Origin of the sequence: Pseudomonas cremoricolorata DSM 17059 = NBRC 16634, assembly GCF_000425745.1 — a bacterium.
Classification (GTDB): Bacteria; Pseudomonadota; Gammaproteobacteria; order Pseudomonadales; family Pseudomonadaceae; genus Aquipseudomonas; species Aquipseudomonas cremoricolorata.
On record NZ_AUEA01000008.1, the window covers coordinates 1 to 230,686 of the forward strand.

Annotated in this window: 157 protein-coding genes, 1 tRNA gene, 1 other RNA gene, 5 pseudogenes and 1 riboswitch (1 of these 165 cut by a window edge); of the genes and pseudogenes, 107 read left to right on the forward strand and 57 right to left on the reverse strand. The window is 63.8% G+C overall.

Translation table 11 applies throughout. The features are described from left to right. The 8 genes from H618_RS0110155 to H618_RS0110190 form a co-directional block, all read left to right on the forward strand. The coding region (locus tag H618_RS0110155) for a transketolase family protein (RefSeq protein ID WP_028694959.1) at positions 1-1,311 on the forward strand (1,311 nt) is incomplete at its 5' end. Positions 1,312-1,445: 134 nt separating this feature from the next. Continuing rightward, positions 1,446-2,507: an erythrose-4-phosphate dehydrogenase gene (gene epd / locus H618_RS0110160; RefSeq protein ID WP_028694960.1), complete on the forward strand. Its 1,062-nt coding sequence runs from the start codon at positions 1,446-1,448 to the stop codon at positions 2,505-2,507. A gap of 12 nt (positions 2,508-2,519) precedes the next feature. Continuing rightward, entirely contained in the window at positions 2,520-3,683 is a 1,164-nt protein-coding gene (locus H618_RS0110165) for a phosphoglycerate kinase (protein ID WP_028694961.1), read from the forward strand. Positions 3,684-3,715: 32 nt separating this feature from the next. Then, positions 3,716-3,934: a hypothetical protein gene (locus H618_RS0110170; RefSeq protein ID WP_028694962.1), complete on the forward strand. Its 219-nt coding sequence runs from the start codon at positions 3,716-3,718 to the stop codon at positions 3,932-3,934. 46 nt (positions 3,935-3,980) lie between these two features. Beyond that, the gene (locus tag H618_RS0110175) at positions 3,981-4,304 is read left to right on the forward strand and encodes an MliC family protein (protein ID WP_028694963.1); all 324 of its coding nucleotides are present in this window, start codon (positions 3,981-3,983) and stop codon (positions 4,302-4,304) included. 106 nt (positions 4,305-4,410) lie between these two features. After that, positions 4,411-5,475 carry a class II fructose-bisphosphate aldolase gene (fba, locus tag H618_RS0110180; RefSeq protein WP_028694964.1) on the forward strand — a complete coding sequence of 355 codons (1,065 nt, stop codon included), beginning with the start codon at positions 4,411-4,413 and terminating at the stop codon, positions 5,473-5,475. A gap of 174 nt (positions 5,476-5,649) precedes the next feature. Next, on the forward strand, positions 5,650-6,150 hold the full coding sequence (locus H618_RS0110185; protein WP_028694965.1) for a M48 metallopeptidase family protein: 501 nt from the start codon (positions 5,650-5,652) through the stop codon (positions 6,148-6,150). A 13-nt stretch (positions 6,151-6,163) separates the two neighbouring features. Next, entirely contained in the window at positions 6,164-6,466 is a 303-nt protein-coding gene (locus H618_RS0110190; RefSeq protein WP_028694966.1) for a winged helix-turn-helix domain-containing protein, read from the forward strand. Here the strand turns inward: H618_RS0110190 and yccS are convergent. From yccS to putA, 6 genes are all read right to left on the reverse strand, one after another. After that, the gene (yccS, locus tag H618_RS0110195; protein ID WP_028694967.1) at positions 6,451-8,649 is read right to left on the reverse strand and encodes a YccS family putative transporter; all 2,199 of its coding nucleotides are present in this window, start codon (positions 8,647-8,649) and stop codon (positions 6,451-6,453) included. The genes H618_RS0110190 and yccS overlap by 16 nt on opposite strands. A 99-nt stretch (positions 8,650-8,748) precedes the next feature. Next, a complete protein-coding gene (locus H618_RS0110200) occupies positions 8,749-9,930 on the reverse strand; it encodes a BaiN/RdsA family NAD(P)/FAD-dependent oxidoreductase (RefSeq protein WP_028694968.1) in 1,182 nt (393 codons plus the stop codon). Positions 9,931-9,963: 33 nt separating this feature from the next. Beyond that, positions 9,964-11,301: an ATP-dependent RNA helicase DbpA gene (dbpA, locus tag H618_RS0110205; RefSeq protein WP_245586775.1), complete on the reverse strand. Its 1,338-nt coding sequence runs from the start codon at positions 11,299-11,301 to the stop codon at positions 9,964-9,966. Positions 11,302-11,413: 112 nt separating this feature from the next. After that, complete coding sequence (mdtD, locus tag H618_RS0110210; protein ID WP_028694970.1) at positions 11,414-12,841, reverse strand: multidrug transporter subunit MdtD; 1,428 nt, start codon at positions 12,839-12,841, stop codon at positions 11,414-11,416. A gap of 332 nt (positions 12,842-13,173) precedes the next feature. After that, complete coding sequence (locus tag H618_RS0110215; RefSeq protein WP_028694971.1) at positions 13,174-13,380, reverse strand: hypothetical protein; 207 nt, start codon at positions 13,378-13,380, stop codon at positions 13,174-13,176. Positions 13,381-13,612: 232 nt separating this feature from the next. Further along, positions 13,613-17,566: a trifunctional transcriptional regulator/proline dehydrogenase/L-glutamate gamma-semialdehyde dehydrogenase gene (gene putA, locus H618_RS0110220; protein WP_028694972.1), complete on the reverse strand. Its 3,954-nt coding sequence runs from the start codon at positions 17,564-17,566 to the stop codon at positions 13,613-13,615. 353 nt (positions 17,567-17,919) lie between these two features. Here putA and putP point away from each other — a divergent pair, with 353 nt between their 5' ends. The 9 genes from putP to H618_RS0110265 all read left to right on the forward strand — a co-directional run bounded on the left by putP (position 17,920) and on the right by H618_RS0110265 (position 28,638). Beyond that, positions 17,920-19,398: a sodium/proline symporter PutP gene (gene putP, locus H618_RS0110225; protein WP_028694973.1), complete on the forward strand. Its 1,479-nt coding sequence runs from the start codon at positions 17,920-17,922 to the stop codon at positions 19,396-19,398. Positions 19,399-19,509: 111 nt separating this feature from the next. Next, a complete protein-coding gene (locus tag H618_RS0110230) occupies positions 19,510-20,346 on the forward strand; it encodes a 23S rRNA (adenine(2030)-N(6))-methyltransferase RlmJ (protein WP_028694974.1) in 837 nt (278 codons plus the stop codon). A 141-nt stretch (positions 20,347-20,487) separates the two neighbouring features. Then, complete coding sequence (locus H618_RS0110235; protein WP_028694975.1) at positions 20,488-22,245, forward strand: carbamoyltransferase family protein; 1,758 nt, start codon at positions 20,488-20,490, stop codon at positions 22,243-22,245. Then, positions 22,229-23,359, forward strand: a complete 1,131-nt coding sequence (locus H618_RS0110240) for a glycosyltransferase (protein WP_028694976.1) — start codon at positions 22,229-22,231, stop codon at positions 23,357-23,359. The genes H618_RS0110235 and H618_RS0110240 overlap by 17 nt, the downstream gene beginning before the upstream one ends. After that, positions 23,359-24,255 (forward strand): antimicrobial resistance protein Mig-14, encoded by an 897-nt coding sequence (locus H618_RS0110245; RefSeq protein ID WP_028694977.1) that lies wholly within the window; start codon positions 23,359-23,361, stop codon positions 24,253-24,255. The genes H618_RS0110240 and H618_RS0110245 overlap by 1 nt, the downstream gene beginning before the upstream one ends. Next, positions 24,252-25,655, forward strand: coding sequence for a PIG-L deacetylase family protein (locus H618_RS0110250; protein ID WP_028694978.1), 1,404 nt, complete (start codon positions 24,252-24,254; stop codon positions 25,653-25,655). Before H618_RS0110245 ends, H618_RS0110250 begins: the two co-directional genes overlap by 4 nt. Positions 25,656-25,703: 48 nt before the next feature. Next, the gene (locus tag H618_RS0110255) at positions 25,704-26,660 is read left to right on the forward strand and encodes a glycosyltransferase (RefSeq protein ID WP_028694979.1); all 957 of its coding nucleotides are present in this window, start codon (positions 25,704-25,706) and stop codon (positions 26,658-26,660) included. A gap of 67 nt (positions 26,661-26,727) precedes the next feature. Then, complete coding sequence (locus H618_RS0110260) at positions 26,728-27,501, forward strand: glycosyltransferase family 2 protein (protein WP_028694980.1); 774 nt, start codon at positions 26,728-26,730, stop codon at positions 27,499-27,501. Between the two features lie 48 nt (positions 27,502-27,549). After that, on the forward strand, positions 27,550-28,638 hold the full coding sequence (locus tag H618_RS0110265) for a glycosyltransferase (protein ID WP_028694981.1): 1,089 nt from the start codon (positions 27,550-27,552) through the stop codon (positions 28,636-28,638). A 4-nt stretch (positions 28,639-28,642) separates the two neighbouring features. Here H618_RS0110265 and H618_RS0110270 read toward each other — a convergent pair whose 3' ends face one another. After that, positions 28,643-29,248, reverse strand: coding sequence for a BUD32 family EKC/KEOPS complex subunit (locus tag H618_RS0110270; RefSeq protein WP_028694982.1), 606 nt, complete (start codon positions 29,246-29,248; stop codon positions 28,643-28,645). Between the two features lie 99 nt (positions 29,249-29,347). On the opposite strand from H618_RS0110270, the gene H618_RS0110275 reads away from it, so the two are divergent. The 3 genes from H618_RS0110275 to hldE all read left to right on the forward strand — a co-directional run bounded on the left by H618_RS0110275 (position 29,348) and on the right by hldE (position 33,899). Beyond that, positions 29,348-30,523 carry an O-antigen ligase family protein gene (locus H618_RS0110275; RefSeq protein ID WP_028694983.1) on the forward strand — a complete coding sequence of 392 codons (1,176 nt, stop codon included), beginning with the start codon at positions 29,348-29,350 and terminating at the stop codon, positions 30,521-30,523. Between the two features lie 15 nt (positions 30,524-30,538). Continuing rightward, positions 30,539-32,347: a lipid A export permease/ATP-binding protein MsbA gene (msbA, locus tag H618_RS0110280; protein WP_028694984.1), complete on the forward strand. Its 1,809-nt coding sequence runs from the start codon at positions 30,539-30,541 to the stop codon at positions 32,345-32,347. 130 nt (positions 32,348-32,477) lie between these two features. Then, positions 32,478-33,899: a bifunctional D-glycero-beta-D-manno-heptose-7-phosphate kinase/D-glycero-beta-D-manno-heptose 1-phosphate adenylyltransferase HldE gene (hldE, locus tag H618_RS0110285; RefSeq protein ID WP_028694985.1), complete on the forward strand. Its 1,422-nt coding sequence runs from the start codon at positions 32,478-32,480 to the stop codon at positions 33,897-33,899. Between the two features lie 5 nt (positions 33,900-33,904). Here hldE and H618_RS0110290 read toward each other — a convergent pair whose 3' ends face one another. The 4 genes from H618_RS0110290 to H618_RS0110305 all read right to left on the reverse strand — a co-directional run bounded on the left by H618_RS0110290 (position 33,905) and on the right by H618_RS0110305 (position 37,294). Further along, on the reverse strand, positions 33,905-34,867 hold the full coding sequence (locus tag H618_RS0110290) for a hypothetical protein (protein ID WP_028694986.1): 963 nt from the start codon (positions 34,865-34,867) through the stop codon (positions 33,905-33,907). A 36-nt stretch (positions 34,868-34,903) separates the two neighbouring features. Then, positions 34,904-35,716, reverse strand: coding sequence for an aldo/keto reductase (locus tag H618_RS0110295; protein WP_028694987.1), 813 nt, complete (start codon positions 35,714-35,716; stop codon positions 34,904-34,906). Beyond that, positions 35,713-36,888, reverse strand: a complete 1,176-nt coding sequence (locus H618_RS0110300) for an NAD(P)/FAD-dependent oxidoreductase (protein ID WP_028694988.1) — start codon at positions 36,886-36,888, stop codon at positions 35,713-35,715. Before H618_RS0110300 ends, H618_RS0110295 begins: the two co-directional genes overlap by 4 nt. A 73-nt stretch (positions 36,889-36,961) precedes the next feature. Further along, entirely contained in the window at positions 36,962-37,294 is a 333-nt protein-coding gene (locus H618_RS0110305) for a DMT family transporter (protein ID WP_028694989.1), read from the reverse strand. Between the two features lie 141 nt (positions 37,295-37,435). On the opposite strand from H618_RS0110305, the gene waaA reads away from it, so the two are divergent. Next, positions 37,436-38,707, forward strand: coding sequence for a lipid IV(A) 3-deoxy-D-manno-octulosonic acid transferase (waaA, locus tag H618_RS0110310; RefSeq protein ID WP_028694990.1), 1,272 nt, complete (start codon positions 37,436-37,438; stop codon positions 38,705-38,707). Between the two features lie 57 nt (positions 38,708-38,764). Here waaA and H618_RS0110315 read toward each other — a convergent pair whose 3' ends face one another. Next, positions 38,765-40,201 (reverse strand): TolC family outer membrane protein, encoded by a 1,437-nt coding sequence (locus H618_RS0110315; RefSeq protein WP_028694991.1) that lies wholly within the window; start codon positions 40,199-40,201, stop codon positions 38,765-38,767. 149 nt (positions 40,202-40,350) lie between these two features. Next, a riboswitch (TPP riboswitch) is annotated at positions 40,351-40,457 on the forward strand. Positions 40,458-40,606: 149 nt separating this feature from the next. Here H618_RS0110315 and thiC point away from each other — a divergent pair. Further along, entirely contained in the window at positions 40,607-42,493 is a 1,887-nt protein-coding gene (gene thiC / locus H618_RS0110320) for a phosphomethylpyrimidine synthase ThiC (RefSeq protein ID WP_028694992.1), read from the forward strand. Between the two features lie 85 nt (positions 42,494-42,578). Here thiC and H618_RS0110325 read toward each other — a convergent pair whose 3' ends face one another. Next, the gene (locus tag H618_RS0110325) at positions 42,579-43,325 is read right to left on the reverse strand and encodes an RsiV family protein (protein ID WP_028694993.1); all 747 of its coding nucleotides are present in this window, start codon (positions 43,323-43,325) and stop codon (positions 42,579-42,581) included. Positions 43,326-43,507: 182 nt separating this feature from the next. Between H618_RS0110325 and H618_RS0110330 the strand changes: the two genes are divergently transcribed. From H618_RS0110330 to H618_RS0110370, 9 genes are all read left to right on the forward strand, one after another. Further along, complete coding sequence (locus tag H618_RS0110330; protein WP_028694994.1) at positions 43,508-44,125, forward strand: NUDIX domain-containing protein; 618 nt, start codon at positions 43,508-43,510, stop codon at positions 44,123-44,125. Next, the gene (locus H618_RS0110335; protein WP_028694995.1) at positions 44,116-44,568 is read left to right on the forward strand and encodes a DUF1249 domain-containing protein; all 453 of its coding nucleotides are present in this window, start codon (positions 44,116-44,118) and stop codon (positions 44,566-44,568) included. Before H618_RS0110330 ends, H618_RS0110335 begins: the two co-directional genes overlap by 10 nt. An 84-nt stretch (positions 44,569-44,652) precedes the next feature. Then, a complete protein-coding gene (cpdA, locus tag H618_RS0110340; protein ID WP_028694996.1) occupies positions 44,653-45,465 on the forward strand; it encodes a 3',5'-cyclic-AMP phosphodiesterase in 813 nt (270 codons plus the stop codon). A 129-nt stretch (positions 45,466-45,594) separates the two neighbouring features. Further along, positions 45,595-46,203: a YqiA/YcfP family alpha/beta fold hydrolase gene (locus H618_RS0110345; RefSeq protein ID WP_028694997.1), complete on the forward strand. Its 609-nt coding sequence runs from the start codon at positions 45,595-45,597 to the stop codon at positions 46,201-46,203. A gap of 33 nt (positions 46,204-46,236) precedes the next feature. Beyond that, entirely contained in the window at positions 46,237-48,141 is a 1,905-nt protein-coding gene (gene parE / locus H618_RS0110350) for a DNA topoisomerase IV subunit B (RefSeq protein WP_028694998.1), read from the forward strand. Then, the gene (locus H618_RS0110355; protein WP_028694999.1) at positions 48,138-49,124 is read left to right on the forward strand and encodes an esterase-like activity of phytase family protein; all 987 of its coding nucleotides are present in this window, start codon (positions 48,138-48,140) and stop codon (positions 49,122-49,124) included. The genes parE and H618_RS0110355 overlap by 4 nt, the downstream gene beginning before the upstream one ends. Further along, positions 49,121-49,639, forward strand: coding sequence for a retropepsin-like aspartic protease family protein (locus H618_RS0110360; protein ID WP_028695000.1), 519 nt, complete (start codon positions 49,121-49,123; stop codon positions 49,637-49,639). Before H618_RS0110355 ends, H618_RS0110360 begins: the two co-directional genes overlap by 4 nt. A gap of 10 nt (positions 49,640-49,649) precedes the next feature. Then, positions 49,650-51,905, forward strand: a complete 2,256-nt coding sequence (gene parC / locus H618_RS0110365) for a DNA topoisomerase IV subunit A (RefSeq protein WP_028695001.1) — start codon at positions 49,650-49,652, stop codon at positions 51,903-51,905. Positions 51,906-52,074: 169 nt separating this feature from the next. Continuing rightward, entirely contained in the window at positions 52,075-52,788 is a 714-nt protein-coding gene (locus H618_RS0110370; protein WP_028695002.1) for a PqiC family protein, read from the forward strand. Between the two features lie 57 nt (positions 52,789-52,845). On the opposite strand, the gene H618_RS0110375 is transcribed toward H618_RS0110370, so the two are convergent. Beyond that, positions 52,846-54,330 carry a histidine kinase gene (locus tag H618_RS0110375; protein WP_028695003.1) on the reverse strand — a complete coding sequence of 495 codons (1,485 nt, stop codon included), beginning with the start codon at positions 54,328-54,330 and terminating at the stop codon, positions 52,846-52,848. Between the two features lie 135 nt (positions 54,331-54,465). Here H618_RS0110375 and serB point away from each other — a divergent pair, with 135 nt between their 5' ends. Further along, positions 54,466-55,680, forward strand: a complete 1,215-nt coding sequence (gene serB, locus H618_RS0110380) for a phosphoserine phosphatase SerB (RefSeq protein WP_028695004.1) — start codon at positions 54,466-54,468, stop codon at positions 55,678-55,680. A 47-nt stretch (positions 55,681-55,727) separates the two neighbouring features. Here serB and asd read toward each other — a convergent pair whose 3' ends face one another. From asd to H618_RS0110395, 3 genes are all read right to left on the reverse strand, one after another. Further along, positions 55,728-56,621 (reverse strand): archaetidylserine decarboxylase, encoded by an 894-nt coding sequence (gene asd / locus H618_RS0110385; RefSeq protein WP_028695005.1) that lies wholly within the window; start codon positions 56,619-56,621, stop codon positions 55,728-55,730. A gap of 9 nt (positions 56,622-56,630) precedes the next feature. Beyond that, the gene (locus H618_RS0110390; protein ID WP_028695006.1) at positions 56,631-57,440 is read right to left on the reverse strand and encodes a rhodanese-like domain-containing protein; all 810 of its coding nucleotides are present in this window, start codon (positions 57,438-57,440) and stop codon (positions 56,631-56,633) included. A gap of 102 nt (positions 57,441-57,542) precedes the next feature. Further along, positions 57,543-59,078: an HDOD domain-containing protein gene (locus tag H618_RS0110395; RefSeq protein ID WP_028695007.1), complete on the reverse strand. Its 1,536-nt coding sequence runs from the start codon at positions 59,076-59,078 to the stop codon at positions 57,543-57,545. A gap of 130 nt (positions 59,079-59,208) precedes the next feature. Here H618_RS0110395 and motA point away from each other — a divergent pair, with 130 nt between their 5' ends. Continuing rightward, a complete protein-coding gene (gene motA, locus H618_RS0110400) occupies positions 59,209-60,060 on the forward strand; it encodes a flagellar motor stator protein MotA (protein ID WP_028695008.1) in 852 nt (283 codons plus the stop codon). Positions 60,061-60,063: 3 nt separating this feature from the next. Next, positions 60,064-61,116 carry a flagellar motor protein MotB gene (motB, locus tag H618_RS0110405; RefSeq protein WP_028695009.1) on the forward strand — a complete coding sequence of 351 codons (1,053 nt, stop codon included), beginning with the start codon at positions 60,064-60,066 and terminating at the stop codon, positions 61,114-61,116. Between the two features lie 78 nt (positions 61,117-61,194). Here motB and rsgA read toward each other — a convergent pair whose 3' ends face one another. After that, the gene (gene rsgA / locus H618_RS0110410; protein WP_028695010.1) at positions 61,195-62,226 is read right to left on the reverse strand and encodes a small ribosomal subunit biogenesis GTPase RsgA; all 1,032 of its coding nucleotides are present in this window, start codon (positions 62,224-62,226) and stop codon (positions 61,195-61,197) included. A 140-nt stretch (positions 62,227-62,366) separates the two neighbouring features. Between rsgA and orn the strand changes: the two genes are divergently transcribed. Together orn and H618_RS0110420 are read left to right on the forward strand one after the other, a co-directional pair. Then, positions 62,367-62,909, forward strand: coding sequence for an oligoribonuclease (orn, locus tag H618_RS0110415; RefSeq protein WP_028695011.1), 543 nt, complete (start codon positions 62,367-62,369; stop codon positions 62,907-62,909). A 91-nt stretch (positions 62,910-63,000) separates the two neighbouring features. Further along, positions 63,001-63,612, forward strand: a complete 612-nt coding sequence (locus H618_RS0110420) for a trimeric intracellular cation channel family protein (RefSeq protein WP_028695012.1) — start codon at positions 63,001-63,003, stop codon at positions 63,610-63,612. 46 nt (positions 63,613-63,658) lie between these two features. On the opposite strand, the gene queG is transcribed toward H618_RS0110420, so the two are convergent. Next, positions 63,659-64,750, reverse strand: a complete 1,092-nt coding sequence (queG, locus tag H618_RS0110425; RefSeq protein ID WP_028695013.1) for a tRNA epoxyqueuosine(34) reductase QueG — start codon at positions 64,748-64,750, stop codon at positions 63,659-63,661. A 65-nt stretch (positions 64,751-64,815) separates the two neighbouring features. Here queG and H618_RS0110430 point away from each other — a divergent pair, with 65 nt between their 5' ends. From H618_RS0110430 to H618_RS23460, 13 genes and pseudogenes are all read left to right on the forward strand, one after another. After that, positions 64,816-65,676, forward strand: coding sequence for an NAD(P)H-hydrate dehydratase (locus H618_RS0110430; RefSeq protein WP_028695014.1), 861 nt, complete (start codon positions 64,816-64,818; stop codon positions 65,674-65,676). After that, on the forward strand, positions 65,664-66,146 hold the full coding sequence (gene tsaE, locus H618_RS0110435; protein ID WP_028695015.1) for a tRNA (adenosine(37)-N6)-threonylcarbamoyltransferase complex ATPase subunit type 1 TsaE: 483 nt from the start codon (positions 65,664-65,666) through the stop codon (positions 66,144-66,146). Before H618_RS0110430 ends, tsaE begins: the two co-directional genes overlap by 13 nt. A 2-nt stretch (positions 66,147-66,148) precedes the next feature. After that, on the forward strand, positions 66,149-67,591 hold the full coding sequence (locus H618_RS0110440; protein ID WP_028695016.1) for an N-acetylmuramoyl-L-alanine amidase: 1,443 nt from the start codon (positions 66,149-66,151) through the stop codon (positions 67,589-67,591). Then, positions 67,588-69,483 carry a DNA mismatch repair endonuclease MutL gene (gene mutL / locus H618_RS0110445; RefSeq protein WP_028695017.1) on the forward strand — a complete coding sequence of 632 codons (1,896 nt, stop codon included), beginning with the start codon at positions 67,588-67,590 and terminating at the stop codon, positions 69,481-69,483. The genes H618_RS0110440 and mutL overlap by 4 nt, the downstream gene beginning before the upstream one ends. A gap of 1 nt (position 69,484) precedes the next feature. Continuing rightward, positions 69,485-70,456, forward strand: a complete 972-nt coding sequence (gene miaA / locus H618_RS0110450; RefSeq protein ID WP_028695018.1) for a tRNA (adenosine(37)-N6)-dimethylallyltransferase MiaA — start codon at positions 69,485-69,487, stop codon at positions 70,454-70,456. Positions 70,457-70,550: 94 nt separating this feature from the next. Beyond that, positions 70,551-70,811, forward strand: coding sequence for an RNA chaperone Hfq (gene hfq, locus H618_RS0110455; protein ID WP_028695019.1), 261 nt, complete (start codon positions 70,551-70,553; stop codon positions 70,809-70,811). 12 nt (positions 70,812-70,823) lie between these two features. After that, positions 70,824-72,125 (forward strand): ribosome rescue GTPase HflX, encoded by a 1,302-nt coding sequence (hflX, locus tag H618_RS0110460; protein WP_028695020.1) that lies wholly within the window; start codon positions 70,824-70,826, stop codon positions 72,123-72,125. A gap of 96 nt (positions 72,126-72,221) precedes the next feature. Beyond that, positions 72,222-73,406 (forward strand): FtsH protease activity modulator HflK, encoded by a 1,185-nt coding sequence (hflK, locus tag H618_RS0110465; protein WP_028695021.1) that lies wholly within the window; start codon positions 72,222-72,224, stop codon positions 73,404-73,406. Then, positions 73,406-74,275 carry a protease modulator HflC gene (hflC, locus tag H618_RS0110470; RefSeq protein WP_028695022.1) on the forward strand — a complete coding sequence of 290 codons (870 nt, stop codon included), beginning with the start codon at positions 73,406-73,408 and terminating at the stop codon, positions 74,273-74,275. Before hflK ends, hflC begins: the two co-directional genes overlap by 1 nt. 277 nt (positions 74,276-74,552) lie before the next feature. Further along, positions 74,553-75,740 carry an ATP phosphoribosyltransferase regulatory subunit gene (locus H618_RS0110475; RefSeq protein WP_028695023.1) on the forward strand — a complete coding sequence of 396 codons (1,188 nt, stop codon included), beginning with the start codon at positions 74,553-74,555 and terminating at the stop codon, positions 75,738-75,740. Positions 75,741-75,793: 53 nt separating this feature from the next. Beyond that, complete coding sequence (locus H618_RS0110480) at positions 75,794-77,086, forward strand: adenylosuccinate synthase (RefSeq protein ID WP_028695024.1); 1,293 nt, start codon at positions 75,794-75,796, stop codon at positions 77,084-77,086. A 1,090-nt stretch (positions 77,087-78,176) separates the two neighbouring features. After that, positions 78,177-78,299, forward strand: a pseudogene (locus H618_RS23455) (hypothetical protein); the annotation flags it as partial. Positions 78,300-78,500: 201 nt separating this feature from the next. Continuing rightward, entirely contained in the window at positions 78,501-79,205 is a 705-nt protein-coding gene (locus H618_RS23460) for a methyl-accepting chemotaxis protein (RefSeq protein WP_425414183.1), read from the forward strand. Between the two features lie 40 nt (positions 79,206-79,245). Here the strand turns inward: H618_RS23460 and H618_RS0110490 are convergent, their stop codons facing one another. The 4 genes from H618_RS0110490 to H618_RS0110505 form a co-directional block, all read right to left on the reverse strand. After that, positions 79,246-80,811: an ABC transporter permease gene (locus H618_RS0110490; RefSeq protein WP_028695026.1), complete on the reverse strand. Its 1,566-nt coding sequence runs from the start codon at positions 80,809-80,811 to the stop codon at positions 79,246-79,248. Then, positions 80,811-81,824, reverse strand: a complete 1,014-nt coding sequence (locus H618_RS0110495; RefSeq protein WP_028695027.1) for an extracellular solute-binding protein — start codon at positions 81,822-81,824, stop codon at positions 80,811-80,813. The genes H618_RS0110490 and H618_RS0110495 overlap by 1 nt, the downstream gene beginning before the upstream one ends. Positions 81,825-81,949: 125 nt before the next feature. After that, entirely contained in the window at positions 81,950-83,254 is a 1,305-nt protein-coding gene (locus tag H618_RS0110500; RefSeq protein WP_028695028.1) for an MFS transporter, read from the reverse strand. Between the two features lie 4 nt (positions 83,255-83,258). Then, positions 83,259-84,320, reverse strand: a complete 1,062-nt coding sequence (locus tag H618_RS0110505) for a class I SAM-dependent methyltransferase (RefSeq protein ID WP_245586768.1) — start codon at positions 84,318-84,320, stop codon at positions 83,259-83,261. 158 nt (positions 84,321-84,478) lie between these two features. On the opposite strand from H618_RS0110505, the gene H618_RS0110510 reads away from it, so the two are divergent. From H618_RS0110510 to H618_RS0110525, 4 genes are all read left to right on the forward strand, one after another. Further along, the gene (locus H618_RS0110510; RefSeq protein WP_028695030.1) at positions 84,479-85,441 is read left to right on the forward strand and encodes a helix-turn-helix domain-containing protein; all 963 of its coding nucleotides are present in this window, start codon (positions 84,479-84,481) and stop codon (positions 85,439-85,441) included. A 204-nt stretch (positions 85,442-85,645) separates the two neighbouring features. Beyond that, a complete protein-coding gene (locus H618_RS0110515; protein WP_028695031.1) occupies positions 85,646-88,765 on the forward strand; it encodes a TonB-dependent receptor domain-containing protein in 3,120 nt (1,039 codons plus the stop codon). 67 nt (positions 88,766-88,832) lie between these two features. Beyond that, the gene (locus tag H618_RS0110520) at positions 88,833-89,657 is read left to right on the forward strand and encodes a Slam-dependent surface lipoprotein (protein WP_028695032.1); all 825 of its coding nucleotides are present in this window, start codon (positions 88,833-88,835) and stop codon (positions 89,655-89,657) included. A gap of 75 nt (positions 89,658-89,732) precedes the next feature. Next, on the forward strand, positions 89,733-91,223 hold the full coding sequence (locus H618_RS0110525; RefSeq protein ID WP_028695033.1) for a surface lipoprotein assembly modifier: 1,491 nt from the start codon (positions 89,733-89,735) through the stop codon (positions 91,221-91,223). A gap of 72 nt (positions 91,224-91,295) precedes the next feature. On the opposite strand, the gene H618_RS0110530 is transcribed toward H618_RS0110525, so the two are convergent. Next, positions 91,296-91,382, reverse strand: a tRNA-Leu gene (locus H618_RS0110530). Positions 91,383-91,663: 281 nt separating this feature from the next. Between H618_RS0110530 and rnr the strand changes: the two genes are divergently transcribed. From rnr to dnaB, 7 genes are all read left to right on the forward strand, one after another. Continuing rightward, positions 91,664-94,243, forward strand: a complete 2,580-nt coding sequence (gene rnr, locus H618_RS0110535) for a ribonuclease R (RefSeq protein WP_028695034.1) — start codon at positions 91,664-91,666, stop codon at positions 94,241-94,243. Next, entirely contained in the window at positions 94,240-94,986 is a 747-nt protein-coding gene (rlmB, locus tag H618_RS0110540; protein ID WP_028695035.1) for a 23S rRNA (guanosine(2251)-2'-O)-methyltransferase RlmB, read from the forward strand. Before rnr ends, rlmB begins: the two co-directional genes overlap by 4 nt. Before the next feature lie 236 nt (positions 94,987-95,222). Beyond that, the gene (rpsF, locus tag H618_RS0110545; protein ID WP_028695036.1) at positions 95,223-95,648 is read left to right on the forward strand and encodes a 30S ribosomal protein S6; all 426 of its coding nucleotides are present in this window, start codon (positions 95,223-95,225) and stop codon (positions 95,646-95,648) included. Positions 95,649-95,676: 28 nt separating this feature from the next. Next, positions 95,677-95,907 carry a 30S ribosomal protein S18 gene (gene rpsR / locus H618_RS0110550; RefSeq protein ID WP_003249563.1) on the forward strand — a complete coding sequence of 77 codons (231 nt, stop codon included), beginning with the start codon at positions 95,677-95,679 and terminating at the stop codon, positions 95,905-95,907. A gap of 33 nt (positions 95,908-95,940) precedes the next feature. After that, positions 95,941-96,834 (forward strand): YybS family protein, encoded by an 894-nt coding sequence (locus H618_RS0110555; RefSeq protein ID WP_028695037.1) that lies wholly within the window; start codon positions 95,941-95,943, stop codon positions 96,832-96,834. 20 nt (positions 96,835-96,854) lie between these two features. Further along, on the forward strand, positions 96,855-97,301 hold the full coding sequence (rplI, locus tag H618_RS0110560) for a 50S ribosomal protein L9 (RefSeq protein ID WP_028695038.1): 447 nt from the start codon (positions 96,855-96,857) through the stop codon (positions 97,299-97,301). Positions 97,302-97,414: 113 nt separating this feature from the next. Next, a complete protein-coding gene (gene dnaB, locus H618_RS0110565; protein WP_028695039.1) occupies positions 97,415-98,812 on the forward strand; it encodes a replicative DNA helicase in 1,398 nt (465 codons plus the stop codon). On the opposite strand, the gene H618_RS21560 is transcribed toward dnaB, so the two are convergent. Next, a complete protein-coding gene (locus H618_RS21560) occupies positions 98,788-100,419 on the reverse strand; it encodes an ATP-binding cassette domain-containing protein (protein WP_050577284.1) in 1,632 nt (543 codons plus the stop codon). The genes dnaB and H618_RS21560 overlap by 25 nt on opposite strands. A 628-nt stretch (positions 100,420-101,047) precedes the next feature. Here H618_RS21560 and H618_RS0110575 point away from each other — a divergent pair. From H618_RS0110575 to H618_RS0110600, 5 genes are all read left to right on the forward strand, one after another. Next, entirely contained in the window at positions 101,048-103,348 is a 2,301-nt protein-coding gene (locus H618_RS0110575) for a YgiQ family radical SAM protein (RefSeq protein ID WP_028695040.1), read from the forward strand. A gap of 365 nt (positions 103,349-103,713) precedes the next feature. Beyond that, the gene (gene azu / locus H618_RS0110585; protein ID WP_028695041.1) at positions 103,714-104,163 is read left to right on the forward strand and encodes an azurin; all 450 of its coding nucleotides are present in this window, start codon (positions 103,714-103,716) and stop codon (positions 104,161-104,163) included. A gap of 174 nt (positions 104,164-104,337) precedes the next feature. Further along, entirely contained in the window at positions 104,338-104,850 is a 513-nt protein-coding gene (locus H618_RS0110590; protein WP_154660647.1) for a sigma-70 family RNA polymerase sigma factor, read from the forward strand. Next, positions 104,847-105,800 carry a FecR domain-containing protein gene (locus H618_RS21565; protein ID WP_050577285.1) on the forward strand — a complete coding sequence of 318 codons (954 nt, stop codon included), beginning with the start codon at positions 104,847-104,849 and terminating at the stop codon, positions 105,798-105,800. Before H618_RS0110590 ends, H618_RS21565 begins: the two co-directional genes overlap by 4 nt. A 172-nt stretch (positions 105,801-105,972) precedes the next feature. Next, positions 105,973-108,369, forward strand: a complete 2,397-nt coding sequence (locus H618_RS0110600; RefSeq protein WP_081673756.1) for a TonB-dependent siderophore receptor — start codon at positions 105,973-105,975, stop codon at positions 108,367-108,369. 13 nt (positions 108,370-108,382) lie between these two features. On the opposite strand, the gene nadE is transcribed toward H618_RS0110600, so the two are convergent. Together nadE and pncB are read right to left on the reverse strand one after the other, a co-directional pair. Next, positions 108,383-109,210 (reverse strand): ammonia-dependent NAD(+) synthetase, encoded by an 828-nt coding sequence (gene nadE / locus H618_RS0110605; protein ID WP_028695044.1) that lies wholly within the window; start codon positions 109,208-109,210, stop codon positions 108,383-108,385. Between the two features lie 3 nt (positions 109,211-109,213). Next, the gene (gene pncB, locus H618_RS0110610) at positions 109,214-110,419 is read right to left on the reverse strand and encodes a nicotinate phosphoribosyltransferase (protein WP_028695045.1); all 1,206 of its coding nucleotides are present in this window, start codon (positions 110,417-110,419) and stop codon (positions 109,214-109,216) included. A gap of 465 nt (positions 110,420-110,884) precedes the next feature. On the opposite strand from pncB, the gene H618_RS0110615 reads away from it, so the two are divergent. The 6 genes from H618_RS0110615 (at position 110,885) to H618_RS0110640 (ending at position 117,337) form a co-directional block, all read left to right on the forward strand. Then, positions 110,885-112,021 carry a branched-chain amino acid ABC transporter substrate-binding protein gene (locus H618_RS0110615; RefSeq protein WP_028695046.1) on the forward strand — a complete coding sequence of 379 codons (1,137 nt, stop codon included), beginning with the start codon at positions 110,885-110,887 and terminating at the stop codon, positions 112,019-112,021. A gap of 204 nt (positions 112,022-112,225) precedes the next feature. Continuing rightward, positions 112,226-113,140, forward strand: a complete 915-nt coding sequence (locus tag H618_RS0110620; protein ID WP_028695047.1) for an ABC transporter permease subunit — start codon at positions 112,226-112,228, stop codon at positions 113,138-113,140. 2 nt (positions 113,141-113,142) lie between these two features. Continuing rightward, positions 113,143-114,432, forward strand: a complete 1,290-nt coding sequence (gene livM / locus H618_RS0110625) for a high-affinity branched-chain amino acid ABC transporter permease LivM (RefSeq protein WP_028695048.1) — start codon at positions 113,143-113,145, stop codon at positions 114,430-114,432. Next, positions 114,429-115,304, forward strand: a complete 876-nt coding sequence (locus H618_RS0110630; protein WP_028695049.1) for an ATP-binding cassette domain-containing protein — start codon at positions 114,429-114,431, stop codon at positions 115,302-115,304. Before livM ends, H618_RS0110630 begins: the two co-directional genes overlap by 4 nt. Next, a complete protein-coding gene (locus tag H618_RS0110635; protein WP_028695050.1) occupies positions 115,301-116,017 on the forward strand; it encodes an ABC transporter ATP-binding protein in 717 nt (238 codons plus the stop codon). Before H618_RS0110630 ends, H618_RS0110635 begins: the two co-directional genes overlap by 4 nt. 552 nt (positions 116,018-116,569) lie before the next feature. Continuing rightward, on the forward strand, positions 116,570-117,337 hold the full coding sequence (locus H618_RS0110640; RefSeq protein WP_028695051.1) for an SDR family oxidoreductase: 768 nt from the start codon (positions 116,570-116,572) through the stop codon (positions 117,335-117,337). On the opposite strand, the gene H618_RS0110645 is transcribed toward H618_RS0110640, so the two are convergent. The 3 genes from H618_RS0110645 to H618_RS0110655 form a co-directional block, all read right to left on the reverse strand. Continuing rightward, entirely contained in the window at positions 117,334-118,455 is a 1,122-nt protein-coding gene (locus H618_RS0110645) for an AGE family epimerase/isomerase (protein ID WP_028695052.1), read from the reverse strand. The genes H618_RS0110640 and H618_RS0110645 overlap by 4 nt on opposite strands. A 73-nt stretch (positions 118,456-118,528) precedes the next feature. Then, positions 118,529-119,161, reverse strand: a complete 633-nt coding sequence (locus H618_RS0110650) for a TetR family transcriptional regulator (protein ID WP_028695053.1) — start codon at positions 119,159-119,161, stop codon at positions 118,529-118,531. A 140-nt stretch (positions 119,162-119,301) separates the two neighbouring features. Next, positions 119,302-119,664, reverse strand: a complete 363-nt coding sequence (locus H618_RS0110655; RefSeq protein WP_028695054.1) for a hypothetical protein — start codon at positions 119,662-119,664, stop codon at positions 119,302-119,304. 331 nt (positions 119,665-119,995) lie between these two features. Between H618_RS0110655 and H618_RS0110660 the strand changes: the two genes are divergently transcribed. Next, positions 119,996-122,059: an AsmA family protein gene (locus H618_RS0110660; protein ID WP_028695055.1), complete on the forward strand. Its 2,064-nt coding sequence runs from the start codon at positions 119,996-119,998 to the stop codon at positions 122,057-122,059. A gap of 209 nt (positions 122,060-122,268) precedes the next feature. Here the strand turns inward: H618_RS0110660 and H618_RS0110665 are convergent, their stop codons facing one another. Then, entirely contained in the window at positions 122,269-122,799 is a 531-nt protein-coding gene (locus H618_RS0110665; protein WP_028695056.1) for a ferritin-like domain-containing protein, read from the reverse strand. Between the two features lie 51 nt (positions 122,800-122,850). Continuing rightward, positions 122,851-123,192 (reverse strand): osmotically-inducible lipoprotein OsmE, encoded by a 342-nt coding sequence (gene osmE / locus H618_RS0110670; protein WP_028695057.1) that lies wholly within the window; start codon positions 123,190-123,192, stop codon positions 122,851-122,853. A gap of 189 nt (positions 123,193-123,381) precedes the next feature. On the opposite strand from osmE, the gene H618_RS0110675 reads away from it, so the two are divergent. After that, positions 123,382-123,663, forward strand: a complete 282-nt coding sequence (locus H618_RS0110675) for a PsiF family protein (protein WP_028695058.1) — start codon at positions 123,382-123,384, stop codon at positions 123,661-123,663. A 171-nt stretch (positions 123,664-123,834) separates the two neighbouring features. Next, positions 123,835-124,842, forward strand: a complete 1,008-nt coding sequence (locus tag H618_RS0110680; protein WP_028695059.1) for an AI-2E family transporter — start codon at positions 123,835-123,837, stop codon at positions 124,840-124,842. Positions 124,843-124,866: 24 nt separating this feature from the next. Here H618_RS0110680 and H618_RS0110685 read toward each other — a convergent pair whose 3' ends face one another. Continuing rightward, a complete protein-coding gene (locus H618_RS0110685) occupies positions 124,867-125,286 on the reverse strand; it encodes a hypothetical protein (protein WP_028695060.1) in 420 nt (139 codons plus the stop codon). Positions 125,287-125,404: 118 nt separating this feature from the next. Here H618_RS0110685 and hrpB point away from each other — a divergent pair, with 118 nt between their 5' ends. The 7 genes and pseudogenes from hrpB to H618_RS0110715 all read left to right on the forward strand — a co-directional run bounded on the left by hrpB (position 125,405) and on the right by H618_RS0110715 (position 133,867). Then, positions 125,405-127,915 (forward strand): ATP-dependent helicase HrpB, encoded by a 2,511-nt coding sequence (hrpB, locus tag H618_RS0110690; protein WP_028695061.1) that lies wholly within the window; start codon positions 125,405-125,407, stop codon positions 127,913-127,915. A gap of 246 nt (positions 127,916-128,161) precedes the next feature. Continuing rightward, positions 128,162-129,835 (forward strand): DUF262 domain-containing protein, encoded by a 1,674-nt coding sequence (locus tag H618_RS0110695; RefSeq protein WP_028695062.1) that lies wholly within the window; start codon positions 128,162-128,164, stop codon positions 129,833-129,835. 163 nt (positions 129,836-129,998) lie between these two features. Next, on the forward strand, positions 129,999-130,175 hold the full coding sequence (locus H618_RS23185; RefSeq protein ID WP_245586769.1) for a hypothetical protein: 177 nt from the start codon (positions 129,999-130,001) through the stop codon (positions 130,173-130,175). 56 nt (positions 130,176-130,231) lie between these two features. Beyond that, a complete protein-coding gene (locus H618_RS0110705) occupies positions 130,232-131,296 on the forward strand; it encodes a hypothetical protein (protein WP_028695063.1) in 1,065 nt (354 codons plus the stop codon). Further along, a pseudogene (locus H618_RS23465) lies at positions 131,283-131,378 on the forward strand (hypothetical protein); the annotation flags it as partial. The gene H618_RS0110705 and the pseudogene H618_RS23465, both read left to right, overlap by 14 nt. A 128-nt stretch (positions 131,379-131,506) precedes the next feature. After that, entirely contained in the window at positions 131,507-132,145 is a 639-nt protein-coding gene (locus H618_RS0110710) for a response regulator transcription factor (protein ID WP_028695064.1), read from the forward strand. 105 nt (positions 132,146-132,250) lie between these two features. Further along, positions 132,251-133,867, forward strand: coding sequence for an ATP-binding response regulator (locus H618_RS0110715; RefSeq protein WP_028695065.1), 1,617 nt, complete (start codon positions 132,251-132,253; stop codon positions 133,865-133,867). 75 nt (positions 133,868-133,942) lie between these two features. Here H618_RS0110715 and H618_RS0110720 read toward each other — a convergent pair whose 3' ends face one another. Both H618_RS0110720 and H618_RS0110725 read right to left on the reverse strand, forming a co-directional pair. After that, positions 133,943-137,059 carry an autotransporter family protein gene (locus tag H618_RS0110720; protein ID WP_081673757.1) on the reverse strand — a complete coding sequence of 1,039 codons (3,117 nt, stop codon included), beginning with the start codon at positions 137,057-137,059 and terminating at the stop codon, positions 133,943-133,945. Between the two features lie 203 nt (positions 137,060-137,262). Next, positions 137,263-137,922: a YciC family protein gene (locus tag H618_RS0110725; RefSeq protein WP_028695067.1), complete on the reverse strand. Its 660-nt coding sequence runs from the start codon at positions 137,920-137,922 to the stop codon at positions 137,263-137,265. A 156-nt stretch (positions 137,923-138,078) separates the two neighbouring features. On the opposite strand from H618_RS0110725, the gene H618_RS0110730 reads away from it, so the two are divergent. From H618_RS0110730 to H618_RS0110750, 5 genes are all read left to right on the forward strand, one after another. Beyond that, complete coding sequence (locus H618_RS0110730) at positions 138,079-138,846, forward strand: DUF2076 domain-containing protein (RefSeq protein WP_028695068.1); 768 nt, start codon at positions 138,079-138,081, stop codon at positions 138,844-138,846. A gap of 57 nt (positions 138,847-138,903) precedes the next feature. Continuing rightward, a complete protein-coding gene (locus tag H618_RS0110735) occupies positions 138,904-139,383 on the forward strand; it encodes an NYN domain-containing protein (protein ID WP_028695069.1) in 480 nt (159 codons plus the stop codon). A gap of 113 nt (positions 139,384-139,496) precedes the next feature. Continuing rightward, on the forward strand, positions 139,497-140,411 hold the full coding sequence (gene yedA / locus H618_RS0110740; protein ID WP_028695070.1) for a drug/metabolite exporter YedA: 915 nt from the start codon (positions 139,497-139,499) through the stop codon (positions 140,409-140,411). Positions 140,412-140,465: 54 nt separating this feature from the next. After that, positions 140,466-141,794 (forward strand): RNA helicase RhlE1, encoded by a 1,329-nt coding sequence (gene rhlE1 / locus H618_RS0110745; protein ID WP_028695071.1) that lies wholly within the window; start codon positions 140,466-140,468, stop codon positions 141,792-141,794. A gap of 73 nt (positions 141,795-141,867) precedes the next feature. Next, the gene (locus tag H618_RS0110750; protein WP_028695072.1) at positions 141,868-144,270 is read left to right on the forward strand and encodes a DUF3772 domain-containing protein; all 2,403 of its coding nucleotides are present in this window, start codon (positions 141,868-141,870) and stop codon (positions 144,268-144,270) included. A 46-nt stretch (positions 144,271-144,316) separates the two neighbouring features. On the opposite strand, the gene H618_RS0110755 is transcribed toward H618_RS0110750, so the two are convergent. Beyond that, positions 144,317-144,586: a hypothetical protein gene (locus H618_RS0110755; protein ID WP_028695073.1), complete on the reverse strand. Its 270-nt coding sequence runs from the start codon at positions 144,584-144,586 to the stop codon at positions 144,317-144,319. Between the two features lie 614 nt (positions 144,587-145,200). Between H618_RS0110755 and H618_RS0110760 the strand changes: the two genes are divergently transcribed. From H618_RS0110760 to H618_RS0110800, 9 genes are all read left to right on the forward strand, one after another. Further along, the gene (locus tag H618_RS0110760; protein ID WP_028695074.1) at positions 145,201-146,208 is read left to right on the forward strand and encodes a Fic family protein; all 1,008 of its coding nucleotides are present in this window, start codon (positions 145,201-145,203) and stop codon (positions 146,206-146,208) included. A gap of 355 nt (positions 146,209-146,563) precedes the next feature. Then, the gene (gene gabP / locus H618_RS0110765) at positions 146,564-147,961 is read left to right on the forward strand and encodes a GABA permease (protein WP_028695075.1); all 1,398 of its coding nucleotides are present in this window, start codon (positions 146,564-146,566) and stop codon (positions 147,959-147,961) included. A gap of 206 nt (positions 147,962-148,167) precedes the next feature. Next, a complete protein-coding gene (locus tag H618_RS21575) occupies positions 148,168-154,740 on the forward strand; it encodes a non-ribosomal peptide synthetase (RefSeq protein WP_050577287.1) in 6,573 nt (2,190 codons plus the stop codon). After that, the gene (locus tag H618_RS0110775) at positions 154,733-164,956 is read left to right on the forward strand and encodes a non-ribosomal peptide synthetase (protein ID WP_028695076.1); all 10,224 of its coding nucleotides are present in this window, start codon (positions 154,733-154,735) and stop codon (positions 164,954-164,956) included. The genes H618_RS21575 and H618_RS0110775 overlap by 8 nt, the downstream gene beginning before the upstream one ends. Next, the gene (locus H618_RS0110780) at positions 164,953-168,102 is read left to right on the forward strand and encodes a non-ribosomal peptide synthetase (RefSeq protein ID WP_028695077.1); all 3,150 of its coding nucleotides are present in this window, start codon (positions 164,953-164,955) and stop codon (positions 168,100-168,102) included. The genes H618_RS0110775 and H618_RS0110780 overlap by 4 nt, the downstream gene beginning before the upstream one ends. 131 nt (positions 168,103-168,233) lie before the next feature. Continuing rightward, positions 168,234-168,737, forward strand: coding sequence for a sigma-70 family RNA polymerase sigma factor (locus H618_RS0110785; RefSeq protein WP_028695078.1), 504 nt, complete (start codon positions 168,234-168,236; stop codon positions 168,735-168,737). Positions 168,738-168,744: 7 nt separating this feature from the next. Next, positions 168,745-169,713, forward strand: coding sequence for a FecR domain-containing protein (locus tag H618_RS0110790; protein WP_028695079.1), 969 nt, complete (start codon positions 168,745-168,747; stop codon positions 169,711-169,713). 105 nt (positions 169,714-169,818) lie between these two features. Next, positions 169,819-172,317, forward strand: coding sequence for a TonB-dependent siderophore receptor (locus tag H618_RS0110795; protein WP_028695080.1), 2,499 nt, complete (start codon positions 169,819-169,821; stop codon positions 172,315-172,317). Positions 172,318-172,624: 307 nt separating this feature from the next. After that, entirely contained in the window at positions 172,625-175,162 is a 2,538-nt protein-coding gene (locus H618_RS0110800) for a TonB-dependent siderophore receptor (protein ID WP_245586770.1), read from the forward strand. A 90-nt stretch (positions 175,163-175,252) separates the two neighbouring features. On the opposite strand, the gene H618_RS0110805 is transcribed toward H618_RS0110800, so the two are convergent. The 5 genes from H618_RS0110805 to H618_RS0110825 form a co-directional block, all read right to left on the reverse strand. Then, entirely contained in the window at positions 175,253-187,081 is an 11,829-nt protein-coding gene (locus H618_RS0110805; protein ID WP_028695082.1) for a non-ribosomal peptide synthetase, read from the reverse strand. After that, positions 187,081-194,928, reverse strand: a complete 7,848-nt coding sequence (locus tag H618_RS21580; protein ID WP_050577288.1) for a non-ribosomal peptide synthetase — start codon at positions 194,926-194,928, stop codon at positions 187,081-187,083. The genes H618_RS0110805 and H618_RS21580 overlap by 1 nt, the downstream gene beginning before the upstream one ends. A gap of 110 nt (positions 194,929-195,038) precedes the next feature. Beyond that, positions 195,039-196,688 (reverse strand): cyclic peptide export ABC transporter, encoded by a 1,650-nt coding sequence (locus tag H618_RS0110815; protein WP_028695083.1) that lies wholly within the window; start codon positions 196,686-196,688, stop codon positions 195,039-195,041. Positions 196,689-196,782: 94 nt separating this feature from the next. Beyond that, complete coding sequence (locus tag H618_RS0110820) at positions 196,783-197,679, reverse strand: formylglycine-generating enzyme family protein (RefSeq protein WP_028695084.1); 897 nt, start codon at positions 197,677-197,679, stop codon at positions 196,783-196,785. A 199-nt stretch (positions 197,680-197,878) separates the two neighbouring features. Next, positions 197,879-198,355, reverse strand: coding sequence for a nuclear transport factor 2 family protein (locus H618_RS0110825; RefSeq protein ID WP_028695085.1), 477 nt, complete (start codon positions 198,353-198,355; stop codon positions 197,879-197,881). A 259-nt stretch (positions 198,356-198,614) separates the two neighbouring features. On the opposite strand from H618_RS0110825, the gene H618_RS0110835 reads away from it, so the two are divergent. Together H618_RS0110835 and H618_RS0110840 are read left to right on the forward strand one after the other, a co-directional pair. Then, positions 198,615-199,043 (forward strand): DUF2231 domain-containing protein, encoded by a 429-nt coding sequence (locus H618_RS0110835; protein WP_028695086.1) that lies wholly within the window; start codon positions 198,615-198,617, stop codon positions 199,041-199,043. After that, positions 199,040-200,332: a PQQ-dependent sugar dehydrogenase gene (locus H618_RS0110840; protein ID WP_028695087.1), complete on the forward strand. Its 1,293-nt coding sequence runs from the start codon at positions 199,040-199,042 to the stop codon at positions 200,330-200,332. Before H618_RS0110835 ends, H618_RS0110840 begins: the two co-directional genes overlap by 4 nt. Before the next feature lie 124 nt (positions 200,333-200,456). On the opposite strand, the gene H618_RS0110845 is transcribed toward H618_RS0110840, so the two are convergent. From H618_RS0110845 to H618_RS0110855, 3 genes are all read right to left on the reverse strand, one after another. After that, on the reverse strand, positions 200,457-201,818 hold the full coding sequence (locus tag H618_RS0110845; RefSeq protein ID WP_028695088.1) for a CitMHS family transporter: 1,362 nt from the start codon (positions 201,816-201,818) through the stop codon (positions 200,457-200,459). A gap of 81 nt (positions 201,819-201,899) precedes the next feature. Continuing rightward, a complete protein-coding gene (locus tag H618_RS0110850; protein ID WP_028695089.1) occupies positions 201,900-202,604 on the reverse strand; it encodes an S-adenosylmethionine--2-demethylmenaquinone methyltransferase in 705 nt (234 codons plus the stop codon). 11 nt (positions 202,605-202,615) lie between these two features. Continuing rightward, complete coding sequence (locus H618_RS0110855; RefSeq protein WP_028695090.1) at positions 202,616-203,497, reverse strand: NAD(P)-dependent oxidoreductase; 882 nt, start codon at positions 203,495-203,497, stop codon at positions 202,616-202,618. 316 nt (positions 203,498-203,813) lie between these two features. On the opposite strand from H618_RS0110855, the gene H618_RS0110860 reads away from it, so the two are divergent. From H618_RS0110860 to H618_RS0110870, 3 genes are all read left to right on the forward strand, one after another. Further along, a complete protein-coding gene (locus tag H618_RS0110860) occupies positions 203,814-205,685 on the forward strand; it encodes a sigma-54-dependent Fis family transcriptional regulator (RefSeq protein WP_050577289.1) in 1,872 nt (623 codons plus the stop codon). Positions 205,686-205,796: 111 nt separating this feature from the next. Continuing rightward, positions 205,797-206,537, forward strand: a complete 741-nt coding sequence (locus H618_RS0110865; RefSeq protein ID WP_028695092.1) for a response regulator — start codon at positions 205,797-205,799, stop codon at positions 206,535-206,537. 25 nt (positions 206,538-206,562) lie between these two features. Continuing rightward, on the forward strand, positions 206,563-207,879 hold the full coding sequence (locus H618_RS0110870) for an ATP-binding protein (protein WP_033727649.1): 1,317 nt from the start codon (positions 206,563-206,565) through the stop codon (positions 207,877-207,879). Between the two features lie 34 nt (positions 207,880-207,913). Here the strand turns inward: H618_RS0110870 and H618_RS0110875 are convergent, their stop codons facing one another. After that, a complete protein-coding gene (locus H618_RS0110875; protein ID WP_028695094.1) occupies positions 207,914-209,869 on the reverse strand; it encodes a TonB-dependent receptor domain-containing protein in 1,956 nt (651 codons plus the stop codon). 222 nt (positions 209,870-210,091) lie between these two features. Then, on the reverse strand, positions 210,092-210,895 hold the full coding sequence (locus tag H618_RS0110880) for an HNH endonuclease (protein WP_028695095.1): 804 nt from the start codon (positions 210,893-210,895) through the stop codon (positions 210,092-210,094). A 407-nt stretch (positions 210,896-211,302) separates the two neighbouring features. Between H618_RS0110880 and H618_RS21585 the strand changes: the two genes are divergently transcribed. From H618_RS21585 to H618_RS0110895, 3 genes are all read left to right on the forward strand, one after another. Next, positions 211,303-211,563, forward strand: coding sequence for a hypothetical protein (locus tag H618_RS21585; protein WP_033727636.1), 261 nt, complete (start codon positions 211,303-211,305; stop codon positions 211,561-211,563). Continuing rightward, positions 211,556-211,843 (forward strand): DUF3077 domain-containing protein, encoded by a 288-nt coding sequence (locus H618_RS0110890; RefSeq protein ID WP_033727637.1) that lies wholly within the window; start codon positions 211,556-211,558, stop codon positions 211,841-211,843. The genes H618_RS21585 and H618_RS0110890 overlap by 8 nt, the downstream gene beginning before the upstream one ends. 193 nt (positions 211,844-212,036) lie before the next feature. Beyond that, positions 212,037-212,531: a hypothetical protein gene (locus H618_RS0110895; protein ID WP_028695097.1), complete on the forward strand. Its 495-nt coding sequence runs from the start codon at positions 212,037-212,039 to the stop codon at positions 212,529-212,531. A 70-nt stretch (positions 212,532-212,601) separates the two neighbouring features. On the opposite strand, the gene H618_RS0110900 is transcribed toward H618_RS0110895, so the two are convergent. Further along, positions 212,602-213,792 carry a hypothetical protein gene (locus H618_RS0110900; protein ID WP_154660649.1) on the reverse strand — a complete coding sequence of 397 codons (1,191 nt, stop codon included), beginning with the start codon at positions 213,790-213,792 and terminating at the stop codon, positions 212,602-212,604. A 248-nt stretch (positions 213,793-214,040) separates the two neighbouring features. On the opposite strand from H618_RS0110900, the gene H618_RS21590 reads away from it, so the two are divergent. The 4 genes from H618_RS21590 to H618_RS0110920 all read left to right on the forward strand — a co-directional run bounded on the left by H618_RS21590 (position 214,041) and on the right by H618_RS0110920 (position 221,619). Then, positions 214,041-214,931 (forward strand): restriction endonuclease, encoded by an 891-nt coding sequence (locus H618_RS21590; protein WP_245586771.1) that lies wholly within the window; start codon positions 214,041-214,043, stop codon positions 214,929-214,931. A 628-nt stretch (positions 214,932-215,559) separates the two neighbouring features. After that, complete coding sequence (locus tag H618_RS0110910; protein ID WP_028695099.1) at positions 215,560-218,322, forward strand: class I SAM-dependent DNA methyltransferase; 2,763 nt, start codon at positions 215,560-215,562, stop codon at positions 218,320-218,322. Next, positions 218,319-220,445 (forward strand): DEAD/DEAH box helicase, encoded by a 2,127-nt coding sequence (locus H618_RS0110915; protein WP_425414182.1) that lies wholly within the window; start codon positions 218,319-218,321, stop codon positions 220,443-220,445. Before H618_RS0110910 ends, H618_RS0110915 begins: the two co-directional genes overlap by 4 nt. Further along, entirely contained in the window at positions 220,438-221,619 is a 1,182-nt protein-coding gene (locus H618_RS0110920; protein WP_028695101.1) for a GIY-YIG nuclease family protein, read from the forward strand. Before H618_RS0110915 ends, H618_RS0110920 begins: the two co-directional genes overlap by 8 nt. Positions 221,620-221,693: 74 nt before the next feature. On the opposite strand, the gene H618_RS22445 is transcribed toward H618_RS0110920, so the two are convergent. The 10 genes and pseudogenes from H618_RS22445 to H618_RS0110955 all read right to left on the reverse strand — a co-directional run. Next, positions 221,694-222,818, reverse strand: coding sequence for an XRE family transcriptional regulator (locus tag H618_RS22445; protein WP_245586772.1), 1,125 nt, complete (start codon positions 222,816-222,818; stop codon positions 221,694-221,696). Further along, the gene (locus tag H618_RS22450) at positions 222,818-223,513 is read right to left on the reverse strand and encodes a hypothetical protein (protein WP_081673759.1); all 696 of its coding nucleotides are present in this window, start codon (positions 223,511-223,513) and stop codon (positions 222,818-222,820) included. The genes H618_RS22445 and H618_RS22450 overlap by 1 nt, the downstream gene beginning before the upstream one ends. A gap of 191 nt (positions 223,514-223,704) precedes the next feature. Beyond that, positions 223,705-223,953 (reverse strand): annotated as a pseudogene (locus H618_RS23190) (hypothetical protein); the annotation flags it as partial. Beyond that, positions 223,950-224,930 (reverse strand): annotated as a pseudogene (locus tag H618_RS21600) (integrase domain-containing protein). The pseudogenes H618_RS23190 and H618_RS21600, both read right to left, overlap by 4 nt. A 320-nt stretch (positions 224,931-225,250) precedes the next feature. Then, positions 225,251-226,568: pseudogene (locus tag H618_RS23470) on the reverse strand (YfjI family protein). A gap of 227 nt (positions 226,569-226,795) precedes the next feature. Further along, positions 226,796-227,062, reverse strand: coding sequence for a DUF3077 domain-containing protein (locus H618_RS0110940; protein ID WP_028695104.1), 267 nt, complete (start codon positions 227,060-227,062; stop codon positions 226,796-226,798). 143 nt (positions 227,063-227,205) lie between these two features. Continuing rightward, a complete protein-coding gene (locus H618_RS0110945; RefSeq protein ID WP_028695105.1) occupies positions 227,206-227,448 on the reverse strand; it encodes a hypothetical protein in 243 nt (80 codons plus the stop codon). A 374-nt stretch (positions 227,449-227,822) separates the two neighbouring features. Next, positions 227,823-228,217, reverse strand: a transfer-messenger RNA (tmRNA) gene (gene ssrA / locus H618_RS22465). 101 nt (positions 228,218-228,318) lie between these two features. Continuing rightward, positions 228,319-228,600: a hypothetical protein gene (locus H618_RS0110950; RefSeq protein ID WP_028695106.1), complete on the reverse strand. Its 282-nt coding sequence runs from the start codon at positions 228,598-228,600 to the stop codon at positions 228,319-228,321. Between the two features lie 97 nt (positions 228,601-228,697). Further along, positions 228,698-230,686: the 3' portion of an FAD-binding and (Fe-S)-binding domain-containing protein gene (locus H618_RS0110955; RefSeq protein ID WP_028695107.1), read on the reverse strand. Its footprint extends 825 nt past the window's final position; the window shows 1,989 of its 2,814 coding nt (coding positions 826-2,814); its start codon lies off the right edge, out of view; its stop codon occupies positions 228,698-228,700.

Consider the following 230,686-nt stretch of genomic DNA (forward strand, 5'->3'; position numbering starts at 1 on the left):
ACCGCGCGCAAGAGCGACCGTCCGACCCTGATCTGCTGCAAGACCATCATCGGTTTCGGCTCGCCGAACAAGCAGGGCAAGGAAGAGTCCCACGGCGCCGCCCTGGGTGCCGACGAGATCGTGCTGACCCGCGCAGGCCTGAGCTGGAGCCACGAGGCTTTCCAGATTCCCGCCGAGATCTACGCCGAGTGGGACGCCAAAGACGCCGGCGCCAAGGCCGAAGCCGAGTGGAACCAGCGCTTCGACGCCTATGCCCAGGCCCATCCTGAGCTGGCTGCCGAGTTCAAGCGCCGCAGCTCGGGCGAGCTGCCGGCCGACTTCGCCGAGAAAGCCGCCGCCTACGTCCAGGAAGTCGCCGCCAAGGGCGAAACCATCGCCAGCCGCAAGGCCAGCCAGAACACCCTGAACGCCTTCGGCCCGCTGCTGCCAGAACTGCTCGGCGGCTCGGCGGACCTGGCCGCCTCCAACCTGACCCTGTGGAAAGGTTGCAAGGGCGTCGAGGCCCTTGATGCCAGCGGCAACTACCTGTTCTACGGCGTGCGCGAATTCGGCATGACCGCGATCATGAACGGCCTGGCCCTGCACGGCGGCCTGGTGCCATACGGCGCGACCTTCCTGATGTTCATGGAATACGCACGCAACGCGGTGCGCATGTCGGCGCTGATGAAGCAGCGGGTGATTCACGTCTACACCCACGACTCCATCGGCTTGGGCGAAGACGGCCCGACCCACCAGCCGATCGAGCAACTGACCAGCCTGCGCACCACCCCCAACCTCGACACCTGGCGCCCGGCCGATGCCGTGGAATCGGCGGTGTGCTGGCAGCAGGCGCTGCTGCGCAACGACGGCCCGTCGGCGCTGATCTTCTCGCGGCAGAACCTGCAGCATCAGGCGCGCAGCGCCGAGCAGATCGCGCAGATCAGCCAAGGCGGCTACGTGCTGCGCGACTGCGCCGGCGAGCCGGAGCTGATCCTCATCGCCACCGGCTCGGAAGTCGGCCTGGCGGTGCAGGCGTTCGACGCCCTCAGCGCCCAGGGCCGCAAGGTCCGCGTGGTGTCGATGCCGTGCACCAGCGTGTTCGACGCCCAGGACGCTGCCTACAAGCAGTCGGTGCTGCCGGTAGAAGTCGGTGCACGCATCGCCATCGAAGCGGCGCACGCCGACTACTGGTACAAGTACGTCGGCCTGGACGGTCGCATCATCGGCATGACCACCTACGGTGAATCGGCCCCGGCCAGCGCACTGTTCGAGGAGTTCGGTTTCACCCTGGACAACGTGCTGGCGGTGGCTGAGGAACTGCTGGAAGACTGAGGCCCTGTTGGGGCGGCGTTTGCCGTCCCAATTCAGACGCTGCCGCCTCTTGTCGAGTCCGTGTGGGGCCCTGCTGGGGCGGCTTAGCCGCGATGGGGCCTCGCACCACCAGACGCCAACCCCGTGAGTTTCCAATGTCCCACCAGCGTCCCTACAAAGTTGCACTCAACGGTTATGGCCGCATCGGCCGCTGTGTCCTGCGCGCATTGTTCGAGCGGGGGGCCAAGGCGGGCTTCGAGATCGTGGCCCTGAATGACCTGGCCGACCAGGCCAGCCTGGAATACCTGACGCGCTTCGACTCCACCCATGGCCGTTTTCCCGGCGAGGTGAAGGTCGATGGCGATTGTCTGCATATCAATGGTGACTGCGTGAAAGTGCTGCGCAGCGCCACCCCCGAAGGCATCGACTGGGCGGCTCTGGATGTCGACCTGGTGCTGGAGTGCTCCGGTGCCTACACCTCGCGCGCCGACGGCCAGCGTTTTCTCGATGCCGGCGCGCCGCGGGTGTTGTTCTCCCAGCCCATGGCCAGCGAGGCCGACGTCGACGCCACGGTGGTCTACGGCATCAACCAGGATTGCCTGACCGGCCGCGAGCGGCTGGTCTCCAACGCCTCGTGCACCACCAACTGCGGCGTGCCGCTGTTGCGCGTGCTGGATCAGGCGTTCGGCATCGAGTACGTGTCGATCACCACGATCCATTCGGCGATGAACGACCAGCCGGTGATCGACGCCTATCACCATGAAGACCTGCGCCGTACCCGCTCGGCATTCCAGTCGGTGATTCCGGTGTCCACCGGCCTTGCCCGCGGTATCGAGCGGCTGCTTCCGGAACTTGCCGGGCGAATCCAGGCCAAAGCGGTACGTGTGCCGACGGTCAATGTGTCGTGCCTGGACATCACCTTGCAGACCGCGCGCGATACCAGCGCTGCCGAGGTCAATCAGGTGCTGCGTGATGCAGCCCTGAGCGGCCCGCTGCAAGGCCTGCTGGCCTACACCGAACTGCCGCACGCCAGTTGCGATTTCAACCATGACCCGCATTCGGCCATCGTCGATGCCAGCCAGACCCGCGTTTCAGGCCCACGCCTGGTGAACCTGCTGGCCTGGTTCGACAACGAATGGGGGTTTGCCAACCGTATGCTCGACGTCGCCGATCACTTTCTGCGCGTCGTCCACCCAACCTGCACTCAACATCCCTGAAGGACCGCATTGATGACCGTGTTGAAGATGACCGACCTCGACCTGACCGGTAAGCGCGTACTGATCCGCGAAGACCTCAACGTGCCTGTGAAGGACGGTGTGGTCACCAGCGACGCGCGCATTCAGGCCGCGCTGCCGACCATCAAGCTGGCGCTGGAAAAAGGCGCGGCGCTGATGGTCTGCTCGCACCTGGGTCGCCCGAGCGAAGGTGAATTCTCGGCCGAGAACAGCCTCAAGCCTGTCGCCGACTACCTGAGCAAGGCGCTGGGCCGCGACGTGCCGCTGGTGGCCGACTACCTCGGCGGCGTCGAGGTCAAGCCGGGTGAAGTGGTGCTGTTCGAGAACGTGCGCTTCAACAAGGGCGAGAAGAAGAACGCCGATGAGCTGGCCCAGCAGTACGCTGCGCTGTGCGATGTGTTCGTCATGGATGCCTTCGGCACCGCACACCGCGCCGAGGGTTCGACCCATGGCGTGGCCAAGTTCGCCAAAGTCGCCGCTGCGGGCCCGTTGCTGGCCGCCGAGCTGGATGCATTGGGCAAGGCGTTGAAGGCGCCGGCCAAGCCGATGGCGGCGATCGTCGCCGGCTCCAAGGTGTCGACCAAACTCGACGTGCTCAACAGCCTGAGCAGCGTCTGTGACCTGCTGATCGTCGGTGGCGGCATCGCCAACACCTTCCTCGCCGCTGCCGGCCACCCGGTGGGCAAATCGCTGTACGAGCCCGACCTGGTCGAGACCGCCAAGGCCATCGCCGCCAAGGTCAACGTGCCGCTGCCCAGCGATGTGGTGGTCGCCAAGGAATTCGCCGAGAGCGCCGAGGCCACGGTCAAGGCCATCGCCGACGTGGCTGCCGACGACATGATCCTGGACATCGGTCCGCAGACTGCAGCGCACTTCGCCGAACTGCTGAAATCGTCCAAGACCATTCTGTGGAATGGCCCGGTCGGCGTATTCGAGTTCGATCAGTTCGGCAAGGGCACCGAGGTGCTGGCCAAGGCCATCGCCGATAGCCAGGCATTCTCTATTGCCGGTGGTGGTGACACCCTGGCGGCGATCGATAAATATGGCGTCAGTGCTGAAATCTCCTACATTTCCACCGGCGGCGGCGCCTTCCTCGAATTCGTCGAGGGCAAAGTGCTGCCGGCGGTCGAGGTTCTGGAACAGCGGGCCAAGGGCTGAGGCGGTTGGCGCCTGGCAAAGGGAGCGACCTGATGGTCAAGCAATTGCCTGTGATGATCCTGCTCGGACTGCTCGCCGGTTGTTCGAGCAGCGCCGCGCCTGATGCTGAACCGGCTGGCAAGCCGAAGGGTGGCTGCTATCAGTCGCAGTGGCAGGCCGAGACGGTACCGGTGATCAACAAACGACTCGGCCCTGATGGGCTGGAAAAGTACGACGACGAACATCAACGTCAGGCGCCCGGGTGCCCCTGAGCGATTCAGGGCAACCGGCTTGGACGAGCTGCAAGAGGAAAGGCTGATGAAAGCGCTGATGGCCGCCACGGCCCTGGCGACACTGGCGGGCTGCTCGCTGCTGCAACCGTCCGCACCTTCGGTGGCGGATAACTGGACCCGCTGGGTCTGCGACAGCCAGACCGAAGTGCTGTGGCGTTTCACCGACGCCTCGCGCAACGCCATGGATGTACGCCTGGGCAGTCGCGCCTACCGCTTGCAGGCCGAGCCCAGCGGCTCGGGCACGTTGTACAGCGACGGTGTGCTGGCGATGCACACCAAGGGTGATGAAGGCCTGGTGTACTGGGTCGCCACCGATGATCTGATTGGGCGGGGCTGCAAGGCACCGTGAATGGCCGGGCTGGCATACTGCACGCGGCCCACACAACATGAACAGCAACCGCCCCACGCGGCAGGTTTGCACGATATAACGACGCTTGTCGGGAGAGAGATACACAATGGCACTCATTAGCATGCGCCAGATGCTGGACCACGCCGCCGAGTTCGGTTACGGCGTTCCAGCTTTCAACGTCAACAACCTCGAGCAGATGCGCGCCATCATGGAAGCCGCCGACAAGACCGACTCTCCGGTCATCGTCCAGGCCTCTGCCGGTGCACGCAAATATGCTGGCGCGCCGTTCCTGCGTCACCTGATCCTGGCGGCCATCGAAGAATTCCCGCATATCCCGGTGTGCATGCACCAGGACCACGGCACCAGCCCTGACGTCTGCCAGCGTTCGATCCAGCTGGGCTTCAGCTCGGTGATGATGGACGGCTCGCTGAAGGCAGACGGCAAGACCCCGGCCGACTACGACTACAACGTCCGTGTCACCCAGCAGACCGTCGCCTTTGCCCACGCCTGCGGCGTGTCGGTCGAAGGCGAGCTGGGTTGCCTGGGCAGCCTGGAAACCGGCCAGGCCGGTGAAGAAGATGGCGTCGGCGCCGAAGGCACGCTGGACCACAGCCAGATGCTGACCGACCCGGAAGAGGCCGCCGACTTCGTCAAGAAGACCCAGGTCGACGCCCTGGCCATCGCCATCGGCACCAGCCACGGCGCCTACAAGTTCACCAAGCCGCCGACCGGTGACATCCTCGCCATCGACCGCATCAAGGAAATCCACAAGCGCATCCCCGACACCCACCTGGTGATGCACGGCTCCTCCTCGGTGCCGCAGGAATGGCTGAAGATCATCAACGAGTACGGCGGTGACATCAAAGAAACCTACGGCGTGCCGGTCGAAGAGATCGTCGAAGGCATCAAGTACGGCGTGCGCAAGGTCAACATCGACACCGACCTGCGCCTGGCGTCCACCGGTGCCATGCGCCGGCACATGGCCCTGCACCCGAGCGAGTTCGACCCCCGCAAGTTCTTCGCCGAAACCGTGAAGGCCATGCGTGACGTGTGCATTGCCCGTTACGAAGCCTTCGGCACTGCCGGCAACGCTTCGAAGATCAAACCGATCACCCTCGAGGCGATGTTCCAGCGTTACGCCAGTGGTGAGTTGGCCGCCAAGGTCAATTGATACAGCCCCTGGCTCGGCGCGCGCAGTGATGCGCAAGGGTGTTCGTCGATGTCAGGTGCGAGACACATCGGGGCTGCTGTGCAGTCCATCGCGGGGGTTGATGCCCACCGGCGATGGGCCGCACAGCAGCCCCGAATCATTCCAGCGAACGCAACGTCCTTCAAAGCCCCGTCCATGACCGTATTGCGCTACCTGCAAGCCTACCCCCCGCACCTGCAAGAGCAGGTGCGCCAGCTCATCGCCAGCGATCGCCTAGGCGCCTACCTGCAGAAGCGCTATGCCGAACAGCACGCCGTGCAGAACGACAAGGCGTTGTATGCCTACGTGCAGGAACTCAAGCAGGCATTCCTGCGCAACGCGCCGGCGGTCGATAAAGTGCTGTTCGACAACCGCCTCGACCTCACTCACCGTGCCCTGGGCCTGAACACTGCGGTGTCGCGGGTGCAAGGGGGCAAGCTCAAGGCGAAGAAGGAAATCCGCATCGCTTCACTGTTCAAGGACGCGGCGCCGCAGTTCCTGCGCATGATCGTGGTCCACGAACTGGCGCACCTCAAGGAACGTGACCACAGCAAGGCGTTCTACCAGCTCTGCCAGCACATGGAGCCGGACTACCATCAACTGGAATTCGACCTGCGCGTGTACCTGACCTATCGGGAACTGCCGGGCACCGTGTAAGGAAAACCACCCCATGCAGGTAAGCAAGACCAAGAGCAGTTTCTATCGCCGGTTGTACGTCGCCTGGCTGATCGACAGCGGCACCGCCGCCAGTGTGCCGGCGCTGATGAGCGCCACCGGCATGCCGCGGCGTACGGCGCAGGACACCATCGCTGCCCTGGCCGACCTGGACATCGTCTGCGAATTCGAGCAGCAGGCTGGCGCGCGCAACCACGCCGGGCAGTACTGCATCCGTGACTGGGGCGCGATCGACCGGCAATGGATCGTCGAGCACCTGCCGGCCCTGCGCGAGGTGCTCGGCTATCCCTCGACCTGAGCGGTGCGGGACGCCGGTTTGAGCAAATGCCCGGCCAGCGTGCGCAGCGGGCCGAGCTGACGGCAGATCAGCGCCAGTTGGGTTTGCACCAGGCGTTGGTGTTCGTCGAGTTCTTCCGGCATCTGCTCCAGCGTCGCCGCCAGGGCGTCTTCGCTGTCGCTGTGGATCGCCACCGAGGTGCGCGTCGCCAGGCCGTTGGCGATTTCGTCGAGGCTGTCGGCCAGCGACTGTCCGGCGCCGTCGAGCAGTTGCTCATGCACCTCGGCCGGCAGTGCCGTTTCCCGATGCGCGCCCAAGCCTGACAAATAGCCAAGCAAGGTGTGCGAGAGCACCAGAAAGCGGAAGCCGACGTCCGCCTCTTTGCGAAAATGCCCCGGCTCCATGAGCATGTTGGCCAGGGTGGTAGACAGCGCGGCGTCGGCGTTGTGGGCGTTGCGCCGGGCCAGGCGATAGGCCAGGTCGTCGCGCTTGCCTTCGGCGTACTGCTGCATGATCTGGCGCAGGTACAGGCTGGCGCAGGTGAGGGTGTTGGCCAGCACCTTGTTCAGCCGGCGGCCCTGCCAGTCAGGTAGGAACAGGAATACCGCGAGGATGGCGATCAGGCTGCCGACCAGGGTGTCGAACAGGCGCGGCAGGAACAGGCCGTAGCCATCGCCGATCTGGTTGAAGCAGAACAGCACCATCAGGGTGATCGCCGCAGTGGCCGAGGTGTAGTGGCTGGTGCGGTTGACGAAGAACACCACCCCGGCGACCACGGCGAACATCGACTGCACCAGCGGGCTTGGGAACAGATCGAACAGCGCCCAGCCCACGGTCAGGCCGACCGCGGTGCCGAAGATACGCTGCACCAGCTTGCGCCGCGTGGCGCCGTAGTTGGGCTGGCAGACGAACAGCGTGGTGAGGATGATCCAGTAGCCCTGGCTTGGGTGAATCAGATGCACCATGCCGTAGCCCACCAGCAGCGCCAGGGACAGGCGCAAGGCGTGGCGGAACAGCAGCGAGGTTGGGGTCAGTTGCGTGCGCAGACGCTTGCCGACGTCCTGCAAGGTGCGCGGCGAGCGGTCCAGCAGGCTGCTGTCGCTGGCATCGGCGAGGCTGTCGGGGTTGCTCGCTGCGGCCAGCAGGCGGTCGAGGGTCGCCAGGTTGGCCGCCAGCGCCCGCAGCGAGCGCAGCAGGCCGCGCCAGGCCGGGTTGTTCTGCCCGCGCAGAAAATCCAGCGAGGCATGCAGGTCTTCCAGGGCTTCGGCGAACTGGGTGTCGTAGTCGAACGGCTGGCGCAGGCGTATCGAATGGGACAGGCGCTGGCAGGCCGAGCCTTGCTGGCGCAGCAGGCGCTGGCAGCGGAACATCACGTCGCTGTGGAAGAAGGTCTCGGCCAGGGCGTTATACGGATAGTGCGAGGCGCTGACGCGCTCGTGGATGTCCTGGGCGAGAAAGTACAGCTTCAGGTAGCGGCTGACCTTGGAGTTGGGCTGGGCATTGCCGACCCGGTGCAGAATGATTTCCTTGGCAGCGTTCAGCGCGGCCACCACCTTGCCATTCTGATGCGCCAGCTCGACCCGACGGGCTTCCAGGTCGAGGTTGCGCACCGGTTCGAACAGCGCGGCCTTGAGCTTGAGGTAGCGGCCCAGTTCGAAGAACAGCTTGGCCAGGCTCTGCTGCACGGGCTGGTTGGCGAACAGCAGTTGCCAGAGCACCGAGAGCAAGCCATACCACGCGGCGCCGGTCACCAGCAGCAGCGGTTCGTGCCAGAAATCACTGAGCTGACCGCCGCGCTGATCCACCGCGATCATGGTGTACACCGAAAGAATCAACGTGGCCGAGGCGATCGCGCCATAGCGTTCGCCTAGCGCGCCGAGCATGGTCAGGGCAAAGGTGGCTACGGCCAGTGAGACAGCGAACAGCCAGGGGTAGGGGAACAGCAGTTCCACCGAAAGTGCAGCGATGGCAAAGCAGCCCAGGGTCACCAGCAGGGCGCTGAGGCGCCCGCGCCAGCCATCGTCGGTTTCTGCCAGGGCGCTGGCGATGATGCCGAGAAACAACGGAATCAGCAGGCTCATTTCGTCCTGATACCAGCACCAGGCCATGCTGCCGGTCAGCGCGACCGTGACCCTGATGCTGTAGCTGAACTTGTCCTGGCCCCAAAGGCGACGCAGAGAATGGCGAAATGAGCTCGATGACATGATGGCCCTGGGCTGAGATCGAAAACGTTGCGTTCAGCAAGAAGCGTTCCGTGCTGCTGCGGGGCCCTACTCTACACCAACTGGGCTACAGCGCCGGACTCACACGAACTGTGCGGCGGCATTGGCCGAGGCCCACGCCCACTGGAAGTTGAAACCGCCCAGATGGCCGCTGACATCGAGCACCTCGCCGATGAAATACAGCCCCGGGCTTTTCAGCGATTCCATGGTCTTGGACGAGACTTCGCGGGTATCCACGCCGCCTAGGGTGACCTCGGCGGTGCGGTAGCCTTCGGTGCCGGCCGGAACCACCTGCCAAGCGCTCAGACGCTCGGCGATCTGCGCCAGTTCCGCTGGGGTGTACTGTTTCAGCGGGCGCGACTCGAACCACTGCTCGGCCAGCAACGTGGCCAGCTTGCGGGTGAACACCTCGCCCAGCACGGTCTTGAGCTCGGTGTTGGCGCGCTCGCGTTGCTGTTGTTGCAGCCAGTCGAGGGCATCGCGGTCGGGCAGCAGGTTGATCTCGACCACATCACCCGGCTCCCAGAACGACGACACCTGCAAGATCGCCGGGCCGCTCAGGCCGCGGTGGGTGAACAGCAAATTCTCGCGGAACAGCATGCCGTTGCAGCTCGCCGTACAGTCCAGCGAGGTGCCCGACAGCTCGCTGCACAGTGCCTTGAGTTGGGGCTCGGTGATGGTGAACGGCACCAGGCCGGCGCGGGTCGGTAGCAGCTGATGACCGAACTGGCGCGCCACCTGATAACCGAAACCCGTGGCGCCGAGGGTGGGAATCGACAGCCCGCCCGTGGCGATCACCAGCGACTGGCAGGCCATGGGCCCGGCGCTGGTCTGCAACCGATAGCCACCCTCGACCGCGTCGATCTGCAGGATATCGGTGAGCATGCGCAGTTCGGCGCCGGCCTCGGCGCACTCGCCCAGCAGCAGCTCGAGAATGTCGCTGGACTTGTTGTCGCAGAACAGCTGGCCGAGTTTTTTCTCGTGGTACGGCACGCCGTATTTGCTCACCAGGGCGATGAAATCCCACTGGGTGTAGCGGGCCAGGGCCGATTTGCAGAAGTGTGGGTTGTGTGAGAGGAAGTTGCCCGGCTCGGTGTACAGGTTGGTGAAGTTGCAGCGCCCGCCACCCGACATGAGGATCTTCTTGCCGGGTTTGTTGGCGTGGTCGAGCACCCGCACGCTGCGCCCACGGCGGGCGGCGAGCTGGGCGCACATGAGGCCGGCAGCGCCGGCGCCGAGAACGATGACGTCAGAGGTAAGCACGTTGGGAACCTTGAACTGTGGGCTGGCGAACGATCAGAGAATCCGTACCTTCAACGCCCGGCCCTTGATCTTGCCGCTGTTGAGCCGCTGCAGGGCCTGTTTGGCCACCCCTCGTTCCACGGCAACCAGGGCCTGGAAGTCGAAGATGGCGATCTTGCCGACCTGCTTGCCGGGAATGCCGGCATCGCCGGTCAGGGCGCCGAGAATGTCGCCTGGGCGCAGTTTGTCCTTGCGCCCGGCGGCGATGCACAGCGTGCTCATCACCGGCAGCAAGGGTTCGCCACCCTTGCTCTTGAGGCTATCGAGCTGTTCCCAGCGCAGTGGCCGGCCCTGCAATACTTCGATGGCCTGGGCGCGCTGGCCTTCGGCCGGCGCCACCAAGCTCACAGCGAGGCCTTTTTCCCCGGCACGCCCGGTACGCCCCACGCGGTGCACGTGAATCTCGGCATCGCGCGCCAGTTCGACGTTGACGACCATGTCCAGGCCATCGATGTCCAGGCCGCGGGCGGCGACATCGGTGGCGACCAGCACCGAGCTGCTGCGGTTGGCGAACATCGCCAGCACCTGGTCACGGTCGCGTTGCTCGAGGTCACCATGCAGGGCCTGGGCGACGATGCCCTTGGCGGTCAGGTGGGCGACCACGTCTTCGCACTGCTGCTTGGTGAAGCAGAACGCTACACAGGATTGCGGGCGGTAGTGGCCCAGCACTCGGGTCAGCGCGTCGAGGCGCTGCTGCGGGTCGATCTCGATGAAGCGCTGCTCGATCTGGTTGTCGCTGTGCTGGCTCTCGACCTTGACCTGTTCGGGCTTGCGCATGAACTTGGCGGCCAGCTGTTCGATGCCGGCCGGGTAGGTGGCCGAGAACAGCAGGGTCTGGCGGCGTGCTGGGGTCTTGCCGATGATGCTGGCGATGGCGTCGAAGAAGCCCATGTCGAGCATGCGGTCGGCTTCATCGAGCACCAGGGTGTTGAGGCCATCGAGCACCAGCGTGCCTTTGTCGAGGTGCTGCTGAATGCGCCCAGGGGTGCCGACGATGATGTGCGCGCCGTGCTCCAGCGAAGCGATCTGCGGACCGAGCGAGACGCCGCCGCAGAGGGTGAGGATCTTGATGTTGTCCTCGGCGCGGGCCAGCCGGCGCAACTCCTTGGCGACCTGGTCGGCCAGCTCGCGGGTCGGGCACAGCACCAGCGCCTGGCAGCCGAAGTAGCGCGGGTTGATCGGGTTGAGCAGGCCGATGCCGAAGGCGGCGGTCTTGCCACTGCCGGTCTTGGCCTGGGCGATGAGGTCGAGGCCGCGCAGGATCACCGGCAGGCTTTGCGCCTGGATCGGGGTCATGGCGGAATAACCCAAGGCGTCGAGGTTCGCCAGCATGGCGGCGGACAACGGCAAGGTGGCGAAAGCGGAGGATTGGGTGGTCACGAGACGGGCCTGTGCTGCGAAGCGAAAAATGCCGCACAGTCTACCAGCCTCGTGGCCCTTGGCCCTACGACTCGATGTCTCGTTCCGGACGACGGGCACGCCTTCCGTCCGTCGGCGCCAGTTGCAGGAAGATCGCTGCTGCCAGCATGGCCATCAGGCCGATGGTGAAGAAGGTCAGCTGGAACGCGCCCAAGGTGCTTTCCACGCCATCGCCATTGCCAGCAGTGGTGAAACCGCCAAGCAGGGCGCCGGCGCAAGCCACGCCCAGGCTCAACGACAGCTGCGCGACCACCGACAACAGGCTGTTGCCGCTGCTGGCGCTGGCGTCGTCGAGGTCGATCAGGGTGACGGTGTTCATCGCCGTGAACTGCAACGAGTTGACCGCGCCGAGCAGCGACAGCTGCACCAGCAGCAGCGCGTACGGCGTCTGCTCGTTGACCAGGCCCAGGCTTGCCAGCAGCAGGCCGAGAATCAAGGTGTTGCCGGTGAGGATGATGCGATAGCCGAGCCGCTCGATCAGCGGACGCGCCACCGATTTGGCCAGCATCGCTGCTGCCGCCAGGGGAATCATGCTCATGCCCGCCTGGGACGGTGAATAGCCCAGCGCCACCTGCAACAGCAGTGGCACCAGAAAGGGCAGGGCGCCGCTGCCCAGGCGGGCGAACAGGTTGCCGAGGATGCCGATGGCGAAAGTGCGCACGCGGAACAGGCTGGGCGAGAACAGCGGTTCGGGGTCGCGTCCGGCGCGCAGCCAGTAGGCGGCCAGGCACGCCATGCCAGCGAACAACAGCAGCATCACCCGCAGGTGCGGCAAGTGCAGTTCGCCCAGGCCTTCCATGGCGATGGTGATCAGCACCATCGCTGCGCCGAACAACAGAAAGCCCGGTCCATCGAACGTGGTGCGCTCGGCCCCGCGCAGGTCGGGAATGAAGCGCCACACCGCATAGCAACCCAGCGCACCGACCGGCAGGTTGAGCAGGAAGATCCAGTGCCAGCTGAGAATTTCCACCAGCCAGCCGCCCACGGTGGGGCCAAGCAACGGCCCGAGCAGGCCGGGAATGGTGATGAAGCTCATGATCCGCACCAGCTCCGAGCGCGGATAGGCGCGCAGCACCACCAGGCGACCCACTGGCAGCATCAGCGCCCCGCCCAATCCTTGAACGATACGCGCTGCGACCAGCATCGGCAGGGTGTTGGACACCGCGCACAGCAACGAGCCGAAACTGAACAGCAAAATTGCGCTGAAGAATATGCGCTTGGTCCCGAAACGGTCGGCGATCCACCCCGAGGCCGGAATCAGCAGTGCCACGGTGAGCATGTAGGCGATGATTACCCCTTGCATGCGCAGCGGGTTTTCATCCAGTGAGCGGGCCATCGACGGCAGTGCGGTATTGAGGATGGTGCCGTCCAGCGACTGCATGAAGAACGCGATGGCGACCACCCAGGGCAGCCAGCGGGCGGTGGTGGGGTCCAGCGGGGCGCGTTCGGGCATGGGGGTCCTCGGCTTGGGCAATGAGTTTCTTGCAATCAGCCCACTCGGCAGAAGACCTGGGCTTTCGCCTGGGTCGACGGGCGATCTGCTGGAAGGGCAGGGTTGCGGCGGAATCGGGCGTCAAGTGCTCAGCGGCAAGCTGTGCCCGCAGCGCCAGACTTTGACCTGCGCGTCGGGCCGATGACTCTATTGGATATCTGTAAGGGTCCACGAATTCCGGCGCAAGACGAATACCGGAGTGAAGAAACAAAAAAGGAGAGCGTGGGCTCTCCTTTCGGGGGATGGAAGGGGGGAACCAGCATGTCAACCGCAGGTTCCTCGATGCAGAGTATTCAGTTCGGGGACCAGTTGTTGAACTCTTCGTGGGTCATCTCGCCGAGATAGCAGACGGCGGTGCAATATCCGAGATAGTTATCGTTCTTAGTGGCTGTTTCCATAATGTTGGCCATGGTGATACGCGGCTGGTCAACGCCGAGATACTTCGTTTTTACATCGCCGCCGTCAATGGTGAACGACAGAAGGTAATAGTGCTTTTTCATGGTGTAGCCTCACTTGTTCAGGATGGGGGCCCCAATGCGGCTGCTGGCCACACGGGCTGCTGGTTTGCGCAGACAGCTCACGACTGCCTGTGCCGTTCGCAGTTTTCTCGCTTACGCGATTGCGTTGCAGTTGGAAGGCCGTCCAGTGGGTCGTGCAACATGGAGAGCGGTGGGAATCTGTTGGCGCAAAAAAAAGAGAGCCGAAGCTCTCTTTTTTCTGGGGGTGCGATTTTCAACCGATGGTCATCAAACTCGCATTCCCACCCGCTGCCGCGGTGTTGACGCTCACTGCGCGCTCGATCACCAGACGCTCCAGCGCGATGTTGCTATCACCGGACGACAGACCCTGAACCCCAACGATGGCACCGCCGCGTTGCGCCACTTGCTGGCAGACGCCGCGCAACTGATCGCAATCACCGTGGTGCAATACCGCGTCGAAGGCCACTTCATCTTTCTGCCAATCCGCTACCAGGGCGATCTTGCCTTGCACCTCTTTGGGCAGGCGCGCGCGCAGGGCTTTGCCGGGTTCGGCGTCCAGCCACAGTGCCGAGCTGCCCACCGCCAGCACCGCAGCCAGTTGGTTGAGCAGGTCGGCTTCACCGTCCGCCAGGCACAGCACGTGCTCGCGCGGCAGGATGGTGTAGCTGTTGCGCTCGCCGGTCGGGCCGGGCAGCACGCGGGTCACGCCGCTTTGCGATTGTTCGGCGAACTGCTCGCACAGGCTGGCCAGCTCGCTGTGCTGGTTGCCGGTAGCCCAGTTCTTGAGCGCATGCAGCGGTTGCAGCAGTTGCTCGCGCAGCGCGCCTTCGACCTTGCCGTCGCGGTCGACGCGCTGGAAGTGCCGGGCGATGGCGTCGGCCGGGCGGGTCGAGAGCAGGCGGTACAGGTACAGCGGGCCACCGGCTTTCGGGCCGGTGCCCGACAGCCCCTCGCCGCCGAACGGTTGCACGCCGACCACGGCGCCAACGATGTTGCGGTTGACGTACAGGTTGCCGGCGTTGACGTTGTCCACCACCTTGGCGATGGTTTCGTCGATGCGGGTATGCACGCCCAGGGTCAGGCCATAGCCCGACGCGTTGATCTGCTCGATCAGCCCGTCGAGGTTGCGGCGGTTGTAACGCACCACGTGCAGCACCGGGCCGAAGATTTCACGCTTGAGTTCATCGAGGCTGTCCAGCTCGATCAGGGTCGGCATGACGAAGGTGCCGCGCTTGACCTCGGCAGCATCGGCCAGCGCTACCTGATACACCGCACGGCCTTTCTCGCGCATGCCCTGGATGTGCTGTTCGATGCCGGCCTTGGCTTCGGCGTCGATCACCGGGCCGATGTCCACCGACAGCCGTTCCGGGTTGCCCAGGCGGCTCTGCGCCATGGCGCCCTTGAGCATTTCGATGACGCGGTCGGCGCAGTCTTCCTGCAGGCACAGCACGCGCAGGGCCGAGCAGCGTTGACCGGCGCTGTCGAAGGCCGACGACACCACATCGATGACCACCTGTTCGGTGAGCGCCGAGGAGTCGACGATCATCGCATTCTGCCCGCCGGTTTCGGCGATCAGTGGAATCGGCCGGCCCTGGGCGTCGAGGCGACCGGCCACATTGCGTTGCAGTAGTCGCGCCACTTCCGTGGAACCGGTGAACATCACGCCTTTGACCCGCTCATCGCCCACCAGCCGCGCGCCGACACTTTCGCCGCGCCCTGGCAGCAGTTGCAGCACACCTTCGGGGATACCGGCTTCGAGCAGCAGGCGCACGGCCTGGGCGGCGATCAGCGGGGTTTGCTCGGCGGGCTTGGCCAATACCGGGTTGCCGGCAGCCAGCGCTGCGGCCACCTGTCCGGAGAAGATCGCCAGCGGGAAGTTCCATGGGCTGATACACACCACCGGGCCCAGTGGGCGGCAGTCGGCATTGCTCAGGTCGGTACGCGCCTGCAAGGCGTAGTAGCGCAGAAAATCCACCGCTTCGCGCACTTCGGCGATGGCGTTGGCGAAGGTCTTGCCGGCCTCGCGCACCAGCAGGCCCATCAGTGGCTGGATTTCAGCCTCCATGGCGTCGGCGGCGCGTTCCAGGATGGCGGCGCGTTCTGCCGGCGGCGTGGCCTGCCAGATCGGCGCTGCGTTGATCGCGCACTGCACGGCGTTGTCGACGTCTTCCACCGTGGCTTCCTGCACCTTGCCTACCACATCGCGTTGATCCGACGGGTTGAGCACGTCTGCCGCAGCCTCTTCACTGCTGGCGCAGGCCAGCATCGGCAGCGCTTTCCAGTCGTGGTGGGCGGTCGACAGCAGCGCGCAGGACAACGACGCCAGGCGATGTTCGTTGGCCATGTCGATGCCGGCCGAGTTGGCCCGCTCGCTGCCATAGAGGTCGCGCGGTTGTGGGATGCGCGGGTGCGGCAGGCCGATGCTGCCTTCCTGTGCGGCCATGCGTTCGATGCTGGCGACCGGGTCGGCGACCAGTTCCTGGATGGAAATCGAGTGGTCGGCGATGCGGTTGACGAACGAGGTGTTGGCACCGTTTTCCAGCAGTCGGCGGACCAGGTAGGCCAGCAGCGTTTCGTGGGTGCCGACCGGGGCGTAGACCCGGCACGGACGGTTCAGCTTGCCCTCGGACAGCTTGCCCACCACTTGCTCGTACAGCGGCTCGCCCATGCCATGCAGGCACTGGAATTCGTACTGGCCGGGGTAATAGTTCTGGCCGGCGATCTGGTAGATGGCCGACAGGGTATGGGCGTTGTGGGTGGCGAACTGCGGGTAGATGGCTTCCGGTACGGCCAGCAGCTTGCGCGCGCAGGCAATGAACGAGACGTCGGTGTAGACCTTGCGGGTATACACCGGGTAGCCCTCCAGGCCTTCGACCTGAGCGCGTTTGATCTCGCTGTCCCAGTAGGCACCCTTGACCAGGCGGATCATCAAACGGTGGCGGCTCCGCTTGGCCAAGTCGATGACGTAGTCGATCGCGTACGGGCAGCGCTTCTGATAGGCCTGGATGACGAAGCCGATGCCGTTCCAGCCGCTCAGCGTCGGCTCGAAGCACAGGCGTTCGAGCAGGTCGAGCGACAGCTCCAGGCGGTCGGCCTCTTCGGCGTCGATGTTCAGGCCGATGTCGTACTGCTTGGCCAGCAGGGTCAGGCTGAGCAGGCGCGGGTACAGTTCTTCCATCACCCGCTCGTACTGCGCGCGGCTGTAGCGCGGGTGCAGCGCCGAGAGCTTGATGGAAATGCCCGGGCCTTCATAGATGCCACGGCCATTGGACGCCTTGCCGATGGAGTGGATGGCCTGCTCGTAGGAGGCGAGGTACTTCTGCGCGTCGTGCTCGGTCAAGGCCGCTTCGCCGAGCATGTCGTAGGAATAGCGGAAGCCCTTGGACTCGAAGCGGTTGGCGTTGGCCAGGGCTTCGGCGATGGTTTCGCCGGTGACGAACTGCTCGCCCATCAGGCGCATGGCCATGTCGACGCCCTTGCGGATCATCGGCTCGCCGCTCTTGCCGATGATGCGCGTCAGCGACGAGGTGAGGCCGGATTCGTTGTGGGTCGAGACCAGCTTGCCGGTCAGCAGTAGGCCCCAGGTCGCGGCGTTGACGAACAGCGACGGGCTGTTGCCCAGGTGCGGCTGCCAGTTGCCGGTGCTGATCTTGTCGCGGATCAGCGCATCGCGGGTGCCTTTGTCGGGGATGCGCAGCAGTGCCTCGGCCAGGCACATCAGCGCCACGCCTTCCTGGGACGACAGCGAGAATTCCTGCAGCAGCCCTTGCACCACGCCGGCCCGGCCGCTGGCGCTCTTCTGGTTGCGCAGCTTTTCGGCGATGCCGGCGGCCATCTTGTTGGTCGCCTCGGCCTGGGCGCTGGTCAGGCGCGCCTGTTCCAGCAGCATCGGTACCATTTCCTGCTCGGGGCGGCGGTAGGCGGCGGTGATCGCCGAGCGCAGCACCGACTGCGGCAGAATGCTTTCGGCAAACTCCAGGAAGCACTGGTGGCTGTGGTCGGCCTGCACATCGCCGATGTCATCGGCAAGGTTCGCCGCCTGGCCATTGAGGTCGTTGAGGCTGGCGCCGCCCTCGAGCTTCTCCAGGTAATTGAAGATCGCTTGCTTGATCAACCAGTGCGGCGTGCGGTCGATGGACTGCGCAGCTGCCTTGAGTCGCTCGCGAGTGGGGTCGTCAAGTTTGACCCCAAGGGTGGTCGTCGCCATTTCTTGTCCTCGTTATTGCCACGGCGTGGCGTTAGCTGGGCGCAAGATTAGCGCTGCTCCGGCTCAAGGTGCAACCGGGTGCAACCCGTTTTTTCGCAGGTTGCAGCGCAGTTCGTCCGATGCCGTTTTCAGGTGTCTGAAAACGGCATATACAGGTCGTTAAGGGGCATGAATAGCAGCGGGTTGCACGAAAATGAGGCGGATGTCCTGATAAATTGGCGGAAAATTCCCAAGGTGCAACTGTCAAGTGAAAAACGGTTGCACCTGATTCTGCTTGTGTCATAGGATGCGACGCCTGGGTGCAACCGTGTTGCCACGGTCGCGGTTCATAACAACAAACACCAGGACACAACATGAGCAATCCAATCACGATCACCTTTGTGATCTACATCGCTGCAATGGTCCTTATCGGCTTTGCCGCCTACCGCGCGACCAACAACCTTTCCGACTACATTCTCGGCGGCCGCAGCCTCGGCAGCGTCGTGACGGCGTTGTCGGCAGGCGCTTCGGACATGAGCGGCTGGCTGCTCATGGGCTTGCCAGGCGCCATCTACATGTCGGGTCTCTCGGAGGCCTGGATCGCCATCGGCCTGACCGTCGGCGCCTACCTGAACTGGCTGTTCGTCGCCGGCCGGCTGCGTGTGCAGACCGAGCACAACGGCGATGCACTGACCCTGCCGGACTATTTCTCCAGCCGCTTCGAAGACCAAAGCGGTCTGCTGCGGATCATCTCGGCCGTGGTCATTCTGATTTTCTTCACCATCTACTGCGCCTCGGGCATCGTCGCCGGCGCGCGTCTGTTCGAAAGCACCTTCGGCATGTCGTACGAAACGGCGCTGTGGGCCGGGGCGGCGGCAACCATCGCCTACACCTTCGTGGGTGGTTTCCTGGCCGTGAGCTGGACCGATACCGTGCAGGCCTCGTTGATGATCTTCGCACTGATCCTCACGCCGATCTTCGTGGTGCTCGCCACCGGTGGCGTCGATACCGCATTTCTCGCCATCGAGGCGCAGAACCCTGCCAACTTCGACATGTTCAAGGGCGCTACCTTCATCGGCATCATCTCGCTGATGGGCTGGGGCCTGGGCTACTTCGGCCAGCCGCACATCCTGGCGCGCTTCATGGCCGCTGATTCGGTCAAGTCGATCGCCAGTGCCCGGCGCATCTCCATGACCTGGATGATCCTCTGCCTGGTCGGCACCTGTGCGGTGGGCTTCTTCGGCATCGCCTACTTCTCGGCCAACCCGGAAGTGGCCGGCCCTGTGAACGAAAACCACGAGCGGGTGTTCATCGAGCTGGCGAAGATCCTCTTCAATCCATGGGTTGCTGGTGTACTGCTGTCGGCGATTCTCGCCGCAGTGATGAGCACCCTGAGCTGCCAGTTGCTGGTGTGCTCCAGCGCCCTGACCGAAGACTTCTACAAAGCCTTCCTGCGCAAGAACGCCTCGCAGCTTGAACTGGTGTGGGTCGGCCGCCTGATGGTGCTGGCCGTCGCGCTGGTCGCCATCGCCCTGGCCGCCAACCCCGACAACCGTGTGCTGGGCCTGGTCGCCTACGCCTGGGCCGGCTTCGGTGCTGCGTTCGGTCCGGTGGTGCTGCTGTCGGTGGTGTGGAAGGGCATGACCCGCAATGGCGCCCTGGCCGGCATCGTGGTCGGTGCGGTGACGGTGATCGTCTGGAAACAGATCGATCCGTGGGGCCTGTACGAGATCATTCCTGGCTTCCTGCTCGCTACCCTGGCCATCGTACTGGTGAGCAAACTGGGCAGCCCGTCGCGCAGCATGGTCCAGCGTTTCGAAACGGCTGATGCTGCTTATCACGCCGACAAGTAACTGACATGTCTGGCCGCTGGGCCCGCGACTGCGGGTTCATCGGCCAGGTGCGTCGCGCACCTGACTGCAACGATTCGACAGGGTAAACTTCCCGCCCGCGCAGGAGTTGCCATGAACTATCGTCACGCCTTTCACGCCGGCAACCACGCCGACGTCCTCAAACACATCGTGCTCACCCGCCTCATCGCCCTGATGTCGCGCAAGGAGCAGCCGTTCGCCTACCTCGACACGCATGCCGGCCTGGGTCTGTATGACCTGCACGGCGACCAGGCGAGCCGCACCGGTGAATACCTCGAAGGCATCGCCCGTCTGTGGGGACGCGATGACCTGCCCGCGATCACCGCCGATTACCTGCGTGTGGTCAAGCGCCTGAATGCCGATGGCGAGCTGCGCTATTACCCGGGTTCTCCGGAGCTGGCTCGGCGCCTGATGCGTCAGCAAGACCGCGCCCAGTTCAACGAGAAACACCCCGAAGACGGTCAGTTGCTCAAGGACAACATGAAGAAGGACCCGCGCGTGGCGGTCCATCTCGGTGAGGGCTGGCATGTGCCACGGGCCTTGCTGCCCGTGCCGGAAAAGCGCGCGATCATGCTCATCGACCCGCCGTTCGAGCAGGCCGATGAGCTCAAGCGCTGCACCCTGGCCATGAAGGAGGCCATCGGCCGCATGCGCCAGACCGTGGTCGCGATCTGGTACCCGATCAAGGATCAGCGCGCCCTGACCCGCTTCTACCAGGACCTCACCAGCACCGGTGCACCGAAGCTGCTGCGCGCAGAGTTGTATGTTCACCATCAGGACAGCCCGCAGGGCCTCAACGGCTCGGGCCTGGCCATCGCCAACCCGCCGTGGGGGCTGGAAGACGAGCTGCGCGAACTGCTGCCGTGGCTGGCCAAAGAGCTGGCGCAGACCGCCGGCAGCTACCGCCTCGACTGGCTCATCGCCGAGTGAGGCCGGGCCATCACCGCGCCCCCAGGCGGCGCGGCGGTGGTACATACGTACCTGTGTGCCTTGCGTTATAATCCCGCGCTTTAGCCGCCGTCAGCCCACCCGGCCCACGGCGCATCTTTACCGAATCAAGAGGCGAATCCCTTGGCATTGACGATTCTTGGCCTGTCCGGCGCCCTTAGCCATGACCCTTCCGCGGCTCTGTACATCGACGGCAAACTGATTGCCGCCGCCGAAGAAGAACGCTTCGTGCGTGACAAGCATGCGAAGAACCGCATGCCCTACGAGTCGGCGAAGTTCTGCCTGGAACAGGCCGGTATCAAACCTTCCGACGTCGATGTGGTGGCCATTCCCTTCGCCCCCATCAGCCTGTTCGGCAAGGCGCGCTGGCACTATGCCAAGCGCTACTGGTACGCCCCTGATCGTGCGCTCGACGCCATCCTCATGGGCAACCGTCGCTACAAGCGTTATCGCAAGAAGATCGTCTGGTGCCTGGAGCAACTGGGCTTCGATGCGAAAAAGGTCAAGATCGAGCCGGTCGAGCACCACCTGGCCCATGCCTCCAGCGCCTACCACTGCTCAGGGTTCAAGGAAAAGACCGCGATCCTCGGCATCGACGGCAAGGGCGAGTACGCCACCACCTTCTTTGGCTATGGCGAGAACGGCAAGATCCACAAGATCAAAGAGTTCTTCGACCCCGATTCGCTGGGCGGGCTGTACGGCGCGATCACCGAGTTCCTCGGCTTCGAGATGCTCGACGGCGAGTTCAAGGTCATGGGCATGGCGCCCTACGGCGATGCCAGCAAGTACGACTTCTCGCGCCTGGCCAGCTTTGAAAACGGCGAGCTGGTGATCAACACCGAATACGCCAACGTCATTGGCCTGCGCCGCCATAAAGAGCAGGGCAAGGGCTTCTATTTCTCGCCCAAGCTGATCGAGTGGCTGGGCCCGAAACGCGAAGGCGATATCGCCGACGAGCCGTACATCCATTACGCCGCGAGCATGCAGGCGCTGTTCGAGAAGCTGGCGCTGCAGATGATCGACCACTACCTGGGCGATACCCTGCGCGAAACCGGTAAGCTGGCCTTCGCCGGCGGCTGCGCGCTGAACGTCAAGCTCAACCAGAAGATCATCGCCCGCTCCGATGTGAAGGAACTGTTCGTCCAGCCGGCGTCCGGTGATGCCGGTACTGCGGTGGGCGCTGCGGCCTACGTGTCGCATGCCCGCGGCGTGCCGGTCGAGAAGATGGAGCACGTCTACCTCGGCCCTTCGTACTCCAACGAAGACGTCATCGCCGCCTGTGCGCGCCATCCCAACCAGCCTGCCTGGCGCAAGCTCGACGACATGCCGCGGCAGATCGCGCAGATCATGGTCGACGGCAACCCGGTGGCCTGGTTCCAGGGCCGCATGGAGTTCGGTCCGCGTGCGCTGGGCGGGCGTTCGATCATCGGCTGCCCGAGCGTTGCCGGGGTGGCTGATCGCATCAACCACCAGATCAAGTTCCGCGAGCGCTGGAGACCGTTCTGCCCGTCGATGCTCGACACCGTCGCCCCGCAGATGATCAAGATCGATCACCCGGCGCCGTTCATGACCTTCACCTTCGAGGTGGCCGAGGAGTGGAAGACTCGCGTGCCGGAAGTCGTCCACGAAGACGGCACCTCGCGCGCGCAAGTGCTCAAGCGCGAATACAACCCGCGCTACTACGACATGATGAAGGCGCTGGAAGACCTCACCGGCAATGGCGTGTCGCTGAACACCTCGCTCAACCGTCGCGGCGAGCCGATGATCTGCTCGCCCACCGACGCCTTGAACATGTTCTTCGGTTCTGACCTGCAGTACCTGATCATGGAAGACATCCTCGTGGTCAAGGACGGCGCCGCCGCGTATGACCAGCCACGCTGAGCGTCACGTCCTGCAGTTCTGCCATGGCTATGACGGGCCGTTCCTCGATTGCGCACGCCAGTACGCAAGCCTGTTTCAGGGACGCGGCTATCGGGTCACCACGGTGTTTCTCACCGGCCGTGCCGACCCGGCCGTGGCAGCCGGCTGCGCTTCGGACGAAGTGCTGTTTCTCGAGTTCAGCTCAAAGGCCGTGCGCGGCCTGAAGCTGGGCGCCATCGCGGCGCTGCGCAAGATCGCCGCGCAGCGCCGTTTCAGCTTCTGCATCGCCCACCGTTTCAAGCCGATCTACATCACCTTGCTGGCCACCCGCCTGCCGGTGATTGGCGTGCACCATGCCTTCGGTGACTACCAGCGCAAGGGCCGTCAGCTGTTCGCCAACCTGATGCGCAAGCGCCTGAGCCTGCTCGGTGTGTCCGATGCGGTACGTGACGACATGCGCCGCTGCCTGCCGAACTGGCCGGGCGAGCGCATCCAGACGCTGTACAACCGCATCGACGTCGAGGCGCTGCAGGGTGCATTGCTGCCGCAGGCCGCTGCGCGTCAGGCGTTGGGCCTCGACGCCCAGGCGTGGATCGTCGGCAACGTCGGACGCCTGCATCCCGACAAGGACCAGGCCACGTTGCTGCGCGGCTTCGCCCAGGCATTGCCTGACCTGCCAACGGGTGCGCGCCTGGCGATTCTCGGCAAGGGCCGGCTGCAAGAGCAGCTCAAGGCCCTGGCCGCTGAGCTGGGTATCGGCGAGCGGGTGGATTTCCTCGGCCAGGTCGTCGACGCCCGGCGTTACTTCCAGGCCTTCGACGCCTTTGCCCTGAGTTCCGATCACGAGCCGTTCGGCATGGTTCTGCTGGAGGCGATGGTCGCCGGCGTGCCGCTGCTGGCCACTGCCTGTGGCGGTGCGCGCGAAGTGGTCGAGGGGGTAGGCGTGTTGTTCCCGCTGGGCAACGCTCAATTGCTCGGCCAAGGCCTGGTGCAGGTGTCGAGGCTCGATGCCGCGCAGCGTCAGGCGTGTGCCGAAGCGATGCTGCAGCGCCTTCATCAGCGCTTCTCTGACGCCGCGGTTGCTCAGGCCTTCTGGCAGTTGCCGCAGGTGCAGGCCCTGGAGGGTCAGCGCTGATGCTCAATTCTATTCAAGCGTGGCGCGAACGCGGCTGGACCTGCATCGACGCCGCCACCTACGCCGATGCCTGGCAGCGCTACGGTGGCAGCGTCGCCACCCACCCGCAGGTGGTGGCGCAACTGGCCGAGCTGGCGCAGATCCCGGTGCGTTACCTGGGCTGGTATCAGCACGGCGAGCTGAAGGCGGCGATTCCCACTTGGGGGCGTCACCTGGCCCTGTCCAAGGACGTGCTCAAGCGCCACGGCAAGAAAGGCCTGTTCGACCTGGGCAATGCCGAAATCATCCTGCCGGCGGCTGCCGATGCCGCCGCGCCGTTGCGCCATGCCGCGCGCTATCTATCGGAACTCAGCCACGGCCGTTTCACCGGCCTCAAGGCGCAGCCCGAGCAACTGGCCATGGCCCGCGCCCACGAAGACCTGTCGAAGAAATTCCGCTACAACCAACGCCGTGAACTGCGCTTGCTGGAAGAGGCGGGCGGTGAAGTGCGGGCGATCCAGGATTACAGCTCGGCCGACATCGCCGCCATTTACTGCGACCTGTTCCAGCGCCGCTGGGGCTTTGCCGCTACCGGTGCGGCGCACATGGGTGAGGTCATCGAGCGGCTGCGCGAACTGCTGATCGGTTCGGTGCTGCTGCTCGACGGCAAGCCGATCGCCATCCAGCTGGTGTACCGGGTCGAGGCGCCGGAGTGGATCAGCGTCGAGTACGTCAACGGCGGCGTCGACCCTGAAACCAAGGCCTTCAGCCCTGGCAGCGTGCTCAGCTTCCTCAATACCCAGGCCGCCTGGGAAGACGCCCGGGCGCGCGGCAAGGCGCTGCGCTTTTCCTTCGGCCGCGCCGACCGCGAGTACAAGGAGCGCTGGTGCACGCCCGTCCCGGTGTTGCAGGCATGAGTCGCAAGCAGGCGTTGCTCAGGCGTCACCGACGCAACAAGCGGATCGGCGTGCTGGTGATGGTGCTGCTGTTGCTGGTGCTCGGCATCTTCAGTTGGTGGTGGCTGCCGTTGCTGCTGCTGCCACTGGTCTGGGCCGGGCACGAGGCATGGTTCGCCGATCACCTGTTCTACGCACCCGATGAGGATTACGCCTACCGCTTCGGTGAGCAGAGCCGTAGCCACGTCCTCGATCTGCAGGGCGGCGTGCTGAGCGGTTGCAGCGAGTGCGGCGATGACGACACGCTGATTCTTCAGGTGCAGGTCAGGGCCAGTTGGCTCGGGCGCTTTCTCGACCCCAGTGTGGAGCTGTGGAGCGATTCGCGGCTCGACCGGCAGACCTTCGAGCGTGGCGTCGATGGTGTGCGTTTTATCAACCTCAGCGGGCTCGCCACGCCGCTGCGTGAAGGTCGGCTGCGCCTGAAGGGCCGTCACTGCCGTGTGCTGGGCGAACCACAGCTTTGGCTGACAGCGGCGGTGGAGCTGCGTCAGCGGCGGGTGATGGTCATTGCACCCCATGCCGATGATGCCGAGCTGGCGGCTTTCGGGCTGTATAGCCAGGCAGAGGAGGCGTGGATAGTCACGCTCACGGCCGGTGAAATCGAAGCCGAGCATTACCAGCGGATGGGCCTGGGCCGGGCAGAGGCGGCGCAGCTCAAGGGGCGTTTGCGCGCCTGGGACAGCATCGCCGTGCCGCGCTGGGCCGGGGTCGATGAGGCGCGCTGCGTGCAACTGGGCTACTTCTGCCTGCAACTGCCCGCTATGCATGCCGAGCCGAGCCGCGGCGTGGGCTCGCGCGAAGCCGAGATGGACGACACGCGCCTGTTCCGCCGCTTCAATGGCTTCAGCCTGCCCGGTGATGCCGATGGCGTGCCCAGCTGGCAGAACCTGGTGGCCGATCTGCGCGCGTTACTGGAAAAAGCCAGGCCGCAGGTGTTGGTCATGCCCCATCCGCAGCTTGATCCGCACCCCGATCACCACTATGGCCAGCTGGCGCTGCTCGAAGCGCTGCAAGGGCTGGCCTGGCAGCCCCAGACGCTGCTCTGCTACGCCAATCACCTGCACGACAACGACCGCTGGCCCATGGGCGACAGCGGTGATGGCGTGGCCTTGCCGCCGCAGATGCACGCCGAGCAGGCCTGGACGCCGTGCAGCCTGCAGCTCGACCTTGCAACCCAGCGCGACAAGGCCATGGCCTTGGGCATGATGCACGACTTGCAACCGCCTGCACCGTTCAAGCGACGGCTGCGGCGGTTCCTGCAACGTTGGCTGGCGGGTCGCCGCGGGTCGCCTTATGGCGAGAACGAATTCTTCCGCAAGGCGGTGCGGCGGCATGAACTGTTTTGGCGTCGCGACCTGTGAGCGCGGCGGATGTCTGATCGAGCGAACGCCGAACGGCCAAGGAATCCTATGAAAGTCCTGTTTCTGGTGCAGAAAGAGCAGCGGGCGATTCTCGACCGCCTCTATGACGGTGTCGCGGCCCACTGCGACTGCGACCTGCGCTGGCTGAGCAGCGATGAACAACGCAACCTGCGGCGCTATTTCCGCCAGCAGGTGGACGTCAGCCGCTACGAGCGCATCGTATTGTTCCTGCGCTTCAAGCAGGAGATCCGTCAGGCCAGCTTCATCCGCACCTTGCCCAACCTGGTGATCCTCGAACACGACGCCTACCAGAACTACATTCCCTGCAAATACACCGGCAAATTCTCGGCGCATTATCGACATATGCCATGGGCACGGGTAATCAGTTCTGGCTTCATGGTCAGCCAGCGCCTGCGCGAGGAAGGCTTCGATGCGGTATTCGTGCCCAAGGGGTACGACCAGCAGCTGCTGACTGACCAGGGGCAGGCGCGGGACATCGAGCTGGCCTTCGTCGGCAGCACTCGCAGTGTCGCCTACAGCGGGCGCAAGGCGCTGCTCGACGAACTGGCCCAGGTCGAGCCACTGGTGGTGACCAAGACCAATTCCGGTGCCGATTACTGCAATACCCTCAATCGCATTCGTTTCTTCGTCAGTGCCGATGTCGGCATGGGCGAATACATGATCAAGAACTTCGAAGCCATGGCCTGTGGTTGCGTGTTGCTGGCCTTCGATCAGGGCAGCGCAGAGAACCAGGCGCTGGGGCTGGAGGACATGCGCAACGTGGTGCTGTACGACAGTATCCCGGTGTTGCAGGAAAAGCTTCGCACGTTGCGTGCAGACCCGGCGCTTGCGGCCAGCATTGCCGAACAAGGCCAGCGGCTGGCGCTCGGGCATTTCAGTTTTGCTCAGGTCGGGCGTAGCATCGTCGACCACATGACACCCCCGCTGCGGCCGCGCCCGCCGCTCGGCGCCTGGCAACGGCTGCGCCTGAAGCTGGGGTTTTGAAACTTTCCGTTTCCTGGCACAGGGATGGAGCCGAAACAGATGACCGCCGTACAACGGAGGAAGCCCAGTGCGCTTCTCGGACAACAGTGATATCACCCTGGTGGTGACCAGTTGCGGTCGCTTCGACCTGCTCAAAGACACCCTGGCGAGTTTCGACCGCTTCAATACCGCGCCCATTCGCGAGGTTTTCATTACCGAAGACTCCGGCGACGATGCCGTTCATCAGGCCGTGCCGGAGCACTGGAAGGGCCATTGCACGGTGTTCGTCAACCGACCCAAGCTGGGCCAGTTGCCGTCCATCGACCTCGCCTACGGCCAGGTCAAGACGCCTTACATCTTCCATTGCGAGGATGACTGGCAATTCTATCGGCAAGGTTTTGTCGAAGATTCCCACAACATTCTTGAGGTCAAGAGGGATATCCTTCAGGTTTGGTTGCGCAGTCACGCCCATGACCTGGCCATTCACAGCCCCTACATTCGTTTGGGCGATCGTCAGCTCATCAACGGCGTGCCTTGCTACCCGCTGATCTCCGACAAGCCCGAATGGCAGAGCTTTTCGCTCAATCCAGGGCTGCGTCGCCTCAGCGATTATCAGCGTTGTGCACCCTTTGCTGCATATGCGGGTGAAAAGGCGCTGTCCAGGCGCTACGCTGAATTGAACCTGACCGGTGTCACCCTCGAAGGTGATGCAGTGCTGCACACCGGTTTCGGCAACCATGTGACCCTCCCGGAGGAAGTGCAGCGCAAGAGCCGCCGCCGTCAACGCGACCGGCTCAAGCTTGTCGCGGTACTGCTGACGGGGCTCTTGATCGGTACGGGAATCGGATTACTTGCTCAATGAATTCGCGGGACTGGCGGCCAGTCTGCTTACCAGGGGCTCATGCACCCCATGAACATCGTCAACGTGATGTGGGCAGGCGGCTCCCCGTACACCTCGGTGCACAAGGTGCACCGGCAGATTCTCTCTCACGCCGGGCCTCAGGCCAGTGTGAGCAATTGGCTGCTGCTGGGTACCGGAACCTGTTGTAGCGTGGGCAGCATCCGCGAATGGCACATGCCGTCGCGGGCGCTAAAAGGCCGCCATTTGTGGCGGTTCATGCTGCCTTGGCTGCGCTTGCGGGTGCGCAAGGAGCTTCAGGCCTCGGCCGCCGACGTGCTGCTGCTCGACGGGCTGGGCGTGGCTCGACTGGTGCTGCCGGTGCTGCGCGATCTGCATCACGTGCACGCCTCTGTGCTGTTCCACGGCTCCACCCGGCTGCGCGACAGCGATATTCGCCTGCTGCGCTCGCTGCCGGCAGAGCGGCTGAACATCGTCGCGGTCTCCAATACCCTCGCCTTTACCCTCGAACAGACCCTCGGCCGTCCAGTGCATACCCTGCGGGTCGCACTGGAGCCGCAGTGGTTCGTCGAGCATCTGCTGTCGCGCGAGCAGGCGCGTTGTGAACTGGCCTTGCAGGACGATCAGCGGCCGATCTTCGGCGCGGTCGGGCGGCTAGTGGAAAGCAAAGGTTTTGAAATGCTGATCGAGGCATTCGGCAAGGTACACGGCCAGGACAAGCGCGCGCGGCTGGTGATCCTCGGCGAGGGCAATCACCGTGATCGTCTGGAGGCACGCATCAAGGCGCTTGGTCTTGGCGACACGGTGCAGCTCTGCGGTTACCGCGATGACCTCTCGCGCCTGTACCGCGCCTTCGACTGGCTGCTGGTGCCGTCGCGTTCGGAGGGGCTGGGGCTGGTGCTGCAAGAGGCGGTGATGGCCGGAGTGCCGGTGATCAGCAGCGATCTGCCGGTGTTCCGTGAGCAGCTCAAGGAGGCGGGGTGCTATTTGCCCGTCGCCCAAGGCGAGGCGTGGTCCAAGGCCATCGAGGGCTGTGCACTGCGCTCGGCGCCGGCGGTGGCGGCAGAGCAGTATCGGGTGCTTGCCCCTGAGCAGGCCTGGCGCGCTTTCCAGCAGCGTGCTCAGGACCTGTTGCGTTGAGCGATCAGGCGTCTGCGAAAGCCGCCTGGAACGCTTGCAGGGGAAATTGCGCTGCCAGGTTTTCCCGGGCGATATAGCGCTCCATGTGTTGCAGGTTGCGTCGCACCATGCGCGAGGGCAGGGGCGCGCGCAGAAAGCGCATGTCGGCCACGTCGATCAGGCCCAGCTGGCCTTCGGGCGTTTCCACCACGTTGCCCAGATGCAACGAGCGGAAATAGATGCCGGCGTGGTGCAAACGGTTGATCAGCTCGACCAGGCGCGGCAGGTAGTCGGCCCAGTCGAAGCTCGACTCGCGCGACAGATCGAGCAGCGTGTCGCCTGGCAGGGGGCGGTACAGCACCGCGGTCTTGCCGGGCGCTTCGAGCTTGTGATGACTGATCACTTCCAGCGTTGGGATGCCCATCTGCGCCAAACGTCCGGCATTGTCGACGAAGCGCTGCGAGTACGGACGCAGCAGCGCAGATGAAATAAGCCGCTTGCGACGAAAAACCTTGAGGATGTTTCCACCCTCGAGCAGGTAGACTTTGGCGCCGTAACTGTCGGCCTCAAGAATCCTGGCGCCTTGGGTGAGCGCGTCGAAGTCGACCTGGGCGAGTCGTGAGCAGTGCATGAATGAGCCTTGTCTTCTGGCAAGCAAGTGACCGGCAATAATGCCGAAATTAATCCATGAGCACCATGTTGCCGTGGTCAGTTTCATTCCGGGGGATCGATGTCGTATAGCAAGCGCTGGGCTCAGGCCTGGTTGGGTCTGGGCTTTGTCTGGTTCCTTGCCGGCATTGCCCTGGCACCGAGCAACAAGCTGTTCCAGCAAGGCATGATCCTCTTTCTCTGGCTACCAACCCTGTTGCTGGCGTGGTCGGCACGCGGCCTGTATGCCGAAGGCTGGCGACGACAGCCGCTGCTGTGGGGCAGCATCCTGCTGCTGCTGGGCTGGGGCGCGCTGAGCCTGTTGTGGTCAACCTCGCCAGAGGGCGCGCGCGACGGCAAGCGCCTGCTCTACATTCTGGTGTTCCTCATGGCGTTCCCGCTATTGGCTCAGGCCGGCCTGGCACGCATCCGTCAGTTGTTGCTGGTGGCGGGGCTGTTGCTGGGGCTGGGCGCGCTGCTGTCGCTGGTGCAGTTCTACGCGATCATGGGTCATCCATGGTTCGAGCGTCTGTACGGTATTGGCGAAATCTCCCACCCGATCCTTGGCGCGTACGTCATTGCAGCGGCCTTGCTGTGGCTGCTGTACAGCCCTCCGCGCCAGGCCGCGAGCACCCTGGCCTGGGCGCTGGCACTGGCGTTTCTCGGGCTGTTCGTCATTGCCACGCAGAGCCGCGGTGCCGCGCTCGGGTTGGTGCTGACGGTCATTGCCGCGCCGCTCTGGCAGCGCAACCGGGCCAGTTGTGTGCTGGCTGTAGGCGCGCTGCTGGCCTCGGGCCTGGCCTTCGCGCTGGTGTATCAGATGATCACCAGCCGCGGCGCCTCGTACCGCCCGGAAATCTTCGCTGCGGCCACCGAAATGATCAGCCTGCACCCGCTGACCGGTCTTGGCCTCGGCGCGCCGTACGATCTGCAGGCGCAGGGTTTGCGCTTCGACCATGCGCACAACATGTTCACCCACATCGCCATCGAACTGGGCCTGCCCGGCATGCTGCTGTGGAGCGGCGTGTGGCTGGCGGCATTGATGCACATCCTGCGCGCACGACACACCGCGTTCGGCAAGATGGTCCTCGGTTTGTGGCTGTTCGCCACCTTCGCCATGCAGTTCGACGCCGCCAGCCTGACCGATACACCCCGTGCCGAATGGTTCATCAGTTGGCTGCCGGTCGCCATGGCGCTGCTGCTGCCGTGGACGACTGCCGAAAACGATGGCTGTGGTAAAATTTCCCGTTCAACCTGAACAGCGAGCTTGATGATGGCCGAAACACCGCTCCCGGCGGAGCACGACTCCAGCCTGAAGATCTACTTCCGGCTGCTGAGCTATGTGAAGCCCTACATCGGGATCTTCCTGCTGAGTATCGTCGGCTTCGTGATCTTTGCCTCGACCCAGCCCATGCTGGCAGGCATCCTCAAGTACTTCGTGGATGGCCTGAGCAACCCCGAAGTCGTCCTTTTCCCCAACGTGCCCTACCTGCGTGACCTGCAATTGCTGCAGGCCGTGCCGCTGCTGATCATCCTCATCGCCGCGTGGCAGGGGCTGGGCTCGTTCCTGGGTAACTACTACCTGGCCAAGGTGTCTCTTGGCCTGGTGCATGACCTGCGTGTCGAGTTGTTCAACAAGCTGCTGGTACTGCCCAACCGCTACTTTGACAACCACAACTCCGGGCACCTGATCTCGCGCATCACCTTCAATGTGACCATGGTCACCGGCGCCGCCACCGATGCCATCAAAGTTGTGATTCGTGAGGGCCTGACCGTGGTGTTCCTGTTCATCTACCTGATGTGGATGAACTGGCAACTGACCCTGGTGATGCTGGCGATCCTGCCGATCATCGCGGTCATGGTCAGCACGGCCAGCAAGAAATTTCGCAAGCAGAGCAAGAAAATCCAGGTGGCGATGGGTGATGTCACCCACGTGGCCTCGGAAACCATCCAGGGCTACCGGGTGGTGCGCAGCTTCGGTGGCGAGGTGTACGAGCAGCGCCGCTTCGAGTCCGCCAGCCAGAGCAACACCGACAAACAATTGCGCATGACCAAGACCGGCGCACTGTACACGCCAATGCTGCAGCTGGTGATCTACACCGCCATGGCGGTGCTGATGTTCCTGGTGCTGTACCTGCGCGGTGATTCCTCCGCCGGTGACCTGGTGGCCTACATCACCGCCGCCGGCCTGCTGCCCAAGCCGATTCGGCAGTTGTCGGAAGTCAGCTCGACCATCCAGAAGGGCCTGGCCGGCGCCGAGAGCATCTTCGAACAGCTCGACGAGAAGCCCGAGGTCGACACCGGCACGGTCGAGAAGGAGCGTGTGCTGGGTCGTCTTGAGGTGCGCAACCTCAGCTTCACCTACCCCGGCACCCAGCGTCAGGTACTCAACGACATCAGCTTCACCGCCGAGCCTGGGCAGATGATCGCCCTGGTGGGCCGCTCCGGCAGTGGCAAGTCGACTCTCGCCGCGCTGATTCCGCGCTTCTACCACCACGACCACGGGCAGATTCTGCTCGACGGCGTGGAGATCGAAGAATACCGCCTGCGCAACCTGCGCCAGCATGTCTCGCAGGTGACCCAGCACGTCACCCTGTTCAACGACACCGTGGCCAACAACATCGCCTATGGCGATCTGGCCGGGGCGCCGCGCGAAGATATCGAAGTGGCTGCAGCCGATGCCTATGCCAAGGAGTTCGTCGACCAATTGCCACAAGGCTTCGACACCGAAGTCGGCGAGAACGGCGTGCTGTTGTCCGGTGGTCAGCGCCAGCGTCTGGCGATCGCCCGGGCGCTGCTGAAGAACGCCCCACTGCTGATTCTCGACGAAGCCACCTCGGCGCTCGACACCGAGTCGGAGCGGCACATCCAGGCGGCGCTGGACCACGTCATGCAAGGGCGCACCACGCTGGTGATCGCCCACCGCCTGTCGACCATCGAGAAGGCCGACCAGATTCTGGTCATGGATCAGGGCCGCCTGGTCGAGCGTGGCACCCATGCCGAGCTGCTTGCGGCCAATGGTCACTACGCGCGCCTGCATGCCATGGGCCTGGACGAATCGGCCCACGCCGACATCACCTGAGCCTCACCGGTCGGGGCCCGCGCGGCCCCGGTCGTCACCAGGAAATTCCCACACTGGATGCGGCGTTAAAGCCGCTCTGGGCCCTGTGCTAATATCCTGCCCCCGTTCATTTTTCACATATGGGTTGTCCATGAAGTTGTCCATGCCGCGTTTCGATCAAGCCCCGGTTCTGGTGGTCGGCGATGTCATGCTCGACCGCTACTGGCATGGCGGTACTTCTCGCATTTCCCCCGAGGCCCCGGTGCCGGTGGTGAAGGTCGATCAGATCGAAGACCGTCCCGGCGGCGCGGCCAACGTGGCCCTGAACATCGCAGCCCTTGGCGCCCCAGCGTCGCTGGTCGGCGTCACCGGCCAGGATGAAGCAGCCGACAGCCTGGCCAACAGCCTGCATGCGGCCGGCGTGCGCTCGGTGTTCCAGCGCATCGCCCACCAGCCGACCATCGTCAAGCTGCGGGTCATGAGCCGTCACCAGCAGTTGCTGCGCATCGATTTCGAAGAGCCCTTCGCCACCGATCCGCTGTCGCTCGGCGAAGAAGTCGACGCGCTGCTCGAAGGCATCAAGGTGTTGGTGCTGTCGGACTACGGCAAAGGTGCGCTGAAGAACCATCAGCACCTGATTCAAGTGGCACGGGCCAAAGGCGTTCCAGTGCTTGCCGATCCCAAGGGCAGCGACTTCAGCATCTACCGTGGCGCCAGCCTGATCACCCCCAACCTCAGCGAATTCGAAGGCATCGTTGGCCGCTGCGCCGATGAAGCCGAGCTGGTTGGAAAAGGCCTGCAACTGCTGCGTGACCTTGACCTCGGCGCACTGCTGGTGACCCGCGGCGAGCATGGCATGACCCTGCTGCGCCTCGATCATCCCCCGCTGCACCTGCCGGCGCGGGCCCGCGAAGTGTTCGATGTCACCGGTGCCGGCGACACCGTCATCTCCACCCTGGCGGCCGCCATCGCGGCGGGTGAAGAACTGCCTCAGGCCGTGGCGCTGGCCAACCTTGCCGCCGGCATCGTGGTCGGCAAGCTCGGCACCGCAGCTATCAGTGCACCTGAGCTGCGTCGCGCCATCCAGCGTGAAGAGGGCTCCGAGCGTGGTGTGCTGGGTCTTGAGCAACTGCTGGTCGCGATCGATGACGCCCGTGCCCACAACGAGACCATCGTCTTCACCAACGGCTGCTTCGACATCCTCCACGCCGGCCATGTCACCTACCTGGAGCAGGCACGAGCCCAGGGCGATCGCCTGATCGTCGCGGTCAATGACGATGCCTCGGTAAGCCGTCTGAAAGGGCCGGGTCGGCCGATCAACAGCGTCGACCGGCGCATGGCGGTGCTGGCCGGGCTGGGTGCGGTCGACTGGGTGATCAGCTTCTCTGAAGGCACGCCGGAAAACCTGCTGCGTCAGGTCAAGCCGGATGTGCTGGTCAAGGGCGGCGACTATGGCATCGAGCAAGTGGTCGGCGCCGATATCGTCAGCGCCTATGGCGGTACGGTGAAGGTACTGGGCCTGGTCGAGAACAGCTCGACCACCGCCATCGTCGAGAAAATTCGCAAGCACTGACGCCTCTAGGGGCGCAGCTTCGTCCGCGCCCGCGTGATCAACGCCTTGGCCTTGCCGGTCAGGCGTTGCAGCGGTGAACGGGGCTTGTTCTCCACCAGGCCCTGTTGGCGCAGCCAGTCTTTCCAGCGAATCCGTTCCTGACTCACCACCCAGCCATCCTGCGCCGCGAAGCTTTCGGCCAGGTACAGGCCGCGGGTGCTGGCCGGAATCAGCCGATCCTTGTTCAAGGTGTACAGCTCGGCCAGCGGCTTGCCGTCGACCACCGGCATCAGGTACAGGTCGGGGCGCTTGCGGTTGAGCCGCGCCACCAACTGATCACCCTCCAAACGCTCATCGACGTGGAACAGGCTCAGCGACTTGGCCTCCCGCGGGACTTGCAGGCGCAGGTCGTAGATCAGCTGCAGCGAGGCGGTGGGCAGGTGCACGTAGGCCCGCGGACGTTCCAGCAGGGTGAGGTTGGCGCTTTGCACGGGCAAGGCCGCACCCGAGGCAGGGGTGAGCAGGAAGGGCGCTGACTCGCGATACTGCAAGGCCGCCGCATAGGGGGTCGGCAGCCAGGTGTCGTTGAAGCGTCCGCCGAGCCAGCCCTCGGGGGTTTCCAGCAGGCATTCCTCGGCGACTTCCTGAATCGCCGTGTGCAGCGGCAGGTTCAGTTCGTGGGCCGGTACGTAGCCTGAAATCAGCTTGAGCACGACGTCGCCGCGGTCTTGCCGACGCTGGCGCACCAGTACCCAGTACTCGCGGTTCTGCCACTGCAAGGTCAGCCGCACCGACACCCCGAGGTTGGCCAGCTCCACGCTGAAGCGCTGGGTGTCGGGCAGTTCGATGGGCTTGCGCCGTTGCAGGGTCTGGCTGAAATTCAGCGGCATGCCCAGGCTCTTGTAAGCCAGCCCCTCGGGGCTGGCCTCGACCTGCAAGGGCAGGGTCTTGAAGTTGCTCGGGTTCTTGCGGATCAGCGTTCGCGCCACGTGCGCCTCCTTGCCTGGTGCGCCCGGATGGGCGGGTCAGTGCGGGCCCAGGATGCGGGCCACGGTGGCCACGTTATGGGCCAGGTGCAGCGGGTTGATGGTGCCGACGATTGCACTGCTGACGCCGGGGTGATTGAACAGCAGCTCGAAACTGGCCCGAACCGGATCTACACCCGGTGCCAGGCAGACATGCCCGCTGGCCAGGGCCTTCTTCACCAGAATCGCCTTGCCATGGCGTGCGGCATAGTCGATGACTGGGCGCTCATCCTGTTCCTTCAGGTTATAAGTGACCATCGCGCAGTCGCCCTGTTCCAACGCCTTGAGGCCGCCGGCGGCGGTTTTTCCAGAAAGCCCGAAGGCGAGAATCTTGCCCTCCTGCTTGAGCGCGGCGAGGGTCTGGTAGACCTCGCTGTGTTCGAGGATGTCCAGATCGTTGCCGTCGGAGTGCACCAGCACCAGTTCCAGGCGATCGGTTTCCAGGCGTTGCAGGCTGCGCTCGACCGAGCGCCGGGTGTGCGCGGCGCTGAAGTCGAAGCGCGAGTGACCGGCCTCGAACTCCTCACCGACCTTGCTGACGATCACCCAGGCGTCGCGCTGGCCACGCAACAGCGGGCCGAGGCGTTTTTCGCTGCGGCCATACGCCGGCGCGGTGTCGATCAGGTTGATGCCCAGGTCGCGCGCCTGCGCCAGCAACAGGCGCGCCTCGTCATCGCCAGGAATGGTAAAGCCGGTGGGGTACTTCACCCCTTGATCGCGCCCCAGCTTGACCGTGCCCAGACCGAGCGGTGAGACCTTCAGCCCGGTGCTGCCCAGTGGCCGATGGTGGCCGTGCAATGTTGGCAGGCTCATGGCAGCAGTTGCTCCCAGGCAGGCACGCCCATGGCAGGGCGCGGCAGGTCGCTGAGGTCGGGCTGGGCGCCTGGACGGATGCCGTCGCGTTGCAGCGTGGCCAGTACGCGGTCGCTGAAATCTGGAGCCAGGGCCAGTTTGGTCGGCCAGCCGACCAGCAAGCGGTCTTGCTCGGCAAGGAAGGCGTTGTCGGGGCGCACCAACCCAGACTGCGCAGGCTCGGCGCGCTCGACGCGCAGGGTCGCCCAGCGCAACGGCGTTTGATCGACCCACGGCAGCAACTGGGCGATTTCCTTGCGCGCCGCCGCGATCTGCGCCTCTGGCGTACGCGCCACACCGTCGGCCTCGGCCAGATCGCCGCCCAGGTACCAGACCCACTGGCCATCCGCGCCGGGATGGCTGGTCACCGTCACCCGTGGCTTGGGCCCACCGCCCAGGCAATGGGCGTACAACGGCTTGAGGTTCGGACCCTTGACCATGACCATGTGCAACGGCCTGCGCTGCATGGCTGGCTGGCTCAGGCCAAGGGCCTGGAGCAAGGCTTCGCTGCCGCCACCGGCACTGAGGACGATGCGTTGCGCGCGGATCTCGCGGCCATCGACCTCGAGCCCGACCAGCGTATCGCCGTCGCGCAGCGGGGTGATGCGCTCGCCGGCGAGCAGGCTGTCACCGGCAAGCTCGGCCAGGTTGGCGAGCAGGCTGGGCACGTCGACCACCAGTTCGGCCAGGCGGTAGACCTTGCCCTTGAAGGCACGGTCTTGCAGGGCCGGGGGCAGTTGCTCGCCCTTGACCTGATCGACCCGGCCGCGCACCGCCTTGCTGGCGAAGAAGCTGGTGAGGTTGCCGGCCAGGGTGCCGGGCGACCACAAGTAGTGGGCCTCGGACAGCAGACGGGTGTGGCCGAGGTTCAGCTCGCCGTCGCCGGCCAGCGCTTCGCGCCAGCGCCGCGGCATGTCGGAGATGGCTTCCGAGGCGCCAGTCAGCGCGCCGTGCAGCGCGTACTTGGTGCCGCCGTGGATGATGCCCTGAGACTTGATGGTCTGCTCGCCGCCGAGGCTGGCCCGCTCCACCAGCACGGTCGAGTAGCCCAGCCGACGTAGCCTGGCGTTCAACCAGAGACCGGCGACTCCGGCGCCGACGATGAGAATGTCGGTGGCAATGGCGGTTGGCATGCAAAGACCTCGGATTCAAGACAAGGCGGGCAGTATACAGGTCTGCTTGGCCGGGCCGAGCGCGCCGGGCCGTTCAATGCCCAGTGGTCTTGGAGAACACCTGAATCACCACCACACCGCCGACGATCATCGCCATGCCGAGCATGGCCGGCAGGTCGAGCTTCTGCCCGTAGATCACCAAGGCCGCGATGCTGATCAGAACGATGCCCAGCCCCGACCACACGGCGTAGGCAATACCCACCGGCACCGTGCGCACCACCAGCGTGAGCATCCAGAAGGCAATGCCATAGCCGACCACCATCAACAGCAGCGGCAGCGGGGTGCTCAGGCCTTTGACGGCCTTCATCGAAGCAGTGGCGATGACTTCGGCGCAGATGGCGATGGCCAGGTAGGTGTAGGCGTTCAAGGGGGCGTCCTCAGGGAAATGGCGAGCATTCTTAGGCTTGCGTGGGACGGCGTCCAGTCATACGCAGGACTATTCCTACCCCAGCCTGTCGTTACGTTTGGCGGATGTCCCTGCGCACGGTTCCTTGTAGACTCTGCTGCCATGAACAGAACTCTCTATACCGTGTTGTTTCACCTGGGCCTGCCGCTGGTCGCGCTGCGCCTGTTCCTGCGTGCGCGCAAGGCACCGGCCTACGGCCAGCGCGTCGGCGAACGTTTCGCCTGGACGCTGCCCGAACTGCGCCCGGGCGGAATCTGGGTACACGCCGTGTCGGTCGGCGAGAGCATCGCCGCAGCGCCCATGGTGCGTGCGCTGCTCGCGGCGTATCCGCAATTACCGGTGACCGTCACCTGCATGACCCCGACCGGCTCCGAGCGCATTCGCGCGATGTTCGCCGACGAGCCGCGGGTGCAGCACTGCTACCTGCCGTACGACCTGCCCTGGGCGGCGCGGCGTTTCCTCGACCGCGTGCAGCCCAAGCTTGGGGTCATCATGGAAACCGAGCTGTGGCCGAACATCATCGATCAATGTGCACGCCGCAACATTCCCGTGGTGCTGGCCAATGCGCGGTTGTCCGAGCGCTCGGCGCGCGGCTATGGGCGTTTCGCCGGGTTGACCCGGCCGATGCTGGCGCAGATGAGCCTGATCGCCGTGCAGACCGAAACCGAAGCCGAGCGCTTCCGTCAGCTCGGCGCGCGTACCGAGGCGGTGCAGGTCACGGGCTCGATCAAGTTCGACCTCAAGCTCGACCCACAACTGCAACCCCGCGCCCAGGCCTTGCGCGAGCAGTGGGCGGCGCAGGCGCGTCCGGTGTGGATCGCGGCCAGCACCCATGAGGGCGAAGACGCGCAGGTGCTGGCCGCGCACCGTCAGTTGCTGGCCGTGCACAGCGATGCCTTGCTGATTCTGGTGCCGCGCCACCCCGAGCGATTCACCACGGTGTACGAGCAGTGCCGCGAGCAGTTCGACAGTGTGCGCCGCTCCACCGGCGAGGCGGTACAGGCGCAGACGCAAGTGCTGGTCGGCGACACCATGGGCGAGTTGCTGTTTCTCTACGCCCTGGCCGACATCGCCTTCGTAGGCGGCAGCCTGGTGCCGCGTGGCGGGCACAACCCGCTTGAGCCTGCCGCCTTGGCCTTGCCGGTGCTGATGGGCCCGCACGTGTTCAACTTTCTGGAAATCAGCAACCTGCTGCGCGAAGCCGGTGGCCTGCTGCAGCTCGACAATGCCGAAAGCCTGGGCAACGAAGTGCGGCGTCTGATCGAGCTGGCCCAGGATGCCAAACGCATGGGCGAGGCCGGCAGGCAAGTGATGCAGGCCAACCAGGGCGCACTCAAGCGCCTGCTCGATGGCATCGATGCGTTGATGCGCTGAGCCATTGGCAGGGCCACAGCCCGTCTGTCGTGTTCACGGCAGACGGGCTGTTTGCGTTCAGGGGCGGCGCTCGAAGTTCTTCGCGGCGGCAGCGGCCAAGTCCGGTGGCAGGAAGTCCTTGTCCGGGTTGTAGTCGGTCTTGAGGTAGCGACCCAAGTCTTGCAGGTCTTGCGGGCTGAGGGTGCCGGCGGCCTGCTTGAGGCGCAGGTTGTCGAGGATGTAGTCGTAGCGGCTGTTGTTGTAGTCGCGCACCGAGTTGTACAGCTGGCGTTCGGCATCGAGCACATCGACGATGTTGCGCGTGCCGACCTGGTAGCCGATTTCGGTGGCTTGCAGGGCGCTCTGGCTGGAGATGATCGACTGCTTGCGCGCCTGCACCTGCTCGACATCGGTGTTCACCGCGCGGTGCAGGTTGCGGGTGTTCTCGACCACCTGACGGCGCAGGCTTTCGCGCTGCTGTTCACTTTGGCTGAGGCGCTGGTAGGCCTCGCGCACCTGCGAGCTGGTGAGTCCGCCGCTGTACAGCGGGATGTTCAGTTGCAGGCCGATGGTGGTCTGCTCGACGTCGCCGCCGTAGCGCACGCCGGGTTGTGGCGCCGGGTTGCTAAAGCCCAGGCTGTCGTTGTCGCCTTTCTGGTAGCGCGCCACCGCGTCGAGGGTCGGGGCATGGCCGGCCTTGCGCTGGCGCAGGGTTTCCTGGGCGGCATCGACGGCATGGTTGGTCGCCAGCAGGTTGAGGTTCTGCCGCGCGGCAGTATCGACCCAGGCCCTGGCATCGTTGGGGCTCGGCACCTGCACCGGCAGGCTGTGCACCACCCCTTGCAGTGCACCGTATTCGCGGTTGGTCAGGGTTACCAGGGCCTGGAAGGCGTCATCGACCTGGCGCTGGGCGATGATCCGGTTGGCCCGTGCGGTGTCGTAGCCGGCCTGGGATTGCAGCACGTCGGTCTTGTCGGAAAGGCCGACGTCGAAGCGTTCGTTGGACTGATCGAGCTGGCGCTTGAACGCCGATTCTTCGGCTTTGGTCGAGGCCAGGTTGTCCTGGGCGCGGAGCACCGCGAAATAGCTTTCGGCGCTTTGCAGAATCAGGTTCTGCTCGGTGGCCGAAAGCTCCAGCGCCGCCTGCTCGTTGACCGCCTCGGCAGCCTGCAACTGGAACCAGCGATCGGCGCGGAACAGCGGCTGCGACAGGGTCGCGCTCCACGAGTTGCCGCTTCGGGTGGAGGTGATCGCCGGCTCGTCGAGCCTGGTGCGGGTGTTCATCGATTCTGCACCGGCGGAAAGGTTGGGCAGCAGGCCGGCGCGCGCCTGGGGCACGATCTCGCGGCGGGCGCCGTAGTCGGCACGGGCCGCGGCCAGGTCAGCGTTGTTGCCCACCGCTTCCTGATAGACGCTGACCAGGTCGGTTTTCACCGTTGGCAGCGTCTCCACTGCGGCAACTGCGGCATGGGACGCACAGGACACGGCGAGTGCCAGCGATAGTTTGCGCAGCATGGAGTCGATCCTTGAATTTCTGAACTGTTGAGTATTGAAAAGTGGCCAGTGTACGGCTGGACTCGCTCGGCAACAATTCCCTCTTGCGCCTTTCGTCCTGCCAGTGCCGGCAGGCTTGGCTTTGCCGAGTGGTTGAGTCTAGACTGCACGCGTTCTTGTCGGGGTGCCTTGAATCGAAGGCTGAGATCGGATAGTTCCGGATCCCGTTGAACCTGATCAGGTTAGCGCCTGCGTAGGGAACAAGATTGCTCGCTTTCCCGGCGAGATCTTGTGTCAGATCCGGGATCGTCGCAGCTCAACTGCACCACGCCCCGCATCCGACACCGCACTCGTCCATGAGTGCGTCCGCGTCTTTCAGGTTCTTCCCCGACATTCCGCCCGCAGGAAATCGTCTGGAGAGCCGTGATGAGCAAACAAGAAAAATCCATTCACCTGAGTGAGTCGGCCAAGGTCGATCAGCAATCGGTGCAGCCCTTCACCCGTTCGCGCAAGATCTATGTCGAAGGCTCGCGCCCGGACATCCGCGTGCCAATGCGCGAGATCAGCCTGGATGACACCCCCACCGACTTCGGCGGCGAGGCCAACGCGCCGGTGCTGGTCTATGACACCTCCGGCCCCTACACCGACCCCAACGTGATCATCGACGTGCGCAAGGGCCTGGGCGATGTGCGCTCGGCGTGGATCGATGCGCGTGGTGATACCGAGCGTCTGGCCGGGCTGAGTTCGAATTTTGGCCAGGAACGCCTCAACGACCCCGAGCTGACCCGCCTGCGCTTCAGCCACGTGCGCAACCCGCGCCGGGCCAAGGCCGGCGCCAATGTCTCGCAGATGCACTACGCGCGTCAGGGCATCATCACCGCGGAAATGGAATACGTGGCGATCCGCGAGAACCTCAAGCTGCAAGAGGCCCGCGCCGCCGGGCTGCTCGACCAGCAGCACGACGGGCACAGTTTCGGTGCCAGCATCCCCAAGCAAATCACTGCCGAGTTCGTCCGCGAGGAAGTCGCCCGGGGTCGTGCGATCATTCCCGCCAACATCAACCACACCGAACTCGAGCCGATGATCATCGGCCGCAACTTCCTGGTGAAGATCAACGGCAACATCGGCAACAGCGCGCTGGGTTCGTCCATCGAAGAAGAGGTCGCCAAGCTGACCTGGGGCATCCGCTGGGGCTCGGACACGGTCATGGACCTGTCCACCGGCAAGCACATCCATGAAACCCGCGAGTGGATCATCCGCAACTCGCCGGTGCCGATCGGCACGGTGCCGATCTACCAAGCGCTGGAAAAGGTCGGCGGGGTGGCCGAAGACCTGACCTGGGAGCTGTTCCGCGACACGCTGATCGAGCAGGCAGAGCAGGGCGTCGACTACTTCACCATCCACGCCGGCGTGTTGCTGCGCTATGTGCCGCTGACGGCCAAGCGCGTCACCGGCATCGTCAGCCGTGGCGGCTCGATCATGGCCAAGTGGTGCCTGGCGCATCACCAGGAGAACTTCCTCTACACCCACTTCGAGGAAATCTGCGAAATCATGAAGGCCTACGACGTCAGCTTCTCGCTCGGCGATGGCCTGCGTCCGGGCTCGATTGCCGACGCCAACGACGCCGCGCAGTTCGGTGAGCTGGAAACCCTTGGCGAGCTGACCAAGATCGCCTGGAAACACGACGTGCAGTGCATGATCGAAGGCCCCGGCCACGTGCCGATGCAGTTGATCAAAGAGAACATGGACAAGCAGCTCGAGTGCTGCGACGAAGCGCCGTTCTACACCCTCGGCCCGCTGACCACCGACATCGCGCCGGGTTATGACCACATCACCTCGGGCATCGGTGCGGCGATGATCGGCTGGTTCGGCTGCGCCATGCTCTGCTACGTCACCCCCAAGGAACACCTGGGATTGCCGAACAAGGATGACGTCAAGACCGGCATCATCACCTACAAGATCGCCGCCCATGCCGCCGACCTCGCCAAGGGCCACCCGGGTGCGCAGATTCGTGACAACGCACTATCGAAGGCGCGCTTCGAATTCCGCTGGCAGGACCAGTTCAACCTCGGCCTCGACCCGGACACCGCGCGCGCCTTCCACGACGAGACCTTGCCCAAGGAGTCGGCCAAGGTGGCGCACTTCTGCTCGATGTGCGGGCCGAAGTTCTGCTCGATGAAGATCACCCAGGAAGTGCGCGAGTACGCCGCCAATATGCGTATCGATGCGGTCGAGGTGTCGGTGGAAGAGGGCATGCGCGAGCAGGCGGAGCGCTTCCGTCAGGAAGGTAGCCAGCTGTATCACAAGGTGTAAGTGGGTTCGGGAGCTTTGATCTTGGGGACCCTTCGCGGCTTTAGCCGCGAAGGGCCGTAAAGCCCAATCACTCGATTCCCAGCGCTCACCCCCGTCCCGGGAACAGCTCAGGCTTGAGAATGCCGTTCAGGCGCGGGTAGGGGATCTTCAGCTCGACATGGCCCATGGAGTAAGGGGCGATGGCGTAGACCTCGTATTTGACGATCATCGCGCCGTAGGTCAGGGCGATGTGCGGCGATTTGCGGAAGGGCCAGGTCTTGATGAACTCTGCGTCCTTGTCCATTTCCACGCTCATCAGCCAGGCGCGGTGGGATTCGGCGACGGTCTTCCAGAAGGTATCTTCCTGGCCGGGCAGAAGCATGTCCTGCAAGGTCAGCACCTTGTCCTGCTGGCGTGAATAGTTGATCAGGTCACGCCCCGGCATGCCATGGGCACCGCCGGTGTCCAGATAACTCGACAACTCGACGATCACCAGTCCGTCATGCTGCTCGCGTACCTTGGCTTGCAGGTAGCTGCTGTTGCGCTTCTGCGCCGTGGCCAGGTACTGCTGTTCATAGGCCTTGAGCGAGCTGGGCGGGGTGCTGCGCTCGTTGTCTTCGGTCAGTTGCAGCAGGCGACGCTCGACGATGCCGTCGAGTTTGGGCAGCGCCGGGAACGACACGGTGTCGATGTTCACCAACGGGCAGTCACTTTCGCTACAGCCAGGCTTGATGTGCTCCCAGGCGTCGCGCTTGACCTCCAGCGGTGTGCGGTAGTTGGGCGCGAACACGCTCTGGCAGGCTCCCAGGGCCAGGGCCAGGACGGCAACGGAGGTCAGTTTGACAAGTGTCATGTTGATCCTTGCAAGACAAGATGATCGGTCTTCGACCGTCGGCGAAAGGTTCGGTTCGCCGCTAAGCTAACAGAGTCGCTGCGGCCTGTCCTGGCCGCCTGGGCGGTCGCGGGAAAGGGATGAAACACGACGTTTCGCAGAGTAGGATGGCGCGATGTAGTCGTTGCTGTAGAGGAATTTCCATGGCCAACCCTTCACATTCCGAGCCTCGGCTCGTCGAGACCGTCAAGCGTGAGCACTGCTTCAAGGGCTTCTATCGGCTCGACCGCGTGCACCTGCGCCACGAGCTGTTCGACGGCGGCATGAGCCGGGAAATCAGCCGCGAGCTGTTCGTGCGCCACGACGCCGTGTGCGTGCTGCCCTACGACCCGCAGCGCGATGAAGTGGTGCTGATCGAGCAGTTTCGCGTCGGCGCCATGGACAAGGCGAGCAACCCCTGGCTGATCGAGCTGGTCGCCGGGCTGATCGACAAGGACGAAGAACCCGAACAGGTCGCCCACCGTGAGGCCGAGGAAGAAGCAGGTTTGAGCTTCTCAGCGCTGTGGCCGATGACCCGCTATTTCCCTTCGCCGGGCGGCAGTGACGAGTTCGTGCACCTGTTCCTCGGCCGTTGCAGCAGCGAAGGCGCCGGCGGCGTGCATGGCCTGGAAGAAGAAAGCGAAGACATCCGCGTGCAGGTCTGGTCGTTCGAAGATGCCCTGCAGGCGGTACGCGACGGACGCATTTGCAATGCTGCCAGCATCATCGCCTTGCAATGGCTGGCGCTGAACCGCGCCGAAGTCCGGGGGATGTGGTCGTGAGCCCGGCTCGCGAACGCTACCGGGTCGATCTGATCGGCCTGCAGGCTGCCTGCGAGGCCAACTATGCGCGGCTGATGCGCCTGCTGCCAGAGATGCGCAGTAACCAGAGCGAGCGGCGCATCGGCATGACCCAGGGTGACCAGACCCTGGGCGTGCTGGCGCTGGAAGTGCTGCAAGCCTGCCCGTACACCACCACCTTGCGCGTGCGCCAGGAACACAGCCTGCCATGGCTGCCGGTGCCGCAGATGGAAGTGCAGGTGTACCACGATGCGCGCATGGCCGAGGTGGTCAGCGCCGAGCATGCGCGGCGTCTGCGCAGCATCTATCCGTACCCCAACGAGGCCATGCACCAGCCCGATGAAAAGGCCCAGCTCAACCTGTTTCTCGGCGAGTGGCTCAGCCACTGCCTGGCCTGGGGCCATGAACTGGCGGCGGTTCGCTGAAATGTGAACCCGGTCGGCTTCTGCCGGTTGCGTCCAGCCCGGCGCTGACGATAATTGCGCCACACCCGCTCAAGGAGACGGCCGTTGTCAACGCCAGCCCCCTTCCGCTCTGCCTCCCCCGTCCATGTCGTGCAACTCACCGACCCGCACCTGTTCGCAGATCCGGCCGGCGGCCTGCTGGGCGTCAATACCCGTGACACCCTGCGCCACGTGGTGCAGCAGGTGCGCCGCGAGCAGGCGCAGATCGACCTGTTGCTGTGTACCGGCGATCTGTCCCAGGACGGCAGTGCGGCGTCGTATGCCGCGTTTGCCGAGCTGACCGACGGCCTGGCACCCCTGAGCCGCTGGCTGCCGGGCAATCACGATGCACCGCAGGTCATGGCCGCGATCGGCCAGCACACGCTGATCCAGGCGGTCACCGATATCGGCGCCTGGCGCGTGCTGATGCTCAATTCGGCCGTGGCTGGCGCCACCCATGGACTGCTGGCCGACGATCAACTGGCGTTGCTCGATCAGGCCCTGGGCGCGGCCGGCGATCGCCACTGCCTGGTGTGCCTGCACCACCAGCCGGTCGACATCGGTTGCGCGTGGATCGCGCCCATCGGCCTGCGCAACGCCGAGCAGTTGTTCGCGGTGCTGGCTCGCCATGTTCAGGTGCGTGCGCTGCTGTGGGGGCACATCCACCAACCGTGGGACGAACGACGCAACGGCGTGCGCCTGCTGGCAACGCCCTCGACCTGCATTCAGTTCGCTGCCGCCAGCGAAGCGTTTCAGGTCAGCGAAGAGTCGCCCGGCTACCGCTGGCTGCGCTTGCACGACGACGGCTCGATCGACACCGCGGTGGAGCGCGCCGAGGACTTCGTGGTGACCCTGGACTTCGACAGCCCAGGCTATTGAGCCGCTTGGCAGACGCCGGGCAACACCTTGCGAAACCTGCGACTGCGCCAAACGTCGGCGAACACGATACACTGCGCGTTTCCCCGCGCCCGGCTGACCGGGCGCCGCGTTGCAGATGCCGAGGCTACGATGTCGGGTTCGATCCTTTATATACACGGGCTCAACAGCTCGCCGCTGTCGCTCAAGGCCAGCCAACTGACCAAGGTGATGCAGCAGCTCGGGCTGTCCGAGCGACTGCGCGTACCGGCGCTGCATCACCATCCGCGCCAGGCCATAGCCCAGTTGCAGGCGGCCATTGCCGAGCTTGATTCGCCGTTGCTGGTCGGTAGCTCGCTGGGCGGCTACTACGCCACCTGGCTGGCTGAACAGCACGGCCTCAAGGCATTGCTGATCAACCCCGCAGTGGCGCCGCACCGACTGTTCGACGGCTATCTGGGCACCCAGCGCAACTACTACAGCGATGAAACCTGGGAGCTGACCCACGACCACATCGCGGCCTTGGCTGAGCTGGAGGTGCCGTCGCCGCAAGACCGTCACCGCTTCCAGGTATGGTTGCAGACCGGCGATGAGACCCTCGACTACCGCCACGCCGAACGTTACTACCAGCACTGCGACCTGCGTATCGAGCAAGGTGGCGACCACGGTTTCCAGCACTTCGCCGCGCATATTCCTGCGCTGCTCGGCTACGCCGGCGTCGACCCCGAGCGGATCGCCGCTGTCGACCTTGCCACCCTTTGATTCCTGCATTCACCAGACTGACGACGAGACCCCATGGCCAATCCCAGCGCTAGCGCCTATAACGCAGACGCCATCGAAGTCCTCTCCGGCCTTGACCCGGTGCGCAAGCGCCCGGGCATGTACACCGATACCAGCCGGCCCAACCACCTGGCCCAGGAAGTCATCGACAACAGTGTCGACGAAGCCCTGGCCGGGCACGCACGCAGCATCCAGGTGGTGCTGCACGCCGATCACTCCCTGGAAGTCAGCGACGACGGTCGCGGCATGCCGGTGGACATTCACCCCGAAGAAGGCGTGTCCGGGGTCGAGCTGATCCTCACCAAGCTGCACGCCGGCGGCAAGTTCTCGAACAAGAACTACCAGTTCTCGGGCGGTCTGCACGGGGTTGGCATCTCGGTGGTCAACGCCCTGTCGAACCAGGTGCGGGTACGCGTCAAGCGTGACGGCAACGAGTACCAGATGACCTTCACCGATGGCTTCAAGGCCACGGAGCTTGAGGTGGTCGGCAGCGTCGGCAAGCGCAATACCGGCACCAGCGTGTATTTCAGCCCCGATCCGAAGTACTTCGATTCCGCCAAGTTTTCCATCAGCCGCCTCAAGCACGTGCTCAAGGCCAAGGCCGTGCTGTGCCCGGGGCTGTCGATCAGCTTCGAAGACAAAGGCACCGGCGAGAAGGTCGAGTGGCATTACGAAGATGGCCTGCGCTCCTACCTGGTCGATTCGGTCAGCGAGTTCCCGCGCCTGCCCGATGAACCGTTCTGCGGTTCGCTGGCCGGCAACAAGGAAGCGGTCGACTGGGCGCTACTGTGGCTGCCCGAGGGCGGTGACAGCATCCAGGAAAGCTACGTCAACCTGATCCCCACCGCCCAGGGCGGCACCCACGTCAATGGCTTGCGCCAGGGCCTGCTCGATGCCATGCGCGAGTTTTGCGAGTTCCGCAACCTGCTGCCTCGCGGGGTCAAGCTGGCGCCGGAAGACGTCTGGGAGCGCATCGCCTTCGTGTTGTCGATGAAGATGCAGGACGCGCAGTTCTCCGGGCAGACCAAAGAGCGGCTGTCCTCGCGCGAGGCGGCCGCGTTCGTCTCCGGGGTGGTCAAGGATGCCTTCAGCCTGTGGCTCAATGCGCACCCGGAACTGGGCCTGCAGTTGGCCGAACTGGCCATCAGCAACGCCGGCCGGCGCCTCAAAGCGAGCAAGAAGGTCGAGCGCAAGCGCATCACCCAAGGCCCGGCGCTGCCCGGCAAGCTGGCCGATTGCGCCGGGCAGGACCCAATGCGCGCCGAGCTGTTCCTGGTCGAGGGTGACTCGGCCGGTGGCTCGGCCAAGCAGGCGCGCGACAAGGAATTCCAGGCGATCCTGCCGCTGCGCGGCAAGATCCTCAATACCTGGGAAGTCGATGGCGGCGAGGTACTGGCCAGCCAGGAAGTGCACAACATCGCCGTGGCCATCGGCGTCGATCCAGGCGCCAGCGACCTGGCCCAGTTGCGCTATGGCAAGATCTGCATCCTCGCCGACGCCGACTCCGACGGCCTGCACATCGCCACGTTGCTCTGCGCGCTGTTCGTCCAGCATTTCCGCCCGCTGGTGCACGCCGGTCATGTCTATGTGGCGATGCCGCCGCTGTACCGCATCGACCTTGGCAAGGAAATCTACTACGCCCTGGACGATGCCGAACGCGATGGCATCCTCGACCGTCTGGTGGCCGAGAAGAAGCGTGGCAAACCCCAGGTCACCCGCTTCAAAGGCCTGGGTGAGATGAACCCGCCGCAGTTGCGCGAAACCACCATGGACCCCAATACCCGTCGTCTGGTGCAACTGACCCTGGACGATGTCGACAGCACCTGCGAACTGATGGACAAGCTGCTGGCGAAAAAACGCGCCGGTGACCGCAAGAGCTGGCTGGAGAGCAAAGGTAACCTCGCTGAGGTCATGGTTTGAAGCGTCGGCTGCTGGCCTCGCTGCTGGGCCTGCTGCCGGCGCCAGTGCTGGCCGGCGACTGGTCTGAACTGCGCTTGCTCAGCGAGCACCCGATCGACGGCATGCGCGGTGGCAACCTCTCGGGCCTGGCGTCGTGCCGCGGCGCGCTGTGGGGTGTGTCCGACCGCGACGACGATCGCATCTACCGCTTCGACCAACAGGCGTCGGTGTGGCGCGCAGAAGCGGTGCAGTTCACCCCGCCCCCGGTGCCGGAAAGCGGCCTGCCGTTCGGCCTGAAAGTGCGCAACTGGGCGGTGTCCTGGTGGCGCGGCGGCGAGCTCGACTACGAAGGTGTCACTTGCGATGACGCCGGTAACCTGTACCTGGTCAGCGAGGCCCACGCCGCGGTATTGCAATTGCCGCCCGAGGGCGAGCCGCAGTGGCTGAAGATCGATCAGGCGATGGTCCGTCAGGCGCGTGCCAGCGGCATGCTGCTGCACTTCAACGCACAGTTCGAAGGGGTGGCGATCAACCCGGCCGGCGACCGCCTGTGGCTGGCTGCCGAGCGCGAGCGGCGCGGCCTGGTGCTGGTGCAGCGTCAGCAGTCGGTGTGGAACTGCGGACACAGCTGCGTACTGCTCAGCGAAGCCGGGGTCGAGATGCAGCCAGCGCAGATGGCTCATCCGCGTGAGCGTACCCGCGACTTCTCCGACCTTGCCTACTACCAGGGCAAACTGTTCACCCTCGAGCGCAATGCCTACCGCATTTGCCGCCGCGACAGCGCTACTGGCGCGGTCGAGCGCTGCTGGTCGTTCGCCGCCGATGCCCTGACTGAGCCACGCCGCTACGATCAGCCGTTCGGCCTGGCCGAGGCGCTGGTGATCGACAAGAGCGGCGCCTGGATCGGCCTGGACAACAACGACGGCAAGCGTGCCGATGGCGAGCGCCGGCCGATCGTCTGGCGCTTCGCCGCGCCGGCCGGTGGCTCGAGCGCCAAGCCATGAGCCAGCCTGCCGGTAAACGCGCAGGCAAGGTGCTGATGATCATCGCCTGGGCCGCCGCGCTGTTTCTCGCCACGCGCTTTTTCGCTGAGTGGGAGGCGCGCCAGGACAACCCCAACACCCAGGTGCGCTCCGAGCATGGTGCCGGGTTCATCGAAGTGCGCCTGCTCGGCAATGGCCATGGGCATTTCGTCGCCGACGGCCTGATCAATGGCCAGACGGCGCATTTCATGCTCGACACCGGCGCCACCGATGTGGCGATTCCCGAAAGCCTGGCCCGGCAGTGGGGCCTGGAACGCGGTGCGCCGGTAATGCTCAGCACCGCCAATGGCCGCACCGAAGGCTACCGCACCCGTCTCGATGAACTGCAACTGGGCGATATCCGCCTGCGCAATGTGCGCGCCGTGGTGGTGCCGGGACTCGATGACGAGCAGGTGCTGCTGGGCATGAGTGCCCTGAGACAACTTGAATTTACCCAACGCGGCGGCACCTTGCTGCTGCGCCAGAACCTGAAATGACGAGGCTCGCATGAGCGACTTAAAAGACAGTCTCGACGGCGTCGAGCGCCGCTCCCTGGCTGACTTCACCGAACACGCCTACCTCAACTATTCCATGTACGTGATCATGGACCGCGCCCTGCCGCACATCGGCGATGGCCTCAAGCCTGTGCAGCGGCGCATCGTCTACGCCATGAGCGAGCTGGGCCTGGACGCCGACTCCAAGCACAAGAAGTCGGCGCGTACCGTCGGCGACGTGCTGGGCAAGTTCCACCCCCACGGCGACTCGGCCTGTTACGAGGCGATGGTGCTGATGGCTCAGCCGTTCAGCTACCGCTACACCCTGGTCGACGGCCAGGGCAACTGGGGTGCGCCAGACGATCCCAAGTCGTTCGCCGCCATGCGCTACACCGAGGCGCGTCTGTCGCGTTATTCCGAAGTGCTGCTCAGCGAAGTCGGCCAGGGCACCGTCGACTGGGTGCCGAACTTCGACGGCACCTTGCAGGAGCCGTCGGTGCTGCCGGCGCGCCTGCCGAACATTCTGCTCAACGGCACCACCGGCATCGCCGTGGGAATGGCCACCGATGTGCCGCCGCATAACCTGCGTGAAGTCGCGACCGCCTGCGTTCGTCTTCTCGACGAGCCCAAGGCCAGCGTCGAGCAGTTGTGCGAGCACATCCAAGGGCCGGACTATCCCACCGAAGCCGAGATCGTCACCCCACGTGCCGACATCCTCAAGATGTACGAAACCGGCAAGGGCTCGATTCGCATGCGTGCGGTGTACCGCCTCGAGGACGGCGACATCGTCGTCACCGCCTTGCCGCACCAGGTCTCCGGGGCCAAGGTGCTGGAGCAGATCGCAGCGCAGATGCAGGCCAAGAAACTGCCGATGGTCGCCGACCTGCGCGATGAGTCGGACCACGAAAACCCCTGCCGAATCGTCATCATCCCGCGTTCCAATCGCGTCGATGCCGCCGAGCTGATGCAGCACCTGTTCGCCACCACCGACCTTGAAAGCAGCTACCGGGTCAACGTCAACATCATCGGCCTCGATGGCCGGCCGCAACTGAAGAACCTGCGCGCGCTGCTGGTCGAGTGGCTGCAATACCGCACCGACACCGTGCGCCGGCGTCTGCAGTTCCGCCTGGACAAGGTCGAAAAGCGCCTGCACTTGCTCGAAGGTTTGCTGACCGCGTTCCTCAACCTGGATGAAGTCATTCACATCATCCGCACCGAAGAACACCCCAAGCAGGCGCTGATCGCCCGCTTCGAGCTCAGTGAAATCCAGGCCGACTACATTCTCGAAACCCGTCTGCGCCAGTTGGCGCGGCTCGAAGAGATGAAAATTCGCGGCGAGCAGGACGAGCTGCTCAAGGAGCAGGCCAAGCTGCAAGGCCTGCTCGGCAGCGAAGCCAAGTTGCGCAAGCTGGTGCGCAGCGAACTGCTCAAGGATGCCGAGACCTATGGCGACGCGCGGCGCTCGCCGATCGTCGAGCGTGCCGAAGCCAAGGCGCTGTCGGAAAACGAACTGATGCCGGCCGAACCGGTCACCGTGGTGCTGTCCGAGAAGGGTTGGATTCGCTGCGCCAAGGGCCATGACATCGACGCCACGGGCCTGTCGTACAAGGCCGGCGATGGCTTCAAGGCCGCGGCGGCGGGGCGTTCGAATCAGTTCGCGGTACTCATCGACTCGACCGGGCGCAGTTATTCCCTGGCGGCCCATAGCCTGCCCTCGGCGCGCGGCCAGGGCGAACCGCTGACCGGCCGTCTGACGCCGCCACCGGGGGCAAGTTTCGACTGCGTGCTGCTGCCCGATGACGAGGCACTGTACGTCGTGGCCTCCGATGCCGGCTATGGCTTCGTGGTCAAGGGTGAAGACCTGCAGGCCAAGAACAAGGCAGGCAAGGGCCTGATCAGCCTGCCCAATGGTTCCAAGGTCATGGCGCCGCGGCCGGTCGCCGACCGCGCCAACGACTGGCTGGCCGCAGTGACCACCGAAGGCCGTCTGCTGGTGTTCCGTATCGCCGACCTGCCGCAGTTGGGCAAGGGCAAGGGCAACAAGATCATCGGCGTGCCCGGTGAGCGGGTCGCCAGCCGCGAAGAGTACGTCACCGACATTGCCGTGCTCGGTGCAGGCTCGACCCTGGTGTTGCATGCGGGCAAGCGTACCTTGTCGCTCAAGGCCGATGATCTGGAGCACTATAAGGGCGAACGCGGACGCCGTGGCAGCAAATTGCCACGTGGCTTCCAGCGGGTCGATGCACTGAAGGTGGATGTGCCGGGGTAATTTCCCGGTGCAATGGGGCTATTTCCTGATTGACGCCGCTTTAAAAGCTGGAGTCGGGCGCCCATTTCGCGGATGATAGTGCCCCCGCGGCGCCAGCCTGGCTGTGCGCCCGAGCGACTTTACCGAGTATCACTGCGGCCTGCCTGGTGCAGCCGCCTGGATGGGATGAATGAGATTTCCACGCCTTCCATTGACGTTGTTGATGACTGGCTTGTTGGCCCTGAGCGGATGCACCATGCATCAGCCGGTCGCCCTGTATCAGCTGGACAGTGGTCAACCCGGTCAGCCGTCGCAGGCTGCGGGTATGGCAGTGGTGGTCGGCCCGGTATCGGTGGCCGACTACCTGCAGCGTGAAACCTTCCTTCAGCGTCAGGCCGATGGCAGCCTGAGTGCCGCCACCGATGGTCGCTGGGCGGGCAGTTTGTCGGCAGACATCGACCAGTTGCTGGTGCGTCAGCTGGCCTGGCGCCTGGACAGCCAGCGCGTGGTGCTGGCTCCGGCCGGGGCCGGCTTCAGCCCGGACGTGCAGGTGCTGCTGTCGATTACCCGCCTGGATTCGGGCACCAAGCAGCCGGCCATTCTCGACGCCCAGTGGCGGGTACTCGACCGCCGTGGCCAGGTGCGTGACAACCGCATCGTCCACCTCGAGCAGCCACATGAAGGCAGTGAAAGCGCTCAGGTGCAGGCCCAGGGCCAACTGCTGCAAAAGCTCGCCGAGCAGCTCAGCACCGCCATCAAGCCGCTTGCCAACCAGCCCGCGCTGGCCCAGGAACCGGTGCCGAAGAAGTCCTCGACACCGGTTCAGGTCAGGAAGGAGCGCGAGAAATCGCGAATCCCCATGGCGGCGCCGATTCGCACCGACATGGAAGTCTATCGCTTCTGAGTCAGCGCCCATGAAAAAGCCCGCAGCGATGCGGGCTTTTTCATGGCTGGCGTTCGTTCAACTGCGGCGTTCGTGCATGCGTGCCAGCTGGCGCTCGAGCATCGACGGGTAGGGCTCGAGCAGGCGTTCGACACAGCAGGCACCTTCCGGGCTTGCGATTGGGCGAATGCGCGCGCGTTGGCGGATCAGGTCGTCGTCACCGATCAGGCGTTCGACCAGCAACAGGTTGCGGCTGTGCTGCGACAAGGCCAGCGCATCCTGGGCTTTTTCGGCCATCAGCAGATCGACCTGGTCGAGGCCGTACAGGTCGTCGTCCAGGGTCAGGCCCAGTTGCAGCTGCAGGGTGATGCCGCTGTCGGCCACCTCGATCTGCAAGGCATGACCCAGGGCGCGCAGCAGTTCGCCGCAGCAGATCGCGTTGGTCAGGTAATCGTCACCGCACTGGCGGCTGTGGAACAGCAGCAGGGCACTGCCATCGTTGAGCGAATGCAGCTCGCCTTCATACAGCGACACGGCCTGGTTCAGGCATTCGCGGTAGCGGTCGAGCAACTCGCTGAGGCGGGTGCGCGGCAGGCGCCGCAGTTGCTCTTGCGAGCCCAGTTGCACGGCAAGTACGGCACTGAATTGCGGCTCGCCGGATTCTTCCACTTCCACCGGCTGCGGTTCATCGTCGAGCAGCCCGGCAAACGCGGCATCGTCGTCCTCGGCATTCTGCGCAGAGGCCTTGGAGCGCTGGCTGGCCTCGGGAATCGCGGCGCGTTCGCGCAGGCTCAGCGGGGCGTCGCCCTCGTCTTCGAAGGCTTCGTCGTCGTAGTCGGCTTCCGGCTCAGGTTCCGGTTCCGGGGGCGGCGGCGGGGCGAGGCGGGCGTGCAGTTGGCGGGCCAGGTCACCGATTTCGTCCTGGCGGTCGGTGCCTGGGGTCAGATGGTGCGGGTCACGCAGCCATACCCGCAGTTGCAGCAGGGGCGTGGTGATGTAGCGGCCCAGGCGTAGGCTCAGGGTCAGCGCCAGGGCCAGCAGAATGGCGGCCATGATGCCCATGCTTTGCAGGCTGATCAGCATCGGCTGCTGAAACTGGCCCATGTCCAGGCTGATGCGCAGTTGCCCGGCGGTCACGTCCTGGAAGGTGATCTTGCTCTGGTACAGGCCTTCGGCCTCGCCCAGCAAGGTGTTCTTCGGCCGCTGTCCGGCTTCGGCGAGGATGCGGTTGTCGACGCTGTAGATCGCCGCGTGGGCCACCAGCGGGTTCTTCACCAGGTTACCCAGCAGCACGTTGAGGCTGAGGATGTCGTTGGCGACCAGCAGTTCGGTGGCCGAGCTTGCGGTCTGGATGGTCAGGCTCTGGCCAACCGCATCGGCCTGGTCGTGCATGGCCTGCTTGAACTGCAGACCCATCACGCAGGCGTAGATCACCAGCGCCAGTGCCACCATGAACACGGTGTGGCTGGCGATGCGCAGAACCAGGGGGACGCGACGTTGGCGCAGGGCGCGGAAGAGCATCACGAAGAAGTTGTCGGGTTTAACAGGCGTGGGCCGGATCACAGAGCGCGGCTCTTTATGGCAAAAAGTGTGCGGGGGAGTATAGCGACAGGTGTTTTGCCGGCAAAGTAGGCGATGTGCCCGGCGGTCATGGAAAATCGGTAGAATGCGCATTTTTCATCATTTCGGAGCCAGGTCTTGCGCGAAATCGTCCTGATCAACATCACCGGTGAAGACCGCCCAGGCCTCACCGCTGCCCTTACCGGCGTCCTGCTCCAGGGCGGTGTGAACATTCTCGACATCGGCCTTGCGGTGATGCACGGCACATTGTCGTTCGGCATCCTCGTCGATATCCCCGACAACGAAGTCGCCACCCAGCTGCTGCAAAGCGTGCAGAGCAAAGCCCACGAGTTGAACCTGCAGGCCCGCTACACGCCGATTTCCGAGGCCGACTACCAGCACTGGGCCGAGGGCCATGGCGACCAGCGCCATGTGGTCACGCTGCTCAGCCGGCAGATCACCCCCGAGCAACTGCAGCGCGCCAGTGCGGTGATTTCCCAGTACGGCATGACCATCGAGCGCATCGAACGCCTCTCGGCACGGGTGACCCTCGATGCACCGGTAGACAAAAGCCGCGCTGCGGTGGAGATCTCCGTGCGCGGTGAGCCGAGCGACGTGCAGGCGCTGCGTGCCGATTTCTTCGCCCTGTCGAGCGAGTTGAACGTCGATATCGCCTTCCAGAAAGACGACCTGTACCGCCGCAACCGGCGCCTGGCGGTGTTCGACATGGACTCCACGCTGATCGAGGCCGAGGTCATCGACGAGTTGGCCAAGGCCGCCGGAGTCGGTGAGCAGGTGGCGGCGATCACTGAGCGGGCCATGCGCGGCGAGCTCGATTTCCGCGCCAGCTTCACCGAGCGCATGGCGTTGCTCAAAGGCCTGGACGTCAGCGTGCTGGAAGAGATCGGCGCCTCGCTGCGCCTGACCGAAGGCGCCGAGAACCTGTTCGCCGAGCTCAAGCGCCTGGGCTACAAGACCGCCATTCTATCGGGCGGCTTCAGCTACTTCGCCAAGCAGGTGCAGGCGCGTCTGGGGATCGACTATGTGTTCGCCAACGAGCTGCAGGCGGTCGACGGCAAGCTGACCGGCGTTGCCGTCGAGCCGATCGTCGATGCGCAGCGCAAGGCTGAGCTGTTGCAGGAACTGGCGAGCAAGGAAGGTTTGCAGCTGGAGCAGACCATCGCCGTCGGCGACGGTGCCAACGACCTGCCGATGCTGGCCCTGGCCGGGTTGGGTGTGGCGTTCCGCGCCAAGCCGCTGGTGCGCCAGTCGGCCAAGCAGGCCATCTCTACCCTTGGGCTGGATGGCGTGCTGTACCTCTTGGGCCTGCGTGACCGCCAGACTCGCGCCTGATCGGCATTGCACCATGAAAAAGCCCCGCATCCGCGGGGCTTTTCACATCATGCGGAAAGGTCGTCCGCAACACCAGGCGCTACCGCCTGGGCAGGCATGGCCAGCAACTGGCCCATGCGCACGGCCGAACCCGCGCCGACATCGCCCCACTTCATCTGATCGGGGCCAAACAGCACCACTACCGTCGAACCCAGCTTGAAGCGACCCATCTCGGCGCCTTTTTCCAGGTGGATGGGTGCGCGGCTGGCTTCGTCGTAGCGCACGCTCTTGAGTTCGCGCTTGGGCGGGGTGACCAGACCGGCCCATACGGTTTCCACCGAGGCAACGATCATCGCGCCCACCAGCACCATGGCCATCGGCCCGCGCTCGGTGTCGAAGATGCACACCACGCGCTCGTTGCGGGCGAACAGCTCCGGGACGTTTTCCGCGGTGGTCTGGTTGACCGAGAACAGCTGACCGGGCACGTAGACCATCTCACGCAGGGTGCCGGCCAGCGGCATGTGCACGCGGTGGTAGTCCTTCGGCGAAAGGTACACGGTCGCGAACTCGCCGCCCATGAACGGTGCTGCCAGGGCCGGGTCACCGCCCAGCAGTTCCTGGGCGCTGAAGCTGTGACCTTTGGCCTGGAAGATGCGGCCGTGTTCGATCTGGCCGACCTGGCTCACGGCACCATCGGCCGGGCAGAGGATGGCACCTGGGGTGGTGTCGAGCGGGCGCGCATCGGCTTTCAGTGCGCGGGTGAAGAAGGCGTTGAAATGCTCGTAGGCGCTGAGGTCTTCGACCAGCGCCTCGGACATGTTCACCTGGTAGCGCTTGGCGAACCAGGCGGTGAAGGCGTTCTTGAACCAGCGCACCCGGCATTCGGCCACGCAGCCGGCCAGGCGCGAGAGCAGGTGATGGGGCAGCAGGTACTGGCTGAGGATGAACAAGCGGGATTTCATTGAGTTTCCTTAAACGTCTACAGGCGTGTCCGGGTGATTGCCCCATTCGCCCCAAGAGCCGGCATAGGCCTTGACCCGTGGATAACCGAGGGATTTGGCCACTAGGTAAGTGAAGCCGGAACGGCGATGACTCTGGCAATGGGTGATCACTTCCTTGTCGGGGGTGATGCCCAGGCCATGCAGCAGCTCGGCGATATCGGCGCGAATGCGCAGCTGATCATTGGCGTCGATGCCGGCGGTCCATTCCAGATTGATCGCACCGGGGATGTGTCCGCCGCGGGCGGCGAGCACTTTGCTGCCGTTGAATTCCTCGGGCGCTCGCGCGTCCCAGATCGCCAGGTCGGCGGCGCCCAGGCGGCTTTGCAGGTATTCGCGGGTGGCAGTGGGTTCAGTGTGCAACTGCAAGGTCACCGGGGTGTTGGCGGTGGCCGGCACCTCGGTGCTCAGGGCGTCGGCAGGCCAGGTCTGGATGCCGCCGTTGAGGTAGTGATAGTGACGATGACCGATGACGTCGAGCAGCCAGATGAAGCGCCCCGACCAGGCCCCGCCTTCGTCGTCGTAGACCACGTACACCGCATCGTCACGATGACCGAGTTCACTGAACAGTCGCTGCAGATCGGCCATCGACGGCAGCAGGCCCGGCGCTGGCGCCTGGCCCAGCTGGGTGCGTTTGCCGTCGATCCAGCGTGCGCCTGGGATGTGCCCGCTGGCGTAGCGATTGGCGCTGGTCAGATCGACCAGAATCAACTGCGGGCAATCCAGGCGCGGCAACAGGTCTGCGGCCTCGATGACCAGGGGCAAGCCGGAAAAGTCAGTCATCCACGGTCTCCGGGGAAAAAGAGCGGCCAGTCTAGGGGCTGTTCCCGTTTCAGCGCAAACGGCGTTATCGCGCCAGCCGAGACGAGCCCTTGGCGCAACGCGTCAGGCGCTGCGGTTGCCGAAGGTGGCCAGGGCGCGCTCGATGCACTGCGCCGTCTTGGCGAACGCCTGCACGCTGAGATCGCCCAGCGGACGACCGTTCTGGTCGGCCAGCAGCACCATCAGCACCTGGCCGTTGACCGCCAGCGAGCGGATCAACAGATGCTCGCTGCGCAGCAGGGCGCGCAGCGGGGCTGGCATCAACGCACTGAACTGGCGGTGGTTGTCGGGCGTCAGGCGCAATTGCGCGGCCTGGTTTAGCAGGCGTTCGAACAGGCGATTGCCGACGATGGGCAGGCTCAGCGCCATGGCCTCCTTGGGTAGTCCGGCGGTCTGCTGCACGCGCAGGCATTCGTTGAGGCGATCGACCGAGAGCAGCATCACCCGGCTGAAGCCGCAGGCAGTGAGGGCTTCGCGGGCCTGGGTGGAAAGGTGCACGGCATTGCTGAAGCGGCTGGGTTGCGCCAGCAGATCGCCGCACAGCTCACGCCAGCGCTCCAGTTCATCGGCGGCCGGCGGCGGTGGCGCCTGCATGTCGGGATGCTGGCGGCGTTGCTGCCATGGCCAGAGCAACGCTTCGGCCGGGTGGAACAGGCCGGCGCGGGCATGGCGCCGGGCGCTTTGCGCGGCCTGTTGGTGAACCTGGTTCTGCACATCTTCCAGCGAGGTTTGCAGGTACAGCGCAGTGAGCAGTTGCCAGCGCAGCAGGTGCGGGTTGTCCCAACCGACCTGCGCGGCCAGGGCCAGGTTGTTGGCCAGCAGCACGGTATTGGCCGGCTGGTTGAACCAGCGCCGCAGTCCGGCTTCGGCGTCCAGGCGGTGCTGTTGTTCCAGCGGGTCCTGGGCCCGGGCGATGCTCAGCACCTGGGCCAGCAGCTCGCGTTCTTCGAGCAGCAGGCGGTAGCCCTGGGTCACCCATTCCGGCAGACGCCAGTGCTCGGCGACGGCGCGGCACAGCTCCAGAATGCGCACGCCGAACAGCTCATGCTCGACCTCGGCGGCTACCTCACCCTTGTGAATCACCCGCAGTTCCCAGGCATCGAGCAGCGCAGGGTAGACCAGCGCCAGCGGCCATAGCGGGGAAAGAAACAGCAGGCTGCCCCAGTGGATTTCCTGCCACAGGCGCGCCAGGCGACTGGCGAACAGGCCACTGGCCTGCTGGCTGGCGTGCTGGCTGATCTGGATGAACTGGTTGAGCACCGGCGGCATGTCGTCCCTGGGCAGCGCGGGCAGGCGCCCGAGCAATTGCGCGCAGCGACCCAGGCCCAGGCGGTTGAGCGCCACCTCCAGGCTTTCAGCCGGCTCGGCCTGGCTGGCATTGGCCGAATGATTGGCCTCACGCATCACCGACAGCACCAGGGCGGGGCTGCCTTGCATCAGTTCGGCGATGTCACGCATCGAGCGGCGACTGTCGTTGATGGCCGACAGTACGCGGTCGTGACTGTCCTTGGGCACCGGTACACGGACGCCGTCGAGCAGCTTGACCCAGGCCTCTAGCGTCGAGGGAATCTGAGCGGGCACCTTGGTTTCACTTGGCATTTTGACATCAGTCCGAACTGGCTTTTCGCTAGGAGTGCCTATAGTCTGGCGCAGTTCTGCCGATAAGTAGAAGAAGAGTTTCAGAGCACCCCTCCCGGTCCTTGATCACATCCGCTAATGCGTTGAACTTATGGCTAAAATTATCGGCATCATCATCGTATTCGCCAGCGTGCTCGGCGGTTACGTGCTCTCCCATGGCAAGATCGCGGCACTGATTCAGCCATTCGAAGTGCTCATCATCGGTGGCGCTGCGCTGGGTGCATTCATTCAGGCCAACCCCGGCCACATGACCATGCATGTGTTCAAGAAGTCGCTGAAGATGTTCGGTTCGCGCTTCAACCACGCCTTCTATCTGGAAGTGCTCGGCCTGGTCTACGAGATCCTCAACAAGAGCCGCCGCGAAGGCATGATGGCCATCGAGGCGGACATCGAAGACCCCGCCGCCAGCCCGATATTCAGCAAATACCCGACCATCGTCGGCGACGCCGCGATGACGGCGTTCATCTGCGACTACCTGCGCATCATGTCCACCGGCAACATGGCGCCCCATGAGCTGGAGGGGCTGTTCGACATGGAACTGTTGAACATGAAGGAAGAACTCGAACACCCATCCCATGCCGTGACCGGTATCGCCGACGGCATGCCGGGCTTCGGTATCGTCGCGGCGGTACTGGGTATCGTGGTGACCATGGCCTCGCTGGGCGATGGCGACCAGGCGGCCATCGGCATGCACGTCGGTGCGGCGCTGGTGGGGACCTTCTTCGGTATTCTCGCCGCTTATGGCTTCTTCGGCCCGCTGGCCAACTGCCTCAAGCACGACGCCAAGGAAGAGCTCAACGTATATGAGGCGATCAAGGCCTCGCTGGTGGCATCGGCCTCCGGCATGCCGCCGTCGCTTGCGGTGGAGTTCGGTCGCAAGGTGCTCTACCCGGGGCACCGCCCAAGCTTCGCCGAGCTGGAACAAGCGGTGCGCGGTCGCTGAGTCATGGAGAACAACCAGCCCATCATCGTCAAGCGCGTCAAGCGCTTCGGCGACGGCCACCACGGCGGTGCCTGGAAAATCGCCTTCGCCGACTTCGCCACGGCGATGATGGCGTTCTTCCTGGTGTTGTGGCTGCTGTCCACCGCAACCCCGGAGCAGAAGATCGCCATTGCCGGCTATTTCCAGGACCCGATCGGCTTTGCCGAAAGCGGTACACCGTATGTCATCGACCTCGGCGGCACGCCGGAGATGGCCCCGGACAAGACCATCAACCCGGAAGAGAAATTCGAGACCACCCCGCAAGTCACCCCTGAAGTGAGCAAGGATCAGGTCGAGAGCATGGCCGAGCAGGTCGAGCGCGAGCGTCTGGAGTTGCTCTTGCAGGAGCTGCAGAACAAGGTCAACGAGAACCCTGAACTGCAGAAGTTCAAGGACCAGATTCTGTTCGAGATCACCCAGGATGGCCTGCGCATCCAGATCATGGATGCCGAGAACCGGCCCATGTTCGATCTGGGCAGCGCGCGCTTGCAGCCGTACTTCGAGGACATCCTGTTGGCCATGGCCGACACCATCAAGGCCGTGCCGAACAAGATCAGCGTCAGTGGCCACACCGACGCCAAGCCGTTCGCCGGTAGCGGCGGCTTCGGCAACTGGGAGTTGTCGGCCAACCGTGCCAACGCCGCGCGGCGGGCGCTGGTGGCCGGTGGCTACCCGGACGATCAAGTGGCGCGGGTGGTGGGCTACGCTTCATCGTCGTTGTTCGACCGCAAGGACCCGCTCAACCCGGTCAACCGGCGCATCGACATCGTCGTGCTGACCAAAAAGGCCCAGCGCGACATTGAAGGCGAGCAGGGCAGTCAGCAGAACCCTGCCGCGCCGGCTGAGCAGGCGCCGTCCGGCGGCGCTCCCCAAGGTGCCGCGCCTGCCGGCGGTACCGCGCCGAGCGGCGCAACGCCTGGGCCAGCCGAGCAGGTGCCGATGCAGCACCGCGAACTACGCCAGAAGCTGAACATCTTCGAGGACGGCACCCTGCGCATGGAAGACAGCCAGGAATAACCGGCAGCACGCATCACGAAAAACGCCCATGAGCGAGTCATGGGCGTTTTTTATGCGTGCTTCAAGCTGTTCGGCGGATCAGTAGCTGTCTTCCGGCAGGCTGGCGATGATCGACCGGTAGCTGTGCATGCGCTGCGGCTTGATGCGGCCATCTTCCAGGGCCATGAGCAGGGCGCAACCCGGTTCGCGGTCGTGCTTGCAGTCGCGGAAGCGGCAGGTGCCGAACAGGTCGCGGAACTCGATGAAGCCCTCTTCGACGTCGTGACGGCTGACGTGGACCAGGCCGAACTCGCGAATACCGGGGGAGTCGATCAGGTCGCCGCCGTTGGGGAAGTGGTACAGCCGCGCGGTGGTGGTGGTGTGGGTGCCTTGCCCGGACCACTCGGAGAGGTCGCCGACACGGGTCTGCGCCTGTGGCAGCAGGCTGTTGACCAGCGATGACTTGCCCACCCCGGACTGGCCGACGAACACGCTGATGTGCCCGGCGAGCATCGCCTGCAAACGCTGCATGCCGTCACCGTGGTGCGCCGAGACTTCCAGCAGCGGGTAGCCGAGGTCACGGTAGACCTCGAGCAAGGCGTTCAGCGCCGGTCCGTTGTCTTCGTCGATGAGGTCGGCCTTGTTCAGCAGCAGCAGCGGGCGAATGCCGGCATGCTCGGCTGCGACCAGGTAGCGGTCGATGAGGTTGGGGTGTGGCTCGGGCGCCGGGGCGAAGACGATGACGATAAGGTCGACGTTGGCAGCCACCGGTTTGAGCTGGCCGTGGTTGTTCGGCCGGCGCAGCTCGGTGCTGCGCGGCATCTGCGCGACGATCACGCCGATGCCCTGGTTGCCTGCGCGCCACACGACACGGTCGCCTGTGACCAGCGCCGGCAGGTTGGCCCGCAGGTGGCAGCGGAACACTTGCCCGGCGCTGTCGCCGTCCTGTGCTTCGACTTCCACTTGCACACCGAAGTGGGCGATGACCAGACCCAGCTGTTCCGGCCCCAGGTCGCCACCTTCCAGTTCCTTGAGCGTCTGTTGCTCGCGCTTGGCGGCGCGCGCGGCGCGTTCGCCCTGGATTTTTTCGATGCGCCAGTTTTGGCGGCGATTGAGCTGGCGTTTGGCCATGAACTTCCCGTGGTGGTGGCTGCTGGAAAACAGCCGGCAGTCTAGCACGGCCCGCAGGGCACGGCCTGTCTGGCGCGGCCCGGTGAGCTTTGGTGGCACGGGCGGCTAGGCTACTATGACGCATCATTCGAGGAGCGCTTATGTCCAACCCACAGAACCTGATCTGGATCGACCTGGAAATGACCGGTCTGGATCCGGATTCCGACGTCATCATCGAGATGGCCACCATCGTCACCGACAGCGAGCTCAACACCCTGGCCGAAGGCCCGGTGATCGCCATCCATCACAGCGATGAAGTGCTGGCGCGCATGGACGAGTGGAACACCCGCACCCACGGCAATTCCGGGCTGACCCAGCGCGTGCGCGACAGCCGCGTCAGCATGGCCGAGGCCGAGGCGCAGACCCTGGCCTTCCTCGAGCAATGGGTACCGCGCGGCAAGTCACCGATCTGCGGCAACAGCATCTGCCAGGACCGACGTTTCCTGTACCGCCACATGCCGGCACTGGAAGGCTACTTCCACTATCGCAACCTCGACGTTTCCACCCTCAAGGAGCTGGCCGCGCGCTGGGCACCGCATGTGCGCGACAGTTTCCAGAAAGGCGGCACGCACCTGGCGCTGGATGACATCCGCGAGTCGATCGCAGAACTGCGTCATTATCGCGAGCATTTCATCAAGGTCTGAAACCTGGCGGCAGCGATTGTCGCGCCGCCCCCTTCTGGTGCGCAGGCAGACTGGTTAGACTGCGCGCCTTTCGCGCCCCGGACCTGCCGCCATGCTGCTCATGCTCTACCTGATCGCCATCACCGCCGAAGCCATGACCGGCGCGCTGTCGGCCGGTCGCCGCGGCATGGACTGGTTCGGTGTGGTGCTGATCGCCTGCGTCACCGCACTCGGTGGCGGTTCGGTGCGCGACATGTTGCTCGGGCATTACCCGCTGACCTGGGTCAAGCACCCCGAATACCTGGTGCTGACCAGCCTGGCGGCGATCGTCACCATTGTCATTGCACCGCTGATGCGCCGCCTGCGCTCGCTGTTTCTGGTGCTCGACGCCTTGGGCCTGGTGGCCTTCACCTTGATTGGCTGCATGACTGCGCTGGAGATGGGCCACGGCATGCTGGTGGCCTCGATCAGTGGGGTGATCACCGGGGTGTTCGGCGGCATTCTGCGTGACATCTTCTGCAACGACATCCCCCTGGTATTTCGCCGCGAGCTATACGCCAGCGTGTCCTTCGCCGCGGCCTGGTTCTACCTGGGCTGTGTGTACTTCAAGTTGCCCGCCGAGCAAGGCATGTTGCTGACCCTGTTCGGTGGCTTCCTGCTGCGCCTGCTGGCGATCCGCTTTCATTGGGAAATGCCCAAGTTTCACTACAACGATCAGCAGTGAGGCGAGCTGCAAGTCGCGAGTGGCTAGCTGCAAGTATCAGGGCTTTTCAGACAGAGCCTAGCGACTCGCCGCCAGAGCGGCGCTGGTGTTCGGCAAGCGCCCATTCGACGTGTTCCCTGACCAGTTCCGAAGGATGCTCGCGGCGTGCCTTGAGGGCTTCCAGGACGGGGATGGTCGAGGGTGCATTACCCAGGCCCACCGCCAGGTTGCGCAGCCAGCGCTCGTAGCCGGCGCGGCGCAGCGGCGAGCCTTCGCTGAGGCTGAGAAAGCGCGCTTCGTCCCACAGGAACAGCTCGGCCAGCTTGGCATTGTCCAGGCCGTGGCGCGGCATGAAGTCGGCTTCCTGGGTGGGCTTGGCGAAGCGGTTCCACGGGCAGACGATCTGACAGTCGTCGCAGCCGAACACGCGGTTGCCGATCAGCGCGCGCAGTTCCAGCGGAATGGCGCTCTTCAGTTCGATGGTCAGGTAGGAAATGCAGCGCCGCGCATCCATCAGGTATGGCCCGACGAAGGCTTGCGTCGGACACACATCGAGGCAGGCCTGGCAGCGGCCACAGTGTTCGCTGGCCTGGGCCTCGTCGACCGGCAACGGCAAGTCGACGAACAGCTCGGCGAGGAAGAAATAGCTGCCGGCCTTGCGATTGAGCAGCAGGGTGTTCTTGCCGATCCAGCCCAGGCCGGCCTGTTGCGCAATGGCCTTTTCCAGCACCGGCGCACTGTCGACGAAGGCCCGGTAGCCGAACGGGCCGATGGCCTGCTGGATGCGCTCGGCCAGGTGCTGCACGCGCTTGCGCACCAGCTTGTGGTAGTCGCGGCCCAGGGCGTAGCGCGAGATATAGGCCTTTTCCGGTTGCGCCAGGCGTTTGGCCATTTGCGTGTCGCCGGGCAGGTAGTCCATGCGCAGCGAAATCACCCGCAAGGTGCCGGGAATCAGCTCGGCAGGGCGCGAGCGCTTGCTGCCGTGGGCGGCCATGTAGTCCAGCTCACCGTGATACCCGGCGTCGAGCCAGCGCTGCAGGTGCTGTTCGTGTTCGCCCAGCTCGATCCCGGCGATGCCAACGTGGGCAAAACCGAGTTCACGGCCCCAGTCTTTGATCGACTGGGTCAGGGTGGGCAGGTCGGGGAGGCAAGCGGACATGGATGGGTAAGGCAATACGGGCTCAGGTGCGTATAATTCTGCCAGACATCGGAGCCCTTGACCCCATGCCCCAGACCAAACGTCCTACAAACCCCGCCCGCGCCCTCACTGCCCGCGACCTCGCCGGCCTCGCCCCGCGCCAGCCGAACGCCCACAAGGGCGAGTTCGGCCATGCACTGGTGGTCGGTGGCGACCTGGGCACCGGCGGCTCGGTACTGCTCAGCGCCGAGGCCGCCTTGCGTTGCGGCACCGGCCTGGTCAGCGTGGCGACGCGCCCGGAGCACGTCGCAGCCGGCCTTGCGCGGTTGCCGGAAGTCATGTGCCTGGGCGTGAATTCGGCCAATCAGTTAGTCAGTGTTCTCGAGCGCGCCAGTGTCGTGGTGGTCGGCCCGGGCCTTGGTCAGGCCGCCTGGGGACGCAGCTTGCTGTCGGTGGTGGCGCGCGGCGCGCAGGCGCAGGTCTGGGATGCCGATGCGCTGAACCTGCTCGACGGCGAGCCGCTGGCCTTGGCAGCCGGCAGTATTCTCACCCCGCACCCTGGCGAGGCCGCGCGCCTGCTGGGCATTTCCACCGAAGCGGTGCAGGCCGATCGACCTTGGGCTGCGCGCAAGCTGGCCCGCCGGCATGCCAGTATCTGCGTGCTCAAAGGCGCTGGAACGCTGATCGCAGGGCCTGACGGGGAACTGGCGCTGTGCAACCGTGGTCATTCAGCGATGGCTGGCGCGGGCTTCGGCGATGTCCTCACCGGGGTGCTGGCCGCGCTGCTGGCGCAGGGGCTGGATGCCTGGCAGGCGGCTCAGTTGGGCGTATGGCTGCATGCCTGCGCCGGGGAACGCCTGGGCGTGCAGGGCCGAGGCCTGGCTGCCAGTGATCTGATTCCCGTCATTCGCAAGTTGTTGGAGGAACATTCAGCGTGTCAGGCATAACCCTTTTTCTCGCCGATGAAGCGGCTACCGTGGCCTTCGGCGCGCGCCTGGCTGCGGTCACCGGCGGGCATGGCGTGATCTTTCTCGAAGGGGACCTGGGCGCGGGCAAGACCACGCTGTCCCGCGGCCTGATTCGCGGTCTGGGGCACACCGGGGCGGTGAAAAGTCCGACCTTCACCGTGGTCGAACCCTACGAAATCGGTGCCCTGCGCGCCTATCACTTCGACCTCTACCGCCTGGTCGATCCGGAAGAGCTAGAGTTCATGGGCATCCGTGATTACTTCGAGGGCGACGCACTGTGTCTGTTCGAGTGGCCGGAAAAGGGTGCGGGCGTTTTGCCAAAGCCTGACCTGACCATTACCATGAGCCCCCAGGCGGGCGGACGCTCCCTGGTCCTGTCGCCGCAGGGTTCTCGCGGCGAAGCATGGTGTGCCGCTCTGGCCGCCAACAATAATCAGCAAGTGGGGTAGGTATGCGCAGACGCGCACTGGTCGCCGTTGTCGGGCTGCTGCTCAGCGCGGTGACCCTGCAAGCGTGGGCTGTCACGCAGGTCAAGAGCATGCGCCTGTGGCGCGCGCCAGACAACACACGCCTGGTCTTCGACCTTTCCGGCCCTGTTCAGCACAGCGTGTTCACCTTGAGCGCGCCTGATCGTCTGGTGATCGACATCAACGGCGCAACCCTGGGTGGCTCGCTGAACGCCTCGACCTCCAATACTCCGATTACCAGCGTGCGCTCTGCCCAGCGCACGCCCACCGATCTGCGGGTGGTCATCGATCTGAAGAAATCGGTCACGCCCAAGAGCTTTACCCTCGCGCCCAACGCCCAGTACGGTAACCGCCTGGTGGTCGATCTGTACGACCAGGAAGCCGATGCCGTGGCGGCCAGCACGCCGACGCCGACGGTCGCGCCAACCCCGCCTGTCGTGCCACCGGTGACCACGCCCGCGGTGCCGGTCACGCCGAGCCAGCCGCAGATCAAGCTGCCGCCGGTGCCCAGTGGCAAGCGCGACATCGTCGTCGCCATCGACGCCGGACACGGCGGCGAAGACCCGGGTGCTTCCGGTGGACGCGGCCAGCATGAAAAAGACATCGTGCTGCAGATCGCCAAGGAACTGCAGCGCCAGATCAACACCGAGAAGGGCTTTCGCGCCGAGCTGACGCGTACCGGCGACTATTTCATTCCACTGCGCAAGCGCACCGAGATCGCCCGCAAGAAAGGCGCCGATCTGTTCGTTTCGATCCACGCTGACGCCGCGCCGTCCAAGGCCGCTTTCGGGGCCTCGGTGTTCGCCTTGTCCGATCGCGGCGCCACCTCGGAAACCGCGCGCTGGCTGGCCGACACGGAAAACCGCTCCGACCTGATCGGCGGTGCAGGCAACGTCAGCCTCGACGACAAGGACCGCATGCTCGCAGGCGTGCTGCTCGACCTGTCGATGACCGCCACGCTCAGCTCCAGCCTCAATGTCGGGCAGAAGGTGCTGGGCAACATGGGCCGCATCACCTCGTTGCACAAACAGCGTGTGGAGCAGGCCGGTTTCATGGTGCTGAAGTCGCCGGACATTCCCTCGATCCTGGTCGAGACCGGCTTCATCTCCAACGCCAACGAGGCGGCCAAGCTCGCCACCCGCAGTCACCAGCAGGCGCTCGCGCGCTCGATTCATACCGGCGTTCGGCAGTTCTTCCAGCAGAACCCGCCGCCTGGCACTTACATCGCCTGGCTGCGCGACAGCGGCAAGATCGCCCAGGGGCCGCGGGATCACACTGTGCGACCGGGTGAAACCCTGGCGATGATCGCCGTGCGTTATCAGGTGAGTGTGGTCAGCCTGCGCAGCACCAACGGCCTGAAAAGCGATGAGCTCAAGGTCGGCCAGCACCTGAACATTCCGGCGACCACGCTGGCTGCGCAACAATGAGTGGCGGGTCACGCATCGAGCTGCTCAGCCCGCGGCTCGCCAACCAGATCGCTGCCGGCGAGGTGGTCGAACGGCCGGCGTCGGTGGCCAAGGAACTGTTGGAAAACAGCCTCGACTCCGGTGCCCGGCGCATCGATATCGATGTCGAGCAGGGCGGCGTCAAGCTGCTGCGGGTGCGCGACGACGGTGTCGGCATCTCTGCCGACGACCTGCCACTGGCCCTGGCCCGTCACGCCACCAGCAAGATCCGTGAGCTGGAAGACCTCGAAGGCGTACTCAGCCTCGGTTTTCGTGGCGAGGCCCTGGCCTCGATCAGCTCGGTGTCGCGGCTGACCCTCACCTCGCGCACCGTCGAGGCCGGCGAAGCCTGGCAGGTCGAAACCGAAGGTCGTGACATGGCGCCGCGGGTACAGCCTGCCGCGCATCCGGTCGGCACCTCGGTGGAGGTGCGTGACCTGTTCTTCAATACCCCTGCGCGGCGCAAGTTCCTCAAAACCGAGAAGACCGAGTTCGACCACCTGCAGGAAGTCATCCGACGCCTGGCCCTGGCGCGATTCGATGTCGGCTTTCATGTGCGCCACAACGGCAAGAGCGTGCTCAGCCTGCATGAAGCGCCCGATGACGTCAGCCGGGCGCGTCGCGTCGGCAGCATCTGCGGCCCGGGTTTTCTCGAACAGGCGCTGCCGGTGGATGTCGAGCGCAACGGTTTGCGCCTGTGGGGCTGGGTCGGTTTGCCGACGTTTTCGCGCAGCCAGGCCGACCTGCAGTACTTTTTCGTCAATGGCCGTGCGGTGCGCGACAAGCTGGTCGCCCACGCCGTGCGCCAGGCCTACCGTGATGTGCTGTTCAACGGCCGTCACCCGACCTTCGTGCTGTTCCTCGAACTGGAACCGAGCGGGGTGGATGTCAACGTTCACCCGACCAAGCACGAGGTGCGCTTCCGCGAGGGGCGCATGGTCCACGACTTTCTCTACAGCACCTTGCACCGCGCCCTGGCCGATGTACGCCCGGACGATCAGCTCGCTGCGCCCGCCGCGGCCCCCGAGGCTCCCAGGCCCAGCGGCACCCAGGCCGGTGAGTTCGGCGGCCAGGGCGAGATGCGCCTGTCGGCGTCATTGCTCGAACCGATGCAGGTCGCGCCCTCGCAGGCAGCGCCTGGCAGTGGCAGCGGTGCGGGCTATCAGTACAACTACTCGCCGCGACCTTCGCAGCCAGTGCCGGCCGCTGAGGCGCGGGCCGTGTATCGCGAGTATTTCGCGCCGCTGGGCAATACCGCCGCACCTGGTTTGCCCGAACAGCAGGGTGACATTCCGCCGCTTGGCTACGCCTTGGCGCAGCTCAAGGGTATTTACATCCTTTCGGAAAACGCGGTCGGCCTGGTGCTGGTGGACATGCATGCGGCGCACGAACGCATCATGTACGAGCGGCTGAAGATCGCCATGGCCAGTGAAGGCTTGAGTGGCCAGCCGTTGCTGGTGCCCGAGTCACTGGCACTGAGCCAGCGCGAGGCCGATTGCGCGGAGGAACATGCGCAGTGGTTCCAGCGTCTGGGCTTCGAGTTGCAGCGCCTGGGGCCGGAAACTCTGGCGATCCGGCAGATTCCGGCGTTGCTCAAGCAGGCCGAAGCCAATCGCCTGGTGCAGGATGTGCTTGCCGACCTGATGGAGTACGGCACCAGCGACCGTATCCAGGCGCACCTCAACGAGCTGCTCGGGACCATGGCCTGCCACGGCGCGGTACGCGCCAACCGGCGTCTGGCGCTGCCCGAGATGAACGCCCTGCTACGCGACATGGAAAACACCGAGCGCAGCGGCCAGTGCAACCACGGCCGTCCGACCTGGACGCAGATGGGCCTGGATGATCTGGACAAACTTTTCCTGCGCGGTCGATGACATGAGTGGCAAGCCCCCGGCAATTTTCCTGATGGGCCCGACCGCGGCGGGCAAGACCGATCTCGCCATCGAACTGACCAAACATCTGCCTTGCGAACTGATCAGCGTCGATTCGGCGCTGATCTACCGCGGCATGGACATCGGTACCGCCAAACCCTCCAGGGAGGTGCTGGCCGCGCATCCGCACCGGCTGGTCGACATCCTCGACCCCGCGCAGAGCTATTCGGCCGCCGAGTTTCGTCATGACGCCCTGCAGGCCATGGCCGAGATCACCGCGCGCGGCAACATTCCGCTGCTGGTCGGCGGCACCATGCTCTATTACAAAGCGTTGCTCGAAGGCCTGGCCGACATGCCGGCGGCCGATCCGCAGGTGCGCGCCGAGCTCGAGGCCATCGCCGCCGAACAGGGGCTGGGTGAGCTGCACCGCTTGCTCGAGTCGGTCGACCCGGTGTCGGCCGCACGTATCCATCGCAACGACCCACAGCGGTTGATTCGCGCATTGGAGGTGCAGCGGGTCAGCGGCCTGAGCATGACCGAACATCGCCAGCGTCAATTGGCTGAAAGTCGCGATCCAGACACAGGCGCTTCGGGCCATTTGCCCTATACTGTGGCGAGTTTGGCGATCGCTCCTACAGATCGTCACATTTTGCATCAGCGAATTGCGTTACGATTTTCCCAGATGCTGGAACAGGGCTTCGTCGACGAGGTCCGAACGTTGCGAGCCAGGGCCGATCTGCATGCTGGCCTGCCGTCCATACGGGCAGTGGGTTACCGGCAGGTGTGGGAGTACCTGGATGGCGAACTGGACGAGGCGCAGATGCGCGAACGCGGCATCATCGCAACACGGCAACTGGCCAAACGGCAGTTCACCTGGTTGCGCGGCTGGTCCGACGTTCAGTGGCTCGACAGCCTGGCTTGCGACAATCTGTCTCGCACCTTGAAATACCTGGGACGCGTCTCCATATTGAGCTGAGTCCCTGCCAATTGCCGTCTATTCTTGCGAAAGGTCGGCGGAATTCGTTGTTTTTTCTGATTTTCTATTATTGATCCTTACAGGAGTGCGGCATATGTCAAAAGGGCATTCGCTACAAGACCCTTACTTGAACACCTTGAGAAAAGAAAAGGTCCCGGTATCCATCTACCTCGTCAACGGGATCAAGCTGCAGGGCTCGATCGAATCTTTCGACCAGTTCGTCGTGCTGCTGAAGAACACCGTCAGCCAGATGGTCTACAAGCACGCGATCTCCACCGTGGTTCCTGCTCGCCCGGTGCGTTTGCCTAGCCCATCCGACGCCGATCATGGTGACAGCGAACCAGGCAACGCCTGATAGGAGTCCGTATTGTTCTTTGAGCGCCACGGTGGTGGTGAACGGGCGCTGCTCGTTCACTTGGAAGGACAGAACCCTGAGGCGCGCGAAGACCCGCAGGAGTTTCAGGAGTTGGCCCTCTCGGCCGGTGCAGACATCGTGCAATTGACGACGGTCTCGCGCCATCAGCCCACGGCCAAGTTCCTGATCGGCAGCGGCAAGGTCGAAGAGCTGCGCGACCTGGTCAAGGCCGAACACGTCGATCTGGTGATTTTCAATCACACCCTCACCCCCAGTCAGGAACGCAACCTCGAACGTGTGTTCGAGTGCCGGGTGCTCGACCGCACCGGGTTGATCCTCGACATCTTCGCGCAACGCGCGCGTACCCATGAAGGCAAACTGCAGGTCGAGCTGGCTCAGCTCGAGCACATGAGCACGCGCCTGGTACGTGGCTGGACCCACCTCGAGCGGCAAAAGGGCGGGATCGGCATGCGTGGCCCGGGGGAAACCCAGCTGGAAACCGACCGGCGTCTGCTGCGGGTTCGTCTGCGGCAAATCAAGTCGCGCCTGGAAAAGGTCCGCAGCCAGCGCGAGCAGGCGCGTCGTGGCCGACGCCGTGCCGATATTCCGTCGGTGTCCCTGGTGGGCTACACCAACGCCGGCAAATCGACGCTGTTCAACGCCTTGACCCAGTCCGACGTGTTCGCCGCCGACCAACTGTTCGCCACCCTCGACCCGACCTTGCGCCGGCTCGAGCTGGCCGACCTCGGTCCGATCGTGCTGGCCGACACCGTGGGCTTCATCCGCCACCTGCCACACAAGCTGGTCGAGGCGTTTCGCGCCACGCTCGAGGAATCGAGCAACTCCGATCTGCTGCTGCACGTGATCGACGCCCATGAGCCCGAGCGCATGGAGCAGATCGAGCAGGTGCTGGCCGTGCTTGGCGAGATTGGCGCGGAAGGCTTGCCGATCCTGGAGGTCTATAACAAACTCGACCTGCTTGAAGAGGTCGAGCCTCAGATTCAGCGCGATGCCGATGGCAAGCCGCAGCGGGTCTGGGTCTCGGCGCGTGACGGACGCGGCCTGGAGCTGGTGGGCCAGGCGATTGCCGAGTTGTTGGGAGATGACCTGTTCGTTGGCACACTGCGCCTTGAGCAGCAGTACGCACGCCTGCGCGCGCAGTTCTTCTCGCTTGGCGCGGTGCGCGGCGAGGCCCATGACGAGCATGGCAGCAGTTTGCTGGATGTGCGTTTGCCACGGGTCGAGCTCAATCGTCTGGTCAGCCGGGAAGGCCTGGAACCTCAGGTGTTCATCGAACAACACACTTTGCAATAAATGCCCGTCGAGGTCGCCGGGCAGCGGTGACAGGCATTCTGTAGCATTGGCCGGCGCGCCGTGGGCGCGTCTTTGCTTTATCAGATGGAGAGCGCTATGGCTTGGAATGAGCCGGGTGGCAACTCGAACAATCAAGATCCCTGGGGCGGTCGTCGCGGTGGCGGCGGCGGTGGTGGCGACAAAAAGGGACCACCGGATCTCGACGAGGCCTTCCGCAAGCTGCAGGACAGCCTGAACGGCATGTTCGGCGGTGGCAAGAAACGCGGTGGCGGTGGTGACCGCAACATCGGCAAGGGCGGCGGTCTGGGCTTGCTCGGCATCGGCCTGGCCGTGCTGGCGGCCATCTGGCTGTACAGCGCCGTGTACGTGGTCGATGAGCAGGAACAAGCCGTGGTGCTGCGTTTCGGCAAGTACTATGAAACGGTCGGGCCGGGCCTGAACATCTACTTCCCGCCGATCGATCGCAAGTACATGGAAAACGTCACGCGCGAGCGTGCCTACACCAAGCAGGGGCAGATGCTCACCGAAGACGAGAACATCGTCGAAGTGCCGCTGACCGTGCAGTACAAGATCACCAACCTGCAGGACTTCGTGCTCAACGTCGACCAGCCGGAAATCAGCTTGCAGCATGCCACCGACAGCGCCCTGCGCCACGTGGTCGGCTCCACGTCGATGGACCAGGTGCTGACCGAAGGCCGTGAACAGATGGCCGTGGACATCCGCGAACGTCTGCAGCGCTTCCTCGACACCTACCGCACCGGTATTACCGTGACTCAGGTGAACGTGCAGAGCGCGGCAGCCCCGCGTGAGGTACAGGAAGCTTTCGACGACGTGATCCGTGCCCGTGAAGACGAGCAGCGTTCGCGCAACCAGGCCGAGTCCTACGCCAACGGCGTGGTGCCGGAAGCCCGTGGTCAGGCGCAGCGCATCATCGAAGATGCCAACGGTTACCGCGACGAAGTCATCGCCCGCTCCAAGGGTGAGGCCGATCGCTTCACCAAACTGGTGGCCGAGTACCGCAAGGCTCCTGACGTGACCCGTCAGCGTCTGTACCTGGAGACCATGCAAGAGGTCTACAGCAACACCAGCAAAGTGATGGTGGCGACCAAGGATGGGCAGAACAACCTGCTCTACCTGCCGCTGGACAAGATGGTCGAAGGCAGCCGCAACGCACCGTCCTCGTCGAACAACGCCTCGCCGTCGGTCAACGACGCCGCAGCGCGCACGGCCCAGGACTCGCAATCGCAACAACAGGCGCCGCGTACCAGGGAGAGCCGCTGATGAGCAATAAATCGCTGTTCGTCCTGATCGCTGCGGTGGTCATCGCCGTGGTCGGCTGGAACTGCTTCTATATCGTCGCTCAGACCGAGCGCGCGGTACTGCTGCAATTCGGTCGCGTGGTTCAGGCCGATGTCCAGCCTGGCCTGCATGTGAAGGTTCCGTACGTCAACCAGGTGCGCAAGTTCGACGCACGTCTGATGACCCTCGACGCGCCCACTCAACGCTTCCTGACCCTCGAGAAGAAAGCGGTGATGGTCGATGCCTACGCCAAATGGCGGGTCAAGGACGCCGAGCGCTACTACACCGCCACTTCCGGCATGAAGCAGATCGCCGACGAGCGTCTGTCCCGTCGTTTGGAAAGCGGTCTGCGTGACCAGTTCGGCAAGCGCACCCTGCACGAAGTGGTATCGGGTGAGCGTGACGCGCTGATGGCCGACATCACCGCTTCGCTCAATCGCATGGCCAACAAGGAACTGGGCATCGAGGTCATCGATGTGCGGGTCAAGGCCATCGACCTGCCCAAGGAAGTCAACCGCAGTGTCTTCGACCGCATGAGCACCGAGCGTGAACGTGAGGCTCGCGAGCACCGCGCCAAGGGTAACGAGCTGGCCGAAGGTATTCGCGCCGACGCCGACCGTCAGCGCCGTGTGCTGCTGGCCGAGGCGTATCGTGAGGCAGAGGAAACCCGCGGTGATGGCGACGCGCAATCGGCCGCCATCTACGCCAAGGCCTACGGTCAGGATGCGGATTTCTACGCCTTCTACCGCAGTCTGCAGGCGTACCGCGAGAGCTTCTCGAGCAAGAGCGACGTGCTGGTCCTGGATCCGAAGAACGAGTTCTTCCGTTACCTGGACAAGAGCAAGCCGTGATGTGAGTCATCCCGCCGGGCGCCTAAAGTGCCCGGCGGGGTGCATCCCGAATCAAAAGCGGTGTATGATCGGGCAGCCGGGAAATTCCCGGCTTTTTTGCGTCTGCAAGGTCCGTTTGCTGCTAACCGAACCCTGCATTTTCAGGACGTCACGTATTCACAGGGTGTTGGCACGGTGGTAGCGCTGGGATCGGTGCTGCCCGTCATTGTGCGCCAACGCCTGCTTCACTCAAGGCTGCCTGCGGGCAGTCCGCCCGGACCAGAGGGGAAATGGCGTAATGGCAACGGTAGACCGCTGGCTTCTGCCAGATGGCATCGAGGAAGTACTGCCACCTGAAGCGGCGCGCATCGAGATTGCGCGGCGCCAGGTGTTGGACCTGTTCCAGAGTTGGGGCTACGAGCTGGTCGTCACCCCACATATCGAGTACCTGGAATCGCTGCTCACTGGCGCCGGCCAAGACCTCGATCAACGCACCTTCAAGGTGGTCGATCCGCTGTCTGGTCGTCTGATGGGTTTCCGTGCCGACTTCACGCCTCAGGTCGCGCGCATCGATGCTCACACCCTGCGCCGTGAAGGCCCAAGTCGCCTGTGCTATGCCGGTAGCGTGCTGCACGCCCAGCCGCGGGCGCTGTCGACCTCGCGCAGCCCGATCCAGCTCGGCGCCGAGCTGTATGGCGATGCCAGCCCCACCAGCGATGTGGAAGTCATCAGCCTGATGCTGGCGACCCTGCAATTGACCGACGTCGCCGATGTGCACATGGACCTCGGCCATGTCGGTATCTACCGCGGCTTGGCCCGCGCCGCCGGGTTGTCAGGGGCTATCGAGCAGCAGCTGTTCGATGCCCTGCAGCGCAAGGCCGTCGACGAAGTGCATGTGCTGACCACCGGCCTGCCACCTGATCTGTCCGCGATGCTGCGTTCGCTCACCGAGCTGTGCGGCAGCCGTGAAGTGCTCAATGAAGCGCGAGTGCGCCTGGGCCGTGCCCCGGCCAGCGTGCTGGCGGCACTTGATGACCTGCTGGCGATCGCCGATCGGCTGGCAGCGCGTTATCCGCAACTGCCGCTGTACTTCGACCTCGGCGAGCTGCGTGGCTACAACTACCACACCGGTGTGGTGTTCGCCGTGTTCGTGCCGGGGGTCGGTCAGTCGATCGCCCAAGGCGGACGTTACGACGACATCGGTGCCGATTTCGGCCGGGCACGTCCGGCGACCGGTTTCTCGACGGATTTGAAGACCCTGGTGACACTGGGGCGAGCTGAGGTCGTACTGCCGACGGGTGGCATCTGGATGCCCGACAGCGGCGATGCGGCCCTCTGGCAGCAGGTCTGCCAGTTGCGCAACGAGGGCCAGCGAGTGGTTCAGGCACTGCCTGGACAGCCGCTGAGCGCTGCCCTTGAGGCGGATTGTGATCGGCAATTGATTCAGCAAGAAGGGCGCTGGCAGGTACTGCCGCTTTCCCAATGAGTTTCTGCGTCGGCAGTAGGCCGGCACCAAGTTTGCGAATGAGGACAAGTGTTATGGGTAAGAATGTCGTCGTCCTGGGCACCCAATGGGGTGATGAGGGCAAAGGCAAGATCGTCGATCTGCTGACCGAACATGCAGCTGCCGTCGTGCGCTACCAGGGCGGCCACAACGCCGGCCACACCTTGGTCATCAACGGTGAGAAAACCGTGCTGCACCTGATTCCGTCCGGCATCCTGCGCGAAGGCGTGCAGTGCCTGATCGGCAACGGTGTGGTGGTTGCCCCCGATGCGCTGATGCGCGAGATTACCAAGCTCGAAGAAAAAGGCGTACCGGTGCGCGAGCGCCTGCGCATCAGCCCGGCCGCGCCGCTGATCCTGTCCTACCACGTGGCACTCGATCAGGCCCGTGAAAAGGCCCGTGGCGAAGCCAAGATCGGCACCACCGGCCGTGGCATCGGCCCGGCCTACGAAGACAAGGTCGCACGTCGCGGCCTGCGCGTGGGTGATCTGTTCCACCGCGAACGTTTCGCCGCCAAGCTGGGCGAGTTGCTCGACTACCACAACTTCCAGCTGGTCAATTACTACAAAGAGCCGGCCATCGACTTCCAGCAGACCCTGGACGAGTGCATGGCCTACGCCGAGCAGCTCAAGCCGATGATGCTCGACGTCACCGCCGAACTGCACCAGCTGCGCCGCGCTGGCAAGGACATCATGTTCGAAGGCGCGCAAGGCTCGCTGCTGGACATCGACCACGGCACCTACCCGTACGTCACCAGCTCCAACACCACAGCCGGCGGCATTTCCACCGGCTCTGGTGTCGGCCCAATGTACATCGACTACATCCTCGGCATCACCAAGGCCTACACCACCCGTGTCGGCTCGGGCCCGTTCCCGACCGAACTGTTCGATGAAACCGGCGCCACCCTGGCCAAGCGTGGCCACGAGTTCGGCTCGACCACCGGCCGTGCCCGTCGCTGCGGCTGGTTCGATGCGGTCATTCTGCGTCGCGCCATCGACGTCAACAGCATCTCGGGCATCTGCCTGACCAAGCTGGACGTGCTCGATGGCCTGGAAACCATCAACATCTGCGTGGGCTACAAGAACGCCGATGGCGCCGTGATCGAAGCGCCGACCGACGCCGACAGCTACATCGGCCTGCAGCCGGTGTACGAAACCCTGCCAGGCTGGAGCGAGTCGACCCTGGGCGTGAAGAGCCTGGACGGCCTGCCGGCCAATGCGCGTGCCTACATCACTCGCATCGAAGAGCTGATCGGCGCGCCGATCGACATCATCTCCACCGGCCCGGACCGCAACGAAACCATCGTGCTGCGTCACCCGTTCGCCTGATCAGCCGCACACGCTGAGCCAACGCCGCGCTCCCGCAGGGGACCGCGGCGTTTTTCATGGGCGCGAGAGCGACCGGCTACCGGAGCTTGGCCGATACGCCTGCTGTAGCGGCATAACCCTTGCTGTAAGAAGTTTCTGTAGATGCCATCAAAATAGTGGCGCCAGAAAACACGAGGGTCATACCGTGTCTGCCATCTCTTCACTGTTACGAAGCCGCCTGTTGCGGCCTGTGTTCGTTGCCTTGGGTATCGCGCTTTTGGTGCAGGTGCTGGTGGCCGTTGCACTGACCCGAAGCACGGTCAGCACTTTGGAAGATCAACTTGGCGAGCGCCTGGGCGAAGATAGCCGCCAGCTTACGGCTGATCTGCAGCAAGCCGGGCTGGACGTGCGTGCGGGCCTCGACAGCCTTTCCAGCAGCACCCGCCAGCGCCTGAGCGCGGGGTTGTCCGAGCGCCTGCAAAGCGAACAGCAGCAACTGCGTGCCTCCCTGGAAACTTCGCTCAAGGAATCGGCCAACGACATGGCCGAGCTGCTTGCCTCGGTAGCGCCGCGGGCGATCTGGGACAGCGACGTGCCGGTGCTCTCGGACTTCGCCCGGCGCGCCCAGCGCAACCCCAACGTGTTGTTCGTCGTCTACGACGATGCCCAAGGCCAGCACCTGACCCGCTACCTCAACCGGCAGAACCCCATCAACCAGGCGCTGATCGAAAAAGGCCAGGGCGAGCGTGCCCTGGACAAGGTCATCGATGCCGCTCGCCGTGACCCGGCGGTGTATTTCGTCGAAGCGTCGATCAACCCCAATGGCGCGGAAATCGGCAAGGTGTTGCTGGGCGTGTCGACCGCAGGCATCGAGCAGCAACTGCAAGCGCTCGACCAGCGCTTCGCCGCACTGATCGCCAGCGGCGAACAACTGGTGGGCGACAGCCTGGTGGGGGCGGCGGCCGACAGCGGCAACACCTTGCGCCAGCGCCTGGAAAAAGCCCAGGCCAGTGCCAGCGCGATGCAGGCCAACACCGCTCAGGCGGTGCGTGAGGCCAGCGGTGAGCTGCGCTGGCGCATCGGCCTGGCCCTGGCGGTGGTCGGGCTGGGCATGCTGGTGGTGCTGGCAGTGGTGCTGGGCCGCCGTGTGCTGAGCAAGTTGCGCCTGTTGATCACCGCGCTGGATGACCTGGCAGCGGGTGAGGGCGATCTGACCAAGCGCGTACCGCTCGACAGCCGCGACGAAATCGGTGACATGGCCTCGGCGGTCAATCGCTTCATCGACAAGCTGCAACCCATCGTCCGTGAAGCCGGCGAGGTGGCGCAGCGCACCGGTGTCGAAATCGCGGCCATGGCCCAGCGCAGCAGCGGTGCCGATACCGCAGCGGCCTTGCAGCGCGATGAAGTGGCGGCCAGCCTGCGTGACCTTTCGAGCATGGCCGAGGAGGCCCAGGCGGAAAGCCAGGCGATGCAGGCGGCGTTGCAGCAAGTGGTGGATATTCGTCAGGCCACTGATGAAAACAGCCGCGCCTCGACCCAGTTGGCCGGGCTGATCGAGAACCTGGCCGGGCAGGTCGATACCGGCTCGCAGGTGATCGAGCGCCTGGCCAAGCAGAGCGAGCAGATCGAGGTGGTGCTGACGGTGATCCATGGCATCGCCGAGCAGACCAACCTGCTGGCTTTGAACGCCGCCATCGAGGCGGCGCGCGCCGGCGAGACTGGCCGCGGCTTTGCCGTGGTGGCCGATGAAGTGCGGGCGCTGGCGAGCAAGACGCAGAGCTCGACCGGCGATATCCAGGCGCACATCACCGCGCTGCAACAAGGCGCCAAGGAAGCGGTGGCGACCATCGATCAGGCCGGGCGCAAGGCCAGTGAAGGGCTGCTGGTGCTGCGCGACAACGAGCGCCGCCAGCAGTCGGTACAGGCGGCGGTCGAGCAAGTGCATGCGGCGATTGGTCTTGCCACCCGCGCTGCGGCCCAGCAGGCCAATGGCGCGCAGGCTGTGCGTGGGCGGGTCGAAACCATCCATAGCCAGGCCGAGCGCTCAGCCGAGGTGGTGATACAGACCACCGCCAGCAGCAAGGTGCTGGATGACCTGGCGGCGCAGTTGCGGGCGAGTCTGGGGCAGTTCAGGGCGTGATGGCCTGCCCGTGCCAGTCAGCTCAGGCAGGCCAGGATGATCACGCCTTGTTCAGGTACATCCGCGTGGTCAGCAGGTACACCGGCAAGCCTGACACCACGATCAGCAAGGCCGCATACGGCGCCGCGGCGGCGAACTCGACGTTGGCCGTGTGCGCCCAGACCTCGGTGGCCAGGGTGGTCATGCCGGTGGGGCTGAGCAGCAGGGTTGCGGTCAGCTCTTTCATGGCGTCGAGGAACACCAGCGCGAAGGCTGCGGCCAGGGCCGGGAAGATGATCGGCAGGGTCACTCGGCAGAACGCGCCGAGGCTGCTGGCCCCGAGGGTGCGGGCGGCTTCTTCCAGGGTCGGAGAGGCCTTGTTCAGTGCGGTGCGCACCGGGGCCTGGGCCAGCGGCAGGAACAGCAGCGAATAGGCCAAAATCAGCAGCGCGGTGGTCTGGTACAACGCCGGCACGTAGTGCAAGGCGAAGAACACCAGGGTCAGCGCGATGACCAGGCCGGGCAGGGCGTGCAGCAGGTACGGCAGGCGCTCGGCCCAGATCGCCAGGCGACCCTTGTAGCGCACCACCAGGAAGCTGATGGGCAAGGCCAACAGCACGCAGAACGCCGCGCCGCCGAGCGACACCGACAGCGAGGTGAGCAGCGCGGTGCCGATTTCCGCCACCGGGAAGGCTGCCGACGAACCCACGCTCAGCCAGTAGCCGAGCATCGCCAGCGGAATGCCGCTGCCAAGAATCGCCAGCCCCAGGCAGAACAGCTGCGCCAGTACGCTCCAGCCCTTGAGGCGAATCGGCGCCGCACGCCGTGCCACGCCCTGACCGATACGCACGTGACGCGCCTTACCGCGCACCCGCAGCTCCAGCCAGAGCATCACCAGGCACAGCGCCAGTAGTACCGCCGAGAGCATGGCGGCGTTGGCGTTGCTGAATTCCAGCTCGAACTGCTGGTAGATGGCGGTGGTGAAGGTTTGCAGGCCAAGAATCGACAGGGCGCCGAATTCCACCAACATATGCAGGGCGATCAACAGCGCGCCGCCGAGCATGGCGGGCCACAACAGCGGCAGGGTGACCTTGAAGAACACCCCCCAGCGATTGCAGCCCAGGGTCCGCGCCGATTCTTCCAGAGAGGTGTCGACGTTGCGCAGGGTCGCCGCCACCGGCAGGAACACCAGCGGATACTTCGACAGCGCCATCACCAGAATCGCCCCACCCAGCCCCTCGAAGTCGGAACTCAGCGACACCCAGGTGAAGCTGCTGACGAACGACGGGACGGCGAACGGCAGGCACAGCACCACGCCCCACAGGCGCCGGCCGCGCAGGTCACTGCGCTCGAGCAGCCAGGCCAGCGCCATGCCGACCACCATGCAGGCCACGGTGACGCCGACCATCAGCATCAGGGTGTTGCGCAGTAGACCCCAGACGAACGGCCGCCAGAGCAGGTGCAGCGCCTCGCGCCAGCCTGCCTCCCATGCCTTGAGGGCGACATACAGCAGTGGCAGCAGGCTCATCGCCACCAAAAACAGCACAGGCAGCACCACCCAGATCGAGGGGCGCTTGCGCCGCGGCACGTAGCGCAGCGGCGCAGGGGTCGGCAGGGCGGCAGTCATCAGAGCAGACCGACCTCACGTTCCAGCTCCAGGGCTTCCTCGGCATTGCCCAGGTCGGCCGGGGTGATGTTCGGCGGACGCAGCTCGTCGAACGGCTTCAGGCCGCGGTCAGAGACCATGCCTTTGTGCAGCGGGTATTCGGCGGTGGTCTGGGTGATGACGCGCTGGCCTTCTTCGCTGGCCATCCAGTTGAGCAGTGCCTGGGCTTCCTTGGGATGCTTGCTGGCCTTGACCGCGGCGGCGCCAGAGATGGTCACCAGGCCACCGGCGTCACCGTCGGCCAGGTAGTACAGCTTGGAATCGAGCTTGCCGCGCTCGCGCTCCAGGGCGTACCAGTAGTAGTTGTTCACCAGCACGGCAGCGACTTCACCTTTTTCCACGGCCTTGAGGGCAACCATGTTGTTGGTGTAGGTCTTGCCGAAGGCCTTCAGGCCGGTCAGCCAGTCTTCGGCGGCTTCACGGCCATGCATCTTGAGGATCGCCACCGCCTGTTCCTGGAACGCGCCGCTGGTGGGCACGAAGCCGACGCGGCCTTCCCACTCAGGGTCGGCGAAGTCCATGACCGACTTGGGCAGGTCTTTCTCGTCGATCTTCTTCGGGTTGAACACCACCACGCGGGTGCGCGCGGTGACGCCCATCCAGGTGCCGTTGGCCGCGACGTATTCCTTGGGCAGCATGTTCAGCGTGGCGTCATCGATCTTCGCCAGCAGGCCCAGTTCGCCGAGGTTGTTCAGCGGCGGCGACTCTTCGGTGTAGATGATGTCGGCCGGCGAGCGATCACCTTCCTCGATGATCTGGCTGGCCAGCTGGTTGCTGCTGCCTTTACGGATATTGATGTGGATACCGGTCTTGGCCTCGTAGGCCTTGGCGATGGCCTCGCCGATTTCCTTGTGCTGGCCGTTGTACATGGTCAGCGTGACCGGGGCATCGGCCATGGCTGCGGGGGCGCCGAGGGCCAGGCCGAGCACGGCGGCGGCCAGGGTGCGCAGCAGCGAATGAGGGCGGATCGTCATGCGGGTGGTTCCTCGCTTACGGATACATATTTGGAAACAATGGTAAACGAAATCAGTTCTCAAGTGGCGGCATGGAAGAAAATTCATTCGCGTTGCGATCCGCGCAGTTCCGCTCGCTGCAGTGCTCAGTGACGTACCGCTTCGCCCCTATTGCGGCGTGCCTGACCCTCGTTTGGCGGTAGGGAAGCAGAACGTATCCGATCCTCTCCGAGCAAAGCTTGGGCACCTTCGGCGATGCCCTGACGCACTCGCCAGGCCAGCAGCAGAGCCAATAGCAGGCCGCCGCTCAGGCAAGCCAGCATGCCGACGTAGCCCAGGCGGTCGAGCAGCAGGCCGGCCGCCACTGGCGCGGCCAGGCGGGTGATGACGAACAGGCTCGATTGCAGGCCGTAGTCGCTGGCGGTGCGCTGACGGCGGCTGAAGAACAGGGTCAGGCCAAACATCAGTGCCGACACCGCGCCCATGCTTGCGGCCAGGGCCAGCACACTGGCGAGCAACCAGCCGCGGCCCAGGCCCAGGGCAACGGTAAGGGTCAGCAACGACAGCGCGAGCAGCGCCGCCAGCAGGTAGACGACGATCGCCCGGCCCGTGCCGAGCACCCCGGCCAGACGGCCGCCGATCAGGCTGAACAGTGCACCGGTGGTGCCACCGACGATGCCCACCAGCCAGGCGACCTCCTGCATGGGCAGGCCCTGGTCGAGCATCAGCGGCTTGAGGTACAGCCAGGCCGCGCCAATGAACGGGAAGGCGGTGAGTAGCAGCCAGGTCCACTGGCGCGCGGCCGGCTGGCTGAAGAAGCCCACCCAGTCGGCCACCAGGCCAGCGGACGGCGCCATATCTGGCGTCTGCGCCTGGGCACGTTTGCGCAGCGCCAGCAGCGGTAGCACACCGATCAGCAGCGCCGCGCCCATGATCACGAACGGCGCTTGCCAGCCCAGCCGCGCCTGCACCAGCAACATCGCGCCACCGCCGATGATCGCGCCGAGGAACAACGCCGCCGAGCGGATGCTGCCGGCGCGCAGTTGTTCGCTGCGCGGTAGCCACTGCACGGCCAGGGCATTGAGCGGAATGTCCATCCAGGTGGCGATGATGCTGATGGTGAAGGTCATGGCGAACAGAGGCAGGCGCTGTTCGATCAGGTTGTGCCGGCCGATCAGCCAGTACAGCATCAGCAGCGCCGCGCTCAGCAGCAACAGCCAGTGCACCAGGTGGCCGCGGCCCAGGCGCACCCGTTGCACCGGAACCGCCAGCAGGAACTTGAACACCGCCGGTAGGCCGGCCAGCTGGAACAGGCCGATTTCCGTGCCACTCCAGCCGTACTGGCGCATCACCAGCGGCATGCCGAACATCAGGTAGATGCTGGGCACCGCCAGCGCCAGATTGAGCCAGCCGAACAGCAGTTGCAGGCTGGCATTACGGGTACGGTTCATCGCTTCATCCCTGCGCGCGACGCGCGATCACAGCGTTGACCGGGGTCACCGGATAGCGCAGGCCGGTGAGTTGCTGCACGCCGCAGAAGCCGGCCTGTTGCAGGCGCACGGCCAGTTCGCCCTCGTCGAGGACGTGGCGACCTTGCAGACGCATGTGCAGGTAGTAGGGCAGCACCTGGGCGGCCGCCTGCCGCTCACGGGGCACTTCCGCCTGACAGCACACCAGCAGCCCGCCCGGGCGCAGCGCCGCATGCAGGCGACCTACAGTGGTGGCCAGGTCGTCGGCAAAATGCAGCACCGAGGAGCACCAGATCAGATCGAAACCGCTGCCGATGTCGTCGGCATTGAAGTCGCCGCCCTGGGCGCTGAGACGTTGCTGCAGGCCGGCCTGGTGAATGTTGTCGGCCGCCACTGCAGCCGTTTCCGGGTACTCGAACACCACACCGTGCAGAGCGGGCAGCGCTTCGGCCAGGGCGATGGCCACAAGGCCAGGGCCGCCACCGAGGTCGAGCAGGCGTTGCACCTGGCGAAACTCCGGCAGGCGCTCGAGCAGGGCGCAGGCCACTTCGCGGGTGACTGCACGTTGTTCTTGGGCGATCTGCACGCGTGCTGCGTTGGCCCAGGCCAGGCCCGATGCCGAGGGCGTGCTGTCGATGCGGCTGAGGCCGTTACGCAGGTAGTCGCCGAGCTGGCTGCCGGTCTGGCGCATTATCCGGTGGCGGAAGGCCAGCGCATCGCCGCAGTACTCCCGTGCGCCACGGTGCAGGTGCTGCGCGGCTACCGGCAGGTTGCGGTAGTGCGTTGCGTGCTGTGGGTCGCGCTCCAGCAGGGCCAGGCTCCACAGCAGCTCGAGGATCAGTTCGGTGCAGTGCCGGTCCAGGCTCAGGCGTTCGGCCAGGTCGGCGGCGCGGGTGAAATCGTTCAGGTGGTCGAACAGTGCGCAGTTCAGCGCGGCCTGCAAGGCATCGGCGGCGAGGCCGTTCAGTTGCAGGTTCCAGCAGGCTTGCAGCGGGTGGGCGGCGCTGAGCTCGAAGGTATCGGCGGGCAGTTTGCAAGAGTGAGGCACGGTAACTCCCTGTTCATGGCCATGGCATCGCGCGAACAGCCCATGGCCGGATCACTGATAAAGGTGATATAGATTAAATGAGAATCATTATTCATAAGTATGCGAGCCGGAGCCGTTCCTATGCGCCGTGCCGAGCGCTGCCATCGAGGGAGATCACCATGAACACATCGAAAGGAAGCTGCCGCCTCGGCCTGGACTCACCGCGTCACCGCAGCGTGCAGGCCGATGGCCGGCTGTGCCTGCAATTGGATGAAGGCCTTGGCCAGTGTCACTCCGAGCTGTTGCGCCTGGAGCAGGGCCTGGCGCTGGGGCGGCTGCACTACCACCCGGTGCGCAGCGTGATCGAGGAGAGCTGCGGACCCCACGACGGCCACGTTATGGTGGTGACCATCGGCTTGCAGGGAAAATCGGGTTTCATCGGCAAGGACGGCAGCAACCTGGCCTTCGAAGCCGGCCACACCACCATTACCGCGTTCCGTGCCACCCCCGGTGAGCGCCGCTACCAGGCCAATGAAACCGCCTCGCAGCTGCGCGTGGTGATTGACCAGCCAACCCTGTGCAAATACGTCGGCGAGGCCCGTGCCGAACAGGTGCTGGGCAGTGGTCGTCTGCATCGTCTGGACTTTCGCCGTAGTTCCCAAGCCGCCCAGGCCCATGCCGCGGCGCTGGTGCGCTACCTGCAACCGGGCCTGCTCGACCCGGCCAACCGCCTCGACCTGCACATCCATACCCTCAGCCTGCTGTCGGAGCAGTTCAACCTGCTGGCGCCGCTACAGAGCCAGGGCAGTGCGCTGAGCACCCAGGACATCGAGCGCCTGGAGCGCGCGCGCATCCTGCTCTGCGAGCAACTGCACACGCCGCTGACGGTGGAATATCTGGCCACCAGCGTCGGCATGAACGAGCACAAGCTCAAGGAGGGCTTCCGCCAGCTGTTCGACAGCACCCCGGCGAAGATGCTGCTCGACCTGCGCATGCGCAAGGCCATGACCCTGCTCGAATCCGGCCAGCAAGTGGCCCAGGCCGCCTGGCAGGTCGGCTACAAATACCCGAATAACTTCACCGTGGCCTTCACTCGCTATTTCGGGAGGACACCGAAGTCGATCTTCGGCAAGAAGCGCTGAGGGGCTGGGCGGGTTGCCGCTCGAGTGCGTTTACAGTCGCGGCATCGTTGCCAAGAGTTCCCCGCCCCAGCACAACGCATACGAACTTGATCCTCTCGCATATGAATCTAAACGAGATTCATTTGCTTTTGTCGGTAAGCTTTTTCCGTCGTCAGCAGACGGCCATGAATTTGCCATGTATTACCGACAACCACAGGTTCTGCCATGCACGTGTTCCCCACCGCCCCGGCCACCTTGCGCCTCAAGCCCCTGGCCTGCGCCATTTTTCTCGCGATATCCGCACCCAGCGTGGCTGCCGAGGCGCACGGCGCCACCCCGAACATGGGCCCGGTCGAAATCGAACTGCCCGAAGGCTTCGAAGACGAGTTGAGCAAGCGCGGCACGTCGCAGAAGGGCCGCCAGGTGCTCGAAGCGCTGGAGGTGAAGGCTGAGTGGGAAGAGAAGGACGAGAAAGGCCAGAACGACGTCTACCGCAAGGACGTCTCCAACGTGTACGTCGGCAAGCAGGATATCGAGCGCTACAAGGGCGCCAACGCCGCTGATCTGTTCAAGGGCCTTAACGGCGTGTACAGCGGCGAGTCGCGCAACAGTGGCGCGCTCGACCCCAACATTCGTGGCATTCAGGGCCAGGGACGTATCCCGGTGACCGTCGATGGCACCGAACAGGCCACCTCGGTGTGGCTAGGCTCGGCGGGGGTAGCCAACCGCAACTACGTCGACCCCAACATGATCAGCAGCATCTCGGTGGAGAAAGGCCCCTCGACCACCGCCGGGGTGCGCAGCGGCATCGGCGGTTCGGTGGAAATCAAGACACTGGACGCCGAAGACATCGTGCCGCTTGGCGAAACCTATGGCCTGGAGCTGAAAACCGAAACCGCCACCAACGCGGTCAAGCCCAACGAAACGGGGATGAACAACTACGGTCGCGACTACCGCGACATCGACGGCGCCTATGTCGGCGGGGCCTACGTGTTCTTCCCCAAAGGTGGCGGCAGCCAATACACCCCGCACAGCTCATCGCGCGGCAACGATTTTGACTTCAACGACAACGCCTACCGCCTGGCGTTGGCTACCCGCCAGGAAAACTTCGATGCCCTGGCCGCCTACAGCTATCGCAAAAGGGGTAACTACTACAGCGGCAAGCACGGCAGCCAACGCTATGAGAGCGAAGACTGGCTGGAGTCGGCGCGCAAGGCCAACAACAACGCTTCGACCATTGGCGACAACGCCGGTAATTACCTGGCCACGCTCTACCTACCCGGGCATGAGGTGTCAGGGACCTCCAGCGAAATGGAAACCACCTTGCTCAAAGGCACGCTGTACTTCGCCGAAGGGCAGAGCCTGAAAGCTTCGTATATGCACAGCGATCTGGAGTTCGGCGAGACCCAGCCTTACCTGATCGCCGAAGTGCTCAAGCAGCGCACCCCCGGCGGCAACTTTGGCTTCCAGTTGCCCTACAGCCAGGTCAAGCAGGACACCGTCGCGCTCACCTACACCCTGGCGCCGGAGGACTCGCGCTGGCTCAACCTCAGCGCCGGCTGGTGGATGACCCAGAGCGATTCGAAGCGGCACCAGAATGGTGAAGAGATCTACACCCTGAGCGACACAAGCGTGAGCGACAAAGCGTGGGATCAGTACACCCTCTGTCAGTCTGATCCTTCCAATTGGGGCTGCGCGGGGCTCGGTACTGCGCCGGAAAAGCTGCCCAATACCGATGGCCGCTTCAATATCGTTTCACGTGCGCTGCAACTGACCGACCACAACCGCTGGGGGGTTAACCTGACCAACCAGATGGCGCTGACCGATACCTGGAAACTGACGGTGTCGAGCGACTTCAGCAAGGAACGGCTGCAGATGAAGGACAGCGCGTCCCAGGACAACGGCAGCATGGCCATCTATGGAGCTACCTACTTGGGGCCTCGCTCGGGACGACGTGAGCAGTACAACTTCAGCTTCAACAACGAGTGGGCCGCGACACCCTGGCTGACGCTCAGCGCTGGCGCGCGCTACAGCGACTACAACTCGTTCGACACCGGACTCGACGAGCGCCGTGCTGCGCGTGATCCGTCGGGGGCCGCTACGTCTCGTATCGTGGCCAAGAAGTTCACATACAGACGACTGATGACCGACGAAGAAAACCTGGCGTACGTCGCCGATGTTCGTGCTGCTGTTGAAAGCTGGGGGCTCAGCCCGGAAGAAGCTGAAGAAGTGCTGGAGTACGAACTCAATGAAGGCATCAAGATCAATGGCTACCGTTATACGACCGAGTCGGTCGTCGTTCCCACCGATGGAAAAAAACTGGTCAGCTCGGCCAACCCGTTCACCAACGGCACGATCGATCTCAACGAGCAAGTTACCGATGCGCAGGGTATGAATGGAACAGTCCCGCGGTATGTCGTTACTCCGGACAGTGGTTCTGAAATCCTCGTACAGCCTACCGAGGAAGAGCGCTGGGCCAAACCGAAGAAACAACGGGGCAGTGCCTGGACGCCAATGGCAGGCGTTACCTTCAACCTTAGCGAGCGCGCTCGCCTTTATGCACGTTACAGCGAGTTCGTGCGTTTCCCCTCAGTGTATGAAGACTCCCAAGGGTATATCTCCAGTCGACTTCGCCAAGCGACCTCCAGTAAGCCCGAGCATGCCTACAACTGGGAAGTCGGTTACGTCCAGGACCTGCAAGGCTTCGTCCCGCAGTGGCGCTACGCCGATGTCCGGTTGAATTATTTCAACAATGAAATTCGTGACTACATCGACCGCGACTTTCTCTACAACATCATTCAGTTCGACAAGAAGAAGTTGTCGGGCCTGGAACTGCAGGCACGCATGGACAGCGGGCGCTACTTCTCCAGTTTCGGCGCCACGTACCGCCTGAAACAACAGCTGTGCGACAAGGACATGGCCAACACCCTCGATCCGTATGGGCGCTATGGCATGGATGAATGCGTCACTGGCGGCTTCCCCACCACCTTCTCGCGCACCAGCCTGCAACCGCAGTATTCCTTGAACCTCGATGGCGGCCTGCGCCTGTTCGACGAGCGCCTGGAGCTGGGTGGGCGAATGATTTACCACAGCAGCGCGAAGAACAAGGAAGAGAACAAGTGGATCGAGCGCGGTGTGCCCAGTGTCACCGGCCTTAACCAGCCGTATCAGTGGCACCCGATCTGGGTCTTCGATGCCTATGCCACGGTGGGGGTGAATGAACAGGTCGATGTCGATTTCGGCGTGAACAACATCACCAACCGTTATTACCTCGATCCGCTGGCACGCACCATGATGCCGGCCCCCGGCCGCACCTTGAAGATGGGGCTGACGGCGCGCTTCTGATGCATCTAGGTTTTTTTGCTGTTTTCTTAAAAACAGTCGTTTTCCAAACTATGACTAGGAGGTTGTTGTGAAGAAACTCATGGCGTTTACCGTATTGTCCCTGGCCACGTCCGGTGCATTTGCCGCGACGGTTGTGGGCGGCTCTTCTTCGAGTTATGTGAAGGCGAGGGAATCAAATTTAATGGCTAACGGCACAGCGGGTATCGCAATGCCAACTACCGCCACTGGCACCGTGAACGACCAATTCGCAGTCAGTTTCAAGGCTGGCCCGATCGCCCAGACCGATAAGGTGTTGTCAGGCTATGGCACGACTTCGGCACAGCTGAAAAATCCTCAGACGAACGTCGTCACTTCCGAAACCTGGAAAAACAAGGTGGCTTACAACACTGAAGTCTATGCCTACCGCCAGATCGCCGAACCGACGCCGAATTTCCCGCAGTTCGGTGGCGAAGTGATCGCCAAGGTGTCCGGTTCGGAGGTGTACTTCGGCGAATGGGCACCGGTGAAGTCCGGCACCCAGCCAGCCAACAGCACTGACTTGAACATGTCCCATGCCAACCGCACCGTATGGTTCTCGGGTGAGAACCCGACCACCAGCATGCCGACCCTGGTCAACGCCAAGTACAACGTCGTAGGCGTGAACAAATACAATCCAGGCACGGCGGCAGGCGTTACCAGTGGGGTACTGACGGCCAACTACGGCAGCGGTTCGGGCACGCTGGCAGGCTCTGTTGGATCGGCGAACTTCAATGGCACCACCATCGCTTCCGATGGCTCGTTCAGCCGTGGCGTCGCCATCAAAGGCCAGTTCTACGGTGCCAATGCCCAAGCGCTGGCGGGTATCTACACCGTGGGTAGCACCAAGGTCGCCTTCGGCGGCGCCAGGCAGTAACGCTTGGATCAGTAACAGGGCAGGGCGCTTCGGCGCCCTGTTTTCCTATCCAACCCAAGGTTCTGGATCGACCCCATGCTGTCGCTTTCACCCATGGGCCTGGCACTGCTGGGCCTGTCGCTGCTGTGTGCCGCCGTCGCCCAGGCCGACGATGACGACACCCGCCTGCTGCTGAACAAGATCGAACAACGCGGCGAAGCCCGTGAGCGGGCCAACCGTGGCGCGCCCGATCCGGCACAGCACGATGCCTCGCTGATCACCATCGAGGGCCAGACCTACAACGTGCAGAACACCCTGCAGGATCTTGCGCCGGCCATTTACGTGTCGATCAACCTGCGTCAGTGGGGCAAAGTGCGCCAGTTCGTCGAGCGCTACCGGCAGTTGCCCGGCCACGAACCGGCGTTGGTGGAAATGGCCGAAGGCCTGTTGGCCCGTCAACAGCGCCAGCACACGCTGGCCATCGTCCACCTGCGCCGCGCCATCGAGCTCAATCCGCGGTTCGTGCGTGCGCAACTGGAGCTGGCCCGCACCCTGTTCGAAGACAACCAGACCCTTGAGGCCGAACGCCTGTTCCGCCAGGTCGCCAGTGAAGCTGTGCCCGAGGCGCTGCTCGGCGTGCTCGGTGACTACCAGCAGGCCATCGACCTGCGCCGGCAATGGCACGGATCGGCCTCGCTCGGGCTGGGCTACAACAGCAACATCAACCAGGGCAATGGCATGGTTACCCACAGCCTGGTCTGTAGCATTTTCGATGAATGTTTCGACTACGCCCGGCAAATGCCCAAGCCCAGGGCTTCAGCCAGTCTGGTCTATGACTTCACCGCCGAGCGGCGCTTTCAGCTGGCCGGCAATCACCACCTGCTGCTGCGCGGCCTGAGCTATGGCAATCAGTTCGACAAGCATGGCGAGGATGATCCTGAAACCTGGTACGACGACAACACCACGGTGCTCTACGCCGGTTACAACTACCAGAGCGTGCTCAATGACGTGTCGCTGACTCCGCTGTTCGAGAACCACTACAACGACCACCACACTAAGTACCAGGCCAGTGGCGTGCGTGGTGAATGGAAGCACAATCTCAGCGAACGCCTGCAACTGAGCGGTCAGGCGCAGTTCAAGCATTACCGCTTCCAGGGCGAACAGCGTGAGTACTTCGATGACTACGATGAACGCCAACTCGGCGCTTCGCTGTCGTACCTGCTCGATGCGCAGACCTTGCTGTTCGGTGGCCTGACCTATACCCGGCGTGAACAAAAGGCCGCGGCGTCGAGCAACCGCGAGTCGATGGTCAGCCTGGGCGCATTTCACAGTTTCGACGCCGGGCTGACCCTGAGCGTCGTGGGCTTGTACCGGCAAACCCGCTTCGATGCGGCAGATAACTTCCTCGGCGGCCGGCGCGAGGATCGCCAGCAGGTCTACATCGCCAACCTCGGCATGCCGCGCCTGGCCTTCGCTGGCGTGGTGCCGAACCTCTACGTCAAGCGCACGGTGACCGCCAGCAGCATCGACTGGGCCTACGCCTACCGGCAGACCGAGCTGGCGCTGAAATTCGAGAAGACCTTCTGAGCGGGGCAGGGTGGTGCGGGGGTTAAATCGCAGGCAAGAAAAAACCCACTAGCAAGCTAGTGGGTTTTTATATGGTGCCCAGGAGAAGACTCGAACTTCCACGACCGTTAAGTCACTGATACCTGAAACCAGCGCGTCTACCAATTCCGCCACCTGGGCACACATGTCAAGATCATCTGGCGCTTTACAGCTCTTTACAACGCCGTGCTTCTCGACTACAACGTCGGCTGTCCGTCGTTGTGGTGCGCACTATACGGACGCGTCCCAGGGCTGTAAAGCCCCCTCGCGAAAAATATTTAAAAAAGTCCAAGCCGTTGATTCCTCTCGTCTTAATCGCGCGCTGCGGTTATCGGACAGGGGCTGTCCAAGGCTGAGATTTCCAGTTTCAATAGGCCTATGCCAAACTTCTACTCTATATATACCAAGGTGAACCCCTTCTGATGGCCGATTGGCAATCCCTCGATCCCGAGGCCGCTCGCGAAGCGGATAAATACGAGAACCCCATCCCCAGCCGTGAGCTGATCCTGCAACGCCTGGCCGACCGCGGCGAACCCGCCGCCCGCGAGCAGTTGGCGGAGGAGTTCGGCCTCGAAGGGGAAGAACAGATCGAAGCCCTGCGCCGCCGCCTGCGCGCCATGGAGCGTGACGGTCAGCTCATCTACACCCGCCGTGGCACCTATGCCCCGGTAGACAAGCTCGACCTGATCTGCGGCCGCGTCTCCGGCCACCGCGACGGCTTCGGCTTCCTCATTCCCGACGACGGCAGCGACGACCTGTTCCTCAGCCCTGCGCAAATGCGCCTGGCCTTCGATGGCGACCGCGGCCTGGCCCGCGTGTCCGGCCTCGATCGCCGCGGCCGGCGTGAAGGCGTGCTGGTGGAAATCATTTCCCGCGCCCACGAAAGCGTGGTGGGCCGCTACTTCGAAGAAGGCGACATCGGTTATGTCACCCCCGACAATCCGAAGATCCAGCAGGAAGTGCTGGTCACCGCCGGGCGCAACGGCGGCGCCAAGATCGGCCAATTCGTGGAAATCAAGATCACCCACTGGCCAACTCCGCGCTTCCAGCCCCAGGGCGATGTGGTCGAAGTGATCGGTAACTACATGGCGCCGGGCATGGAAATCGACGTAGCGCTGCGCAGCTACGACATTCCCCACGTCTGGCCCAAGGATGTAATCAAGGAAGCGCGCAAGTTCCGCTCCGAAGTCGAAGAGAAAGACAAGGAAAAGCGCATCGACCTGCGCCACCTGCCGTTCGTCACCATCGACGGTGAAGACGCCCGCGACTTCGACGATGCGGTGTACTGCGAACCGCTTGGCAAGCTGCGCCTGTTCTCCGGTGGCTGGCGCCTGTACGTGGCGATTGCCGACGTATCCAGCTATGTGCGCCTGGGTTCGGCCCTGGACCACGAAGCCCAGCAGCGCGGCAACTCGGTGTACTTCCCCGAGCGTGTGGTGCCGATGCTGCCTGAGGAGCTGTCCAACGGCCTGTGCTCGTTGAACCCGCATGTCGATCGCCTGGCCATGGTCTGTGAAATGACCATGAACAAGTCTGGGCAGATGGTCGATTACCAGTTCTACGAAGGCGTCATCCACTCCCACGCACGCCTGACCTACAACAAGGTCAGCAGCATGCTCGAGCACGCCCGTACCCGTGAAGGCAAGGCGCTGCGCGAGGAATACAGCGCGGTTCTGCCCGATCTCAAACACCTGTACGCGCTGTACAAAGTGCTGCTGGCGGCCCGTCACACCCGGGGCGCGATCGACTTCGAAACCCAGGAAACCCGGATCATCTTCGGCGAAGACCGCAAGATCGACGAAATTCGTCCGACCGTGCGCAACGACGCCCACAAGATGATCGAGGAATGCATGCTGGCGGCCAACGTCGCTACCGCCGCATTCATGCAAAAACACAACGTGCCGTCGCTGTACCGCGTGCACGATGGTCCGCCACCGGAGCGCCTGGAAAAACTGCGCGCCTTCCTCGGCGAGCTGGGCTTGTCGCTGCACAAGGGCAAAGACCCATCGCCCAAGGATTACCAGGCCCTGCTGGCGAGCATTTCTGGTCGCCCGGACTTCCACCTGATCCAGACCGTCATGCTGCGCTCGTTGAGCCAGGCGGTGTACAGCGTCGAGAACAACGGCCACTTCGGCCTGAATTACGAGGCGTACACCCACTTCACCTCGCCGATTCGTCGCTACCCCGACCTGTTGGTGCACCGGGCGATTCGCAGCGTCATCCGTTCCCGCGTGGAAACCCCGCACGTCAAGCGTGCAGGCGCCATGAGCATTCCCAAGGCGCGCATCTACCCGTACGACGAAACCGCACTGGAGCAGATGGGCGAGCAATGCTCGATGACCGAGCGGCGTGCCGACGAGGCCACCCGCGATGTGGTCAACTGGCTCAAGTGCGAGTACATGCGCGACCGCGTCGGAGAAACCTTCCCCGGCGTGATCACCGCAGTCACCGGCTTCGGCCTGTTCATCGAGCTGACCGACATCTATGTCGAAGGCTTGGTGCACGTCACCGGCCTGCCGGGTGACTACTACCACTTCGACCCGGTGCACCATCGCCTGTCCGGCGAGCGCACCGGGCGCAGCTTCCGCCTTGGCGACCGCATCGAAGTCAAAGTCATGCGCGTCGACCTCGAGCAGCGCAAGATCGACTTCGAGCTGTCCGAGACCGCGGTCAACGCACCGGTCGGGCGCAAGACACGTGATGCCGCGGCACCTACCGCCGACAAGCCTGCCCAGGCTGCGCCCGAAACCGCACGCGCCAATCCCAAGCCGCGCAGCCGCAAGAGCGAAACCGCCGACGCCTACTTCCCCAAGGATGCCGTCGAGCGTAACGCCGAGGTGCGCAAGAGCCGCGAAATGAAAAAGGCGCTGATGAGCGATGCGCGCAGCAGCGGTGGCAAGTCCGAAGGCAGCAAGTCTGCCGGCAAGGGCGCCAGCAAGAGCAAACACCGTAAGGGCCCGTCCAAATCGGGCACGGCACGCAAGGGCAAGAGCACGTCATGAGTCAGTTGGAAAAGATCTACGGCGTGCACGCTGTTCAGGCGCTGCTGCAACACCATTCCAAGCGGGTCAAGCAGATCTGGTTGTCGGAGGGGCGCAGCGAGCCGCGCTTGCAGGCGTTGCTGACCTTGGCCGCAGAAAACCGCGTTGCGGTCGGCCAGGCCGAGCGCCGTGAGCTCGATACCTGGGTCGAGGGCGTGCACCAGGGCGTGGTGGCTGAAGTCAGCCCCAGCCAGGTGTGGGGCGAGGCCATGCTCGAGGAGTTGCTCGAGCGTTCTGAAACGCCGCCGCTGATTCTGGTGCTCGACGGCGTCACCGACCCGCACAACCTCGGCGCCTGCCTGCGCACCGCCGATGCCGCCGGTGCCACGGCGGTGGTGATTCCCAAGGACAAATCCGCCACCCTCACTGCAGTGGTGCGCAAGGTCGCCTGCGGCGCTGCCGAAGTGATTCCGCTGGTGGCCGTGACCAACCTGGCGCGCACCCTGGAAAAGCTCCAGCAGCGCGGACTGTGGGTGGTCGGTACGGCGGGTGAGGCCGAGCAGGAGATCTACCAGCAGGACCTCACCGGCCCACTGGTGATGATCATGGGCGCCGAAGGCCGCGGCATGCGCCGCCTGACCCGTGACCATTGCGATTTCCTGGTCAAGTTGCCGATGGCCGGCAGCGTCAGCAGCCTCAACGTGTCGGTCGCCACCGGCGTCTGCCTGTTCGAGGCGGTGCGCCAGCGGCAAGGCAAGCGCTGACAGGCACTGTTCGTGGCTGGCCCGGTGCGCCGGGTTGGCCGCGAAAAGCCTCTGGCTAGCCTTTCTGTTCAAATATTCACCAATCGCCTTGCTTGTCCCACCTGCCTTCTCTACAATTGCGCGCCTTGCCTTCAGGCCGGCATTCACCTGCCTCGCTTCAGGGCAAGCCTCACTCGTTTCATTCACTCCTTGTCTGACCAGTGTTCCTGGCAGACTACAAACCGTAAGGAGCATTCATGCGTCATTACGAAATCATCTTCCTGGTCCACCCGGATCAGAGCGAGCAAGTCGGCGGCATGGTCGAGCGTTACACCAAGCTGATCGAAGAAGATGGTGGCAAGATCCACCGTCTGGAAGACTGGGGCCGTCGTCAACTGGCCTACGCCATCAACAACGTTCACAAGGCTCACTACGTGATGCTGAACGTTGAGTGCACCGGCAAGGCCCTGGCCGAGCTGGAAGACAACTTCCGCTACAACGATGCCGTGATCCGTAACCTGGTCATCCGTCGTGACGAAGCCGTTACTGGCCCGTCCGAGATGCTCAAGGCCGAAGAGAACCGCAGCGAGCGCCGTGAGCGTCGTGAACGTCCTGAGTCTGCTGAAGGCGCCGAAGGCGACGACAGCAACGACAGCAACGACAGCGATAACGCTGACGAGTAATCCACGGACTTTTTGAGGAGCCTATTACATGGCACGTTTCTTCCGTCGTCGTAAATTCTGCCGCTTCACCGCTGAAGACGTGAAAGAGATCGACTTCAAAGATCTCAACACCCTGAAAGCTTACGTATCTGAAACCGGCAAGATCGTTCCAAGCCGTATCACCGGTACCAAAGCTCGTTATCAGCGTCAGCTGGCTACCGCTATCAAGCGCGCCCGCTTCCTGGCCCTGCTGCCCTACACCGACAGCCACGGCCGCTGAGAACGGGTCATCGACAAGTAGTAAGGGATAGGCATGCGAGCGTTAGCTGATTTCATCATGCGCGGTCGCGTGCAGGCCACGCTCGTCGTGGTCGGTTGTGCGGCCTTGTCGCTGCTGTTCTGGTTGAGTGCCGCCGCTGCGAGCCTGGTGTTCCTGCGGCGCGGTTTCAAGGATGCCTCCTCGGTCATCGGCTGGGCCCTGTTGCCCGCCCTGGCCTGGTGGGTCTTCGGCGATCCACGCACCCTTGCGGTGCTGGCGGGAACGCTGGGGATGGCGGCGCTGTTGCGCGCCGGGCACTCCTGGAACCGCGTGCTGTTGTCCAGCATCGGCCTGGGCCTGTTGTACGGAATCATCCTGGGTTCGGTGTTCCGCGAACCGATCGAAGCTCTGGCGCGAGCGCTTGAACAAGCCCTGCCGCAGATGCTCGACGGTCTCTACCAGAAGATGTCGGTAGAGGAGCGGGCGCAACTCGGTGGGATTGTCGTACCGGTGCTCACCGGGCTGATGGCAGCAGGGTTGCAGATCATCAGTGTGCTGGCCCTGATGTTGGGTCGCTACTGGCAGGCTGCACTGTACAACCCGGGTGGATTCGGCCGTGAGTTTCAGACGGTGCGTTTCACCCTGGTGCCGGCACTGGTGCTGCTGGGTTGCATGCTGTTCGGTCCGAGCCTTGGCTCTGGCCTGGCGCTGCTGACTCCGCTGTGCAGCGTGCCGCTCATGTTCGCAGGGGTTGCCCTGTTGCATGGGCTGGTGGCGCAGAAGCGACTGTCCAAATTCTGGCTGGTCGGCCTGTACGTCACCATGGTGCTGTTCATGCAGTTGACTTATCCGTTGCTCGTGGTTCTGGCCATTGTCGATAGCCTGATTGATTTTCGCGGTAGCAAGCCCCCTCAACAGGGTGACGGTGCCGCGAACGGTGAAGGTTAAAAGTTAAGAGGTTTTACCAAATGGAACTGATCCTGCTGGAAAAAGTCGCCAACCTGGGCAACCTGGGCGACAAAGTTAAAGTCAAATCCGGTTATGGCCGTAACTTCCTGCTGCCATTCGGCAAGGCTGTTAGCGCCACTGCCGCCAACCTGGCCGCGTTCGAAGAGCGTCGCGCTGAGCTGGAAAAAGCCGCTGCTGACCGTAAAGCGTCGGCTGAAAGCCGCGCTGCCCAACTGGCCGAGCTGGAAGTGACCATCACTGCCACCGCTGGCGACGAAGGCAAGCTGTTTGGTTCGATCGGTACCCACGACATCGCTGATGCCCTGACCGCCTCGGGCGTTGAAGTGGCTAAAGCTGAAGTGCGTCTGCCGAACGGCACCATTCGCCACGTTGGCGAATACGACGTAGCCGTGCACCTGCACAGCGACGTCGAAGCCACCGTTCGCGTGGTTGTCGTCGCTGCCTAAGCGCCGACCATCGGCTGGCTCCTTACCGGGCTAGCCGGTTAACATCGGGCACGCTCCTGCATTGCAGGTCGTGCCCTTTGTCGTTTTCATCACCCCAGATTTCTTGCGTGGACATGAACGAGATCAGCACCCCCGAGCAACTCGACCTGCAAACCGCCGCCCTCAAGGTGCCGCCCCATTCCATCGAGGCCGAACAGGCTGTGCTCGGTGGTCTGCTGCTGGACAACAACGCCTGGGAGCGTGTGCTGGACCAGGTCTCCGACGGGGACTTCTACCGCCATGACCACCGCCTGATCTTCCGTGCAGTGCACAAGCTGGTCGATCAGAACCAGCCGTTCGACGTGGTAACCCTGCACGAGCAGCTGGAAAAAGAAGGCCTGTCGTCGCAGGTGGGCGGCCTCGGCTACCTGGCGGAGCTGGCGAAGAACACGCCATCGGTGGCCAACATCAAGGCGTACGCGGCGATCATTCGCGAGCGCGCCACCTTGCGTCAGCTGATCAGCATCAGCACCGACATCGCCGACAACGCCTTCAACCCCCAGGGCCGCAACGCCGAGGAACTGCTCGACGACGCCGAACGGCAGATCTTCCAGATCGCCGAGGCACGGCCCAAGACCGGTGGCCCGGTGGGCGTCAACGAGCTGCTGACCAAAGCCATCGACCGTATCGACACGCTGTTCAACTCCGACAGCGACATCACCGGTATCTCCACCGGCTATACCGACCTCGACGGCAAAACCAGCGGCCTGCAGCCGGCTGACCTGATCATCGTCGCCGGGCGACCTTCGATGGGTAAGACCACCTTCGCCATGAATCTGGTGGAAAACGCGGTCCTGCGCAGCGACAAGGCGGTGCTGGTGTTCTCGCTGGAGATGCCCGGTGAATCGCTGATCATGCGGATGCTCTCGTCGCTGGGCCGCATCGACCAGACCAAGGTGCGCTCCGGTCAACTCGACGACGATGACTGGCCGCGTCTGACCTCGGCGGTCAACCTGCTCAACGACCGCAAGCTGTTCATCGACGATACCGCGGGCATCAGCCCCTCGGAAATGCGTGCCCGCACCCGCCGCCTGGCCCGCGAGCACGGCGAGATCGCCCTGATCATGGTCGACTACCTGCAGTTGATGCAGATCCCTGGCTCATCGGGTGACAACCGCACCAACGAGATTTCCGAAATCTCCCGCTCGCTCAAGGCCCTGGCCAAGGAATTCAACTGCCCTGTAGTGGCGCTGTCGCAGCTCAACCGCTCGCTGGAACAGCGCCCCAACAAGCGCCCGGTCAACTCCGACTTGCGTGAGTCGGGCGCCATCGAGCAGGACGCCGACGTGATCATGTTCGTCTACCGCGACGAGGTGTATCACCCCGAGACGGAACACAAGGGCATTGCCGAAATCATCATCGGTAAACAGCGTAACGGCCCCATCGGTTTCGTACGCCTGGCGTTCATCGGTAAGTACACGCGCTTCGAGAACCTGGCGCCGGGTAGTTACAACTTCGATGATGATGAGTAGCCCGCGCCGGTCTGGCCAATGATCCTGCCGGCTTCCAGCTGAATCACTCGGTCGAAGCGGTGCAGCGCCTGCTGGTCGTGGGTCACGCAGATCAGGCCTCGGCCTTTCAGGGAATCGAACAGCAGATCCCAGGTGCGTGTCGCTGAGTCGCCGTCAAGACCGCTGGTGGGTTCGTCGAACAGGTTGAAGTCGCCTGGGCGATTGAGGATGCGCAGCAGGGTCAGGCGCCGTGCTTCACCGCCGGAAATCGAGGTGGCCCGCGCGTCGAAGGCTAGGTCATACCAGGCCGCATCCAATCCTAGAGCCCCTAGCCAACCACTGACTTGCGATTGCTCGTGAGGCTGGTCGAACAGTACCGAGCGCGGCAGCCGTCCGGGAATGAAATGCGCACGTTGCGGGCACAGGCGCAACGCGGTGAGCTGCTGCGCAGCATCGAGCTGTGCAAGGCAGGTATTGCCCAGGAAGACGTGCTTGCGCAGCGTGTGCACGGTGCCTGCAAGCACATGCAGCAATGTCGATTTACCACAGCCGCTGGTGCCTACCAGCGCGACGCGTTCACCCTGCTCGATCACCAGCGGCTGGGTCACCTGCAATTGCAGCCCGTTACGCGAGCGCAGTTCGCAGGGCATGAGGCGCAACGCTTCGCCTTGGTCGGCGGGCCTGGGCGATGCAGTGCGGAGCTGAGCGAACCTGGGCAACTCCAGCCACTCTTGCAGTTTGCGTTTGTCGAGGCGGAACTGATCGAGCAGACGCCAGGCTTCGGCAAGTTGCGCAACGCCTGCCAGCAGTCCGCTGACCAGGGTGAATAGCGCAACCAGTTCTCCCACCGTCAAGTGCGCAGACCCGCTCGCCTGATCGCGCATGCCCCACAAAAGCAGCCCGCAGCTGCCCATGCCAATGAACAGGATGCGCAGGCTTTGCAGGCATCCGCCGCTGCTGGCCACCCGTACCGCTGCATCGGCGTAGCTTGCGAGCGTATGCCTGACGGGGGTCATCGCCGCATCTTCGGCTTGCTCGAGCTTCACGGTGGTGGCGCTGGCGAAGGTGTCGACCCATTGCTCGGCCAAGTCGTCTTCCCTAGCGTTGACCGCCTCGATATGCGGACGGCGCCAGCGTAGCAGTCGGTCGTTGAGCCATAGATACGCCAGGCTCAATGGGATCAGGCCGAGCAGTACCGTCGTGGCGCCGAGGTAGGTGAAAAGAACGATCAGCACAAGGGTTTCGGCCATGATCGGCCACGCTGTGCCGATCAGGAAATTCAACCAGCGCTCCTGGGCGGTGATGCCCCTATCCAGCACCTTGACCAGTGTTCCGCCATGGAGTTGTCCATAGGCTTCGAATCGCTTGTCCAGCAAGTTTCGGCACCAGCGGTTGGAAAGTTGCCTGACACGCTCCTGGCAGAGCCGAGCCAAGGCCCAGGCCTGCAAGGGGGTCAAACACACTTGCACGATAATCAGGCATGCGAAGGCTCCGAGCAGTTCATACGATGGCGAGACGGTCGAGAGGTTGTCGATGATGTCTGCCAATACCAGCGCGGGAATGACCGTGGCAACTTTCAGGACTAATGTGGCGCCCAGTGCGAACAGCATGGGATTGGAAAGTGGCATATAAAAAGTGTGCCTTCGCTTGTGAAACGGGTTGCGGTGCAGCGTTTACGCCAGAAAGTATTCGAATACAAGCGCCCGGGTCTCAACGCAGCAACCGCCTACGACAGGCCAATGTCATGAGTTAAAAGCGAGTGGCGCGATCAAGTTTGCTTGCAAGGAAGATGGGGTTCGTAGTTCGAGAAGGTTGCGCGATGGCCATCTCAGAACGACGACGGCCCATTGCGCGCTTATTTATAGTGGGGGTCAATGCACTGCTTGAGTGTCGTTATATTTATCATGGAGTATTCGGGGTGCTCAATGGCGCTACGTAAAGAAACAAGTAATTGATTCGTGGGAAAAGTTACCCTTGAATGAAGTATGCGTCTTACAAGATCCGCTCGATATTTCAATAAGCGAGTTCTTTCAATGACTTGAATGATTCAGAGGGTCAGGGAGGCATTACATTTGGTAAAACTTCACCGCTAACGCTGACCAAGTGACCTGCAGGGCAGCGACGACCTCGGTCACCTGCCATTCGTCCGCACGTCTGACGCCCAAGCTAAGTCCCACGCTTTTCGTCGGGTTTGCTCAAAATTTGTGCTATATTCCGCGCCCGCGATTTTCCCTGCTCTCCGAACCGGTGACTGACATGCACGCAGCCAAGCCACTCTATGACTATCCCAAGTACTGGGCCGAATGCTTCGGGCCGGCGCCGTTCCTGCCCATGAGCAGGGAGGAGATGGATCAGCTCGGCTGGGATTCGTGCGACATCATCATCGTCACCGGCGATGCCTATGTCGATCACCCCTCGTTCGGCATGGCGATCATCGGCCGTCTGCTGGAAGCCCAGGGCTTTCGCGTCGGCATCATCGCCCAGCCCAACTGGCAGTCCAAAGACGACTTCATGAAGCTCGGCGAGCCTAACCTGTTCTTCGGTGTCGCCGCCGGCAACATGGACTCGATGATCAACCGCTACACCGCCGACAAGAAGGTCCGCTCCGACGACGCCTATACGCCGGGCGGCCTGGCCGGCAAGCGCCCTGACCGCGCCAGCCTGGTGTATAGCCAGCGCTGCAAGGAAGCCTACAAGCACGTGCCGATCGTGCTCGGCGGCATCGAGGCGTCGTTGCGCCGCATCGCGCACTACGACTATTGGCAGGACAAGGTCCGCCACTCGATCCTGATCGACGCCTGCGCCGATATCCTGCTGTTCGGCAACGCCGAGCGGGCGGTGGTAGAGGTGGCCCAGCGGCTGTCCCAAGGCGAGTCGATCGAGCGCATCACCGATATCCGCGGCACCGCCTTCGTGCGTCGCGATACGCCGCAGGGCTGGTATGAAATCGATTCCACGCGCATTGACCGTCCGGGCAAGGTCGACAAGATCATCAACCCCTACGTGAACACGCAGGACACTGCGGCGTGTGCCATCGAGCAGGCGAAGGGCGAGGTGGACGACCCCAACGAAGCCAAGGTCGTGCAGATTCTCGACAGCCCAGGCATGACTCGCGACAAGTCGGTCATCCGCCTGCCATCGTTCGAAAAGGTCCGCGGTGATTCGGTGCTGTATGCCCACGCCAACCGTGTGCTGCACCTTGAAACCAACCCCGGCAACGCCCGTGCGTTGGTGCAGAAGCACGGCGAAGTCGATGTCTGGTTCAACCCGCCGCCCATTCCGATGACCACTGAGGAAATGGACTACGTGTTCGGCATGCCGTACGCCCGTGTGCCGCACCCGGCGTATGGCAAGGAGCGCATTCCGGCGTACGAGATGATCCGCTTCTCGGTCAACATCATGCGTGGCTGTTTCGGTGGCTGTACCTTCTGCTCGATCACCGAGCACGAAGGGCGGATCATCCAGAACCGCTCCCACGACTCGATCATCCGCGAGATCGAGGAAATGCGCGACAAGGTGCCCGGCTTCACCGGTGTGGTCTCTGACCTCGGCGGGCCGACGGCCAACATGTACCGCATCGCCTGCAAGAGCCACGACATCGAGAAGCACTGCCGCAAGCCATCGTGCGTGTTCCCCGGCATCTGCGAGAACCTCAACACCGACCACAGCTCGCTGATCGAGCTGTACCGCAAGGCGCGCGCGTTGCCGGGGGTGAAGAAGATCCTCATCGCCTCGGGCCTGCGCTACGACCTGGCGGTGGAATCGCCCGAATACGTCAAGGAGCTGGTCACCCACCACGTGGGCGGTTATCTGAAGATTGCCCCGGAGCACACCGAGCGTGGTCCGCTGGACAAGATGATGAAGCCGGGTATCGGTTCCTACGACCGCTTCAAGCGCATGTTCGAGAAGTATTCGAAAGAGGCGGGCAAGGAGCAGTACCTGATTCCGTACTTCATCGCCGCCCACCCCGGCACCACCGATGAAGACATGATGAACCTGGCGCTGTGGCTCAAGGGCAACGGTTTCCGTGCCGACCAGGTGCAGGCGTTCTATCCCTCGCCCATGGCCTCGGCCACGGCCATGTACCACTCCGGCAAGAACCCGCTGCGCAAGGTCACCTACAAGAGCGAGGGCGTGGAGATCGTCAAGAGCGACGAGCAGCGCCGTCTGCACAAGGCATTCCTGCGCTACCACGATCCGAAGGGCTGGCCGATGCTGCGCGAGGCGCTGGAGCGCATGGGCCGCGCCGACCTGATCGGCCCTGGCAAGCACCAACTGATTCCGCTGCATCAACCGCAGAGCGACACCTACCAGAGTGCGCGGCGCAAGAACTCGACGCCGGCGGGCAGCCACAAGGTGGCCAAGGAACAGAAGATTCTCACCCAGCACTCCGGCCTGCCACCGCGCGCCAGTGACGGCAGCAAGCCGTGGGACAAGCGCGAGAAAGCCAAGGCCGAGGCCTTCGCCCGTAACCAGCAGGCGGCCAAGGAGCGCAAGGAAGCGGCCAAGGGCGGCAAGCCCGGCAAGAAGCCGCGCCAGCCGGTGATTCCGCGCTAAGCGACAACGACACACGGGGGCCGCAAGGGCCCCCGTGGTGTATCTGCGGGTTGATCAACGAAGACCACAACCGAGCCCATCACTCGGGTCGGGCGAATTCGCACACGGCGGCGCCACTGGCGCCACAGGCGTAGGCGGCGAGCATGCCGCGCATCAAGCTACCAAGGGACATTGCAATTACTCCTAAATGAGCGGTTGTCCCATCGTCTATCAAGGGTGCATCATGCGCACTTGAATTAGTTGTATACAATCTATTGAACAATTCTACTGACTGCCCCCTTGACGCCGTGCTTGATCCACGTCAGCGCCATAGGCGACTAAACCGGGCAGTCTCGCAACGAACTACCCTGCCAAGGAGATTCATGATGTTTGCGAAAGCCGTAGCGGTAACCCTGCTGACCCTCGCCAGCGCCTCAGTGTTCGCCGCCGAGTGCTCGGTGACCGTCGACTCCACCGACCAGATGTCCTACGACACCAAGGAATTCACCGTCGACAAGAGCTGCAAGGAGTTCACCGTCAAGCTGACCCACTCCGGCAACCTGCCGAAGAACGTGATGGGCCATAACCTGGTGATCACCAAGACTGCCGACATGCAGAGCGTCGCCACCGAAGGCATGAGCCAGGGCGAAGCCAACGACTACATCAAGGCCGACAACGCCGCGATCATCGCCCACACCAAGCTGATCGGCGCGCCCGAGAAAGAAACCGAGGTGAAGTTCGACACCTCGAAGCTTGAAGCTGGCGGCGACTACAGCTTCTTCTGCACCTTCCCAGGCCACATCGCGATGATGAAAGGCAAGGTGGTGGTCAAGTAAGTCACGCCACACCGTCAAGCCAAGAGCGCCCCTGCGGCGCTCTTTTTCTGTGCGCATCGTAAAACCCGGCAAGCGAACGGGCGCAGAACCGTTTGCACAGTGCCATCATTGTTAAGATAATCGTTCTCATTCGCAAATTTGTGGCGGCGCTGTGCAGCCGGGATGGGATGGTCGATGAGCAACGGGCAGCACAAGGCACAGTTCAGCGCCCTGTATGACGCGCACAACTCGTGGCTCAAGCGTTGGCTGTTCCGTCGCCTGGGCTGTCGGGAAGTGGCGGCGGATCTGGCCCAGGACACCTTCGTCAGGATTTTGAGCAAAGGCCTGGCGCCGCAGGTCGAGCGCCCGCGGGCACTGCTTTCGACCATTGCCCATGGCCTGTTCGTCAATCTTTTGCGGCGGCGTCAGCTGGAGGCCAGTTACCTCGAGGCCCTGGCAAGCCTGCCTGAAACGCTGGCGCCTTCGGCCGAGGAGCGCTGGCAGTTGTTCGAAGCCTTGCAGGCCATCGATGCGCTGCTCGATGGCCTGCCGGCGCGGGTGCGCACGGCCTTTCTCTGGTCGCAGCTCGAAGGCCTGAGCCACCAGCAGATCGCCGAGCGCCTGAACGTCTCGAAAAGCTCGGTACGCCAGTACATCGCCCGCGCCTTGCTGCACTGCATGAGCGCTGCCGAAGGGCCGGGTCGATGAGCCGGAGCGCAGGCAAAGCCCTGGCGCAACGCCAGGCCGCCGACTGGTTCGCGCTGTTGTCATCCGGCGACGCCAGTGCCAGCGACCATCGTCAGTGGGGTGTCTGGCGGGCTGCGGCGCCTGAGCATGAAGCGGCGTGGCAGCAGGTCGAGGCGCTGCTCAGCCGTTTCCAGGGACTGCCGCCGGCGCTGGCCCAGAGCACCTTGCTGACCCCAGCGCTGGACCGCCGCGCCGCGCTCAAGCTGCTCGCGGCCTTGCTGGCAGTCGGCGGCGCTGCCGCTGCCGGAGTGCGCAGCGACTTTTATCAACAGACCTTCGCCGAGTTTTCCACCGGCACTGGCCAGCGCCGTCAGTGGACCTTGGCCGACGGCACGCAATTGCACCTCAACGCCCGCAGCGCCGCCGAGGCCGCTTTCGATCACGGGCAACGCCATCTCCGCTTGCACGGCGGCGACTTCCTGATTGACACAGCGCCCTGGCCCGCGCACCCGCAGCGGCCACTGCAGGTCGACACCACCCAGGCGCAACTGCGGGCTGAAGCTGCGCGTTTCGTGGTCAGCCAGCATCAGGCACAGGTGCAGATTTCCGTGTTGCATGGCGCATTGCAGGTCAAGCCGACGAGTGCGCCGTGGGTACGCCTGCTCGCCGGGCAAGCGCTGCTGCTGCAGCCAGGCAGGGCGGCGGTGCCCATGGCGCTGGACGCGCATGTCGCGGCCTGGCAGCAGGGGCTGGTGTTTGCCGATGGCCTGCCGTTGCGCCAGTACCTGACGCAACTGGCCGCGTACCGCGCAGGGGTGTTGTCGTGCGATGAGGCGGCGGGTCGGCTGCGGATTTCCGGAGTTTTCGCCCTGGCGCACAGCGATCGACTGCTGGCGCAACTGCCGGACATTCTGCCGGTGCGCGTGCGGTATTTTTCCCGTTACTGGGTCAGGGTCGAGGCGCTGGCCTGAGGCGATTGAAAAAAATCTCACAAACACCTGACACTTTTCACCGTTCGATTGGCATTCACAGTGCGACTCACTCAATGGAGCACTTGCGGTGACTACCCCTTTCGAACCCCGTTCCAGCTGGCTTACCCCTCTGGCCCCTCTGACTCCTCTGACCCGTGGCCTGGTGGCCTGCATGGCCTTTTGGCTGCCCCTCGATACCGTGCGCGCGGCGCCCGCCGGCGCTGACAGCAACCCGCTGCAGCGCCTCGACCTGCGCGGCGGTCCGCTCAATCAGGTGCTCAGCGACTTCGCCGCCGCCAAGGGCATCACGCTGATCTATGACACGCGCCTCACCGAGGGCCTGCGCAGCCCTGGGCTGCACGGCCAGTACGGAGTGCTGGAGGGTTTCTCCACCTTGTTGCGCGGCACCGGCCTGGAACTGGTCGGCGACGGCCAGGATTTCCAACTGCAGCGACGTGCAGCCACCACCCTGGAAGACACCCAGGTGCAGGACAGCCGCCTCGAGCTGGGCAGCACCACCGAGCACAGCGGCTCGTACACCACCGGCAGCATGGCGGTGGCCACGCGCCTGCCGTTGTCGCTTCGCCAGACGCCGCAGTCGGTCAGCGTGGTGACCCGCAAGCGCATGGATGACCAAGGCATGACCCGCCTGGAGGATGCGCTCGAGCAGGTGACCGGGGTCAACGTGATGTACGAGGGCGCCGATCAGGTGCGCTTCTATTCGCGCGGTTTTGCCATGGACAACCTGCAGGAAAACGGCACCAGTTCATCGTTTCAGAACAGCGTGCCGGGCATGGGCTCGGCCGAAGCCTCCAGCGATTCACCGGACATGGCCTTGTACGACCGCGTCGAGGTGCTGCGCGGCGCCTCGGGCCTGACCCAGGGCACCGGCGAGCCGGGCGGCACGGTGAACCTGGTGCGCAAGGCGCCGACGCCAACCTTGCAGGCCTCGGCCAGCCTTGGCGCCGGCTCCTGGGACAGCTACCGCAACGAGATCGACGTCTCCGGCCCGCTGAACGCCGAAGGTTCCCTGCGCGGCCGTTTGGTGACGGTGTACCAGGACAAACAGTCGTTCGTCGATCACGTTGGCGGTGACCGCCAGGTGCTGTTCGGCACCCTGGCCTATGACCTGACCCCCAGCACCACCCTCACCAGCGGTTACACCTGGCAGAAGTCGCACATCGTGCCCAACCTGTACGGCGTGCCGATGTCCACCGACTTCAGCAGCCTGCCGCTGTCGCGCTCGACCTTCCTAGGCGCCAGCTGGAACGCCATGACCTTCGAAAAGAACAACGCCTTCGCCCAGATCGAACATCACCTCGACGACAACTGGAAGCTCGACGGCTCGCTGAACTACACCAGCACCCACGGCGACGGCCAGTTCATCGGGGTGTTCGGCAATGGTGTGGCGGGGGTGGGAAGTGATGGTCTGGCGCGTCTGAACAACGTCATTCGCCGTGACAATGAGGGCGATCAATACGCCGCCAATCTCAACCTCACCGGCGATTTCCCACTGTTTGCCCGGCGCCATGAACTGGTGCTGGGCGGCGATTATCAGAAAGAGCACTACGACAACCGCGTTGGCATCCTGGCCAACACCGCGCAGGTCGACGTCTACAGCTTCGACCCCTCGAGCCTGGACAAGCCAGAGGTGGCCTACCGCAACCGCTACCGCTACGACAATTACCAGCGCGCGCTGTATGCGGCGAGCCGGTTCAACCTCAGTGATGACCTCAAGCTGATTCTTGGCAGCCGCTACAGCAGCTTCTATTTCAATGGCCGCTTCCTCAACCTCGGCACCGGCAACGAGCCGCGCTCACCGTACCGCGAGGACGGCAAGCTCACGCCCTACGGCGGCCTGGTGTGGGATCTGAGCGACAACGTCTCGTGGTACGCCAGCTACACCAGCATCTTCAAGCCACAGAACGTGGTCGATGAAGGCAACTCGCCGCTCAAGCCCATCGTCGGCGCCAACTACGAAACCGGCCTCAAGGGCAGCTACTTCGACGGCGGACTCAACCTCTCGGCCGCGGTGTTTCGCATCCTTCAGGAAAACCGCGCGATCGATAACGGCAACCCGTCGTGCGTCGACAACTGCTACGAGGCAGCCGGCAAGGTGCGCAGCCAAGGCCTGGAGCTGGAGGCGTCCGGGGCGCTGAGCGAGCGCTGGCAAGTGTTCGCCGGCTACACCTTCACCCGCAGCGAGTACCGCGACGACGTCTCGAGCACGATCAAGGCCGGCGACCCGTACGGCCAGTGGTTCCCCAAGCACCTGCTGCGGGTCTACACCGACTACCGCCTGGCTGCCGGCGGCGATCGCTGGAGCATCGGTGGCGGGCTGACCAGCCAGAGCAGCACCGATACCACTCGCGACATGTACCAGGGCGGCTACACCTTATTCAGCGCCAACCTCGCCTACCGCGTCGATGCCCACACCAGCATCAGCCTGGTGGGCAACAACCTGACCGACAAGACCTACTACCTCCCGGTCTCCAACCGTCATCGCGGCGGCAACAACTTCTACGGCGAGCCGCGCAACGCCATGCTCACGGTGAAGTGGACGTACTGATGCCAGTGCACGCTCAAGGCGCGAACGGCAGCTCGCGCTTGTGCTGGGTCTTGCGGTAGGTGGCGACGATGATGTCGAAGGCTTCCTGGCTCACAGATTCGCCGTGCAGGAAGGCGTCGATCTGCTGGTAGGTCACGCCGTGGGAGGCTTCATCCGGCTTGCCGGGGGCGAGGTCTTCGAGGTCGGCGGTCGGCACTTTTTCCACCAGCGCCTCTGGCGCGCCGAAGCGTCGGGCGATGCTGCGCACCTGGTTTTTCACCAGGCCAGTGAGCGGCGCGAGGTCGCAGGCGCCGTCGCCGAATTTGGTGAAGAAGCCCATCACCGCTTCGGCGGCATGGTCGGTGCCGATGACCAGGCCGCCGCGAGCGCCGGCGATGGTGTACTGGGCCACCATGCGCATGCGCGCCTTGGTGTTGCCGAGCACGAAATCCACGTGTGCCGGGGTGCCCTCGGCCAGTGCCTGGACACTTCCGGCAAGGCCGCGCACCGCGGGGGCGATGTCGACGGTGTGCACTTCATCGGCCTTGATCACCTCAAGGCACGCCTGGGCGTCGTGTTCGTCCTGCTGCACCTGGTAGGGCAGGCGCACGGCGATGAAGCGGTAGGCGTCATCGCCGGTCTCCTTGCGCAGTTCGCTGACCGCGCGTTGCGCGAGCAGCGCGGCGGTGAGCGAATCGACGCCGCCGCTGATGCCCAGCACCAAGGTTTTCAGGTGGGCATTGGCCAGGCACTGCTTGATGAAGGCCACGCGCCGGGCGATTTCGCCATCGAGTGCGGCGGTGTCGGCGAACGGCGGCTGAACATTGAGTTGCTGAGCGATTTGTTGCTGAACGGCGTGCATCGGTCACCCCTTGTGCGGAACATTGAAGACATGACGCAGGTAATTGACGAAGTTGGCATCGCGGCACTGGGTCTTGGCCGCCTCGTCGGAGATTTTCGCCACCGGCGAGCCGTTGCAGTCGGTCATCTTCAGCACGATGCTCATCGGCGCCACGCCCGGCAGGTCGCAGGTGAGGTTGGTGCCGATGCCGAAGCTGACGTTGATCCGCCCGCGCAGGGTGCGGAAAATCTGCAACGCCCGCGGCAGGTCGAGGCCGTCGGAGAACACCAGGGTCTTGGTCATCGGGTCGATGCCCAGCGCCCGATAGTGCGCCACCGCCTTCTCGGCCCAGACGATCGGATCGCCCGAGTCGTGGCGCAGGCCATCGAACAGCTTGGCGAAGAACAGATCGAAATCGCTGACGAAGGCATCCATGGTGATGCAGTCGGTCAGGGCGATGCCCAGCACCCCACGGTACTCGCGTACCCAGCAGTCCAGCGCCGCGGCCTGGCTGTCGATCAGCCGCGGGCCGAGCTGCTGGTGCGCCATGAACCATTCATGGGCCATGGTGCCTAGCGGTTTGACATCCAACTTCCACGCCAGGTCGACGTTGCTGGTGCCGACGAAGCGCGCCGGGAAGTCATCGCGCAGGATTTTCACCACTTCGCCCTGTACCTGGCTGGAGAAGCGCCGCCGGGTGCCGAAGTCGGCCACCTGCAACTCGGCCAGCTCGTCGCTGCTGGCGTTCTGGCGCAGCCAGTCGAACTTGCGCAGCAGTTGTTCGCGGGCCTGCTCGAGGCGCATGTCGGGGTGCAGGTGGCGATTGCGCACCTCGCTGATGATCGCCAGCAGCGGCACTTCGAAGAGAATCACATGCAGCCACGGGCCGCGGATGCGCAGGCTCAGCTGATCGTTGTCGATGCCTATGTGCAGGTAGCGCAGGTTGAAGCGGAACAGCCCGAGAAAACGCAGGAAGTCGGGCTTGAGAAAGCTGATGCGCTCAAGAAAGCCCAGTTGCCCCTCGTCGAGGGTGAGGTCGGCGAGCTGCTCGATCTGCCGGCGAATTTCCCCAAGATAAGGGCGCAGGTCCTCGCCATTGCGGCAGCGGAATTCCCACTCGACGTCGGCGTCCGGGTAGTTGTGCAGCACCGCCTGCATCATGGTCAGCTTGTAGAAATCGGTGTCGAGCAGGTTATGCACGATGCGCTGGGAAAATGCGCTCTCGCTCATTGAGGGGCTCCAGGTCGGCGGCGCAGGCGAAAAGGCGCGAGCGCGCAGGGCAATGGGCGCCATTGTGCCAGTCTTTTTTCCGCTCTGCGTCATTCGGCCCACTGCCGGGTGGCGTGCGCTGCGCACTCGTAGCGCGCAGTCGGCAGCCTTGAAACGGTGCCTGCGGTGGCAGTCGTGCACCCAGGATGTGCAGTTCGGTGACGTCGCCTGTTACAGGCAGGTTATCCGATGCGCACGGCAACGGTTGCACCTATGCCCTTTGGAGGTTGCGCCATTGCCAGGTTGGCGGTGGCGCCCGGCTCTGGGCAGCGGGTTGCGCACCCCGCTGCGGAACGACCCGAACGCTGCCGTGGCAGACGCCCGGACTGTTTTGCATTGATGGCAATGCCATGGCACGGCCCTTGCTCAGGTCACAGCGTTGTGAAGTCGTAGTGCCTACTAAAAAAATTCCAGGAGCACCACCTCATGTCGCACTCGTTTCCCAAGCAAGCGTTTCTGGCCGCGGCAGTCGCCATGGCCCTCGGTGTTAGTTCGTATGTTCAGGCCGACGTGAAGATCGGTGTTGCCGGCCCCATGACCGGCGCCAATGCGGCCTTCGGTGAGCAGTACATGAAAGGCGCGCAAGCAGCGGCCGACAAGATCAACGCGGCAGGTGGCGTCAACGGCGAGAAGATCGTGCTGGTCAAAGGCGACGATGCCTGCGAACCCAAGCAAGCGGTGGCGGTGGCCAACCGCCTGGTCGATCAGGACAAGGTCATCGGTGTGGTGGGGCACTTCTGCTCGTCCAACACCATTCCGGCCTCCGAGGTGTACGACGAAGCCGGCGTCATCGCCATCACCCCAGGTTCGACCAACCCGCAGGTGACCGAGCGCGGTCTGAGTGCGATGTTCCGCATGTGCGGACGTGACGACCAGCAGGGCGTCGTGGCCGGCAACTACATCGTCGATGTGCTCAAGGGGCAGAAGGTCGTGGTGCTGCACGACAAGGACACCTACGGCCAGGGCCTGGCCGATGCGACCAAGGCGCAGCTCGAGAAACGTGGCGTCAAGCCGGTGCTCTACGAGGGCCTGACCCGTGGCGAGAAAGACTTCAGCGCCGTGGTCACCAAGATCCGCGCCGCCGGCGCCGACGTGGTGTATTTCGGTGGCCTGCACCCCGAGGCCGGCCCACTGGTGCGCCAGCTGCGCGAGCAGGGCCTGAAGGACGTCAAGTTCATGTCCGACGACGGCATCGTCACCGACGAGCTGGTGTCCACCGCAGGCGGCGCGCAATACGTCAACGGCGTGTACATGACCTTCGGCGCCGACCCGCGCCTGCTGCCCGACAGCAAGGCAGTGGTCGATGAGTTCCGCAAGGCTGGCACCGAGCCTGAAGGCTACACCCTGTATGCCTACGCTTCGCTGCAAGCCCTGGCGGCGGCCTTCAATGGCGCCAAGTCGAACAAGGGCGAAGACGCGGCCAAGTGGCTCAAGGCCAACCCGGTGCAGACGGTCATGGGCGAGAAGAAGTGGGACAGCAAGGGCGACCTCACCGTCTCCGACTATGTGGTCTACCAGTGGGATGCCAACGGCAAGTACCACCAGTTGGACAAACAACAATAACCACGACGGTGCCCAAGGCTGGGTAGCGGTCGAGCGTGAGCGGTCGATCAGCCTGATCGGACCACCCCCAGGCACGGCTGCGCCTGCAAGGTGCAGCCCACCTGGTTCGTTCGATCGACACCCAGCCCCCTTTCCTGCTCGTAGATCCGCACGCCAGTCTGCCGCGGCCCTGGCGTGCGATCCCCTTACGCGAGATTGCGTCTTATGGATGGTATTTTCCTGCAGCAACTGGTCAACGGCCTGACCCTCGGGTCGGTCTATGGCCTGATCGCCATCGGCTACACAATGGTCTATGGCATCATCGGCATGATCAACTTCGCGCACGGCGAGGTGTACATGATCTCCGCTTACCTGGCGGCGATCAGCCTGGCATTGCTGGCTTATTTCGGGATCGAGTCGTTTCCGCTGCTGATGTTGGGCACCTTGCTGTTCACCATCGTGGTCACCGGCGTGTACGGCTTCACCATCGAACGCATCGCCTACCGGCCGCTGCGTAACTCCACCCGGCTGGCACCGCTGATCAGCGCCATCGGCATCTCCCTGATCCTGCAGAACTACGCGCAAATCAGCCAGGGCGCCCGCCAGCAAGGCGTGCCAACCCTGCTCGAAGGCGCCGTACGGCTCGACGTTGGTTCAGGCTTCGTGCAACTGACCTACACCAAGATCTTCATCCTCATCGCCGCCTTCGCCGGCATGGCGCTGCTCACCTACGTGATCAAGTACACCAAGCTTGGGCGCATGTGCCGCGCCACCCAGCAAGACCGCAAGATGGCCTCGATTCTAGGCATCAACACCGACCGGGTGATCTCCTACGTGTTCGTCATCGGGGCGGTGATGGCGGCCCTGGCCGGGGTGCTGATCACCCTCAACTACGGCACCTTCGACTTCTACGCAGGCTTCATCATCGGCATCAAGGCCTTCACCGCGGCGGTGCTCGGCGGCATCGGTTCGCTGCCCGGGGCGATGCTGGGCGGGATCATCCTCGGGGTATCGGAATCGCTGTTCTCGGGCTTGATCAACACCGACTACAAGGACGTGTTCAGCTTCTCGCTGCTGGTGCTGATCCTCATCTTCCGACCCCAGGGCCTGCTCGGTCGCCCGCTCGTGGCCAAGGTGTGAACATGACTGTCGCCTCTACTGCTTCTTCTTCGATCGATCTCAAACGCAGCCTCATCGAAACCCTGGTCGCCGGCCTGCTGGCGCTGATCGTGTTCGGCCCGGTGGTCGGCGTGGTGCTCGACGGCTACAGCTTCAACGCCCAGCCCACCCGGGTCGCCTGGCTGGTCGGGGCGGTGATGGTCGGGCGTTTCCTGCTCAGCCTGTTCCTGCAAACCGCACCCGGCCTGCGCCTGTTGCAAGGCTTCGAAGGCAACGGCTCGGGGGTGCATGTGCGCCCGGTGGACTACAAATCGCGGCTGCGCTACATCATCCCGGCGCTGATCGTGATCGCCATCGTCTTCCCAATATTTGCCAACAAGTACCTGCTGACCGTGGTCATCCTCGGGCTGATCTACGTACTGCTGGGCCTGGGGCTGAACATCGTGGTGGGGCTTGCCGGCTTGCTCGACCTCGGTTACGTGGCCTTCTACGCCATCGGCGCCTATGGCCTGGCGCTGGGTTACCAATACCTGGGGCTGGGCTTCTGGAGCGTACTGCCGCTGGCCGCCATCGCTGCGGCGTTGGCCGGGTGCATACTCGGTTTTCCGGTGCTGCGCATGCACGGCGACTACCTGGCCATCGTCACCCTGGGCTTTGGCGAGATCATCCGCCTGGTGCTGAACAACTGGCTGTCGTTCACCGGCGGGCCGAATGGCATGCCGGCACCGTCGCCGACCTTCCTGGGCCTTGAGTTCGGCCGCCGGGCCAAGGATGGCGGGGTGCCGTTCCACGAGTTCTTCGGCATCGACTACAACCCCAATCTGAAATTCCTGTTCATCTACGCGGTACTGTTTCTGGTGGTGCTGGCGGTGCTGTACATCAAGCATCGCCTGACCCGCATGCCGGTCGGGCGGGCCTGGGAAGCGCTGCGTGAAGACGAGATCGCCTGCCGCTCGATGGGCCTGAACCACGTGCTGGTCAAGCTTTCGGCCTTCACCTTGGGCGCTTCGACTGCCGGCCTTGCCGGGGTGTTCTTCGCCACCTACCAAGGCTTCGTCAACCCGTCGTCGTTCACCTTCTTCGAGTCGGCGCTGATTCTGGCGATCGTCGTGCTTGGCGGCATGGGCTCGACCGTCGGCGTGGTGATCGCCGCCTTCGTGCTGACCGTGGCGCCCGAGCTGCTGCGCAGTTTCTCGGAATACCGCGTGCTGCTGTTTGGCGTGCTCATGGTGTTGATGATGATCTGGCGCCCACGCGGGCTGATTCGCATAGGTCGCACCGCTGTGCAGGTGCGCAAGGGGGTGGCGCCATGAACGACGATATCGTGCTGTCGGTCGAGCACCTGATGATGCAGTTTGGCGGCATCAAGGCGCTCAGCGACGTCAACCTGCAAGTCAGGCGCAACCAGATCTTCGCCCTGATCGGCCCCAACGGCGCCGGCAAGACCACGGTGTTCAACTGCCTGACCGGGTTCTACAAGGCCAGCGGCGGGCGCATCGAGCTGAACGTGCGCGGCGCGCCGACCAATGTCATTCAACTGCTGGGCGAGCGCTTCGAGCCCACCGATTTCGTTTCGCCCGCGCGGTTTGCCAACCGCCTGTACTACAAGATGTTCGGCGGCACCCACCTGGTCAACCGCGCCGGATTGGCGCGTACCTTCCAGAACATCCGCCTGTTCCGCGAAATGTCGGTGGTGGAAAACCTGCTGGTGGCGCAGCACATGTGGGTCAATCGCAACCTGCTGGCCGGCGTGCTCAACACCCCGGGTTACCGCAAGGCGGAAAGCGACGCACTTGACCATGCCTTCTACTGGCTGGAGGTGGTCGATCTGGTCGATTGCGCCAACCGCCTGGCCGGTGAGCTGTCGTACGGCCAGCAGCGTCGCCTGGAGATTGCCCGGGCCATGTGCACGCGGCCGAAGATCATCTGCCTGGACGAACCGGCTGCCGGCCTCAACCCGCAGGAAACCGAAGCCCTGAGCCGGATGATTCGCGTGCTGCGCGACCAGCACGATCTCACTGTAGTGCTGATCGAGCACGACATGGGCATGGTCATGAGCATCTCCGACCATATCGTGGTGCTCGACCACGGCAATGTCATCGCCCAAGGCACGCCCCAGGAGATTCGCAACAACCCGACCGTGATCGCCGCCTACCTGGGTGCCGACGAAGAGGAAATCGTATGAGCGCAGCCATTCTCGAACTGCGTGACCTGAACGTGTTCTACGGCCCGATCCAGGCGCTCAAGGGCGTGTCGATGCACATCGACGAGGGCGAGACGGTGAGCCTGATCGGCGCCAACGGCGCGGGCAAGTCGACCTTGCTGATGTCGATTTTCGGCCAGCCGCGGGCGGCCTCCGGGCAGATTCTCTATCGCGGCACCGACATCACCCGCAAGAGCTCGCACTACATCGCCTCCAACGGCATCGCCCAGTCCCCGGAAGGGCGCCGGGTGTTCCCGGACATGACCGTGGAAGAGAACCTGATGATGGGCACCATCCCCATCGGCGACAAACATGCCGACCAGGATATGCAGCGCATGTACGAGCTGTTCCCACGGCTCAAGGAACGTCGTTCGCAGCGGGCCATGACCATGTCCGGGGGCGAGCAGCAGATGCTGGCCATCGCTCGCGCCCTGATGAGTCGGCCCAAACTGCTGCTGCTCGATGAGCCGTCGCTGGGGCTGGCGCCGATCGTGGTCAAGCAGATATTCGCCACCTTGCGCGAGCTGGCCCAGGGCGGCATGACCATCTTCCTCGTCGAGCAGAATGCCAACCATGCGCTGAAGCTGTCGGACCGCGCCTATGTGATGGTCAACGGTCAGATCCGCATGACCGGTAGCGGGCAGGAGCTGCTGGCCAATGAGGAGGTGCGCAACGCTTATCTGGGTGGGCACTGAGCCGTCCTGTGGACAATCCCGTACAGGGTAGCGCTGAACGCCGTGATTGACGCGGCGTTCAGCGATTTGTGCACAGCCGGTAAAGTTTCCACCGTTTGTGTGGAGCTGCCTGTGGAAAAGGTGGTGGCAAGTGCTTGCAGCCCTTTTCTGACGAGGCTTGCAGGCTTTTGATCATTATTTGATCATATCGGCCTCGGGTGGGCCGAATCGGTTGTCTGCGGCTGCGGCGAACGCTTTTTCCACTAGTCCTGGCAGGCTGTGGGTAAGTCTGTGGGAAAGCTATGCGTAGCATGTGTGCTGCGGGGTTCAGACGAGTCCTCAGGCGTCGGCTTCGAGGTTTTCCACAGCCCCGCAGGGGAGTCCATGAAACTTGCCCCCAATCGGTGGGGGTAGCCTTGTGGATAACGTGCGCATAGCCTTCGCCACGCTTACTGCGGCGTGGCTTTCAGGCGATTGGTCACTTTTCGTACAGCGGTTGTCCGGCTTGCTGGTCGCGCGGCCTGCGGGCATGCTGCCTGGCCAACCGTTTTCGATCTGTCCAGGAGAAGCGCAATGACCGATACCGTATTCATCACCGGGGCGACCTCCGGCTTTGGCGAAGCCACCGCGCGCCGTTTCGCCCAGGCGGGCTGGAAGCTGGTGCTGACCGGCCGGCGTCAGGAACGTCTGGATGCGCTGTGTGCAGAGCTGTCGGCGCACACCGAAGTGCACGCTCTGGTGGTCGATGTGCGTGATCGCCAGGCCATGGAAACCGCTATCGCCAGCCTGCCGCCGAGCTTCGCCACGCTGCGCGCGCTGGTCAACAACGCAGGCCTGGCGCTGGGGGCCGATGCCGCGCAGAACTGCGATCTCGACGACTGGGACACCATGGTCGACACCAACATCAAGGGCCTGATGTACACCACCCGCCTGCTGCTGCCGCGCTTGATCGCCCACGGCCGTGGTGCGTCGATCCTCAACGTCGGCTCGGTGGCCGGCAACTATCCGTATCCAGGCAGCCATGTGTACGGCGGCACCAAGGCGTTCGTCGGTCAGTTCTCGCTGAGCCTGCGCTGCGACCTGCGCGGCACCGGCGTGCGCGTCACCAACATCGAGCCGGGGCTGTGCGAAAGCGAGTTTTCCCTGGTGCGCTTCGGCGGTGATCAATCACGCTACGACGCCACCTACGCCGGCGCCGAGCCGATCCAGCCGCAGGACATCGCCGAAACCATCTTCTGGGTGCTCAACCAGCCGGCCCACGTCAACATCAATAACCTCGAGCTGATGCCGGTGAGCCAGGACTGGGCAGGTTTTGCCATCGACCGCTCGGCCAAGGGCTAGGGCGCGATCTGCTCGAGCCGCCGCAGGCCTTCGAGCGCGGTCGCCAAATGGTAGGGCGTGGTCGAGGGCATGTCGTCGCGGCTCACCGCGCCGCTGCCGTCACGGCATTCGTGCCAGCCGCGCGGGTGCAAGAACAACTGCTCCAGGGCGCTGAGCTGCTCGAGCAGACGCGCTTGAGCGTTGGGCCGCAACACCAGCGCACGCAGGTATTCGGCCTTGGCCCAGATCCGCTGGGTGGCGTCGAGCACGCGCCCTTGCACATCGAGCATCGCAAGCACCGCGCCGCGTTCCACGCCGTGCTGCTCGGCGAAGTCGAAGGCCCGGTCGATGGCGCTGTGCAGCGGGGTGCCGCGCAGCAGTGGTGAGGTGTGCAGCAAATAGAACCATTCGAACTGGTGCCCCGGCTCGAACCAGTTATCCACAGCTCCGCGCGGCTTTTCCAGCATCAGGCCATGGCGCGGGTCGACGAAGTGGCGGTGCAGGGCGTCGCACAGTGTCAGCAAAGCCTGCTCGGTCGCGCTGTCGTCGCGCACGGCCAGCACTTGCAGGAAGGCTTCGGCCAGGTGCATCGACGGGTTCTGCAACGCGCCACTGCCCAGGTTCGACCAGTCTTCAGCCAGGCTCGCCTCGAACAGGCCATCAGCGCGGGCAAAGCGCTGAGCGATGCTCAGCAGCGCGTCATCGAGCACTGCCGACACCGCCGGCGCTTTTACCTGGCCCCAGTAGTGGGCGCAGGCGAAGACGATGAAGGCATGGGTGTAGAGGTCTTTGCGTCGATCCAGCGGCTTGCCGTCGGCATCGATGCTGTAAAACCAGCCGCCGTGCTGCGCATCGTGGAAATGCCGCTGCAAGGAATCGAACAAGGCCGCCGCCCGCTGCGTCGCGCCAGGCTGCTCGAGGCGGCTGCTGAACAGGTACAGCTGACGGGCACAGGCCATGGCCCGGTAGCGCTTGACGGGTTCGGGACGCTGCTGGGCGTCGAGGGCCTCGAACGGCAGCGCCAGTTCGGCATTCCAGCCCGGCCCCTGCCACAGCGGCACGATGTGCTCGGCGAAATGCCGACGTACGCGGATCAGGCGCTGGCTCAGCTCGGGCGGGCAGGGAAGGGCGTTGGACATGGCAGGGCTCGTGGCGATCAGGCAGGGCGCCATGGTAGCAGAACTGCCACCAGCCTTCGCCGAACGGGGCGCTTCAGCCTGGGTTGCTCAGGCCCTGCCAATGGCGCGCGCCAATGAAGATGAAGCGCAGTTGCTGGGCGATCTTCTCTTGCGCGCTGAGTGGCTCGGGGCACGCCGGGTCGGGGCTGTCGATCAGTTCGGGAAGGGTGGCGAAGACGGTCTTGACCACCAGGTCGGCCATCATCGACAACGCCGCGTGGTCCAGATGCTGCCAGCGCGGCATGCGCGCCAGGTCGGTGGCCAGGTCCGAGCTGATGCCATGGCGCAAGCGTGCAATGGCCTGGCGCACGGCGTGCGAACCGCCGTACTGCTCGCGGGCAAGAAACAGGAACTGGGTACGGTGTGCGGCGACCACGTCGAGGAAGATGCGCACCGAGGCGTCGGTGATGCCGCCGAGTTCGAACTCGTTGTGGCGCACCCGGCGGATGGTGTCGCGGAAGGTGGCCTCGACCTCGCCGACCAGGGCCAGGCCGAGGGCGTCCATATCAGGGAAGTGCCGATAGAAGCCGGTGGGCACGATGCCCGCGCTGCGCGCGACCTCGCGCAGGCTGATACCGCCGAAACCGCGTCCACTCTGCATGAGCTCGCAGGCAGCATCGAGCAATGCCTGGCGGGTCTGGAGCTTCTGTTCGGCGCGCGGCGACATGGGCAGGCTTCTGGCGAGGTACGGCAGGGCACTCTAGTGAAAAGCACGAAGGCTGGTCAATGCGGGGGCGGCTGGTGTGTGGGCATTAGCCGCGACTGGCCGCTGCATCCATCGAGCTATCCGCAGGGCCCGGCAGTGGCTCAGGCGCTGTGACCGCGTTCGATCAGACGGTCCGAACCACCTTCGGCAATACGCTCGCTGCGTTCGATCAAACGATCGGAGCCACCTTCGGCAACGCGGTTGTTGCGTTCGATCAGGCGGTCCGAGCCGCCTTCTGCAACGCGATCGTTGCGCTCGATCAGACGGTCAGAACCACCTTCGGCAACACGGTCGTTGCGTTCGATCAGACGATCCGAGCCGCCTTCGGCAAGGCTGTTCAGAGGCTGCGCGGCAGCGTCGCTGGCGTGGGATTCGCTGAGTACGGGTTGCTCCTGCGCCGGCATGGCGTAGACGTTGGCGGCCAGAGCAGACAGGGCGAAGGCAAGCAGAAGAGGACGTTTCATGATCAGGGTGCTCCTTGAAGGGCGCTGAAAAGTGGGTACGTCGGCAATGCTACGCGCGCCATCCCGAGACACCATTTCATTGGGCTGATGGTCACCATCGACAGGTTTGATAGTCGTTCTAACCTTCCCTTAATCAACACCCTGGCACGGTTGCGCCAGGCGCTGGTGGCCAGCGGCGAACGCCTTGCGCGCGCGAAGTCGATGCCGGCTCAGGGAAATTCTTCGCTATGCTGCGGTGCAGCGATTAAACCCCCGCGCTTTTCGTCAGTCCCACTTAGCAAGAGCCGTATTTCCCGCTTGCCGAGTGCCATGACGTCAGGAGAAACCCCGCATGACGCGCCCGCTTCGAATTTTCACCTGGACCCTCGCCACGCTGCTGACCGTGCTGGCGATTCTGCTGGTCATCATCGCCACCTTCGACTGGAACCGCGCCAAGCCGTTTATCAACGAAAAAGTGTCCGAAGCCTTGCACCGTCCCTTCGCCATCAACGGCAACCTGGCCGTGCATTGGCGCACATCACCTGATGAGGGTGGCTGGCGGCGTTGGGTGCCGTGGCCGCACTTCACCGCCGAAGACATCACCCTGGGCAACCCAGAGTGGCTCAAGGAACCGCGCATGGTCGGCCTGGAGCGGGTGGATTTTCGTCTCGCGCCGCTGCCGCTGCTGGCGCAGACCATCAGCATTCCGCGCATCGACCTGGTCAAGCCCGATGCCAGCCTGACCCGCCTGGCCGATGGCCGCGCCAACTGGACCTTCGACTTCGGCCCCAAGGATGAAAACGCCGAACCGTCGAAATGGACCGTCGACATCGGTGCCATCGGCTTCGACGAGGGCAACGTGCGCTTCGACGACCAGACCCTCGACACCAGCGTGAAAGTGCAGATCGACCCGCTGGGCAAGCCAATTCCCTACAGCGAAATCGTCGGCACGGCCACCGCCGAAAAAGCCGGTGGCGCACAAGACTACGCCTTCGGCTTCAAGGCCGACGGCCGCTACAAGAAGCAGCCGTTCTCGGCCACCGGCAAGATCGGCGGCCTGCTGGCCCTGCAGGAGGCCAACCAGCCGTTCCCGCTGCAGATCGACGCACGCGCCGGTGACACCCGCGCGCGGGTCGCCGGCACCTTGACCGACCCACGCAACCTCGGCGCGCTGGATTTGCGTCTGCGCCTGTCGGGCAAGAGCCTGGGCAATCTGTACCCGCTGACCGGCGTGACCCTTCCGGACACCCCGCCGTACTCCACCGATGGCCGGCTCAAGGCCAACCTGCATGCTGCCAACGGCGCCACCTACGACTACCAGGGCTTCAACGGCAAGATCGGTGACAGCGACATTCACGGCGATCTGGGCTACGTCGCCAGCCAGCCGCGGCCCAAGCTGTCCGGCAAGCTGGTGTCCAATCAGCTGCTGTTCAAGGACCTCGCGCCGCTGATCGGGGCCGACTCCAACACCGAGCAGAAGGCCCGCGGCGGCGCCAGCAAACAGCCTGCCGACAAAGTGCTGCCGGTCGAGGAGTTCCGCACCGAGCGCTGGCGTGTCATGGACGCCGATGTCAGCTTCGATGGCAAGCGCATCGTGCACAGCGAACAACTGCCGTTCAAAGACCTCTCTGCCCACGTCGTGCTCGACGATGGCCTGTTGCAACTCAAGCCGCTGCGCTTCGGCGTGGCCGGTGGCAACCTCAGCAGCACCATTCGTCTGGACGGTCGCAGCACGCCCATGCAAGGTCGCGCGCAATTGACTGCGCGCGGCTTCAAGCTCAAGCAGCTGTTCCCAACCTTCGCACCGATGCAGACCAGCTTCGGTGAGCTCAACGGTGACGCCGACATCGCTGGCCGCGGCAACTCGGTCGCGGCCCTGCTGGGCACGGCCAATGGTGACCTGCGCATGCTGATCAACGATGGCGCAGTCAGCCGCAGCCTGATGGAAATCGCTGGGCTCAACGTGGGCAACTACATCGTCGACAAGTTGTTCGGCGACGAGGATGTGAAGATCAACTGCGCCGCTGCCGATGTGGGCATCAAGGATGGTCTGGCCAGCACACGGGTGTTCGTGTTCGACACTGAAAACGCGATCATCTACATCAACGGTACGGCCAACTTCGCCAACGAGCGGATGGACCTGAAGATCACCCCGGAATCGAAGGGGCTGCGTCTGTTCTCGCTGCGCACACCACTGTATGTACGTGGAACGTTCGCCAAGCCCAGCGCCGGCGTGCAGGCCTTGCCATTGGCGTTGCGCGGCGCCGGCATGGTCGCACTGGGTGTAGCCGTCGGACCGGCTGCGGGCCTGCTGGCGCTGATCGCCCCAGGCGACAGTGAAGACAACCAGTGCACCCCGTTGCTGCAACAGATGAAAGCCGGCAAGGCGCCGGCGGCGGTCAAGGGCAAGCAGTAACGAGGCAGACGTGTAGGAGCGACCGGCCGGCGCTCCGGTTCAGCCGCGATGGCCGGCACAGCCGGCCCACTACAGGCCACCGAGCAGCGTCCAGGCCTGCTGTGCAGGCCATCGCGGCTAAAGCCGCTCCTGCAGGGTTCTCTTCACGAAAACAAAAAAGGGCGCCTTCCGGCGCCCCTTCGCTGCAGCATGATCAGTCTTTGAGCAGATCAAAGACCATCGAGCAGGTCCGACATGTCGTCGGCATGCTCTTCTTCCTGGGCCAGGATGTCTTCCAGGATGCGGCGGGTAGTTGGGTCTTTATCGCCGATGTACTGCACGAACTCGCGGTAGCTGTCGATGGCGATGCGCTCGGCGACCAAGTCTTCCAGGACCATTTCCTTGAGCGTGGTGCCAGCCACGTACTGGGCGTGGGAGTTCTTGCTCAGGTTGTCAGGGTTGAAGTCCGGCTCGCCGCCCAGTTGCACGATGCGCTCGGCCAGCTTGTCGGCGTGCTCGGCTTCCTGATTGGCGTGCTCGAGGAACTCCTCGGCGGCGACGTTGGCCTTGATGCCTTCTGCCATGAAGTAGTGGCGCTTGTAGCGCAGCACGCACACCAGTTCGGTGGACAGCGAGGCGTTCAGCAGCTCGATGATCTTCTCGCGGTCAGCGCTGTAGCCTTCGGTGACAGCGCCATTCTCGACGTGCTGACGGGCGCGGGCGCGCAGGGTTTCTTTATCGGTCAGTTCTACCTTGCTCATGGTGTTCTCCAAAACATTCGGTAATCGGTTCAGGTTGAATCAGCGGAGGGCTCAGGCGCCTGGGGTGGCGCGGCGTTCCTCTTCGCGTTGTTTGCAGGTCTTGAAGCCTTTGGCATCGACATGGCCAGTGGCATCGAAACGCACGTAATAGGCTTGTTGCTGACCCTCACGGTTGAGGATGTAGTCGTTGCAGGTACCGCCATTGGGCAGATCGATCACACTCGAGGGGCTGCCGCCGATAGCGATGACCTTCTGCATGGTCATGCCGTCCTTGACGTGCTTGACCAGCGGTTCATTGCGGTAGGTGACATGGTCCACCGGGTTTTCCGGGTGGCTGCTACAGGCGGCCAGGGAGGCACCAACCAGAAGAAGTGCGAGGGTCTGTTTGATCATGGGGTCCGGCTCCGTGCGTAAGGTCTGTTTTGCTTGGAACCGCAGGCAATCGCGGGAGTTCGATTTGCAGTTCACCTCTTGGCGTCAAGTCTTTTAACTGCACATGACTGCGGTTAGCTGTTGCAAAACTTGTCTACACTCATTCGCATCGCGGCGCGCCGTGCGCAGCGTTTCCGGAGAGCCCTCGTCATGAAGATGATCACCGTGCCTCTGCTGCTGCTCGGCCTTTCGCTCAGCGCCAGCACCTTCGCCGCCACCGCTCAGCAAGAGAAGATGAAAACCTGCAACGCCCAGGCCACCGGGCAGTCGCTCAAGGGCGATGAGCGCAAGGCGTTCATGAGCCAGTGCCTGAAAGCCAAGCCCGCCACCCAGCAGGAAAAGATGAAAACCTGTAACGCCGACGCCAGCGCCAAGACCCTCAAGGGTGACGAGCGCAAGGCGTTCATGAGTGATTGCCTGAAGAAGAAATGAGGCGAGTGGGGCAGGGGCCAGCGCTGCTCGAGTGCATCACCGGCATGCGCAGCAGGGCACTACGCCAGCATTGAGCCGGCGGCGCGAAGGCTAACCCGCACCGCTTGCTGTTTTTGTAGGAAGAAGGCTGGCAGACTGCGGGTCTTTTTTGCTGTCTGCCGCCGAGGCTGTATGACCTTCACCCCCCGCCAGATCACCATCGCCAGTTGGATCATCGTGTTTGCCGGCCTGCTGCTGGCCCTGCCCCTGAAGTTGCTGCCCAGCCTGCTTGCCGGCCTGCTGGTGTTCGAGCTGGTCAACATGCTCACCCCAAGGTTGCAGCCGCTGCTCGCCGGGCAGCGCGCCCGTTGGCTGGCGGTGGCGCTGCTCGGCACATTGGTGGTGCTGACCCTGAGCCTGCTGATTGCCGGGGCGTTCAGTTTCCTCCTGCACGAAGCTGAAAACCCCGGCGCCTCACTGGACAAGTTCATGGCCCTGGTCGACCGCGCCCGCGGGCAGCTGCCGCCGTTCATCGACGCCTACCTGCCGGCCAGCGCTGCCGAGTTCAAGGTGGCCATCGGCGACTGGCTCAAAGGGCATTTCAGCGAGCTGCAACTGGTCGGCAAGGGTATGGCGCACATGTTCGTGACCTTGCTGATCGGCATGATCCTCGGCGCCATCGTCGCCCTGCAGCGCCTGCCCGACATCTCGCGGCGCAAGCCACTGGCAGCGGCGTTGTTCGAGCGCCTGAGCCTGCTGGTGCAGGCGTTTCGCAACATCGTTTTCGCGCAGATCAAGATTTCCCTGCTCAACACCGCCTTCACCGGCATCTTCCTGGCGGTGGTGCTGCCGCTGTTCGGCGTGCACCTGCCGCTGACCAAGACGCTGATCGTGCTGACCTTCCTGCTTGGCCTGCTGCCGGTGATCGGCAACCTGATCTCCAACACCCTGATCACCATCGTCGGGCTGTCGTTGTCGATCTGGGTGGCGATGGCGGCGCTGGGCTACCTGATCGTCATCCACAAGGTCGAGTACTTCCTCAACGCCCGTATCGTCGGTGGGCAGATTCGCGCCAAGTCGTGGGAACTGCTGCTGGCGATGCTGGTGTGCGAGGCGGCGTTCGGCCTGCCGGGGGTGGTGGCCGGGCCGATCTACTACGCCTACCTCAAAAGCGAGCTGCGGCGCATCGAGCTGGTGTAGGGGCCGCCTGGCGGCCCCAGTGGCTCAGATGACCGGATGCAAGCCGTACGCCGCCAACTGCTCGACGCTGCCGCGGTGTTCGATCAGGCGCGGGTCGTTGAGCGGCAGGCGTTGGCCCAGCTCGCTTTCCAGAATCGCCTGCAGCTTGACCCGGTTGACCTTGCCGTCGGCCTCGACTGCCGGGCGCAGTTTTTCCGGTGACACCTGCGCGGTGGTGCCGTCGGGGTAGTAGACCGCGCCGGTGGCGAAGTCGACGCCCAGGGCGATCAGGCCCGGAATCACATAGAACAGGATGCCAATGGCGTCGAGGGCGACGATCACCGGGTCGACCTTGCCGTCGATCTGACCGCGGCGGTCGGGGTAGAACAGCGTGCCGCACGCGGTGAGCTGGGTCAGCAGGGTGGCGATGACGGCGCCGCCGATGATGCGGGAAGGAATGCGCATGTGAATCTCCGGATGAAAAGCCGCAACGGGGCTGGTGCAGACCCAGCGTCGAGCGGTAGGACCATGGCCAGGGCTGGCCAGTTCGCCGTTATACTCCCAGCCCCGTCCGAGGACCACCATGATTTCACTACCGATTGATGCCGTTCTGCCAGCTTTGCGCGAGGCGTTGAGCCAACGCCATGAAGTGGTGCTCGAAGCACCGCCCGGCGCCGGCAAAACCACCCGCGTGCCGCTGGCCTTGCTCGATCAGCCATGGCTGGCCGGGCAAACCATCGTCATGCTCGAACCGCGGCGCCTGGCCGCCCGCGCTGCTGCCGAACGCATGGCCAGCGAGCTGGGCGAAGCGGTCGGTGAAACGGTCGGTTACCGCATTCGCCTGGACAGCAAGGTCGGCCCGAACACGCGCATAGAGGTGGTCACCGAAGGCATTCTTGCCCGCCGCCTGCAGGATGACCCGTCGCTGGAAGGCGTCGGTCTGGTGATTTTCGATGAGTTCCACCTGCGCAACCTCGATGCCGACCTGGCCCTGGCACTGACCCTCAATGGCCGCGCCATGCTGCGTGACGATGCCCCCCTGAAAGTGCTGCTGATGTCGGCCACCCTCGAAGGCGAGCGGCTGTCGCGCTTGCTCGATGACGCGCCGGTGGTCACCAGCGAAGGGCGCATGTTCCCGGTCACGACCATCTGGGGCGCGCCGTACCAGACCGGTGAGTGGGTCGAGCAGCGGGTGGTCGGCACCTGCCTGGAAGCCTTGGCCGAACAACCGGGCAGCGTGCTGGTTTTCCTTCCCGGCCAGGCAGAGATTCGCCGGGTCGAGCAGGCGCTCAGCGAGGCCCTGGGCGAGCGCCGCGACATTCTTCTGTGCCCGTTGCACGGCGAGCTGGGCCTGGACGCCCAGCGCGCGGCCATCCAGCCGGCGCCTGCCGGGCTGCGCAAGGTGGTGTTGGCGACCAACATCGCCGAAACCAGCGTGACCATCGACGGCGTGCGCGTGGTCATCGACGCGGGCCTTGAGCGCGTGCCGCGTTTCGATCCGCGCAGTGGCATGACCCGTCTGGACACCCAGCGCATCTCCCGCGCCAGCGCCACCCAGCGCGCAGGGCGGGCCGGGCGTGTCGAGCCGGGTGTGTGCTATCGGCTGTGGTCGCAGGCCCAGCACGAGCAATTGCCGGCCTATACCGCGGCGGAAATCCTCCAGGCCGATCTCGCCGGGCTGGCCTTGCAGTTGGCCCGCTGGGGCGTGCAGCCCGATGAGCTGAAGTGGCTCGACGCCCCGCCCAACGCGCCGTTCGCCCAGGCCCGCGACCTGCTGCGTCGCCTCGGTGCACTGGCCGAAGGCGGCCATCTCAGCCGCCACGGCCAGGACATGGCGCAACTGCCGGCACACCCGCGCATCGCCCATCTGCTGTTGCGCGGCCAGGCGCTGGGGCTGGGGCCGTTGGCCTGTGATCTGGCCGCGTTACTCGCTGAGCGCGACATCCAGCGCGGTGCCGGTGCCGATATCCACAGCCGCCTGGCGCTGCTTGGCGGTGAACAACGCGCGCAGCGTGGCGAGCAGGGTGGCGTGCAGCGCGCCCGGCAGTTGGCGCGCCAATACCGCGGCCAGTTGCGCGGCGCGGCCAAGGCCAGCGTGGCCGACCCGCAGGCGCCGCGCTGGGTCGGTGCGCTGCTGGCCTTCGCCTACCCCGACCGCATCGCCCAGCAGCGCCGCACCGGCGGCGGCGAGTACCGCCTGAGCAATGGCCGCGCTGCGCTGTTCGCCAGCCCCGACGCGCTGATGAAACACCCCTGGCTGGTGATCGCCGACCTCGGCAGCCGCCAGGGCCAGCGAGAGGAGCGCATCTACCTGGCCGCCGATTTCGACCCGGCGCTGTTCGACGATGTGCTGGCCGACCAAGTGAACGTAGTCGACCAACTGGACTGGGATGAGCGTGAAGGCGTGCTGCGCGCCGAACGCCAGCGCAAGGTCGGTGAACTGGTGCTTTCCACCGCGCCACTGAGCAACCTGGACAGCGCCGCACGCAGCCAGGCGCTGATCAACTACGTACGCCGCAAGGGCCTGGAATTGCTGCCGTGGACCCCGGAGCTGCGCCAGTGGCAAGCCCGTGTGGCCTTGCTGCGCAGCCTGGATGAAGCAGGCCCGTGGCCAGATCTCAGCGACGCCAGCTTGCTCGCCAGCCTCGAACACTGGCTTGCACCCTACCTGGAGCGGGTCAGCCGGGTCAGCCATTTCGCCCAGCTTGATCTTTCATCGATCGTGCGCAACCTGCTGCCCTGGCCGCTGCCGCAGCAACTCGATGCCCAGGCGCCGATCAGCGTGCAGGTGCCGTCAGGTTCCAGCATCCGCATCGACTACAACGAACACCCTCCGGTGCTGGCCGTGCGCCTGCAAGAGCTGTTCGGCCTGGAGCAGACCCCGCGCATCGCCCAGGGCAGGCAAGTACTGACCCTGCACCTGCTTTCGCCAGCGCGTCGGCCCGTGCAGGTGACCCAGGACCTGGCCAACTTCTGGCGCAGCACCTATGCCGAAGTGAAGAAAGACCTCAAAGGTCGTTATCCGAAACACTACTGGCCGGATGACCCTCTGGTGGCCGAAGCGACTGCGCGAGCCAAGCCTAGGAAACCCTGACCGACATGGGCGGATGGGCACGATGCAGCCCTGTATAACTGTCCGGGCAAGCGACTAATCTGCTCGACCGGCTTTTTCAGTACTGAGTCATCAGCACTTCCTGCCGCTCGCTTGGTCATGCCCGCTCGTGGTCTGCGACGAGGATTTAGCTTGGACGAGCCCTATCAGGAAAATCAGGCGATGGATACTAGTCATAAATGATGGCTATTAGCTATCCTCTCCTGATTTGTACAGCAAGGAGCGCACATGAAGCTTAATCCACTACACCTCAAGATCGCTGGTTTGCTAGAGGGCAGACTGTTTCGAATTCCAGAATACCAACGTGCCTACTCTTGGAAATCCCGCCAGCGTAACGATCTGTTCGGCGACATCGAGGAGGCATTTCGATCCGGTCAAGAGCATTTCATGGCTACATTGGTCGCCTTGGCAAAGGATACAGAGACCTGCCTGATCGGCGTCGACGAGTTCAAGACGGTCGAGTTGGTGGATGGCCAGCAACGTATAACGACCCTGATCATCCTCATGAAAGCGATTGAACAAGCTTTGGACATCAATGACACCGCGCAAGCCAAGGTGCGGCGAGAGTTGGCTGAGCTCCTTGTGAAAGGAGATGAGCACTCCCTGATTCTGCTTCAGACAAATCATGATGCAAGTAAGGTTTTCACGAACTACATCCACAAGGGAACGGTCGAGGAAAACTCAGCCAAAACTGCTGCAGATCAGAACTTGGTAGATGCTGTCCATGACTGTGAGGGCTTCGTGAGCAGGTGGTTGGCTCGTGGAAATACCATCTTTGAACTGTTGGTGACCATCAGGAACAAGCTGACGATCATTTACCATGAGATCTCTGACGAGGCTACGGTTTACCGTGTCTTCGAAGTTCTCAACAGTCGTGGGCTGGATGTCAAATGGATCGACAAGCTTAAAAGTCAGCTGATGGCACTGATTTTCGAGCATGTTAACGGTGGTATTCGAGATGAGGCGTTGTCCGAGATGCGAGACGTCTGGCGGGGTATTTATTGCTCGCTGGAAAACAGCACACGAATCGGCGATGAAGCGCTTCGCTTTGCAGGAGCATGGGCCTGCGGTACCCGACCTAATCGGATTCCCAGTGAAGCAGACTCAACCGCATTATTAACGTCAAAGGCAGGCACGCAGCTAAAAACGATTGCCGAGGTTGGTCATGATCTGGAGGCGGTCGTGCAAGCCAACCTGCGACTGTTCAAAAATCCGCGCATTCGGGCTGTCACGCGCATTGTGCATGCTCGGTTCGTTGCCGCAGCGATCCTCTTGAGGAAGTTCAACAGCAAGACAGAGCAAAAGCTGTTGGGTAAATGGGAGCGCGCGACGTTCAGGATCTACGAGCTAGCGGGCCGAGATAGCCGCCACAAGGTTGGGGAATACATTCGTCTTGGTTATGAGATCTGTCGGAGCAACTTGGATGAAGATCAAATTATCCGAGGGCTGGAAAAAATCTCCAAGGGCTACTCGATTGATGAGGTTTTGAACAATATTGATTGGGTGAGCAGCTACGAAGGCTGGCAAAATCAGCTCCGCTACGTGCTGAACCGATATGACGAGCATCTGGCAAAGCTCGTGGGGCAGAAGTTGAATGAGAGTCAATGGTGCAAGATCTGGGAGCAAGATGCCGCTAATTCCATAGAACATATTGCACCGCAACACAATGGCGCCGAGTGGGTACATCAACTCGGTAATTTAACGATGCTACCGCCTGGAACGAATTCTTCTCTGAAGGCGAAGCCTCCGGTTGAAAAGATGGACGTTTACCAAAGCTGCGGATTGATCGCCACAATCTATGTCGGTCAGCAAATTCATGAAGCGGGTTCTTGGACAAAAGAAATGGTTTTAGCTCGGACAAAGAGCATCGAAGATTTCATTAGGCACGAATGGGCCGATTGATCATCGCAATTATCCGTATCCCGGAGCACAACATGATCATCCTTGAGCGCCTTGTCGCCTGGCTGTTCCCCGACCGCCGGCCCGAGTGGGGAAAGCAACGTGAGCGTGAGTTCGTCGAGGTCGTGAAGCCCTCAAGACGCTCAGGGCGACCCCGGAGGGTGGCATGGCCATTGATCTTGAGGAGATTAGCGAGAAGGTGCTGGAATCGCGGGGAGTGGCTGAAGCACTTCGTCCGCAAGTCATGACCGGCAGCTCGGTCAGGATCAATTACAGAGTGCGCACTGTCTGGGCAACCTCGACGTCCTACAAGGCCTCACTTCCCAGGCGTGGTGGCGGATGAATAAGCGTCGACCGCGCTACTGATCTTATCTTTTCCAACTACAGGCAGGCTAGAAAATGGACTTGCTTACGCCGCTTTTCGATCAAGACAAGCTTCATCAGCACTTTAAGACGATTTCTGATGGACGAGTTGGTCGGCATTACCAGCGCGAAGAGATCCTACGTTGGATGGAAGGTTTTCCAGACAGGGATAACAAGTTCGTCAAGGAGTTTCAGACCACCTTCAATTCGAGCTTTTGGGAGATTTATCTTTACGCGACTTTCCGCGAGTACGGTTTCTCGTTTGAATGGAAGCATGCCACGCCTGACTTTTTGGTCACCGCAGTAGACACGACTTTTACGGTAGAGGCTACCACGGCGAATCACGCAGCCGATGGAACCCCAGAGTGGGGCGAGCCCCTGACGCCCGAGTTTTTAGAGAACATCGAGTTCAATGAGCTCAACCGTATCGCCATCATTCGTCTTGCCAACGCATTCATGAGCAAGTCTAAGAAGTATCTGGAGAAATACGCGAATTACGACCACGTGAAGGGGCGTCCGTTTGTCCTTGCCATTGCGCCGTTTGAGCAGCCCGGATTCCACCTGCAAGCGTATCGGCCCATCGAGGCTTTGTTGTTCGACCTCTATGTGGACGAAGCCGAATACCTTGCGAACCCGGAACGCTTTCCAAAGGGCCCCATAACCAAATCCTTGGGCAGTGTAGAGAAAGACAACGGGTCAGAGATTGAGCTCGGCTTGTTCCAAAATCCCCGATTCCGCCACATCAGTGCTGTGGTATTCAGCCACTTGGCGACTTGGGGGAAGGTAGACGCCATGTGCGGGAACCCAGATGCATTCATTAGTTCGGTCTGGTTGACCCCTGAGGGCATGAAGCGGGCAATGATTCGAGCCAGCGAAGGCTCAGAGAAAGTCACCGATGGGCTGCGGGTATACCACAATCCATACGCAACGAATCCTTTGCCGTTAGGGGTATTTCGAAGGGGGGGCGTGGTGCAGTTCTGGGGAGATCATGAAACTCACTCACTGCGCCAGGAGCAGGCTGAAAGCTGTCTACAATCCCGGACAGCTATGACGTTCCTCAGGGGCAATGACGAAGACCTCGAGGAGGAGGTCGCATCGTAGCGGTCGTTATCCGAAACACTACTGGCCGGATGACCCACTGGTCGCCGAAGCCACTGCCAGAGCCAAGCCGCGCAAAACCTGATACGTAAGTTGCTTGCAATTGGCGGTAAATGATTGCATCTAGCCACTATCCTGCGTGTTTCAAATATGAAACTCTCGGTCAGCTTTGCGCTACTATCCGGCAACTCGTCGACCGGATGGACCTGGCACATGGCGCACCGAATCATCGTCGCGGATGACCACCCGCTGTTTCGTGAAGGGATGTCGAACATCGTTCAGCGCCTGCTGCCTGGCGCGGTGATCGAACAGGCCGCCACCCTGGATGAAGTGCTGGACCTGGCCCGCACAGGGGCGGAGGTCGATTCGCTGATTCTCGATCTGCGTTTCCCCGGCATGACCTCGCTGCAGGTCATCGGGCAACTGCGCGACGAGTTTCGCCGCACCTCGATCATCATCGTGTCGATGGTCGAAGACCTCGAGGTGATCTCTCAGGTGATGGCCCAAGGCGCCGATGGCTTCATTGGCAAGAATGTCGACCCTGCCGGCATCGCCAAGGCCATCAGCGCCATCCGCGAGGGCGAACTAGTGGTGCAGTACAACGCCGAGCATCCGCTGCTCGAACAAGCGCCTGACCCGCTCACCGAGCGCCAGCGGCAGGTGCTGGGCTTGATCGCCGTGGGCAAGACCAACAAGGAAATCGCCAAGGACCTGGGCATTTCCCCGTTCACCGTGCGTATTCATGTTTCCACCCTGCTGAAATCGCTGGGCGTGCCCACCCGCGCGGCTGCCGCGGCGCAGTTCGGGCACATTCCGGGTGCCGCGAGCGGGGCGCGGCAGGCCAATCCGTGAACATCGACCGTTAGTCATACGTTGCAGCTCGAACCTGGCCATTGAGTACCGATTGCTTTGCAGCGGGCCTCGATGCGCACTTCTCGCCCGAACAGGAAGTTCCCCATGGAAAAGAACAGCGAACTCGACCAGGCCACCCTGCGCCTGATCGTCAGTGCCTGCGCGTTGTTGTATGTCCTGGCGCTGATTGCGCTGCACCCGGCCAGTGCCGCGAACTACTACGCCATCGTCACCTATATCGTCACCTTCATCGTCGCTTCGGTGTTTCTGCGCATGGCGATCAAGCGCTGGGCGGGGCACTTCTTCTGGCGTCGGCTGTTGTCGATGCTGCATGACTATGTCGGCACCGGCTTCGCCATGGCCCTGGGCGGCGAATATGCCTTGCCGATCTACGCCGTGCTGCTGTGGGTGACCCTGGGCAATGGCATGCGCTTTGGCTCGCAGTACCTGGCGATTGCCACGGTGATCGCGCTGGCGACGCTGATGGCGGTGTTTCTCTTCGACCCTTACTGGCGCGCCCAGCCGTTCGTCATGCTGACCCTGTGCGTGACCACCATCGTGGTGCCGGCCTACGCCCACGTGTTGCTCAAGCGCACCCGCGTGGCCTCGCAGGAAGCGATTGCCGCCAACCAGGAGAAGTCGCGCTTCCTCGCCCAGGCCAGCCATGACCTGCGCCAGCCGATCCACGCCATCGGTCTGTTCACCGCCTGCCTGCGCGATGCCCGTCTGGGTCAGGACGAACTGCGTCTGGTGGACAACATCGACCGCTCCCTGCACACCGTCTCGCAACTGTTTCGCTCGATTCTCGACCTCTACACCCTCGACAACGGCCGTCTGCAACCCGAGGCCCAGGCGGTCGACCTCGGCGCGCTGCTGGAGGATGTGCTCAGGCAAAACACCGAGGCGGCGCGCTGGGCGGGTGTCGAACTGCGCCTACGGCCCTGCCGGTACTGGGTCTGGGCCAATCCGGGGCTGCTCACCACCATGGTGCAGAACCTGCTGTCCAATGCGCTCAAATACGCCCCTGGCAAGCCAGTGCTGATCGCCGTGCGCCGCCAGGGCAACAGTCTGGCGGTGGTCATCCACGACAAAGGCCCGGGCATCGCCGAAGAACACCTGCCGCAACTGTTCAAGGAGTTCTATCGCGTGCGCCAGGTGCGCGACAAGGATGTCGAGGGCCTGGGCTTGGGCTTGCCCATCGTGCAGCGCATCGGCCAGTTGCTCGGGCTTGCCGTGACGGTGGACTCACGCGTGGGCCGCGGTACGCGGGTGAGCATTCGCGGTTTGCAGCGCATCGAGCCAAGGAAGCCGGTGGTACGCCCGCCAAGCGTGCCCGAGCAACTGCGCGGCCTGCGCGTGTGCCTGGTGGACGACGATGCCAGCGTACTGCGCGCGACCTCGGCGCTGCTGGAGAAATGGGGCTGCGTGGTGGAGGCGCACAGCGATGGCCTGAACGTCACCAGCGGCTGCGACATCATCATTGCCGACTTCGACCTGGGGACGAAGATTTCCGGTGCCGAGTGCATCGCGGCGATTCGTCAGCAGCGCGGTTGGCAGGTGCCGGCGATGATCATGACCGGCCATGAAATCGAGCGTATCCGCCGCCTGGTCGAGAGCCTCGATATCTGGGTGCTGGCAAAGCCGGTGCGGCCACCTGAATTGCGCGCGGTGCTGCTCGAGCAGGTCAAGGTGATGGCCGAGCAACGCGCGCCAATGCCGTGAAGGCGTGAGCGCGGTAGAGCACCGCGCTCGCAGCCAGGAGGGCTGAAGGGCGGCCAGAACGGCCGCCCGGAAGGGTCAGAAGCGAACCGTGACGCCTGCGTTCACCGAGTGGAAGCGCGTGTCGCTGCCGAACTGACCCTGGTACGACAGGTCGAGGTCGGTCTGGCTGTTCAGGCGCATTTTCGCCCCTACTTCGGTCAGTGCCACATTGCGCGTCTGCGCGATGCCCTGCACTTCGAAGTTCGGGCCGCCGGCGAAGGACTGCTCGTTGCGCGGGTCCAGGTCGCCGTAGGCACGGCGCCAGCCCAGCGAGCCGTACAGGTCGGTCTGGTGGTCGGCGATGCTGGTGCGGGTCGAGGCGCGCAGGCCTGCAGTGGAGAACCAGGTGTCCTGCTTGTCGCTGGACACGCGCAGCCGCGCCGCGCCGCCTTTCTCGCGGAAGCTGTCGGCGTCGTACTTGACGTAGGACACACCGATGAACGGTTCCAGTGCCACCGCGCCAAGGCCGATGCGGTAGGCCGCCTCGCCACTGGCCTGCAAGGTGCTGGCATCGCGCTTGCCCTTGAGGTGGTCGCTGAAGCCGGCGAAGGCCACGTTGCGCTTGCTTTCCAGCTCATGCCAGGTGTAGCCGACATCTGCGCTCAGGCGCAGGGCGTCGAACTGCGCACCGGTGTAGGCACCGAGGTGGTAGTTGTCGCTGTTGCCCTTGGCGTCGCGGTCGTCGGCGTCGAACTTCGAACGGCTGTAGCCGCCGTAGACACCGGCGCTCCAGTCCTGGGTGATACGCCCGTCGGCACCGATCAGCACACCACCGGTGCGCTGCTTGAGGCCGCTGACGCCGTTGTTGCCGTCCAGGCGCGACCAGTTGCCGAAGGTCTGTACCCAGGCGCCGTTGTGCCCTGACGAGGCCTCGGGCGCCAGGTTCGAAGCGCCCACCGGCATGCTGATGCGGCCGTTGTCGAGCAGGCTGCGGGTGCGCGTGCCGAGTACCCCGGAGACCACCTGGCTGTTGGCGATCAGCGCGGTCGAGGTGCTGCTGTGGTAATCGCCGGAGAGTTGATCGATGGCGTTGCGGGCGCTGTCGGCATCGAGGATCAGCAGGTTGTTGTACAGGCGCAGCTGCGCGCCGCTCTGGCGCAGCTGGCTCAGCGCACCGGCGGTGTTCCATTGGTTGCCGGTGCGGGCGACGGTCTGGAAGATGCCGGGCTTGCCGCCGGTTTCTGGCGGCTGGACCGGTGGTTGTACCGGTGGTTCGGGCTCTACGGGCGGCTCGACCGGTGGCTCGGGTTCAACCGGCGGGGTCACCGGTGGCTCGACCGGCGGTTCTGGTTCTACGGGCGGCTCCACGGGTGGTTCGACCGGTGGCTCAGGCTCGACCGGCGGCTCGACAGGAGGCTCCACGGGCGGCTCGACCGGCGGTTCCGGCTCGACCGGTGGCTCTACCGGTGGCTCGACTGGCGGTTCTGGGGTGGTGTCCTTCTGTGCGATGACCAGGTTCAGGTCGTTGTCGGTGCGCTTGAGGCTGACGTTGAGGAACGCCGAGTTGCTGAAGGCTTCGGCGTAGGCCTTGCCTTCTCTGTCGATTGCAACGATGCCGTCCTTGGCCGACAGCAGGGTGTAGGTCTGGCCGGTGGTGTAGCTTTGCGCGTCGTTGAGGGTGGTGACGTCCACGCGGGTGCCGCGCAGGGTCGCAGCGCCTGTGACGTTGACCCGGTCCGAGCCACCGTTGCCGGCGATGTCGGCGGCGTAGCGCGAGCCTTCATCCATGTCCAGGTTGCCGTTGATGGTCAGGGTGCCGATCTTGCCTTCGCCTGGCGACAAGGTACCGCCAGCGAACACTTGGGTGGCGCCGACCTGGCCGGTACCGGCCAGCACACCGCCGGCCAGTACCTGGCCGCTGTTGCTGTAGGTGCCAGACTGCGTGTCGTGGCCGATCTTGCCGTTGACCACCAGGGTGCCGTTGCCGACGCTGAAGGCCGACGTGCCGCGCGGGTTGCTTTGGTCGATATCGCTGTCGAGCACCAGGCGACCGCCGCGCACGATGGTGCCGCCGGACAACCCGCTCAGGTCGCCGCTCAGGGTGGTGTCGCCGCTGAAGCTGTACAGCCGGCCCGCGCCGCTGATTTTATTGCTCAGCTGCAGTTCGCCGGTGTGGTTGAAGGCAATGGCGCCGGTCGCAGGTCCAGTGCCGAAGCGCAGGTCGCTGGCCGGATCGATACGCCCCGCGGCGCGGGCGGCACCTGCGGTGAGGGCATCGTACTCGGTGCGGTTGTCATCGCGGGTGACCTCGCCGCCAAACGCCAGGGTGCCGTGGCCCGACGACAGGGTGCCGGTCTCGACGGAAATGTCGACGCCCTCGGTGCTCTTGAGCAGGGCGCCGTCGGCCAACATCAGGTTGGCGGTACGAATGGTGTCGCCCAGCTTCAGCGTGCGCGTCTCAAGGCGCGTGTCTTCACCGGTCAGGGTGATGTTGGTGTTGCCGCCGACCACGCCACCGCCCAGTTGCATGGTGTCGCTGGCCAGTACCGCGCCGTTGCTCAGGGTCAGGTCGTGACGGCTGCGGAAGTTGCCGCTGTTGTCCCAGCGCGTGCCTGCACCGGACATCTCGGTGATCGACACCATGGCCACCTGGTCGCTCTTGATCCGCCCACCGTTCTGCAGGTTGATCCGCGTGTCGTAGACGAACGTGCCGCCCGAGCGCAGGTTCACCACATCGACCAGCGAGTCCTTGCCGTCGACCAGCAGATTGGCCCGCGAATCGCCGTCGCCGGCATTGCCGTTGTCGCCCAGTTGCAGGTCACGCACCGACACTTCACCGCCGTTGAGCACGTTCAACGTGCCCTGCGCCGCGCCACCGATCAGCACGGTGTTGCCCAGTACCGCGTTGTTGCGCGGTGTGACCCAGCGGCTGCCGGCACCTTCGACCACCAGCACGCCCATGGCGATCGGCGCGTTGTTGTCGGCGCGACCGCCGATGCGCCCGCCCTGGCTGGTGGCGGTGGCGCCGTTGTTGATGGTCAGGGTCGAGGTCAGGCCGGCGTTGGGGATCACCGAGATGCTGTCGTAGCCGCGGTCGCTGCTCCAGGTGTCAGCACCGTTGTTGAGCACGTAATGTTCGGCGGCATGGGCATTGGACAACGCTCCCAGCGTGACCGCCAGGGCCAGCGGGGAAAGTGTGAAAAGGGGCTTCATAGCGACTCCAGATACTCCGTAGAGGCCACGCACGCGGCGGCGCGCCGGGCGTGGGCGTTTCCATTCTGAGAATTGTCAACAGAGGGAGTATCGGGAGGGGGTAGGGCGATGGGAATAGTACACATGTGCTAACGCGCGGCACGAGGGCAAGGCCCTGGGCGGCGGCAGTCAGGGCATTTCAGCCGACTGCCGCCGCCGTTGCGTCAGGCCTTGGCCGCCTCGGCCTCGCGCAGCATGAACAGTCGGTACAGCACCACGGTGCTGAACAGTTGCAGGAAGCCGCTGAGGCTGTCGAGCAGCAGCCCCACGCCAGGCTGTGGCTGCGGGAAGGCCATCAGCAGCAGGCCGTCGAGCAACCACAGTGGCGCGACCACCGCGAGCATGCAGGTCAGGATGCGCATGAAATGCCCGGTGGTCAGGCTCGCGCTTTCGCGCATCGACTCCATCACCGAGCGCCCGCGCAGCACCAGCAGGAATTCGGCGAATGCCAGGTTGATCATGATCCACACGCCCGGGAAGATCAGCAGCATCAGGCCGGCCATTATCAGCAGCGAGCTGATCAGAATCAGCAAGGCCATCTTCGGCCACAACTGTACGGCACGCGCCAGCAGGTCGCGCTTGGCGATGTCCTGCCCGCTACTGCGGGTATCGAGGTAAAGGATCAGCGCCGCGGTGTACAGCGGGTAGAACACCAGGCTGGTGAGCATGGCGTAGGTCGGGCTGGCCTGATCGCCCAATTGTTGCAGCAACAGTTGGCCACAGAAGGCCTCGAGCACCACCACAGGCAGGCACAGCTGGGCGATGCCGAGCAGGTGCAGGCGGAAGAAATACAAGGAGTCGCGCAGAACGCTGTAGGGATTCATCAGTCAACATCGCATGGCCGGAAAGCAGGGCGCCACTGTAGCCCAGAGCGCTGCGCGGCTGAAGAAAGTTTCATCGCCGCGGTGCTTGAAGCGCTGCGTCAGACCCCCCATCTTGATCGCGTCCGATGTCCTGTTCGCGCCCATGAGGTAGCCCCGATGAACACTGAAGAACAACGTTTGATCGATGGCCTGTTCGGCCGCATCCGCCAGGCCGAGGACCCGGCCCAGCCGCGCGATGCCCAGGCCCAGGCGTGCATCGAAGAGCACCTGCGTCAGCAGCCGGCCGCGCCGTACTACATGGCCCAGGCGATTCTGGTGCAGGAAGCGGCGCTCAAGCGCCTGGATGAGCAGAACAAACAGCTCCAGGCCGAGCTGCAACAGGCCAAGGCCGAATCCCGCGACAGCAGCAACGCAGGCGGCGGCGGTGGTGGTTTCCTCTCTAGCCTATTCGGCTCCAACAACCGCCAGGCCGCGCCGTCGTCTGCCGCTGCAGCCCCGTCTCAGGCGCCAGCACGACCGGCCAGCCAGGCGCCCAATGGCGGCGGCTGGCGCGACGGCCCGCAGAGCGCCGCGCCCGCCGCTGCCCAGGCCGCCCCGGGCGCCCCGGCAGCCGCACCTGCACGTGGCGCTGCCGGCAGTTTCCTTGGCGGCGCCATGCAAACCGCCGCGGGCGTGGCCGGTGGCGTGCTGCTGGCCCAAGGCATCAGCAGCCTGTTCAGCCACGGTTCGCAGCCTCAGGAAGTGGTGGAAGTGATCGAAGAGGCCCCGGCGCCGGCCAGCGAGCAAGGCGGCTGGCACGACCAGGATGGCCAGCAGCAGGTGGCCGACAATGCCGACTACGGCAACGATCAGGGCGGCTTCGCCGATACCGATTACGGTAGCGACGATGGCGGCTTCTTTTCCGACGACGACTCGTTCATCTGATGCCTCTGGCATACTCCGCGACTTAGCCGCCAGGCCGGGTCGCCTACAGGAGTGATGATGAAGAAGATCGCGCTGTTCGCCGACGTGCAGAACCTCTATTACACCGTGCGCCAGGCGCACGGTTGCCATTTCAACTACGCCGCGCTGTGGGCCGAGGTCAGTGCCGAGGGTGAGATCGTCGAGGCGGTGGCCTACGCCATTGACCGCGGTGACCCCAAGCAGCGGCAGTTCCAGCAGATTTTGCGCAACCTCGGTTTCGACGTGCGCCTCAAACCCTATATCCAGCGCAGCGACGGTTCGGCCAAGGGCGACTGGGACGTGGGCATCACCCTCGATGTGGTCGATGCGGCGAGCCGGGTCGACCAGGTGGTGCTGGCTTCCGGTGACGGCGACTTCGACCTGCTGTTGCAGCGGGTGATCGAGCGTCATGGCGTGGAAGCGGTGGTATACGGCGTGCAGGGTCTGACCGCGATGTCGCTGGTGCGCGCCGCCAGCCGCTACGTGCCGGTGGAAGGAAGACTGCTACTGCGCAACTGAAAGGGCTGTAGCACGAAAAAGTGTGCAGGTGATTTAGTTGCGTATTGTTACGGAGCCTAGGTAATACCGCGCCGTACACTGGGCTACCCGTAAACGGATTTCGAGTGTCAGTCATGTCCGCCCCCCGTCGTTTCCCGCTGCTGTTGATCGGCGCGTTCTTTGCCCTGTATGTCGTCTGGGGCTCCACCTACCTGATGATTCGCATCGGTGTCGAATCCTGGCCACCGATGCTGATGGCCGGGGTGCGCTTCGTCATCGCCGGCGCGCTGCTGTACGGCTTTCTGCGCTGGCGCGGCGCCCCGGCGCCGAACTGGCCGCAGTGGCGGGCGACCGGGGCGATCGGTTTTCTGCTGCTCAGTTGCGGCAATGGCGGCGTGACCCTGGCCGAGCACGCCGGGGTGTCGTCCGGCGTCGCCGCGCTGGCGGTGGCCACGGTGCCGCTGTTCACCTTGCTCTTCGGCCTGCTGTTCGGCTACCGCAACTCGCGCCTGGAATGGGCCGGCATTCTTCTGGGCCTGGCCGGCATCGGCCTGCTCAACCTCGGCTCCAACCTGCAAGCCAGCCCCATGGGCGCGGTGCTGATCCTCTTCGCTGCGGCTGCCTGGGCGTTCGGCTCGGTGTGGAGCAAGCGCCTGCCGCTGCCCCAGGGCACCATGGCGGCGGCCTGCGAGATGCTCTGGGGTGGCGCCATCCTGCTGTTGGCCAGCGCCCTGAGCGGTGAACGCATGACCCAGGCGCCCAGCGCCGCGGGTTGGGGGGCGTTGATCTACCTGATTCTGTTCGGCTCGATTCTGGCCTTCAGCGCCTACATGTACCTGCTCAAGCACGTGCGTCCGGCGGCGGCCACCAGCTACGCCTACGTCAACCCGGCCGTGGCGGTGCTGCTCGGCATCGTCTTCGCCGGCGAGCAGGTGGGCGTCGAGGAATGCCTGGCCATGGCGGTGATCATCGGCGCGGTGGTGCTGATCGGCCTGCCGCAGTGGCGGCGTGCGCCGGTGGTGCCGGTCGAGGGCAAAATGTGCAAGTAGGGCAGGGCGTTGCGGTAAACTTGCCGGCTTCGCTGAACCCCTGACGGTATTGCCATGACTTTCGCCACACTCGGCCTGATCGAACCGCTGCTGCGCGTCTTGCAGCAGATGGACTACACCACCCCCACGCCGATCCAGGCCAAGGCCATTCCTGCCGTCCTGGCCGGCCGCGACCTGATGGCCGCGGCGCAGACCGGCACCGGCAAGACCGCAGGTTTCGGCCTGCCGTTGCTGCAGCGTCTGGCGATGGAAGGGGAAAAGGTCGCCAGCAACTCGATCCGCGCGCTGGTGCTGGTGCCGACCCGCGAGCTGGCCGAACAGGTTCACGCCAACCTGCGTGCCTACGGCGAACACCTGCCGGTCAGCACCTATGCGGTGTATGGCGGGGTCAGCATCAATCCGCAGATGATGCGCCTGCGCCGCGGTGTCGACCTGCTGGTGGCGACCCCAGGGCGCCTGCTCGACCTGTTTCGCCAGAACGCGCTGAAGTTCGGTCAGGTGCAGACCCTGGTGCTCGATGAAGCCGACCGCATGCTCGACCTGGGCTTTGCCGAAGAGCTGCAAGCGGTGTACGCCGCCTTGCCGCGCAAGCGCCAGACGCTGCTGTTCTCGGCGACCTTCTCTGAGCAGATCCGCCTGCTCGCGGGCCTTGCGCTGAACGACCCGCTTAGCATCGAAGTCAGCCCGCGCAACGTCACCGCCAGCACCGTCAAGCAATGGCTGGTGACGGTCGACAAGAAGCGCAAGGCCGATCTGTTCTGCCACCTGCTGCGCAAGAAGCGCTGGGGCCAGGTGCTGGTGTTCGCCAAGACCCGCAACGGCGTCGACCAACTGGTCGAGCGCCTGCTGGGCGAGGGCATCAAGGCCGATGGCATCCACGGCGACCGCCCCCAGGCCACCCGCCAGCGCGCGCTGGACAGCTTCAAGCAGCGGGAAATCCAGGTGCTGGTGGCCACCGATGTCGCCGCCCGTGGCCTGGACATCGATGATCTGCCGCTGGTGGTCAACCTCGACCTGCCGATCGTCGTCGAAGATTACGTGCACCGCATTGGCCGTACCGGCCGTGCCGGCAACAGCGGCGAGGCGATCTCGCTGGTGTGCGCCGATGAAGTGCAACTGCTGGCCGCCATCGAAGTGCTGACCCGCCAGACCTTGCCGCGGCATGACGAACCCGATTTCATTCCCGACCACCGCGTGCCGCAGACCGATGCCAGTGGCCAGGTGATCAAGAAACCGAAGAAGCCGAAAAAGCCCAAGGAATCGGCTGCCAAACGCGGTCTGGGCAAGTGGATGGACAGCAGCGGCTCGGACGCGCCGGCGGTCAAACCGGTGCGCAAGGTGCCCAGTTTCAATGGTGGGCCGCGCAAGAAGGGCAAGTCCTGAGCTAACCCTTTTGACCGATGGAAACAGGGCCCTAAATTCATTCAACACGTAACACCGTAAAGAGGACCAACCGATGAGGCCCATCCGCCTTGACCGTTTCTGCATGGGGCTGCTGGCCCTGTTGCTGTGGGTCGCCACGCCCGCCTGGGCGGCCACTGCCGATCCGGCGCCGCGCCCGGCGGTGGTCGAGCAGCAGAGCCTGGAGGACAACGCCAGCCTCGAGCAGCTCGGCGCGCGCCTCGATCAGGTGCGCCAAGGTGTCACCAGCAGCGCCAACGATGACCTGCTGTCACAACTGCGCCAGGCCGCCTTGCAAGTGCAGCGCCAGGCCGCCGACCTCGCCACCCAGCGCAGCACCGACGTGCAGCGGGTCGCCGATCAACTGAGCGTGGTCGGCCCGCCCCAGGCCGATGAACCCGACACCCTGACCCAGCAGCGCAAGCAGCTCACGGCCCAGCAAAAATCCCTGCAAACCGAGCAGAAGCAGGCCAGCGACCTGACCCAGTCGGCGCGAGACCTGTCGACGCAGATCGTCAACCTGCGCCGCAGCCTGTTCAACTCGCAGATCACCAGCCGCGCCGCCAGCCCGCTGAGTCCGGCGTTCTGGTCGAGCCTGATCCAGCCCACCGATGAAGACGTGGCACGCCTCGGTGCCCTGCGCAGCGATGCCGCCGACGCCGTGGCCAGCGCGTTCAGCGCCGAGCACCGTTGGCTGTTCCTCAGCAGCCTGCTGGCCGCCGTACTGGTGTGGACGCTTGGTCGCCGCCTGCTGGAAAAGGCCCTGGCCTACCTGGTGGTGCGTTGGCTGCCGGAAGGACGCCTGCGCCGCAGCGCCCTGGCTTTGGGCGTCAGCCTGGCGACCCTGAGCACCATCGGTGGCGCGGTGTCACTGGTGCGCTGGGGCCTGGAAACCAGCGCCGAACTCAGCACCGATCTGACCAGCCTGACCGATCACATCCTCACCCTGGTGGTGTTCAGCGCCTTCATCGCCGGGCTTGGCCGCGCCATGCTGATGCTGCAACGCCCGTCCTGGCGCCTGCCGCCGATCCCCGATGAAATCGCCAGTGCTCTGGGTTGGTTCCCGCAGGCGCTGGCCCTGGCGCTGATGCTGCTGCTCACCGTCGAGCGCATCAACAGCGTGATCGGCACCAGCCTGGCGCTGACCCTGGCCAGCAACGGCCTCACCGCGCTGGTGGTCTCGGGCCTGTTCCTGGGCGCACTGGTGCGCTACCGCCGCAGCCGCCGGCTGCACGACCTACCGCGTCCATCGGGGCTGGCCGGGCTGATTCCGTTCGTGATGCTGGTGTGGGTGCTGGTGATCATCGTCGCGCTGCTCACCGGCTTCCTGACCCTGGCCTACTTCCTCACCGCCAAGCTGCTGTGGATCAGCGTGGTCGCCACCTGCGCCTACCTGATGGTCACGGTGTTCGGCGACCTCTGCGAAAACCTGCTGTCGCCGCGTCAACCCGGTGGCCTGGCGTTGGCTTCGGCACTGGGGCTGCAACACCGCCACCAGGCCCAGGCCAGCACCATTCTTGCTGGCGTGGGTCGCACGCTGATGCTGTTCATCGCGGCGATGTTCGCCTTCCTGCCGTCCGGCACCAGCCCCGGCGAACTGCTGATGAGCCTGGGGGAATGGGACGGCAGCGGCGGTAAGGTGCTCGGCAACCTCAACCTGGTGCCCACCGACATCTTCCTCGCCGTGGCGATCTTCTTCGGCGGGCTGTTCGCCATTCGTGTGGTCAAGCGCTGGCTGGGCGAACGCCTGCTGCCGGACACCGACATGGACGCCGGCATGCGTGCCTCGCTGGTGACCCTGGTCGGCTATATCGGCTTCCTGTTCCTCGCATCACTGGTGATGTCGACCCTGCACATCAACCTCACCAGCCTGACCTGGGTGGTCAGTGCGCTGTCGGTGGGTATCGGTTTCGGCTTGCAGCAGATCGTGCAGAACTTCATTTCCGGCCTGATCTTGCTGACCGAACGGCCGGTCAAGGTCGGCGACTGGGTGAGCCTGGCCGGGGTCGAGGGCGACATTCGCCGGATCAACGTGCGCGCCACGGAAATCCAGATGTCCGACCGCTCGACGGTGATCGTGCCCAACTCGCAGTTCATCTCGCAGAACGTGCGCAACGTGACCATGGGCAATGCCCTGGGCGTGGTCGGTATCACCCTGACCCTGCCGCTGGACACCGATGCCAACAAGGTTCGCGAACTGCTGCTGAACGCTTACCACGAGCACGAAGGCATTCTCGACGCGCCGGCGCCGTCGGTGAGCTTCAAGGACATCACCGCCGCCGGCATGGTGTTGTCGGTGAGCGGCTACGTGGCTGGCCCGCGGCAAGTCTCCGGTGCCCGTAGCGACCTGCTGTTCACCATCCTCGGCCGCCTGCGCGAAGAAGGCATCGCCTTGTCGTCGCCGCAGAGCATGTTGCTGTTGCAGGACGGCACGCCGGCCGCCGACCCCTCGGAGTAACGCGCGGTATGGATGACAACGGCCCGTTTCGACGGGCCGTTGTCGTTCAGGGCGTGGTAGTGAGGGCGGGCGAGGGTGGCTGCAACGCATGCCCCAGCAACGCCTGACCGGTACGCGCCGCATGCGCAGCGCCTATCAGCATGCCCACACCGGGCGCGCCTGCACTGGCCAGGCAGTATTCGTCGAGAACGTCTTCGATGCTCTGGAGCAATTGCGCGGCGTAGGCCAGGGCATCCTCTGGGCTGAGGTCGCTGTGGATGGACAAGTAGGGGGTGTGGATGAGTTTGCGGGGCGGGTCGGGGATGGGATTGTTCATGACAGAGCTCCAAGTAGTGAACAGGAGCTACCAAACAGATTCCTCTCACAAAATCAGGGTGGCAGCCGTTCGCGGTGTGAGAGACCGGCGAGCCCTGGAAATTCCGGCCAGGCCGAAGCCTGCCCGCGAACGGCTGCCATAACACTGGCATTTGGCATAGCCGGGCTCTGACACCCCATCGCCAATCGGGGCGACCTGGGGAAGCTAGTCCCTATGAACTTGTCCGGCAATATTGAAACGGCTGCAGCGTCGGTAGGATAAATCTCTAGCGTCAGGACCTGAAGCATTCGCAGAAACATTCGGAATTCTCTGACACTTCGTCACGATGCCCGCCTACGAAGTGAAGAATGTCGCGACTACCGCCATCGCACCGCAGCGCCATCAAGCTCATTTGACGGACGTGTCGCTATTTCTGCTTTTCAGCGACACGTTCTGCCCTCATGTCGCTGCCAGCGACATGAGGGCAGAACGTGTACTCGGAAATGGGTTTTAGCGACATGAGCAGCCCACCGCGGAGATGAGAGTGGCTAAAACCCGTGCCTGATTGAAGCCTTACCAGCAAACCCGCAAGTGATAGGATGCGCTCCGATACTCAGCGCTCCAGAGTGCCAACCATGAAGTCTTACCAGCCCCCACTGACTATCACCCCACGCATACTCGCGCTGGTCGCCGACATCAGCGAGCAGGTCGGGGTGCTGACCGCCAGGCGCGAAGCGGCCATGGCCCCGCAGTTGCGGCGCGGCAACCGCATTCGCACCATCCAGGCCTCGCTGGCCATCGAAAACAATACCCTCGATGTCGAGCAAGTGACGGCTGTGCTGGATGGCAAACGTGTGCTTGGGCTGCCGCGGGAAATTCAGGAAGTGCGCAACGCCTTCCAGGCCTACGAAGCGATGCCGGGCTGGAATCCGGCGCAGTTGAACGACCTGCTGGCCGCGCATCGTCTGCTCATGCATGGCTTGATCGATGACGCGGGCCAACTGCGCAACAGCGGCGTTGGGATCTATCGAGAACAACGCCTGTTGCATATGGCCCCTCCCGCCAGTCGCTTGAGCTCGCTGATGCAGGATCTGCTGGGCTGGTTGGCGAGCAGTGACTGGCCGCCGTTGATCAACAGTTGTGTCTTCCACTACGAATTCGAGTTCATCCACCCCTTCGCTGATGGCAATGGGCGGATGGGACGGTTGTGGCAAACCTTGATTCTCAGCCGCTGGCGTCCGGTGCTAGCTTACCTGCCAGTGGAATCGGTGATCTGCGCCCGGCAGGAGGCTTACTACGCAGCATTGGCCTGCGCAGACCAGGCTGCTGAGGCCACGCCTTTCGTGGTATTCATGCTTGAAGCGCTGCAGCTGGCGCTGCGCGAGGCCAGCGACAGCGAGCACGTAACCGTACAAGTAAGCGACCAAGTAAACGTACAAGTAAGCGACCAAGTAGCGAAGCTGTTGGCCGTACTGACTCCTGGGGTTGCGTTCAAAGCCAGCGAACTGATGCAACGCCTTGGCCTGGTACACCGGGCGACGTTCAACAAGAACTACCTCAAACCCGCACTGGCCGCGGGCGTGATCGAGATGACCGATCCCGACTCGCCTCGCAGCCCTGCCCAGCAGTACCGTCGGGTGTGACCACAGCACTCATCCACCCGCAAGCCTTCCCCCGACTCACCCATCCAATCGAATTCCTGCTCCTCGTCACCACCCGCGTCACAGCCGTTGACGCAAACAGGCATGCCAATCGCGACATCTGACGCAATCGGATAACCGTCGTCGTAATCACGCAGCAACAAGACGTTCTCACGTAATTTCCCACAGGCCGAGGGGGCTTAAATGGACACCGAAATTCGCTGGCGCAGTGCCGGGTATAGCGTGTAGAACGTCAACAAAATCGCGTGAGTACTGCGTTAATCATTGTTCTGTAAGGAGAAATGTTCGCCTACGCCTGCCCGTCCTTTCCTGTGTCAGCAAAAAGAGAACAATATCAATGAACACCGTGGGATCTGATGGCAATGCCCTTGCGCAAGGGTTCAAGCCACGTCATGTAACGATGCTGTCGATTGCCGGCATCATCGGCGCCGGACTATTCGTCGGTTCTGGGCACGCCATCGCGGCAGCCGGCCCAGCCACCATCATTTCGTACTTCGTGGCCGGGACCTTGGTGGTTCTGGTCATGCGCATGCTCGGTGAGATGGCAGTGGCCCATCCCGACACCGGCTCGTTCTCCACCTACGCCGACCAGGCCATCGGCCGCTGGGCCGGCTACACCATCGGTTGGCTGTACTGGTGGTTCTGGGTGCTGGTGATTCCCATCGAAGCTCTGGCCGCCGGGCACGTGCTCAACGCCTGGTTCCCGCAGGTCGACAGCTGGATCTTCGCCCTCGCCTCGGTGCTGCTGCTGGCCTGCACCAACCTGTTCAGCGTGGCCAAGTACGGCGAGTTCGAGTTCTGGTTCGCGATTCTCAAGGTCACCGCGATTCTGGCCTTCATCGGCCTGGGCTTCTCGGCCCTGATGGGCTGGCTGCCAGACCGCGAAGTGAGCGGCCTGAGCACCTTGATCGCCGAGAAGGGCGGCTTCGCCCCCAATGGCTGGTCGGCGGTGATCGGCGCCTTCATCACCGTGATGTTCAGCTTCATCGGCACGGAAGCGGTGACCATCGCCGCCTCCGAGTCCAGCGACCCGTCGCGCAACATCGCCAAGGCCACGCGCTCGGTGATCTGGCGGATCAGCACCTTCTATATCCTGTCGATCTTCGTGATCATCTCCGTGGTGCCGTGGAACGACCCGCAACTGGCCGTGGTGGGTTCCTATCAGCGCGCGCTGGAAATCATGAACATCCCCCACGCCGCCTTCCTGGTCGACATGGTGGTGCTGGTCGCGGTCACCAGCTGCATGAACTCGTCGATCTACATCGCCTCGCGGATGATGTACTCGCTGGCCAAGCGCGGCGACGCCCCGGCCATGCTCAAGGGCACCAGCAAGGTCGGTGTACCGCGTGCAGCAGTGTTCGGCAGCACCCTGATCGGCGCCGGCATCGCAGTGCTCAACTACTTCGCACCCAAGGGCGTATTCGAGTTCCTGCTGGCCAGCTCGGGCGCTATCGCGCTGCTGGTGTACCTGGTCATCGCCATCTCGCAACTGCGCATGCGCCGTCGCCTTGAGCGCGAGAACACCGAGCTGAAGTTCCGCATGTGGCTGTTCCCGTACCTGACCTGGCTGGTGATCATCTTCATCAGCTGCGCCCTGGGCGTGATGATGTTCACCGAGGCGCACCGCGCCGAAGTCAGCGCCACCCTGGGCCTGGCCATCGTGATTTCCTTCCTCGGCATCGTCACCACCCGCAGCCATGCACGGCGTGCGGTAGGTGTGGGCTCGCTCGGCTGAGGTCGACGCGCTGTGCCTGACCTGCGAACGGCGGCTCGCCGTTCGCAGGTCAACCTTCCTGGCCGAACACGCTTCAAACGATGAAGATTTGCCTTACAGGCATTAGCGCCAACACCTCCCTTCGCTGCTAATTTTTCCTGCACCGGTTCGTTCTATAGGGACGACGCGTCCGCGCGTCTCCCGCCTCTGCAACCGGATGCCTCGACATGAACGCTGATCAATCCCTCACGCTCGCCGGCCGCTTCATCGGCCTGCCTCTGGACAAGCGCCGCACCTTCCTCGCGGCGCTGGAAAAGGAAGGGGTCAGCTTTCAGCAACTGCCGATTCCGGCAGGGGTCGAGGCGAGTGATCGGCATGCGCTGTCGTACGCCCAGCAGCGCATGTGGTTCCTCTGGGAGCTGGAGCCGGGCAGCGGCGCCTACAACCTGCCGGCAGCGGTACGGCTGACCGGCGCTCTGGATGTTGCGGTGCTCGAGCAGGCCTTCGCTGCGCTGGTCGAGCGCCACGAAACCCTGCGCACGGTGTTTCGCCGCGAGGCCGACGGGCAGGTGCAGCAGGTGCCGTTGCAGGCAGCGGTAAGCGTGCAGCAGCAGTCACTGGCACATCTGCATGACACCGAACGCGAACAGCAGGTCGTGGCGCAGGCCGAAGCCATGGCCGTGCAGCCGTTCGATCTGCTGAGCGGGCCGCTGCTGCGCATTCGCCTGTTGCACCTGGGCGATGACCAACATGTGCTGCTGCTGACCCTGCACCACATCGTCGCCGACGGCTGGTCGCTGGCGGTGCTCATCGATGAGTTCATCCGCGCCTACAGCGCGTTGCTTTGCGGCCGCCAACCCGAGTGGCCGGCGCTGCCGATCCAGTACCGCGACTACGCCCTGTGGCAGCGCCGCTGGCTGGAGGCCGGCGAACGCCAGCGCCAGCTCGACTACTGGCTGACGCAACTGGGCAACGAACACCCAGCGCTGGAGCTGCCCAGCGACCGCCCACGACCGGCCCAGCCCAGCTACCGCGGGCGGCGGCTGGCGTTGTCTGTCGAGCCTGCACTGGCCGAGCGACTGCGCGCCCTCTCGCGGCGCCAGGAGGTGTCGCTGTTCGTGGTCCTGCTCGGCGCCTTCAGCCTGCTGCTGCAGCGCTACAGCGGCCAGCACGACATCCGCATCGGCACGCCCATCGCCAACCGCAACCGCGCCGAGGTGGAAGGGCTGATCGGCTTCTTCGTCAACACCCAGGTGCTGCGCACCCGCATCGACAACCAGCAGTCGGTGACCGCCTTCCTCCAAGGCCTCAAGGCTGTAGTGCTCGGCGCCCAGGCCCATCAGGACCTGCCTTTCGAGCAACTGGTCGAAGCCCTGCAACTGCCCCGCGATGCCAGCCGCACGCCGCTGTTCCAGGTCATGTACAACCACCAGCCGCAGGTGAGCGACATCGCCAGCTACGCGCTGCCCGCCGGGCTGAGCCTGCAGCAGGTGCAGTGGCAGAGCAGCACCACGCAGTTCGACCTGACCCTCGACACCTTCGAGAAAGCCGGCGAACTGCATGCCGCGCTGACCTACGCCAGTGACCTGTTCGACGCTGCCAGCATCGCGCGCATGGGCCAGCACTGGACTGCACTGCTGCAAGGACTGGTGGAAGGTGACGAACGACGCCTGGCCGAGTTGCCGATGCTTGCGGCCGACGAGGCGCTGGCCACCGTGCGCGAGTGGAACCCCGCCGTGGGCGAGCACGCCGTGCAGCACTGCTTGCACCAGGTCATCGCCACGCAGGCCGAGCAGCGCCCCGAAGCTATCGCCATAACCGCTGCCGGCGCTTCACTGACCTACGCACAACTCGACCGTCGCGCCAACGCACTCGCTCACCGCCTGGTCGAGCAGGGCGCCGGCCCCGACGTGCTGGTGGGCCTGGCCGCCGAGCGCAGCCCGCAGATGCTGGTCGGCCTGCTGGCGATTCTCAAGGCCGGTGCGGCGTACGTGCCGCTCGACCCGGCGTATCCCCGCGAGCGGTTGACCTACATGATCGAAGACAGCCGCATGGCGCTGCTGCTTGGTCAGCCCCAGGTCGTCGAACGCCTGCCGCTGCCGGCGCAGTTGCCGGTGCTCAATCTCGACAGCGATGCCGAACGCGAAGATGCCCCGCAGGTGACGGTAAGCCCCGACAACCTGGCCTACGTCATCTACACCTCCGGCTCCACTGGTCAACCGAAAGGCACCTTGCTGACCCACCGCAACGTGCTGCGCCTGTTCGCGGCCACCGACGCCTGGTTCGGTTTCAATGAGCACGATGTGTGGACGCTGTTCCACTCCTTCGGCTTCGACTTTTCGGTGTGGGAAATCTTCGGCGCGCTGCTGCACGGTGGCCGCCTGCTGGTGGTCGAGCAGGACGTGGCCCGCTCGCCGCGCGAGTTCTATCAATTGCTTTGCGCCGAGCAGGTCACGGTACTGAACCAGACCCCTTCAGCGTTCAAGGCGCTGATGCAGGTGGCCTGCGTAGAGCCGGGTGAGCACGCTTTGCGTCAGGTGATCTTCGGCGGTGAAGCGCTGGACGTGAAAAGCCTGCGCCCGTGGTTCGAACGCTTCGGCGATCAGGCGCCGCAACTGGTGAACATGTACGGCATCACCGAAACCACCGTGCACGTCAGCTATCGCCCGCTGCACCTGGCGGATCTGGACGCCGAAGCCAGCAGCCCCATCGGCGCCCCGATCAACGACCTGAGCTGGTACCTGCTCGACGCCGATCTCAACCCGGTGGCGAAGGGTTGCATCGGTGAGCTGTACATCGGCCGCGCTGGGCTGGCGCGGGGGTATCTGAACCGCGGCGGCCTCAGCGCCACGCGCTTCATTCCCAACCCGTTCGAGGAAGCAGGCGCGCGCCTGTACCGCTCCGGCGACCTCGCCCGCTACCGTGCCGATGGCGGCATCGACTACATCGGTCGCATCGACCATCAGGTGAAAATCCGCGGCTTCCGCATCGAGCTGGGCGAGATCGAAGCGCAGTTGCTGGCCGATCCACAGGTCGGCAGCGTCGCGGTGCTGACCCACGGTGAAGGCGAGGCGCTGCAACTGGTCGCCTATGTGGTGCCGAACGATAAAGCGCTGCTGCACGCCGATGCCGACACCCAGGCCGCCACCCGCGAGCAGATCAAGGCGCGCCTGCGCGGCCCGTTGCCGGACTACATGGTGCCCGCCCACCTGCTGCTGCTGGAAAGCCTGCCGCTGACCACCAACGGCAAGCTCGACCGCACGGCCTTGCCGCAGCCCGACGCCAGCCTGCTGCAAGGCGCCTACGTCGCACCCCAAGGTCAGCTTGAGCAGGCCGTCGCCGAGGTCTGGGCCCAGGTGCTGCAGTTGCCGCAGATCGGCGCCGAGGATGATTTCTTTGCCTTGGGCGGGCACTCGCTGTTGGCCACGCAAGTGGTCTCGCGCCTGAGCCAGGCGCTTGGCCGGCCGGTGCCGCTCAAGGGCCTGTTCGAACACGCCACGTTGCGCGCCTTCGCCGCCAGCCTGGAGGTCGCCGATGCCAGCGTTGAAGCGCCGCTGCGTGCAGTCAACCGTGAACAGCCGTTGCCGTTGTCGTTCGCCCAGGAACGTCAGTGGTACCTGTGGCAGCTCGACCCGCAGAGCAGCGCCTATCACATTCCCAGCGCCTTGTTGCTGAGCGGCCCGCTGGATGTCACGGCGCTGGAGCAGGCCTTCAACTGCCTGCTCCAGCGCCACGAATCCCTGCGCACCACCTTCAGCCACGAGGGTGCGCAGCTGGTGCAGCGCATTGCCGAGGCGGCGCCGCTGCGCATTGCCGTGGAAACCCTGGCCGACCATGCCGAGCGCGGCACCTGGCTACAGGCCCAGGCCAGCCAGGTGTTCGACCTGGAGCACGGTCCACTGCTGCGCGTCGGGCTGCTGCGCGAATCGGCAGAGCAGCACGTGCTGGCGGTGACCCAACACCACATCGTCTCCGACGCCTGGTCGATGCAGCGCATGGTCGAGGAACTGCTGCACGCCTACGACGCCCTGCGCCAGGGCCGCACGCCAGACCTGCCGGCGCTGCCGGTGCAGTACGCCGACTACGCGGTGTGGCAACGCGAGCGCCTGGCGGCGGGTGAGGGCGAGCGGCAACTGGCCTACTGGCAGGGTCAATTGGGCAGCGATCACACGCCGCTGGAGCTGCCGCTGGATCGCCCGCGTCCGGCCCAGGCCAGTGGCCGTGGCGCCACGCTAGGGGTGGAACTGCCCGCCGCGCTGGTTCAGCGCCTCAGGGCCCTGGCTCAGCAGGAGGGCGCGACGCTGTTCATGCTGCTGCTGGCCTCCTGGCAGGTGCTGCTGCACCGCTATAGCGGTCAGGCGCAGGTGCGCGTCGGCGTGCCGGTGGCCAACCGTCAGCAGCTGGCGACCGAGGGCCTGCTGGGCTTCTTCGTCAATACCCAGGTGCTGCAAGCGCACATCGACCCGCAGATGCCGCTGCGCGCGTTGCTCGCCCAGGTGCGCCAGAGCGCAGTCGAGGCGCAGGCCCATCAGGACCTGCCCTTCGAACGTCTGGTCGAGGCGCTGCAACCGCAGCGCAGTCAGGCCCATCACCCACTGTTCCAGGTGCTGTTCAACCACCAGGCCGAGGCCCGGCAGCAGGCCGCGCAGCGTCAGCTGGGCGAGCTGCGCCTGCAAGGGCTGGCGCTGAGCGCCAGCAGCACGCAGTTCGACCTGATGCTCGATACCTTCGAATCGGCCCATGGCCTGCAAGCGCTGTTCACCTACGCCACCGAGCTGTTCGATGCCGCCAGCATCGAGCGTATGGCGCGGCACTGGCAGACGCTGTTGCAGGGCATGGTCGCCGCGCCTGAGCAACGCATCGGCGCACTGCCGCTACTGGATGACGCCGAGCGCAGTGCGACCTTGCTCGACTGGAACCCGCTGGTCGCCGACTACCCGGTGCCGCAGTGCCTGCACACAATCATCGCCACGCAGGCCGAGCAGCGCCCCGAGGCTATCGCCGTAACCGCCCCCGGCGCTTCACTGACCTACGCACAACTCGACTGCCGTGCCAACGCACTCGCTCACCGCCTGGTCGAGCAGGGCGCCGGCCCCGACGTGCTGGTGGGCCTGGCCGCCGAGCGCAGCCCGCAGATGCTAGTCGGCCTGCTGGCGATCCTCAAAACCGGTGCTGCCTACGTGCCGCTTGACCCGGCGTATCCGCGCGAGCGTCTGGCCTACATGATCGAAGACAGCCGCATGGCGCTGCTGCTCGGTCAGCCGCAGGTGATCGAACGCCTGCCGCTGCCGGCGCAGTTGCCGGTAGTGAACCTCGACAGCGATGGCGAACGCGAAGATGCCCCGCAGGTAACCGTCAGCCCGGACAACCTCGCTTATGTCATCTACACCTCCGGCTCCACCGGCCAACCGAAAGGCACCTTGCTGACCCATCGCAATGTGCTGCGCCTGTTCGCTGCCACCGACAGCTGGTTCGGCTTCGATGAGCACGACGTGTGGACGTTGTTCCATTCCTTCGGCTTCGATTTTTCGGTATGGGAAATCTTCGGCGCGCTGCTGCACGGTGGCCGCCTGCTGGTGGTCGAGCAGGACGTGACCCGCTCGCCGCGCGAGTTCTATCAACTGCTTTGCACCGAGCAAGTGACGGTACTGAACCAGACCCCCTCAGCGTTCAAGGCGCTGATGCAAGTGGCCTGCGCCGAGCCTGGCGAACACGCGTTGCGTCAGGTGATCTTCGGCGGCGAAGCGCTGGATGTGAAAAGTTTGCGCCCGTGGTTCGAGCGCTTCGGCGATCAGGCGCCGCAATTGGTGAACATGTACGGCATCACCGAAACCACCGTGCACGTCAGCTATCGTCCGTTGTGCTTGGCTGACCTCGATGCCGAAGCCAGCAGCCCCATCGGCGCACCGATCAATGACCTGAGCTGGTACCTGCTCGACGCCGACCTCAACCCAGTGGCCAAGGGCTGCATCGGCGAGCTGTACATCGGCCGCGCCGGGCTGGCGCGGGGGTATCTGAACCGCGGCGGCCTCAGTGCCACGCGCTTCATTCCCAACCCGTTCGATGGACAAGGCGGGCGCCTGTACCGCTCTGGTGATCTCGCCCGTTACCGCGCCGATGGCGGCATCGACTACATCGGCCGCATCGACCATCAGGTGAAAATCCGCGGCTTCCGCATCGAACTGGGCGAAATCGAAGCGCAGTTGCTGTCCGGTTCACAGGTCGGCAGCGTCGCGGTGCTGACCCACGGTGAAGGCGAGGCGCTGCAACTGGTCGCCTACGTGGTGCCGAACGATAAAGCGCTACTGTACGCCGATGCCGACACCCAGGCCGCCACCCGCGAGCAGATCAAGGCGCGCCTGCGCGGCCCGTTGCCGGACTACATGGTGCCCGCCCACCTGCTGCTGCTGGAAAGCCTGCCGCTGACCACCAATGGCAAGCTCGACCGCAAGGCCTTGCCGCAGCCTGACGCCAGCCTGCTGCAAAGCGCCTACGTGGCGCCGAACAGCGAGCTGCAGCAACGTCTGGCGGTGATCTGGCAGGACGTGCTGGGCGTCGAGCGGGTCGGCCTCGACGATGATTTCTTCGCCCTCGGCGGCCACTCGCTGCAACTGGTAATGCTGCTCTCGCGCATCCGCAGCGACCTGGGCGTAGAGCTGAAGATTCGCGACTTCCACGGCCTGCGCAGCCTCGGCGAACTTGCCACCTATTTGCAGCCCCACGCATCGACCCAGGCCCGCGACGCCGAGCTGGATCAGATCTTCGGCGTGCTCGATGAACTGGAGATGGACAATGTCTGAACACGCCGCGCGCAACCAGCAACTGGTCGAACGCATCCGCGGGCTGGGCGCCGACAAGCGCCGCCAGCTGTTCGCCAAGCTGCACGACATGGGCATCGAAGTCGCCCGCCTGCCCATCGTCCCGGCAGCGCCCGGTGAAGCGTTGCCGCTGTCGTTCGCCCAGCAGCGGCAGTGGTTCCTCTGGCAACTGGCGCCAAGCAGCAGCGCGTACCACATTCCCACCGCGCTGGTGCTCCACGGCGCGCTGGATGTCGAGCGCCTGCACGCCAGCTTCGCCGCACTGCTGGCCCGCCATGCCAGCCTGCGCACACGCTTCGTCGAGGCGCACGGTGAGGTCAGCCAAGTGGTCGACGCTGATGCAGCGCTGCACATCGAAGCCCTCAGCCTGGCGAGCGATAGCGCACCGCTGGAGCAGCGCCTGCGCGACTGCGTTGCCGAGTTCACCGCGCGTCCGTTCGACCTGGCCAACGGCCCGCTGCTGCGCGTGGGCCTGGCACCGATCAGCGCCGACCAGCACCTGCTGGTGCTGGTGTTGCAGCACATCGTCACCGACGGCTGGTCGATGGGCGTGATGGTCGAGGAACTGCTGGCGGCTTATCAGGGCGCGGCCCACACCCTGCCGGCGCTGCCGGTGCAATACAGCGACTTCGCCGCCTGGCAGCGGCAATGGATGGCGGCGGGCGAGGGCGAGCGTCAGCTGGCCTACTGGAAGGCCCAGCTCGGTGACCCCGAACAGGTGCTGGAGCTGCCCAGCGACCACCCGCGTCCGGCAGCCATCAGCCCTGCTGGCGCGCGGGTGCCGATCAGCCTGCCGGCGCCGCTGGTGAGCGGCTTGCGCCAGCTCGCGCGGGCCGAGGGCGTCAGCCTGTTCGTGCTGCTGCTGGCCTCGTTCCACACTTTGTTGCACCGCTACAGCGGCCAGGCCCAGGTGCGCGTCGGCGTGCCGGTAGCCAACCGCACGCGGCTGGAAACCGAGCGGCTGATTGGCCTGTTCGTCAACACCCAGGTGCTGGCCGCCCAGGTGCAGGGCGACGAGCCGTTCAGCACCCTGTTGCAGCGGGTCAGCCAGCAGGTACGCGAGGCCCAGGCGCACCAGGATCTGCCCTTCGAACACTTGGTCGAGGCCCTGGGCGTGACCCGCAGCCTCAGCCACAATCCGCTGTTCCAGGCCATGCACAACCACCAGGACGGCGTGCAGCAGGCGGCCACGTTGCAGCTGCCGGGGCTGCGCGTCGAGCCGTTGCAGTGGGACGCCGCCACCGCGCAGCTCGACCTGACCCTGGAAACCCAGGACGACGGCAGCACGCTACACGCTGCGCTGATCTACGCCAGCGACCTGTTCGAGCACGCGCGCATCGAAGCGATGGCCCAGCACTGGCTGAACCTGTTGCAGGGCATCGTCGCCAACCCGCACAGGCGGGTGGCTGAACTGCCGTTGCTCGATGCCGCGCAGTGCGCGTTGATCGTCGAGCAGTGGAATGCCACCGCCAGCGACCGCTACCCGCTGGACACCCCGGTGCAGCAACTCATCGAGCGCCAGGTGCAGGCCAGCCCCGAAGCGCCGGCGCTGCGCTTTGCCGGGCAGACCCTGAGCTACGCCGAACTCGACCAGCGCGCCAACCGCCTGGCCCGGCACTTGGTCAGCCTTGGCGTGGGCGCCGAAGTGCTGGTGGGCATCGCTGCCGAGCGCAGCGTGGAGATGGTCGTCGGCCTGCTGGCGATCCTCAAGGCCGGCGGCGCCTATGTGCCGCTCGACCCGGAATACCCCGAAGAACGTCTGGCCTACATGATCGACGACAGCGGCATCGCGCTGCTGCTGAGCCAGTCGCACCTGCGCCTGCCGTGTCCGGCCGGCGTCACCTGCCTGGCGCTGGATACCCTGGAACTGGACGAGCTTTCAGGCGCCGCGTTGAACGTCGAGGTGGACCCCGAGCAACTGGCCTACGTCATCTACACCTCAGGCTCCACCGGCAAGCCCAAGGGCGCCGGCAACCGCCACCGCGCGCTGACCAACCGCCTGTGCTGGATGCAGGAGGCCTACCGCCTGCAAGCCGGCGAGGTGGTGTTGCAGAAAACCCCATTCAGCTTCGATGTCTCGGTGTGGGAATTCTTCTGGCCGCTGCTCAGCGGCGCCTGTCTGGCCGTGGCCGGGCCGGGCGATCACCGTGACCCACGGCGGCTGATCGAGCTGATCGAGGCGTATCAGGTGAGCACCTTGCACTTCGTGCCGTCGATGCTGCAGATGTTTCTGCTCGACGAGCAGGTTGGCCGTTGCACCAGCCTGCGGCGCATCGTCTGCAGCGGTGAGGCGCTGCCGGTGGATGCCCAGGAACAGGTGCTGGCGCGCCTGCCGTGGACCGCGCTGTACAACCTCTATGGCCCCACCGAAGCGGCGATCGACGTCACCCACTGGACCTGCCGCGACGAAGGCCGCGACGCCGTGCCCATCGGCCAGCCGATCGCCAACCTGCAAACCTATGTGCTCGACGCCCAGTTGCAGGCCGTACCAGCCGGTGTGGTCGGTGAGCTATACCTGGGCGGCGAAGGCCTGGCGCGCGGTTATCACCGGCGCCCGGCCCTGACCGCCGAGCGTTTCGTCACCAGCCCGTTCGGTGCCGGCCAGCGTCTGTACCGCACCGGCGATCTGGCCAGCCAGCGCGCCGATGGCGTGATCGAGTACCGCGGGCGCATCGACCACCAGGTGAAGATTCGCGGCCTGCGCATAGAGCTGGGCGAAATCGAGGCGCGGCTGATGGAGCAGCACGCCGTGCGCGAAGCCGTGGTGCTGGCGCTCGACGGCGTGTTGGTGGCCTACGTGGTGCCCCGCCAGTGGCAGCCGGACGCCCAGCCGCAATTGCGCGAGGCCCTGCGTGAACCGCTGCGTCAGGCGCTGCCGGACTACATGGTGCCCAGCCAGTTGTTGTTCATCGAGCGCATGCCGCTCAGCCCCAACGGCAAGCTCGAACGCAAGGCCCTGCCGCGCCCCGAAGCAGGCGCCGCGCAGGCCCATTACGAGGCCCCGCGCGGTGAGCGCGAAGCGTGCCTGGCGGCGATCTGGCAAGACGTGCTCAAACGTCCGCAGGTGGGCCGCCGCGACAACTTCTTCGAGCTGGGCGGCGATTCGATTCTGTCGATTCAGGTGGTCAGCCGCGCACGCCAGGCCGGCCTGAACTTCAGCCCCAAAGAGCTATTCCAGCACCAGACCGTACAAGCCCTGGCGGCGGTGGCGGTGAGCGCTGCGCCAAGCGTGCAGATCGACCAGCGCCCGCTCAGCGGCGACACGCCGTTGCTGCCGTTCCAGCACTGGTTCTTCGACACCATCCAAACCAGCCCGCAGCAGTGGAACCAGTCGCTGCTGCTGACCCCGCGTCAGCCCATCGATGCCACGGCCCTGGAGCGCGCCTTGCAGGCGCTGCTGCGCCAGCACGATGCCTTGCGCCTGCGTTTCAACGCCGGGCGCGGCCACTTCGCCGCGCCCGAGGCCGAGCCTGCCGCGCTGCTGTGGCAGGAGACGGTGGCCGATGACACTGCCCTGAACGTGGCCGCCGAGCGCGCCCAGCGCAGCCTCGATCTGGCCCACGGGCCGCTGCTTCGCGCGCTGCTGGCCACCCGCGCCGATGGCAGCCAGCGCTTGCTGCTGGTGATCCACCACCTGGCGGTGGACGGGGTGTCGTGGCGGGTGCTGCTCGAAGACCTGCACGCGGCGTATCGCCAGCAAGCGCTGCCGGCCAAGACCCATTCGCTCAAGGCCTGGGCCGAGCACTTGCAGGCCGCGGCGCAGTCGCCGCGCCTGGAGCAGCAGTTGCCGTACTGGCAGGCTCAGGCGCTGGACCTGGATTTGCCTGAGGCGCGTTCTGGCGCAAGCCTGTGCAACCGCGAGGCGCGCAGCGCGCAGACGCGGCTGTCCGCCGAACTGACCCAGCGCCTGCTGCAACAGGCGCCCGCGGCCTATCGCAGCCAGGTCAACGACCTGCTGCTGACCGCCCTGGCGCGGGTCATCGCCGACTGGAGCGGCTGCGACGAGGTGGCGGTGCTGCTCGAAGGCCATGGCCGCGAGCAACTGGGCGCCGAGTTCGACCTGACCCGCAGCGTCGGCTGGTTCACCAGTTTCTATCCACTCAGGTTACCCGTGGCTGGTGAGCTGGGCGCCTCACTGCGGCAAATCAAGGAGCACCTGCGCAGCGTGCCGGACAACGGCGTCGGCTATGCCGCCCTGCGTTACCTGGGCAGCCCCGAGACCCGTGCGACGCTGGCTGCGCAGCCGTTGCCACGCATCACCTTCAACTACCTCGGCCAGCTCGATGGCAGCTTCGCCGGCGATGCTGCGCTGTTCGTTCCGGCCAGTGAGCCGCGCGGCCAGGAGCAGGACGCCGATGCGCCGCTGGGCAACTGGCTGACCCTCAATGGCCAGGTGTACGGCGGCGAGCTGCTGGTGGACTGGCAGTACAGCGCGCAGATGTTCGAGCAGCACACCGTGCAGCGTCTGGCGAGCGCCTACGAGCAGGCGCTGGGCGAACTCATCGAACATTGCTGCGCTGCCGGCAGCGGCAGCCTGACCCCCTCGGACGTGCCGCTCGCCGGCCTCGACCAGGCCGCCCTCGACCGCTTGCAGCTCGATCCACGCCAGGTGCAAGACCTCTACCCGCTGTCGCCGATGCAGCAGGGCATGCTGTTCCACAGCCTGTACCAGCCGGGCGATGGCGCCTACATCAACCAGCTTTCGGTGGCGGTAGATGGCCTTGACCCCGAGCGTCTGCGCGGCGCCTGGCAGGCCGCGCTGGACGCCCACGACAGCCTGCGCAGCGCTTTCATCGAAGGCGAACGGCCGCTGCAAGTGGTGCAGCGCCACTGCACGCTGCCGTTCGCCGTGGATGACTGGCGCGATCGCCCAGACCAGGCTGATGCACTGGCGGCGCTGAGCGAGCGCCTGCGCCTGCAAGGCTTCGACCTGCGCCGCGCGCCGCTGCTCGACCTGCGCCTGCTGCGCCTGAGCGATGAGCGTTATCAACTGCTGTTCACCTGCCATCACCTGCTGCTCGACGGCTGGAGCAACGCGCAGTTGCTCAGCGAAGTGTTGCAGCGCTACCACGGCGTCGCGGTGCTAGCGCCGCTTGGCCGCTACCGCGACTACATCGCCTGGCTGGCCGGGCGTGATGCCCAGGCCACCGAGCAGTTCTGGCGCGAGCAGCTGCAAACGCTGGATGCGCCGACGCGGCTGGCGGCCGCCTTGCCGTCGGTGGGCGGTGCCGAGCATGCCCATGGGCAGCATCTGCGCCAGCTGGACGCCGCTGCCTGCGAGCGGCTCAACGCCTTCGCCCGGCAGCACAGCGTCACCCTCAACAGCGTGGTGCAGGCCGCGTGGGCCTTGCTCTTGCAGCGCTACACCGGGCAATCCACGGTGGCCTTCGGCGCCACCGTGGCCGGCCGCTCGGCGCCGCTGCCAGGCATCGAGACTCAGGTAGGGCTGTTCATCAACACCTTGCCGGTGATCGTCAGCCCCAAGGGCGAGCAGAGCCCGGCAGCGTTCCTGGCCGCTGTGCAGGCCTACAACCTGGGGCTGCGCGAGCACGAGCACACGCCTTTGTTCGACATCCAGCGCTGGGCCGGGCAGGGCGGTGAAGGGCTGTTCGACACCTTGCTGGTGTTCGAGAACTACCCGGTGGCCGAGGCCCTGCAACAAGGCGCCGGCGCCGGCCTGCGCTTCGGCGCGGTGCGCACCCAAGAGCAGACCAGCCTGCCGCTGACCCTGCTGGTGGGCGTAGAGGCGGGCATCAGCCTGCACTTCCAGTACCACGCCGAACAGTTCAGCGCCGCGCAGGTCGAGGCGATTGCCGTGCATCTGCTGCAACTGCTCGAGGGCTTGGTGCAGCAGCCAGCAGCCTTGGGCGAACTGGGCCTGCTCAGCGCCACCGAGCGCCAGCGCATGCTGCTTGAATGGAACGCCGAGGCCAGGCCTTCGGTGCCGGCGCGTTGCATCCACGGCTACATCGCCGAGCGCGCCAGCGAACAACCTGAGCACTTGGCGGTGATCGATGGCGAACAACAGCTGAGCTACGCCACCCTGGAGCAACGCGCCAACCGCCTGGCGCAGCGCCTGGTCGGCATGGGTGTCGGCCCGGAAGTGCGTGTGGCGGTGGCCTTGCCGCGCTCCAGCGACCTGCTGGTGGCCTTGCTCGGCGTGCTCAAGGCAGGCGGCGCCTACGTGCCGCTCGACCCTGATTACCCGGCAGAACGCCTGGCCTACATGCTCGCCGACAGCCGCGCTCAGGTACTGATCAGCCAGCAGGCGGTGCGGGCGGGGCTTGCGCTGGATGCCGGGCTGCAGGTGCTCGACCTGCAGCCTGGCGAGGCCTGGCTGGCCGACTACCCGGCCTGTGCGCCGCACACCGCAGTCACCCCGGACAACCTCGCCTACGTCATCTACACCTCCGGCTCCACCGGCCTGCCCAAAGGCGTGGCCATCACCCACCGCAACGTCCAGGCGCTGCTCGACTGGTCGCAGCAGGCGTTCAGTCGCGATGACCTGCAAGGTGTGCTGGCCGCCACCTCGGTGTGCTTCGACCTGTCGGTGTGGGAGATCTTCATCACCCTGGCCAGCGGCGGCTTCCTGGTGCTGGCGCGTAACGCTCTGGCGCTGCCAGAGCTGCCGGCTCGCGAACGCGTGCGCTTGATCAACAGCGTGCCGTCGGCCCTGGCCGCACTGCTGCGCGCAGGCCAGGTGCCGGCCAGCGTGCGCATCATCAACCTGGCCGGCGAGCCGCTCAAGCAGGGGCTGGTCGAGGGGCTTTACCAACTGCCGGGGGTAGAACAGGTCAACGACCTCTACGGCCCTTCGGAAGACACCACCTATTCCACCTGGAGCCTGCGCAAGGTCGGCGGCACGGCGAGCATCGGCCGGCCATTGCCGGGCACCGGCAGCTACCTGCTGGGCGACGACCTGCAACCGGCGCCGCTGGGTGTCGGCGCCGAGCTGTACTTGTCGGGCGCAGGCCTGACCCGCGGCTACCTGGGCCGGCCGGGGTTGACCGCCGAGCGTTTCGTGCCCAATCCGTTCGGCACACCCGGCGAGCGCCTGTACCGCACCAGCGACCTGACCCGTTACCGCGCCGACGGCGTGCTGGAGTACCTCGGCCGGGTCGACCATCAGGTGAAGATTCGCGGTTTCCGCGTCGAACTGGGCGAAATCGAGGCGCGCCTGCTGGCCTTGCCCGAGGTGCGCGAGGCCGCCGTGCTGGCCTGCGAACTGCAAGGCGGCGTGCAACTGGTGGCCTACCTGGCAGCTCAGGGTGTGGATGCCGAGGCAGCGCAACAGACGGGCCTTGGCGCGACGCTCAAGGCGCGTCTGGCCGAGCAATTGCCGGGCTACATGGTGCCGGCCTTCATCGTCTGGCTGCCGGCGCTGCCGCTGACGCCCAACGGCAAGCTCGAGCGCAAGGCCCTGCCGGCTCCGCAGGCCGAGGTGCAGTCGGCCACGCGGCGCGCGCCGCACAGCGCCTTGCAACGCCAGCTGGCCGAGGTCTGGCAGCAAGTGCTCGAGCTGCCTGAGGTGGGCCTGGACGATCAGTTCTTCGAGCTCGGCGGCCACTCGCTGCTGGCGACCCAGGTGATCGCCCGGCTGCAAACGCAGTTGCCGCAGCCGGTGAGCCTGCGCGACCTGTTCCAGTATCCGCGCCTGGAAGATTTTGCCGCGCAGTTGCAGGCACGCAGCGCTGAGGTGCAGACGCAACTGCCGCAACTGAGCGCCGCAGGTGCCGAGGCCGGTGCAGTGCTGTCGCTGGCGCAGCGGCGGCTGTGGGTGGTCGAGCAACTGTCCGGCGCCAGCGGCGCCTACGGCATGCCACTGGCGCTGCGTCTGCACGGTGAGTTGCAGGTGCCGTTGCTGCGCGAAGCACTGGCCGAGGTGATGCGTCGCCACGACGTACTGCGCACGGCCTACATCGCCGACGACGAAGGCGATCCGCAGGCAGTGGTGCAGGCGTCGGTGAGTGTCGATTTGCCGCTGCACGACCTCACCGACCTGAGCCGCGCCGAACAGGAATCAGCGGTGGCCGAAGCGGTGCTGGACAACGCCAGCACGCCGATCAGCCTGCTGCTGGCGCCGCTGCTGCGTGGCCGGGTGCTGCGCCTGGGGGCGCGCGAACACGTGGTGCTGTATGCCATGCACCACATCATTTCCGATGGCTGGTCGATGTCGCTGCTGGTCAATGAACTGGTCGAACTCTATGGCCAGCTGCGTGATGGCCAGCCGGCGCGTCTCGAACCGTTGCCGGTGCAGTACAGCGACTACGCCCGTTGGCAGCTGGCGATGCAGCAGCAGGGCGTGCTGGCGGCACAGGGCGATTACTGGCGTCAGGCGCTGGCAGGCAACTCCGGTTCGCTCAGCCTGCCCAGCGATCAGCCGCGCAGTACGCGGGCAAGCGGCGCCGGGGCCGATCTGCCCGTGCACCTCGATGCTGCCCTGGTGAGTGGCCTGCAGGCGCTCGCCGGGCAGGCCGGCACCACCCTCTACAGCGTGCTGCTGGCGGCCTTCCAACTGCTGCTGCACCGCGCCAGCGCCAGCGATGACGTGCTGGTCGGTGCCGACGTTGCCGGGCGTCCGCGCGCCGAGCTGGAGCGCTTGATCGGCTTCTTCGTCAACATCCTGCCGCTGCGCTCGCGCTACGCCGCCGAGCAGCCGCTGCGCGACTACCTGAGCGTCACTGCCGCCACCGCGCTGGACGCCTTCGAACACCAGGACCTGCCCTTCGACATGATCGTCGAGGCCGCGGGGGTGGCGCGTCAGCGTGGGGTCAACCCATTGGTGCAGGTGTTGTTCGTGATGAACAACCTGCCGGTGCGCGACAGCAGCCTCGATGCGCTGAAGGTCGAGGTGCTGCCGGCGCTGAGCAGTTATTCGAAATTCGACATGGCCCTGTTCCTCGACCAGGACGGTGACGGCCTGCGCGGCACCTGGCAGTACGCCAGCGAGCTGTTCAGCGCCGAGCGCGTACGCGCCCTGGCCACGGACTGGATCGGTCTGTTGCAGCAGATGCTGCGTGAGCCGGACATCAGACTAGGAGACCTCAAGATGAGCACCGATACCGCCGCCGCCGTCGCTCTTTCGACCCCTGCCGCAGCGACCCCTGCCGCGGCGCCTGCGCGGTCGAAGATGGACAAGCTGGGCGCATTCCTGAAAAAGCCCAAATCGGTCGAGCCGCGCAGCGCCGTGGCCGTGCGCGAATCGTTGCTGGCGGCGCCGCAGGTGTTCCCTTTGCTGATCGAACCCAACGACCCGGGCCTGGACCTGGTGGCCTGGGTGCAGGACAACCGCGCCTGGATGGAAGAAAAGCTCTCGCGCCACGCCGGCCTGCTGTTCCGCGGCTTCGCCATGCACGATATCCACGCTTTCGAGGCCTTCGCCGAGGCGGTGCAACCGGGGCTTTACGGCAAGTACGGCGACCTGCCGAAGAAGGAGGGCGGCAAGAACACCTACCGCTCGACGCCGTACCCCGAGAACAAGATGATCCTGTTCCACAACGAGAGCTCGCACCAGGACACCTGGCCGCGCAAGCAGCTGTTCTTCTGCGAGCAGCCCTCGCCAGTCGGTGGCGCCACCCCGGTGGTGGACTGCCGGCTGATGTACCAGCGTCTGCCGGAAGCGGTGCGTGACACCTTCGAGCGCAAGGGCCTGCTGTACGTGCGCACCTTCGCCAGCAACCTCGACGTGTCGTGGCAGCACTTCTTCAAGACCGACGACCGCGCCGAGGTCGAGGCCCGTTGCCGCGCCGCCGGCATCCAGTGGACCTGGTTCGACCACGACGAACTGCAGATCCGCACACCGTGCCCTGCGATCATTCGCCACCCGGTGACCGGCGAGAAGACCTTCTTCAACCAGGTGCAACTGCACCACATCCATTGCCTGGACGCCGACGTGCGCGACGACCTGCTGGCGCTGTTCGGCGCCGAGCGTATGCCGCGCCACGTCTACTACGGCGACGGCACGCCGATCGACGACGCCACCATGACCCTGGTCGGTGAGCTGTACGAAGCCTGTGCGGTGCGCTTCGACTGGCGCAAGGGCGATGTGATCCTGCTCGACAACATGCTCGCCGCCCACGCCCGCGACCCCTTCGAGGGGCCACGCAAGATCGTCGTGGCGATGGGCGAGATGGTCGAGCGCCATTCCCTGGCGCAGGCGCCCAGCGCCGCGCCGCTGACTCAAGAGGCTGACGCATGAGTGACATCGACCTGCAACATCTTGGCGCTGGCCTGCCCCTGCTGGCCGAGCAACAGCACTGGAGCGATCCGGCCCATGGCGCCGCCGGCCTGCACCTGCTGCGCATCGACATCGCCGGCGAGCTGCATCAGCCGGCCCTGCAGGCGGCGCTGAACGACCTCGCGCTGCGCCAGCAGGTGCTGACCAGCGCCATCGCCGCCGTGCCCGGCTACCACGGCCAGCGCCAGTTCCCCGCTGCGCGTGCAGCACAGGTGCCGCTGAGCGTAGAGGACGGCGCCTCAGCCGAGGACCTTGCCGCGTGGCTGGCGCATGCGGCCCAAGGTGGGCGCATCGCGGCGCTGTTGCAGCGGCTAGACGATCGTTGGCAGCTGACCTTGGCGCTGCCCAGGGCGCTGGTGGATGCCGGCAGCCTCGGCGTGCTGGCCGAGCAGTTGTACGAGGCCTACCGGCAAGGCCCGGCGGGTGCCGATGACGAGCTGGGTCAGTTCGAGCAGTACCTGCAATGGCGTGCCGAGGTGGTGCTCGACGAAGACGCAGGCCAGGCCGCGCAGTACTGGCAGGCGCATCTGGGCAACCCGGCCGTTGCCGTGCCGCACCTGCCGTACCGGCGCAGCGGTGCAGGTGCCGCTGAAACGGGTGTGGCCGAAGTTCAGACTCGGGTGGGCGACGAGTTGCGTGAGGCCATCGAGGCCTTGGCCGGCGCCCAGGGCGTCAGCGCCGACAGTGTGCTGCAAGCGGCCTGGTGGCTGCTGCTGGCACGGATCAGCGGCCGCTCGGCACTGATCGCTGGCTGGCGCCATGATGGCCGCAGCGATTACGCGTTCTTCGAGCAGACCTTGGGCCTGTTCGAGAAAACCCTGCCGCTGCACCTGCCGCTGGATCTGCAACGCCCGTTCGATCAATGCCTGGCGCAGCTGGCCGCAGTGCTCGACGCGCACCGCACCTGGCAGGAGTACTGCCCAGACAGCATTCGCGCCACCCCACCCAGCCACAGCTTTGCCGTACGCTGCCTGCCTGGCAGCGATCAGGCGGGGCTCGCGCGCTGGACCGTGCAGGTGCCTGCGAGCCTGGAGCCGGGCATCGAACTGGCCTTGCAGGTGGGCCTGGACGGCAGCGGCGCGGTACAGGCGTTGCAGCTCACCTACCTCAGCCAGCACTACAGCGCCGCCGCCATGGCCGGGCTGCTGGCGCAATATCAGGTGCTACTGCGCGGCATCGTCGCCGCACCGGCCACGGCCGCTGGCGACCTGCCGCTGCTGGGCGATGCCGAGCGCAGCCGCCTGCTGGCGCTCAACCCGCCCAGCGCCGCCCTCGACCCACGCCTGAACCTGGCCGAGCGCATTCGCGACTGGGCTGAATCGACCCCCGATGCCGCAGCGCTGGTCAGCGCCGCGCAGACCCTGAGCTACGCCGAGCTGGAGCAGCAGGTGCAGCACCTCGCCGCGCACATGGCCGCGCAAGGCGTTGTGCGCGGCCAGCGCGTGGCCCTGGCGCTGCCGCGTTCGGCGCACTGGCTGGTGGCGGCGCTGGCGAGCTGGCGTCTTGGCGCCGCGTGGCTGGCCCTCGACCCGCAGTGGCCCGCTGCGCGCCTGGCGTTGCTGCTGGAGCAGGCCGGCGCGGCGCTGCTGGTCAGCGAGCAGCCGCTGGAACTTGAGATCGCCCAGTTGCACCTGGCCGGGCTGGATCTCAGTCACGCACCAGCCGCCTTGCCCGAGCAGCCCGCACTGATAGCCAGCGATCTTGCCTACGCGCTGTTCACTTCCGGCTCCACCGGCACACCCAAGGCGGTGGCCGTCGAGCACGGCGCGCTGTTCAACTACGTTGCCGCCGCCAGTGCCGCGCTCGATCTGGCGAGCTGCCGTCATTTCGCCTTCAGCGCCAGCACTGTGGCCGACCTGGGCCATACCAGCCTGTTCGGCGCGCTGTACCACGGCGCCACGTTGCACCTGGCCGATGACGCCACGCTGCAGGACGCCAATGCCTTCGCCGGATTCATCCGCGAACAGGCCATCGACTGCCTGAAAATCGTCCCCTCGCACCTGGCCGCTTTGCTCGACACCCAAGCGCCGGCGCTGCCCGCCACTCTGGTGCTGGGCGGCGAAGCACTGCCGCCCGCTTTGGCTGAACGACTACTGCATTTGCGCCCCGAGATGCGCCTGTTCAACCATTACGGCCCGAGCGAAAGCACCGTCGGCGTGGCCGTGCACCACGTCACCCTCGACGACCTCGACGCCGCGGCACTGCCGCTCAGCCAAGTGCTGGCCAATAACCAGTTGCTGGTGCTCGACGCCCAGCGGCGCCTGGTCGCCAGCGGCGAGTTGGGCGAGCTGTACATCGGCGGCGCCCAGCTGGCGCGCGGCTACCTCAATGCCCCCGACGCCCAAGCGCAGGCCTTCATCGAGCACCCGTGGCTGCCCGGCCAGCGCCTGTACCGCAGCGGCGACCTGGCGCGTTATCGCCCCGAAGGCGGCATCGTGCTGTACGGGCGCGCCGACCAGCAGGTCAAACTGCGTGGCTTCCGCGTAGAACTTGCAGAAATCGAAGCGCAACTGGCGGGGTTGGCAGGCGTCAGCGAAGCGGCGGTGGTGCTCGATGCCCAGCACGAACCGCTGGCCTTGGTCACCGCGCTGGGCGCTGCGCCGGCTGACCTCGGCGAGTCGCTCAAGGCCCAGTTGCAGCAGCGCCTGCCCGCGGTGATGGTGCCGCGTCAGGTGCACGTACTGGCGCAGATGCCGCGTCTGGGCAATGGCAAGATCGACCGCAAGGCCCTCGCCAGCCTGGATCTGAGCGCGGCGCAGCAGCCCTATGTGGCCCCGCGCGACGCCTTGGAGAACATCCTCGCCGGGCGCATGGCGCAACTGCTCGGCAGCGAGCGGCTAAGCGTCGAGCAGGACTTCTTCGCCGCCGGCGGCCACTCGCTGCTGGTGATCAAGCTGGTGGCCGGCATCCGCAAGCTGCTGCACTGCGACGTGCACCCAGGCGTGGTCTTCGACAACCCCAGCCCCGCCGCCCTGGCCCAGGCCCTGCGCTTGCAGGAAAGCGCCCCCGGGCAGCTGGAAAAACTCGCCACCGCCCGCCTGCGGCTGGAAGCGATGAGCCCTGAAGAGAAGGCGCGCTTGTTGGAGAAGGCGCAGCCGTTGGGGTGAGTGGCTGGGCTTGATGGGCGACCGACGTTCATGCAATGGCGTCGGTCGTCTTGAGCGATCATGCCAGCGTTACGTATGATAATAGTTATCATGTGCATGCGACCTCGCAGTGCTCTTCACAGGCCCACCCCATGTCTGCCACTGACACGCCTTCTTCCTTCGACATTCAAACGCTCTACACCGACCATCACGGCTGGCTGCACAACTGGTTGCGCAAGAAGCTGGGCTGCGGCAGCAGTGCCGCCGATCTGGCCCACGACACCTTCCTGCGCCTGCTGGCCAAACCCGAGCCGTTGCAGATTCGTGAGTCGCGGGCGCTGTTGGTGACGGTGGCGCGCAGTGTGCTGAGCAACCACTTTCGTCGGCAGAAGCTCGAGCGTGCTTACCTGGAGGTGCTCGCCAGCCTGCCCGAGCAGGTGATGCCGTCGCTGGAAGATCAAGCCATCCTGCTCGAAACCCTGCTGGAACTCGACCGCCTGCTCGATGGCCTGGCGCAGCCGGTGCGCCAGGCGTTTTTGTGGTCGCAGCTCGATGGCCTGAGCCATGCCGAGATCGCCGGGCGGCTGGGGACGTCGGTGACCACGGTCAAGCGCTACATCGTCAAGGCGGGCGTGCAATGTGTCTTTGCGCAGTGAGGCCGCGATGAATGCCATCTCGCCTGCTATCGCCGAGCGTGCGGTGGAATGGATGGTCGAGCTGCAAAGCCCGCCAGTCACTGCGCAAACCGTTGTCGACTGGCAACGCTGGCGCGCCGAAAACCCCGAGCATGAGCGTGCCTGGCAGCGCATCGAAGCCTTCGGCGAGCGCTTGGCGATCGCCGCCGAACATGCCGGGGTTGCCCAGACCACGCTGGCCTCGCTGTCACCTGCAGGCGGCATCGAGCGGCGCCAGGTGTTCAAGGCGCTGGCGCTGCTGGTCGGCGTCGGCTCGGTGGCCTGGGCCGGGCGCAACAGCAGTACCTGGCAGAATCTGAGCGCCGATTATCGCAGCGCCGTGGGCGAGCAACGGCGCCTGACCCTGGCCGACGGCACCCGGGTGATGTTGAACACCGACTCGGCCATCGATGTGCACTTCGATGCCCATACCCGCTTGCTGCGCCTGCTGCGCGGCGAAGTCCAGATTCGCACCGCCAGCGACCCGCAGGCCCGACCGTTCTGGGCGCACACCCAACAGGGCAGCGTGCACAGCCACAGCAGCAGCTTCCTGCTGCGTCAGTCGAAGGGCCTGGGCAGCGTTGCAGTCAGCGCCGGCCAGCTCACCCTGCATGCCGGCCTGCAAGCCCCGCTAACCTTGCAGGCGGGCCAGAAGGTGCTGTTCAGTGAGCGCCAGATCGGCCCGGTGAGGGCGCTCAGCGAAGCCGATGGCGCCTGGGCCGACGGCATGCTGATTGCCAACGACCAGCGCCTGCAGGACTTCCTCGCCGAGGTGAGCCGTTACCGTCCGGGGCATCTGGGCTGTTCGAGCGAGGTGGCCGACCTCCGCGTCGCCGGCACTTACCCCTTGGCCGACACCGACAAGATTCTGCAAACCCTGGGCACCACGTTGAACCTGGAGGTGCGCCGCTTCACGCCGTACTGGGTCAGCCTGGAAGGCAGAACACGCCGGGTCTGAATTTTTTTCAGAAAAACACCGGGCAGGGTGGTCCGTTCGGCGTTCTGGCGAGACATGGAGATAAACACCCCCTTTATTTCCTTCGGCTTTCTCGTGGAGCTCTACATGAATCCCCCTCTGCGTCTTCGCTCGCTGACCCTGAGCATGCTCTGCACCCTGACCCCCGGTGTGTTCAGCGGCGCCTTGCTGCTGGCGCCGGCACTGGCCAGCGCTGCCGAAAGTCGCCAGCCTTTCGATGTTGCGCCGGGTGCGTTGAACCAAGCCCTGACCCAGTTCGGCCATCAGGCCAATCTGCTGATTTCCTACCCCGCGCAGCAGGCGGCCGGGCGCCGCAGCCCGGGCCTGCAAGGCACCTACAGCGTCGAACAGGGATTGGCCCTGCTGTTGGCCGGCTCAGGGTTGCAAGCTGTGCGCCTGGGCAATGGCAGCTACACCTTGCAGGAAGCGGTGGTCAGCCCAGCCGGCGCGGGTGGCGCCATCGAACTCGGTGCGACCAGCATTACCGGGCAGGGCATGGGCGAGGCCACGGAAAACTCCGGGACGTACAAGGCCGGGTTGACCAGCGTCGGCTCGAAAACCCCGACCTCGATACGCGAAACCCCGCAGTCGGTCTCGGTGGTTACCGCCCAGGCGCTCAAGGATCGGCAGATCACCACTTTGGGCCAGGCCATGCGCGCCACCCCCGGCATTACCGTGAACAACTCCAACTACCGCACCCCGCGCTACTACTCGCGCGGCTTCGAGATCAAGAACCTGCAGGTCGACGGTGCGGCCAGCGTCGACACCAACGGTGGCTACTCCAACCACCTGTACAACATGACCGAGTTCGACCACGTCGAAGTGCTGCGCGGCTCGGCAGGGCTGTTCGGCGGTGTGGGCGACCCTGGCGGCATCATCAACCTGGTGCGCAAACGTCCACTCGACCATTACCAGCTGAAATTCGAAGCCTCCGCCGGGACCTGGGACAACTACCGCTCCGAGGTCGATGTCACCGGACCGCTGGCCTTCGACGGTGCGCTGCGCGGGCGTCTGGCCGCCAGCTACACCGATCGGCAGTACTTCATGGACGGGCGAGCGTCGGAAAACCCGACGATCTACGGGGTGCTGGAAGCCGACCTGTCGCCGGACACCATGGTCACCTTCGGCGGGCGTCTGGAGCAGGTCAAGGAAACCGGCACCGGTGATGGCCTGCCGTTCTACACCTACGGCAAGAAACCCAATTACAGTCGCAGCTACTGGCCGACCACCGGCTTCTCCTATTCCGATCACGACTCCAACGAACTGTTCGTCAAGCTCGACCATTACCTGGACGACAACTGGAAGTTCAACACCTCGCTGACCCGGGTCTGGGACGATGTCGAGAGCCAGGGCGCATTCGGTTACGGCACCATGGACGCCAACGCGCAGGGTCCTTACTGGTCGGGCAGCTACCAGAAGGCCTGGAGCGAGCAGACCGTGGTCGACCTGAACCTGTCGGGCAAATTCGAGCTGCTGGGCCGTCAGCACGAACTGCTGATCGGTGCCGATGCGCAGAAGATCAAGAGCCGCTGGCGCGCAGCGGACGGCGCCAATGGACGCTTCGGTTCGCTGTGGGAGCCGTGGGTGGTGACGGGCGTCGACAAAGAGTTCTGGCGCGACTACAACCCCACCAACCAGAAGCAGTACGGGCTTTATTCGACCCTGCGTCTGCAATTGGCCGATCCGCTCAAGCTGATCGTCGGCGCCCGCGCCAGCCGTTATTCCTACGACCAGACCTACTCCAAGAAGAACCGCGAGACCGGCGTCTGGGCGCCCGACAACATCATTGACTACCGCAACGGCACCAAGCTGGTGCCGTTCGGCGGGCTGGTCTATGAGCTGAGCAATGAGTGGTCGGCCTATGGCAGCTATTCGGAAATCTACAACCCCCAGGCGCAGTACCAGTCAGGTCCGCTGCCGGGCGCGCCGCTCGAGCCGATGGTCGGCAAGACCTACGAAACCGGGATCAAGGGTGAACTGCTCGACGGGGCGCTGAACGTCTCGGCAGCGCTGTTTTACGGCGAGCGCGAAAACCAGGCGATGCTCGACCGCCGCTATGCACAGGAGATGTCCTTGTACGGCGGCAGCTGCTGCTACCTGCCACGCGGCAAGGTGGTCAGCAAGGGGCTCGATCTGGAAGCCACAGGCGAGTTGGCGCCTGGCTGGGAAATCACCGCAGGCTACACCTTCAACCGTAATCAGACCCGCAGTGGCGACGCCTCGTTTGCCACTGTCACGCCCAAGCACCAGGCGAAACTGTGGAGCACCTACGTGCTGCCGGGCGAGCTGTCGGACTGGAAAGTCGGGGGTGGCGTGAGGGCGCAGAGCGGTTACTACGTCAACACCGTGGTCGACTACGACGGCAACACCGAGATCACCCCGACCGCCGTGAAGTTGAGCCAGGGCGGCTATGCCTTGTGGGACGCGATGATCGAATACAAGGTCGATTCGCATTGGAGCGTGGCACTCAACGGCAACAACCTGCTCGACCGCAAGTACTACGACACCTTGTATTACCCCGCCGGCGGCAACTACTTCGGCGAACCGCGCAACTTCATGCTGAGCGTGCGTGGTATGTGGGACTGATACGTCTCCTTGCTTAGCCCATGAACGCCAACGCCCCATGCCTGCATCGGGCGTTTTCGTATCCGCAATGCGCGGCTGCATGACCTCTGTGAAACCCGCCTAGCATAACGTTTGTGAAAAATTCCTAATTTCGTTTACCCATACCTCGTCTAGTCAGCGTACAAGTGCGACCGCACGGTCGGTTTGTGCCGGGAAGCCGGTTTGCGAGGGATTGCCAGACGTCCGTCAGCTGGCCTGAGAGTCGGCGATAGACCAACACAACACGTACGGAGTGGATCAGGAAATGAAATCGGAACAGGCGAGGCTCATGCGTGGCCTTGGCATCTGCGAGCGTGCCGGCTGGCGCGCGTCGGCATCGGCGGTTGTGCTCGGGCTGGCCCTGGGTATGAGCAGCATGGCGCAGGCCGACGTGACCCAGGTGAACATTGCCTCGGCACCGTTGAGCGATGCGCTGACCCAACTGGCCCAGCAAACCGGGCTGCAGATGCTCTTCGAGCCGGGGCTGGTCAGCGGCAAGCGCGCCCCGGCGGTGTCCGGGGCGATGGAGCCGACCCGCGCCCTCGACCTGATTCTGCGTGATGCCGGCCTGTCGTACCGCATCGACAACGGCACGGTGATCATCACCCCGACCAGCGCCAACCTCGGCGCCGACGCCAGTGGCGCCATCGAGCTGGGTGCGACCAGCATTTCCGGGCAGGGCATGGGCGAGGCCACGGAGAACTCCGGGTCGTACACCACCGGGCTGGTGTCGGTGGGCTCGAAGACCCCGGTGAGCCTCAAGGAAACCCCGCAGAGCGTGTCGATCGTCAGCAAGCAACTCATCGACGATACCCGCAGCACGTCGCTTGCCGATGCCATGAAGCGGGCGCCGGGCATTACGCTGCGCAACTCCAACTACAACACCACCGGTTTCTACTCACGCGGTTTCGGCATCGACAACGTACAGATCGACGGCGCGGCACCGATGGACATCGGCACCGGCGTCGGCACCTTCTACAGCGAACGTCAGTACGATCTTGCCGCCTACGACCACGTCGAAGTGCTGCGCGGTGCCACCGGTTTGCTGGGAGGCACGGGTGACCCGGGCGGCATCGTCAACCTGGTGCGTAAGCGTCCCATGGATCAGTACCAGCTCAAGCTGGAAACCTCGGCCGGCTCCTGGGACAACTACCGCAGCCAAGTCGACGTCACCGGCCCTTTGGCCTTCGATGGCAAGCTGCGTGGGCGCATGGTCGCGGCCTATACCGACCGCCACTACTTCCAGGATGTGCGCGCCACCGAACGCCCGTTTCTCTACGGCATTCTCGAAGCGGACATCACCGACGACACTATGCTGACTTTCGGTGGCAGCTTCGACAAACAGAAGGAAACCGGCACCGGTGACGGCCTGCCGCGCTATGCCGACGGTAGCGACCCAGGCCTGCCGCGGCACACCTGGTTCACCACCAAGCAAGGCTGGGCCGACAGCGCCACCCGCGAGTGGTTTGCCAAGATCGACCACGATTTCAACGAGGACTGGCGCCTCAACGCCTCGTGGACCGACTCCTACAACTCGTCCAACACCGAGGGCGTCAACCCTTACGGGTGGGTCGATCAGCCAAATGGCAGCCCTTACTGGTGGGGCAGCTACGTGCGCAGTTTCAGCAAGCAACAAGTGCTGGATGTGAACCTTTCGGGCGGCTTCGACGCGTTCAATCGCCGCCATGAACTGCTGGTCGGTGCCGACTGGCAGAAAGTCACCAGTCGCTGGCGTGCAGCCGGCGGCATGGTCGACAAGGGTGGCCCGATCGATATTTGGGACCCGCAATCCAAGCCCATTCCTACCGACGACTCCAACCATAGCTTCTGGCGTGACTACTCGCCCAATGGCCGCGTGCAGTATGGCCTGTACTCGACGCTGCGCTTGCAGTTGACCGACCCACTGAAGCTGGTCGTCGGTGCTCGCGCGCAGCGCTACAAGTTTGAACAGGACTTCGCCAGCCGTAGTTCCAATGGCACCGGTGAGTGGGAACATGATCCTGCGGATAAGGTGTTTGATCGTGTAGCGACCAAGGTCGTCCCCTATGGCGGCCTGATCTATGCACTGAACGATGAGTGGTCCACTTACGTAAGTTATGCCGAAGTGTTCAAACCACAGTCGCTTAGTTTCAAAGGTCCGGAGGAGACCAAGACGCCGATCGAGCCTATGACAGGCAAGACCTATGAAACGGGTATCAAAGGCGAGCTGTTTGATGGGCGGCTGAATGTCAGTGCCGCGCTTTTCTACATCAAACGGGAGAATCAGGCCGAAAGGGACCCGAGCTACAGCCAGGCCGGGGCCATGTACAGCAGCTCATGCTGCTACATTGCCTCCGACAAAGTGACCAGCAAAGGTATCGACCTGGAAGCCACCGGCGAGATCGCGCCAGGCTGGGAGGTGCTGGCCGGCTACACCTACAACCGTATTGAGAACAACACTGAAGAAACGCTCTACAGCAGCATCACGCCCAAGCACACACTCAAGTTGTGGACCATGTATACCTTGCCAGGGAGCTTGTCCGACTGGCGCGTGGGAGGCGGCGTCACCGCGCAGAGCGCTGCGTACGTCAATGGTATCGCCTCCGATATTGATCCGCTGACAGGTGAAGTTCTCAGCTCCGACCACCCGTTCAAGTTCAACCAGGCCGGCCGCGCCGTGTATGACGCAATGGTCGAGTACCAGGTTGACGACAACTGGAGCGTCGCGCTCAACGGTAACAACCTGTTCGATCGCCGCTACTACTCCACCGTATTCAACACCTCGTTCGGCAACTACTACGGCGAACCCCGCAACTTCATGCTGACCCTGCGCGGCACCTTCCACTAAGCCTCTCTGTCAGCCGCGTTACCCGCGAAGTCCACGGTGGTCGAACCACCGTGGACTTCGCGTTTCAGCACGGGTGCCTGCCGTCAGCCCTCAGGGCATCACCCGCTCGGACTGCGGCAACGCTCGCAGCAACCCCTCGAGGAACGCCGGATGCGCCAGGATGGCGTAGTGATCGGCGTCGATCGCGGGGTGCTGCACGCTGCCGTTGAACGCTGCAGCAGCCCCTTCGCGGGCATCCCCCGCCCACCAGCAGTGGCTGTGCGCCACGCAACGCGGCATCTGCGCCAATTGCAACGACAGTGCCTTGAGCTTCATGCCGGTGCGGAAGGTGCGTGCCAACTCATCGGAGGCCATCTCACCCAGCGCCCCCTGCACAGCGATGCCCTGGCGAGCCTGGTCGATCAGTCGCTGCACGTGTAGCAGCTCGGCGTCGGCACGCACCGCCAGCAGCGGCAGCTGTTCGGGCGCAACGCCGAGCACCAGCGCCAGCAGGGCGCGCAGGTCGTCGCCGCAGTCTTCATCGCCTGCCTGCTGCGCCTCGCCGTGGGGCACGAAGCTGTCGACAAGGCCTGCGAACTCCACCTGCTGGCCCTGGCCGAGCAGCTCCTGCGCGACCAGGTTGACCAGCGGCCCGCCCAGCGACCAGCCGAGCAGGCGATAGGGCCCGTGCGGCTGTTTCTGGCGAATGTATTGCGCGTAATCGATGGCCATGGCCGCCAGCGACTCATCGTCCCAGGCGTCATCGAGCAGCATGCGGCATTGCAGTCCGTAGACACTGCAGCGCCCATCCAGGCGGCGGGCCACGGCGTCGTAGTCGAACACCGTGCCGAAGCCTGCGTGCAGGCAGAACAACGCCGGACTGTCCGGCACCGCGGTATTGAGCAGCAGCAGTGGGTCAAGGCTGCGTTCAGCGTCGGTGTAGCCGCACAGCTCTGCGATGGTCGGCTTGCCCATCAGGTCGCGCAGCTTCAACTGCAAGCCCAGTTCGGGCTGGCCGCGCACCTTGCTCAGCACCTTGAGCACGCGCAGCGAATCGCCACCGAGCTCGAAGAAGTTGTCGGTCACGCCCACCCGTTCGACCTCCAGCACCTCCTGCCAGATGGCCGCCAGCGCAGCTTCCAGGGCCGTGCGCGGGGCGACGAACTCGCGGCCCTTGAAGCTCGGTGCCGGCAACGCCAGGCGGTCGATCTTGCCGTTGGCATTGAGCGGCAGGCGCGCCAGCACCTGGATCTGCGCCGGCACCATGTAGTCGGGCAGCTCGGCCTGCAAGGCGCTGCGCAGCAGCGCGGCAAGGCCAGGCTCGGCGCTGGCGGCGACATAGCCGACCAACTGTTTGCCGGCAGTGCCCTGATGGGCCACCACCACTGCATCCTGCACGCCGGGGAAGTCGCGCAGGCGCGCTTCGATTTCCCCGAGCTCGATACGGAACCCGCGAATCTTCACCTGGTTGTCGAGACGCCCGAGGTAGTCGAACACGCCATCGGCGCGCTGCCTGACCAGATCCCCGGTGCGATACAGGCGGCCACCGCAGGCGAACGGGTCGGCGACGAAACGCTCGGCGCTCAGCCCCGGACGCTGGTGATAACCGCGCGCCAGGCCCGCACCGCCGATGTACAGCTCACCGGCCACCCCGGCTGGCAGCGGGTTGAGGGCTTCGTCGAGCACATACAAGGTGCGCTCGCCGACCCGCGTGCCGATCGGTGCGTACACCGCATCGCACTGGCCGCTGGCGGCGACTTTCCACAGCAGCGGAGTGACCACGGTTTCGGTCGGGCCGTAGCCGTTGGTCAGCCACTGCGGCTTGAGCGCCTGCTTGACCAGCTCGAAGTTGGCATCGGCCACCGCATCGCCGCCGAAGCAGTAGATCGACACCGGCGGCGGCGCCTGCTCTTGGCTGCGGGCGAATTCGCCCAGTTGCTGCAGGTAGGCCGGTGGGAAGCAGGCGATGCTGATGCCATGGGCATGCAGCGCCTGCCAGGTTTCTTCCGGCGTCCAAAGGCGGTGGTCGCGCAGCAGCAGACGCCCGCCGTGGGCGAGGGTGGTGAGCCAGCGTTCCTGGGCGCCGTCGAAGGCGAATGACATGAACAGCAGCTCGCGGGTGTCGCGGTCCATGGCATAGCGCTGGGCAATTGCCTGGCAATGCATGCGGATCGGCTCGTTGGCCACGGCCACGCCTTTGGGCTTGCCGGTCGAGCCTGAGGTGTAGATCAGGTAGGCCAGGTTGGCGCCGTCGCCACGTGGCGCCGGGCAGGTATCGGGCAGGTGCTCCAGGGCCAGTTCATCGAGCCACTGCACGGCCAGCGACTGCGGCCACTGCACGCGCTGGCTGACGCTGCGCTGGCTGAGCAGCACGGCCATGCCCGAATCCTCGACGATCCATTGCAGGCGCTCGCTGGGGTAGTCGATGTCCAGCGGCACGTAGGCGGCGCCGGTCTTCATCACCGCGTAGAACGCGACGATGACCTCCACCGAGCGCTGCAGCGCCACACCGACCCGCACTTCAGGACCGACCCCAAGGCCGATCAGGTGCTGGGCCAGTCGATTGGCGCGGCGCTCCAGCTCGGCCCAGCTGAGCGAGTGCTCGGCACACATCACCGCGATGCGTTCAGGGCTTGCCAGCGCCTGCTGGCGAATCTGCTCGACCAGCAGCGGCTGCGGGGTACCTACCGGGGTCAGCTGGTTGGCGTCGAGCAGTTGCTCGCGTGCTGCGGCGCCGAGCATGCTCAGCTCGCCGATGCGCACCTGCGGCGTGTCGAGCAGGGCGTTGAGCAGGCAGTCGAAACTGTCGACGATCAACTGCACCGACTCCTCGCGCAAGCGCTCGCGCAGGTAGAGGAATTCGATGTTCAGTCGCGTGCCCAACTGCACCGCCAGGTCCATGGCGAAGTTGGTGACGTCGCGCCCCTCGCTCTGGCCGAACTGCAATTGCGCATGCCCGGCCTGTTGCAGACGCTCGTCGACCGGGTAGTTCTCGAACACCACGATGCTGTCGAACAACGCCTGCCCGGCGGTGCCGTGCCAGCGTTGCAGGTCGGCCAGCGAGGCGTGCTCGTAGTCGCGCATGTCGACGTTGCAGGCCTGCAATTGCTGTAGCCATTCCACCAGCGGCTGCGCCGGGTCGGGCTGTTGGATCACCGGCAGGGTGTTGATGAACAGCCCGAGCATGTCGTTGGCGTGGGCAAGACTTGCCGGGCGCCCGGCCACCGTGGCGCCGAAGCACACGCTGCGCTGGCCGGTGAAACGCTGCAACAGCAGCACCCAGGTAGCCTGAATCAATGTGTTGGGGGTCACCCGCAGTTGCTGCGCGCGTTCACGCAGCCGCGCGGTCTGCGCAGCGTCCCAGTCCAGGTACAGCGCCTGATGCCCAGGGGGCGTTGCCGGGTCTGCTGCCGGCAGGCTGCTGGCGAGCATGGTCGGTGCTTCCAGCTCGGCCAGGCGCGCCCGCCAGAAGCCTTCCAGGGCATCGCGCGGTTGCTCGCGCAGCCAGCGGATGTAGTCGCGGTAACGGCCGCGGATCGGGCTCGCGGGCTGCTGGTGGTACGCCTCCAGCACTTCGCCGAGCAGGCGCGAGGTGCTCCAGCCGTCGATCAGGATATGGTGGCTGGTCCACAGCATCTGCAACGGCTGCTCGTCGCGCTCGACCAGGGTCAGGCGCATCAGCGGCGCCTGCAGCAGGTCGAACGGCTGCCGCGCATCGGCATCAAGCAACGCTTGCAAGGCCTGCTCGCTGTCGGTGCGGCCGCGCCAGTCCAGGCGGGTGACCGGCAAGTGCGCCTGGCGCTGAACGATCTGCAATGGCTCGACCAGGCTCTGCTCGGCCCAGAACGCGGTGCGCAGGATTTCATGGCGGGCGATCACCGCATCGAAGGCGGCGAGGAAGCGCTCCACCTCAAGGCCGCGCACCGGCACGCTCATCTGGTTGATGTACAAGCCGGCCTCGTCGGCCTCCTGCGAGTGGAACAGCATGCCCTGCTGCATGGGTGACAGCGGGTAGATGTCCTCGACCTCGGCGACCGCCAGCGGCAGGCGCGCCAACTGCGTGGCGTCGAGGCCGGCCAGGGGGAAGTCGGAGGGGGTGAAGCCGCGTGGGCCGTGCTCACAGCAGTGCTCGATCAGCGCCAGCAACTCGGCCTCATAGGCCGCTGCCAGGCGCTCGATGGTTGCGACCTCGAACATCTCTTCACTGAAGCTGAAGGTCAGGCTCAACTGGCCGTCGAACACCTGACCGTTGATGCTCAGCCAGTTGTCCAGCGGCGCGTCGGGGCTCTGCTCATCGCCTGCCGACTCGCCAGAGGGGCTGAACAGTGCGCCTGCGTCGGCATCGAAGCTGGCGTCGAACTGGCCCAGGTAGTTAAACGTGATGCGCGGCGTCGGCAGCGCAGCCAGGGCGCTTTGCGCAGCAGGGCTGCCAAGGTAGCGCAGCACGCCATGGCCCAGGCCGTTGTGCGGCACGCTGCGCAGTTGTTCCTTGACCGCCTGGATCGACGCGCCGAGCTCATCGCCCGGCACCAGCGCCAGCGGGTACAGGCTGGTGAACCAGCCGACGCTGCGGCTCAGGTCGATGTCGTCGAACAGCGCCTCGCGGCCATGGCCTTCGAGCTGGATCAGCACCTTGGGCTGCGCGCTCCAGCGCGCCACCACCCGTGCCAGGGCGGTCAGCAGCAGGTCGTTGATCTGCGTGCGGTAGGCGCTGCCGGCCTGTTGCAGCAGGCGCCGGGTGGCGTCGCTGGCAAGGCCCATGCGCACGTGCCGGGCGCAGCGGTTGAGCAGGCGCCCTTGGCGGTGGTCGCAGGGCAACTCGCCGCTGGCGTGCTGCAACTGCTGGCACCAGTAATCCAGCTCGCCAGCCAGTGCGCCGTCATTGGCCCAGCGCTGCAAACGAAGGCTCCAGTCCTGCAGCGAGCTGGTGCGCGCCGGCAACTCCACAGGCTGCGCGTCGCGCAGGCGTTCATAGGCCTGTTGCAGGTCGTCGAACAGAATTCGCCACGACACGCCATCGACCACCAGGTGGTGCACCACCAGCAGCAGCCGCTGCGAGCCGTCATCGAGGTTCAGCAGCAGCGCACGCAGCAGCGGGCCGCTGCCCAGATCGAGGCTGCGTTGCGCCTGGTTGGCGACGTCCAGCAGCTGTTCGGCGCTGATCGCACGGCACTCCAGCACGGCCTGCTGTTGCCACTGCGCCTGGGCCTCGGCCAGGCTCAGGTAATGGCCTTGCCAGGTGCCGTCGGCCTGTTCGCTGAAGCGCAAGCGCAGCGCATCGTGCTGGCTCAGCAGCGCGTGCAGGGCGCGCTGCAACGTGTCGGCATCGACTGGTTGCGCCGCACGCAGCAGCACCGACTGGTTCCAGTGATGACGTTCGCGCTGCACCTCGTCGAAGAACGCCTGCTGAATCGGCAGCAGGGTCAACGCGCCGCTGGCCGGGGCGTGCTCGATGGGCACGTGCTGATCGCTGTCGCGGGCGACGCTGGCCAGTTCGCGCAGGGTCTGTTGCAGGAACACATCGCGTGGAGTGATGTGGATACCGGCCTGACGTGCGCGGCTGACTACTTGAATCGAGATGATCGAGTCGCCGCCCAGTTCGAAGAAGTTGTCATCGATGCCGATGTCCTGGCGCTTGAGCAGCGCCTGCCAGATCTCCGCCAGGCGCTGCTGCATGGGCGTTTCTGGCGCCTGTCGGGCCTGGCCCTCGACGGCCAGGTGTGGCGCCGGCAGGGCCTTGCGCTCGACCTTGCCGTTGGGGCTGAGCGGCAGCGCGGGCAGGTTCACGAACAGTGACGGCAGCATGTAGTCGGGCAGGCTCTCGCGCAGCTCGGCCTTGAGCTGTTGCGGCGCCAGTTCAACGCCCGCCAGAGCCGGCACCACATAGGCGACCAACTGGTGGGTCGGGCCATTGCGCTGGGCCACCACCACGCAGTCGCCGACGCTGTCCAGCGCCAGCAGGCGGCTTTCGATTTCGCCCAGCTCGACGCGCAGGCCGCGGATCTTCACCTGGTGGTCGCTGCGCCCGACGTATTCGATGTTGCCGTCGGCGCGGTAGCGCACCAGGTCGCCGGTGCGGTACAGGCGGCCTCCGCTGACGAACGGGTCGGGCATGAAACGCTCGGCGGTCAGTGCCGCGCGGCCATGGTAGCCGCGGGCGAGCAGGGCGCCGCCGATCATCAGTTCGCCGATGATCCCCACCGCTGCCGGTTCGCCGTGGGCGTCGAGGATGTACAGCGCGCGATCTGGCAGCGGTGTGCCGATGGGCACGCTGTCGCTGGCTGGTTCCTGGCTGCACACGCGGGCGCTGCAATCGTAGGTCGAGCAGGTCACCGTGGCCTCGGTCGGGCCGTAGGTGTTGATCAGCGCGATGTCGCTCAGCCCGGCCTGGGCCCAAGCGCCGAGGGTTTCTGCGGCCAGGGCTTCGCCACCGGCATGCACGCGGCGCAATGGGCCGAGGTCGCAGCCGCCCTGGGCGAACTCGCGGGCCAGCATGCTGACATAGGCGGTGGTCAGGTCGGCCATGGTGATGCCGTGCCGGCGCACGTTGCTGGCGAAGGTGTCGCTGTCCCACAAGGTCTGCCCACGCAGCACCAGGGTGGCGCCGCAGGTGAGGGTGCCGAACAGCTGCTCGACGAAGCCATCGAAGTTGATCGTCGAGAACTGCAACACGCGGTCGTCGGCACTGATGTCGAAAAAGCCCTGGGTGACCAGGCTGTGCTGGTTCAGCGATGCACGGTCGATGGCCACGCCCTTGGGCAGGCCGGTGGAGCCAGAGGTGAATATCACGTAGGCCAGGTTGGCCGGGTGCAGGTCCAGCGCCGGCGCGGCGTCTGGCTGGTGCTGCCACTCCTTGCGGCAATCGAGCAGCAGCGTGCGGGTCTGCGCCGGCAGATCGAGGCTGGCCAGCACTTCGTGTTGACTGAGCAGCAGCTCGATGCCGCTGCTGGCGATCATGTGCCGCAGGCGCTCGGCCGGGTAGGCCGGGTCGAGCGGCACATAGGCGCCGCCCGCCTTGAGGATCGCCAGCACGCCGACCACCATGTCGAACGAGCGCTGCACGGCGATGCCCACCAGCACTTCGGCGCCGACACCTTGCTCGCGCAGGTGCTGGGCCAGGCGGTTGGCCTGGGTGTCCAGCTCGGCGTACGACAGCGACTGCTCATCGAGCAGCAGCGCCGGCTTGTTCGGCGTTCGCTGCGCGTGGCTGGCGATCAGCGTGGTGATGTCGGCGGCGACGGGCAGGCGTTGCTCGATGCCGCTCCAGTGGTGCAGCAGTTGCTGGCGTTCGCCGCCCGTCAGCAGCGACAGCTCGGCGATGCGCCGCTCGGGCGCCGCGACGATGGCTTCGAGCAAGGCCAGCCAGTGCCGGCCCATGCGCGCGATGGTGGCGGCCTCGAACAGATCGCTGGCGTAGTTGAACACCGCCAGCAGGCCCTCGGCGGTCTCCAGGGTGTCGAGGCTCAGGTCGAACTGCGCCGAGTGGTTGTCCCAGGCGATCGGCTGCACGTCGAGGGTCGAGTCGTGCTGCACCGGTGCCGGGCGCGAGTCGGCGCTCTGGTGGTTGAACATCAGCTGGAACAGCGGGTTGTAGGCCAGGCTGCGTTCCGGTTGCAGGGCCTCGACCAGTTGCTCGAAGGGCAGGTCCTGGTGGGCCTGGGCGTCCAGCGCGTGGCGACGCACCTGGCCCAGCAGCAGGCTGAAGCTGGCCTGCGAATCGATGTCGGCCTTGAGCACCTGGGTGTTGACGAAAAAGCCGATCAGCCGCTCGGTTTCCAGGCGGTTGCGGTTGGCGATCGGCACGCCGACGCGGATGTCGTGCTTGCCGGTGTAGAGGTGCAGCAAGGTCTGGAAGGCTGCCAGCAGGAGCATGAACGGGGTCGCGCCCTGGGCGCTGGCCAGGGCTTGCAGGCGCTGGCTCAGTGCCGCGCCGAGTTGCACGCTGTGGCTGGCGCCGCGCCCGCTCGGTTCGGCGGGGCGCGGGTGATCGCCTGGCAGCTCCAGCACGTAGTGTTCGCGGCCCAGGTGCTCGACCCAGTAGCTCAGTTGCCGCTCGCGCTCGCCGGCCTCCATGCGCTGGCGCTGCCACAGGGCATAGTCGAGGTATTGAATCGGCAGCGGCGCCAATGCCGCGGTTTCGCCGCGGGTGGCTGCGGCGTACAGCGCCACCAGCTCATCGACCATCACCTGCATCGACCAGCCGTCAGAGATGATGTGGTGCTGGGTCACCAGCAGCACGTGATCGTCGGCGCCGACCTGCAACAGGCCGACCCGCAGCAGCGGCCCGCTGCGCAGGTCGAACGGGCGCTGCGCTTCGCGCTGCACGTAGTCGCGCAGGTAGCGCTCGGCATCCACCTCGGCCGGCACCTGGGCGCTTTCGATGTGCAGCGGCTGTGCGGCCTCGATCTGCTGCAAGGCGCCGTGCTCGGTTTCCACCAGGCGCGTGCGCAAACTTTCGTGGCGTTCGAGCAACTGGTCGAAGGCCTGCTGCAGCGCTTTGAGGTCGAGCGCGCCGCGCAGGCGCAGGGCTTGCGGAATGGTATAGGCGGCGCTGGAGGGGTCCAGTTGCCAGAGGAACCACTGCCGCTCCTGGGCGTACGACAGCGGCATGGCGCCGCTGCGCTCGACTCGCGCAATGGTGCTGTGCTGGTCTTCATCCTGTGCGCTCAAGGCCGCCGCCAGCGCTTCGAGACGGCTGTGTTCGAACAGCGTGCGCAGGGCCAGTTCGCGCTTGAGTTCATGGCGCGCGCGGCTGGTCACCTGGGTGGCGAGCAGCGAGTGGCCGCCGAGCTGGAAGAAATCATCGTCCAGGCCCACCCGCTCGAGGTGCAGCACCTGCTGCCAGATGCCCGCCAGGGCCTGTTGCAACGGCGTCTGCGGGGCGCGGTAGGCGGTCTGCGCCTGGCTGAGGTCGACCCCCGGCAAGGCGCGCCGATCGAGCTTGCCGTTATGCGTCAGCGGCAGGCGTTCGAGCAGCAGCACATGGCTCGGCACCATGTACTCGGGCAGGGTGTTTTTCAGTTGCTGCTTGAGGTGTTCGGCCTCCAGCTCGGCATCGGCGGCCACCACGTAGGCCACCAACTGCATGCCGCTTGGGCCAGGCTGGGCCAGCACCACCGCGTCGCGTACCTCGGCCAGCGCTTGCAGGCGCGCTTCGATCTCGCCCAGCTCGATGCGAAAACCGCGAATCTTCACCTGCTGGTCGATGCGGCCGATGTAGTCGATCACCCCGTCGGCGCCGAAGCGCGCCAGGTCGCCAGTGCGGTACAGGCGGCTGCCACCGGTTTCGAAGGGGTTGGGGATGAAGCGCGTGGCGGTGAGCTCGGCGCGCTTGAGATAGCCACGGGCCAAGCCTGCCCGGCCAATGTACAGCTCGCCGACGCAGTTGCGCGGCACCGGGTTGAGGTCGGCGTCGAGTACGTACCAGGTGAGGTCGGGAATGACTTCGCCAATGGGGCTGACGCCGGGCAGGGCAAGGTCCACCTTGCGCAGCGGACGGTAGGTGACGTGCACCGTGGTTTCAGTGATGCCGTACATGTTCACCAGCTGTGGCGCGTGGTCGCCGAAGCGCTCGAACCACGGCGCCAGGCTCGACACGTCCAGCGCTTCACCGCCGAAAATCACTGTGCGCAGGCGCAGTTGCCCGGCCGCAGCCGGCGCAGCGCAGGCCACGTGCATCAGTTGGCGGAACGCCGAGGGCGTCTGGTTGAGCACGGTCACGCCTTGCTCGATCAGCAGCGCGTGAAAATCTTCCGGCGCGCGCGTGACGTCTTGCGGGACGATGACCAGGCGCCCGCCATACAGCAGCGCGCCGAAGATTTCCCACACCGAGAAGTCGAAGGCGTAGGAGTGGAACAGGCTCCACACATCGCGGTGGTCGAAGGCGAACCAGGCCTGGGGGGCGTCGAACAGGCGCAGCACGTTGCGGTGCGCGAGCAGGGTGCCCTTGGGCTTTCCGGTGGAGCCTGAGGTGTAGATGACGTAGGCGAGGTGGTCGGGCGACAGGGCCACGGCAGGATCGTGCTCGGAGCCGTCGTCGTTCAGGCCTTCGAAACTCAAGGTTGGCAGCGCGGACGGCAAGGCCATCTGCGCCAGCACCTCGGCCTGCCCCAGAAGCAGCGTCGGGGCGCTGTCGTCGAGGATGTAGGCCAGGCGTTCGGCGGGGGATTTCGGGTCGAGCGGCAGGTAGGCGCCGCCGGCCTTGAGGATGGCGAGAATGCCCACCAGCATGTCGAAGCTGCGTTCGCAGGCCAGGCCCACCAGCCGCTCGGGGCCAACGCCTTCAGCGATCAGCTGATGGGCCAGGCGGTTGGCGCGGCGGTTGAGCTGGTCGTAGCTCAGTTGCTCGCCCTCCAAGCTCAGGGCGATGGCCTCGGGGCGCAGCGCCGCCTGCTGTTCGATGCGCTGGTGCAGGCACTGCTCGACGGCCAATACCTGGGTGGCCGGGTTCCACTGGGCGAGGGTGCTGCGCTGTTCTTCGGCGCCGAGCAGGTCGAGTTCACAGACCCGCTGTTGCGAGTCACGCACCACGGCGCGCAGCAGGTTCAGCCAGTGCTCGGCCAGGCGCTCGGCGTCTGCGCTGTCGAACACGTCGGTGGCGTAGATCAGCGAGGCGCGCAGGCCGCTTGCGGACTCGAAAGTGTTCAGCGCCAGGTCGAACTGCGCGGTCTGCTTGGCCCAGTCGAGGGCTTCGACGCGCAGGCCATGGTGAGCGGTGGCTGGGGCCTGGGCCTGGCTGGGATCGGCGGCGAGGTGGTTGTAGATCACCTGGAACAACGGGTTGTGGCCCAGGCTGCGCTCGGGCTGCAAGGCATCGACCAGTTGCTCGAACGGCAGGTCCTGATGCTGCTGGGCACCGAGGGCGCGTTGCTTGACCTGTTGCAGCAGTGCACTGAACGGCTGCTGAGCATCGACCTCGGCGCGCAGCACCTGGGTGTTGACGAAGAAGCCGATCAGGCCTTCGATTTCCACCCGGTTGCGGTTGGCGATGGGCACGCCGACGCGGATGTCGTTCTGCCCCGAACTGCGTTGTAGCAGGGCCTGGAACGAGGCCAGCAGGAGCATGAACAGCGTTACCCCCTGTTGCTGCGCCAGCGCCTTCAACGCCTGCGCCAGCCCGGCGTCGAGCGCAACCTCGTGCAATGCGCCCTGGCCGCTGCGCCGCGCCGGTTGCGCGCGGCTGGCGGGCAGTTGCAGCACAGGTTGTTCGCCGCCCAGTTGCTCGAGCCAGTAGGCCAGTTGCTGATCGCGGCCACCGGCTTCCATCCAGTGCCGCTGCCACAGCGCGTAGTCGGCGTACTGCACCGGCAGGGCTGGCAGCGCGGCGCCAAGGCCGGCGTAGCCGGCGATCAATTCGCGGACCATCACCTGCATCGACCAGGCATCGGAGACGATGTGGTGCTGCACCAGTAGCAACACGTGCTCATCTGCCGCCACCTGCAACAGGTACACCCGCAGCAGCGGCTCGTTGGCAAGATCGAACGGCGTAGCGATGCGTGCGCCGATCCACGCCTGCAAACGCTGCTCTTCGCCGCCTGGGCCCAGTGGCAATGCGTGCTCTTCGATGACGATACGCATCTGCGCATCGACCACCTGGTGACGCACCCCTTCGTGCTCGGCAAAGCGCGTGCGCAGGCTTTCATGGCGCGCCAGCAGCGCGTCGAAACTGGCCTGCAACGCCGGCACATCCAACGCGCCGTGCAGGCGCAGGGCGGTGGGCAGGTTGTAGGCGCTGCTCTCAGGCTCCAGCTCCCAGAGGAACCACTGGCGCTCCTGGGCGAAGGACAACGGCACGCGCTCGAAGGCGCCGCGGGTGACCGGGATCGGCAGGCGGGCGACGTCGATGCCTTTGCCGAGCATTTGCTGGTAGAGGGTTCGGCGCTGGGCGGTGGGCAACTTGACGAAGCGTTCGATCAGGTCAGACAAGGCTTTGCTGTGCATCATTGGGTCTCCAGCTCATCGAGCAGGTCGAACAAGTCGCTCAATTCGGTTTCAGGTGGTGCGGCGGCCGGCAGGCGGCGCACGAAGTCTTCCAGGCTGGCGCTTTCGAACAGCGCCGCCAGCGGCGCCTCGATGGCCAGTTGCAACTGAATGCGTGAGGTCACCTGAGTGGCCAGCAGCGAGTTGCCGCCCAGGGCGAAGAAGTTGTCGTCCAGGCCGACGCGCTCGACCTTGAGCACGGCTTGCCAGATCGCCGCCACTGCCTGTGCCGTTTCGCCTTCTGCGGCGCGGAAGGCCTGTTCGCCGGCATTCACCGGCAGGCGCGCCAGGGCCTTGCGGTCGAGCTTGCCGTTGGCGTTGCGCGGCATCTGGTCGAGCACCTGGTACAGCGCCGGCACCATGTACAGCGGCAGGCGTGCCTTGAGGAAATCCCGCAGCGCCTCGAGCCCTGCGCCGTCCACCGTGGTGCCGTCTTCCACGGTGAGGAAGGCCACCAAGCCCTTGCCCAGGGTGTGCTCGACCACCAGCACGGCGGCTTCCCGCACCGCACTGAACTGGCCGATCTGCGCTTCGATCTCGCCCAACTCGATACGGAATCCGTTCACTTTCACCTGCTGGTCGACCCGGCCGAGGTATTCCAGGGCGCCGTCGTCCTTGCGCCGCCGCGCCAGGTCGCCGGTCTTGTACAGGCGCTCGCCGGGGTGCACGGCGAACGGGTTGGGCACGAACACCGGCACCGTGCGCAGCGGGTCGGCGCAGTAGCCACGACCAACGCCGACCCCGGCCACGCAGATTTCCCCCACCGCGCCGTCCGGCACCGGTTGCAGGTAGTCGTCGAGCAGGTACAGGCGGTTGTTGTCGGTGGCATAACCGATGGGGATGTTGCTGCGCTGTACGCCATCGACCGGCAGGGTGTAGAAAGCCACGTCATCCGAGCACTCGGCCGGGCCGTAGGCGTTGACCAAGGCGATGCCCGGGTAGCGTTGCAGCCAGGCGGCAGCGGTTTCTGCCGGCAGCGCTTCGCCGGTGGGCAGCAGCCAGCGCAGCGCGGGAAGCGCCAGGTGCGATTCTTCCAGCACGGCCTGAATCAGCGCCGGGACGATTTCCAGCACGCTGATGCGCTGCTCGGCCACCTCGTGCAGCAGCTGCGCCGGATGCCGCGCCACAGCATCGGGCACGATGCGCACCTGGCCGCCGCAGAGCAGCGCGGTGAGGAACTGCCAGACGGAAATATCGAACGACTGCGAGGCCGTTTGAGCGATCACGGCCTGTTCATCCAGGCCCAGGTACGGCAGCTTGCTCAGCTGGTTGTTGAGCATGCCGGCCTGCTCGACCATCACCCCCTTGGGCTGGCCGGTGGAGCCTGAGGTGAAAATCACATAAGCCAGGCTGTTCGGCGCGCTGTAGCGGCCAGGGCGCGCCTCGCTGTAGGCGCCGGCCAGCAGTTGCTCGTAGACCAACAGTGTTACCGGCGCGGCCAGCCCGGCCAGCAAGGCCTGGGCGCGGCCATGTTGCGCGGCGCTGCAAATCAGCGCCGGGGTGCGGCTGCGGGCGAGGATGTCGGCCAAGCGCTCGTCGGGGTGGCTGGGGTCGAGCGGCAAATAGCCGGCGCCGGCCTTGAACGCACCGACGATGCTTGCCAGCAGTTCCAGCTCACGCTCGGCCAGCAGCGCCACCGGCTGGTCTTCACCCACGCCATGGGCGATCAGCGCCTGACCGACGCGGTTGGCCTGGCGCTCCAGCTCGCGGTAGCTCCACTGGCGTGTGCCGCAGGTGGCGACGATGGCCTCGCCACGGCGCTCGACCTGGGCTTCGAAGCGCTCGATGAACGAGCGCGCAAGATCATGCTCGACCTCGGTGCAGTTGTGCGCCAGCAGCGCGTCGGCATCGACGCCGTGGGCCTGGGCGAGCTGCTCCAGCGGGCTGTGCAGGTGCTGGGGCAGCGCTTCGAGGTACTGCTGGAACTGCGCCAGCACCGCGTCCATGCTGCTGCGCTCGAAGTAGCGGCTGTCGTAGGACAGGTGCAGGCCCAGTTGTTCGCCGGGGTACACCACCACGGTAATCGGGTAGTTGGTGTGGGTACGCGACGACTCCGAGACCACGCCCATGTCCCGCGCATCGCTGCCCACCGAGGCATCCAGCGGCGCGTTCTCGAACACGAACAGGCTGTCGAACAACTGCTGGCCGGCGGCCAGTTCGCTGCACGCCTGAATGCGCACCAGCGGCAGGTAGTCGTATTCGCGCAGGGCGACGTTGCGCTCGAGAATGCCGCGCAGCCAGTCGAGGGTGGTGCACGGCTGCTCCGGGGTCGGCAGGGGCACCCGCAGCGGTACGCTGTTGATGAACAGGCCGACAGTGTCCTGCATCTGCGGAATATGCGCCGGGCGCCCGGAAACGGTGACGCCGAACAGCACGTCGCGGCTGCGGCTGTAATGGTGCAAGGTCAGCGCCCAGGCCGCCTGCACCAGGGTGTTGACGGTCAGGCGGTGCTGGTTGGCGGTTTCCAGCAACTGCGCGCTGTGCTCGACGCTGAGCCAGGTGTAGTTGTCGTCGATGCGCGAGTGCGACTGATCCGCCAGCTGCGGACGGTCGAGCGGCAGCGGCGTGGCCTGCTCGAAACCGGCCAGTTGTTCGCGCCAGAACGCTTCGGCGGCGTGCGGGTCTTGTTGTTGCAGCCACTCGATGAAATGGCGGAAGCGGTACGGCGTGCGCAACTGGCTGGGGCGTTGTTCGAGGGCAGCGTGGTAGATCTCGAAGAAGTCCGACATCAGCAACGACCGGCACCAGGCATCGATGAGGATGTGGTGGTTGCTCATGATGAAGCGGTGGCTGTCGTCGGCCAGGCGGATCAGCTTGAAGCGAATCGGCGGCGCCTTGCCCAGGTCGAAACCGGCTTCACGCTCCAGGCGCAGCAGGGTGAGGATGTGCGGCTCGGCTTCTTTGAGTGGCAGATGGCTGAGGTCGAGCAGCTCGACCTTCACCGGGGTGTCGCGGTGAATCACCTGCAGCAGCTCGCCACCGGTGTTCCACAGGAACGAGGCGCGCACCGCCTCGTAGCGCTGCACCACCTGCTGCCAGGCGGCATCGAACAGCCCGTAGTCCAACGGTTCGCGGATGGTGTAGCACTCCTGCATGAAGTAGATGCCCGAGTGCTGCTCCAGCAGGGTATGCACCAGCAGGCCTTCCTGCATCGGCGACAGCGGGAAGATGTCATCGATGTTGCGCACCGCCATCGGCAGCGCATCGAGCTGCTGCTGGCTCAGCTGCGCGAGGGGGAAGTCCGACGGCGTCACGCCCAGGTGCTGGCCGCTGCAGCAGTGTTCGATGAGCTGCTCCAGCTCGTGCTGGCAACGCTGCGCCAGGGCCTCGATGTGGGCGGCGTCGAACATCGCCTCGCTGAAGGTCCAGGCCATGTTCAGCTGCCCTGCATACACCTGGCTGTTCACCGTTAGCCAGTTGCCCAGCGGCGCATCGGCGCTTTTCTCGTCACCGACAGGCTCGGCGCTCGGGGCGAACAGTGCGCCGTCGTCGTCGCTGAAGCTGCCATCGAACTGGCCGAGGTAGTTGAAGGTGATGCGTGGCGCCGGCAGCGCGCGCAGGCTTTGCCGCACCTCAGGGCTGCCCAGATGCAGCAGCGCGCCGTGGCCCAGGCCGTTGTCCGGCACGCTGCGCAGTTGTTCCTTGATGGTCTTGATCGAGCCGGCCAGATCGGCCTGCGGGCTCAGGCGCAGCGGGAACAGGCTGGTGAACCAGCCGACCGTGCGGGTCAGGTCGATTTCGTCGAGCAGCGCTTCGCGGCCATGGCCTTCGAGTTGCACCAGCACCTCCGGCAGGCCGCTCCAGCCCTGCACGGCGCGGGCCAGGGCCGTGAGCAGCAGGTCGTTAATGCGGGTGCGGTAGGCGGCCGGGGCGTCCTGCAACAGCTGACGGGTGTGGGTCTGGCTCAGTTGCACGCCGACGGTGCGCGCATGGCGGGCGAGCAGGCTGGCGTCGCGGCGGGCGCCGGGCAGGTCGGCGTCAAGGCCGGCCAGCTGCGCCTGCCAGTACCCCAGCTGGTTGTGCGCGGCGGCGCTCTGGGCGTACTCGCTCAGACGCTCACCCCAGCGCTTGAACGCGCTGGTCTTGGCCATCAGGCGTGGCGCCTGGCCGGCCTGCAACTGGCCGTAGACCTGCTGCAGGTCGTCGAACAGGATGCGCCACGACACGCCATCGACCACCAGGTGATGGATCACCAGCAGCAGGCGCTGGCTGCCATCGGCCAGGCTCATCAGCACCGCGCGCAGCAGTGGGCCGTGTTGCAGGTCAAGGCTGCGCTGGGCCTCATTGGCCAGCGCCAGTTGCGCGGCGGCGTCGCAGACTTCGGCCTGCCACAGCAGCTCATCGGCAACGGCTGGCGCATGTGCCGCCTGCCAACCCTCGGCGTGTTGGGTGAAGCGCAGGCGCAGGGCATCGTGGTGCGCCACCAGGGCGTGCAGGGCCTGGCGCAGCAATGCGGCATCGAGCGCGCTGGCCGGCTTGAGCATCACCGACTGGTTCCACTGCCCGCGCTGGGCAATGGCGCTGGCGAAGAAAGCGTGCTGGATAGGCAGCAGCGGCGCGGCGCCCTGCACCGGGCCTTGCTCGGCCTGCACGCTGTTGCCACCGAACACCGCCACCTGGGCCAGGGCTTCGATGGTCTGCAAGGTGAACAGGTCTTTCGGGGTGAAGTGGATGCCGGCCTGACGCGCGCGGCTGACTACCTGAATCGACAGAATCGAGTCGCCGCCCAGCTCGAAGAAGTTGTCGTCCAGCCCCACCTGATCGAGCTTGAGCACCGCCTGCCAGATGCTGGCGATGGCCTGCTGCATCGGCTCGCTGGCGGCGCGGTAGCTGCGCTGTGCAGCGTGGCTGTCGGGGGCGGGCAGGGCGCGGCGGTCGAGCTTGCCGTTGCTGGTCAGCGGCAGGCGTTCGAGAAACAGAAAGTGCGCCGGCACCATGTAGTCGGGCAGCACTTGTTGCAACGCGCTGCGCAGGGTCTGGGCATCGCTGCCGGTGGCCGGGCCCAGATACGCCACCAACTGCTGACCATGGCGGGTGTCGTGGGCCAGCACGGCGGCCTCGGCGATGCCGGCCTGGCGCAGCAGTTGGCTTTCTATTTCGCCCAGCTCGATGCGCAGGCCACGGATCTTCACTTGGTGGTCGATGCGGCTGAGGTAGTCGAGGGCACCGTCGCTGCGCCGACGGGTGAGGTCGCCGCTGCGGTACAGGCGCGCACCGCCAGCGCCGAACGGGTCGGGCACGAAGCGCTCGGCGGTCAGCCCCGGACGCTGATGGTAACCACGCGCCAAGCCCGCACCGCCGATGTACAGCTCACCGGGCGTACCGGCCAAGCACGGCTGCAACTGGCTGTCGAGCACATGGCTGTGGACGTTGTCGATGGCCTGGCCAATCGGCGCGATGGCGCCATCGAGGGCGCCTTGCAGGGTGTAGTGGCAGGTGTCGATGGTCGCTTCGGTGGGGCCATACAGGTTGACGATGCGCCCGCTGAAGCGCCGTTGCAGTTGCATCACCAGTTCGCCGCCCAGCGCCTCGCCGCCGAGCGCCAGCAGGCGCAGGCCGGCCAGTTGCGCGTCCTCGGCCTGGGGCAGCAAGGCTTGCAGCAGCGACGGCGCCATCTGCAACACGCTGATGCCGGCGCTGTGCACCTCCTGCCAGAGCAGCGACAGATCGTCGCTCAGTGCCGGGCTGGCCAGTACCAGCTCGGCGCCGCTGAGCAGCGGCAGCCAGAACTCCCACACCGAGGCGTCGAAGCTGAAGGCGGTTTTTTGCAGCACGCGGTCGTCGGCCTGCAACGGCAGTTCGGCGTGCATCCAGGCCATGTGATTGCTCAGGCCGCCATGGCGCACCTGCACGCCCTTGGGCCGGCCGGTGGAGCCGGAGGTGTAGATGATGTAGGCCAGGTGCTCGGCCTGCACCGGCACCTGCGGCGCGTCAGTGCCATAGCCCTCGAGCGCGCTGGGCGCCAGCGCCTGCACCCCTGCAGGTAGGTGCAGGTGTTGTTCAGGTTGCAGCAGCACCAGGGCGATGCCGCTGTCGCGGATCATGTAGTCCAGCCGCTCGGCTGGATAGCTTGGGTCCAGTGGCAGGTAAGCGCCGCCGGCCTTGAGAATCGCCAGCAGGCCGACCACCAGCTCGACGCTGCGCGCCAGCGCCACACCGACCACCACGTCCGGGCCGACACCGCGTTCGATCAGGTGATGGGCCAGCTGATTGGCGCGCTGCTCCAGCTCGGCATAGCACAGGCTGTGCTCGGCGCAGCGCACGGCAATGCGCTTTGGCATGCGCGCGGCCTGTTGGGAAACCCACTGATGCACGGCGGGCAGATCCCCGCTGGCCGTGCGCGGGCCATGGCCGGCCGCCAGCAGCGCCTGCTGTTCATCGGCGCGCAACATCGACAGTTCGCCGAGGGCCTGTTGCGGCTGGGTCAGCAGCGCGTCGAGCAGCGTCGCCCAGTGCCCGGCCAACTGCGCGATGCGCGGCGCCTCGAACAGCGTGGCGTCGTATTCCAAACGCGCCTCGACCTGGCGCTGGCTGTAGGCGACATCCAGCGACAGGTCGAACTTGGCCTGTTGCTGGCCCAGCGGCAGAAAGTCCAAGGCCAGGTCAGCGAACTGCATGGGGCCTTGCTCGTTGCCGGCCACGCGCCAGTTGAACAGGGTCTGGAACAGCGGGTTGGCCTGGGTGCTGCGCTGCAACTGCAAGGCTTCGAGCAGCAGTTCCACCGGGTGGTCGGCATGCTCAAGGGCAGCCAGCGCGTGCTGGCGCAGACCATGCAGGAAGCTCAGCGCCGGCTGGCTGGGGTCGAGTTGCGCGCGGTAGATCTGGCTGCTGACGAAATAACCGACCAAGTCTTGGGTCTGCGCCTGGTTGCGGCTGGCGTTGGGCACGCCGACGGTGAAGTCGTCTTGCCCGGCATAGCGGCCCAGCAGCAGTTGCCAGGCCCCCAGCAGCACCACGAACGGGGTCAGGCCATGGGCCTGGCAGAAGCGGTTGAGGCGTTGCACTTGCTCGCCGGGCAGGGTCAGGGCATGGCTGGCCGCCAGGGGCACACGGGCAGCGTCGCGGGGATGATCGGTGGGCAGCGACAGCGGGGTGATGGCCTCGCCCAGGTAAGCGCGCCAGTAGGCGGCGGCCTGATCGTGGGCGGCGGTGGCGGGGTAGTCGTCACGCTGCCAGCGGGCGTAATCGGCGTATTGCAAAGCCGGACGCGGCAGTGCCTGGCCCTGGTAGGCGGCGGCCAGGTCGCGCATCAAAATCGGATTGGACCAAGCGTCGGAGACGATGTGGTGCATGTTCAGCAGCAGCACATGGCGCTGCGGCGCCAGGGCGATCAGGCTGGCACGGATCAGCGGCGCCTGTTCCAGCACGAAGGGCGTGCCGGCTTCGGTGTTCATCAGTTGCTGTAAGCGTTGCTCGCGCTCGGCTTCGCTCAGCGCCGACAGGTCGTGGCGTTGCAGGTGCAGTTGCGCCTGGCGATCGACCACCTGGCTGGCCTGTTCATCGACCTGCACGAAGCGGCTGCGCAGGATGTCGTGGCGCTCGATCACCTGCTGCAAGGCACGCTGCAGCGCAGCGCTGTCGAGCGCGCCGCTCAGCAGCAGTGCGCGTGGCAGGTTGTAGGCCGAGCTGTGCGGGGCGAACTGCTGCACGAACCACAGGCGCTGCTGGGCGAACGACAGCGGCCGCGGCGTGGTGTCGGCGTCAGCGGCCTGCGGACGTACGGCGATGGCATCCGCAACGGCGTCTTCGTCGGCCAGCAACAGGGCCAGCAGGTCGTCATCGCAAGGGGTGAACTGAGAGGTCGTCATCGGTTTCGTCGCCGTCGGCAGAGGAATTGAGCTGTACCGGGGAAGACGAAGGGGGCGGGGGTGGATTTAGCGGCGCAGGCGGCGAACCACGCGGGTTCGCCGCCGTTGGCTCAGGCCAGCGCCGGGGCCGGCAGCACCTTGCCGGCGTGCATGCGCACCAGGTGGTCGGCGAGGTCGAAGTAACGGTCGTCGTGGGAGATGACGATGATGGTCTTGCCCAGGCGTTTGAGGTCGGGCAGCAGCTCGGTGTAGAACACCCGACGGAAGGCCGGGTCCTGGTCGGCGGCCCATTCGTCGAACACCAGCACCGGGCGCTCGTCGAGCCAGGCGTTGACCAATGCCAGGCGCTTGCGCTGGCCGGTCGAGAGGTCAGTGGTGGTAAAGGCGCCATCGACGATGCTCACCTTGTGCGCGATCTCCAGGCGTTCCAGGTACTGCGCGGCGTCGCTGGGCAGGGTGCGGCCTTCGTGCATCAAGTCTTCGAAGAGGAAGTAGTCGGCGAAGATGGTGGTGAAATGCTGGCGGTAGTCGTCCAGGCCCTTGGCGTCGATGGCCACGCCGTTGACGCGGATTTCCCCCTGGCTCGGTGTGTACAGGCCCAGCAGCAGCTTGATCAGGGTGGTCTTGCCCGAACCGTTTTCCCCGGCAATGAACAGTATTTCCCCCGGCGCGATGTCGAGGTTGATCGGCCCCAGGGTGAACGCCTCGCTGCCGGCCACCGCCGGGAAGCTGTACTGCACGTTGCGCAGTTCCAGGCGCTGGAACGGTGCGCGCGGGGTGTCGTCGGCGCTGAGCAGCAGGTGTGGTTCGGGCGAAGAGAACCGCTCGCCCAGATCAGCGATGCGGCGGAAGGCGATTTGCGCGCGGTTGATGATCGGCAGGTTGCCGATCAGGCTTTCCAGCGGACCCTTCATGTACAGCAGCACCAGCACGAAGCCGCTGATCACCGCCGGGTCGTTGGCCGGCCACAGCGATTGCAGGGTCAGCGCCAGGCCGATGACCACGAAGAACAGCATCGAGCCGAGGCTCTTGGCGATCACGTAGATGTTGATCGAGCGCACGTGGGTGTCGCGGATGTGGTCGGCGGTGCCCTGGATATTGCGGGTGAGCATGCTGTGCCGGCGCGGGCGGTGGATGCGCAGTTCCTTGGCGCCCTCGGCCACGGCCTGGTAGTGCTTCTGCAGTTCGTCTTCGGCTTCCCGCGCCGCATTGAAACCGCGCATGCCCTTGCGCTGGGCGATGTACTGCACCATCGAGCCAATGCCGATGGCTACCAGGGTCATGGCGAAGATCGGCAGCGAGAGGCTCGCCAGATACCCCAGGCAACCGAGCACCACGGTCAGCGAAATCGCCAGCGGCGCGAAGGAAAAGGCAAAGTCGCTGATGGTGTCGACGTCGTGGGTCAGCACCGGAATCAGCCGGTGGGTGCGGTAGCGTTCGATCTGATCGATCGGCGCCGACAGCACCTTGGCGCCGAGGTCTTTGCGCAGGCGGGCGATGACGTGCTGGCCGACATAGTTGCTGCCGATGTCGGCGAAGATGCTGGTCAGCAGCGCCAGCACGCACAGGCCGACGAAGGCCAGCACGACCCCTGTGCCCAGGCCATTGGCGTTGTGCAGGCCCTGGTTGACCGTCGCCAGCAGGGCAGTGACCGCCAGGCCGCCGATGATGCCCAGCACGATGGAGGAAATCACCAGCAGGCGATACGGCCTGAGCAGGCTCAGGAGTTCGCGGGTGGCGCTGCGCGATGCTGCGGTCATGGGGTACCTCGTTCGCAACGAAAAGTCGGCGCGAAGGCAGCCGACGTGTGTTGGGAGACGAGCGTCGGCACAGGGGATTTAGGCGCTGACAGCCTTACAGCTCGCGGGCCACGCGAAAGCCCAGCCAGTCGCCACGGCGCTCGGTGTGGCGGTAGTTACGGTTGCCCGAGCGCGAGAAGATCGGCGCCTCGGTCCAGTCGTTGCCGCGGATCATGCGCACCACGCAGTCGCCGGTGGTCCAGGCGCTGCCATCGCTCGGCGCGCCGACGTAGTCGTCGTTCTGGCAGTCGGCGGTCCACTCGTAGACGTTGCCGTGGGCGTCGTAGATGCCGAAGGCATTGGGCGCATAGCTGCCGGCCGGGGCGATGTAGCTGAAGCCGTCTTCCGGGCCATAAGTGTTGGCGTGCTTGGCGATGCTGTAGGGCTTGCCTTCATCGCGGGGGAAGGGCTGCGCGCCGGTGCTGCCGCCACGCGCGGCGTATTCGCGCTCGGCCTCGCTGAGCAGGCGGTAGGGCTTGCCGGTCTTCTTCGCCAGCCAGGCAGCGTACGCCTCGGCTTCGGCGTAGTTCATGCACACCGCCGGGTAGCGCTTGGCGTCGCGGCTTTTGTATTCCTGGGTTTCGCTGTAGCGCGGCACCCCGGCGATGCATTCGCGGCCGGGGCGATCATCGCCGCTAGGCATTTTGTAGCCGGTGTCTTTCAGGTAGGCCTGCCACTCGCCGTTGAGCACCTGGAAGCGACTGACCGCGAAGGGCTTGGCGAAGGTCACCGTGTGCAAAGGCCCCTCATCGTCCTCACGGCCCTGTTCGTCTTCCGGCGTGCCCATGGTGAAACTACCGGCGGGCAACACCACCATCTCCGGGCAGCCAGGCTTGCAGTCGGTGAACACCTCGCCCGGCTGCGGCTGCGCGGCCATCGACCAGGAAGAAAAAGCGCACATCAAAAGGCCAAGGGCCGCGCCGGAGAGGGGGCTGCTGAGGGTCGGGTTCATGAACGACTCGGGTCCGAAGGTGAAAGACGCGCGCTGGCCAAGAAGAAATGGCTGCGCGGGTTGTCACCGGAGGACGAGGGTCATCGTCGGAAATTTACCGCTTGGGTTGGGGCCGCTTTGCGGCCCATCGCGGTTTAGCCGCGAAGCTTTTGGGGCGTTAAACCGATCGACCCAAGCCAACCCGCAGCCCAAAGCCCGATCACAACCCCAACTCCGACAACCCTGGATGATCATCCGGCCGCCGTCCCAGCGGCCAACGGAACTTGCGCTCGGCCTCGGTGATGGGCATGTCGTTGATGCAGGCAAAGCGCCGCTGCATCAGGCCATCCTCGCCGAACTCCCAGTTCTCGTTGCCATAGGAACGGAACCAGTTGCCCGAATCGTCATGCCACTCATAGGCATAGCGCACCGCAATACGGTTGTCGGCGAAGGTCCACAGCTCCTTGATCAGCCGGTACTCCAGTTCTTTCTTCCACTTGCGGGTCAGAAATTCCTTGGCCTCCTGGCGATTGCTGACGAACTCCACGCGGTTACGCCATTGCGTGTCGAGGGTGTAGGCCAGCGAGACTTTCTCTGGGTCACGGCTGTTCCAGCCATCCTCGGCGAGGCGGACTTTCTGCGTGGCGGACTCACGGGTGAACGGCGGCAGGGGCGGGCGGGTGGATGCGGTGGACATGGTCGACTCCAGGGCAGTGGGGGTGCACGGCATCGACGATAGCAAAGCGTACGGCGTACTGGGCAGTCGGGCTGGCTTGGGAATGCCTGACGCACTGTCGGCGCTGTATGTCGCAAAACGTTTCAGCGGCCACATGCACATGAACCAATGCGCACACCGGGCGATCTTCCCTTAAGCGCACCCCGCGCTCGCCAGGTGGACCGGAGCTTTTCACCCGCTGTCAGTCCCGGACCCGCTGAACCCCAGGTAAGGAGCCACCGTGACCACTACGACCCACCCCGACTACCGCTGCCGACCCGGCCCGCTGCATTCGATTCTGCTCGGCGGCAGCGTGCCGCTGTTTCTTGGCGCGCTGCTGAGCGACATCGCCTACTCCAACAGCTTCCAGATCCAGTGGGCCAACTTCGCCGCCTGGCTGATCGCAGGTGGCCTGTTGTTCGCAGGCCTGGCGCTGCTGTTCGCCCTGGCCAACCTGATTCGCGCCGAGCACAAGGGCGGCCGCCCGCTGGTGTACTTCGCCCTGCTGCTGATTACCTGGGTGATCGGCCTGGTCAACGCCTTCGAACACGCCAAGGACGCCTACGCAGTGATGCCCGCCGGCTTGTGGCTGTCGGTGCTGGTCAGCGTGCTGATCGTCATCACCGCCTGGCTGGGCCTGAGCAATCTGCGTAACGGAGGTGTGCGATGAGAATTCCCTACGCCCTGACCAGCCTGAGCCTGGCCTTGCTCCTGAGCGCCTGCGGCGGCGAAGCCGACAGTGAACTGGCCCGCGGCCCCGACCCGAAACTGCCATCGCCTGAGCGCGGCCTGCTGCCGAGCATGAAGATCGCCGAGCCCGCCGAGTGGGGCGAAACCAAACCCACCGTGCCCGACGGCTTCAGCGTCACCGCCATCGCCACCGACCTGAAGATTCCACGCCAGACCCTGGTGCTGCCCAACGGCGACATCCTCGTCGCCGAAGGCCGCGGCGGCAACGCCGCCAAGCTCAAGCCCAAGGACGTGATCGCCAGCTACATCAAGGCCCAGGGCAACACCAAGGTGAAAGGTGGCAACCGCCTGACCCTGCTGCGCGACGCCGACGGCGACGGCAAGTACGAAACCCAGACCGTCTTCGCCGACAACCTCAACGCCCCCTACGGCCTGGCCTTCCACGACGGCAAACTGTACGTCGCCAACCAGGACGCGGTAGTGCGCTTCGATTACCAGGACGGCCAGACCCAGGCCAGCGCCGCGCCGACCAAACTGGTCGACCTGCCGTCTGCGATCAACCACCACTGGACCAAAGCCATGACCATCAGCCCCGATGGTCGCTACCTCTATGTGGGCATCGGCTCGAACAGCAACATCGGCGAACGCGGCATGGAAGTGGAAACCGACCGCGCCATGATCTGGCAGATCGACGCCGAAACCGGCATGCACAAACCCTTCGCCACCGGCGTGCGCAACCCCACCGCGCTGACCATCCAGCCCGAAACCGGCCAACTCTGGGCGGTGGCCAACGAACGCGATGAGCTGGGCCCGGACCTGGTGCCGGATTACCTGACCTCGATTCAGGAAGGCAAATTCTACGGCTGGCCCTACGCCTACTGGGGCCAGAACGCCGACAAGCGCGTGCAGCCGTTCAAGCCCGAGATGGTCGATATCGCGGTGAAACCGGACTACAGCCTCGGCTCCCACGTCGCAGCGCTGGGCGTCGATTTCTCCATCCCGGAAATGGGTGAACAGTTCGCCAATGGCGCCTTCGTCGGCGAACACGGCAGTTGGAACCGCGACAACCCGGTGGGTTACAAGGTGATCTTCGTGCCGTTCGCCAGTGGCCAGCCGGCAGGCGAGCCGATGGACTTCGCCACCGGGTTCCGTGGTGAGGATGGCAAGACCCGTGGCCGGCCTGTGGGGGTGACGGTGGATCCGAAGGGGGCGGTGATCATTGCTGATGATTTGGCCAATACCGTGTGGCGAGTGACGCGTAACCGTTGAACACAGCGCCCGCAGGGGCGCCTGTGCTTATTTGTTCTGACACGCCATGGGTGCAAGGCTCATGGCGTGTCTGGCGCAGACTGCGCAGGGCACTGCGACCCAGTGCAGCGAGGTCAGCGGCCCATCACCCCACCGGCAATTCACCGGTGACGATGGCCGTGATGATGAAGATAGCGAACATCGGCAAAGACCATTTGAAGAACTCTTTCTGGTATTGCCCGAAGGTCATTTCGGTGCGGTTCATCAACAGGAACAACCACGCCACCGTGGGGCTTGCATAACGCAGTGCCTGGCCCATGAACGAGGCGATGCCGATTTCCGTGGGCGTGATACCGAACTGATAAGCGATGGGCGCGACCACCGGCAGGATGCCGAAGTAGTACGCATCGACCGGCAGTGCATAACAGGCGATGGCCCCGAGGAAGGCGAACATCAGTGCGGTGTGGCTGCCCATCGATTCTGGAATCATCCCGGCAATGCTGTTGGCGACCGCACCTGCCATGCCGCTGCCATTGAAGATGCCCAGGAAACAGCCTGCCGCCATGATGATCGAGGCGACCGCAATGGCATCGCCGCCGTTGGCGGTGATGCGCTCGCGCTGTTCGGTGGCGCTGTAGTTCACCGCCAGGGCGATGGCGGTGCCGAGCATGAAGACGATGGCGCCGCTGGCCCAGCCTGCCAGCAATACCGTCAGCATGGCCGCGGTCAGCAGGAGATTGAACAGGAACAGTTTGGGTCGCTTCAGCTCGCGGTCGTGCTCGTGGATGACGGTCACCATCTGTTCGATCTGTTCGGGGGTGACGATCACCTGCTTGCCGGGTATGTACCCCAGCCGTGCGCGTTCCTTGCGGCCCATGATCCAGGCCATGAAGAACACGTACACGACCGAGACGCCGAGAATAGGCAGGATCGCGACGAACAGCGTGTTGACCTCCACGTTCAGCACCGCCGCTGCACGCGCCAGCGGGCCGCCCCAGGGCAGGCAGTTACCCAGGCCGCAGGGCAATATGATCAGCATGGCCAGATTCGACAGTTTCAGGCCCATCTGCCGGAACAGCGGCAGGAAGGCGCTGGTGACGATCAGAATGGTGGTGGTGCCATCACCGTCGAGGGTCACCACCATCGAGGTGAACGCAGTCACCAGAATGATCTTCAGCGGGTCGCCGTTGGCCTTGCGGATGAGGAACGTACACAGCGGATCGAACAAGCCGACGTTCATCATCAAACTGAAGTACAGGATGGCGAACAGAATCATGACGGTCGGATTGATCGTGCCCAGCGATACCTTGCCTTCGCTGTTGGTCGTGTAGAACAGACCCTCTCTGACCCAATCGATCAAGGTCGCCACCGGTACGTCGGTGCCCAGGCAGGCCAGGCTGCCGACCACCAACGAGACGACGATCAAACCGGTGAATGGCGAGAGTTTCTGTTTGATGACCAGTACCAGAAACGAAACGATCAACAAGAAGCCGAGTGCAGTAAGCATTCATGAACCCCTAATCTTATTTTTATGGGTGTGCAGCGGGCGAATGTCGGGGAGGCCTGATGGCAGGGCCTCCCCAGGCCATCACGGCTTGTCGAGCAACTCGGTGACCCAGGCCGGGGCCAGTTCGGGGAGCGGTGTTCCCTGTGCCCGGCAGCGGGCGTACTCATCGATGACTGCGCGTCGCCTGGCCTCGTAGGCATCTTTTTTCTCGGAGGCCTCGAGCACTTCCAGCAGACGCGCACGGGGCACCACGGTGACGCCGTCATAGTCGCCGAAGACCAGATCACCCGGCGCGACATCGACGCCGGCGCAATGCACGAGCGCGTTGATCTTGCCCGGGCCCTGCTTTGCTGGGCTGCGCTGGTTGAAGCCCTTGGCGTAGACCGGAATGTCCAGCTCTGCCAGAGGCAGCTTGTCACGCACGCAACCATCGATCACCAGTCCGCTGAGGCCGATTGCCTGGGCGGCACCGGCCATCAGGTCGCCCAGGTAGGCGCGCCCGCGATAGCCCTTGCCCGCGATCACCAGGACGTAACCTGGCTGGCTTTGATAGATCGCCACATGAATAGGGAAGTTGTCGCCCTCTTCGGTGTCGACGGTGCATGCCGTACCGAGCATGATCTTGCTTTCGTCCAGCGGCATCAGATCGTGGTCCATGCAGCCGTTGCGGGGGATGCCAAGGCCTTGCATGCCATCGCACAACTGCGCCGGGCTGAGTTTGCGCACACGCTGCAGGATGTCTTCGGGAATTAGTTCGGGCAGCGAGAAGTAGAGTTCGGTGTTCATGGTGCAGCTCCTCAAGGCTGGGTGGACAGTTGCGCGATGGCTGCGCGGTAATCGAGCTCACTGCCGTGTGGGCCAAGCAGGGTCGCCCAGTCACGTTCGGCCAGTTTCTTGAGTCGCTCGCAGGTGGCGAGGGACATGCTCGCATCGACCCCCAGGGCCTCGAGCGTCGCGACCACATCGTCCATCTCCGTGCCTCGACGCTTGGCGTGGATCAGGGTACGGGCGCTGAAGGTATTGGCCAGCTGCTCGACGCTCTTGCCATCGAGCGAATCGCCCAGCGACGCCACCAGCGTGTCGAGCACACCGAAGCGATTCGCGGCCACGAAAGACTCCAGAAACAGCTGCGCCAAGCCTTTCATGACTACGCTTTTGAGCATCTTGATGGCCGATGCCGCGCCTGGCTCGGCATCGAGCACGGTCAGGCGCATGCCCAAAGGCGTAAAGGCCTTTTCGAACGCCCGTGCAGCGCTGCCGGCCAGCAACATGGGCACCCGGTGGTCGTTGCCTGGCACGGTGCCCATGACAGCGATATCGGCGTAGTCGACACCCGCGCTTCTGGGCAACTGCTCGATCGCCTGCTTGACGGTGGGAGCTGCCGAGTTCATGTCAAGGTAATGCTGACCTTCCTTGAGCAGCGGCAGAATCGTGCGCGCCAGCTCCAAGGCACTGCTGGCGCTGGTCAGGCAGACGATGAACTGCGCGGTGGCGCAGGCCTGTTCCAGGGTCTGGAACAGCGTCACCTGTGCCTGGGCGGCACGCTGAACGATCAGTGGTCCGGCTTTCTGATCGTCCTTGAACGCATCGTAGGCGCCGAGCTGAATGTCGTGCTCTGCCCTCAGGCCACTGGCGATATGAAATGCCGCCTCGCCAAAACCGATAAACACAAGCTCCATCGACTGCTACCTCTTTTTTTACTGTTATTTGCTCGAGGTAACAGCAATGCCTGTGCCAGCTGCGCTTGGGACGTTGCCGGGCGGTTGCTCGTTTATTTTTTCTCATTACTTTCAATGGGTTGTCAGGAAAGCTGGAAAGTGCGCGTTTCGCTTTGAGGCAATCACCGATAATCTCTGGATTTCACATTCATTCATTCTTTTCAGTGATCATGAAATGCAGAAAGATGATCTGAAATCATCTCGTACCCCGACCTCTGGCGCTGCGACCCAGTCGCGGATTGCGGTCATTGCTCCGTCGCGCACGATGAAACGGGTCATGGACGATCTTCTGCTCGAGCGGCAGTTATCGTTCCCGGTGATCGAAGCGGCGCAGGCCGATGCGATCAGGGTCGCCGGGCAATTGCTCGATGACGGCGCCGCGGTACTGATCAGCCGTGGCAAGACGGCCCACATGCTTCGCGAGCACTTTCGGGTGCCCATCGTCGAACTCAGGCATACGTTCTTCGACTGCATGAACAACTACGCCACGGCTATGCAGCGCTCGCCCCAGGTGGCCTTTCTGGCAACGTCCCAGGGTTACGCAAGGATTCTGGAGAAGTCGCGGCCGTTCATGACGGGTGCGTCCATCTGCCTGATCGATCCGCTGGGCAGTGCGAGCAGCACGGCAGCCAAGCTCGATGAACTGCAGCGTCAGGGTATCGAAGTGGCCATCGGCGGCTTGTCGCTGGAGGCAGCGGTCAAGGCGCGCTCCATGCACTACATCATGTCCGACACCGACCGTGATGCCGCAGGCGAGGCTGTTGACGAAGCGATCCACCTGTTGCAGGTGGAGGACGAACGCCGTGTGCAGGGGCAAGAGTTGCAGCGCCGCTATGAGCTGATCCAGTCGATACTCGACTGCGTGTCGGAAGGCATTTTCAGCGTCGACTCCGGCGGCACCATCACCCGCATCAACCACGTGGCCAGCCGCTACCTGAGCACCATCGCTTGCGGGGATTCGGTGGGTGGTTTGCCCTTCGCCCGCTACCTCGAGCAGGCGCTGCGCCACGGCAAATCGGTGCGTGGCGCATTGCTCGACGTGGGCCGGTTGTCGCTGACCTTGAGTGTCGCCCCGATCCGGCTCGAGCAACAGATCATCGGCGCCGTGGCCACCCTGCAGCGGCAGACGGAAATCAAGGCCATCGAGCAGAAGATGCGTCGCGTCCTGGCTGGCCAGCACCTGGCCGACAAGGGCTTTGCCGACATCATCGGCAGCAGCCCGGCCTTGCACAAGGCCAAGACGTTGGCCCGCACCTATGCCGGTGTCGACAGCACCTTGATGATCGAAGGTGAAACCGGCACCGGCAAAGAGCTGTTCGCACAGAGCATTCATAACGCCTCGGCGCGCAGAAACGGGCCCTTCGTGGCGATCAACTGCGCCGCCTTCGCGCCAGGGGTGCTGGAGAGCGAACTGTTCGGTTACGTCAAGGGCGCCTTCACCGGCGCCTCCAGCGATGGCCGGGCAGGGGTCTTCGAACTGGCCCACACCGGCACGCTGTTTCTCGACGAAATCAGCGAAACCTCCGCCGATATCCAGCTCAAGCTGTTGCGTACCCTGCAAGAGCGCAAGGTGGTTCGCATGGGCGACGACAAGGTCATCCCCATCGACATCCGCATCATCACAGCCAGCAACAGACCGCTGTCGACCCTGGTGGCGCAGGGGCTGCTGCGAGAGGATTTCTACTACCGCATCTGCGTGCTCAGGCTCAGGTTGCCGCCCCTGCGCGAGCGCCGCGAAGACATCGACGAGTTGACCATGCACCTGCTGCAAGGCGCATCCACTGCATTGCGCGCCGCAGTGCAAGGCTTGCTGCCCCGGCTGCGCGCGCATCACTGGCCAGGCAATGTTCGCCAACTGGGCAATATCGTGGAGCGCTTGCAGGTGGTGAGTCAGTGCGGTCCACTCAGCGGCCCCTGGCTGGACGACGTGCTGGATGACCTCACCCCGCTGCCATCCGGCACTGCCCAGCCCAGCCCGGTATTGGCCGAGCGGGACATCCTTCAGGCTGCCCTGAGCGCTGCGACAGGAAACCGCCAGGCTGCGGCAAAGCACCTCGGGATCAGCACCACGACCCTGTGGCGCAGAATGAAGAAGTACCTCGATCAAGACCCGCACTGCTTCGATTCGGTGCGCTACCTTCGGGAATGACGTGACGACTTCGGCGCGGTTGCAGGGCATGCAAGACGACCTTCACGACCGCCAGCCAAGTGATAATGGTTCGTAGTAATATCCGCCCAACGCCTCCAGCCAGTTTCCGCCATGCATCCCCAATTCGCTGCCCCACGCGTGCTGGTGGTCGATGACCACCGCAAGATTCGCGACCCGCTGGCCGCCTACCTGCGCCGACATAACTTCGATGTGCGCAGTGTGGGCGACGCCGCCGGCATGCAGTCGCTGCTCAAGCAGCACACCTTCGACGTCGTGGTGCTGGATGTCATGCTTCCCGACGGTGATGGCTTCGAGCTGTGCCAGCAGTTGCACAGGCGTTGCAACCTGCCGGTCATTCTGCTGACTGCCCGGGATACCGCAGCCGATCGCATTCGCGGCCTGGATCTGGGCGCCGACGACTACCTGACCAAACCGTTCGAGCCGCGCGAGTTGGTATCGCGGCTGAACAGCGTGCTGCGCCGCTACCGATCCCCACGGCCTCTGCCGGCTACCGGTAGCGAGGTGGTCAAACCCTCACGCTATCGTTTCGCCGGTTGGCAGTTCTGCGTCAGCACCGCCACCCTCAGCCGCGATGATCAGGCGCCGGTTCAACTGAGTAGCGCCGAAAGCCGCCTGTTGCAGGTATTGCTTCAGTTCCCCCAGCAGATCCTCAGCCGCCAGCGGCTGGTCGACCTGACCGCTGCGCACGACAGTGAAATCAGCGAACGTGCGATCGATCGCCAGGTGTGCCGTCTGCGTCGCAAGTTGGCGGACGGCGCGGAGTCACCGACGCTGTTGCGCACACTGTGGGGTCGCGGCTACTCGCTCACTGCAGATGTCAGCCATGACTAGGCTTTCGCGTGTGTGGCCCGTGGGCCTGGTGTCGCAGTTGAGCGTGCTGTTTTGCCTGGCCTTGCTGGCATCGAATCTGATCGGCATGGCCTTGCTGCATCGCCATGGCACCTTGCTGCATCCGCTCTCGCGCGATGCCAGCCTTGGGCAACTTGTGGCGGCGTATCACGTCGCCCACGCGCTTGCCCCGGCCCAGGCGGCGCAGCTGCTGTCGGTGATGGGCGATGGCCAGGCGCGCTTCTGGCTCGACGAAAAAGCCGATGTCGAGCCCTTCGCCGCGCGCCGCGAGGAGCAACGCCTGGCACACGACCTGCGCGCCAGGCTGCCGCTGCCAACGCAAGCGTCACTGAACGTTCAACTGGAGCGGGCCAACGGTGCGGACGCCCGCACGCATCTGCTCAGCGCCTCGGGTTGGGCGCCCTTGCGCTTGCGCAGCAGCCTCGCGCTGGGCAATGGGCAGTACCTCAACGCCGTCCAGCACCCCAGCGGCGCCTACCCGTGGCGCACCTTGCTGGCCTACAGCCTGCCCGTCACCACTTTGCCGGTACTGCTGGTGCTGATCGTCTGCATCAACCGCGTCATTCGCCCGGTGAAGTCGCTGGCAGCGGCCACCGAGCGGGTCAGCCGCGGTGAATGGATCGCCCCCTTGCCGTTGCGCGGGGCGGGCGAGGCGCGCGACCTGACCCGCGCCTTCAATACCATGCAGGCCAGCCTGGCGCGCCATGTGGAAGGGCGCATGCGCCTGTTGGCGGCCATCAGCCACGACCTCAACACACCGCTGACCGAATTGCGTCTGCAGGTGGAGTTGCTGGAGGAAGGACCAGCGCGCGATGACATGCTGGAGAGTCTCGGGGAGCTGTCGGCGATGGTCCGGGAAACCCTGACCTACGTACGCGAAGACGCCGTGCAGGAGGCCACGTGCACAGTCAATCTCAACGATGTGCTGGGCGAACTGACGCGCCGTTACCAACTGCTCGGGCAACCGGTCACTTGGCCAGACTCTGTGGATATCCGTTTGCGCTGCCGGCCGCTGGCCCTGAAACGGGCACTGACCAACCTGATCGACAACGCACTGAAACATGGCACGTCGGCGCAGGTGGCGGTGCGAGAGCAGGGCGACAGCGTGGTGCTGGAGATTCTCGACCAGGGCCCAGGCTTGCCCGAGGCCTGGCTTGAGAAAGTCTTCGAGCCGTTCGTGCGGCTGGGCCCGAGCGACCACGGGCTGGGCCTGGGGCTGGCGATTGCGCGGTCCTGCATTCACGCCCATGGTGGCGAGCTGGTGTTGCAGAACCGCCAGCCTTCAGGGTTGTGTGCAGTGATTCACTTGCCCCGCGGCGACTGACCGCTGGGCAGCGGCCAGACCCTCCGAGAGCCGATCAGAAGTTGTAGGTAGCGCCCATCCACAGCGTACGACCGTAGTTCACCGTGCCGTAGGTTTCGTCGTCCAGGCGCTTGTCGGTGAGGTTGTTCAGCGAGGCGTTCAAGGTCAGCGCGTCGGTCACATCGAACGAGCCGCCGAGGTCTGCCGTGGTGTAGCCCGGCGCGCTTTCTGCGCTGATGGTGTTGCCATATTCCTCGCCGTAGTAGCTCACCGCCGCCCACGCCTGGGCACGCTCGGTCACCTGCCATTCACCGCGCAGGTTGGCCTTCTGCTTCGGCGTCAGGGCCAGGGGCGCGCCGGCATTGGCACCGCTTTTTTGCTCTGAATCGGTGTAGGTGTAGTTGGCCTTGAGCAACACGTCGTGGGTGATATCCCACTTCCCGGTCAGCTCCACGCCACGGATCACCGCCTTGTCGACGTTGACCCGGTCCATGACGATATAGCCGTTCCACAGCCGGTCGGTGGTCACCGTCGAGAGCTTGTCCTGGAAGTCGTTGTAGAACAACGTCGCGCCGGCGTTCAGATCGTCACGGTTCGACCACAGCGCCGAGACTTCATAGTTGGTGCTGGTTTCCGGCTTCAAGTCGGGATTGCCCAGCATCACGAAGCGGTTGCGCCGCAGGTAGGCATAGCCTTCCACCACCGCGCGCAATTCCGGCGCCTTGAAGCCTCGGGCGACGCCGCCCTTGAAGGTCCACTGGTCGGTCGCACGCCAGACCCCATAGACCCGCGGGCTGAGGTGGTTGCCGTACTGTTCGTGGTTGTCCAGCCGCAGGCCGGTGGTCAGCGCGAAGTCATCCGTGACAGACCATTCGTTCTCAGCAAACAGCGCCTTCTGCACCACCTTGAACTCATAGTTCACCCGGTCGCCCAGGCCCTGGTTCCAGTCGGTCACCTGGCTCTCCTGCCACTGCGTACCCACCGTGGTGATGTTGTGCTCGGTGGGCATCACCAGCTTGGCGTCGAACACCCGGTTACGGATTTCCGGCTTGCGGCCATAGATATCGGTTTGCGCAGGCGTCGCCTTGCCTTCACGGCTGGTGGTCTCCTGGTACAGCGCCACATCGGACGTCGCCCACCCCCAGCGCCCCTGATGCGACAACGACCAGTGGTCACGGTTGTTTTCCTGCTCGCGCGTCGACCAGTTGTCGCTCAGGCCATCGCCGTTCTTCAGCCGCGTGGCACCCACTTCGAGCAGAATGTCGTGGTCGATGGTCGGCGTGAATGACAAGCGCGTGGTCAAGTCCTTGTGGTCCGCCTTGCTGTGGCCGTTGGTGATTTGCACGTCGTCATCGGCCTGACGATTCAACGCACGCCCCCACACCTGCAACCCCAGCAGATCCTCTTTCAACGGCCCGCCCAGGTAGAAGGTGGTCTGCCCGGCATTGCCCTCGTCACTGTGCTGGCGCAGCGAGTAGTCATAACCAATCGAGCCACCCCACTCTGGCGCCACCTTGCGCGTGATGATGTTGATCACCCCACCGATGGCATCCGAGCCATACAGCGACGACATCGGCCCCCGCACCACCTCGATCCGCTCGATGGCTGCCGCCGGCGGCACGAAGCTCTGCTCATAACCCGCATTGCCATTGACCCGCGATTCGCGCGCACTCTGACGCTTGCCATCGACCAGAATCAGCGTGTAATCACCCGGCATGCCCCGGATGGAAATATCACTCTCGTTGGCGCCGCCATTGACCGTCACCCCCTCCACATCCCGAACCGCATCGCCCAAGTCGCGATACGACTTGCGCCGCAAGTCCTCGCCCTCGATCACACTGATCGACGCCGGAGCATTCTCCACCGCCTGCTCGAACCCCGAAGCCGTCACCACGACCTCTTCAAGGCTCAACGGAACAGGTTGCACAGGGGCGGATTCAGCGTGCACCGATCCGGCCAGCAAGGCGGTGAAGGTAGTGGAATAGCGCAAAAGGTGACGTGTTGCGGACATGCGGGTGATCTCGTGGGGTTGTTGGGAATGGGAATCCTAATCAGGTGTGGGGGGTGGGGTTGGGACAAGGTGTGACAAGGGGGGAGGGATTGGCGGAGCGGTTGTTTGGCCTAGGGCAGGCGTCGAGGCTGGCTGACGATGCAGCCAATCGCGGAGGGTTTCTTCAAAACGCAGCGTTCCTGAGTTGGCGTAACGAGACGGACGGCATAGCGTCGCAGTCAGTTAGAGTTGGAACACCCATCGACCTCGCAGCATAGCCTTGAGCTCATCAATACTGAGGGTGCTGTCTCGCTTGCGATGGACCATCGCATGGCAATTAGCGCACAAGGTCACCAGATCAGTCGCAGGGTTGACCGGCTTCTCCCCACCGAACTTGGAAATCGGCACTACGTGGTGTACGTGGATAAAGCCTTTGGCATGCTCGCCGTATGCCTGTTCGAAATCAAACCCACATGCTTTGCAGTCGAGGCCGTGAATTTCGATGGCTTTTAGTCTGAGGTCCTTCCGGCGCTCGTAGCGGGTGCCGAAATAGGTGGTTTGGCTGCCTTCATTGGCTGAGACGAAGTCGATGGGGTCTTCTTGGTCAAGCTGTATAAGCTCGTTGGGCTGTACTGGCCGGAACTGCGCTTGACTTAGGATTGCGTCGTAATCGGTTTGAGATATGAGCCGTACACTAATGCGCCAGTAATTACTGGCTAGGTTTGAGGGAACAGTCTCTAAGTATTCGCCTTCGATCTTGGTAGGCACTGGTTCTGCGAATGGCGCGAAGTTCTCGATGTGCGCGAAAAAGGAGCCCTTTGGATCATGGGGGTCAGGGCGAACCTCACCAATTCGAGCAGTACCAAAGTAGTGAGGCGCGCGACTGAGGCGACTGGCAGCGAATTTTTTGTCTTTCATCCGTCCTTTGTAGTAGATGGCCTCGGCGCCTTCCGGCAAGTGTTTCAGATAGCGCTTAGGGAAATGGTAAACAAGACCTGTCTGGTCTTCCCACTGCGATGAGTCCATTTCAACGATGACAACAGGCATTTCATTTCCCCTAGGCTGAGGGCAAAAGCCTAGCAAAAATGAGGAAATTTCCTACAGGGGATTTGCGTGATGTTTCGAGGCCGTGAGCTGCAACTCACGAGCGTTGGCCAGCCGTGTTCAAAACTCAGATTTATCGTCTTTCCTGTAGTCCATTTCCCAAAGATACTTCCACAGCCCCAAAGCCGTTGCGCATGCCGAATGACGGTCCTAGTCTCGCTCGGTCGTTGCCACTCAACGACCGGTTTTGACAGACCGAACCACCGGCTGCGTAGCGCCCTTTATGGCGACTGTACGCGGGGCACCTCGTGTGCGCCGAATCCCGGTGTTCGGTCTGTCAACCCGCGTACAGTTGCCACCTATTTGTTTGACAGCAGATCCGTGGCGACCCCACCCACCGGGAGAGGCACATGCTGAAGATCGTTCCAGATCCACCACGCTGCAAAAATTCCCCCCAACCCCTCGAAGACAACTTGGTGCAGGCCTCCGAGTATCTCGTCTGCGCGCTGACCGTTGCCCAGCAGGCTGCGCAGCAGATGACGAACCCAAGCGATCAGGTACTGACGCTCACCGTGATGCATGAAGTTGAGGCTGCCCACCGTCTTGTTGAGTTGGCGTTAGGGCAGGTGCAGTTAGAGAGGCGAATGTCGGGGGAGGGGTGTCATGAGTGAGCTGCCAAAAGCGCGGCGTTCTTGCTTCGTGACGCCGGGAATTGCGAAATGTGCAGAAGGGGAGAGTTCACCCGACCTGTTCCAGGTGGCGCAGGGGTTACCGCTGGAGTACGCGCTTGAGCAGGCGTCAGTGATGATGGGGTGTGTGCATCGGCTGACGTTTGTTGGGGTGATGGAGAAGGACGAGACCTTGGTTTGGGCGGCCCATTTACTGTCCGGGCTGGGGCGGGCGTTGGTGGAAGATGTCAGGGTGGCGCTGGACGAAATTACCGTTAATTGACTGACCAGGGTTAGGCCTCCGGGCTGGTGTTGTCGGTAGTGTCGACCCACTTGATCACTCTGAGACTCACGTGCGGCGCCGACGGCTGGGCAGGCGCACGTGACACATTTTTTATAGTGACTGATGTGCTCTACCCGAGTGACCCGATCAACGTACCGTTTGCTTCATTGCCCGTGACGGGAAGGTGAACGACATGCAGCGCAGTGAAGCAATGGCTTCAGATTCAATTATGAAGGCCTCCGAGTACATGCGTCTCGGGTGCGGCAATGCACGAGCGGCACGGAGTGTTCTGCTCGGCGAACGTTTCGCGCCGGTTTCGGCCATTGCGGCGAAGCGGGTCGGCACCAGGATTCTTATAGACTTCCATGTGCCATGCCCACCGCTGGTGCTCGATACGGTTACGGTGATTGATCCTGGCCATCATGGCTTTCGCTATGACGATTCGACCCACAGCGCCAGGGTCACCGCCGTCAGGCTGACCGGACCTGCGCAGGTCGAGCTGACACTAGATGCCGTGCTAACTGGAACTGATGGGTTCGTGGGGATCGCAGATGTTGGCGAGGCTGGGCAATGGGGCGGGCCGGCGACGGGCATGCGCACCAATCTGCGCGACAGCTGCCCGGACCTGGACAGCCAGCCCATGCCGGTCCGCCTGGGCCTGTCACCAGCGGATTGGTGTTCGGGCTGATGGCTAGGAGGGGGCAGAGCGCGTTCCGGTATTCAACTACTACCGGAACACGGGTAAGCGCGGGCCAGCCTCAATTTGGTGTGGTTTCCGTCGCGGCATCCTTGCTTGCTACAGGGGCAGCGACATGCACCTTGCTGTCAGACAATGCCACGCAGCGATTCGCGTAGCTGTCGATCTGTTTCAAAGTGATGTTTCGGTCGCTGGCAGGACAGATCAACAACGTATCGCCGAAGCGGAACTGACGAAACGCCCTGACGCCGTACAAACCATTCTCCCCCTGGTAACTCTCCAATTGCCATGGAGCGCCACTGAAGATTTCTTTCGGATAGTCCTTTTCGTTCAATACATAGCTCAGCTCGGTATTGTCCCTGATCTTGATCAGATTGGCGGCGGAATACACCCACAGGTCCAGGAGGGCCGGCAACAGCATGGCATTGACGAAGATGCACCCGAGCAACACCTTTGCGGCCCGGGCAGTGCGCGGCATCGCATCGCCGTTTGCGAGATAGAACACAAGAACTGGCGCAAGGTACAGGCACATCATCAACAAGCAAAGACCAATTGCCCCAAGTGACTCTACGCCGGTTTCTGCACCTCGCCACGTCATGATCGCGAGCTGGGCGGGCATCACTCCCGTCATCGAGGTGAACGCTAGCAGCATCCCCAGCCAGCCAACGAGAAATGTGTAGTGGAGTTTGCGATGCCAGGGTTTGCGAGGGCCAGGCGGCAGCTCCAGCACCTGGCTGTGCAGGGTCTCGTCACGGCGAAGCAAAACCACCAAGGCGCCAATAGCAGCCGCTACAGCAATGAAGAACAAGTAGCCTGGGGCTATAACGTAATCAAAGAACGCTCCCAGCAAGTTAAGCGACAGCAGCAGGTAGCCCCCAACTACGATAAGGCCAAAGCGCGAGGCGAGTCTCTTTTCCAGTTCTCGGTCGACAGCACATATCGACATACTGAACATAAAGACCACAGACGGCACCGACACGATGAGCAGCAGCGATGCGAATACCAGCAAGCTGAAGAACAACCAAGCAACCAGGTTTGAAGGATTCCCCAACGAACTCAGGATCAACTCGGGATGATGGATCACCCACAAATATTTGGTGAGCAATGAGATTGAGATAAGCGTTGAAACGACCGGCAGCCACCATTTGACATCGGCAAGGAGTTTGAACAGCGCTTGTCGGGGGCTGCTGGAGGCGGAGGGGTCTGACGATGAAGCGGGCGGGGTGGGTGAGGGTGGAGATCCGGCTGTCATGAGCGTGTGTTTCCTTCCTTGAGTACGATTTTCAGGGCCGCCGCTGAGGTGAGCGACTCGCCGAGACTATGACTTGGGAAAAACCACCGCAATCGTTTGCACGGTCTACGACTATCTTTGGGAAATGGACTACAGCCGATCATACAATCCAGAGGAATTGGCTGTTCGTCTAACGCCATTAGCCATTCCCACCGCTCAGCCACATTGCTAGAGTCGCGAACCCAATACAGGAAGTAGGGAGTACGCACATGGCAACGATGTGGATGATTCGAGGTGACGGCGGCCGTCGCTATGACGATTTCAGAGATCGAAACCTCGCCGCCATCGGTTGGCTGCAACTCGCCCCCAAGGCCAAGCCAGGCGTATCGTGCAAGACCCTGATCCAGCTCTATAAAGAACTCCAGCCTGGCGTTAAAGACGGCACCGCCATCTCCGGCGCATCGCAAGTCTTTCGCTTCGTCAACGAAATCACCGTCGGCGACACCGTAGTCACCTATTCCCCCGCTAACCGCACCTACCTGGTCGGCCGCTTCACCGGCCCCTGCGAGTACCGCACAGACCTCGCCGACGACGGCATGTCGCTCACACGGTCTGTCGAGTGGTACAGCAACGAAGTCGACCGCGACAGCCTCACAAGCAGCAGCCGAAACAGCCTCGGCTCAACGCTCACCGTCTTCAACGTCGCCGACGAAGCCCGAAAAGAACTCATCGCCCTCGCCACCGGCAAACACCCTGCCACAGCGCCAAAAGAAGTTATCGAAGAACAAGAAGCCCTCGAAGACCCGCTCAAAGGTGTCCAGGAAATCGCCTTCGAACGCATCAAAGACCAAATCAACGCCCTCGACTGGTCCGAAATGCAAGAACTCGTCGCCGGCATCCTCCGCGCCATGGGCTACAAAACCCTCGTATCCCCCGCAGGCGCCGACCGCGGCAAAGACATCATCGCCTCCCCAGACGGCTTCGGCTTCGAACCCCCGCGCATTGTGGTTGAAGTCAAACACCGCGTTGCACGCATGGGCAGCAACGAAATTCGCAGCTTTCTCGGTGGGCGGCATAAGGATGATCGGGGGTTGTATGTGAGCACGGGGGGTTCACCAAGGAAGCGCTGTACGAAGGTGAGCGGGCGAATGTGCATTTGACGATGTGGACGTTGGATGAGCTGGCGAGGACGTTGATGGCGCATTACCCGGCGACTGATCCGCAGACAAAGCGGTTGGTGCCGTTGAGTTATTTTTATGTGCCGGCGTAGAAGGGTGAAGTGAGTTGCCGGGGGGATCTGAACAGGACATTTTATTATTTAATTTTTATGATTTTTTAACTTTTCACTTTTTCTTTAGGAATACCTTTTGGAATGCTGGTGTGCAATCTGAGCTTACGATGGCTTGGCGAAGGTGCATCCCCCGTGCCCGCAGGGGCTAGCGCTAACTGCTCCAGGACTGCAGTAGGCTGTGGGAACCTCTGTGGTCAAGGGGCTGATTCGTATCGTAGAACGTTTGCTGAAAGCGGTAGGTCTTTGGTGGGAGCAGACATGGGGCTGTTGAGCTTTCCAGGGTCGATTGGTGTGACCAGCTATCTCTACCAAATGGTTATGAAGTCACCTAAGCATCGCTTGGGGTATAAGCAGAGTTGATATCGAATCCCGTACGTTCTATAGAGGCATGGTTTTTTACCTGTGTTTTACACCTTCCTTTATCATTCCTTCACTTTGCATGGATGGCAGCGGCCGCTGCTTCCGCTTCACAGTTCCGATCGAGATAGCTTCAGCTTATGAGCCCCGTAGAAATCGAACAAGCCATCACCGATTTGGCCGGTCAGCCATTTGACCCCCTTGAGTTCCCTTTTGCCTTCCTGCAGGCGTTCGGCAACAAGGCAACCACCCTAAAGCGTCTGCGTTCAGGGGCTACCAACAAGTCTGATTTGGGTGGTGTGCTGCAAACCAGCAATATTCACCTGGCGGTATGCGAAGCTGGCAAGGTCACCGAGACGCTAGCATCCCTCAAGGGCAGCCCGGCTACTGCGCGAGCCAAAGCTAAGTATGTGCTCGCTACCGACGGCGATACGCTGGAAGCCGAGGACCTGGAAAGCGGCGAAACCGTCGCATGCGCCTATCCTGAGTTCCCCGACCAATTTGGCTTCTTCCTTCAGTTGGCGGGTATCTCCACGGTCAAGCAGATCCGTGAAAACTCCTTCGATATCCGCGCCACCAGCCGCCTCAATCGACTTTATGTTGAGTTGCTTAAGGACAACCCTACGTGGGGCTCCTCCGAGCGTCGCCATGAGATGAACCATTTTATGGCGCGGGTGATCTTCTGCTTCTTCGCCGAAGACACCGATATCTTCAACGGCACAGGCCTGTTTACCGCCACTCTCACGCAGATGAGCGACCGGGATGCAGGAAATCTACATGAAGTAATGAGTGAAATTTTTCGGGCTATGAATACCCCGATTGCGCAGCGCGCTTCAGCAAACTTACCCCGCTGGGCAGACGCTTTCCCTTACGTCAATGGCGGCCTATTTTCTGGCGAACCAGACGTACCACGTTTTTCCAAAATTGCCCGTAGCTACCTGCTGCATATTGGGGAGCTTGACTGGAAGCAGATCAATCCAGATATTTTTGGCTCCATGATCCAGGCTGTGGCCGACGACGAAGAGCGCGGTGCTCTGGGCATGCACTACACCAGCGTGCCCAATATCCTCAAGGTTCTTAATCCACTATTTCTGGATGAACTGCGCGGCAAGCTCGAGGAGGCAGGTGACAACCCGCGCACGCTGCTCAACCTGCGTAAGCGTCTGGCGCGCATTCGTGTATTCGATCCGGCGTGCGGTTCGGGTAACTTCCTAGTCATCGCCTATAAGCAACTGCGAGAGATTGAAAATACCATTAATGTGCGTAGAGGTGAGCCGGGACGTAAAAGCGAACTTCCCCTGACCAATTTTCGAGGTGTCGAGCTAAGGGATTTTTCTGCCGAAATTGCCCGCTTGGCTTTGATCATTGCCGAGTATCAATGTGATGTGGTTTACCGAGGGCAGAAAGAAGCACTGCTCGAATTTTTACCGCTCTCCAGTCAGAACTGGATCATCTGCGGAAATGCTCTTCGCCTAGATTGGCTTGAAATATTTCCCTCCGCCGGGGGAGGGACAAAATTACACGTAGATGACCTGTTTGATTCACCCTCGGTGAAAACACTTATAGACTTTGAGAATGAGGGGGGAGAAACATACCTGTGTGGCAATCCTCCATATGCGGGAAAAGGAAAAAAGAAAAACTCTCAGATTGAAGATATGGAGAAAGTCTTCGGCCCCTACAAAGTCAAACACGGATACATTGACTACGTCGGATGCTGGTTCGTTAAGGCTGCTGAGTATGGCCAAAAAACAAATTCATCATTTGCGTTTGTATCTACGAATTCACTGTGTCAAGGGCACCAGGTCGCACTTTTATGGCCAATAATTAGTAAGTTAGATCAGAAGATTTTCTTTGCCCATACCTCATTTAAGTGGGCTAATCTAGCTAAAAATAACGCTGGCGTTACCGTAGCTATTATTGGGGTTGATAGCGGCGCAAGGCAGACAAAAAAGATTTTCTCTCAATCCAATGATGGAGAGGTTCTAGTTAAAGAGGTTTCCAATATTAACTACTATCTGGTTGGTGGGCAGGATGTAGTGGTTCAGAAACGACCTCGCCCTATTACCAGTGTGGGGACAATGGATCTGGGGAACATGCCTTATGATGGCGGAAACTTACTGCTGACCAGAGACGAACTAGCCGCGCTTAACCTGTCAACACAACTTTCCAGAAAACTAACTCGAAGAATATACGGTTCGAAAGAATTTATCAGCAATATTGAAAGGTATTGCCTCTGGATAGAGGACGAAAACCTCGATGCGGCGAAAAGTATTCCTTTAATTAATGAGCGTATTGAAGCCGTAAGAAAGATGCGGCAAGGTAGCACTGATGCTGGCGGTAGAGCGATGGCTGCGCGTGCACACCAACTCAGGGAGATGAGAAAGGCCGAGACTCACACTCTTGTAATGCCAAGAACCTCTTCCGAGAGTCGAGAGTTTTTGCCTGGAGGCATAATTGCATCTGAAAATATTGTCTCAAGTGAGGCGTTCGCAATATTTGATGCTCCCGTATGGCAGCTGTCCTTACTTATTTCTCGCATGCATTTGATTTGGATTGCTACAGTGTGCGGCCAATTAGAAACTCGTTATAGATATTCAAATGTTCTCGGGTGGAATACTTTCCCAATTCCTACCCTGACCGAAAAGAACAAGGCGGACCTGACGCGCTGCGTTGAAGATATCCTTCTCGCACGTGAAAAATACTTCCCAGCAACTATTGCAGATCTATACGATCCAGAACACATGCCAGATGACTTGCGAGCAGCTCACGAGCGCAATGATGAAGTGCTGGAACGCATCTATATTGGTCGGCGCTTCAAGAACGACACCGAGCGTTTGGAGAAGCTATTCGACTTGTACACTGAAATGACGGTCAGCCATAGCCATCGAAAGGTTAAGCAATGAGTGAACTTATCCTTAATCAAAAACGCGAACATGAAGCCCAGGCAGGTTGCGCAGCCATGACTCAAACCGCTCCTTCTGTTTCCGTTTCCTACGCCCAGAACGGGCGATCCACCAAGGCTAACGAGCTGGGTATGCGCCCTATGCAGGAGCGTGCGTATGAGCGTCGTGGCGAACAATACCTCCTTATTAAGTCTCCACCAGCATCCGGAAAAAGCCGGGCTTTGATGTTCATCGCTCTTGACAAACTTGCCCACCAGGGTGTCGAACAGGCGATTATAGTTGTACCGGAAAAGTCCATTGGGTCGAGCTTCCATAACGAATTCCTTAGCAGATTTGGTTTCTGGGCTGACTGGCATGTGGAGCCGCGTTGGAATCTATGTGATGCTCCTGGCACCGACGATGGTGGTAAGGTCAAAGCGGTGGGAGCGTTCCTGGAAAGCAGCGACAAGGTCTTAGTCTGTACCCATGCCACCTTCCGTTTCGCCGTGGACAAGTTTGGTGTGGCAGTTTTCGATGACCGCCTGATTGCCGTCGATGAGTTTCACCACGTGTCTGCCAACCCGGATAACAAGCTAGGCACGCATTTAGGCCAATTCATTGCGCGCGACAAGGTGCACATCGTTGCTATGACTGGTTCTTACTTCCGGGGTGATGCCGAAGCAGTATTGGCACCCATCGATGAAGCTCGATTCGATACCGTGACTTACACCTACTACGAGCAGCTCAATGGGTACGAGCATCTGAAGAGGCTGGATATTGGTTACTACTTCTACTCAGGGGCATACTGCGACGACATTCTGAAGGTACTCGACCCTAGCGAAAAAACAATTATCCACATCCCTAATGTGAATTCCCGAGAGAGTACTAGGGATAAGATCCGTGAGGTTGAACACATCATCGAAGAACTCGGTGAGTGGAAAGGAACCGACTCGGTAACTGGTTTCCAACTTGTGAAGTCCGCCGATGGACGGGTACTGCGGATTGCCGACTTGGTGGATGATGAGCCGGCCAAGCGCGACAAGGTTACTGCAGCTTTGAAAGATCCCAGGCAGAAGAACAACCGCGACCATGTCGATATCATCATTGCACTGGGCATGGCTAAGGAGGGCTTCGACTGGATCTGGTGTGAGCACGCGTTGACAGTAGGCTATCGTTCCAGCTTGACCGAGATCGTGCAGATCATTGGTCGTGCAACCCGTGATGCACCAGGTAAGACGCGGGCACGTTTTACCAACTTGATCGCCGAGCCGGACGCGAGCGAGAAAATGGTGGCCGAGGCCGTCAACGATACGCTCAAAGCGATTGCCGCCAGCCTCTTAATGGAACAAGTTCTGGCCCCGCGCTTCGAGTTCAAACCGAAGACGCCCACCAGTGGGCCACAGGCTGGTTTTGACTACGGGGACGCTGGCTATCAGCCAAACAACTGCAACGTGGGTTTCAATCACGAAACCGGTCATCTTCAGATTGAAATTAATGGCCTGGCTGAACCCAAAAGCCCTGAGGCCAATCGTATTTGCCTGGAAGACCTGAACGAGGTGATTGCTAGCTTTGTACAGGACAAAGCCAACATCGAGCGCGGTTTGTTCGATGAGGAGCTGGTTCCGGAAGAGCTGACCCAGCTGCGGATGGGTAAGATCATCCGCGATAAGTATCCCGAGCTAGATGCGGAAGACCAAGAGGCTGTTCGGCAGCGCGCCATTGCGGCTCTGAATTTGACCCAGCAAGCCAAGCGATTGGTACTTAACGAACATCTGCAAGGTACTTCAACTGGGAGTAGTAGCGTTCCTAGCTCGGCTCTGATTGATGGCGTCCGCAAGTTTGCGATGGATGTGCGCGAGCTTGATATCGACTTAATCGACCATATTAACCCCTTTAGTGAGGCATATGCGATCTTGGCCAAGACCATGAGTGAAGAGAGCCTCAAACAGGTCGCTGCAGTAATTGGTGCTAAGCGAACCCGTCTAACGCCCGAAGAGGCCAAAGATCTCGCCGTCCGGGCCGTAAAGTTCAAAAAAGATCATCAACGAACTCCGTCTCTGACTGCGCACGACCCTTGGGAGCGGAGCATGGCCGAGGGAGCTGCTGCCTTCATGCGTTTCAAGAAAGAGGGTCGTTATGTCTAAAGAGTTAGATCTTGATGAACTAGAAGCGGAGCTTTCCGATTTCGCCGCATCAGACAAGAAAGCCAGCCGTACTCCGCGTGAGGAACGTATCATAGCCGGTTTTGAAGATATTCAGCGGTTCGTGGAACAGCACGGTCGTGCGCCACGAAATAGCGATTACAATGACATATTTGAGCGCCTTTATGCGGTGCGTCTAGATCGCTTACTCGTGCAAGAAGAATGCAGGGAACTGCTAATGCCGCTTGACCATCAAGGGTTGCTGAGTGTCGCCGAGGTACGAGAGCCGGCGGACATATCCTTGATGACGGATGATGAACTGCTGGCAGAGTTGGCCGTCGATGACTGCTCTGATATTCAGAGCCTCCGTTACGTTCGCAGCAATGCCGAGAAACGTGAGGCCGAGGAGATTGCCAATCGCGAGCGATGCGACGACTTCGAGCGTTTCCAGCCGCTGTTTGAGCAGGTACAACGCGAACTGCAGTCGGGCGTTCGAGTCAGTCGTACTTTCATTCGTGATGCGAGCATCGAGGAAGGGCAGTTCTTTATCTTGGGCGGGCAGACGGCTTATGTGGCTGAAGTTGGAGACTCTATTAGAGCCCCCAATGGAGAGAGTGATGCTCGTTTAAGGGTTATCTACTCCAATGGGACCGAAAGCAACCTTTTGCGCCGTTCCCTTCAGCGTGCTTTATACAAGGACGACGCCGGTCGACGTGTCACTGACGCTGATTCTGGCCCACTTTTTGCTGAGTACCTGGAGCCCGAAGACATCGAAAGTGGAACTATTTATGTACTTCGTAGTCATTCAAAACATCCTTTCGTGAGTAAACATCGAGAGTTAATTCACAAGATTGGGGTAACAGGGGGAAAGGTAGAGTCGCGCATCGCGGGCGCCGAGAAAGATGCAACCTATCTGTTAGCTGAAGTAGAAGTGGTTGCAACCTACAAGCTACATAATATTAATCGGGTGCGTTTGGAAAATTTGTTTCATCGGTTATTCGGCTCTGTCCAAATAGATCTAGCCATTCCGGATCGCTTTGGCAACCAGGTAAAGCCTAAAGAATGGTTCCTTGTGCCACTTCATGTGATTGATGAGGCCGTCGAAGGTATTCGAAATGGGTCCATTACTCAAAAGGCTTATAACCCAGAAACGGCACGGCTCGATGTTATAAAGTGACTGTAAAAAGGGCGCGGGATATTTATTCCGTGCCCTGATATTTTACTGGCTTTACGGAGAGTGAATTTGTAGGGCTAAATTAGCCTTAGCTTTGGTGGGGACTTGGGCGGATTTGCAGTTTTCTCTGGTCGGCCGGAAACTACTGATAGTTTTGTAAGTTGGAATGTTAGTGCGTTTATTTCATCAATGCTGATGCTTAGGCTTTCAGCGATTTCCCGACGACCTTGTTTTTTACTGTGTAAATAGTCCATAACTTTTGACAGAAGCTGAGAGGTTTCTCGCTCCATCGGTTCAGGCTCGTTAGTACGGTAACCATGCTTAGCTATTTCAATGCAAAGGCTTCGATAGTTCCATTCGCTGATCATTTTTAACGAGTTAAAACGGTACGCTATAGCAACAAGCGATACTCCCCAAAAGTGCTTGAGCTTCATCAAGTACTTAATAGTGAATGCGGGAGGAGGATTTGAAATTACGCTTGCCATTGGCATCAGGAAAGCGGCAGCGAATGCGTCAGCTTGTCGTTCCATCTCCGGTCCGTGGGCTTGACCATGCCGCATGCTGTAAACGTCGCGGACTAAATGCGCTAGTTCATGTGCTGCATCAAAGCGGCTTCGCTCTGCCGATTTAAGAGTGTTTAAAAATATGAAAGGTTTCTCTTCATACCATGTACAGAATGCGTCAACCTCTCGCGTCTCCTCTGCCAACGAAAAAACACGGATTCCTTTGGACTCCAACAAATGAACTACATTTGGTATTGGGGCATTGCCTAATCCCCACATCCGTCGAAGCGCTGCAGCAGCCTCTTCTGGCGCTAGATCACTCAAGTCCGGAAGATTGGATTGCGGTAGATTGAAACGTTCTTCAACCCATTGATTGATTTTAAGAGCGATCGCGCCTGCCGCAAAAGCACATCCCTTCATTGCATCTGTCATTTTTGAGAGCTTGCGAAAGCTAACCGTATGCTCCGCGATTTCAGGCATCTCTTCTTCTAAGTAAAAAAAACGGAGCGGGAAGTTCAGTGCGATTGCTATTTTTTGCAATGTCTTTTCATCTGGCGTGGATGCGCCAGTTTCGTAATTTTGCAAGCTACGACTGGTGATCTCAATTTTTTTTGCCAACTGGGATTTTGTAAGGCGTCTCCTTACCCTGGCAAATAAAATTTGCTTGGGGTTAACTTCTAGCATGATGTTGTGACTCATTAAATTCCAGGTTTTGGTATTACTTCAACAGATACAGGTTCAACTATCTCGTCGCTGAGAATGTCGAAGCTGGACGGGTTGTTAGATATTTTCCCGAGGCCGATGCGCTCGCCCCATGATGTAATTTTCTTTTTGCCGAATCCGGTCGGTAAAGATAACTCATACCTTACTTCATTTAAAGCTTTGTCATAGTGATATAGTAAGGCCCAAACTTGGGTTTCTTTGCTGTTGTCTTTGGCTAACTTGAATGACTCTTGGTTGAAGAGCTCGAGCTGTTGATTTTTTTGAATGTAGCTTTCAGCCACCGCACCCTTTTCGGCTTGGTTGGTAGGGTCTTCAGCCCCTTCCCAGCCTGTGTCACTATTGCCGGTCATCACAACAATAGATATTAGGCGGTCGGGGGATGTAATAAACGGGCAGTTTTTCTGCTCATGGATATACCATCGTTCAGCGCTAAGTAAGGTGCGAAGGTCCTCAACTGTTTTTAACCATTGCTGCACACCAGCGGCCGTCGGTGCGGAAGCTCGGGTGACATCGTTTCGCGCAGTGAGGCCACCGAAGATTGCATCCCGAAGTAGCCTGCTGCTGAGATCAGGATGAAGGTTGAGCAGCCGCGCCTCTGATCGTACTGGATCGTCAATGAATGCGGCTCGACGGCTGCTGGCATATAGAGGGGTCAACTCGAATTCGCGCATCGCTCACTCCTTAGTCATTTCCGTAAATCATACCTCATGTTGAGGTAAAAAAAACGGAAATATGCTTGGCTCCTGAGCGCTCGTAGCCCTCGTATGTCGGGAGCGTCAGGGATACCTAGCTTGCTCAGGGGGGGGCGTGTGTCCGAAACGATACATCGTTCCAGTGATTTGACGGTATTCGGTGCCCACTTCACCCGACGCAAGATCAACAAAACGGTAAGCCAGTAATAGTATCGGGTGTTGTAGGCGTGATTTTTCAGATGGTGAGTTAGGAACCAGCGCATATGCTTAGACTGCCAGATCCACGGATTGTCTCGCTTCCAGCGGTGTTGGATAGCCGCTTGCATGATTCGGGCTTGTCGGAGGTGTCTTTGCTGTGTGCTCTTCGAGCCGGTCAGTGCGCCGCTCAGGAAAAGCGTCATATCGAACGGTTTGTTCATGATCTCCTCCCGATGTAGGCAGACATCACATCGATTCGTTGATGCCCGAGCTCAACACTGATCGTTTGTCGTGCGTGTTGGTCAAGCTGGCGGTCACTGAAATAAACCTGTCCGCCATGGACTGGTGCCGGATGACCCGTGAGTTGCTCGTAACGCTCGCAAGCGTAGGCTGCGCGCAGTTCATGGAACTCCTTCAACCCGTGTTTATGAAGTATTTTGCGGGCTGGGAGCACGCTCTGTCGCATGAACGCAGCGTAGCTTTCTGCTCTATCTAACAGGTTGCGACTACCGGGTGGGGATGTTTTTCGCGCGAGCTGCAGTGCCGCTTTCACCTGTACGGTTGCAGTGATCCACCGTGGCGCTGATGCCCCTGAGCGGCCTCCCTTAGTACCGTCCTGTATGTTGAACTGGCCTAACAGCTCGGCTTCGCGGTGCAGGCGTGGCAGGTCCGCCAGGATCGCTTCGCGCAGGCGCATACCGGTTGTACGAGCCAGCAAGAGAATGGCTGCCACACGCTCGTGTTGCTGTTCAACAAGCTCTTGCAGCACTCGCTGTACTTGTTGATGGTCTTGGCCATCCGGCGCACGGGCGCGTACTGTGGCGCACTGCTGTCTCAACGCCTGACTTGGGCTGATGATTCTCACACCCTGATCACCGCGCAGCGCAGCGAGGGTGCGGTTGACGCTGCTAAGGCGGTTTTGCGCGGTAGCGATGCACAGCTTGCCTTACAGGATTTGCTGGCGAAGATAAGCGGCGTAGTCCTGCAGCGTCTGTCGATCGATCTGGCGAGCATCGTTGTAGCCAGGCCCGTCCTCTGAGCGGCACCAGTGTACGAAGGCCTGCCAGCGATCGCTATGCGCTTTGACGGTGGCGAAGTGCCCGCCGGCAAACAGATCTTTCAGGGCCTGCTGGCCGGCGTAGCTCAGTTGGCGGCCGTAGCCAAAGTTGCGACCATCACGCCGACCGACCAGCGCCATTTTCTTCACCGCGTGCAGCTGTTTGTAGAAAGAGCAACAAGGCTTTCCAGTGGGGGCTAACGCTGTCTAACTGTTCCCATTGTGCTGGGCGGATGTGGAGGGCGTTTTCGCTGTATTGGAGCAGAGCTCCTTCTTCTTGCAACTGCGCGATGAGTCGGGTGACATCGGCAGACACAGATGCTGGAGTGGCGACTGCGGCGACACTGGCGACAACCCTCGCTGTGTCTGGCTTGGCACGTGGCGACAAAGTGGTGACGGTGGCGGCGACACACCGTAATTCGGTCGGCGAGCGATTTTGCGCCCGATAGCGGCGCACGGCGTCATTTAGGCGGAACATGGCGCACCTCGAATATGTCCCCGTCATTGTCCAGCCAGTTATGGGCAACCAGCTGCAGCAATAACTCGAAAGTGTGCCGCGTGCTTTTACGGGCAAAGCGAGGGCCTTTGCGCGTGAGATCGCGGAGGCGAAACGGTGGCCAGTTCTTCTTTATCAACCAGCGCAGCAGGCAATCAGCCTCAGCGCGAAGCTTATTCAGTGGTTCCTGTTCAGTCAGGCGTTGGTTCTCGGCCAGGTAGTAATCCATCAGCGTGGAGGCGCGCTGAATGTGCATGTCTTCCAATACAGTCGATTCCTCAACCACCGCCATCACGCCAGCCATGCGTAGAACGTTCGCGGCGGCTTTGCCCGCAGCAGCTTGCACGTTGACCAGCTCGCCGAATTCCCCAGACTCGCATTCAATGGTGTCGTGAATGGCAATCCAGGCCTCACGGGCGCGGGGGCTCAACTCCAGGGCCGCAGGGTTGAGGCCGCCGTCTTTATGGCGTGACCAAGGCTTCTGCATCAGCGCGGCAATGCGCTGCTGGTACAGGTGCACCTTTGGATCTCGGGTCAGGTCGATGGCTTTATACAGCCGTTGTCCAACCAGACGCTCGGGCCAACTGATCAAGCAGCGCCCCAGGATGCCCTGGTTTTGATATCTGCATCCTGAAGCAAGCGATCGGCCAGGCGGGGTTGCAGCATCAAGTGCATGCTGAGTCGGCGGTCATAGGCACGCAGACTTTCCCCTGCCATCGCGCGAGACCGATCAATCGGGCTACCGTCCCACAGGGTCGACAAGTGAGTGATCGCCTTGATCATGTTGTCCTTGCTCATGGTGCTGCCGCCCAAAAACTGCCCGCCCTCATCGCTGAATAGCCCCATGCTGGGCAAGCCGTGGCACAGGCTTTTGACCAGGCCCTCAATTGTCGGCTCAGCAGTGAGCAGTCTTGGTTGGACAGGTTCAGGTTGGGCTTCCAGGGCTAGCTGTGCTGACTTTTTCGAGGTCGGTGCCTTCGCGGTGAGACTCATTGCAGCTCGGTGCGCCTTGAGCTGTTCGCCATAGGCGATCCACTGCTGTCTTTCCCAGTCGCGTACGGCCTGCAGCGCAATATGGTCCACCGCGCTTTTTCGATCGCCCGAGCAAGCCACCGTCAGCGTGTACAGCGACAACGGGTAGATCCAGCCGTCGAGATGAACATGGCGTGCGCCTGGCTCGCCACAGCTGCTGTGGCTGGAACGCACTGAGGCCGTGGCGCAGGGCACGCCGATCACAGCGGCCATGCGCTCTACGGCCGGCCTTGAAAATCGCCTAGGGGCACGACCGGGGAGGTGACCGGGCGAGCTGCCGGATGTGAATTACCCTCGGGAGAGCCACCGCGTGACCAGCGTGACCTTCAACGTTCGAATCACTTGGGGTGCTTCCATCGAAAGCGTTCGTACGGCCAGTTCTGCACCAGTGGGTAAAACCGGTTAAGGGCCGAAACTCGCAATGATAGCGACCTAGGCCCCTCCGAGCGCTGCAATGGCCACATACAGCCCAGATCCTTCACACCCCCATCCCCAACTCCGCATCATCCAACAACGCCTTCGCCATCGCACAAAGATAATGCGAAGCCCAAATCATTTTCGGTTTGTCCTCCATCAGCCCTTCGATGGTGAGGTACCGCGCGTAGTCGAGCAGCTCTGAGGCCTGCTCGCGGGCGTGTCGGCAGGGGATGCCGGGTTCGATGCGGAAGAGGGGGTTGGTGTGGTTTTCGCCTTGGCAGAATGCGGTTTGGCCGACGGTGCATTCGGTAGCGTATTCGGTGGTCATTGTTGGATTTTCCTATGTCCTGGTCGCGCCGTTCGCTGGAAGGGTCTGGCTGGACCGTTCCAGCGCCACTTTCAATGCAGGTCGGCGGCCCGTGCGGGAGTTGCGGCTTTGATAAGCCCAGATCGGGATTGTGGAGACGCCGGTTACCGTTGCAGGTGTGAATCGACGGGCATCTGCACCCGGGCCAGCGCTGACTCGAGCAGCTTTCTCAGCGCTTCGATTTCGTGGATTGCCGCGGCGATCAATAAACCGGTTGGGGACCTGGGCTCCATTTGCAATGCCTGCTGGGCTACGGCTTCTGCGCACAGCGCGTAGTCGGTGGCATGCATGAGGGTGTCTTCGAGGGATTGAAGGTAGGGGGGCGGATCAGGAACGATCTTCAACATGGTTGCTTCCTTTTCAAGGCCGCCACCATCTGCTGTCAAACAAAGGGTGGCAGCTGTACGCGGGTTGACAGACCGGTGGAAACAACAAGTTCCGGCGCACGCAAGCGTGCCCGCACGTACAGCCGCCATAAGGGCGTGCTGCGTGTTGTTTTCCGTTGCGACCTGTCAAAGTCATGCCGTTGATGAGCAACGGCCCGCCGAGACTAAGACCGTGGAAATCTGACCGCAACGGGAAACACGCCGCGGCAGTATCTTTGGGAAATTGCCTACAGGAAAGGGCTTAAATCTGATTCTTTGCGCTTGTTGCCGCACGCGTTCGTGGCGGAATCGCAGGCATAAAAAAAGACGCCCTAAGGCGTCTTCTTCATGGAATGTGGTGGAGCCGGGGGGATTTGAACCCCCGTCCGCCAGTACTCCGCTGTCGGTACTACATGCTTAGCCATCTCAACTGAGTTAATCCGCAGCCGCCCGAGTGGCAGGGTGCTTTGGACGAGTTGGGTAAGTTTTAGTCGCTTTGCCCCCAACGTGCTACACGACGATCCTGTTCTGTATGACAATCAGTTCGGGTTTACAGGCATCCCCTAGTGATTGCTGGAGCCGAAGCTACCAGAAGGTCGGGCTCAGCTGCTTACGCAGCGAGAGCGTACTCCGCCTCGAAGTTTTCGTCATTGGCAACTATAGAAAGTTGCAACAGTGGATTTACGAGTTCTGTTACCAACTCGGCATGCACCTAGAGTTTCGCTACCGGCGTCGAATCCTAATCGGCCCCTCACTCAGCTCTAGCTGAACGCACCTTTCGGCACGTGGGGTGGACTATACGCCTTTATGCGGGCGGCGTCGAATTTCCGGCGCTTGGCCCGCGAATCGGGCTTACGAGCCGCTGCTGGTGCCTTTGTCGGTTTTGTCCAGACGCAGCAGAACCTTGCTGGTGATCTCGATGCACTTGGTGTTGTCGCCTTTGGCCTGGGCGGCTTTGGCGTCGGCGATGTGGTCGTCGAGGGATTTCTCCAGGCCTTCGGATGTGGCATTGAGGGTGGCCATGTTGTCGTCGATTTTCTGCAAATTGAGGGCACACAGATCGTCCGCAGCAAACACCGGAGAGGCCAGCAGAGTGGCCGCCGCGAACAGGGCTGAAAGCGCAGTACCTTTCATGGATAACTCCTTCTGAGGCCTCTGGAAGGCGGGCCTATGGGATGGACTGCGCGGTGTAAGCGGCGGTTCCATCCGCATGCTGGCCTTTGTATGGCGATTAGGCGGGGGCCTTGGCCTGGGTGACGCGGTCGACCAGGTAAACGAGGCTGTGATAATCGATGCCGCTGTGGCTCGACAGCCCTATCTCGCAGGTGCGGCTGGTGGAGATGCCTTCGCTGCAATGCTGCACGGCGTCTTTCAGGCTGCGCAGGGAGTGGGCGTTCAGCTCGGGGGTGGTGAAGCCTTTGTCGCCGGCGAAGCCGCAGCAGTGGATGCCTTCGGGGATCACCACGTTGCTGCTGCAACGGCGGGCGAGGTCTATCAGGGCCTGGCTTTCGCCCAGGTGCTGGGTGCTGCAGGTGACGTGTACGGCGATGGGCTCGGCCTGGGGGGTGAAGGTCAGGCGCTCGAGCAGGTGGGTGCGGATGAAGCGCACTGGGTCGTACAGGTCGAGGCGGGTGTCGCCGAGGTCTTGCACCAGGCGCAGGGTGCAGGGGCTGGTGTCGCAGTAGATCGGGTCGAGGCCGCCGCGGCTGGCCTGGAGCAGGGCGGCGATCATTTCCTGGCGTTTGTGTTCAGCCTGTTCGGCGTAGCCCTTGGAGGCGAATGGCTGGCCGCAGCAGAGGCTGTCGGCCTGCTCGGGGAACACCACCTGGTACCCGGCTTTTTCCAGCAGCGTGCGGGTCTTGTCGAGCAGCGAGCTTTGTTCGCGGTCGGCGAAGGCCGGGCCCATCACACGCGATACGCAGGCGGCGAGGTACACCACCCGTGGCCGGGTATCGAGGCTGGCAGCGTTGAACTGGATGGGGCGCAGCGGTTGTGGCATCGCCGGGGTCCAGTTCGGCAGCGCGCCGTTGCTGGCCTGCTTGAGGCGGGCGCTCCAGCGTGCCAGGCGTGGCGCGCCGAGCAGCTTGCGGGCGCCGTTGGCGGCGGCCAGGGTCAGGCGCGCGCCGCGCAGGGCGGTGCTGAAGTGGTCGGCCAGCCAGTCGGCGGTCTTGCCGTGCTCGGCGGCCTGGCTGCGCAGCTTCTTCACCAGCTCGCCGGTGTTGATGCCGACCGGGCAGCGCTGGGCGCACAGGCCGGTGGCGGCGCAGGTGTCTATGCCTTGGTATTGGTAATTGTGCAGCAGCTCGCGGGTGTCTTCGCCGGCACGACTGCGCGCCTGGATGTCACGCCACATGACGATGCGCTGGCGCGGGCTGAGGGTCAGGCCCTTGGACGGGCACACCGGTTCGCAGAAGCCGCATTCGATGCACTTGTCGACGATGTCGTCAGCGGCGGGCAGCGGTTTCAGATTCTTCAGGTGGATATCGGGGTCTTCGCTGAGCACCACGTCCGGGTTAAGGATGCCGTGGGGGTCGAGCAGGCGTTTGAGCGCCCACATCAGTCGGTAGGCATCGGCGCCCCATTCCAGCTCGACGAAGGGCGCCATGTTGCGCCCGGTGCCGTGCTCGGCCTTCAGTGAGCCGCCGAACTCCACCGCCACCAGCTGCGCAACATCGTCCATGAACGCTTGATAGCGGGCGATTTCGGCGGCGCTGTTGAAGCCTTGGGTGAAGACGAAATGCAGGTTGCCTTCCAGGGCGTGGCCAAAAATGATCGCCTCGGCGTAGTGGTGCTTGTCGAACAGTTGCAGCAAGCGATTGACGCCCTCGGCCAGTTGTTCGACGGGGAAGGTGACGTCTTCAATGATCACCGTGGTGCCGGTCTGACGCACCGCGCCGACCGCGGGGAAGGTGTCTTTGCGAATTTTCCACAGCTGGTTGTAGACCACCGGGTCTTCGCTGAAGTCGACCCGTTGCTCGACCGGAAACTCGGCAATCGACGTTGTGATCTGCGCCAACTGCTCGTGCAGCAGGCTCTGGGTGGCGGCGCGTGACTCGATCAGCAACGCGCAGGCACCGTCGGATAGCCCACTGACCCACACCGGCATGCCCGGCATGGCTTGCACCGAGCGCATGCTGCGGCGGTCGAGCAATTCCACCGCCGACACCGGCTGGCGCTTGAGCACTGGCACCGCGCGGCAGCAGATTTCCACGCTGGGGAA

Bases quoted from the DNA above. Each gene is read 5' to 3' on its own strand.
- yccS (WP_028694967.1), bottom strand. From the start codon at position 8,649: ATGTCATCGAGCTCATTTCGCCATTCTCTGCGTCGCCTTTGGGGCCAG.
- H618_RS0110855 (WP_028695090.1), bottom strand. From the start codon at position 203,497: ATGGAGCTTGTGTTTATCGGTTTTGGCGAGGCGGCATTTCATATCGCC.
- H618_RS0110245 (WP_028694977.1), top strand. From the start codon at position 23,359: ATGCTCAATTCTATTCAAGCGTGGCGCGAACGCGGCTGGACCTGCATC.
- H618_RS0110660 (WP_028695055.1), top strand. From the start codon at position 119,996: ATGACGCGCCCGCTTCGAATTTTCACCTGGACCCTCGCCACGCTGCTG.
- H618_RS0110275 (WP_028694983.1), top strand. From the start codon at position 29,348: ATGTCGTATAGCAAGCGCTGGGCTCAGGCCTGGTTGGGTCTGGGCTTT.
- H618_RS0110600 (WP_081673756.1), top strand. From the start codon at position 105,973: ATGGCCTTTTGGCTGCCCCTCGATACCGTGCGCGCGGCGCCCGCCGGC.
- H618_RS0110170 (WP_028694962.1), top strand. From the start codon at position 3,716: ATGGTCAAGCAATTGCCTGTGATGATCCTGCTCGGACTGCTCGCCGGT.
- H618_RS0110760 (WP_028695074.1), top strand. From the start codon at position 145,201: ATGAAGTCTTACCAGCCCCCACTGACTATCACCCCACGCATACTCGCG.
- H618_RS21575 (WP_050577287.1), top strand. From the start codon at position 148,168: ATGAACGCTGATCAATCCCTCACGCTCGCCGGCCGCTTCATCGGCCTG.
- H618_RS0110725 (WP_028695067.1), bottom strand. From the start codon at position 137,922: ATGAATCCCTACAGCGTTCTGCGCGACTCCTTGTATTTCTTCCGCCTG.
- msbA (WP_028694984.1), top strand. From the start codon at position 30,539: ATGGCCGAAACACCGCTCCCGGCGGAGCACGACTCCAGCCTGAAGATC.
- H618_RS0110185 (WP_028694965.1), top strand. From the start codon at position 5,650: ATGACCGTATTGCGCTACCTGCAAGCCTACCCCCCGCACCTGCAAGAG.
- H618_RS0110910 (WP_028695099.1), top strand. From the start codon at position 215,560: ATGAGCCCCGTAGAAATCGAACAAGCCATCACCGATTTGGCCGGTCAG.
- hldE (WP_028694985.1), top strand. From the start codon at position 32,478: ATGAAGTTGTCCATGCCGCGTTTCGATCAAGCCCCGGTTCTGGTGGTC.
- H618_RS0110370 (WP_028695002.1), top strand. From the start codon at position 52,075: ATGAGATTTCCACGCCTTCCATTGACGTTGTTGATGACTGGCTTGTTG.
- H618_RS0110510 (WP_028695030.1), top strand. From the start codon at position 84,479: ATGAACACATCGAAAGGAAGCTGCCGCCTCGGCCTGGACTCACCGCGT.
- H618_RS0110240 (WP_028694976.1), top strand. From the start codon at position 22,229: ATGACCAGCCACGCTGAGCGTCACGTCCTGCAGTTCTGCCATGGCTAT.
- H618_RS0110295 (WP_028694987.1), bottom strand. From the start codon at position 35,716: ATGAGCCTGCCAACATTGCACGGCCACCATCGGCCACTGGGCAGCACC.
- H618_RS0110790 (WP_028695079.1), top strand. From the start codon at position 168,745: ATGAATGCCATCTCGCCTGCTATCGCCGAGCGTGCGGTGGAATGGATG.
- putP (WP_028694973.1), top strand. From the start codon at position 17,920: ATGAGCAATCCAATCACGATCACCTTTGTGATCTACATCGCTGCAATG.
- livM (WP_028695048.1), top strand. From the start codon at position 113,143: ATGACTGTCGCCTCTACTGCTTCTTCTTCGATCGATCTCAAACGCAGC.
- hflC (WP_028695022.1), top strand. From the start codon at position 73,406: ATGAGCAATAAATCGCTGTTCGTCCTGATCGCTGCGGTGGTCATCGCC.
- H618_RS0110250 (WP_028694978.1), top strand. From the start codon at position 24,252: ATGAGTCGCAAGCAGGCGTTGCTCAGGCGTCACCGACGCAACAAGCGG.
- H618_RS0110265 (WP_028694981.1), top strand. From the start codon at position 27,550: ATGAACATCGTCAACGTGATGTGGGCAGGCGGCTCCCCGTACACCTCG.
- H618_RS0110720 (WP_081673757.1), bottom strand. From the start codon at position 137,059: ATGAAGCCCCTTTTCACACTTTCCCCGCTGGCCCTGGCGGTCACGCTG.
- H618_RS0110750 (WP_028695072.1), top strand. From the start codon at position 141,868: ATGAGGCCCATCCGCCTTGACCGTTTCTGCATGGGGCTGCTGGCCCTG.
- H618_RS0110900 (WP_154660649.1), bottom strand. From the start codon at position 213,792: ATGACAGCCGGATCTCCACCCTCACCCACCCCGCCCGCTTCATCGTCA.
- H618_RS21585 (WP_033727636.1), top strand. From the start codon at position 211,303: ATGCTGAAGATCGTTCCAGATCCACCACGCTGCAAAAATTCCCCCCAA.
- rsgA (WP_028695010.1), bottom strand. From the start codon at position 62,226: ATGGCCAAACGCCAGCTCAATCGCCGCCAAAACTGGCGCATCGAAAAA.
- H618_RS0110640 (WP_028695051.1), top strand. From the start codon at position 116,570: ATGACCGATACCGTATTCATCACCGGGGCGACCTCCGGCTTTGGCGAA.
- H618_RS0110645 (WP_028695052.1), bottom strand. From the start codon at position 118,455: ATGTCCAACGCCCTTCCCTGCCCGCCCGAGCTGAGCCAGCGCCTGATC.
- motA (WP_028695008.1), top strand. From the start codon at position 59,209: ATGGCTAAAATTATCGGCATCATCATCGTATTCGCCAGCGTGCTCGGC.
- H618_RS0110590 (WP_154660647.1), top strand. From the start codon at position 104,338: ATGAGCAACGGGCAGCACAAGGCACAGTTCAGCGCCCTGTATGACGCG.
- rpsF (WP_028695036.1), top strand. From the start codon at position 95,223: ATGCGTCATTACGAAATCATCTTCCTGGTCCACCCGGATCAGAGCGAG.
- H618_RS22445 (WP_245586772.1), bottom strand. From the start codon at position 222,818: ATGAGTCACAACATCATGCTAGAAGTTAACCCCAAGCAAATTTTATTT.
- H618_RS0110695 (WP_028695062.1), top strand. From the start codon at position 128,162: ATGAAGCTTAATCCACTACACCTCAAGATCGCTGGTTTGCTAGAGGGC.
- H618_RS21590 (WP_245586771.1), top strand. From the start codon at position 214,041: ATGGCAACGATGTGGATGATTCGAGGTGACGGCGGCCGTCGCTATGAC.
- H618_RS0110300 (WP_028694988.1), bottom strand. From the start codon at position 36,888: ATGCCAACCGCCATTGCCACCGACATTCTCATCGTCGGCGCCGGAGTC.
- H618_RS0110325 (WP_028694993.1), bottom strand. From the start codon at position 43,325: ATGACACTTGTCAAACTGACCTCCGTTGCCGTCCTGGCCCTGGCCCTG.
- H618_RS0110950 (WP_028695106.1), bottom strand. From the start codon at position 228,600: ATGAAAGGTACTGCGCTTTCAGCCCTGTTCGCGGCGGCCACTCTGCTG.
- yedA (WP_028695070.1), top strand. From the start codon at position 139,497: ATGTCCGCCCCCCGTCGTTTCCCGCTGCTGTTGATCGGCGCGTTCTTT.
- H618_RS0110785 (WP_028695078.1), top strand. From the start codon at position 168,234: ATGTCTGCCACTGACACGCCTTCTTCCTTCGACATTCAAACGCTCTAC.
- H618_RS0110665 (WP_028695056.1), bottom strand. From the start codon at position 122,799: ATGAGCAAGGTAGAACTGACCGATAAAGAAACCCTGCGCGCCCGCGCC.
- H618_RS0110655 (WP_028695054.1), bottom strand. From the start codon at position 119,664: ATGAAACGTCCTCTTCTGCTTGCCTTCGCCCTGTCTGCTCTGGCCGCC.
- rplI (WP_028695038.1), top strand. From the start codon at position 96,855: ATGGAACTGATCCTGCTGGAAAAAGTCGCCAACCTGGGCAACCTGGGC.
- rhlE1 (WP_028695071.1), top strand. From the start codon at position 140,466: ATGACTTTCGCCACACTCGGCCTGATCGAACCGCTGCTGCGCGTCTTG.
- H618_RS0110945 (WP_028695105.1), bottom strand. From the start codon at position 227,448: ATGTTGAAGATCGTTCCTGATCCGCCCCCCTACCTTCAATCCCTCGAA.
- H618_RS0110270 (WP_028694982.1), bottom strand. From the start codon at position 29,248: ATGCACTGCTCACGACTCGCCCAGGTCGACTTCGACGCGCTCACCCAA.
- H618_RS0110615 (WP_028695046.1), top strand. From the start codon at position 110,885: ATGTCGCACTCGTTTCCCAAGCAAGCGTTTCTGGCCGCGGCAGTCGCC.
- nadE (WP_028695044.1), bottom strand. From the start codon at position 109,210: ATGCACGCCGTTCAGCAACAAATCGCTCAGCAACTCAATGTTCAGCCG.
- H618_RS0110800 (WP_245586770.1), top strand. From the start codon at position 172,625: ATGCGTGGCCTTGGCATCTGCGAGCGTGCCGGCTGGCGCGCGTCGGCA.
- H618_RS0110215 (WP_028694971.1), bottom strand. From the start codon at position 13,380: ATGAAAAAGCACTATTACCTTCTGTCGTTCACCATTGACGGCGGCGAT.
- miaA (WP_028695018.1), top strand. From the start codon at position 69,485: ATGAGTGGCAAGCCCCCGGCAATTTTCCTGATGGGCCCGACCGCGGCG.
- H618_RS0110620 (WP_028695047.1), top strand. From the start codon at position 112,226: ATGGATGGTATTTTCCTGCAGCAACTGGTCAACGGCCTGACCCTCGGG.
- dnaB (WP_028695039.1), top strand. From the start codon at position 97,415: ATGAACGAGATCAGCACCCCCGAGCAACTCGACCTGCAAACCGCCGCC.
- H618_RS0110175 (WP_028694963.1), top strand. From the start codon at position 3,981: ATGAAAGCGCTGATGGCCGCCACGGCCCTGGCGACACTGGCGGGCTGC.
- H618_RS0110500 (WP_028695028.1), bottom strand. From the start codon at position 83,254: ATGAACCGTACCCGTAATGCCAGCCTGCAACTGCTGTTCGGCTGGCTC.
- H618_RS0110705 (WP_028695063.1), top strand. From the start codon at position 130,232: ATGGACTTGCTTACGCCGCTTTTCGATCAAGACAAGCTTCATCAGCAC.
- H618_RS22450 (WP_081673759.1), bottom strand. From the start codon at position 223,513: ATGCGCGAATTCGAGTTGACCCCTCTATATGCCAGCAGCCGTCGAGCC.
- H618_RS0110395 (WP_028695007.1), bottom strand. From the start codon at position 59,078: ATGCCAAGTGAAACCAAGGTGCCCGCTCAGATTCCCTCGACGCTAGAG.
- H618_RS0110360 (WP_028695000.1), top strand. From the start codon at position 49,121: ATGAGCCAGCCTGCCGGTAAACGCGCAGGCAAGGTGCTGATGATCATC.
- putA (WP_028694972.1), bottom strand. From the start codon at position 17,566: ATGGCGACGACCACCCTTGGGGTCAAACTTGACGACCCCACTCGCGAG.
- H618_RS0110880 (WP_028695095.1), bottom strand. From the start codon at position 210,895: ATGCCTGTTGTCATCGTTGAAATGGACTCATCGCAGTGGGAAGACCAG.
- H618_RS21565 (WP_050577285.1), top strand. From the start codon at position 104,847: ATGAGCCGGAGCGCAGGCAAAGCCCTGGCGCAACGCCAGGCCGCCGAC.
- H618_RS0110495 (WP_028695027.1), bottom strand. From the start codon at position 81,824: ATGACGATCCGCCCTCATTCGCTGCTGCGCACCCTGGCCGCCGCCGTG.
- H618_RS0110840 (WP_028695087.1), top strand. From the start codon at position 199,040: ATGAGAATTCCCTACGCCCTGACCAGCCTGAGCCTGGCCTTGCTCCTG.
- hflK (WP_028695021.1), top strand. From the start codon at position 72,222: ATGGCTTGGAATGAGCCGGGTGGCAACTCGAACAATCAAGATCCCTGG.
- H618_RS0110330 (WP_028694994.1), top strand. From the start codon at position 43,508: ATGGCCAACCCTTCACATTCCGAGCCTCGGCTCGTCGAGACCGTCAAG.
- H618_RS0110390 (WP_028695006.1), bottom strand. From the start codon at position 57,440: ATGACTGACTTTTCCGGCTTGCCCCTGGTCATCGAGGCCGCAGACCTG.
- H618_RS0110845 (WP_028695088.1), bottom strand. From the start codon at position 201,818: ATGCTTACTGCACTCGGCTTCTTGTTGATCGTTTCGTTTCTGGTACTG.
- epd (WP_028694960.1), top strand. From the start codon at position 1,446: ATGTCCCACCAGCGTCCCTACAAAGTTGCACTCAACGGTTATGGCCGC.
- H618_RS0110825 (WP_028695085.1), bottom strand. From the start codon at position 198,355: ATGTCCACCGCATCCACCCGCCCGCCCCTGCCGCCGTTCACCCGTGAG.
- H618_RS0110915 (WP_425414182.1), top strand. From the start codon at position 218,319: ATGAGTGAACTTATCCTTAATCAAAAACGCGAACATGAAGCCCAGGCA.
- parC (WP_028695001.1), top strand. From the start codon at position 49,650: ATGAGCGACTTAAAAGACAGTCTCGACGGCGTCGAGCGCCGCTCCCTG.
- H618_RS0110860 (WP_050577289.1), top strand. From the start codon at position 203,814: ATGGACGATCTTCTGCTCGAGCGGCAGTTATCGTTCCCGGTGATCGAA.
- motB (WP_028695009.1), top strand. From the start codon at position 60,064: ATGGAGAACAACCAGCCCATCATCGTCAAGCGCGTCAAGCGCTTCGGC.
- H618_RS0110650 (WP_028695053.1), bottom strand. From the start codon at position 119,161: ATGTCGCCGCGCGCCGAACAGAAGCTCCAGACCCGCCAGGCATTGCTC.
- H618_RS23185 (WP_245586769.1), top strand. From the start codon at position 129,999: ATGGCCATTGATCTTGAGGAGATTAGCGAGAAGGTGCTGGAATCGCGG.
- H618_RS0110895 (WP_028695097.1), top strand. From the start codon at position 212,037: ATGCAGCGCAGTGAAGCAATGGCTTCAGATTCAATTATGAAGGCCTCC.
- H618_RS0110575 (WP_028695040.1), top strand. From the start codon at position 101,048: ATGCACGCAGCCAAGCCACTCTATGACTATCCCAAGTACTGGGCCGAA.
- H618_RS0110675 (WP_028695058.1), top strand. From the start codon at position 123,382: ATGAAGATGATCACCGTGCCTCTGCTGCTGCTCGGCCTTTCGCTCAGC.
- hfq (WP_028695019.1), top strand. From the start codon at position 70,551: ATGTCAAAAGGGCATTCGCTACAAGACCCTTACTTGAACACCTTGAGA.
- H618_RS0110515 (WP_028695031.1), top strand. From the start codon at position 85,646: ATGCACGTGTTCCCCACCGCCCCGGCCACCTTGCGCCTCAAGCCCCTG.
- rlmB (WP_028695035.1), top strand. From the start codon at position 94,240: ATGAGTCAGTTGGAAAAGATCTACGGCGTGCACGCTGTTCAGGCGCTG.
- H618_RS0110630 (WP_028695049.1), top strand. From the start codon at position 114,429: ATGAACGACGATATCGTGCTGTCGGTCGAGCACCTGATGATGCAGTTT.
- H618_RS0110890 (WP_033727637.1), top strand. From the start codon at position 211,556: ATGAGTGAGCTGCCAAAAGCGCGGCGTTCTTGCTTCGTGACGCCGGGA.
- H618_RS0110875 (WP_028695094.1), bottom strand. From the start codon at position 209,869: ATGTCCGCAACACGTCACCTTTTGCGCTATTCCACTACCTTCACCGCC.
- H618_RS21580 (WP_050577288.1), bottom strand. From the start codon at position 194,928: ATGACGACCTCTCAGTTCACCCCTTGCGATGACGACCTGCTGGCCCTG.
- H618_RS0110865 (WP_028695092.1), top strand. From the start codon at position 205,797: ATGCATCCCCAATTCGCTGCCCCACGCGTGCTGGTGGTCGATGACCAC.
- pncB (WP_028695045.1), bottom strand. From the start codon at position 110,419: ATGAGCGAGAGCGCATTTTCCCAGCGCATCGTGCATAACCTGCTCGAC.
- orn (WP_028695011.1), top strand. From the start codon at position 62,367: ATGTCCAACCCACAGAACCTGATCTGGATCGACCTGGAAATGACCGGT.
- gabP (WP_028695075.1), top strand. From the start codon at position 146,564: ATGAACACCGTGGGATCTGATGGCAATGCCCTTGCGCAAGGGTTCAAG.
- thiC (WP_028694992.1), top strand. From the start codon at position 40,607: ATGAGCAAACAAGAAAAATCCATTCACCTGAGTGAGTCGGCCAAGGTC.
- parE (WP_028694998.1), top strand. From the start codon at position 46,237: ATGGCCAATCCCAGCGCTAGCGCCTATAACGCAGACGCCATCGAAGTC.
- H618_RS0110525 (WP_028695033.1), top strand. From the start codon at position 89,733: ATGCTGTCGCTTTCACCCATGGGCCTGGCACTGCTGGGCCTGTCGCTG.
- H618_RS0110475 (WP_028695023.1), top strand. From the start codon at position 74,553: ATGGCAACGGTAGACCGCTGGCTTCTGCCAGATGGCATCGAGGAAGTA.
- H618_RS0110480 (WP_028695024.1), top strand. From the start codon at position 75,794: ATGGGTAAGAATGTCGTCGTCCTGGGCACCCAATGGGGTGATGAGGGC.
- H618_RS21560 (WP_050577284.1), bottom strand. From the start codon at position 100,419: ATGCCACTTTCCAATCCCATGCTGTTCGCACTGGGCGCCACATTAGTC.
- H618_RS0110635 (WP_028695050.1), top strand. From the start codon at position 115,301: ATGAGCGCAGCCATTCTCGAACTGCGTGACCTGAACGTGTTCTACGGC.
- H618_RS0110920 (WP_028695101.1), top strand. From the start codon at position 220,438: ATGTCTAAAGAGTTAGATCTTGATGAACTAGAAGCGGAGCTTTCCGAT.
- rnr (WP_028695034.1), top strand. From the start codon at position 91,664: ATGGCCGATTGGCAATCCCTCGATCCCGAGGCCGCTCGCGAAGCGGAT.
- rpsR (WP_003249563.1), top strand. From the start codon at position 95,677: ATGGCACGTTTCTTCCGTCGTCGTAAATTCTGCCGCTTCACCGCTGAA.
- dbpA (WP_245586775.1), bottom strand. From the start codon at position 11,301: ATGCTGGCGAACCTCGACGCCTTGGGTTATTCCGCCATGACCCCGATC.
- H618_RS0110440 (WP_028695016.1), top strand. From the start codon at position 66,149: ATGCGCAGACGCGCACTGGTCGCCGTTGTCGGGCTGCTGCTCAGCGCG.
- H618_RS0110420 (WP_028695012.1), top strand. From the start codon at position 63,001: ATGCTGCTCATGCTCTACCTGATCGCCATCACCGCCGAAGCCATGACC.
- H618_RS0110255 (WP_028694979.1), top strand. From the start codon at position 25,704: ATGAAAGTCCTGTTTCTGGTGCAGAAAGAGCAGCGGGCGATTCTCGAC.
- H618_RS0110815 (WP_028695083.1), bottom strand. From the start codon at position 196,688: ATGACCGCAGCATCGCGCAGCGCCACCCGCGAACTCCTGAGCCTGCTC.
- H618_RS0110345 (WP_028694997.1), top strand. From the start codon at position 45,595: ATGTCGGGTTCGATCCTTTATATACACGGGCTCAACAGCTCGCCGCTG.
- H618_RS0110165 (WP_028694961.1), top strand. From the start codon at position 2,520: ATGACCGTGTTGAAGATGACCGACCTCGACCTGACCGGTAAGCGCGTA.
- H618_RS0110755 (WP_028695073.1), bottom strand. From the start codon at position 144,586: ATGAACAATCCCATCCCCGACCCGCCCCGCAAACTCATCCACACCCCC.
- H618_RS0110430 (WP_028695014.1), top strand. From the start codon at position 64,816: ATGCCCCAGACCAAACGTCCTACAAACCCCGCCCGCGCCCTCACTGCC.
- H618_RS0110780 (WP_028695077.1), top strand. From the start codon at position 164,953: ATGAGTGACATCGACCTGCAACATCTTGGCGCTGGCCTGCCCCTGCTG.
- asd (WP_028695005.1), bottom strand. From the start codon at position 56,621: ATGAAATCCCGCTTGTTCATCCTCAGCCAGTACCTGCTGCCCCATCAC.
- waaA (WP_028694990.1), top strand. From the start codon at position 37,436: ATGAACAGAACTCTCTATACCGTGTTGTTTCACCTGGGCCTGCCGCTG.
- H618_RS0110555 (WP_028695037.1), top strand. From the start codon at position 95,941: ATGCGAGCGTTAGCTGATTTCATCATGCGCGGTCGCGTGCAGGCCACG.
- hrpB (WP_028695061.1), top strand. From the start codon at position 125,405: ATGATTTCACTACCGATTGATGCCGTTCTGCCAGCTTTGCGCGAGGCG.
- H618_RS0110490 (WP_028695026.1), bottom strand. From the start codon at position 80,811: ATGACTGCCGCCCTGCCGACCCCTGCGCCGCTGCGCTACGTGCCGCGG.
- H618_RS0110710 (WP_028695064.1), top strand. From the start codon at position 131,507: ATGGCGCACCGAATCATCGTCGCGGATGACCACCCGCTGTTTCGTGAA.
- H618_RS0110735 (WP_028695069.1), top strand. From the start codon at position 138,904: ATGAAGAAGATCGCGCTGTTCGCCGACGTGCAGAACCTCTATTACACC.
- queG (WP_028695013.1), bottom strand. From the start codon at position 64,750: ATGTCCGCTTGCCTCCCCGACCTGCCCACCCTGACCCAGTCGATCAAA.
- azu (WP_028695041.1), top strand. From the start codon at position 103,714: ATGTTTGCGAAAGCCGTAGCGGTAACCCTGCTGACCCTCGCCAGCGCC.
- H618_RS0110685 (WP_028695060.1), bottom strand. From the start codon at position 125,286: ATGCGCATTCCTTCCCGCATCATCGGCGGCGCCGTCATCGCCACCCTG.
- H618_RS0110730 (WP_028695068.1), top strand. From the start codon at position 138,079: ATGAACACTGAAGAACAACGTTTGATCGATGGCCTGTTCGGCCGCATC.
- fba (WP_028694964.1), top strand. From the start codon at position 4,411: ATGGCACTCATTAGCATGCGCCAGATGCTGGACCACGCCGCCGAGTTC.
- H618_RS0110190 (WP_028694966.1), top strand. From the start codon at position 6,164: ATGCAGGTAAGCAAGACCAAGAGCAGTTTCTATCGCCGGTTGTACGTC.
- H618_RS0110715 (WP_028695065.1), top strand. From the start codon at position 132,251: ATGGAAAAGAACAGCGAACTCGACCAGGCCACCCTGCGCCTGATCGTC.
- H618_RS0110820 (WP_028695084.1), bottom strand. From the start codon at position 197,679: ATGAACCCGACCCTCAGCAGCCCCCTCTCCGGCGCGGCCCTTGGCCTT.
- mutL (WP_028695017.1), top strand. From the start codon at position 67,588: ATGAGTGGCGGGTCACGCATCGAGCTGCTCAGCCCGCGGCTCGCCAAC.
- H618_RS0110805 (WP_028695082.1), bottom strand. From the start codon at position 187,081: ATGCACAGCAAAGCCTTGTCTGACCTGATCGAACGCTTCGTCAAGTTG.
- H618_RS0110850 (WP_028695089.1), bottom strand. From the start codon at position 202,604: ATGAACACCGAACTCTACTTCTCGCTGCCCGAACTAATTCCCGAAGAC.
- H618_RS0110315 (WP_028694991.1), bottom strand. From the start codon at position 40,201: ATGCTGCGCAAACTATCGCTGGCACTCGCCGTGTCCTGTGCGTCCCAT.
- H618_RS23460 (WP_425414183.1), top strand. From the start codon at position 78,501: ATGGCCGAGGAGGCCCAGGCGGAAAGCCAGGCGATGCAGGCGGCGTTG.
- H618_RS0110230 (WP_028694974.1), top strand. From the start codon at position 19,510: ATGAACTATCGTCACGCCTTTCACGCCGGCAACCACGCCGACGTCCTC.
- H618_RS0110795 (WP_028695080.1), top strand. From the start codon at position 169,819: ATGAATCCCCCTCTGCGTCTTCGCTCGCTGACCCTGAGCATGCTCTGC.
- H618_RS0110940 (WP_028695104.1), bottom strand. From the start codon at position 227,062: ATGACCACCGAATACGCTACCGAATGCACCGTCGGCCAAACCGCATTC.
- H618_RS0110775 (WP_028695076.1), top strand. From the start codon at position 154,733: ATGTCTGAACACGCCGCGCGCAACCAGCAACTGGTCGAACGCATCCGC.
- mdtD (WP_028694970.1), bottom strand. From the start codon at position 12,841: ATGCCCGAACGCGCCCCGCTGGACCCCACCACCGCCCGCTGGCTGCCC.
- osmE (WP_028695057.1), bottom strand. From the start codon at position 123,192: ATGATCAAACAGACCCTCGCACTTCTTCTGGTTGGTGCCTCCCTGGCC.
- H618_RS0110680 (WP_028695059.1), top strand. From the start codon at position 123,835: ATGACCTTCACCCCCCGCCAGATCACCATCGCCAGTTGGATCATCGTG.